Below are 225,899 nucleotides of genomic sequence, written 5' to 3' on the forward strand. Positions count from 1 at the left end.
GACCGTGGCGGGCCTGAGCGGCACCGTGCAGGCGCTGCACCGGGTGCAGGCCGCGGGCGCCGACCCGGTGGTCCGGCAGGCAGCCTTCGACCCGGCCTCGGGGACCTTCACGGTGCCGGGCCGGACGGTGGCGGTGTTCGTCCAGAAGTAATGGTTCCCCGTCGGTAACAGGGGTCTCACCTTCGGGTGGGACCCCTTGCGAGTTGGCCGAAAAGCATCGGTCGGCCCGACCGAACGTCAGGTTTACCGTGACGCCATCCCAAATGCCGGACCATGGAGGGCCCTTGGGCGTCTTGTAGGGCGGTCATAAATGAGTCAATCCGTGGCATGCATCTGTCATTCGCGGGGTGTTTGCTGCCACGATTCCCCTCGCTGCGAAGACAGGTAGCCCCACTTCCTGCCGGTGGAGCCCTCCCCAGGCCACCGGCAGCCCGCAGCACCGCACCGCGCACATGCACCGCACCCCGCGCCGCGACAAGCGGCTGGGGCCCCCGCTGCGCCGCAACCGCGGCCAGATTCTCTCCACCGCTCGTGACCCCGCGACGGTCGGTAAAGGAGTCTGCATGTCTCGCTACACGCATGCCCGCGTGAGCATGGCCGCCCTGGCGGCCACCACCGCCCTGCTGGTGACCGCGATTCCGGTGGCGGTGGCCCAGGCCGCCCCCGCCGGCCCGTCCGCCGCGGCCCAGGTCGCCGACCAGCAGGCGGCCGCCGGGCACGCCCAGCTGATCTCGGACGCCGGCGCCCGCTCCGCCCAGTTCGCGCAGAACCTGGGCCTGGGCTCCGCCGAGAAGCTGGTGGCCAAGGACGCGTTCAAGGACGCGGACGGCACCCAGCACTTCCGCTACGAGCGCACGTACAACGGACTCCCCGTCCTCGGTGGCGACATGGTCGTCCACCAGGCCGCGAACGGCTCCACCAAGGGCGTCGACCGGGCCTCCTCGGCGTCGCTGAACGGCCTGTCCACCACCCCGAAGCTGGCTGCCGCCAAGGGCCAGGCCACCGCGCTGGCCGCCGAGTCCGGCTCCGCCGTGCAGACCGCGCCCCGCCTGGTGGTCTGGGCCGCGGACAACAGCCCGCGCCTGGCCTGGGAGACCGTCGTCGGCGGCACCCAGAAGGACGGCACCCCGAGCAAGCTGCACGTGGTCACCGACGCCACCAGCGGCGACGTCATCCAGAAGTGGGAAGGTGTCGAGACCGGCACCGGCACCGGCGTCTTCGTCGGCAACGTCACCATCGGCACCTCGCTGTCCGGGTCGACGTACCAGATGAAGGACCCGACCCGCGGCAACATGTACACCACCAACCTGAACAACGGCACCAGCGGCAACGGGACCCTGTTCACCAAGGCCACCGACACCTGGGGCGACGGCACCGCCACCAACAAGGAGTCCGCGGCCGTCGACGCCCACTTCGGCGTCTCGATGACCTGGGACTACTACAAGAACACCTACGGCCGCAACGGCATCCGCAACGACGGTGTCGGCGCCTACAGCCGGGTCCACTACGGCAGCAACTACGTCAACGCGTTCTGGGACGACAGCTGCTTCTGCATGACCTACGGCGACGGCACCTCCAACACCCACCCGCTGACCGAACTCGACGTCGCGGGCCACGAGATGACGCACGGCGTCACCTCCAACACGGCGGGCCTGATCTACTCGGGCGAGTCCGGCGGCCTGAACGAGTCCACCTCGGACGTGTTCGGCAACATGGTCGAGTGGTACGCCAACATCGCCAAGGACAACCCCGACTACCTGGTCGGCGAGCTGATCGACATCAACGGCAACGGCACGCCGCTGCGCTACATGGACCAGCCGTCCAAGGACGGGTCCTCGGCCGACAACTGGTCCTCCACGGTCGGCAACAAGGACGTCCACTACTCGTCCGGCGTCGGCAACCACGCCTTCTACCTGCTGTCCGAGGGCAGCGGCGCCAAGGTCATCAACGGCGTGAGCTACAACTCGCCGACCTTCAACAACATCCCGGTCACCGGCATCGGCCACGACAAGGCCGCCGCCATCTGGTTCCGGGCGCTGACCACGTACTGGACCTCCACCACCAACTACGCGAACGCGCGGGTCGGCATGCTCTCCGCCGCGACCGACCTGTACGGCGCCAACTCGCCCGAGTACAACGCCACCGCGACCGCCTGGGCGGCCGTCAACGTCGGCTCGGTGCCCAGCACCGGCGGCCCGACCGTGACCAGCCCCGGCAACCAGTCGACCGCGCTGAACGCCGCGGTCAGCCTGCAGATCAACGCCACCGGCGGCACCGCGCCGCTCAGCTACTCGGCCACCGGCCTGCCCACCGGCCTGTCGATCGACGCCGCCACCGGCAAGATCACCGGCACCGCCACCGCGGCCGGCACGTACAACGTGACCGTCACCGCGAAGGACGCGGCCAACAAGACCGGCTCGGTGTCCTTCACCTGGACCGTCACCGGTGGTGGCGGCGGCAGCTGCACCCCGGCCCAGCTGCTCGGCAACCCGGGCTTCGAGACCGGCACCGCCGCCCCGTGGACCACCACCAGCGGCGTGGTCGACAACTCCGCCTCGCAGGCCGCGCACGGCGGTTCGTGGAAGGCGTGGATGGACGGCTATGGCTCCAGCCACACCGACTCCATCTCGCAGACCGTCGCCATCCCGGCCGGCTGCAAGGCGTCGCTGAGCTTCTGGCTGCACATCGACACCGCTGAGACCACCACCTCCACGGCGTACGACAAGATGACCGTCACCGTCAACGGCACCTCGGTCGCCACGTACTCCAACCTCGACAAGAACACCGGCTACGCGCAGAAGACCATCGACCTGTCGGCCTACGCCGGCCAGACCGTCACGGTGAAGTTCAACGCCGTCGAGGACGTCTCGCTGCAGACCTCCTTCGTCGTCGACGACACCGCGATCCAGACCAGCTGACACACCCTCATGGATCGGTGCCCGGCAGTCGCTTCGGCGGCCGCCGGGCACCGGCATGCCCTCGTCCTTCGACCTGATGAACTGTCAAATGCCGGTCAAGGGAGCATTTTTAATCGGATGCGTGCGACCGGCCCGGCGGGTTAGTGTCCCGCCATGTCCTTCTTCCACCAGATCTACGGCTGACGCGGCCGGGGCAGCGCCCCGAGCCTCGCGTCCCGCACGCCCCGACGCCCTTCGACGCGCGTCGGCGGTGCGGTGTTCCTTTCCCACCCCCGTAGACCGGAAGCAGGTGCTCCACCATGACCCGTCGTGCCCATATCGCCATGATCGGCATCCCGGCCGTCAGCCACGTCCGCCCGAGCCTCGAAGTGATCCGCGAACTCGTCGCCCGCGGCCACCGGGTGACGTACTTCAACGACCCGTCGGCGGCCGAGCTGATCGCCCCCACCGGCGCCGAGTTCGTCCCGTACCCGTCCACGCTGCCGGTCGCCGACCACGACTGGCCGGCCGACCCGATCGGCCAGATGCGGGTCTTCCTGGAGGACGCGATCGCGATGCTGCCCCGGCTGCACGCGCAGTACGACGCCGACCCGGCCGACCTCTACCTGTACGACATCGGCGCGTACGCCGCCCGGGCGCTCGCCGAGGCGCAGGGTCGGCCGGTCGTCCAGCTCTCGCCGGCCATGGTCGCCTGGGACGGCTACCAGGAGGAGGTGGGCGGGCAGATACGGCAACTGCCGGGTGCGGACGCCTACTTCGATCTCTTCTCCGAGTGGCTGGCCGGCAGCGGCGCCACCACGGTGGAGGTGGACGCGTTCGTCGGGCAGCCGGCGCGCGTCGTCGCGATGATCACCGAGGCGATGCAGCCGAACGCCGAGCGGGTGGACCGCAAGGCGGTCGACTTCGTCGGGCCGTGCTTCGACCTGCGGGCGGAGCGGGGCGCCTGGCAGCGCCCGGCCGGGGCCGAGAAGGTGCTGCTGGTGTCGCTCGGCTCGGCGTTCACCCGGCAGCCCGCGTTCTACCGGAACTGCCTGGCCGCCTTCGGCGACCGCCCCGGCTGGCACGTGGTGCTGCAGATCGGCAAGTTCGTCGACCCGGCCGAGCTGGGGGAGGTCCCGGCCAACGTCGAGGTGCACCCGTGGGTGCCGCAGCGGGCGATCCTGGAGCAGGCCGACGCCTTCGTCACCCACGCCGGAATGGGCGGCTGCGCCGAAGGGCTGCTGGCGGGCGTGCCGATGATCGCGGTGCCGCAGGCCGCCGACCAGCCCATGAACGCCGACCGGCTGGTCGAGCTCGGCGTGGCCCGCCGCCTGGAGACCGCCGACGCCACGCCCGAGGCGCTGTGGTCGGCGCTCACCGAGCTGGTCGCGGACGAGGCGGTGGCCGCCCGCCTGCGGGAGTTGAGCGCCCTGGCGAAGGGCGAGGGCGGCACCGCCCGCGCCTGTGGCCTGATCGAGCAGCAGCTGGGCTGAGGCACCCGCCTCCGGCCTCCCGCCCGGCCCGCGCCGGTCCGCCGTTGACGAACTGTCAGCGGCGGGCCGGCGCGGCCGTTTTCGGGGCCCCGGAAGCGGTCGCGGGCTCCCTTGACGGCCGTCCAGGCCGACCATATGGTCATGCCACTGCAAATTTCCAGCAAGTTTCGGCGTTCTTGCAGCCTCTTGCAGGATCCTTGCGGTAGCGACGGCCCCCCTTTCGCGCGGACGGCCGGGGGCCCCAACACCCCCGGCCGTCGCGGCCCCCACCCTGCCGCCTCCCGGCCGCGACGTGCGTCCGCGGACCGGGCCTCCCCCCCCAGGAGTGCTCCCTTGCCCACCCCCGCCCCCGCCCGTAGGAAGCGCGTCCTCGCAGCCTGCACCGCCCTCGCGGCGCTCGGTCTCCCGGCCGGCGCCGGGCTCTCGCTGGCGCCCGCCGCCGCGGCCGCCACGCCCGGCAGCAAGGGCGTCACCGCCACCCTGTTCGAGTGGAAGTTCGACTCGGTGGCCAAGGCCTGCACCGACACCCTCGGCCCCAAGGGCTACGGCTTCGTCGAGGTCTCCCCGCCCCAGGAGCACATCCAGGGCGCCCAGTGGTGGACCTCCTACCAGCCCGTCAGCTACAAGATCGCCGGTCGGCTCGGCGACCGCACCGCGTTCAAGAACATGGTCACCACCTGCCACAACGCGGGCGTCAAGGTGCTCGCCGACTCGGTGATCAACCACATGAGCGCGGGCAGCGGCACCGGCACCGGCGGCACCGCCTACACGAAGTACAACTACCCCGGCTACTACCAGGACCAGGACTTCCACGGCTGCCGGACGAACATCAGCAACTACGGCGACCGCAGCAACGTCCAGAACTGCGAGCTGGCCGGCCTGTCCGACCTCGACACCGGCTCCGCCTACGTCCAGCAGACCATCGCCAACTACCTGAGCGACCTGCTGTCGCTCGGCGTGGACGGCTTCCGGATCGACGCCGCCAAGCACATGGCCGCCACCGACCTGGCAGCCGTCAAGGCCAAGATGACCAACCCGAACGCCTACTGGGTGCAGGAGGTCATCTACGGCGCGGGCGAGGCCGTCCAGCCCTCCGAGTACACCGGCAACGGCGACGTGGACGAGTTCCGCTCCGGGACGTGGCTGAAGAGCGCCTTCAAGGGCGGAAAGATCTCGGACCTGCAGAGCTGGGGCAGCGGCCTGCTCGCCTCCACCCAGGCCCGCACCTTCGTCGACAACTGGGACACCGAGCGCAACGGCTCCACCCTCACCTACAAGGACGGCTCCACCTACACGCTGGCCAACGTCTTCATGCTGGCCCACCCGTACGGCTCGCCGAACGTCTACTCCGGGTACGCGTTCAACGCCAACGACGACGGCCCGCCGAACGGCGGCGCCGTCACCGCCTGTTACCAGAACGGCTGGAACTGCGTCCACGCCTGGCGGCAGGTCGCCAACATGGTCGGCTTCCGCAACGCCGTCGCCGGCGCCGCGATGACCAACTGGTGGTCCAACGGCAACAACGCGATCGGCTTCGGCCGCGGCAGCAAGGGCTACGTGGCGATCAACCGGGAGACCTCGGCGATCACCCAGACCTTCCAGACCTCGCTGCCCGCCGGCGTCTACTGCGACGTCCAGCACGGCGACCCGGTGAGCGGCGGCTGCTCCGGCCCGACCTACACCGTCGGTTCGGACGGGAGGTTCACCGCCTCGGTCGGTGCGGGCGACGCCGTCGCGCTGTACGTCGGCGCCACCGCCGCGAGCACCGCGCCCGGCGCCTCGTTCGCGGTCAACGGCACCACCGCGCTCGGCCAGAACCTCTACGTGGTCGGCGACGCGGCCGCGCTCGGCGGCTGGGACACCTCCAAGGCGCTGCTGCTGGGCTCCGCCTCGTACCCGGTGTGGAAGCTGGACGTGGCGCTGCCGGCCGGTGCCGCGGTCCAGTACAAGTACCTTCGCAAGGACGCCGCCGGCAACGTCACCTGGGAGAGCGGCGCCAACCGCACCGCGAGCGTCCCGGCGAGCGGGCGGATCACGCTGAACGACACCTGGCGCCCCTGATCCCGGCGCCCGCGGCCGCGCGCCGCGGCCCCGCAGCCCCCGCCGGACGGCGGGGGCTGCCCCCGCCGTGCGGGGGGTTGTTCACCCCGCCGCAACCGGGGTCCGGGGTGGTACGTCATAGGATCTCGGACGGCCCGGCCGACGCACCCTCGTGCGACCGCGGCCGTTCCCGGGGAGCGCCGGCCATCAGCGCACGGCGGACCCGGCGAAGCCCAATGACCAGGGCCCCTCCCGACTGCCGGGTCGGCCCCCGCCCGGAGAGACCGATCCGTGCTGCCGCAGCCCCGTTCCGCCGCCCGCCGTCTGCTGACCGCCGCCGCCCTGCTCGCCCTCGCCACCCCGCTGGCCGCCTGCGGCAGCAACACCGGAACCTCCGGCGAGGCCAAGGCCGCCATCTCCGGCGACCACTCGTCGCCGTCCGCCGCCAAGAGCAGCAGCGCGCCGCCCAAGCCGTCCAAGGTCCTGATGCCGACCGGCCCGGCCGCGCAGCTGTCCAAGGTCCGCGACACCGCCGCCGGACCGATCATGATGACCACCCTGAACGGCGCCAAGTCCGGCGTCAGCGGCAAGGTGTGGGTCTGGCTGCCCCCGCAGTACAACGACCCGAAGTACGCCAAGACCGGCTTCCCGGTGCTCACCCTGTACGCGGGCGGCCAGAGCGCCGGCTACAACACCTGGACCGACAACCAGCTGCCGATCCAGGAGATCGACCAGCAGATGGTCTCCCAGGGCAAGGCCCACCCGTTCATCATGATCATGCCGGTGCAGAACCTGGACTCCGCCGAGTCCCGGGCCCTGGAGTGCGCCGACATCCCCGGCCAGCCGAAGATCGGCACCTGGATGGCCGAGGACATCCCCGACTTCGTCCGGGCCAACTTCCGCACCGTCAAGGGCCGCGACGGCTGGGCCGTGATGGGCGCCTCCACCGGCGCGTTCTGCAGCGCCAAGCTCGCCCTGCAGCACCCCGACGTGTTCAAGGCCGCGGTGCCGATCGACGGCTACTGGAACCCGGACTCGCCGCTGTGGAAGGGCCACGAGCAGGAGCGCCAGGCCAACAGCCCCGACCAGCTGATCGGCGCGGGCACCGCCGACGTGCGGATGCTGGCCACCGCGGGCGGCGCCAACCCGTACGAGACCAGGCTGGTGAAGGCCTGGGTGGAGAAGGCCAAGGCCCCCACCACCGTCGAGTACTACGAGCAGCCCGGCGGCAAGCACCTCACCTCCGACTTCAAGAAGATGATCCCGCACACCCTGGAGTGGCTGACCGCCAACACCGCCGGGCCCGAGTCGGACTGACCGGACGGCGGCCGGCTCGTCGGACGGCCGGTCGGGAACGGTCGCGAAACCGCCCGGGGCGGCCCCGAAAGCGCGCTGACCTGCACATCAATCGGTCGTTCATTCGACCCTGATGCACTGCTCCCACCCTGGAACCCGTGGACCGGAGAACTGGACCGGGGCGCCGCAACCGCGGCCCCCGCTCCGGCCCAGCCCCAGCCAGTCGTGAAGAGAGCGCCATGTCCCGCCACCTGCTGTCCGTCGGCCCGACGACCATTCCCGCCCCGCGCGAGGAGCTCCCTTCCGCGCCGGCTGTCGAACCCCTCCCGTTCGCCGGGCTGAGCCTGGTGCACGCCGCCGTCCGGCGCGACCTCGCCCGGATCCCGCAGGCACTGCGACTGCTCCAGCCCGACGACCACGAGAGCGCGCTCGCGCTCAAGCGGCACTGGGACTTCGTGACCGCCATGGTCACCTGCCACCACGAGCAGCAGGACACCCGGCTCTGGCCGCTGCTGCGCCGCTTCGCGCCCGAGCTGCGGCTGCTGCTCAACTGGCTGGAGTCCGACCACCACAACCTCGACCAGTGCTTCACCCGCACCACCACGCTGGTCGGCATCGCCACCCGCGACCCCGCCAGCTCCTGGCCGGTCTCCTACGCGGTGGAGGAGCTCGCCGCCCGGGTGGAGACCCACCTGCGGATCGAGGAGCGCCAGCTGCTGCCCCGGATGGCCGGCGTCTTCCAGCCCGGCTCCCGGATCGGCACCCTGCCCGAACTGCTCGACCTGCTGCGCCTGGCCGACGGCCCGTCCGCGTCCGACGCCCTGGTCTGGCTGCTGGAGGGCGTCGACCCGGTGCAGATCGACCGGCTGCTGGCCGACTGCGACGACGAGACCGTCCGTCACTGGCCGCACTGGCGCGACACCTACGCCCGCTGCACCGACCGTCTGTGGGGCCCGGCGGGCCAGTGAGTCCCGTCCCGCACCTGTCCGGGACGTGAGCAGCACGATCCGGGCCCGAGTGTCCCGGCGGGACTGATGTCCCGCCGGGACATTTCCGGTAGTACGGTGTTCGTATGAGCACCGACCAGCAGCAGGCGGCGGTCCCGCCCGGGCGGCGCGACCGCAAGGCCCGCCGCACCCGCGAGGCGATGGCCGACGCCGCGCTGCGCCTGGCCCTGGAGCGCGGCCCGGCCGCCTTCGCCGTCGAGCAGGTCACCGACGCCGCCGACGTCTCCCGGCGCACCTTCAGCCGCTACTTCGCGTCCCGCGAGGACGCCGTCCTGGACTCGCTGCGCGCCGACTTCGCCCGGATCAACGAGCGCCTCGCCGCCCGGCCCGCCGCCGAGGCCCCCGTCGCCGCGTACCGGGCCGCCGTCGCCGCCTGGCTGCACGACGGCGACCACCCCGCCTGGCACCGCCGTCCCGGCATGCGCGCGCTGTTCGCGCTGATCGACGAGGAGCCCGCGCTGACCGCCGCCTACCGGCGGATCGCCGTCGCCGAGGAGGAGCAGTCGATCCGGCTGGTCGCCGCCCGGCTCGGCCTGCACCCGGAGACCGACCTGCGGCCCGCCGTCGCCGTCGGCCTCGGCGTCACCGCCCTGCACGCCGCCACCCGTACCTGGGTGCGCGACCCGGCGGGCGACCTGCCCGCCCTGATCGACCGCGCCTTCGACCTGGTCGCGGCCGAACCCCCGCGCTGACCGACCGTCAGAAACCTCCGCACCACCCGCGCCCGTCTCCGGGCGCGGCGCACGAAAGGACCGACCACCCATGACCGCACAGGAGTTCACCGGCCGCACCGCTCTCGTCACCGGCGCCGCCTCCGGCATCGGCCTGGCCGTCGCCACCCTGCTCGCCGAGCGCGGCGCGAACGTCGCCGTCGCCGACTACAACCTGGACGGCGCCCGGGAGGCTGCCGCGGCCCTCGGAGCGACCGGCGCCAAGGCGCTCGCCGTGCAGGTCGACGTCACCGACCCGGCCTCCGTCGAGGCCGCCGTCCGAGCCACCGTGCAGGGCCTCGGCCCGCTCTCGCTGGCCGTCAACAACGCCGGCATCGGCGGCGCGATCGCCCCCACCGGCGAGTACGAGCCGGAGGCCTGGCGGCGGGTGCTCGCCACCAACCTCGACGGCGTCTTCTACTCGATGCGCTACGAACTCCCGGAGATCCTCGCTGCGGGCGGCGGGGCGATCGTCAACATGGCCTCCATCCTCGGCACCAACGGCTTCGCCGGCTCGCCCGCGTACGTCGCCGCCAAGCACGGCGTGGTCGGCCTGACCAAGACGACCGCGATCGAGTACGCCCCGCAGGGCGTCCGGGTCAACGCGGTCGGCCCCGGCTTCATCGACACCCCGCTGCTGAAGGACACCGACCCGGCCGGGCGCGAGCTGCTGATCTCGCTGCACCCCGCCGGACGGCTCGGCCGGGCCGAGGAGGTCGCCGAGCTCACCGCGTTCCTGCTCTCCGACCGGGCGTCCTTCGTCACCGGCAGCTACCACCTGGTCGACGGCGGCTACTCCGCCCGCTGACCGTCCGTCGAGGGGGGCGCGCACCGGAGAGGGTCCGAGCACATGAAGGCAGTCCAGTACCGCACCGTCGGCGGCCACCCCGAGGTGGTCACCGTCCCCGACCCCGAGCCCGGCCCCGGGCAGGTCCTGCTGAAGGTCACCGCCGCCGGGGCCTGCCACTCCGACATCGCCGTGATGAGCTGGCCCGCCGACCGGCTGCCGTTCCCGCTGCCGCTCACCCTCGGCCACGAGGGCGTCGGCACGATCGCCGCGCTGGGCGCCGGCGTCACCGGCTTCACCGAGGGCGAGTCGGTCGCCGTGTACGGCCCGTGGGGCTGCGGCAGCTGCGCCAAGTGCGCGGAGGGCAAGGAGAACCACTGCCTGCGGGCGCGCGAGCTGGGCATCGCGCCGCCCGGGCTCGGCGCGCCCGGCGCGATGGCCGAGTACCTGCTGGTCGACGACCCGCGGCACCTGGTCCCGCTCGGCGACCTCGACCCGGTGCGCGCCGTGCCGCTCACCGACGCCGGGCTGACGCCCTATCACGCGATCAAGAGCGCGCTGCCGAAGCTCGTCCCCGGCTCCACGGCCGTGGTGATCGGCGCCGGCGGCCTCGGGCACGTCGCCGTCCAACTGCTGCGGGCGATGACCGCGGCCCGGGTGATCGCCCTGGACATCAACGAGGAGAAGCTCGAACTGGCCCGCGCCGTCGGTGCGCACGAGGCCGTGCGGTCGGACGGCTCGGCCGCCGGGAAGGTCCGCGAACTGACCGGCGGGCTCGGCGCGCAGGCCGTGTTCGACTTCGTCGGCGCCCCGCCGACCACCGCGCTGGCCGGGCAGCTGGTCGCCGTCGAGGGCGACGTCTCCGTCGTCGGCCTGGGCGGCGGCACGCTGGCCGTCGGCTTCGGCGTGCTGCCCTACGACGTCCGCGTCAGCTCCCCGTACTGGGGCAGCCGCTCCGAGCTGATCGAGGTCCTGGACCTGGCCCGCGCCGGGGCGATCGACGTCCACGTCGAGACGTACGGCATCGACGAGGCGCCGCTCGCGTACGAGCGCCTGCACGCCGGGAGGATCGACGGCCGGGCGGTGATCCTGCCGAACGGCTGACGGCCCGTCGGTAGCGGCCTCCCCGGGGCGACCGGGGGAGGCCGCTACCGGCGTTCGATCACCTTGACCTGCTCGCCCGGCTGCCAGGTGCTGATCACCAGCCGGTCGTCCGCCACCTCGGTCAGGGTGGCCCGCCGCAGTTCCAGCCGGAACGCGTGGAACGGGCCGGGCGGCGGCTCGGGCAGGCCCGCCAGGTACCCGGCGATGTCCACCGGATCGGTCAACTCGACGGCGGACAGGGCGAGTTTCGCGTCCCCGCCGGTCATGCTGGTGTCCGGCCCCGGGTTCGAGTGCAGGGCGCAGCGCGGGTCGTGACGCAGGTCGAGGGCCTTGACCGCGCCCGCCATCGAACCGAGGAACAGGTCGGCGCCGATGAAGTCCACCTCGATGCCGCTCACCCGGGGCGAGCCGTCCCTGGCCAAGGTGGCGAGCACGTGGTGCCGGTGCGCCTCGAAGCGGGCGCGGATGCGCGGGGCGAGGTCGGGAGCCTGCTGCTCGAAGTCCTGCCAGGTCGTCATGCGCGCGAGTGTAGGCCGCCTTCCCGTCGAAACCGCTGATTGTCGGCGGCCCGTCCTAGACTCCGCCCATGGAGACCTACATTGCCTTCCTGCGGGCGATCAACGTCGGTGGCCGCACCGTGAAGATGGACCGGTTGCGGGAGCTGTTCGAGGGCCTCGGTCTCGACGGCGTGCGGACGTACATCCAGAGCGGCAACGTGTTCTTCCGCACCGCGGAGACCGACCGCGCGGCGCTGACGGCCCGGATCGAGGCGGGGCTCGCCGAAGGCCTGGGGTACCCGGTGCCGGTGATGCTGCGGACGGTCGAGGAGGTGGAGGCCGTCGTGGAGTCGGACCCGTTCGCGGGCGTGGAGGTCACCGAGGACGTCCGGCTGTGCGTGCTGTTCCTCTCCGAGCCGATGCCGCCGGAGGTGGAGCTGCCGGCGGCCTCGCCGAAGGGCGACTGGGAGATGATCGGCGCGAACGAGGGCGCGGCGTTCGTGGTGATGCACCTGCGCGGCGGGCGGATGAACGGCAATCCGGCCACCTGCTTCCCCAAGTCGTACCAGGGGCAGGCGACTTCGCGGTTCTTCCACACCACCGCGAAGATCGCCGCCGCGGCCCGCAAGGGCTGACACCCGGTCAGTGCGGGTAGGCCCGGGCGGGGCGCAGCCGGGGCAGTTCCTCGCGGAAGTCGGCGATGGCGGAGGCGATCTGCCGGGTCTGCACGGTGCCCTCCAGTCGGTCGAGGTAGAGGTTGCGGGCGGCGAGGGCTTCGACGGTGACGCCGAAGTACAGCGTCATCAGCGGGTTGACGAACGGTTCGCTGCCGGCCACCCGCTCGGCGGGCCCGACGTCGCCGAACCCGCCGCGCAGCGCCGCCGCGACGGACCCCTGCACGATGCTCGGCCGCTCCGGCGCGGCGGCCCGGGCGTGCTCGACGGCGTCCAGGTAGAGCGCCGTCTCCGGCGCGTCGGCGGGGAGTGAGAACGCGCCGAGGTAGCCGCCGTCGCGGTGCAGGGCGGCGAGGTTCTCCAGTACCAGGGCGTGGTTGACGCCGTGGTGGGCGTCGATGCCGAAGCCCAGGCAGGCGACCAGCCGGGTGGGCACCGACCGCAGCCCGGCGACGGCGGCGAGCGAGGCCATGTCCTCCTCGGGGGTGCCGAGTCCGGCTTCGTCGCCGCGCAGCAGGATGTCGGTGCCGCCGTCGACCAGCAGGATCGCGTCGACGCCGAGCCGGCGCACCAGCGCCCGGTACGCGGCCCGCAGCGGTCTCACCCCGGTGGAGGCGAACGCCCAGACGGTGTCCGGCTGTTGGTGCTCGCGCAGCCACCGGGCCAGCGAACGCTCGGGGAACTTCGGCTCGGCGGAGCGGGTGTCGGGCGTGATCCGGGCCAGCTGAGGGCCCTCCCAGGCGGTCGCGTCCAGCCCGTAGTGGTGGGTGAACGCCAGGTTCGCCAGGTGCACTTCGCGCCCGGCGGCGCGCAGGGCGAGGGCGAGCGGCAGCCCGGCGTAGATGTCGTGGCCGCCGCCCGCGCCGGCGATCAGGATCCGTTCGGCGGCCAGCAGGCGGGTGAGCAGGGGCGGTTGGAGCAGGCTGGTGGTCACCGGGCGGACGGTAGCAGTCGGTCAGCCGCCGTACTGCGCCAGCAGTTCCCGGGCGTCGGCGAGGTCCTCGGCGGTGGGTGCGTCGTCCTGGGTGAGGCGGTGGCGCCAGTAGCCGGTGAAGTGGACGTTCGCGCGGTCGAGGTGACGCTCGGTCAGCAGGTGGCGGCGGAGCTCGCGGACGGCGCCGGCCTCGCCGGCCAGCCAGGCGTGGTCGAGGCCGGCGGGCAGGTCGGCGGAGCGGACGGCGGCGAGCAGTCGCTCGCCGGGGGCGGCGCCCTCGCGGTGGATCCAGTGGGCGGTCAACTCGCCGAATCCGAGCAGGGGTTGCTGCTCCTCGGGGCCGGCGGTCTCGATCCAGGCGTGGGCCCGGGCGCCGGCCGGCAGGGCCTCCACCAGGGTGGCGAGCGCGGGCAGCGCCGACTCGTCGCAGGCGAACAGCAGCGGCCGGCCGCCGTCCAGCGGGAACGGGCGGGCGAACTCGGGGGAGGGGCCGAACATGGCCAGCTCCTGCCCGGGCCGGGCGCGGGCCGCCCAGTCGGCCGCCGGGCCGTCGCCGTGCAGCACGAAGTCGACGTCCACGGTGTGCCGTTCGGCGTCGTGGGCACGGACGGTGAAGGACCGCATCCACGGACGGCGGTGCTCGGGGACGGCGTGGCAGGCCCGGTACCAGTCCATCAGGTCCTGCCCGGGGGGCGCCGCGGGCAGGTCGGGGCGGTCCTGCCCGGGGCGCGGGAAGTACAGCTTGACCTGTTGGTCGGGCCCGGCCAGGGCGAACTCGCCGGGCGGCAGGGCGAAGCTCACCCGGGCGGTGCGCGGGGTGGGGCGGTGGACGGCGGTGACGGTCAGCCGGCGGATCGGCAGGTCGGGCACGGCGGGCTCCTGTCGGATCGGAGGTGGCCGGGCCAGCCTGCCGGGGCCCGCTCACAGCACGCTGTCAGCGGGCTGTCAGCGCTGCGAGGTCAGTGCGAGAGCACGTCCTTGAGGGCTTCCTCGGTGCGGCCGATCACCGTGTAGCCGTCGTCGGCGGTGATGATCGGGCGTTGGATCAGCGCCGGGTTCGCGGCCATCGCCTCGACCCAGCGGGCCCGGTCGGCGTCCTCGCGGCCCCAGGACCGCAGGCCCAGCTCCTTGCCGACCGGTTCGTCGACGCGGGCCACGTCCCACGGCTCCAGGCCGAGGCGGCTCAGCACCTCGGTCAGTTCGGCGGCCGTCGGCGGCTCCTCCAGGTAGCGGCGCACCGTGTACTCGGCGCCCGCCGCGTCGAGCTCGCCCAGGGCGGTGCGGCACTTGCTGCACCGGGGGTTGATCCAGATCTCCATGACCGGCCAGCCTACCCACCGACCCCGGGCCGCCCGGTCCGGCCCGCCGACCGCCGCCGCCCACCCGTCAGCCGACCGCTCGCCGCCCGCCCGGCCCGGCCCGGCGGGAACCCCGGTGCGCCGTCCGGCCGTTCCCGCTCCGAACGAAGGAACACGACTGCTGCTTGGGGGAGTTGCATGGACATCGCCACGATCGTCAACGGGCTGCTGGGCCTGGAGGGCCGCCGCGAGCCGTACCCGCTGTACGAGGAACTGCGCGCACTCGGGCCCGTCGTGCAGACCGACGAGTACATGGTGATGGTCACCGGCCACGAGGAGGCCGACGAGGTCCTGCGGACCCCCGCCTTCGGGGTCATCGACCCGGAGCTGGCCACCCGGTTCGAGCCGGACCACCTCGAACACCCGGGCCAGACCCTGCTGGGCGATTCGATCCTGCAGCGCAACGCGCCCGACCACGGCCGGATGCGCTCGCTGATCTCCTCGGTGTTCACCCCGCGCCGGGTCGCGGCCCTGGAGCCCGCCGTCACCGCCGCCGTCGACGCGCTGCTCGACGAACTCGCCGAGCACGGCGACGGCCCGGTGGACTTCCTGGACGCCTTCGCGTTCCGGCTGCCGATCGGCGTGATCTGCGAGCTGCTCGGCGTGCCCGAGCAGGACCGGCACCTGTTCCGTCCGCTGGCCGCCGACCTCACCGTGACGCTGGAGGCGCTGGTCGAGGACGACGAACTGGTCGCCGCCGACCGCGCCGCCGGGGAACTCTCGCAGTACTTCGCCGAACTGGCCGCCCTCCGGCGCGCCGACCCGAAGGACGACCTGGTCAGCGCGCTGGTCGCGACCGCCGACGCCGACCCGCAGCGGCTGTCCGACACCGAGCTGCTGGCCAACCTGGCACTGCTTCTGGTGGCCGGCTTCGAGACCACCGGCAACCTGCTCGGCAACGCCCTCGCCCTGCTGCTCGGGCACCCCGACACCGCCGCGCGGCTGCGCGAGGGCGCCCTCGACCCGGCCGCCCTGGTGGACGAGGTGCTGCGGTTCGACTCGCCCGTCCAGCTCACCTCCCGGATCGCGCTCACCGACGGCCTCACGGTCGGCGGCACGCCCGTCCCCCTGCACACCGGCGTGCTGCTGCTGATCGGCGCCGCCAACCGCGACCCGCGGCGCTACACCGACCCCGGGCGGTTCGACCCGGACCGCGCCGCCGGCCGGCCGCTCAGCTTCGGCGGCGGCCCGCACTACTGCCTCGGCGCGCAGCTCGCCCGGCTGGAGGCCACCGCCGCGCTGCCCGCGCTGCTGCGCCGCTTCCCGGACCTGGCCGCCGCCGGTCCGGCCGACCGGCGGGAGCGGCTGGTGCTGCGCGGCTACCGCACCCTGCCCGTCACCCTCACCGGCCGAGCCGCCGAGCCGTCGAGCCGTCGAGCCCCCGAGCCGCCGAGCCCCCGAGCCGTCGAGGCGTCGTGAACCCGGGGTGACACAGGTCACCGAACTGGTTGAAATATGATCGAATCGGGTCCAAGGGCCCAACTCGTCGGGACTTTGGTAAGGGGTGGCCCCGACCGACGGCACGGGACGATTGAAAGCGACGTCGCACCCGGATCCGGACGCCCGCCGAGGAGGTCAGCATGCCCGCGCCCACCGCCGCTCCCGTTCGCGTCGCCCCCGGCGAGGCGGCCCCCGGCCAGCACGGCCGTCAGGCCACCGCCCGGTGGGAGGCCGCCATGGCGGAGGCGCTGCGCACCCCGACCTGGGTGCGCGTCCTGCCGATCCTGCTGCTGGTCGCCGACCTGGTGCTGGAGGAGTCCGTCCCCCGGTCCGTCGCCGCGGGCTTCCTGCTGACCGTACTGCCGGTGGTCGTCGCGTTCAGCGCCGGCCCCGCCGTGGTGGCCGGCGCCACCGCCCTCACCGTCGGCCTCCAGGCGCTGCTCGCCCTGCGGGCCGGGCACCTTTACGAGCAGCACCACCTGTGGACGTACCTGGGTACCGTGCTGGCCGGTGTGATGGGCGCCGGGCTGGCCCGGCAGCGCCGCTGCCAGGCCCGCGACCTGGTCCGGATGCGGGCCGTCGCCGACACCCTCCAGCACACCGTGCTGCACCCCGTCCCCGCCCGGGTCGGGGGGCTGTGCGCCGCCGGGCTGTACCGGCCCGCGGAGGCCGACGTCGGCATCGGCGGCGACCTGTACGACGTGTGCGAGACCCGGTACGGCACCCGGATCCTGCTGGGCGACGTGCGCGGCAAGGGCCTGGAGGCGGTGCGCACCGTCGCCGACGTGGTCGGCGCGTTCCGGATCGCCGCCCACGAGACCGCCGACCTCGGCGAACTCGCCGCCCAGCTCGACCGCCAGGTGCGGCGGGCGGCCGAGGACCGCGGCGACGGCGAGCTGTTCGTCACCGCCGTGCTGCTCCAGCACGACCGTTTCACCGGCCGGTTCGAGCTGGTCAACCGCGGCCACCTGGACCCGCTGGTGGTCGGCCCCGGCACGGTCGCCGCCGTCCGCTGCGCCGAGGACCTCCCGCTCGGCCTCGGCCACCTCGCCGCCGGTCCGGCCGCGGGGCCCACCGCCGTGTCGCTGCCGGCCGGGCACAGCCTGCTGCTGCACACCGACGGCGTCACCGAGGCCCGGGACGGCGACGGCGAGTTCTACCCGCTGGCCGCCCGGCTCGGCACGCTGCCCATCACCGACCCGGACACCCTGGTCGCCTTCCTCGCCCAGGACGTCCGCCGCCACGCCGGCGCCCTCACCGACGACGTCGCCGTGCTGGCCCTGCGCGCGCACTGACCCGGGCGAGGGCCCCGATCAGGTCGAGCCGTTGATCACCGAGTTCTGGATCGCCCCGACCGCCAGGTCGTGGTCGGCCAGCACCTGGTCGTAGGTGCCGTCGGTGATCAGCCGGTTCATCGCCCGCATCAGCACGTCGCGCAGCGCCGCGTCCTCCTTGCGCACCGCGATGCCGAACGGCCGGGGCTGGATCTGCGGGCCGCCCATCTGGAAGGCGTTGCCGTTGTCCACGGTCTGCGCCGCGTACTTGGCCTTCGGGTAGTCGGTGACGAACGCGTCCGCCTGGCCCTTCAGCTTCTCCAGCGCCGCGGTGTCGGTGTCGGTCTGCACCACCTTCAGCGGCTTCGACTCGTGCTCGCAGACCTTCACCTGGCGCTGCACCAGGTCGTCGTGGGTGGTGCCCTTCTTGACCACCACGGTGTGCCCGCACAGCTGGTCGATGTCGGCGATGTTCTGCGGGTTGCCCTTGTCGACGGCGATGCCGATGCCCGCCATGAAGTAGTCGACGAAGTCCACGCCCGGACCGGTCTGCTTGCCGTCCTTGTCCAGGCCCTCCTCGCGCTCGCGGGTGTCGGTGATGCCGGACATCGCGATGTCGTACTGGCGGCTCATCAGGCCCGGCAGCACGTTCGCGAACGGCCCGGCGTCCTGGAGCTCCATCCGGATGCCGAGCGCCGCGCCCAGCTTGTCCACCAGGTGCGGGTCGAGGCCGTCCGGCTCGTTGCGGTCGTTGCGGTACACCACCGGCGCCGCGGTGAACGAGGTGCCGACCTTCAGCACCCCCGCCTTGCGCACCGCCTCCGGCAGCAGCGCGTGCAGGTCCACCTTCTTCTCGGCGGAGCCGCCGGTGCCGCAGCCGCCCAGCAGCAGCGCCCCGCCGATGACGGCGACGAGCGCGGTGCGCCCCCGCCCGGTCGTGTGTGCCATGGTCGTCGTCTCTCCCCGTGGTCAACGGCGGAACACACGACGGCCCGGAGCTGCGGACGGCATGGCGGCATGGCCGACGAACGGCAATGGCAATACCGAGGGAACCCCTCGGCCGGCCGCCGTTCCGGCTAAATCATGGGCGACTATAGCCAGCATGGCCACGCCAGCCCTAGAGCCCCCCGGCAATTGCCGCCCACGTCACCTGCACTGACGTCCGATCAGACCCGGTCCGGCCCGGTTCGTCCAGGTCGGAGGCCGGACGGGCCCGTCGGGACGGACGTCAGGACCACCCCGGGTCGGTGAACCGCGGCAGGGTGTCGGGGCCCCCGTCGGGGCCGGTCGGCAGCGGGCTCGGGGCAGGCCCGAACGGCTCGGTGGCGCCCGGGTCCTTCACCCGCGCGGTGGCCGCGACCGTCACGTTGCCGGGCACGCCGACGGTGACGGTCACGCCCGTCCCGTCCGAGGTGCGCGCGCCCGCCGCGAAGGCGGAGTTCTCGGTCAGCGTCCAGCCGCGGCCGGTCCAGTACGCCCGGACCTGCTCCAGCAGCCGGGGCCGGTTGGCCTCGGAGACCTTCGTCAGCACGTACCGACGGAGCGTCAACTGCGCGGTGCCGTCGTTGTCCCGGCGGGCGTTCTCGTGCGGCACCGCACGGAAGGCGTCGTCGGCGAACCGCACCGCGGGCGTCAGCGCCGAGGTGGTACCGTCCACCAGCTCCTGGAGCCGTCCCCGGGCCAGGTCCGCGGCCTGCGCCGAACCGCCGCCCGCGGCCGCGCCGGAGGAGCCGCAGCCCGCCAGCACCGGCCCCAGCAGCAGCGCCGCGACGGCGCCCGCCGCCCGCAGCCTCGTCCGACCGCTCATCGGCGTCACACCGACCAGAACGGGTCGTGCCGGCGCGGCATGGTGTCCATCACGCCGTCCGGCCCCAGCGGGACGGTGGAGTCGCCGCCGAACGGGTACGAGGTGCCGCTCGGCGGCACGTCCTGCACCCGCGCCAGCAGCGTCGCGTTGCCCGGGATGCCGATCCTCAACTCGACCGTCCCGAGCGGTGATTCGGCCCGCAGCAGCGGCAGCACCGGATCGTTCTCGCCGCTCAGCTGCCAGCCGCGGGCCCGCCAGGCCCGGCCCAGCTGGGCGAGCAGCTCCGGGTAGCGGTCCGCCGACAGCCGGGTCATCAGGTAGCGCCGCTTCTCCAGGTGCGCGGTGCCGTCCGGCTCCCGGGTGTACGGGTGCTCGTGCTCCACCGCCACGTACGGGCCGTCCGCCCAGTCGGCGGGCGGGTTCAGCGCCGCCGGGGCGGAGTCCAGCAGCTCGTCCACCGCCGCCTTCGCGGCCAGCAGCGCGGCCGACGGGTGGGGTGCCGCGAAGTCGTTCATCGCCGGTCCTGTCCGATCACCCGGTCACCGTGACCGGAGACGATCATGCCCATGTTGCGCAGCGAGTGGCCGTCCCGGCCGTCGCCCTGATTCCAGTAGTCCGAGTGCGACTGGAAGCCCAGCGGGCCGTCCGCCACGTCGAAACGGCGCGCGCCGAACTCGGAACTCGCCGGGTCCTGCCCGAACCAGAGCTCGTGCGGATCACCGTGCCCCGCGATCTTGTCACCGATGAAGCCGCCGAGCACCGCGCCCGGCACGCCGCCGACCAGACCGCCGATGCCCGCGCCGATGCCGATGCCCTTCGCCTCGGCGTGGCTCGGCAGGTGCGAGACCGGGTCGTGCTCGGCCGCGCCCACCCACACGTGCGAGCCGTCCACGCCCAGCTGCCCGGCCTTCTGCGCCCCGGTGCCGGGCGAGCCGACCAGGATGATGTCGTCCGCCGGTATGCCGCCCGGCCGCTGCGCCGCCTGCCCGACGGTGAACGAGCCGTAGCTGTGGCCGAGCGCCGTCAGGTGCGCCGGTTGGCCCTCGTGCGAGGCGCGCAGGCCCTGTAGGAAGCCCTGGTAGGCCTCGCCGCCCTGCTTGGCCCGCTCGTCGCCGGCCACCGCCAGCGCGTCCGGGCTGATCCCCTTGGCCTGCGGGGCGTCGTAGCCCAGCCAGGCGATCGAGGCGGTGGACCGGCTCGGGTCGATGTCGTGCGCGGACTGCCACAGGTCGCGGGCCCGGTTGGCGTCGCCGCCGCCCATGTTCTTGATCTCGGTGTTCAGGCCCGGCACGTACGCCACCACGTCGTCCGCGGTGTCCGGGTTGCCGTACGCGAGCGCGGCCCGGCCCTGGCCCTGGTCGCCGATCACCAGCAGGTAGGCGGGCGGCTGCTTGCCCTGGTCGTCCTTCAGCCGGCCCTGGATGGAACGGAAGCCCTCCAGCTTCTTCCGGTCCCACTCCGACAGGTTCTGACGGGACGACAGGTCGTTCACCAGCTGGTCGAGCCGGATCCGGTTGGCCTGGTCGCGGGCCGGGGTGGGGATGCCGTTGCGGTTGCCGATCTCGCCCGGGTGCTGGCTGATCAGCCGCTGCTGTTCGTCCGCCGGCAGCGACTTCCACCAGGAGTTCACCTCGGTCGGCGAGGCGTTCTGGTCCGGCATGCCCGCCAGGACCAGGTCCTCACTGCCGGTGAACGCGCGCAGCAGCGTGCTGTTCAGCCGCATCGCGGCGGTGCCCGGGTCGAGGCCGGCGCCGGTGCGGGCGTCGGTGGTGTACTGGCGCAGCCGCTCCGCCGTCACCTGGTCGGCGTGCGCGGCCTTGGACAGCGCCTCGCCGATCCGGTCGCGCAGGTCGGTGCCCTGCCGGGCGCGGTCCGGCGCGTCCGGGTCGTGCCGTTCGGCGGCGCTCGGCGGCGGCCAGGAGATCCCGCCGTCGTCGGAGACCTGGTAGCCGCCGGCCTGCGCCTCCTGCAGGGCCCGGCGCAGGTCCGCCTGGGCCAGCACGAAGGCCTCCGCGCCCTCCCGCAGGACGGGCGCGATCCGGGCCAACTCCAGCTGCGCGGCCGCCAGTTTGCCGGTGGTCCGGGACAGTGACTGCCGGGCGCCGTCGGCCGCGTTGCCGGTCCACCCGGAGTTCCGCACCCGGTCGTCCACCCCGGCCCGCCACTGCCGGCCGTCGTCGGCGACGGCCTCGGCGAGCGCCTGGTACGCGTCGGCGGCGCCGAACAGCCGCTGCGGGTCCGCGTCGCGGAGCGTGGGGACGTCCATGGTCACCGCCCACCGGCCGTGGCGACGGCGTTGCCCGCGGCCTGCTCGGCGCTGCGGTAGTTGGCCGCGGTCTGCCGGAGCTTCTCGCCCTGCTGGTCCATCTCCGCGGACAGCCGGTCCAGCATCGACTTCCACGCGGTGGTGCAGGCGTCCAGCTCACTGCCCGTCAGCCAGCCGCGTAGCCCGCCCTCCGCGCTGTCGGACGGACCCAGCACCCGCCCGGCCGCGTCCGGGACCCGCTCCGCGACGATCCTCGCGGTCTGCCCCGCCCCGTCCAGCTCGTCCGGATCCACCTGGAACCCGCCGCCACTGCCGCCTGGGCCCACGTCGCGCACGCCATCCCCCAACACCGGTGTCGGTCCGACCACTTGAGCGGGTCATGCTAGCGAAACCCGGCCGCCGAACCCAGGGCCGTTCACCACATCCCCGCATACCGTTCGTCACCCTACTTGGTGCGTACTTTGACGGTGCTTTACCTGAACGGGTGAACAGTCGTCCCGGACCACGGCCGTCACTCGGTCGAGTGGTTGACGGTCCGTCGTCGCGCCGGCCCGCCGACCGGGGCCGGTTCGGCGACCGGTCGCCGGACGGCCGGGCGGTGGAGCAGGACGGCGACCAGGACGGCGGTGGCGGCGAGGGCCGCGGAGCCGCAGCGCAGGGCCAGGTGGAGGGCGTCGACGAAGGCGGTGTCGACGGCGGCCTGGACGGGGGCGGGGGTGGGTGCCGCGGCGGGGCCGGCGCCGTGGCCGGTGAGGGCGGACACCGCGCGGGAGGCGTGGTCGACGGGCAGGCCGAGCCGCGGCAGGGCGGTGGTGAGCGAGTCCGTCAGGCGGTTGGTGAGGACGGCGCCGAGGACCGCGATGCCGAGCACGCCGCCGAGTTCGCGCAGCGTGTTGATGGTCGCCGAGGCCATGCCGGTCTGCGCGGGGGCGACCCGCTGGAGCACCGCGATCGACACCGGCGTGAACGTCAGGCCCATGCCGAAGCCCAGCACCACCAGCGTCCACACGTACGACCAGTAGTGCGCGTGCCCGCTGTACAGCGACAGCCCGCCGAGACCGGCCGCGCACAGCGCGATGCCCAGCACCAGCGGCAGGCGAGCCCCGTGACGGGAGGTCAGCCGACCGGACAGCGGCGCGGCCAGCATGATCACGGCCGTCATCGGCAGGCCGGCGTACCCGGCGTCGGTCGGGGCCCAGCGCATCACGCCCTGCAGCATCAACGGCAGGAAGAACAGCGCGCCGAACATCCCGAAACTGACCGTCAGCCCGCTCAGCAGCGCCCCGGCGAGCACCCGGTCGCGGAACAGCCGCAACTCCAGCATCGGCTCCGCGACCCGCAGTTCGACCAGCACGAAGGCGGTGAGCAGCACGATCGCGGCCGCCCCGCAGGCCAGCACGACCGGGTCGGCCCAGCCCCGGCCCGGGCCCTCGATCAGGCCGTAGACCAGCGCGCCCAGGCCGGCGGCGGACAGCGCGAGCCCGCCGAGGTCGATCCGGCGCTCGCGCGGCGCGATCACCGGCAGCACCCGGTACGCGAGCACCATGGCCAGCAGCCCGACCGGGACGTTGATCCAGAACACGCTGGCCCAGCCGAACGCGTCCACCATCGGACCGCCGATCACCGGACCGATCGACAGGCCGAGCGCCGAGACCCCCGACCACAGGCCGATCGCCCGGGCCCGCTCCTTCTCGTCGGTGAACACCTGCCGCAGGATCGCCAGGCTGCCCGGCGTCAGCAGCGCCGCACCGACGCCCTGCAGCATCCGCGCGGCGACCAGCACCCCGATGTCGCCGGCCAGCGCGGCGGCCGCCGAACCGAGCGTGAACAGCGCCAGCCCGAACCGGAACACCCTGGTCCGGCCGTACCGGTCGCCGAGCGTGCCGCCGGTGAGCAGCAGCGCCGCGTACACCAGGCTGTAGCCCTCGGCGACCCACTGCAGGCCGCTGATGCCCGCGTCCAGGTCCCGGCCGATCCGGGGCAGGGCGATGTTGACGATGACGTTGTCCAGCATCGCCATGAACATCGTGACGCAGAGCGTGCCGAGCGCCTGCCACTTGTGGCGCGCGCTGATCGGACCTTCCACCGGGACCGTCCCCCTCCGGGCATGTCGAGATAGCCCCTAACGGCGTTAGGGGCCGCTGGTGCGCACCCAGGATGGCCCTAACGGTGTTAGATTGCAAGCGCGATCAGTGCCCCGGACCACCCACCCTGAGGAACCCGCATGGCCGAGACCACCCCCGCCGCCGCTGCGTCCGACACCCCCGGGCAGGCCCTCACCCGGCAGGCCCTGACCGCCGCCGCCCTGCGCATCCTCGAACGCGACGGCCTGGCCGGCCTGTCCATGCGCAAGGTCGCCGCCGAGGTCGGAGTCAAGGCCGCCTCGCTCTACTGGCACGTCCGCAACAAGGAAGAGCTGCTCGACCTGCTCAGCGACGCACTCGTCGCCGACGCGGAACTCCCGCCCCGCGAAGGCAGTTGGCGCGACCAGTTCCTCGAATACGGCCGCCGCCACCGGGCCCTGCTGCTCGCCCGCCGCGACGCCGCGAAGGTCGTCGCCGGCCGCCTCGCCCCGGGCCCGCACATCCTCGCCGTCCTGGAGGACCAGCTCGACCGCCTGCGCGCCGCGGGCTTCAGCGACGCCGACGCCGCGATGGCCTCCTACCTGCTCTCCGCGTACGTCCAGGGCTTCGTCCTCCAGGAGCAGTCCCCGCTCTCCGCCGCCGAGGCCGCCGGCGCGACCCGCGGCGAGGCCGCCCGCGCGGCCGGCGAGACCTTCCGCACCCTCCCCGCCGAGACCTACCCCAACCTGGTCGCCCTCGCCGACGACCTCACCGACCCCGACATGGAGACCCGCTTCGAATTCGGCCTCCAACGCCTCGCGGACGGCCTGGCGGCGCTGCTTCCTGCGTAGCGGCGGGCGGGCCCGAAACCGAGGGCGCTGGGGGTAGCCGCAGGCGAAGCCGAAGGGGCGGAACTGCGCGACAAGCGCACGTCACGTCCGCAAGGTCGCGATCACGTGCAGGTCATTGTCCTGCGTCGCGATCTTGCAGTCGGGTGCGTTCCCCTTCGCGCAGTTCCCCGCGCCCCTGTTCTCGCGCCCGCCTGCGTTTGCGCCCGCCTGCGTTTGCGCCCTCCCGTCAGTTCTGCTCCAGGTACGGGCTGTACAGCGCCGAGAGGAACCGCGTCGCCAGCTGGTCGCGCAGCTCCGGAGGCAGGGCGTCGAGGAGCCGGTTGACGCCGGCCATGCGGGCGGGGCCGAAGCCTGCGGCAGGCAGGAGCGCGGCGAGCGTCGCGTCGTCGAGGTCGGTGAGGTCGAACTGGTCGAGGAGGGCGAGCAGTTCGGTCGGCGGGGCGACGGGCCCGCGGGCGCGGACGGCCGCGACCGCTTCGCGGAGGGCGTCGAGCAGCCCGTCCACGCCGAGTTCGCTGACGCCGGTGAGGGTGAGGTGCAGGCTGGCGGGCAGGCCGGCCACGCTCAACTGGGGTTGCAGGAAGAACCCGTGGGCGCGGGTCTCGTCGGCCAGCTCCCACAGGTCGAGGGCGGCGTCGTCCGTGCCGAGCGCGACCAGCGTCGCGTCCGGCGAGCCGAGCACCCGGAGCCCGTCGATCGTGTCGACGCCCGCGATCAGTCGGCGGGTCGCGGTGAGTGCGGCGCGCCCCAACTCCCGGTAGCCGTCCGCCCCGAGGACTTGCAGGGTGGCCCAGGCGGCGGCCAGCGGGCCGGCGCCCTTGCTGCTCTGCACGGTCGAGTTGACCACCGGGTATCCGGGCCACTGCGCGCAGGCGAAGTACGCGGCGAGCCGCATCGGCCGGTCCCGGAACAGCAGGACGGAGGCCCCCTTGGGGGCGTACCCGAACTTGTGCAGGTCGCAGGAGAGCGAGGTCACCCCGGGCACCGACAGGTCGAACTCGGGGACGGCGGCGCCCGCTTCGGCGAGCCACGGCAGCAGCCAGCCGCCGACGCAGGCGTCCACGTGGCAGGGCAGTCCGCGTCCGGCCGCGTCGGCGGCTATCTCGGTGACCGGGTCGACCACCCCGTGCGCGTACGAGGGCGCGGAGGCCACCACCAGCACGGTGTTCGAGGTGCAGGCGGCGGCCATCGCCGCCGGCACCGCCCGGAACGTCCCGGGGTCGACCGGCACCGCCACCACCTTGACCTTCAGGTAGCGTCCGGCCTTGAAGAAGGCGGCGTGCGCGGTGGCGGGGACGACGATCTCCGGCTCGGCGATCCCGGGGCGGCAGTCCCGCGCGGCCTTCACGGCGAGCAGGATCGATTCGGTGCCGCCGCTGGTGAAGATCCCCGGTGTGCCGTCGTCCCCGCCGAGCCGGGTGGCGACCGCGCCGACCACCCGGCGTTCCAGCGCGACGATGCTCGGGAAGGCCGTCGGGTCGAGGCCGTTGACGTCCAGCATGGCCAGGTACGCGCGCTCCGCGGCCTCCCGGACGTCGGGCCGTCCCGCGTCGTAGGTGTAGGCGGTGGTGCGCCCGCCGCGGGTGGGCAGGTCGTGGGCGGTCATCGCCCGCAGCTCGTCGGGCAACTCCTCGGCGGGGCGGCCGAATTGCGGCAGCCCGGGGTGGGCGGTGGTCATGATTCGGCTCCAAGGGGGGAGTTGGCGACGTTCGGCACGGCCGAGCGGCGTCGGCCGTACGCGCGCAGGGCGGGCAGCGAGAGCAGCATCAGGGCGGCGGGCACCAGGCTGAAGCCGAGCAGCACCCCGGCCCGGGCGGCGCCGGTCTGCGCGACGGGGTGGTCGGTGGTCGAGGAGACGAATCCGGCGGCGGCCAGCGCCAGCGAGAACAGCCCGGGGCCGGCGGCCAGCCCGGCGGTCTCCCCGGCGGTCCACAGCCCGGTGAACGCCCCCGACTGGAGGCGGCCGGTGCGCGCCGCGTCCGCGTGCACGGTGTCGGGCAGCAGCGAGAGCGGCAGCACCTGCAGGGCCGCGTACGCGACGCCCAGCAGGGCGCACAGGACCAGCACCGGCCCGACCCGGGCACCGCCGTGCGCCGCGGGCCAGAGCGCGGCGGAGGCGACGGTGAACAGACCGGTCGCGGCGGTCAGGCATCGCAGCCGGCCCCAGCGGGCGGCGGCCCGGCCCCACAGCGGGACGGCGACGGCGCTCGGCGCGACCAGGCAGACGAACAGCACCGAGGTCAGCCCGTACCCGCCGAGCCAGTAGGTGGCGACGTACGGCGCGGCCGCCAGCATGATCGCCACCGCGGCGGCCTGCAGCACGAACGCGCCGAGCAGCGCGAAGAACGCCCGGTTGCCGCGTGCGGTGCGCAGCGCCGCCGGCAGCCCGAGCGGCTCCGCCCCGGGCCGGGCCGGCACCGTGCGGGCGCCGAGGGTCGGGACCAGCAGCGTCACCAGCAGCAGCGCGCCGACCGCCACGGCCATCACGGCGTAGCCGCCGCGCCCGCCGCCGGCCAGCGAGACCAGGGCCGGGGCGAGGCCGCCCGCGACCAGGATGCCGACGGTCAGGCAGACGATCCGCCACACCGTGATCCGGGTGCGGACCCGCGGCTGCTCCGACATCTCGGCGGGCAGCGCCACGTACGGGACCTGGAACAGCGCGAACGCGCTGGAGGCGAGGACGAAGGTGCCGGCGACCCAGACGGCGGCGCCGGAGCCGGTGAGCGGGGAGAGGAATATCGCGGCGAACGCGACCGGCAGGGCGAGCGTGCCGGCCAGCAGGATCCGGGTGCGGCGCCTGGTGCGCAGCGCCTCGCGGTCGCTGGCCGCGCCGACCAGCGGGTTGAACAGCGCGTCCCAGGCCTTCGGCAGGGCGACCACCAGACCGGCCAGGCCGGCCGGGACGCCCAGCGCGTCGGTCATGAAGTAGAGCAGCAGCAGGCCGGGGACGGTGGAGTGGATGCCGGTGCCGATCGAGCCCACCGCGTACCGGGCGAGCTCCCGCCGCGACATCTCGCGGCTCGTCACCGCGCGCCGCCGTCCAGGCCGAGTTCGCGCTGCACCAGGGCCCGCAGGTGGGTGCGGAAGCGCGGTACCTGCGCGCGGATCACCGAGCGGCAGAACCCGTGCGTGGTCCACAGCACCGTCCACACCGCGAGTTCTGCCCGGTCGGCCGTCAACTGCGGCAGGGCGGCGACGAGTTCACGCCGGACGGTCTCCAGCAGTGGCTGGGCGTACCGCTCCTCCAGGTCGGCGAACTCGGCGGCGTCGGCCATCCAGCGGCGCATCCACAGGGCGGGGACGTGCGGCTGTTCCAGGCAGAAGTCCAGGTACCGGTCGGCGAATTCGGCCGCCGCCCGGGCCGGATCGCCCGGGGCGGTCCGGGCGAACTCCGCCAACGCCGCGTCGACGGCGGCGCGTTCGGCCTCGTGGGCCCGCCGCATCACCTCGCGGTACAGGTCGGCCTTGGTGCCCACGTGGTAGGCGACGGTGGCGACGTTCAGTCCGGCCGCGCCGGCGATCGTCCGGGTGGTGGTGCCGTCGTAGCCGTGTTCGGCGAACAGGTCGGTGGCGACCGCGAGGATCCGTTCCCGGCTCGCCTCGGCGGCCGTCCGGTGCTGGCTCATGGTGGGGGAGCGTACGCGCGCCCTCCGGCATCGATCAAGCGCTTGATGGAGAGAGATTTCGAGCGTCCGCGAACGGCGACGGGCCCCGCCGCAGTGCGGCAGGGCCCGTGCTGACCAGGCGTCAGCAGTGCGACAGGGTCTCGCAGTCCTCCCAGCGGGTGCCGGTGTACTCGTCACCGGAACCACCGGGCGCGACCAGCTTGTTGGACTTCAGCTGGGCCGTGACGGCGGGGCCGGCGGCGAGCCGGACGGCTATCGCGTCGACCACGGGGCGCGGGCTGGTGCCGGCGTAGTTGTTGACCATCACGACGAACAGCAGCTTGCGGCCGTCGGGCGCGGTCGCGTAGCCCATCAGATTGTCGACGCCGCCCATCGAACCGCTCTTGGCGTGCACGTTGTTCTCGGCCTTGGTGCCGCGCATCCGGGCGGCCAGGGTGCCGCCGACCATCCGCTCCGGGTTGCCCGCCACCGGCAGCGCGTTGTACCAGGCGTCGAACCACGGCTTGGTCTGCGCGAGCTTCAGCAGGTCCGCCATCTTCGCGGGGGTGGTCAGGTCGTAGCGGGACAGGCCGGAGCCGTCCACCTGGCGGGTGGTCGGGCCGGTGATGCCGTTCGCCTTCAGGAAGGCGTTGACCTGGTTGATGCCGGTCGCCCAGTCGCCGCGGCCGCCCTTGACCTTGCCGATCTCCTTGGTCAGGTGCTCGGCGATGCCGTTGTTGCTGACCTTCAGCATCGGGACGATCAACTCGGACAGGGCCTTCGACTGGTGCGAGGCCAGCGCCTGCGAGGTCTCGGAGCCGGCGGCCGGCTGCACCCCGCGCACCACCCGCACGCCGTGCCGGGCCAGCGCGCCCGCGAACACCTTCCCGGTGTACGTGCTGGGGTCGTCGACCGTCAGCCAGGAGGTCTGCGGCGCGGCGCCGGCCGCGATGCTGCCGGACAGCGCGACGTCGTTGCTGCCCCGGCGCCGGTCCACGCCCACGGTCGACCCGCTGCCGGCCGCGCCGGTGGCGACGGTGCCGACGAACTTCATCGGCGCCTCGGCCGGGTTCAGCGTCACCTTGGCGGCCTCGCCGGCCGCACCCGGGGTGACCGTCACCTGGACGGTGTCCATCAGGTACTCGGGGTCGTTGGCGACGGTCAGCCCGGAGATCTGCGGGTTGTACGAGTACGGCTCGTCCTCCCAGGCCCAGCCCGGGCCGAACGGCGTCGAGTCGTACCGGGTGCCGTCGGCCAGCACCCGGCCGGTGACGGTGGTGACGCCGGTCGCCGCGACCTTCGCGGCCAGGTCGTCGAGGTCCTGCACCAGCAGGCTGGGGTCGCCGCCGCCGCGCAGCACCAGGTCGCCGACCAGGGTGTCGCCGTAGGTGCTGCCGGTGGTGCGGACCTCGGTGGTGAACCGGTAGTCCGCGCCGAGCAGGTCGAGCGCCGCGGTCGAGGTCACGGTCTTCAGGGTGGACGCCGGGGTGAACAGCGACTGCGGCTGCCGGGCGAACAGCACCTCGCCGGTGGTGGCGTCCAGCACCTCGACGCCGGCCTGGGCGCTGGCCAGCCGCGGGTCGGCGAGCAGGGTGTTCAGATCGGCGGTCAGCGTGGCGTCGGCCGGCTTCGGGTCGTCGGCCTGCGCCGAGACGGCGAGCAGGGAGGCGGCGAGGACCGCGGCTGCCAGCGGCAGAGTGCGGCGGTACGGACGTGCGGGCACGGATGGCTCCAAGGTGCGGATCGACCGGGGAACGTGCGTCACCCACGCCCCCGTTTTGTCCGGTACATTACCATCTGATGGGAAATCAGATGATCTTTATGCCTGGCTGCTCGGGCTCCCCGGACCGGACTCCGCAGGCTCCCCTCTTCCCTACGCTCCGGCGCCCCGGAACGTCGCGCCCCGAGCGGCCGGAGCGACCCCGGATACACTGACGCGGGCTTCAGCAGGCAAGGTTCGGAACGGGAGACATGGGCGCGCACGCCGGACTGACGGTCGAGCGGATCACCCGCGCCGCCGCCGAACTCGCCGACCGGGTCGGCATCGACAAGGTGACCGCCTCCGCCCTCGCCCGCGGCTTCGGCGTCAAGGACGCCAGCCTCTACTCGCACGTCAGGAGCCTCCAGGAGATCCGCACCCGGGTCGCCCTGCTCGCCACCGAGGAGATCAACGACCGCATCGCGAGCGCCGTCGCCGGCCGCTCCGGCGCCGAGGCCCTCACCGCCTTCGCCGACGCCCAGCGGACCTACGCCCAGCAGCACCCCGGCCGCTACGCCGCCACCCAACTCCGCCTGGACCCGGCCGACTTCGCCGACACCGAGGCCCTCGCCCGGTCGGTCGAACTCACCTACGCGGTGATGCGCCACTACCGGCTGGACGAACCCGACCTGACCGACGCCGTCCGGCTGCTGCGTTCCACCTTCCACGGCTTCATCGCCATCGAGGCCAACGGCGGCTTCCACCACCCGCGCGGCGTGGACGGCTCCTGGCAGCGGATCGTGTCCGGCCTGCACCGGCTGCTGGAGAACTGGCCGCGCACCGCCTAGCCCGCCCGCCGGGCCGCGCTCCGGCTAGCTCTTCCGCCGCGCCGGCAGGAACGCGGCCGGAACCGCCGTCAGCAGCACGAACCCCAGCGCCACCGCGAACACCGGACGGAACGCCGCGACCGTCCCCGCACCGCCGTGCGAGGCGTGCTGCAGCACCAGCGCCACCACCGCCGTGCCGGCCGCCGCGCCGAGCTGCTGCGCGACCGCGTTCACGGTGGTCGCGGCGGGCACCGCGGCCGGCGGCAGCGAGTGGTAGAGCGTCACCATCACCGGCGAGGCGGCCAGCGCCAGCCCGACCCCCTGCGCGAACAGGGCGACCAGCAGCAGCCCGCCCGGTTCCGCGGCGCCGGCCCGGGCGAACACCGCCAGGCCCGCGGCGACCAGGGCCAGCCCGGTCAGTACCAGCGCCCGCGGATTGCTCCGGGCGTCGATCACCCGCCCCACCAGCAGCACCGCCACGCCCGCGCCCGCCCCCTGCGCGACCATCACCAGGCCGGCGGTCAACGGCCCGCGGCCGCCGGCCTGCTGGAAGAACAGCGGCACCAGCACCACCGCCCCGTACAGGCCGAAGCTGTTCAGCAGCGAGACGGCGGTCGACGCGGCGAACGCGCGGTCCCGGAACAGCCCGAAGTCCAGCAGCGCCCGCTCCCGCCGACGCCGCGACAGCAGTCCGTGCGCCGTCAGCAGCACCGCCGCCGCCAGCAGCGGCCCCAGCACCCGCAGGTCGCCCACCGGCCGGCCCCCGCCCAGCCGGACGAATCCGAGAACGGCCGCCGTCAGCCCGCCGCTCACCGTCACCAGACCCGCCAGGTCCAGCCGGCCCGGCGCGTCATCCCGCCGATTGCGCATCAGCAGCGGCGACAGCACCGCCACCGCCAGGCACACCGGCACGTTCAGCAGGAACACCCACCGCCACGAGTGGCCCTGGACCAGCGCCCCACCCACCACCGGCCCCGCCACCGGAGCGACCAGCACCGGCACCGCGATCAGCGCCATCGTCCGGCCCATCCGCGCCGGACCGGCCACCTGCACCACCAGGATCCGCATCAGCGGGAACAGCATCCCCGCGCCCAACCCCTGCACCACCCGGAACGCCACCAGCGAAGCCGGCGACCAGGCCAGCCCGCACAGCACCGACCCCAGCAGGAACACCGCCAGCGAAGCCGTCCAGCACGCCACCGCCCCGAACCGCCGCGCCGCCCACCCCGTCGCCGGGATCACCGCCGACATCGCCAACAGGTACGCCGTCGCCACCCACTGCACCTGCGCCAGGCCCACGTCGAACCGTCGCGCGAACGACTCCAGCGCCACCCCCACCACCGTGGTGTCCAGCAGTGCGACGAACGCGCCCGCCGCCAGCAGCAGCGCCGCCCGCACCACCGGCCCGCCGAGCGCCTCACGGCCCGCCGCCCGCCCCGTCACCGGACGGTCCGTCACCACACGATCCGTCACCGCACGATCCGTCATCGGACGACCCGCCCGAGGAACCCGGCGAGATTCGCCCGCATCCGGGCCACCCGCTGCTCCGCGTCCAGACTCTCCGTCATCCGCGCACCGCCCGCGGCCACCCGCTTTCGACCCCGCACGTACAGCGGGCACGCCAGGTCGCTGCAGAAGTACTCGCCCGCCGAGGCGTACTCCTCCGCCGCCGCGCCCCGGCCCGCCCGACGCGCCGTCATCAACGCCACTCCCGAGGCCGGATGCGCCGTCAGGCAGATCGAGCACATCGCCCCACCGCGCCCCGCGCCCGGTCGCTGCGCCAGTCGCAGGGCCACCCCGACCGTCCGCCCCTCGAACTCGGCCACCAAGTACCCCCGGTCGGGTGCCCCTGGCTCCCGCCAGCCGAGAAAGTCCAGTCCGGCCCAGTCCAGCTCCGCCAGTTCGCGCGGCAGCCGGGCCCGACTCGCTTCCCCCTTGGTGCAGTTGACGAACGACGCCCGGATCTCCGCCTCGGTCAGTGCCTGCATGGCTTCTCCAGTCTCCCTAGGACTCCTAGTTTTCAGCCAAGGTATCCTAGGCAGGCGCTTCCGCCAAGCGATTTCGATCCGGTCGGGGGGACGGCGAAGGCCGCCAACTCCCCGGGGGAGCAGCGGCCTTGACGGTCGACCGGGCGGCCGTGCCGGTGGACGGTCGAGCGGCCGTTCGAAGGAGCGGGAGGCGGGCCGGCGGCCCGTCCCGGCCGCGGACCGGGCCACTCGGCCATGGGGAGCAATCGGACTTTTCCGACTGGCCGCCCCGGCTGACGTCGTGTGTCTTGGAGTACAGGGAAGCCCACTGCTTCCCGAATCGGATTCCGTTTTCGGAAGGATTTATTTCTCATGCGTGCTCTCACTCGTACTGTCGCCGCCATCAGCCTCGCCGCCCCCGTCCTGCTCGGCTGCGCGGGTCTGGCCTCCGCCCACGAGGGCGGCGACATGGATGCCGCCCACGAGGGCAGCAGCCCCGAGGCGCACTTCGTCGAGGTCCAGTTCATCGCCAACGAGACCACCGCCGGCATCGCCGGCTCCGGCTCGTTCGTCACCCCGAACAGCGTGGAGCACTTCAGCGGCTTCGCCGTCGCGGACGACGAGGGTGTCTCCGGTTCGGCCACCGACTCCGGCGCGAGCTGGTAGTCCTGACGCACCGAGCCCGACCGGGAGGGAGGGCCGTCCCAGCCCTCCCTCCCGCACCACCGAAGCGCCGGCCCTCGCGGCCGGCGCTTTGTCGTGCGTCCGGGTCCTGGCGGCCGGCGCTTTGCCGTGCGTCCGGCTCCTGGCGGCCCGGGTCCTGACCTCGGATCAGGCGGCGGACCGAGCCCGCGGGCGCGGCGTCAGCGCGGCGTACTCCAGTGGCGCGGACGGGTCGATCGACACGTCCAGCGGGGCGGGCTCGGCGCCGGCGCGGGCCAGGAGGTCGCCGATCGCGGCGACCATCGCGCCGTTGTCCGTGCAGAGGGGCAGGGGCGGCACCCGCAGGGTGATGCCGGCGGCGGCGCAGCGCTGTTCGGTCAGGGCCCGGATCCGCGAGTTGGCGGCGACGCCGCCGACCACCACCAGGGTGCGGATGCCGTGGTCGGTGCAGGCGCGGACGGCCTTGCGGGTGAGGGTGTCGGCGATCGCCTCCTGCAGCGAGGCCGCCGCGTCCGGCACCCGCGGTTCGACGCCGGCGGCGCGGTGGCCCTCGACCCAGCGGGCGGCGGCGGTCTTCAGCCCGGAGAAGGAGAAGGCGTACGGTGCGTCGCCGGGCCCGGTGAGCGGGCGCGGCAGCCGGACCGCGCCCGGGTCGCCGTCGCGGGCGGCGCGGTCGATCGCCGGTCCGCCGGGGTAGGACAGGCCGAGGATGCGGGCGGTCTTGTCGAAGCACTCGCCCGCCGCGTCGTCCAGGGTGTCGCCGAGGTGCACGATCGGGTCGCGGGCCAGGTCGCGGACCAGCAGCAGCGAGGTGTGGCCGCCGGAGACGATCAGCACCACGCACGGGTTCGGCAGCGGCCCGCCCGCCAGTCCGGCGGCGGCCACGTGCCCGGCCAGGTGGTGGACGCCGTACAGCGGCACCCCGAGCGAGAACGCGTAGCCCTTCGCGGCGGCCACCCCGACCTGCAGCGCCCCCGACAGCCCCGGCCCGGTGGTGACCGCGACCGCTCCCACGTCCCGCAGCGTCAGCCCCGCCCGGTCCAGGGCCTCCCGCACCACCGGCGCCATCGCGTGGACGTGCGCGCGGGCCGCGATCTCCGGCACCACTCCGCCGTACCGGGCGTGCTCGTCCATGCTCGACGCCACGGCCTGCCCGAGCAGCACCCCGTCCCGAACCAGCCCCGCTCCCGTCTCGTCGCAGGACGACTCGATTCCCAGCACCACCGGCGACTTCGGCATCGGCCCGCACCACTTTCGCGTATCAATTGCAGTTGCACATAGTTTGCAACAGTCTTCAGGCGGGCGAGGCGGCGGCCTCCTCGGCCGGGTGGGGGAGCCGCCCGGTCCGGGCGCGGCGGCGCACCGCGGCGGCGCAGAGCAGACCGGTGGCGGCGAGCGCGAGCCAGGGCAGGTAGGGGGCGTCGTGGCGGGCGGCGTAGTCCCAGAGGGCCCCGACGGCGAGGTTGCCGAGGGTGATGCCGAGCCCGGAGACGGTGCTGTACAGGCCGTAGTGAGTGGCGACCAGGCGGCCCCGGGCGAGCGTGACGACGGTGTCCATCTCGAACGGGTGGACCACCGCGCCCGCCGCGGCGAGCACGGCCGCCGCGACCGCCAGCGCCACCAGCTGGGCCACCGCGCCGGAGCGGGGGAGCAGCGCGAGCGGAACGAACGCCGCCCCCATGGCGGCGAGCCCGCGCACCAGCGCCCGGGAGGGCGTCCAGACGCGGCCGGCCCAGCCGGTGAGCCGCAGTTGGCCCGCGACGGCAACGGCGGCGGAGAGGACGAACAGCCCGGTGGTGGCCTCGGACCCGTCGACGCCGAGGGCGAGGTCGGCGGCGAGCGGCAGTGCCAGGTAGACCTGGAAGGTCAGCACGCGGGGGCGGTGAACGGCTCGCCCACCCACAGCACGGGCGTGTCGCCCACCAGTCCGGCGGGGGCGAGCAGTTGCGCGGGGGACGCGGGGGACGCGGGGGCGGCGTCGGCGGGGCGGGACACGACAGCGGTCCTCGTCCACGGCTCGGGCAGCAACTCCTACTACTGGCAGCCCCTGCTGCGCGAACTGGGCCTGCGCGGACACCGCGCGATCGCGGTCGACCTGCCCGGGCACGGGCTCGGCGCCTACCTCCCCGAGTCCTACCAGTTCCCGCAGGACCTCGACCGGCTGCGCACCGAGCCGTCCCCGATATCCCGGGTGACGCTGGGCGACTTCGCCGCGCACGTGATCGGCGTGGTGCGGCGGGCCCGCCGCAACGGCCCGGTCGTGCTGGTCGGCGGCAGCCTCGGCGGCGCGACCCTCAACGCCGTCGCCAACCAGGTGCCCGACCTGCTCGCGCACCTGGTGTACGCCTCCGCGTTCTGCCCGACCGAACACCCCTCGGTGCTGCGGCTGATGATGACCCCCGAGGCGGCCACCAGCTCCGTGTTCAGGCTCCCCGCGATCCAGACCCCGCCCGAGCTGGGCGTCAGCCGGGTCAACTGGCGCTCGGGCGACCCCGCGTTCTTCGCCCTCGTCAAGGAGTCGATCGCCGCCGACCGCCCGGACGCCGAAGTCCGGGCGCTGATGAACATCCTGGAGCCGGACGAGTCCGCGGCCGTCGGCGCGAGCGAGGACGCCCGCGGCCTCCCGACCGGGTGGGGCCGGGTGCCGCGCACCTTCCTGCGCTACACCCAGGACCGCACCATCCCCCTCCCGCTCCAGGACCTCATGATCCGCGAGGCGGACGCCACCACCCCGCACAACCCGTTCCGCGTCCGCTCCCTGCCCGCCCCGCACGCCGGCCCGCGCGACCCGGCCCTCCTGGCGGACGAACTGGAGCTCGTCGCGCGGCTGCCCCGCTGAGCACGCGCCGTGGCCTCCGTCGCCGGTACACCGACACCGGGTCAGGCGGGGAGGCCGACGGCGCGTTCCCCGGTGCGGCGCTGCTGGACGACGACCGCGACCACGAGCAGCGTGCCTTGGGCGACGTTCTGCCAGAAGGAGTTGATGCCCTGGACGGTGAGTCCGTTGTCGAGGGCGCCGAGGAGGGCGACGGCGAGGAGGGTGCCGCCGATGGTGCCCTTGCCGCCCCTGAGGGCGCAGCCGCCGAGGGCGGAGGCGGTGATGGCCTTGAGTTCGAGGCCTTCACTGCCGGAGGTGGGCTGTCCGCTGCCGGTGCGGGCGGTGAGCAGGATTCCGGCGACGGCGGCGACGGCGCCGATGAGGGCGTACACGGCTACCAGGTACTTGTTGATGTCGATGCCGGCGAGGCGAGCGGCGGTGTCGTTGCCGCCGATGGCGTAGATGTTGCGGCCGATGTCGGTGCAGGCGAGCAGGAGGTGGACGGCGACGGCGACGGCGATGAGGATCCAGGCCATGACGGGGAGTCCGGCGATCCGGCCCCGGCCGAGGAAGACGAAGACGGCGTCGTTGAGGACGTAGCCCTGGGCCCGGCCGTCGGAGAGGAGCTGGGCGAGGCCCTTGTAGGCGGCGAGGCCGGCGAGGGTCGCGATGGTGGGGTTGACCCGGCCGTACACGATGATCGCGCCGTTGAGGAGGCCGATCAGCAGGCCGACGGCGACGGCGGCGGCCATGCCCGCGAAGGCGTTGGAGCCGGCGGAGGTGAAGGCCATGGCGCTGACGACGGAGGCGACGCCCGCCTGGGAGCCGACCGAGATGTCGAGTCCGCCGCAGATGATGACGACGGTCTGGACGACGGCGAGCAGCCCGGTGATGGTGGCGGCCTCGGCGATCACCTGCATGTTGGTGAGGCTGAGGTAGTTGTCGTTGAGGAGGCCGAAGACGGTGAGGACGGCGACCAGGGCGCCGATCAGGCCGAGGTTCTGCCCGCCGATGGCGCCCAGCACGGGAATCCTCGCGGCGGGCCGGCGCCGGCCTCCGTCGTCCGGGACGGCCGGCGGTGTGGCGGCGGTTGTCATGAGGCTGCTCCTGAGGCGCTGGGGCTGATGTCATCGGCCATCGCGAGGGCGAGGACGGCCTCCTCGGTGGCTTCCTCGCGGTTCAGTTCGCCGGTGGTGCGGCCGTTCTGCATGACGACGATCCGGTCGGCGAGGCCGAGCAGTTCGGGCAGTTCGGAGGAGATCACCAGCAGCGCGACGCCCTGTTCGGCGAGGTCGGCGATGATCCGGTAGATCTCGGCCTTGGCGCCGACGTCGATGCCGCGGGTGGGCTCGTCGAGGATCAGCAGCTTGGGCCTGCGGGCGAGCCAGCGGGCGAGGACGACCTTCTGCTGGTTGCCGCCGGAGAGCTTGCGGACCTCGTGCTCGATGGACGGCGTGCGTACCCGCAGGCGGTCGATGTACTCCTGGGCGAGGTCGCGTTCCGCTCCTCGCCTGACGAAGCGGAAGCGGCGCAGTCGCTCCAGTACCGCGATGGAGGTGTTGTCCCGGATCGTGCGGTGCAGGAACAGCGCCTGCGCCTTCCGCTCCTCCGGGGCCAGGCCGAGACCGGCGCGGATCACCGCCCCGGGGCTGCCGGACGGCAGCGGCCGTCCGTCCAGGGTGACGCTGCCGGAGCGGACGGGCAGGTCCCCGGCGAGCGCGAGAGCGAGTTCGGAGCGTCCGGCGCCGATCAGTCCGGCGAGGCCGACCACTTCGCCGGCGTGGATCCGCAGGTCGATGCCGTGGACCCGGTCCGTCGTCAGGCCGCGGACGTCCAGGACGACCCGGTCGCCGACGACGGACCGGCGGACGAACATCGTCGACAGGTCGCGGCCGACCATCAGACGCACCAGGTCGTCCTCGGTGGTGGTCCTGGCATCCCGGACGCCGACCAGGGCTCCGTCGCGCAGGACGGCGATGCGGTCGGCGAGCCGGAGGATCTCCTGCATCCGGTGCGATACGTAGACGACGGCGACGCCCTGATCGCGCAAGCGGTCGATCAGCGCGAACAGCGCGTCGACCTCGTGCTCGGACAGTGAGGAGGTCGGCTCGTCGAAGGCGATGACCCGGGCGGCGTTCCGGCCGGTCAGCGCTCGCATGATCTCGACCAACTGGCGTTGAGCGGCGGTCAGTTGTGATCCGAGCAGATCGGGCTCCAGGACGTCGGCGAAACCCAGCCGGTCGAGGTCCGCGGTGATCCGGCGGCGCAGCTCGGCCCGGTCGAGGCGGCGGCCGGCCCGGCGGGGCAGGGATCCGGTGTAGACGTTCTCGGCGACCGAGACGTGCGGGACGATCTCGGGTTCCTGCGGGATGATCCGGATGCCGGCGGCCCGTGCGTCGGCCGGGGAGCGCAGGTCGACCGGTCGCCCGTCCAACAGGACTCGTCCCCGGGTGGGCCGGTGGTCGCCGGTGAGGATCTTCAGGAGAGTGGACTTGCCGGCGCCGTTCTCGCCCATGAGGGCGGTGACGCTGCCGCCGGGGAGGTCGAGGGTCACGTCGTCCAGGGCCTGCACCGCACCGAATCGCTTGGTGATCCCCTCGACCCGCGCGCCGGCGGTGGAAGGCCGGCCGGCGGGCGGTGGGGAGCTGGAGGTCGAGGGGCGTGCTCTGCTCACTGCTGGGTCACCTCAGGACTGGGGCGAAGGAGTGGCGGCCGCCCGCCCCACCGGGCGACCACGGGGGGAAGGACGGTCAGTTGCAGGTGACGCCGGCGCTCTTCCAGGTGGCGGCGTCGACCATGGTGGTGGGGGCGAACGCCTCGGCGGGCATCTCCACGTTGTTCTTCAGTCGGTCGTACATGGTCCGGACCGCGAGTGCGCCGACGTCCTTGCCGTTGATGAACAGGGCGGCCTTCATCCCGGACGGCTTGCCGCCGGTCCAGTCCTTGCAGGCGAGGTAGGCGCCGAGGCCCACGCCGTCGATGTCGTCGGGGCTGACGCCGGCGTTCTGCAGGGCGGTGACGCCGCCCTGGACGTTCTCGTCGTTGCAGCCCCAGACCACCCAGTGCTTGACCCCGGCATTGGCGGTGACCGTCGCGGCGACCTTGTCCTGCGCGCCGGTCGGGGTGTTGTCGGTGGCGACGTCGATGTTCCGGACCCCGGGGACGGCGGAGTCGAAGGCTTCCTTGGCGGCCTTGACCCGGTCGCCGCAAACGGTGACGTCCTGCTTCCAGGCGGAGATGATCCGGGTGTCGGCGGCGTTCCAGCCGGCCTTCTTGAACTCCTCGGCGGCGCGCTTGCCGACCTCGCCACCCATCTGCGCGCCGGAGAATCCGATCCGCGGCACCAGGTCGGACTTGGCGCACTTCGCCGGGTCCGGTCCGGTGGTGCAGACCTGGTCGTCCGAGGTGAGCAGGGCGATCCTCGCGTCCCTCGCGGTCTGCGCGACCTGCGGGCCGACGGCCGGGTCGGGCACGACCACGATGACGCCGTTGGTCTTCTGCGCGATCGCGGACCGCACCTCGCTGATGGTCTTGTTGGCGTCGTTGCCGAGGTTCACCACCTTGAGGTCGACGCCCAGTTCGGCGGCCTTCGCTCTCGCGCCGGCCGCCTCGCCGACGAAGTACTCCTGGTCGCCCTGCTTCTGCAGGTAGGTGATCGAGATCCGTCCGCCGACCGGGGCGACCGAGGGGGCGCCGGAGGTGGACTCCCGGCCGGTGGAGCAGGCGGCGGTGGTCAGGCCCAGGGCGAGCAGGAGTCCTGCGGCGGCACGGCAGTTGATGGCACGGAACATGAGGGGAGGCTCCTTTTCGTCGTGCAGGCTTCGGTGGCCCGTCAAACCATCAGAAACCAACATGCTCGAACGCGACCCGACATATCACAGTGCCATTGCACAGACATGTCAAGAGGGCGCGTGTGTCGACACCCGCTCGCGACGCCCTCCGCGGCGGTCGGGCGGGTCGCGCATGCTTCCGGCACGTCGGCGGTTTCGGGTTCGGCGGCCACAAGGCGGACAGAGTCGGGTGATTGACGGAACGTCAGAAGCCGGAGGTGAGCGCCGGAGACTGCGCACCCCGCTGCGGTGGCGGTGACGCGGCGGTGCCATCCGGCCGGAAGTTTCGTGAAGGCGGCGTGTTCGGGGTCTTGAGTGCGCGTTTCCGATCTGGCTACCATGTGTTGCTTTCTGTTGAGATTCCTCTAGCCGTCGATCTCTGGAGATGGACTCAACAGAGCCCACCGTCATGCCACCTTCCCCCGCATGCCCACCTGGAGCGCCCCCATGCGTCCATCCATGCCCCGTGCCCTGCTGCACGCCCTCGCGGCGTTGTCCCTCGCGGCCTCCGGCCTCACGGCCGTCGTCGCCGCCTCCACCCCCGCCGCCTCCGCCCCCGCCGCGGCCCTCGACAACGGCCTCGCCCGCACTCCGCCCATGGGGTGGAACTCCTGGAACAGCCTGGGCACCGCGGTGACCCAGCAGCAGGTCGTCCAGACCATCGACTTCATGTCGTCCAAGGGCCTGGTGGCGGCCGGCTACGACACCGTCACCATCGACGACGGCTGGTCGCTGTCCCACCGCGACGGCCAGACCACCGACCTCGTCAAGAACTCCTACGGCGCGATGCAGCTGTACGACGCCGACCGCAACCCCACCAGCGGTCTCGACGGCACCGGCTTCGACCTGACGACCGGCCACCTGATGCCGGACCCGGCCCACTTCCCGGCGCACACCGTCAACGGGCAGACCCTCAACGGCATCCAGTACCTGTCCTGGTACGCCCACAGCAAGGGCATGAAGTTCGGCCTCTACGCCACCGACACCTACACCACCTGCCAGGGGCACCCGGGCAGTCTCGGGCACGAGTCGACCGACGCCGCCGACTTCGTCGCCTGGGGTGTCGACTTCGTCAAGTACGACGACTGCCCCTACGGCCCGCCGATCACCGGTCCGGACGGGTACAACTACGGAACCCAGGGCGAGGGGCGGGAGTTGACCCGCTCCATCTACGCCCGCACCCAGGACTTCCAGCGTGCTCTGGACGCCGCCTCGGCCGCCCAGGGCCGACCGCGCGTCGTGCTGAGCGTGTCCGCCCAGCCCGTGCACACCGGTCTCCCGTACCTGCTGGCCGGTGACGACCCCGCCCGCACCGACCCGGTGGTCGTCGCGGCCGGCACCCCTGCCCGGCAGGCCCCCGGCTACGCGCCGACCGGCGTCTGGTGCGGTCAGGTCGCGAACCTCTGCCGGATCGGCGGCGACCGCGGCCCGGACCTGGAAGGCGTGCTCCACAACGGCCAGTTGCAGACCGCGCTGCAGTATCCGGGCAATGTCCGGCCGGGCAGCTGGAACGACATGGACATGATGTTCGCCGGCTGGCTCGATCCGTACGGCCTCTACGGCACCACCGACACCTGCACCTGCCACAGGCCGATGAACGACACCGAATCGCGCAGCGAGATGTCGATCCTCGCCATGACGGCCGCCCCGCTGATCTCCGGCGCCGACCTGCGCACCGCCGCCGACTCCCAGCACAGCGACAGCGGTTACACCTGGTCCACGGGCATCAGCGACTCCGCGCTCGCCGTCTACAAGAACGCCGACGTCATCGCCGTCGACCAGGACAGCCTCGCCAAGCCCGCCACCCTGGTCGGCGACCCGCCGAACAGCCCCACCGCGCCGCTGGTCCTCAAGCGGCAGCTGGCGAACGGCGACACCGCCGTCCTGCTGGTCAACCAGGACCCGAACTCCGCCCGGACCGTCGCCACCACCCTGAGCGCGCTGGGACTGACCGGCCCCGGCTACTCCTCCAAGGAGCTGTGGACCGGCGCCACCGGCGACGTCACCGGCACGCTCGGCGCCTCGGTCGCCCCGCACGGCGTGGCCATGTACCGGCTCAAGGCCCTGCCCGTCACCGTCCCCGCGACGGTGATCGGCGACGGCCGCTACCACGGCATCAGCGCCGGCGGCACCGGCGGCCAGGTCCTGGAGGTCCGGGGCACGTGCAGCGCCCCCGACGGCTCGACCACCGACCTCAACACCTGGTGGGACTGGCACACCTCGGAGCGGTGGCGCTTCGACGCCAACGGCGACGGCACGGTGCACATCACCGACGACTGCTTCACCGACACCCAGGTCCACGGCACCCTGACCGGACCGGCCGCGCCCGGTGGCCCGGCGTGGGTCCTCAACAGCTACGACCCCAACAGCCCGTACCAGAAGTGGCGCGTCGTCCAGAACACCGCCACCGGTGCGCTGACCGTCACCAACGTGGCCACCGGCCTCGCCCTGGACGCCCCGCAGTCCACGCCCACGTCCGCCGTCGTCCTCGGCCGGCCCGACGGATCGGCCGCAGGCCAGTCCTGGAGCCCGGTGTCCTGACGCGGCGGACCCCATCAGCCCGGAGAGTGCGGGGCGGCGCCGCCTTGGGGCCCCCGCACCCTCCGTCGAGGAGCCGCCCGACTCCGCCCGCTCCACGGTGTCGGCGGACCGTGCGACGGCTCCTCCTCGACCCGCGTCTCCGTGCGGTCGAGTTCCGCATGTCCCGTTCCCGGGGAGGAACCTTGCAGTCCTTACGCGCAAAGCTGTCCCGCCGCGTCAGTGCGGCGTTGACATCCCTCACCCTGCTGGCCGGCGGCGGCGCGCTCGCCGTCGGCACCCAACTCGCCACCGCCCCACCGGCGTCGGCGCTCGACAACGGCATCAACCTGACCCCCCAGATGGGCTTCAACAACTGGAACACCACCTGGTGCGGGTCCCAGTTCAACGAGGACCTGGTCAAGGGCATGGCCGACCTGTTCGTCAGCAAGGGCCTCAAGGCGGCCGGCTACCAGTACGTCAACCTCGACGACTGCTGGGCGCTGCCCTCCCGGGACCTGTCCGGCAACCTGGTGCCCGACCCGGTCCGGTTCCCGCACGGCATCAAGGCGCTCGCGGACTACGTCCACGCCAAGGGCCTGAAGTTCGGCCTCTACTCGAGCGCCGGCACCCACACCTGCGACGTCCAGGGCTTCCCCGGCGGCCTCGGCCACGAGCAGCAGGACGCCAACCTGTGGGCCTCCTGGGGCGTCGACTACCTCAAGTACGACAACTGCAACAACATGGGCGTCGACGCGCAGACCCGTTACAAGACCATGGGCGACGCGCTGAAGAGGACCGGCCGACCGATCCTCTACAGCATCTGCGACTGGGGCTCCAGCGGCCCGTGGAACTGGGCGCAGCCGGTCGGCAACTCCTGGCGCACCACCGGCGACATCAGCGACAACTGGCAGAGCATGATCTCCATCGCGCACGCCAACCAGGGACTGTCCGCCTACGCCAAGGCCGGCGCCTTCAACGACCCGGACATGCTGGAGGTCGGCAACGGCGGCATGACCGGCACCGAGTACCGCACGCACTTCAGCCTCTGGGCCGAGATGGCCGCACCACTGCTGATCGGCGCCGACCTGCGCACCGCCCAGCAGGAGACGTTCGACATCCTCACCAACGCCGACGTCATCGCGATCGACCAGGATCCGCTGGGCAAGCAGGGCTCGGTGGTCTCCAGCGACAACGGCCTGGTCGTCATGTCGAAGCCGCTGGCCGACGGCAGCCGTGCGGTCACCCTCACCAACGAGGGCTCCTACGACGCCACCATCACCACCACCGTGCAGGCCGTCGGCATCGCCGGCGCGCCCTCGTACACGGTCAAGGACCTGTGGTCGAAGAAGACCACCACCAGCACCGGGGCGATCAGCGCCACCGTCCCCGGCCACGGCACCGCGATGTTCCGGGTCACCCCGAGCACGCCCGTCCCGCCGCCCACCGGCATGAGCCACCTGAGCGACCTGCCGTTCCTCGCCCAGACCAACGGCTGGGGCCCGGCCGAGCGCGACCACAGCAACGGCGACTGGGCAGCCGGCGACGGCCGCACCCTGGCCATCCGCGGCACCGCGTACGCGAAGGGCATCGGCACCAACGCCCCCAGTGACATCAGCTTCAACCTCGGCGGCACCTGCAAGAACCTGGTGACCAGTGTCGGCATCGACGACGAGACGTCCGGCAGCGGCTCCGCCGTCTTCCAGGTGTTCAAGGACGGAACTCTCGCCGCCGACAGCGGAAGGCTCACCGGCAGGGACCCGGCCAAGAAGCTCACCGTCGACCTCACGGGCGCCGCCGTTCTGCGCCTGGTGGTCACCGACGGCGGCGACGGCACCAGCTGGGACCACGCCGACTGGGCCGGAGCCAGGATCGCCTGCGGCAACGGCCCCGCCGCCGGCGCCCACCAGCTCTCCGACCTCACCTGGACCTCCGCGAGCAACGGCTGGGGCCAGGTCGAGAAGGACATGAGCAACGGCGACAACCAGTCCGGCGACGGACGCACCATCACCATCAACGGCGCGACCTACGCCAAGGGCCTGGGCACCAATGCGTTCAGCGAGATCGTCTACTACCTCGGCGGCGCCTGCAGTTCGCTGACCACCGATGTCGGCGTCGACGCCGAGGCCATGGGCCGCGGCACCGTCGCCTTCCAGATCTGGAAGGACGGCACCAAGGTCGCCGACAGCGGCGTGCTGAACGCCGCCGCCGGCGTCAAGCACCTCACCGCCGACCTCACCGGCGCCGACGAGCTGCACCTCGTCGTCACCGACGGCGGCGACGGCAACAACAGTGACCACGCCGACTGGGCGGGTCCGGTCCTCACCTGCTGACCGGCCCTCCGCACGCCTGTTCGGAGCGGCGAGCGCCGGTGCGCCTCAGGGCAGGCGGGAGTGCGGGGGCCAGGCGCCGTCCGGAGCGTCGTAGTCGCTGGAGACCAGGAGGAGGACGGTGGCGCGCGTGGTTCCCAGGGAGCGGAGCCGGTGCGGCGTGGTGGCCTTGAAGTAGGCGCAGTCGCCGGGGTCGAGCGTGATCGCGCGCGAGGGGAGGACCAGTTCGACCCGTCCCGCGTGGACGAAGACGAACTCCTCGCCGGGGTGGTCCCGGAAGGCGGCGGGGCCGTCGTCGAGCGGCGGGTAGAGCATGAACGGGGTCATGCCCTTGGCGCCGGCGCCGAGCGCCATGCCCTCGTAGCGGGTGCCGGGCTCGTCCGGGGAGGTCAGGGCCTGGCGTTCCGCGGCCCGGGTGACGGTGACCTCGCTCAGTTCGTCGGCGTCGGCGAAGAGGCTGTCCAGGGGGACTTCGAGGGCCTTGGCCAGGGAGGCGCACACGGCGATCGAGGGAACGCTCTGCCCGCGTTCGACCTTCGACAGGTAGCTCTTGGTGACGCCGGACCGCTCGGCCAGCGCCTCCAGGGTCATCAGCCGTTCCTTGCGCAGCCGGCGTACCCGGTTGATCACTGGCGTCTTCCTCTCCCGTGCCCCTGAACCGACGGGGCCGTGCGGTGCCGAGCGTGCCGTCCGCTCCTGATGACACCTCGTGTCCTATGGCGAACAAATGCTACGCCGCGGCGCGACCGGCAGGCCCGGGAGGTGTGGCCCGCCGGCACCTGTCGCGGACTTCCCCGTGGTGCGCCGGGGCTGCGGACGCCCATCCCCGGGGCTCTTGTGGCAGGAAACCTTGTGTCCTATGGTGAACAATGTTTCCTCCGGGGCTGCGGCTCCGGGCGCAGGCCGTGCCGCCGGGGCAGGGCCGGAGAGCGGGAGCAGAGACACATGGCGAAAACACTGCAGGACTCGAAGGACGTCCTCGTCGACCGCGCCGAGCGGCAGATGGACCGGCACTTCGGGGACTCGAAACTGACCACGCGCCAGAAGCTGGCGCTCACCTGTCGGATCGCCTACGACGGCGGCCACGACTCGGGCCTCGCCGGGCAGATCAGCTTCCGCGGGCGGGAGCCGGGCACCTACTACACCCAGCGCCTCGGGCTGGGCTTCGACGAGATCACCGAGGACAACCTGCTGCTGGTGAACGAGGACCTGGAAGTCCTGGAGGGCGAGGGCATGCCCAACCCCGCCAACCGCTTCCACTCCTGGATCTACCGGGAGCGCGCGGACGTCAACTGCATCATCCACACGCACCCGTTGCACACGGCCGCACTCGCCATGCTGGAAGTGCCGCTGGTGATCTCCCAGATGGACACGACGCCGCTGTACGACGACTGCGCCTTCCTCAAGGACTGGCCGGGCGTGCCGGTGGGCAACGAGGAGGGCCGGATCATCTCCGCCGCCCTCGGCGACAAGCGGGCCATCCTGCTGGCCCACCACGGCCAACTGGTGACGGGCTCCACCATCGAGGAGGCGTGCACCCTGGCGCTGCTCATCGAACGGGCCGCCCGCCTGCAACTGCTGGCGATGTCGGCGGGGACCATCCAGCCCCTGGACCCGGCGCTGGCCCGTGAGGCCCACGACTGGACCTCCACCGACCGGCGCAGCAGGGCGAACTTCGAGTACTACGCGCGCAAGGCGCTGCGCAATCACCCCGACTGTGTGACCGGACAGGTGGAACTCTGATGGCCAACCCGCCCCTGAAGGGCATCATCTCCTACCCGGTCACCCCCTTCGACGCCGTCACCGGCGAGGTCGACCTGCCCGCGCTGCGAAGCCTCACCGGCGACCTCGTCGCCGCCGGCAGCCACGCCGTCGCTCCGCTGGGCAGCACCGGCGAGAGCGCCTATCTGACGGACCAGGAGTGGGACGCGGTCTGCGAGACCACCCTCGACACCGTGGCCGGCCAGGTGCCGACCCTCGTCGGCGTCTCCCACTGGAGCACCGAGGGCACGGTCCGCCGCGCCCGCGTGGCCGCCCGCCACGGTGCCACCGCGATCATGGTGCTGCCCCAGGTGTACTGGAAGCTGACCGAGGACGAACTCGCCCGCCACTACGGCGAGGTGGCACGTGCCACCGACCTGCCGATGATGCTCTACAACAACCCCGGCACCAGCGGCGTGGACCTGCGCCCCGAAGCGGTGGTCGCGCTCGCCCGGAAGATCCCCAACCTCACTATGGTCAAGGAGAGTTCGGGCGAGGTTTCGCGCTTCCGCGCCATCCGTGAGCTGTCCGACGGGGAGCTGTCCGTCTACAACGGCAGCAACCCGGTCGCCCTGGACGCCTTCCGCGCCGGAGCCGTCGGCTGGTGCACGGCCGCCCCCTGCCTCGTACCGGAGTGGGTGCTGGCGCTCCACGCCGCGGCCGTCGGCGGACACGACGACCGCGCCGACACGCTGCTGCAGGAACTGCTGCCCTTCCTGCGCTTCATCGTCGACCACGGCCTCCCCCGCGCCATCAAGGCGGGCCTCGACCTCCAGAACCGCCCCTCCGGCCCACCGCGCCCGCCGCTACTGCCCCTGCCCCACGACCAGACGGCCCGGCTACGGGAGCTGCTCAGCCACCTCCGCCGCGACCGACTCCCACCGTCCGCCGCCTGACAGCGCGAACTCCCCCCAACGCCGGCCCCCGCGCCGACAACCGGCACAGGCCCGGCCGCCGACCTCCGAGCGGAGACCGACAGCCGGGCCCTTGCGGGGTCGGGTGAGCGCGCTCCTACAGGTCGTAGTACAGCTCGAACTCGTGCGGGTGCGGGCGCAGGGCGATCGGGGCGATTTCCTGGGTGCGCTTGTAGTCGATCCAGGTGTCGATGAGGTCGGTGGTGAAGACGCCGCCGGCCAGCAGGTATTCGTGGTCGGCCTCCAGAGCGTCGAGGACGGCGGGGAGGGAGGCGGGGACCTGGGGGACCGCGGCGTGCTCGTCGGGGGCGAGTTCGTAGAGGTCCTTGTCGACGGGCTCGGCGGGTTCGATCTTGTTCTTGATGCCGTCGAGGCCGGCCATCAGCATGGCGGAGAAGGCGAGGTAGGGGTTGGAGGCCGGGTCGGGGGCGCGGAATTCGATGCGCTTGGCCTTGGCGTTGGAGCCGGTGATCGGGATCCGGATCGCGGCGGAGCGGTTGCGCTGCGAGTAGACCAGGTTGACGGGCGCCTCGAAGCCGGGGACCAGTCGGTGGTACGAGTTGACCGACGGGTTGGTGAAGGCGAGCAGGGACGGGGCGTGCCGGAGGATGCCGCCGATGTAGTAGCGGGCGGTGTCGGAGAGGCCCGCGTACCCCTGCTCGTCGTAGAACAGCGGGTTGCCGTTGGTCCACAGCGACTGGTGGACGTGCATGCCGGAGCCGTTGTCGCCGAAGATCGGCTTGGGCATGAAGGTGGCGGTCTTGCCGGCCCGCCAGGCGACGTTCTTGATGATGTACTTGAACAGCATCAGGTCGTCCGCGGCGTGCAGCAGGGTGTTGAACCTGTAGTTGATCTCGGCCTGCCCGGCGGTGCCGACCTCGTGGTGCTGGCGCTCCACGGTCAGGCCGGCGCGGCCGAGTTCGAGGGACATCTCGGCGCGCAGGTCGGCGAAGTGGTCGACCGGCGGGACGGGGAAGTACCCGCCCTTGTACTTGACCTTGTAGCCGCGGACGTCGCCCTCGGCGGAGCCGGTGTTCCAGGCGCCGGCCACCGAGTCGATGTGGTAGTAGGACGCGTTGGCGCTGGTCTCGAAGCGCACCGAGTCGAAGACGTAGAACTCGGCTTCGGGTCCGAAGTACGCGGTGTCGGCGATGCCGGAGGAGGCGAGGTAGGCCTCGGCCTTGCGGGCCACGTTGCGCGGGTCGCGGCTGTAGGCCTCGCCGGTGATCGGGTCCTGGATGAAGAAGTTGATGTTGAGGTGCTTCTCGGTGCGGAACGGGTCCAGCCGGGCGGTGGCGAAGTCCGGGACGAGGGCCATGTCGGACTCGTGGATGGCCTGGAAGCCGCGGATCGAGGAGCCGTCGAACATCAGTGTCTCGGTCGGGTCGAAGGTGTCGGCCGGGACCGCGAGGTGTTGCAGCACGCCCGGCAGATCGCAGAACCGGACGTCGACGAACTTGATGTCGTTCTCCGCGATGTACTGCTTCACCTCGTCGGCGTTGGTGAACATCCGTACTCCTCCTCGGCGTGCGCTCTGAGCCTCCGTCAGGGGCGACGGGGGCCCGGTGCAGGGGTTCACGATAGGAATGGGCCGTTTCCGGATCGTGACCTGACTGTTTCCCACATGTTAATCAGGCCGCTCCGGCGGGTGGCAAAGCGGTACGGCCCGGGCAAATCGCCTGTCCTGCGGGTGACGTGTACCCAGGGTGGTTCAGACCATTCGTGGCAGTCGGAGGAATTCGGTTCACCCTCGGGGGATCCCGCCCCGGCGCGTCCCGCCCGCGGGCCCGCCACCGGATCCGCGGGTAAGCCCGGTTAGGGTGGGTCCGTGGACACCAGAGAAGCACTCGGATCGTGGATCGACGGCCCGAAGGCGGCCGCCGAGAAGATGGGCGCCGACTTCGGCTACCGCGGCGAGCGCCTCGGCCTGCCGCGTTCCGGCCCCGGCTCGATCGCCGGCCCCGGCCGCCGGATCGGTGCCCTGTTCGTGGACGGCTGGCTGGTCAGCCTGGTCGCCTACGGCCTGCTCGCCCAAGGCGACAAGAGCGCGGCCAACCTGTGGACGACCCCGCTGTTCTACGCCGTCAGCGTGCTGTTCCTGGCCACCACCGGCACCACCGTCGGCAAGCGCCTGTTCGGCCTGCGGGTGGTCCGGCTGGACGGCAGCCGCGCGACCATCCCGCAGGTGCTGCTGCGTACCTTCCTGCTCTGCCTGGTCATCCCGGCCGCCGTCTGGGACCGCGACACCCGCGGCCTGCACGACAAGGCCGTCGGCACCGTCGAGGTCCGGATCTGACCCTGTTGGAACCCGGGAACCGAACCCGGGAAACCGAAGCCCGGTAACCGAACCCGGGCGCCGAAGCCCAGTAGCTGATCCCGGGAAACGGAAGCCCAGGAGCCGAACCCGGAAGCCCGGAACCCGGAAGCCCGGAACCCGAAGCCCGGAAACGTCGAACGGCCCCGCTCGCGGAGAGGAATCTCGCGAGCGGGGCCGTGGTGTCCTACGGGGGAGTGGGCGCCTAGCGCGCGCCGCCCTTGGGCATCCGGGCGCCCTTCGGCATCGGGCCCTTGGGGATCGGCGCCTTCGACAGCAGGTCGCCGAGCGCCCGCAGCCGGTCGTTGGTCTCGGTGACCTGGGCGGCCGTGATCGCCCGCGGCAGCCGCATCAGGTGGATCTGCAGCTTCTTCAGCGGGATCTCGCCCTCGCCGTTGCCGACCATGATGTCGTGCACCGGCACGTCGCCGACGACGCGGGCCATCTTCTTCTTCTCGGACGCCAGCAGCGGACGCACCCGGTTCGGGTTGCCCTCGCCGATCAGCGCGATGCCGGCCCGGCCGACCGCGCGGTAGACCGCGTCCTGGTTGCGGGTGACCGCCACCGGAGTCTGGTTGGCACTCCAGCCGCGGCGGATGTTGCCCAGCACCGCGGCGACTGCGCCCGGCTGGCCCTCCATCTGCCCGAACGCGGCCCGCTCGGCCCGACGGCCGAACACGATCGCGACCGCCAGCACTGCCACCACGAAACCGAGAATGCCCAGGTAGACCGGGTGGTCCAGGGCGAAGCCGATGGCGAGGAACACGCCGAAGGTCAGCAGGCCGACGCCGGCGATGATCAGGCCGATTTTGGAGTCGACCTGCTTGGTCATGACATATGCCTGGCGGATCTGTGCGAGCCGCCCAGGGGTATCGGATTTTTGCCTCGCCATACTGCTCATGGTACGGGGCGGGGGTGGCGATCATCCAAGGCGGTGCCGGTTCGGCGACCCTGGACTTTCCCGGAGCCCGGCCCGGAGGCCACCGGGAGTTCAGGCGCTGCGCTCGGGCACCCGTTCGGGCTGCTCGCGTTCGACCGCCAGCCGGCGGTTCTCGCACACCGCCGCCCACGCGTTGCGGCGCGCGCCGCGGATCAGCAACAGCGTTTCGGCCCGCCGCAGGGCGGTCCTGAGTCCGGTACGCATGACCACACCAACTCCTCGACCCGGGTACCGCTTCAGCGTCCCGGACGCCCGTTACCGTACGGTGACCCGACCGTCAATGCCACGTGAAACGTCGGTGGTTAGCCCGGACAGCTCCCCGTACGCGAGGAGGGCGGGCCCGATCGGGCCCGCCCTCCTCACGCACAGCGCGTCACAGCGTCACGGAGCCGCTCAGACCGCCGCCTGCGCGCGGCGCTCCAGCGCCTGCCGGTACAGCCGGCCGGCCCGGTACGAGGAACGCACCAGCGGGCCGGACATCACACCGGCGTAGCCCAGCTCCTCGGCCTCCTGCTGGAGCTCGACGAACTCCTGCGGCTTCACCCAGCGCTCCACCGGGTGGTGGCGCAGCGAGGGCCGCAGGTACTGGGTGATGGTGATCAGCTCGCAGCCGGCGTCGACCAGGTCGGCCAGCGCCTCGCTGACCTCCTCGCGGGTCTCGCCCATGCCCAGGATCAGGTTCGACTTGGTGACCAGCCCGGCCGCCCGGGCCTGGGTGATCACGTCGAGCGACCGCTCGTAGCGGAACGCCGGACGGATCCGCTTGAAGATCCGCGGCACCGTCTCGACGTTGTGCGCGAGCACCTCGGGACGGGACGAGAACACCTCGGCGAGCTGCTCCGGGACGGCGTTGAAGTCCGGGATCAGCAGCTCGACGCCGGTACGGCCGGCCTCACGGGCCGCCGTCATCGCGTGCACCTGGCGGACCGTCTCGGCGTACAGCCACGCGCCGCCGTCCTCCAGGTCGTCACGGGCGACACCGGTGATGGTGGCGTAGTTCAGGTCCATCGTGACGATGGACTCGGCGACCCGGCGCGGCTCGTCCCGGTCGAACTCGGCGGGCTTGCCGGTGTCGATCTGGCAGAAGTCGCAGCGGCGGGTGCACTGGTCGCCGCCGATCAGGAAGGTCGCCTCGCGGTCTTCCCAGCACTCGAAGATGTTGGGACAGCCCGCCTCCTGGCAGACCGTGTGCAGCCCTTCCTTCTTCACCAGGGACTGCAGGGCGTTGTACTCCGGCCCCATCTTCGCCCTGGTCTTGATCCACTCGGGCTTCCGCTCGATGGGGGTCTCGCTGTTGCGGACCTCCAGGCGGAGAAGCTTCCTGCCGTCGGGTGCGACAGCGGACACGTGCGACTCCTAGAACTAGACGGGGTACCCCAAAGAGTACGCCGTTGCTTCGATGGCCTGCTCAGGGCCCCGGGCCTTCGTTCGGAAGGCAACACCGGGCACGGCGCGCCGATTCCGCGACCGCGCGGATCAGACCGCGACGATCCGCGCGGATCAGACCGCGACGGCCGGCTCGGGCAGCTCGGCGAACACCTCGCGCAGCGTGCGCTCCACCGTCCCCACGGCGTCCGACACCGAGAACGGCCGGGCCAGCTCACCGCTCAGCGACGCCACCCCGGCGTCCCGGATGCCGCACGGGACGATCTTGTCGAAGTACGTCATCTCCGGGTCGCAGTTCAGCGCGAAGCCGTGCATGGTCACGCCGCGCGCCACCCGCACCCCGATCGCCGCGAGCTTGCGGTCGTCGCCGCGCTGGCCCGCGTTGGACGGGGCGTACTCCGGGCCCGCGAGACGCGGGTCGATGCCCAGCGGCAGGCCCATCCGCAGCGTCAGCTTGCCGATCTCCACCACCTTCGACGGGTCCACCACCGCGCCCGGGATCGCCGCGCCCAGCTTCCACACCCCGCTGCGGCCCTCCACCCGGGCGGTCTCCACCCCGAACTCGGTGCACGCCCGGATCAGCGCCTCCTCCAGCCGCCGCACGTACGCCACCACGTCGATCGGATCCGGCAGCTTCACGATCGGGTACCCCACCAGCTGCCCCGGGCCGTGCCAGGTGATCTCCCCGCCCCGGTTCACCTCCACCACCGGCGTCCCGTCCAGCGGCAGGTCCTCCGGGTTGGTGCGCTTGCCCATCGTGTACACCGGGTCGTGCTCCAACAGCAGCACCGTGTCCGGAATCTCGTCCGCGACCCGCAACGCGTGCAGCCGCTGCTGCTCCGCCCACGCCTCCTGGTAGGGGACGGTCCGTTCGCCTATCCCCATCCGCACGAACCGCACGTTCTCGCTCACCACACGCTCCTGCCTGTCGGCCGGCTCAGCTCAACCTCGCCACTGTACGCCCGTGCCCGGGCGCACCCTTCCGGCCCGGCTGATCGCCCGCACACGCCCCCGGTGTCGCGCCCGCCTGCGTTTCTCATCCCGTGGCCAGCAGCAGGAGCCTCAGCGCCAGCTGCAGCTCCAGCGCCCGCTCCGGCTGGTTCCAGTCGCGGCCGAGGAGGACCTCGACCCGGTCCAGCCGCTGCACCACGGTGTTGACGTGGACGTGCAGCAGGTCCTTGGCCCGGGTCAGGCTGCCGCCGCAGTCGAAGTAGGCGCGCAGGGTGCGGACCAGTTCGGTGCCGCGCTTGGCGTCGTAGTCGAGCAGGGGGCCGAGGGTGGCGCGGACGAAGCCCTCGACGTCGTGGCCGTCGCCGAGCAGGACGCCGAGGAAGCCGAGGTCGGTCGCGCACGCGCCGTCGCCCTCGCGGCCGAGCACGTGCAGGGCCCGGACGCACCGCACGCCCTCCGCGTAGGCCGCGGCCAGCGGGACGGGCCCGCTCGCGGCGCGGCCGGTGCCGACGGTGACGGGCGCCCCGACCAGCCGGGCGAGGCGTTCCGCGGCGAGTGCGGCGACCGCGCCGTCGCCGGTGCCGTCGTGCGGGACGAGCAGGACGACGCCGTCGCCGAACTCGGCGCTGATGCCGCGCGAGCCGAACAGGTACCGGGCCGCCGCGCCCGCGAGCCGTTCCCGGGCGGTGGCGTCGGCGGAGACGGCGACCAGGACCAGGTGGGGGCGGCCCAGGTCGACGCCGAGGCGGCGGCCGCGGGCGGTGAGGCCGGCGGGGTCGCGGTCGGGGGCGGTGAGCAGGTCGGCCAGCAGTTCGCCGCGGACGCGGTTCTCGGTCTCGGCGACCGAGCGCCGCAGCAGGAGCAGCAGCGCGGTGACCACGCTCGCGCGTTCGAACACCCGCCGGTCGGCGTCGTCCAGCTCGGGTCTGCCGTGCAGCACGAGCGAGCCGAGCAGTTCCTGGCCGGCCAGGACGGCGCAGACCCACTCGGTGCCGTGCCGCACGGCGTGGCCGCCGGCGCGGGAGGCGGCGACGGCGTCGGCGAGGCCGTCGGGGGCGCCGCCGGGGCCGGTGAGCGGGGCGCCCTCCGCGTCGTGGACGGAGGCCTCGCCGTCGAGCAGCGCGGCGACCTCCGCGGCCACGTCGGCGACCTCCGCGCCGCGCAGGACGAGGTCGGTGAGCCGGTCGTGGGCCTGTTCGGCGCGCTGGACGGAGCCCGCGTGGGCGCGGATGACGGCGTTGGCGGTGGCGAGCTCGGCGAGCGCGGCGCGGGTGTCGGCGAGCGACTTGGCGGTGTCCAGGGCGATCGCGGCGTGCGCGGCGAGGGTGCACAGCAGCGCGACCTCGTCGGGGGAGAAGGCGCGCGGGGTGCGGTCGGCGGCGAACAGCACGCCGATCACGGTGCCGCCGAGCAGCAGCGGCACGCCGATGATGGCGACCAGGCCCTCGTCGAGCACACCGGCGTCGATCTTGCCGGTGTGCCGGAAGCGCTCGTCGACCCGGTAGTCGTGGGTGGCGTAGGGGCGGGCGGTCTGCGCGACCAGGCCGCCGAGGCCGTCGCCGAGGCTGAGCCGCAGGGTCTGGAAGATCGGTGAGACGGAGCCGTCGGTGACCCGCATGTAGGTGTCGCCGGCCCGCTCGTCCGGGAGGGTGAGGTACGCGGTGTCGGTGCCGAGCAGCATGCGGGCGCGGCGGACGATGGCCTGCAGCACGGCGTCGAGGTCGCGGGAGGCGGCGAGGTCTCCGGCGGTGTCGAACAGGGCCGTCAGCTCGGCTTCGCGGCGGCGGTGCTGACGCATCGTCCGGTGCACCCGCAGGGCTTGCCAGGTGGCGTCGTCGATCTCGGTCAGGACCTGGGCGGGTGCGCCCTGCCGGCGGGCTTCGGCGAGGACTTCGCCGAAGTCCTCGGTGGCGGCGCCGGTCGCCAGTAGGTCGAGGAGTCGGCGCAGCGCCGGTGCGGCGGTGGTGTGGCGGTCCATTCGGTCTTCCCTGTCACTCGTGCCCCCCGTGGCCCCGTCGCCCGCGGCCCGTCGCACGGGGCCTGTCCGGTCGATCCTGCCGGGCGCGCGACGCCGGATCATTCCGGCTGGAAGCACGCTGATCCGACAAGATCGACTGGACAGGCCCTGGACGGGCCGGGGCCGCGCCGCCGGGCGGGTGCCCGGTGACGCGGCCCTGATTTTGTCGGAATCGGTCAGACCGTCGTAGCGGCCTTCACGGAGTCCCCCCGAGCGGCGCCCGCCTCGGCGAGGTCCGTGCCGCGGGTCTCCCGGCCGCACAGCACGGCGAGGACGGTGATCGCGGCGGCGATCGCCACGTACACGGCGATCGGGGTGGCGCTGCCGTAGTCCTTGAGCAGCGCGGTGGCGATCAGCGGCGCGGGGGCGCCGGCCGCGACGGAGGAGAACTGGGCGCCGATGGACGCCCCCGAGTAGCGGGTGCGGGTGGCGAACAGTTCCGAGAAGAACGCGGCCTGCGGGGCGTACATCATGCTGTGGAAGAACAGGCCGACGGTGACGGCGGTGACCAGGGAGGTGAAGTCCTTGGTGTCCACCATGCCGAAGAACACGAACGCCCAGACGCCGACGCCGACCGCGCCGACCAGGTACACCGGTTTGCGGCCGACCCGGTCGGAGAGCGCCCCGAACAGCGGTATCAGCGCGAACTGGACGGCCGAGCCGATCAGGACGGCGTTCAGCGCGGTCTGCTTGGGCAGGTGGGTGTGGCCGACGGCGTACGCCAGTACGAAGGTGGTCATCACGTAGTACGAGATGTTCTCCGCCATCCGCGCGCCCATCGCCACCAGCACGTCCCGCCAGTGGTCGCGCAGCACCGCCACCAGCGGAGGCTTCTGCTGCTCCGTGCGCTCCTCGGCGGCCGCCAGCGCCGCCTTGAACAGCGGCGACTCGTCCACCGCCAGCCGGATCCACAGCCCGACCATGACCAGCACCGCCGACAGCAGGAACGGCACCCGCCAGCCCCAGGACAGGAACGCCGCGTCCGACTGGACGGCCGTCATCAGCGACAGCACGCCGGCCGCCAGCAGGTTGCCCGCCGGGGCACCGCCCTGCGGCCAGGACGCCCAGAAGCCGCGCCGCCGCTGGTCGCCGTGCTCGGAGACCAGCAGCACCGCCCCGCCCCACTCGCCGCCCAGCGCGAAGCCCTGCACCAGCCGGAGCACCGTCAGCATGACCGGCGCCGCCACGCCGACCTGGTCGTACGTCGGCAGGCAGCCGATCAGGGTGGTCGCCCCGCCCATCAGCAGCAAGGACAGCACCAGCAGCTTCTTGCGACCTATCCGGTCGCCGAAGTGTCCGAACACCAGCGCGCCCAGCGGCCGGGCGGCGAACCCGATCGCGTAGGTCAGGAAGGACAGCAGAGTGCCCGTCAGCGGGTCCGACTTCGGGAAGAAGACGTGCCCGAAGACCAGCGCCGCCGCCGATCCGTACAAGAAGTAGTCGTACCACTCGATGGTGGTGCCGATCAGTGAGGCGGCCACCACCCGGGGAAGGGAGGCGGGTTTCGCGAGTTCGGGAGAGGCAGCCATCAGGAACTCCCTGGCGTGAGGTGGGGGGTGAGGGAGGTTCAGGACCTTATCGGCCCGCGGCGGCCGCGCTCAGTGCGCGGTCCAGCCGCCGTCCACCGGCAGGCTCGCGCCGGTGATGTAGGAGGCGCTCGGCGAGCACAGCCACACCGCCAGCTGCGCCACCTCGTCCGGTTCGATCAGTCGCTTCACGGCGGTGCGGTCGAGCATGATCTGCTCGACCACCTCGTCCTCGGGGATGCCGTGCGCCAGCGCCTGCGCGGCGATCTGCTTCTCCACCAGCGCGGTGCGGACGTACCCCGGGTTGATGCAGTTGCTGGTCACCCCGTGCGGGGCGCCCTCCAGGGCGACGGTCTTGCTCAGGCCCTCCAGCGCGTGCTTGGCCGTCACGTACGCCGACTTGAAGGCGCTGGCGCGCAGGCCGTGCACCGAGGAGATGTTGACCACCCGGCCCCACCCGTGCTCGTACATGTGCGGCAGGGTGCGGCGGAGGATCCGGAACGGGGCCTCCACCATGACCCGCTGGATCAGCGTGAACCGCTCCATCGGGAACTCGTGCACCGGCGCGACGTGCTGCAGGCCGGCGTTGTTGACCACGATGTCCGCGTCGGTCGGCAGCGCCTCCACCGCGTCCGGGTCGGACAGGTCGGCGACGTGCGCGACCCCGCCGATCCGCTCCGCCAGCTCCTCGGCGGGCGCGGCGGCCAGGTCGACGACGTACACGCGCGCGCCGGCCGCGGCGAACGCCTCCGCGCAGGCCCTGCCGATGCCGGAGGCGGCGCCGGTGACCAGTGCGGTGCGGCCGTGCAGGGAGGGTCGGAGGAGCGGGTCAGAAGTGGTGTCCATGGCCGAGAACGGTAGGAATCCGCGGGCCCCGCAACGATGTGGGCGGACACCACAGCATCCCCCTCTCGCATGGTGCCGCCCGCCATGCCGCCGGAAGGCGGGCAAAGGCCTCCGAACTCAAACACGCGGCGCCCGGGCTTCCTCAGAACGGGCGGGCCTGGTTCACCCGTTCGGAGGACGGGTGGGCCGAATCCACCCATAGCGTCCCAATGCTCGCTACATTCGCGCCGATTCCCGATCAGGGGGCGCTGTACCGGGCAGGAGGGGCCGGATCGGCGCCTGAGAGGTGTGGACTGCTATGCCCCAACGGCCCGTAATCGACAGCCCGGCGTACCGACCGCTCGACCCGCTCGGCCCGCGCCAAACCGGAGCGGACGAGACCCCTCCGCGCGCCGCCGAGCCGGCCGACCCACCGTCCGGCGGGCGCGCCCAGAACCCCCAACTCGCGGCACTCATCGAGGAATCCGGCTTCTCGCACGCCGGCCTCGCCCGCCGGGTCGACCAGCTCGGCCTGGAACACGGCCTCGACCTGCGCTACGACAAGACCTCCGTCACCCGCTGGCTGCGCGGCCAACAGCCGCGCGGCGCCACCCCGGCGCTGATCGCCGAAGTCTTCACCCGCCGCCTCGGCCGCCGCCTCACCGCCCAGGACGTCGGCCTGGACGCCTGCGCGCCCGTCTACGCCGGGCTGGAGTTCGCCGAGACCCCGCAGGAGGCCGTCGACATCGTCGCCTCCATGTGGCGCAAGGACAACGGCCCCTACGCGGAACTGCGCAAGATCGCCTTCACCCCCGCCGGACTGGTCGTCCCCAGCCGCGACTGGCTGATCGGCCGCACCGACGAACGCGTCGCCCGGGACGGCACCACCCTCACCCCCGAGGAACTCCGCACACCCCCGCCCGGCACCGCCGCCCGGGTCCCCCCGCAGGGCTCGCGCCGCCCCGGCGGCAGCGCCCTCGAACCCGCCGCCGCGGACGCCCGGGAGACCCGTCCCCCGGTCCGGGTCGGCCGCGGCGACATCGCCGCGATCCGCGCCGTCGGAGACCTCTTCCGGGCCCTCGACCACGCCTACGGCGGCGGCCACGCCCGGCAGGCGCTGGTCCGCTACCTGGAGAGCGAAGCCGAACCCATGCTCCGCGGCCGCTACGGCGAACAGATCGGCCGGGCCCTGTTCGGCGCCGTCGCCGACCTCACCCGGCTGGCCGGCTGGACGTCCTTCGACATCGCCGCGCACGGCCTCGCCCAGCGCTACTTCGTGCAGGCGCTGCGACTCTCCCAGGCGGCCGGCGACCGGGTCCTCGGCGGCTTCGTGCTGACCACCATGAGCCAACAGGCCGTCCACCTCGGGCACGCCCGCGAGGCCATCCAGCTCGCCCGGGTCGCCCAGCAGGGCGTCGGCACCACCGCCGCGCCCGTCGTCCAGGCCCTGATGCACGCCGCCGAGGCCCGCGGCCACGCCCTGGCCGGCGACGTCCGCGCCTGCACCACCGCCCTGGTCCGCTGCGAACGCGCCCTGGCCACCGCCCGAAGCGGCGACGACGTCCCGTCCTGGGCCCGCTACTTCGACGACGCCCAACTCGCCGACGAGTTCGCCCACTGCTACCGCGACCTCCAGCAGTGGCGCCCCGCCGCCCAGCACGCCGAGAAGTCGCTGCGCCTGCGCGCCCCCGCGTACGCCCGCAGCCGCATCCTGTGCCGCCTCGTCCTCGCCTCCGCCCGCCTCGGCATGGGCGACGTCGACGAGTCCTGCTCGATGGCCACCGACAGCCTCCGGGCGGCCGGCGAGATGCGCTCCGCCCGCACCGTCGAGTACCTCCGCGACTTCCACCGCCGCCTCGCCCCGTACCGCACCACGCCTGCGGCGCGCGCCTTCGAGGAGGCGACCCGGCAGGCAGGGGTGATCTAGATCCCGGGGGGCCGGGGAGCGGCGGGGCCGTGTCTGCCGGCGATCAACGGGGCGCCGGGCGTTCCGCCGTCTCCGGTCCCCGTCCTGGGGAGCCGGAAATGGGGGACCCTCTCGCGCCCCGTTGAGCACCGGCGAACTCGGCCCGCCGGTCCCCGGGCCCCTGAGTTCTCACGCCGCTGCCTCGACGACCTCCGGTTCCGTCCGTACCCCCAGGTCGCGCAGGACGGCGCCGGCGGCCCGACGGCCCGAGGCGATCGCGCCGTGGAGGGTGCCGGTGTCGCGGTGGTCGCCGCAGACGTAGAGGCCGGCCAGGAGGCGGACGGAGCGGCGGAAGTGGTGCGGCGGGGGCATCGTGACGACCGCGTCGGGGACGTGGCGGACCGTCAGGAACTCCCAGGGGGCGGTGGAGGTGCCGTACAGCTCGGACAGGCGGCGTCGGACGACGGGTTCGTCGCCTGCCGGGCCGCCGGAGTCGAAGGCGCGGCGGCCGAGCACGGTGGTGGCGATCAGGGCGCGGCCGTCGGCGGCGTAGGACGGGTCGGCGTCGCTGAGCACCAGGGAGTGCGAGATGCCGGTGCGTTCGGCGTCCAGGAGCAGCACGGGTTCGCCCAGCGGCGAGCGGTTGGCGGCGTGGTAGTAGGTGGTGACGGGGTGGAACCCGGGCTGCCGGAGGCCGGGGAGCAGGGCGGCAGCCGTCGCGGCGTCGGTGGCGACGATCACCGCTCGGGCCCGGATCGGGCCGTGCGCGGCGGTCTCCACGCCGTCGGTGCCGACCGCGGTGACGTCCACGCCCGGGCGGAGCGTGCCGTCCGGCAGCCCGGCGGCCAGCTGGGCGGGGACGGCGCCGATCCCGGCGGCGGGGACGCACAGCCGGCCGCGGGCGTAGTCGCGCAGGGCCAGGTCGGCGACCCGGCTGGAGGTGCCGAGTGCCGGGTCGGAGAGCAGTGCGGCGAGCAGGGGGCGCAGGAAGCCGTCCACGGTGCGGCCGGGCAGGCCGCGGTCGGCCAGGGCGCGGGCGGCGGTGGTCTCCTGACGGGCCAGCAGTCGGGCGGTGGGGGTGGCGGCCAGCCGGGACAGGGTGCCGGCGAGCCGGGCCCGGTCCAGCGGGGTGCCGAGCGGGCTGCGGGTGGCGGCCTGCCGGGCGGGGGTGAGCTGCGGGTCGCCGACCCGGTAGGTGCGGCCGCTGCTGTGCACCAGGACGCCGGGAGCGAGCGGACGCAGGTCCAGCCGGTCCAGGTCGAGGTGGCGGACGAGTTCGGGGTCGGCGGTGTTCAGCAGGTGGCCGCCGAGGTCGAGGCGGAAGCCGTCGAGTTCCCGGGTGGCCATGCGGCCGCCGACGCGTTCGGTGCCCTCCAGGACCTGGACGTGCAGGCCCTGGGCGGTGAGCGCGGCGGCGGCGGTCAGCCCGGCGACGCCGGCGCCGACCACGATCGCGTCGGGGTCGGTGGCGTGAACACGGCTGATGAAGTCATGTGCGGGCACGAGTGGGTGCTCCCTCCCTGGCGGAGCCCTCCGCTGCCGCCGCGCGCGGCAGTGCCCGCGAATGAGCGGAGGGTGCCGGGGCGGGCAGCGGGGGGCGAGGACAACACGGTCCGTCGAAGGTGATGCCCCGTCACCCGGCCACCCAGACCGCCGGCCGCCACTCAATCGGTTCAGACCACTGGTGGAGGAGACACAGCGGGGCGGCTCCGTCACCCACCGTGCGCCAAATGGGGCGCGCGAGGCAGGTGCGGGCGCGCACCGTCACCGTCCACGCCCCGTGCGCCGCCCCCATGCACCCGTGCGCCCCCTGACGTTCCGTCAGTTCCCGGGTCGCCCGAGCGCCGCCGCCACGATCGACTCCAGGTCCGGGTGGAGGAACTCGAACCCCGCCTCCACCAGGGCTTTCGGTACCACCCGGTGACTGCCGACCACCTCTACGGCCATCTCCCCGAGCACCGCGCGCAGGGTCCACTCCGGCACCGCGAACACCGCCGGCCGCTCCAGTTGCCGGGCCAGCTCGGCGGTCAGCTCGCCGTTGGTGACGGGCGCGGGCCCGGCCAGGTTGACGGGGCCGCTGAGGTCCTGGCAGTCGATCAGGAAACGCAGCGCGGCCACCTCGTCGGCCAGCGAGATCAGGCTCCAGTACTGCTTGCCGTTGCCGAGCCGCCCGCCCAGTCCGAGCTTGAACAGCGGCAGCAGCCGGGCCCCCGCGCCGCCCTTCGGGTCGAGCACCAGGCCGGTGCGCGGGTGCACCACCCGGATCCCGGCGGCCGCGGCGGGCTGTGCGGCCCGCTCCCACTCCTGGCACACCTCGGACAGGAAGTCGCTGCCGCTGGGCGCCTGTTCGTCGATCAGCTGGTCCCCGGTCTGCCCGTACCAGCCGACCGCGGAGGCGCTGACCAGCACCTTCGGCGGGGCCTTCAACCGGGTCAGCGCGGCGGCCAGGGTCTCGGTGCCGAGCACCCGGCTGTCCCGGATCTCCCGCCGGTAGGCGTCCGACCAGCGCCGGTCGCCGACGCCCGCCCCGGCCAGGTGCACCACCGCGTCGACGCCCTCCAGCGCGGCGCCGTCGATCTGCATCAGGAGCGGGTTCCACCCCACCCCGACCGTCCCGTCCGGCTGTGGGCCGGTGCGTGAGCGCCGCCGCACCAGCCGCAGCACCTCGTGCCCGTCCCCGACCAGGGAGTCCACCAGCGCGGACCCGATCAATCCCGTGGAACCTGTCACCGCGATACGCATACCGGCCATCCTCGCAGCCCTTACCGGCCCGCCCGGGCAGGCGGGCCGCCCGCCCGCTCACGGGGCGACAATTCCCGGCAAGATCCACAGCGGAGCGCCTAGCATGGCCGCCATGCCATCGACCGATCCGATCATCCGACCCGCCGTGGAGCAGGACGAGCAGGCGATCCGCGCCGTCGACCACGCCATCTGGTCCACGCTCAGCGAGGTCTCCCCGAAGGGCGCCGCCGACGCGCCGGTCTTCGACCCGCAGCACCGGCCCGAGCAGTACCTGGTGGCCGAGCTCGACGGCCGGGTCGTCGGCTACATCCGCCAGTTGCAGGAGATCCCGCTGGAGTCCGCCGCCCACGTCCGGCAGATCCAGGGCCTGGGCGTGCTCCCGCAGGCCCGCGGCCGGGGCCTCGGCGACGCCCTGATCACCGCCGCCTGCGACGCCGCCCGCGCCGTCGGCGCCCGCCGGATGACCCTGCGGGTGCTCGGCCACAACACGCCCGCCCGCCGCCTGTACGAGCGCAACGGCTTCCAGGTGCTCGGCGTGCTCCCCGAGCACTTCCTGCTGGACGGCGCCTACGTGGACGACGTCTGGATGGGCCGCGCCCTGGACTGACCGGACCGGCCCGGTGGCGGCCCGCACCCGGTCGGCCGCCACCCGGACGCCACCCGCCCCCTCGACGGGCCGTCAGTCCCCGTACAGCTCCCACAGCTGCGGGTAGCGGCCGGCCATCGCCGTCCGGTCCGTGAAGTCGAACCAGGCGCCCTGCGGCGCGTGCGGCTGACGCACCCCCAGGTCCGGCAGCGGCAGCCCGGTCAGCCGCTCGTACGCCTCGTCGGCGGCGTACCCGAGCTCCTCCGCGTCGCCGTCCTCCTCCTCGTCGAAGTCGGGCAGCAGCTCGGCGAGTTGGTCCGGGTCGTGCACCCCGCCCTCGAACACCTCCCGGCCCTGGGCGATCAGCCAGCAGCGGAAGTAGTCGAAGCTGTCCTCGGAGGCCCCGCCGAGCAGCAGGTACGCGGCGCCCCACACGTCCACCGTGTACGCCCGCTGGAACCGCGCCTCGAACTGCCGGGCGAAGTCCAGCACGTCGTCGGGGGTCAGCCCCATCAGCCGCTCCACCAGGCCCTGTGCCTGTTCGTCCGGATCACCCCCGGCCGCGTCCCGGGAGTCGTCGATCAGCTGCCAGAATGCCGTCTCGTCCATCACCGCTCCAGCATCCACAATCCGCACCGCGCCCGCACCCGATCGCACCGCTGACGGCACAGCCCGACAAGTGCCCGGACACGCGCGAGCCCCGCACCGTCCGGGGACGGTGCGGGGCTTCCGGGCGGAACCGGGGTGCCTTACAGGCCGAGTTCGACCTCGAACTCGCCGGCCTCCAGGATCTCCTTGACCGCGACCAGGTAGCGGGCGGCGTCCGCGCCGTCCACCAGGCGGTGGTCGTAGGAGAGCGACAGGTAGGTCATGTCGCGGATGCCGATGGCGGTGCCGCCGTCGGCCTCGATCACCACGGGACGCTTCACGGTCGCGCCGATGCCCAGGATCGCGGCCTGGTTCGGCGGGACGATGACGGTGTCGAACAGCGCACCGCGCGAACCGGTGTTGGAGATGGTGAAGGTCGCACCGGACAGCTCGTCCGGGGTGATCTTGCTGTCGCGGACCTTCGACGCCAGCTCCGCGGTCTTCTTCGAGATGCCGGCGATGTTCAGGTCGCCCGCACCCTTGATGACCGGGGTCATCAGACCCTTCTCGGAGTCCACCGCGATACCGATGTTCTCGGTGTCGAAGTAGGTGATGGTGCCCTCGGCCTCGTTGATCCGGGCGTTGACGACCGCGTGGGCCTTCAGCGCCTGGGCGGCGGCCTTCACGAAGAACGGCATCGGGGACAGCTTCACGCCCTCGCGGGCCAGGAAGGAGTCCTTCGCCTTCGCGCGCAGCGACATGATCCGGGTGACGTCCACCTCGACCACGCTGGTCAGCTGCGCCTGCTCGTGCAGGGCCTTCATCATGTTGTCGCCGATGACCTTGCGCATGCGGGTCATCTTGACGGTCTGGCCACGCAGCGCGGACGGCGCGGCGGCGGCCTTCGCCGGGGCGGCAGCGGGGGCGGCGGCGACCGGAGCCGGCGCGGCCTTCGCGGCCTCGGCGGCGGCCTTCGCGGCCTCGGCCGCGGCGACCACGTCCTGCTTGCGGATGCGGCCACCGACGCCGGTACCGGCGACGGAGGACAGCGCGACACCGTGCTCGGCGGCGAGCTTGCGCACCAGCGGGGTGACGTAGGCGTCACCGGCGTCCGCGTCCGCGACCGGAGCGGCGGCGACCGGGGCAGCGGAGACCGGGGCCGGGGCGGCGACCGGAGCGGCCGGGGCCACCGGAGCCGGGGCAGCGACCGGGGCGGCGGGCGCGACCGGCGCGGGGGCCGGCGCAGCAACCGGAGCCGGAGCAGCGGCCACCGGGGCCGGAGCGGCCGGAGCGGCGGGGGCAGCCGGAGCGGCGACCGGGGCCGGGGCGGCCGCGACCGCGCCCGCGGCGCCGATCAGCGCCAGCTGGGCGCCGACCTCGGCGGTCTCGTCCTCGCCGACCAGGATCTTCACCAGGGTGCCCGCCACGGGGGAGGGGATCTCGGTGTCGACCTTGTCGGTGGAGACCTCGAGCAGCGGCTCGTCGACCTCGACGGTGTCGCCCTCGGCCTTCAGCCAGCGGGTGACGGTGCCCTCGGTGACCGACTCGCCCAGCGCGGGCAGCACCACCGGGGTGGCGTCGGCGGCCGGAGCGGCGGCGGCCGGAGCCTCGGCGACCGGAGCGGCAGCCGCGGGGGCCTCCGCAACCGGGGCGGCCGGGGCGGCCGGAGCCTCGGCGACCGGGGCCGGAGCGGCCTCGGCGGCGGGCGCCGGTGCGGCGGCCGGGGCGCCGGAGCCGTCGTCGATGATCGCCAGCTCGGCGCCCACCTCGACGGTCTCGTCCTCGCCGACCTTGATCGAGGCCAGGATGCCGGAGGCCGGCGCCGGGATCTCGGTGTCGACCTTGTCGGTGGAGACCTCGAGCAGGGGCTCGTCCATCTCCACGCGCTCACCCTCGGCCTTCAGCCAGCGGGTGACGGTACCTTCGGTCACGCTCTCGCCCAGCGCGGGCAGTGTTACTGAGACCGCCATGGTTTCAGCGACTCCTATCAAGTCTTGCGTTCAGGAATGAAAGGGACGGGGGCGCGATCAGTCGTGCGCGTGCAGCGGCTTGCCGGCCAGCGCGAGGTGGGCCTCGCCGAGGGCCTCGGACTGGCTCGGGTGCGCGTGGATCAGCTGCGCGACCTCGGCGGGCAGGGCCTCCCAGTTGTAGATCAGCTGGGCCTCGCCGACCTGCTCGCCCATGCGGGCGCCGACCATGTGGACACCCACGACGGCGCCGTCCTTGACCTGGACCAGCTTGATCTCGCCGGCGGTCTTGAGGATCTTGCTCTTGCCGTTGCCGGCCAGGTTGTACTTGAGGGTGACGACCTTCTCCTTGCCGTACTGCTCGACGGCCTTGGCCTCGGTCAGGCCGACGGAGGCGACCTCCGGGTTGGAGTACGTCACCCGCGGGATGCCGTCGTAGTCGATCGGGACGACCTTCAGGCCGGCGATCCGCTCGGCCACCAGGATGCCCTCGGCGAAGCCGACGTGGGCGAGCTGCAGGGTCGGGACCAGGTCGCCGACGGCGGAGATGGTCGGCACGTTGGTGCGCAGGTACTCGTCGACCAGGACGTAGCCGCGGTCCATCGCGACGCCCTGCTCCTCGTAGCCCAGGCCGGTCGAGACCGGGCCGCGGCCGATGGCGACGAGCAGCACGTCGGCCTCGATGGACTTGCCGTTCTCGGTGGAGACCCGGACACCCTCGGCGGTGTACTCCACGCCGGAGAAGCGGGACTTCAGCTCGAACTTGATGCCGCGCTTGCGGAACGCGCGCTCCAGCAGCTTGGAGGAGTTCTCGTCCTCCAGCGGCACCAGGTGCGGCAGGCCCTCGACGATGGTGACGTCGACGCCGAACGACTTCCAGACCGAGGCGAACTCGCAGCCGATGACGCCGCCGCCGAGGATGATCGCCGACTTCGGGATGTAGTCCAGCTTCAGCGCGTGGTCGGAGGAGATGATCCGGTCGCCGTCGATGTCCAGGCCCGGGATCGAGCGCGGCACGGAGCCGGTGGCGAGGACGATGTGGCGGCCCTCGATGCGCTGGCCGTTGACGTCCACCGAGGTCTGCGAGGACAGCCGGCCCTCGCCCTGGATGAAGGTGACCTTGCGGGAGGCGACCAGGCCCTGCAGGCCCTTGTACAGGCCGGCGACGACGTCGTCCTTGTACTTGTGGACGCCCTTGATGTCGATGCCCTGGAAGGTGGCCAGGACGCCGAAGTCGGCGGCTTCGCGGGTCTCGTCGGCGACCTCGGCGGCGTGCAGCAGCGCCTTGGTCGGGATGCAGCCGCGGTGCAGGCAGGTGCCGCCCAGCTCACCCTTCTCGATCAGCGCGACGCTCAGGCCCAGCTGAGCGCCACGGAGGGCCGCGGCGTAGCCGCCGCTTCCGCCTCCGAGAATGACTACGTCGAAAACGGTGCTGGCGTCGTTCGCCACGTCACGTCCTCCATGCAAAAGGTGCGGATCGCCGGGCCGGTCGCGGTCCGGTGGGTGAGAGCCCTTGTAAGGCGCCCAGTCGTGCCGGAAATACATCTTTGCACTTGTTGGCGGCGGGTGGCGTCGGAGGGTGCCCCGGCCCGGCCCCGGTGCGACCCGCGAAGCGGTGGGGTGACCCGGTCCCGGAGGTATCGTCCCAGCTCACGGCCGGGAAATCGGCATTCGGAGGTACTCCGTCCGGGGGGCTTCGCCGTAGCAGTTCCGCCCTGCGGAATCAATTTTCGCCGGAGGCGAACAGTCGGGTGGATTGGCACGGGTTGCTACTGGCTGGTAATGCGTGTGGGGCCCGACACCATCGGTGTCGGGCCCCACACGTCGATCAACGGGTCACTTGCCCGCGGCGGTGTCCTCCGCGAAGCGGACCAGGGTGCGCACCGCGCTGGCGGTGCCGCCCTTCGGGGTGTAGCCGAACGGGCCGCCCTCGTGGAACGCCGGGCCGGCGATGTCGATGTGCGCCCAGTCGATGCCCTCGGCGACGAACTCCTGCAGGAACAGGCCGGCCACCAGGCCGCCGCCCATCCGCTCGCCCATGTTCGCCAGGTCGGCGACGGTCGACTCGACCATGCCCTTGCGCAGGTCGGCCGGCAGCGGCATCGGCCAGGACGGCTCGCCGACCGCGCCCGCGGTCTCGTGCAGCTGGGTGCGCAGCGCGTCGTCGTTGGCCATCACACCGAAGGTGCGGTTGCCGAGCGCCAGCACCATCGCGCCGGTCAGGGTCGCCACGTCGACGATCACGTCGGGCTTCTCCTCGCCGGCCCGGACGATCGCGTCGGCCAGCACCAGCCGGCCCTCGGCGTCGGTGTTCAGCACCTCGACGGTCTTGCCGCCGTACATCCGCAGCACGTCGCCGGGGCGGGTCGCCGAACCGGACGGCATGTTCTCCGCCAGCGCCAGCCACGCCGTCACGTTGACCTGCAGGCCCAGGCGCTTGGCGGCGACCACGGCGGCGAACACCGCGGCGGCGCCGGCCATGTCGCACTTCATGGTCTCGTTGTGACCGGCCGGCTTCAGCGAGATGCCGCCCGAGTCGTAGGTGATGCCCTTGCCGACGAACGCCAGCGACGCCTTCGCCTTCGGGTGGGTGTACGCCACCTTCACCAGCCGCGGCGGGTTGGTCGAGCCGACGCCGACACCGAGGATGCCGCCGAAGCCGCCCTTGGCCAGCGCCTTCTCGTCCAGGACCTCGACCTTCAGGCCGTGCTCCTTGCCGGCCGCCTGCGCGATCGCGGCGAACGACTTCGGGTTCAGGTCGTTCGGCGCGGTGTTGACCAGGTCACGGGCCCGGTTCATCTCCTCGCCGATCGCCGTGGCGCGCTCGACGGCCGCCTTGGCGTCCTTCGAGCCCTTGCGGTCGGTCAGCACGACCAGCTCGGCGACGGGGGCCTTCGCCGCGTCGGCCTTGTAGGCGCCGAACGCGTACGAGCCGAGCAGGGCGCCCAGCGCGACCGCCTCGACGTCCTCGGCGGAGCCGGTCGGCAGCGCCAGCGCGACCTTCTTCGCACCGGCCAGGGTGCGGGCGGCCACACCGGCGGCCCGGCGCAGGTCCTCGGCGCCGAACGGGCCGTCAACGGCCTCGCCCAGGCCGACGGCCAGCACCAGCGGCGCCTTCAGCCCGGCCGGCGCGGGAAGCTTGACCGCCTCACCCTCGGCACCGGTGGCGCCCAGGGTGGTGAGGACCTCGGCCAGCTTGCCCTCGAACGCCTCGACGACCGCCTCGGCACCGGCCGCCACGACCAGGCCCTTGGGGCCCTTCGCCACGCCGATCACCAGGGCATCCGCACGCAGGCTCGCGGCGGAGGAGGTGCTCACAGACAGTGCAGTCACGACAAATGCGTCCTGTTCTTTCGCGGTCCACAGCCGGTGACGGCTCCGTTGCCGACCGGCAAACCCAGGCAGACTCCGCGGCAAAACGGGGCTCGGGGCCAGGGTGCTCACCGCATGGTAGTCCGCATATTGGGATCTCGCCGCCCCGCCTGCCCCCGTGCACGAACCGGCGCAACTCGTGACGGTGCGTGAGTTCTCGCGCGGGTGCGCCGTCATGTCAGCGCGAGCGCCACCAGGGTCGCCGTCGCCGAAGTCTCCACCAGCGCCCCCAGCACGTCCCCCGTCACCCCGCCGAAGCGCCGCACGCACCGCCGCAACACGCCTGCGGCGACCGCCACCCCGACCAGCACGGCCACCCCGCCCTGCCACTGCAACGCCGCCGCCGCGCCGACCACCAGCAACGTCACCGCCACCGCCGCCGCCGGACGCACCGTCCCCGCCACCATCGCCCCCAACCCCCCGGGCCGGGCGGCCGGCACCGACCGCAGACAGCCCCACAGCAGCGCGGTGCGGCCGGCGGTCGCCGCGACGGCCGCGGCGAGCGCCCCGCGCCAGAGCGACTGCCCGAACTGGCCTGCCAGTACGGCGACCTGACCGAGCATCAGCAGAACGAGCGTCAGCACGCCGAACGGGCCGATGTCCGACTGCTTCATGATCCGCAACGCGTCCTCGGCGGGCTTGCCGCTGCCCAGCCCGTCCGCGACATCCGCGACCCCGTCCAGGTGCAGCCCCCGGGTCGCCACCGCCCCGACCGCCACCACCGCGACCGCGCCCAGCAGCGTCCCACCCCGCCACGCGACCAGCGCCCCCACCGCCCCGGCCAGCACCCCCACCACGACCCCGACCACCGGCGCCACCACCATCGCCGCCCCACCGGCGGCCCGGTCCCACCGGTGCACCCGCACCCGAAAGACCGTCAGCGTTCCGAAAGCGAAGCGCAACCCGGCGAGCGGGCGGAACTGCGCGAAGTCGGAGGACGACGACGCAGAGCCCCCCGCCGAGAGACTCTCTGCGTGCTCGGCCCCGGGCTGCGCGTTCTCGTTGCTCACCGGCCAGGGCCTCTCACGTGCAAGTTCTCATCGGCGAAGAGCTCTGCGGCAGTTCTCTCCCGCTTCGCGCAGTTCTCCGTGCCCCTGTTTTCGCGCCCACCAGCGCCCGGTCAGTAACGACCCAGCAGCTCCGCAGCCGTCGGCAGCTTCGCCGGCGCCCGCGGCGGCAGCGGCTTCGCGCTCGGTACCGCCGCCGGTTCGGCGAGGGTGTCGGTCGCGGCCTGGAGGAGCGGCAGGGCCAGGACCGCGGAGACGCCTTCGCCCATGGTGGCGCCGATCTCCTGGAGCGGGGTCAGGGTGAGGCGGTCGTACGCCTTGGCCTGGGCGGGTTCGCCGGTGAGGGCGGCAGCCCGCCACCACTCGGGGGCCCGGAAGGCGATCCGCTGGGCGACCAGCGCGCAGGCCGCGGAGACCACGCCGTCGAGGACGACGGGGAGCCTGCGGACGGCGGCCTGCAGCAGGAAGCCGGTGATCGCCGCGAAGTCCGCGCCGCCGGTCGCGGCGAGCAGCGCGAGCTGGTCGCCGAGCACGGGGCGGGCCCGGCGCAGCGCGTCGCGGATGGTGGCGCACTTGACCATCCAGACCCGGTCGTCGACGCCGGAGCCGCGGCCGGTGACGGCGGCGGCGTCGGTGCCGCACAGCGCGCCGATCAGGACGGCGGCGACGGTGGTGGAGCCGACGCCCAGGTCGCCGAGCAGGACGAGGTCGGTGCCGGCGTCGGCCTCCTCCTCCGCGACGGCCATGCCGGCCCGGAAGGCCCGGGTGGCTTCGTCGAGGGTCAGCGCGTTCTCGACGTCGATCCGGCCGGAGCCGCGCCGGACGCGGTGGCGGACGACCTCTTCGGGGAACTCGGCGGGGTCGGCGTCCACCGCGATGTCGACGACCCGGACGTCCGCACCGTAGCGGCGGGCCAGCACGGCGACCGGCGCGGTGCCGTCGAGGACGGCACGGACCCGGTCGGCGGTGCCGCCGCGGGCGTCGAGGGTGGAGATGCCGAGCGAGGCGACGCCGTGGTCGGCGGCGAACAGCAGGACCTTGCTGGCGTGCAGCGGGCGGGTCGGGGCCTCGCCCTGCGCGGACGCCAGCCAAGCCGCCAGCTCCTGGAGCCGGCCCAGGCCGCCGCGCGGCACGGCCAACTGCTGCCAGCGCTCCTCGGCGCCGCGGCGCGCACTCTCGTCAGGCCGTTCGACGAGCGAGGAGAAAGTGTCGAGATCCACGGTGGTGTCCATCGCTCGGCAATCTACACGGCCGTCGCTTTGATGGTCAGCACCTGTCCCGCGACCACCAGCAGCACCTGCTCGGAGGCGTCGGCGACGGCCATGTTGAGCCGCCCGAGGGTGTCCCGGAAGCGCCGCCCGGAGGCGGTGGCGGGGACCACGCCCATGCCGACCTCGTTGGAGACCGCCACGACCGTTCGCCGGGTGCCGGCCCAGGCCGCGGCCAGTGCCGCGCAGCGCGCCTCGACGGCCTCCCGGCCGCCGTCCAGCCACTGCTCGTCGTCCCAGGCCCGGTGCTCGTCCATCACGGCGGTCAGCCACAGCGCCAGACAGTCGATCAGCACCGGCGCCGGGTCGCTGTCGTCGGCGAGCACGGCCTCCAGCTCGCAGGTCTCCGCGGTGCGCCAGCGGGCCGGCCGGCGGGCCCGGTGCAGTTCGACGCGGTGCGCCCAGTCGGTGTCGCCGTCGCGGGTGCCCGAGGTGGCGACGTACAGGACGTCGGGGAACGGGGCGAGCAGCTGTTCGGCGCGGGTGGACTTGCCGGAGCGGGCGCCGCCGAGCAGCAGGGTGCGGGGGAGTGCCATGCGATCATCCTGCCGGACGGCGCATGCCCGCCTGCGGGGTGGGCACGCTACTGTCGCAACCCTTCAGCAGCAGTGTTCGACCCGGAGGAGCCCGGCATGGTGTGGACCTGGCGGTACGAGAAGAGCGACGGCACCGTGGTGAGCCCGGCCGGCGACGCCGAGGAGTTCTCCAGCCAGGGCGACGCCGAGACCTGGATCGGCGAGGAGTGGAAGACGCTGCTGGACGACGGCGTCGACCGGGTGGTGCTGGTCGAGGACGGCCGCGACATCTACCCGATGAGCCTGCACGAGGGCTGACGCCCCGTCACTTCGCGCAGACCACGTGCAGCAGCGCGGCGACGTGCCGGTACGGGTCCTGCTTGCCGGCCCGTTCCTCGGCGTCCAGCAGCTGGCCGAGCTGACGGCCGTCCACCGGGGCGGCCTCGTCCGGCATGGTGTCGGTGAACACCCGCACCCCGTACCAGTGGCGCACGGGGACGGCGAACCCGGCCAGGGTGCCGGAGAGTTCGGCGAGCCGGTCGGCGCGGGCGGGCAGGCCGAGGCGGTTGGTGTAGCGGGTGGTGTCGAAGGCTTCCTGGCAGGCCCGCCAGTCGCCGGTCAGCCCGGCCCGCATGGCCAGCGCGTCGCCGTTGCGGACCAGCAGCGAGAGCAGCCCGCCGGGGGCCAGGATGCGGGCCACCGAGGCCAGCATCGGGTCCGGGTCGGGCAGGTACATCAGGGTGCCGTGGCAGAGCACCAGGTCGAAGCTGCGCGGCCCGAACCAGCGGCCGACCTGGTGGCCGTCGCCGGTGAGCAGCTGGACCCGGTCGCGGACCTCGGGCGGCTCGGCGGCCAGCGCCTGGTGGGCGACGGCGAGGATGCTCGGGTCCGGGTCGATCCCGGTGACGAAGTGCCCGGCGCGGGCCAGCCGCAGCGCCTGGGTGCCCTCGGCGCAGCCGACGTCGAGCACCCGCAGCGCGGTGCCGCGGGTGAGCTGCTCGGCGAGCTGCCGGGTCACCAGTTCCTGGCGGACCAGGTTGTGCAGTCCGCCGTGCCGCTCCAGCCATTCGCCGGCCCCGCTGTGGTACGGCCCGCCACGGGCCGGCAGCCGCCCGTGACGGCCGCGCGGCGCCCCGTACTGCGCCGGGACGCCCGGTGTGCCGAAGGCCCCGACCGGCTGCTGCGCCGGCGGGGCCCAGTACGGCGGAACGGCTTCCGCGGTCAGGGCCGCTCGCCCCGCTTGACCATCGGCTTGGGCATCCGCAGCCGGCGCATCTGCAGGGTGCGCAGCAGGCCGTACATCACGGCGCCGCGGGTGTTCTCGTTCGGGAAGCGCGCGGCGAGGCCCTTGCGCAGCGCGAGGCCGAGCCGGACGAAGTCGAGGATCACCGTCACGAAGAACAGCATGAACAGCAGCGAGGACAGCGTCTGCAGGTAGCCGATCCGGACGATGCCGAGCACCAGCACCACGACGGCGAACGGCAGGAAGTACTCGGCCACGGCGCGGCGGGAGTCGATGAAGTCGCGGGTGTAGCGCTTGACCGGGCCCTTGTCGCGCGCCGGCAGGGCGCGCTCGTCGCCCTCGAGCATCGCGATGCGCTGCTTCTCGCGCTCGACGCGCATCCGGTCGCGGGCCTGGCGGGCGGCCTCCTTGCGGTCCTTGGGGACGGTGACCCGGGTCTTCCGGTTGGCCTCGGCCTCACTGCGCTTGGGCGTGGGTCGGCCCTTCGGGGCCTGCGGGTCGCGGGGCAGCCGCTCTTCCTCCTTCGTCAAGGTGACGGACGAGGAGGCGGCGGAGTCATCAGAGCGGCGTCGAAACACACTCCCAGCGTACGGGTTGACCGGCCGCTTTCCGGCCCGGCCCCGGATGCGAACCGATATCGATCGTGAGGACGATGCCGAACGGCCGCCCGCTGTAGCAGCATTGTTGCTGGCCGGTGGACTGCGCCGGGGACCCCGTCGCGCATACACTCGACCTGTCACGAGACGCAAACCCAGGCCCGAAGAAGGGGGCTATCGAGGCCCATGAGCGACGGAATCATGAAGCGTATGGGGCTGATCTTCCGCTCCAAGGCGAACAAGGCCTTGGACCGGGCGGAGGACCCGCGCGAAACGCTCGACTACTCCTACCAGAAGCAGCTGGAACTGCTGCAGAAGGTGCGCAGGGGCGTCGCCGATGTGGCCACCTCCCGCAAGCGCCTGGAGCTCCAGCTGACCCAGCTGCAGCAGCAGTCCTCCAAGTACGAGGACCAGGGCCGCAAGGCGCTGTCGCTCGGCCGCGAGGACCTGGCGCGCGAGGCGCTCAGCCGCAAGGCCAACCTGCAGTCCCAGATCACCGACCTGGAGACGCAGTACCAGGCCCTGCAGGCCGAGGAGGAGAAGCTCACGCTCGCCTCCCAGCGCCTCCAGGCCAAGGTGGACGCCTTCCGCACCAAGAAGGAGACCATCAAGGCCACCTACACCGCCGCCCAGGCGCAGACCCGGATCGCCGAGTCCTTCTCCGGCATCTCGGAGGAGATGGGCGACGTCGGCCTGGCGATCCAGCGGGCCGAGGACAAGACCGCCCAGATGCAGGCCCGCGCGGGTGCGATCGACGAGCTGCTGGCCTCCGGCGCGCTCGACGACGCCAGCGGCCTGGGCCGCAAGGACGACATCGAGGCCGAGCTGGAGCGGGTGGCCGGCGGCAGCGACGTCGAGCTGGAGCTGGCCCGGATGAAGGCCGAGCTGACCGGCGGCACTCCGGCCTCGCAGCCGCACGCGATCGAGCAGGGGAAGAACGACACCCCGCCGCCCACCATCAACTACCAGAAGTAAGCCCGCGAGCAGGGGAGACGTACCAGCATGATCATGCGGGTCTTGGGTGAGGGGCAGTTCGAGGTCGCGGAGAAGGACCTGAACCGGCTGAACCAGCTGGACGACGACCTGCTCCAGGCCGTCGAGGCGGACGACGAGGAGGCCTTCAAGGCCGCCCTCGGCAGCCTGCTGGCGGCCGTCCGGGAGGTCGGCACGCCGCTCCCGCCGGAGTCGCTGGAGCCGTCGGACCTGATCCTGCCGGACGCCGAGGCGTCCCTGGACCAGGTGCGTGAGCTGCTGCGCGCCGAGGGTGACGGCCTGATCCCGGGCATCCCGGAGTAGTTCGGGCGCCGTTCGTGACGAGAGGGCAGGCATCCCCCAGGGGATGCCCGCCCTCTCGTGTGCCCGGCGCCGGTTTGCGGCGAATCGTTACGGCAGGGCCAGCATGCGGTCCAGCGCGGCCTTGGCGTACTTCTCGGTCTCCGCGTCGACCGTGATCACGTTCGGGACCCGGCCCTCGGCGAGCGACTCCAGCGCCCACACCAGGTGCGGCAGGTCGATCCGGTTCATGGTGGAGCAGAAGCACACCGTGCGGTCGAGGAAGACGACCTCCTTGTCCGGGTGCGCCTTGGCCAGGCGGCGGACCAGGTTCAGCTCGGTGCCGATGGCCCACTTGGAGCCGGGCTCGGCGGCGTCCAGCGCCTTGATGATGTACTCGGTCGAGCCGACCTGGTCGGCGGCGGTGACCACCTCGTGCCGGCACTCGGGGTGCACCAGGACGTTGACGCCGGGGATCCGCTCGCGCACCTCGTTGACCGAGTCCAGGTTGAACCGGCCGTGCACCGAGCAGTGGCCGCGCCACAGGATCATCTTCGCGTCCCGCAGCTGCTCGGCGGTCAGGCCGCCGTTCGGCTTGTGCGGGTTGTAGAGGACGCAGTCCTCCAGCGAGAAGCCCATCTCCAGCACCGCGGTGTTGCGGCCCAGGTGCTGGTCCGGCAGGAACAGCACCTTCTGCCCCTGCTCGAACGCCCACTCCAGCGCCCGCTTGGCGTTGGACGAGGTGCAGATGGTGCCGCCGTGCTTGCCGGTGAAGGCCTTGATGTCGGCGGAGGAGTTCATGTACGAGACCGGCACGGTCACGTCCGCGACACCCGCGTCGGTGAGCACGTCCCAGCACTCGGCGACCTGCTCGGCGGTGGCCATGTCGGCCATCGAGCAGCCCGCGGCGAGGTCCGGCAGCACGACCTGCTGACGCTCGGAGGTGAGGATGTCGGCCGACTCCGCCATGAAGTGCACGCCGCAGAAGACGATGTACTCGGCCTCCGGACGGGCCGCGGCGTCCCGGGCCAGCTTGAAGGAGTCGCCGGTGACATCGGCGAACTCGATGACCTCGTCACGCTGGTAGTGGTGACCCAGGATGAAGACCCGGTCCCCCAGCTTCTCCTTGGCGGCGCGAGCCCGCGCCACCAGGTCCGGGTCGGAGGCCGCAGGCAGATCGCCGGGGCACTCCACCCCGCGCTCACTGTTCGGGTCGGCCTCACGGCCGAGCAGCAGCAGGGCGAGCGGCGAGGGAGTCGGGTCGACGCCGTGCGTCTCGGTGGTGGTGGTCACGGGCGGCTGCCCTCCTGGTGCGGCCGGATCGTTCCCGACCAGCCTTCTCGTCTATCTGACGCTATCTATGATAACCGGTTGCCGTCAGCCTGACGATGGACGTCCTGTCGATGTGACCAGGGCCTCTTCAACACATGCACCAACCGTCGATCCAGGGGTCGGTGCACTACCACAGACGTGCCCGGCACGTGAGCGAGGTGGGCCTCCGCCGGCCGTCCGTCATAACGTGCGAGCGTGCAGCTTCGGTACAACTTCCGGGTGTATCCGACCCCAGGTCAGCGGGTGGCGCTGGCGCGCGCGTTCGGGTGCGCACGCGTGGTGTTCAACGACGGTTTGCGGGCCCGGCAGGAGGCCCGTGCGGCAGGGCTGCCCCACATCGGGGACACGGACCTGCAGAAGCGGGTCATCACCGTGGCGAAGCGCTCTCCGGAGCGGGCATGGCTGAGCGAGGTGTCGTCGGTGGTGCTGGTGCAGTCGCTGCGTGATCTGCACACCGCCTTCCGCAACTTCTTCGCCTCCGCCGCCGGAGAGCGCAAGGGGCCGAAGGTCGAGCCGCCGCGGTTCAAGTCCAAGCGCGACGGTCGGCAGAGCATTCGGCTCACCGCCAACGGCTTCCGGCTGCGCGAATCCGGACGGTTGTACGTGGCCAAGGTCGGGGATCTGGAAGTCCGCTGGTCCCGGAGGCTTCCGGCACCGCCGACCAGTGTCACCGTCACCAAGGACGCCGCCGGCCGGTACTGGGCGTCGTTCGTCGTCGAAGCCGTGCCGGAGATCCTGCCCGAGACCGGCGTCGAAGTCGGCATCGATCTCGGGCTGACCCACTTCGCCGTGCTCTCGGACGGCCGCAAGCTCGATTCGCCGCGGTTCCTGCGCCGTGCGGAGAAGAAGCTCAAGCGTCTTCAGAAGGAACTCGGGCGATGCGAGGAGAGGTCGAAGAACCGGGCGAAGGCCCGTAGGAGGGTGGCGCGCCAGCACGCGAAGGTCGCCGACCGCCGCAGGGACTGGCATCACCAGGAATCCACGAGGATCATCCGCGACAGCCAAGCGGTGTACGTGGAGAACCTGGCGGTGTCCGCTCTCGGACGAGGGTGGCTGGCCACATCGGTGCACGACGCCGGGTGGTCGCGGTTCGTCGCGATGCTGGAGTACAAGGCTGCCAAGCACGGCCGTCACTTTGCTCGCATCGGACGCTTCGAACCGACCTCGCAGGTCTGTTCGGCCTGTGGTGTCAAGGACGGGCCCAAGCCGCTGGAGGTCCGCCGGTGGACCTGCGGCGCATGCGGGGTCGTCCACGACCGGGACGTGAACGCCGCGCGCAACATCCTGGCCGCCGGACGGGCGGACAGGCAGAACGCCTGTGGAGCGAGGGTAGGACCGGTGTCCGTACCGGCGCCGCGCGGAGAAGCAGGAACCCCGCTGTCGCGGTCGGCCGACCGCGACAGGAATCCAGGTCCTTCGGGGCCCGGGGGACGTCAAGAGAACCGCTCACCGGTATGGATGCTTCCGGCGCGAGAACCGGCCGTGCCCCCGGTTGGGTGGGGGGCATGAAGGCAATCGCGATCAACCGCTACGGCGGGCCCGAGGTGGTCGAGTACACCGAGCTTCCGGATCCCAAGGTCGGCCCCGACTCCGTTCTCGTCCGTACGCGGGCGGTGGGGGTCAATCCGGTCGACTGGAAGATCCGGGAAGGGCACCTCGACGGGATCCTCGACGTGTGCTTCCCGATGATCATGGGGTTCGACCTGGCCGGGGTGGTGCAGGCGGTCGGTGGGGCCGTCACCGAGTTCGGGCCGGGGGACGAGGTGATCGGGTACGTCCGCAAGGACGTCATCGGGTACGGCACGTACGCCGAACTCGTCGCCGCGCCCGTTCGGACGTTGGCCCGGAAGCCGGCGGCGCTCGACTGGGCGCAGGCCGGGGGGCTGCCCACGGCCGGGCTCACGGCGCAGCAGGCGCTGGTGAACGCGCTGCGGGTGCGGCGCGGGGAGAGCGTGCTGATCCACGCCGCGGCCGGTGGCGTCGGCTCGCTCGCGGTGCAGGTCGCCACCGCGCTCGGCGCCCGGGTGATCGGGACGGCGGGGTCGCACAACCACACCTTCCTGCGCGGGCTCGGCGCGGAGCCCGTCGAGTACGGCCAGGGCCTGGCGGAGCGGGTGCGGGCGCTCGCCCCGGAGGGGGTGGACGCGGTGCTCGACCTGGTCGGCGGGGAGGCGCTCGACGTGTCCACCGCCCTGGTCAAGGACCCGACCCGGATCGCCTCCGCCGTCGACTACCGGGTGAGCGGGCTGGGCGGTCACTACATCTGGACCCGGCCCGACCCCGAGGACCTGGCCGCCGTCGCCCGGCTCGCCGACGACGGGCTGCTCACCGTGCCGGTCGCCTCCACCTTCCCGCTCGGCCAGGCCGCGTCCGCGCAGGCCCTGAACGCCGAAGGGCGCACCCGCGGCAAGATCGTCCTGCTGGTGGACTGATCGGACGCCCGGCGTCGGCAAGAATGGGCCCCGCAGAGTCCGCCCCTGTGCGGGGGCCGCGGCTCGCCACACCCTCACCCGTACCACCCGTGGAGCCCCCCCATGAGCACCCACCGGCCGCCCGACCTCGGCCAGGCGGTGACCGGACAGGCCCTGGACGACACCGACCGCCTGCTGCTGGAGCACCTCAGCCGGGACGGCCGGGCCTCGTACGCCGAGATCGGGCTGCTCACCAACCTGTCCGCCACCGCCGTCCGCCGCCGGATCGACCGGCTGCGGGCGCGCGGCGTGGTCCGCGGCTTCACGGTGGTGCTCGACCCCGCGCTGCTCGGCTGGGGCACCGAGGCGTTCGTCGAGGTCTACTGCCGGGCCCGCACCTCGCCGGAGGAGCTGCTCGCCTCGCTGCGCCAGTTCCCCGAGGTGGCCGCCGCCTGGACGGTCACCGGCGACCCGGACGCGCTGGTCCACCTGCGGGCCGCCGACACCCGTCACCTGGAAGCCGTCATCGAACGCATCCGCAAGGAGCCCGGCGTCCAGCGCAGTCGTTCCTCGGTGGTGCTCTCCCAGCTCATCTGACGCAGGAATCCTGCGCAGCACCCCCCGAACACGCACGAAACCGGCCCTGACCGGCCCCGTTCCGACGCGCGCCCGCACCGCACCGCTGCCTACGCTGATCATGACCCCACGCACCGCAGCAGCGAAGAGGACACCCGTGTACGCAGCCCCCGACCGCATGCACAAGCCGGACAGCGAACTCGTCGACCTGGTCTTCGACTACATGCGCGAACGGCTGCAGTACGACCCCGTTCCGCTCGACCACCCCGGCGACGGCGCCCACCTGCGGGAGGTGCTCGCCGGGCTGCTGAACGAGCACGGCAACAACCCGGCCGACGTGCTCAAGCTGTACGACCACGAGCTGTCCCGCGCCGTCATCTCCGCCGACAGCCCGCGCTACCTGTCCTTCATCCCGTGCGCCCCCACCAAGGCCGCGCTGCTGTTCGACATGGTGGTCTCCTGCGCCTCCCTCCAGGGCATCTCCTGGCTGGAGGCGGCCGGCGCGATCGCCGCCGAGAACCAGGTGCTGCGGCTGATAGCCGACCGCGCCGGACTGCCCGCCACGGCCGGCGGCGTCTTCGTCTCCGGCGGCTCGGCCGGCAACCTGTCCGCGCTGGTGGTCGCCCGCGACACCGCCCGGCGCCGGCTGAACGTCGGCCCCGAGGCCCGGCTGCGGATCGCCGTCGCCGACCAGGTGCACTCCTCGGTCAAGAACACCTTCAACATCATCGGCGTCGAGGCCTTCCCCGTCCCCGCCGTCGACCGCCGCCTCACCGGCGCGGCCCTGCGCGCCGCCCTCGCCGCCGACCCGCACCCCGAGACCGTCATCGCCGTGGTCGGCACCGCCGGCACCACCAACGAAGGCATCATCGACGACCTCGCGGGCATCGCCGAGGTCGCCCGCGAACGCGGGCTCTGGTTCCACGTGGACGGCGCGTACGGCGGCGCCGGACTGTTCGCCCCCTCGGTGCGCGAGCGCTACAACGGCATCGAGCACGCCGACTCCTTCGTGGTCGACCCGCACAAGTGGCTGTTCGCCCCGTTCGACTGCGCCGCGCTGCTCTACCGCGACCCGCGCCTGGCCCGCGCCGTGCACACCCAGGACGCCGGCTACCTGGACGTCCTGCACACCGAGGGCGACGAGTGGAACCCCACCGACTACGCCTACCACCTCACCCGGCGCGCCCGCGGCCTCCCGCTCTGGTTCTCGCTCGCCGTCCACGGCGTCCAGGCGTACACCGACGCCATCGAGACCGGCCTGCGGCTGGCCAAGGACACCGCGCAGCTGATCCGCGACACCGAGCACCTCGAACTGCTCCACGACCCGCAGCTGTCCGCGGTCTGCTTCCGCCGCACCGGCTGGACCCACGACGACTACTACCGCTGGTCCCGGCAGCTGCTCGCCGACCAGGTCGGCTTCGTCACCCCGACCGGCTGGGACGGCGAGACCGTCGCCCGGTTCGCGTTCCTGCACCCCGGCACCACCATGGAGATGGTCCAGGAGATCCTCGACACCATGCGGTGACGTGCCGTCCCGAACGGCGGCTACAGGTAGCCGCCGTTCGGCACGTACGGGGCCGGCGGGCGCATCCCGCGGACCGCCAGGTAGCCGCGGGTGGTCAGCGACAGGCCCAGCTCCAGGCCCACGTCGACCGCCCACTCCTGCTCCGCCGTCAGGAACTCCACGTCCGTGTCGACGCCCTCCGGCACCCGGGCCAGCGCCTCCCGCAGCAGCCGGGTGGCGATCCGCTTCGAGGTGGCGGCGACCAGCTGGACGGTGCCGCCGTCCCGGTAGCAGTAGCCGGTGCCGGCCAGGGTGTCCGCGATCAGCAGCTCCTCGAAGTGCGCCAGCATGAACGGGTGGTCGGGGCCGTGCGCCGCGCCCCGCAGCCGCCGGTCCACCGAGTCCAGCAGGTGCAGGTGCGAGGCGTTGCCGGTGTGCACCGGGATGTCCCCCGGGTCCAGCAGCCGCTCCCGGTCGACCCGGCCGGTCAGCCGCATCGTCGGGTGCAGGGTGAACCCGGCCGCCCGGTAGCGGCGCGCCGCCGCCGGCGACGACGAGGCGCACAGCATGCCGCGCAGACAGCCCCGCCCGTACGCGGCGGCCCGCTCCAGCAGCAGCCGGCCCACCCCCCGGCCCTGCGCGGACGGCAGCACCACGAACAGCGCCAGCACCCACACGCCCTCGCGGCGCAGCGACAGCGCCGCCCCCACCGCCTCGCCGTCCTGCTCGGCGATCCAGCACCCCTGCGGGTCGGTGACGGCCAGGTGGCGGGAGCGGGCGAGCCGGCGGATCCGGGACGGCGCGTCCGCCGCCTCCGGCTCGGCGTCCGCCGGTCGGCCGTCCAGGTCGCGGAACGCCGCTCGGGAGACCCGGTTCACGGCCTCGGCGTCCTCCGCGGTGTCTCTCAGCTGACGAATGATCACCGTCACATCCTGCTGTGCCCGGGTGTGCGGGCGGTAGCGGTTTGCCCAACTGGGCGGTGACCGCCTGCGCCCGGTGTGCGAGCATGGGGTACGTGGGGGAGTGGGCGACGAAAAAAGTCCCCCGAACGCACCACCTCCCGGAAATGAATCCGGGAGGCCGCTGGTTGGCACTGGCGGATCACAGTCGTCACAGACCGGGAGTAAGCATGACCGTCCAGGACGAGACCACCGTCGAGAGTGGCATTCTCCTCACCGATGCCGCTGCGGCCAAGGTCAAGGGCCTGCTGGAGCAGGAGGGCCGCGAGGACCTGTCGCTGCGCGTCGCCGTGCAGCCCGGCGGCTGCTCGGGCCTGCGCTACCAGCTGTTCTTCGACGAGCGTTCGCTGGACGGCGACGTCGTCAAGGACTTCAACGGTGTCAAGGTCGTCACCGACCGGATGAGCGCCCCGTACCTTGGCGGCGCCACCGTCGACTTCGTCGACACCATCGAGAAGCAGGGCTTCACCATCGACAACCCGAACGCCACCGGCTCCTGCGCCTGCGGCGACTCGTTCAGCTAAGCCTCCAGGACGGCGCGAACGAAGAGGGCGGCTCCCCGGTGGGGGAGCCGCCCTCGGGGCTTTCCGGGGTCAGCGCGGGCCGCCGACGCCCACCCCGTCGGTCTGCAGCGGCACCTGGTCGCCGGTCGCGGTGTCCACCACGCCGCCGCCGTTCATCGGGCGGGGCAGGGTCACCGTCGCCTGCTGCTCCTTCATCACCTGCGGACAGGCCTGGCCCGGCGTGGCGGTCCTGGTGATCACGATCCGCAGCTTCACGGTGGGCGGGGCGTCCTCCTCCAGCCGGACCCCGTACTTGTCGCACACCCCGGCGACGTAGAACACCGTCAACTGGGTGGGGCTGTCCTGCCGGTAGCCCGTCACGGGGATCCTCACCGCGGTCGGCGGGTGCTCGCCGACCGCGATGCCCGGGCTGGTCGGCTGTCCGGTGCCGGGCGTCGGCGAGGACTGGGCGCCCGTGTCGGCCCCGCCGGACGGGGTGGCCGTCGGCGATCCGGGGGCGGCGGTGCCCGGGCCGGGCGTCGCGTCGGAGGCGGCGGACGGGCTCGACGAGCCCGGGGAGCCAGCCGCGGTCGGGGCGGAACTGCCGCACGCGGTCAACAGGCCGCCGGCGAGGGACACGGCGGCGAGGGCCAGCGCGGTCCGGCGCAGGTGCGCGGGCTTGGCGGAGACGGCTGCGGTCCTGACGTCCATGATCTGCGTTCCTCCCGAGGGTCGCGCAGTGCCGCCGGGAGCGGCACCGCGCGGATTTGACGTGCTCGGGAGGAATCCGGTTCCCGCTACTCGCCGAACTCCGGCATCCCCGCCACCACCCGGCGCGCCTCCATCGGCACCCGGACGCCCAGCGCCGTCGGCACCGACCGCGAAGGGCCCGGCCCGGTGGCCGGCCAGAACCGGCCCAGCTTGCGCGAGGAGTCCAGCAGGTCCGCCAGCGACTCCGCATCGGGGTCGTCCAGGCCGACCGGCAGTCGGCGGGGAGAGTGATCGATCACCATGCGGTACCAGCTCCGATCGCCGCGCCGCGGCCACGCTGCCGCGGACTGGACGGGGGCCGCGTCCGGCCCCCGTACTGGCGACCCTAGGACGCTCCCGGCCCCGGCGACAGGCCTACCCATCGGTAGTACCGGATCGGGCGGGTACCTTAGGTGGGTTGATGTCCGCTGCTCCGGCCCCCGCCGGGCCGCCCGAGGAGAACCCCGTGCGCATCGCCGTCGCCGGCTCGATCGCCACCGACCACCTGACGACCTTCCCCGGCCGCTTCTCGGACCAACTGGTCCCCGAGCAGCTGCACACGGTGTCGCTGTCGTTCCTGGTCGACACCCTCGACATCCGCCGCGGCGGCGTCGGCGGCAACATCGCCTTCGGCATGGGCGTGCTCGGCCTGCGCCCGGTCCTGGTCGGCGCGGCCGGCGCGGACTTCGCCGAGTACCGCAGCTGGCTCGACCGGCACGGCGTGGACACCGAGTCCGTGCACATCTCCGAGACCCGGCACACTGCCCGGTTCATGTGCACCACCGACCAGGACCACAACCAGATCGCGTCCTTCTACACCGGCGCGATGGCCGAGGCCCGCAGCATCGAGCTGAAGCCGATCGCCGACCGGGTCGGCGGCCTCGACCTGGTCCTGATCAGCGCGGACGACCCCGCCGCGATGGTGCGGCACACCCAGGAGTGCCGCACCCGCGGCTACGCGTTCGCCGCCGACCCCTCCCAGCAGCTCGCCCGCCTGGAGGGCGACGACATCCGGGAGATCGTCGACGGCGCGGCCTACCTGTTCACCAACGAGTACGAGGCCGCGCTGATCGAGTCCAAGACCGGCTGGTCCGCGGACGAGATCCTGAGCCGCGTCGGCACCCGGGTCACCACCCTCGGCCCGAAGGGCGTCTGCATCCAGCGCCAGGGCGAGCCGGACATCGTGGTCGGCTGCGCCGCGGAGGAGCGCAAGGTCGACCCCACCGGCGTCGGCGACGGCTTCCGGGCCGGCTTCCTGGCGGGTCTGTCCTGGGGCCTCGGCCTGGAGCGCGCCGCCCAGGTCGGCTGCATGATCGCCACCCTGGTCATCGAGACCGTCGGCACCCAGGAGTACGAGCTGCGCAGCGGCCACTTCCTGGAGCGCTTCGAGGCGGCCTACGGGGCGGACGCCGCGGCCGAGGTCCGCACCAAGCTGTAGTCCGGCCGGGGGCGGAGCCCGCCGCTACGCCCCCGACCTGACCACCAGGTACGCCGTGCCGTGGTCCGCGCCGTAGTCCGTGGCCGGGGTCTCGCCCGCGTAGGTGTGGCCGCACATCTCGCACCAGGCGGGGATGTCGTGGCGGGCCGCTTCGTCGTCGGAGAGGACGGCGACGCGGCCGCCGGGGGCGACCTCGGGGATGCGCTTGGCGAGCTCGATGACCGGGACCGGGCAGCGCCTGCCGAGGGTGTCGAGGACCAGGGCGTCGGCGGTGGCGGCGGGGGCGGGGAGGTCGAGGCCGAGGGGGGTGCGGATCTCGGCGACGATCCGGGGGAGCACGTCGAGGAAGCGGTCCACGTCCGCGGCGGCGGTGCCCGGCGGGAGCGAGACGCGGACGTTGCCCTCGGTGAGGACGCCCATCGCGGCCAGCACGTGGCTGGGCGTCAGCGTGCTGGACGTGCAGGAGGAGCCGGAGTTGACGGCGAAGCCGGCCCGGTCGAGTTCGCCGAGCAGCACCTCGCCGTCCACGTACAGGCAGGAGAAGGTGACCAGGTGGGGGAGCCGGAGCTCGGGGTGGCCGACCACCTCCACCGAGGGGACCAGCTGCGGCACCCGATGCCGGATCAGTTCGACCAGGGCGTGCAGCCGGGCGTTCTCGGCCTCGGCCTCGGCCCGGACGGCGCGCAGCGAGGCGGCGGCGGCCACGATCGCGGGGACGTTGACGTAGCCGGGCACCCGGCCGTTCTCCCGGTCGTCGGCGGGCAGCGGCGACGAGTACCGGACGCCCTTGCGGACCGCCAGCACCCCGACGCCGGCCGGGCCGCCCCACTTGTGCGCACTGGCCGTCAGCACCGACCAGCCGCTCGGCGCCGGGAGTCGCCCGGCGCTCTGCGCGGCGTCCACCAGCAGCGGGACGTCCCCGGTCAGCGCGGCGGTCTCGGCGACCGGCTGGAGGGTGCCGACCTCGTGGTTGGCGGACTGCAGGACGGCGAGCGCGGTGTCGGGGCGCAGCGCGGCGGCGAACTCGGCGGCGTCCACCCGGCCGTGACGGTCGACCGGGACGGCGGTGGCGCTGCCGCCGTCGGCCTCCCAGCGTTCGGCGGTGTGCAGGACGGCGGAGTGCTCGACGGCGGAGTGCAGCAGGTGGGCGCCGCGACGGCGGTTGCCGCGCAGGACGCCGAGGATGCCCAACTGGACGGCCTGGGTGCCGGATGCGGTGAAGGCGATCTCGTCGGCGCGGGCGCCGAGGACCTCGGCGACGGTCTCCCGGGCGGCGTCGAGCAGCATCCGGGCCTGCCGGCCGGATCGGTGCAGCCTGGCCGGGTCGGCCCAGCCCTCGTCGAGGGCGGCGAGCAGCGCCTGCCGGGCGACGGGGTGCGGCGGAGCGGTGGATGCGGCGTCGAAGTAGGGCACGGGGCCACGGTAGACGACGCCCCTTACGGGGGGATTCCTCCCGGCCTCCGGGGGAGCCGACGGCCCGTCACCCGCGTGTCGTAGTGCGGTCGCCCGTTCGGTCGTGAGAGGCTCGGAAGTCGCCATGACCTGCGACTCCGTCCCCTCCTACGAGGTGCTTCACCCCTCGGGGGCTGATCGGGTAGCCGGGCGGCGCGTTAGCGGGGGCTGCCCGTGAGTGCCGCATAAGGATGGAGTAGCGTTTGGCCCGCATAAGCATTCAAACCGTGCCCGTGGCCGGACCGCCGGAGAGACCAGACAACGGACTCTCCATGGTGGTGCGTTCGCGGGCGAGACTTCGGGAAGGCGCTACGTGAGTCCCAACGGCTCCGACCGCTCGCCGCGGCGCACGATGCGGCGGAAGCTGCCTCAGGCGCTGGCACTGGGCCTCGTCATCGCGACCGCCACCGGCTGCTCGGCCAACGACCTGCCCAGGCTTGGCCTCCCCAGTCCCGTCACCAAGGAAGGCCCTCTGGTCCTTCACATGTGGCAGGGCTCGTGGATCGCGGCTCTGGTTGTTGGTGCATTGATGTGGGGTCTGATCCTCTGGAGCGTGATCTTCCACCGGCGCAGCCGCACCAAGGTGGAGGTCCCCGCTCAGACCCGGTACAACGTGCCCATCGAGGCGCTGTACACCGCGGTCCCCCTCGTCATCGTCTCGGTGCTGTTCTACTTCGTCGCTCGCGACGAGGCCACCCTGACGAAGGTCTCCGAGAAGCCCCAGCACACCATCAACGTGGTGGGCTTCCAGTGGAGTTGGGCGTTCAACTACGAGAACAGCGAGATCCCCGACCCGTCGAGCACCACGGCGGCGTACGAGGTCGGCAGCACCAAGGAGGCTCCGACCCTCTACCTGCCGATCAACGAGTCGGTGAAGTTCAAGCTGACCTCGAACGACGTCATCCACGACTTCTGGCCCATCAACTTCATGATGAAGATGGACGTCGTGCCCGGTGTGGTCAACGAGTTCGAGGTGACCCCGACCGCGTACGGCACCTTCCGTGGCAAGTGCGCCGAGCTCTGCGGCGTCGACCACTCGCGGATGCTCTTCAACGTGAAGGTCGTCTCGCACGACGAGTACGAGGCGCACCTGAAGGAACTTCGCGACAAGGGCCAGGCCGGCGCGGTTCCCGCAGGCATCCTCCCCACGGGAAGTAGTGAAGAGAAGTGACCATCCTCAACGAGCCCGCCGCGGCCGGTGGGGCAGCCGGGGCCGTCACCTCCGGGACCCCGCGCGTGCGCAAGCCGGGCAACGCGATCATCAAGTGGCTCACCACCACTGACCACAAGACGATCGGCACCCTGTACCTGGCGACCTCGTTTGCGTTCTTCCTGATCGGTGGCGTGCTCGCCCTGGTCATGCGCGCCGAGCTCGCCCGGCCGGGTACGCAGATCCTGTCGAACGAGCAGTTCAACCAGGCGTTCACCATGCATGGCACGATCATGCTGCTGATGTTCGCCACCCCGCTGTTCTCGGGCTTCGCCAACTGGATCATGCCGCTCCAGATCGGCGCCCCCGACGTCGCGTTCCCGCGTCTGAACATGTTCGCCTTCTGGCTGTACCTGTTCGGCTCGGTCATCGCGGTGGCGGGCTTCATCACCCCGCAGGGCGCCGCCGACTTCGGTTGGTTCGCCTACTCGCCGCTGTCGGACGCGGTCCGCTCGCCGGGCATCGGCGCCGACATGTGGATCATGGGCCTGGCCTTCTCCGGCTTCGGCACCATCCTCGGTGCGGTCAACTTCATCACCACCATCATCTGCATGCGCGCCCCCGGCATGACGATGTTCCGGATGTCGATCTTCTGCTGGAACGTCCTGCTGACCGCCGTGCTGATCCTGCTGGCCTTCCCGGTGCTGGCCGCCGCGCTGTTCGCCCTGGAGGCGGACCGCAAGTTCGGGGCGCACGTCTTCGACCCGGCCAACGGTGGCGCCATGCTGTGGCAGCACCTGTTCTGGTTCTTCGGTCACCCCGAGGTGTACATCATCGCGCTGCCGTTCTTCGGCATCGTCTCCGAGATCATCCCGGTGTTCAGCCGCAAGCCGATGTTCGGCTACTCCGGCCTGATCGCCGCGACCATCGCCATCGCCGGCCTCTCGGTGACGGTGTGGGCGCACCACATGTACGTGACCGGCCAGGTCCTGCTGCCGTTCTTCTCGTTCATGACCTTCCTGATCGCGGTCCCGACCGGTGTGAAGTTCTTCAACTGGGTCGGCACCATGTGGAAGGGCTCGCTGAGCTTCGAGACCCCGATGCTCTGGACGATCGGCTTCCTGGTCACCTTCCTGTTCGGTGGTCTGACGGGCGTCCTGCTCGCCTCCCCGCCGATCGACTTCCACGTCTCGGACTCGTACTTCGTCGTCGCGCACTTCCACTACGTGGTGTTCGGCACCGTCGTCTTCGCGATGTTCGCCGGCTTCCACTTCTGGTGGCCGAAGATGACCGGCAAGATGCTGGACGAGCGCCTCGGCAAGATCACCTTCTGGACGCTGTTCTTCGGCTTCCACACCACCTTCCTGGTCCAGCACTGGCTCGGCGCCGAGGGCATGCCCCGCCGCTACGCCGACTACCTGGCCTCGGACGGCTTCACCACGCTGAACACGGTGTCGACCATCGGCTCGTTCCTGCTGGGCCTGTCGATGCTGCCGTTCCTCTACAACGTGTGGAAGACCGCCAAGTACGGCGAGAAGGTCACCGTCGACGACCCGTGGGGCTACGGCCGTTCGCTGGAGTGGGCGACCTCCTGCCCGCCGCCGCGGCACAACTTCACCACGCTGCCGCGTGTCCGTTCGGAATCCCCGGCGTTCGACCTGCACCACCCGGAGATCGCCGCGCTGGACTACCTCGAGAACCACGGTGAGATGGCGAAGCACTTCGAGGGTGTCACGCCCGCGCAGTACGACGGCCGCTCCCTTGGCAAGGGCAAGGAGGGCGACGCCCGATGAAGGAACAGGGAAAGATCTTCGCGGGTCTGGCCGTCTTCACGCTGGCCATCGCCATCACGTACTTCGTGTGGACCACCAAGTCGGACCACGGCCTGGAGGCCGCCGGCACCACCGCGCTGTTCCTGGCCTTCGGCCTGTGCGCCTTCATCGGCTTCTACCTGGCGTTCACCGCCAAGCGGGTGGACACCGGTGCGGGTGACAACCCCGAGGCCGAGGTCTCGGACGACGCCGGCGAGCTGGGCTTCTTCGCCCCGCACAGCTGGCAGCCGCTGTCCCTGGCGGTCGGTGGCGCGCTGGCCTTCCTGGGCGTCATCTTCGGCTGGTGGCTGCTGTTCTGGTCGATTCCGGTCCTGCTGATCGGTCTGTACGGCTGGGTCTTCGAGTTCTACCGCGGCGAGAACCAGAACCAGTAGGGTTCCGGATCGCGCAAGCCGTACGGCGGGCCGGGTACTCCCCTCGGGGGGTGCCCGGCCCTTCGTCGTCCGGGTACCGCTCCGAAGTTCCCCCGCGCGGGTTACCCGGAGTGCCTCCGGGGTGACGCCTTCCTACGCTTCGAGGCAGGTTCCAACCCCTGGGAGGTTCCGTTGAAGGGCTCTCGGATAGTCAATACCCGGACCACGCTGGCCGCCCTGCTGGTGATCACACCGGCTGCGGCATGTTCCACCAGCGGCCCGTCCGGAAAGAACTCGCCCCGCCAGGTCGACGTGGCGCCGCTGATCCACACCTCGGCGGCCGGGGCGAAGGCCGACCCCACGAAGGCGTTCAGCGTCACCGCGGACGGCACCGCCAAGCTCGGCGAGGTCACCGTCACCGGCCCCGACGGAAAGCCCGTCGCCGGACAGCTCGCCGCCGACCAGCAGCACTGGCAGACCACCGACCCGCTCCGGGCCGGCGCCGGATACACCGTCAAGGTCACCGCCGAGGACGGCAAGGGCGGCCACGGCGAGGCCGACTCCACCTTCACCACCGGGGCCGCCCCGCACGTGATAGGCGCCGACCTCGGCCCCGACAGCTCCGGCAGCGGGGTCTACGGCGTCGGCCAGCCGCTCACCGTGACGCTGTCCGAGAAGGTCACCGACCCGGCGGCCCGCAAGCAGATAGAGAGCGGCCTGACCGTCACCTCGCAGCCCGCCGTGACCGGCGCCTGGTACTGGGTCGACGACCAGAACCTGCACTTCCGGCCGGAGGACTACTGGCCGGCCAACGCCACCGTGAAGCTCGCCTACGACCTGCCCGGCATCCGGGTCGCCGAAGGCGTGTACGGCGGCGACGAGAAGACCCTGGCGCTGCGGACCGGCGACCGGGTCGAGGCGGTGATCGACGCCGACAGCGACGAGCTGACGTACAAGCGCAACGGCGAGGTGGTCAGGACCATCCCGGTCACCACCGGCAAGCCCGGCTTCGACACCCGCAACGGCGTCAAGGTCGTGCTCGGCCAGGAGTCCTCCGTCCGGATGAGCGGCGAGACCATCGGCATACCCGACGGCAGCAGCGAGTCCTACGACCTGGACGTGAAGTGGGCGACCCGGGTCACCTGGAGCGGCGAGTACGTCCACGCGGCGCCCTGGTCGACCTGGGCACAGGGCCAGGAGAACGTCAGCCACGGCTGCACCGGCATGAGCACCGACGACGCGAAGTGGTTCTTCGACAACACCCGGGTCGGCGACCTCGTGCAGGTGGTCAACAGCAAGGGCCACGAGATGGAGCCGTTCGGCAACGGCTTCGGCGACTGGAACGTCGACTGGGACGACTACGTGAAGCACAGCGCCCTCGGCAAGCCGGTGAACACGGCCGCGCCGGAGGCCGCCGTGAACCACCCGGCGCCGGACGGGACGGCCGCGGGCCGGTAGCGGCGCCGACGGCGGCGAGGTCCGCCCGGCAGGAGCCAGCGCTCCCGCCGGGCGGACCTCGCCGTCCGCGTCAGCGGTGGGCGGCGTCCAGCGCCGTCAGGACGGCGGCCAGCGCCTCGTCGCGGCCGAGGCCGAGGCGGGCGGTGCGGGCGACGTACTCGGCGGCGGCGTCGGCCGCCAGGCGGTGCGAGGTGTCCCCGGTGGGGGCGATGGAGGTGCCGGCCCGGCCGCGGGTCTCGACCACGCCGTCCGCCTCCAGCTCGCGGTAGGCGCGGGCCACGGTGTTGGCGGCCAGGCCGAGCTGCTCGGCCAGCGCGCGGACGGTGGGGAGCTTCAGGCCGGTCGGGAGTTCACCCGTACGGGCCTGGGCCGCGATCTGCGAGCGCACCTGCTCGTAGGGCGGCGTGGAGGAGAGGGGGTCGATCGCCACGTGCACCCGGCCAAGATAACAGGGCGTCGGGCCGGTGCCGGAGAAATATGCCAGAACCCCCACCGGCCGGAGCCGATGGGGGTTCTGACGTGGCGTGACAGCTAGGGATCAGTGGTGGCCGTGGCCGCTGGTGATCTCCAGGTACTCCTCGGAGGTGGGCTTGGCGATCTGGTTGCCCTCGCCGTAGAAGCCCTCGGAGAGCTTCGTACGGGTCTTGGTGACCACGCCGGCCTTGCGGGCCACGCCGTTCTCGTCGGTCTCGGCGGGCAGCTCCAGCGGCTGGGGCTGCTCGTGCGCGGTGAGGGTGTGCAGGTCCGTCTGCGACAGCGGCGTGTGGACCTCGACGAACTCACCGTGCGGCAGGCGCTTGATGATGCCCGACTCGCGGCCGTGCAGCACCTTGTCCTTGTCGCGGCGCTGCAGGCCGAGGCACCAGCGCTTGGCGACGAAGAAGGTGATGACCGGCACCACGAAGAAGCCGACCCGGACCATGTAGGTGATCGTGTTGATCGACATGTGCAGGTGAGTGGCGAACAGGTCGTTGCCACCGCCGACCAGCAGGACCAGGTACAGCGAGATCCAGGCCGCGCCGAGCGCGGTGCGGACCGGGGCGTTGCGCGGGCGGTCCAGGATGTGGTGCTCGCGCTTGTCGCCGGTGACCCAGGACTCGATGAACGGGTAGACCGCGATCGCGACCAGGACCAGCGGGAAGAGCATCAGCGGGATGAACACGCCCAGGTTCAGGGTGTGGCCGCCCCAGACGGAGATCTCCCAGCCCGGCATGAAGCGGATCAGGCCTTCGGCGAAGCCCATGTACCAGTCGGGCTGGGCGTCGGTCGACACCTGGTCCGGACGGTACGGGCCGTACGCCCACACCGGGTTGATGGTGGCGATCGCGGACATCGCCGCGATGATGCCGAACACCAGGAAGAAGAAGCCACCGGCCTTGGCCATGTAGACCGGCATCAGCGGCATGCCGACGACGTTCTTCTCGGTCTTGCCCGGGCCCGCCCACTGGGTGTGCTTGTGGTAGAAGACCAGGATCAGGTGCGCGACCAGCAGGCCCAGCATGATGCCCGGGATGAGCAGCACGTGGATGGTGAAGAAGCGCGGGATGATGTCGGTGCCCGGGAACTCGCCGCCGAACAGGAACATCTGGATGTAGGTGCCGACGATCGGCACCGCCAGGATCGCGCCCTCCATGAAGCGGATGCCGGTGCCCGACAGCAGGTCGTCCGGCAGCGAGTAGCCGAAGAAGCCGTCGAAGAAGCCCAGGCAGAGCAGCAGGAAGCCGAACAGCCAGTTGATCTCACGGGGCTTGCGGAACGCGCCGGTGAAGAAGACGCGCATCATGTGCACGAACATCGCGGCGACGAAGACCAGCGCGGCCCAGTGGTGGATCTGGCGGATCAGCAGACCGCCGCGGATCTCGAAGCTGATGTCCACCGTCGAGGCGTACGCCTCCGACATCCGGATGCCGTTCAGCGGCAGGTAGGAACCGTGGTAAACGGTCTCCGCCATGCTCGGCTTGAAGAACATCGTCAGGTAGACACCCGTGAGGATGATGATGATGAAGCTGTAGAGGCAGATCTCACCGAGCATGAAGGACCAGTGGTCCGGGAAGATCTTGCGCAGGTTGGCCTTGGCCAGGGAGTAGATCCCCAGCCGGCCGTCGACCCAGTCCGCGGTCGCCTCGGCCTTGTTGGCGGGCTTGGCGCGCGTGCTGGCCGGCTTGGAGGCACCAGTGGTGGTGCCGCTCGCGGTGCTCATCGCTTGCGCTCCCAGTAACTCGGGCCGACGGGCTCGTCGAAGTCGCCGGTGGCGACCAGGAAGCCCTGCTCATCGGTGGTGATCTTCAGCTGGGGCAGCGGGTGGCCGGCCGGGCCGAAGATGACGCGAGCGCCGTCCGCCAGGTCGAAGGTCGACTGGTGGCAGGGGCAGAGCGCGTGGTGGGTCTGCTGCTCGTACAGCGAGATCGGGCAGCCGACGTGGGTGCAGATCTTCGAGTAGGCCAGGATGCCCTCGAAGCCCATGTCGCGGGACTGGGCGTCCTTGATGTCCTCCGGCGCGATCCGGACCAGCATCAGGGCGTCCTTGGCGATGCGCTGCTGGAAGTCCTCGTCCGACTCCTCCAGGCCGTGCGGCTTGGCGAAGGTCAGCGAGCCCTGGATGATGTCCTCGGGCTTCATCGGCTGGTCGGTGTTCATGTTGACCAGCTGGATCGGCTTGGCCTGGGTGGCCTCGTCCCAGCCGGTGTGCAGGAGCTTCTTCTCCGGCAGCGGGCCGAGGTCGCGCAGCAGGACCACACCGGACAGCGGCACCAGGGCCATCGAGCCGATGAGGGTGTTGCGGATCATCTTGCGACGGCCGAAGCCGGACTCCGCGGCACCGGTCTTGAACTGCTCGATGACGTCGTTGCGGACCTCGTCGGAGGCCTCGATCGGGTGACGGTCGGCCGGCAGCTCGTGGTCCGACATCAGGGTGCGGGCCCAGTGGACCGCGCCCGCGCCGATGCAGAACAGCGCCACGCCGAGGGTCATGCCCAGGGCGAAGTTGAGGGCGCTGACCTTGCCCAGCGGGAAGATGTAGACCAGCTTGTCGGCGTCGATCGCGGCGTAGGACGCGATGAAGCCGACGGTCGCCAGCATCGACAGCACGAACATCAGCGACACCTGGCGCTCGGCCCGCTTGGCGGCCCGCTCGTCGATGTCGGTCCGACGCGGCTCGTGGGCCGGCAGGCCCGGGTCGGCGAACGGGTCGTCGTGGGTGACGACCTCAGCGCCGTGGGAGGCTTCGTGCGCCTCCGGCAGGTTCTCTGACATGTCGTGGCTCATGACTTCTTGGCCTTGGTGGTGTGGGCGGCGACCCAGATCGCGATCACGATCAGCGTGCCGATACCGAAGATCCAGCTGAACAGGCCCTCGGTGAAGGGGCCGAGGCTGCCCAGGGCCAGACCACCGGGGTTCGGCGCGTCGTTGGTGTTCTGGACGTACGCGATGATCGCGCGCTTCTGCTCCTCCGGCATGGTGGTGTCGGGGAACGACGGCATGTTCTGCGGGCCGGTCTGCATGGCCTCGTAGATGTGCTTGGAGTCCACGCCCTCCAGGGAGGGGGCGTACTTGCCGTCGGTCAGCGCGCCGCCCTTGCCGGCGAAGTTGTGGCACTGGGCGCAGTTGGTGCGGAACAGCTCGCCACCCTTGGCGACCTGCTCGGCGTTGGTGACCTTGTCCTCGGACGGCTGGTACTGGTCCGGGTTCGGAGTGACCGGGCCGGGGCCGAGCGAGGCCACGTACGCGGCCAGCTGGTCGATCTCGGACTGGTTGTAGACGGCCTTCTTGCGCGGGACCTGCGCGCCCGGCTGCTGGGCCGGCATGCGGCCGGTGCCGACCTGGAAGTCGACAGCAGCAGAGCCGACGCCGACCAGCGACGGACCGTCAGAAGTGCCCTGGCCGTTCAGGCCGTGGCAGGAGGAGCAGCCGACGGCGAAGAGCTTCTTGCCCTCGTCGATGGCGAGCGACTGCGAGGAGCTGTCGGCCTGCGCCTTCGAGGCGGGCGCGAAAGCGGCGTACAGCCCCCCGGTGGCCGCCAGGGCGAGAAGTAGAACGACGACCGCCGCCAGTGGGTGGCGCCGTCGTGCGGAGAGCTTTTTCACGGAATAACCCCGGTGTCAGGATCTGGTCGGCAGCAGCCTGCCCCCGACTCCACATGCGTCGCGATGACGCCGGGTCAGGGGCGGGGCGGCTGTTACTTGATCAGGTAGATGGTCGCGAACAGGCCGATCCACACAACGTCGACGAAGTGCCAGTAGTACGACACCACGATCGCCGCGGTGGCCTGCTCGTGGGTGAAGCGCCGCGCCGCGTAGGTCCGGCCGAGGACCAGCAGGAAGGCGATCAGACCACCCGTCACGTGGAGTCCGTGGAAGCCGGTGGTCAGGTAGAACACCGTGCCGTACGGGTCGGAGGACAGCGAGAGGCCGTCCTTCTTGACCAGGTCGGTGTACTCGAAGATCTGGCCGCCGATGAAGATGGCGCCCATCACGAAGGTGACCACGAACCAGGAACGCAGCTTCTTCACGTCACCGCGCTCGGCGGCGAACACGCCGAGCTGGCAGGTGAGCGAGGAGAGCACCAGGATCGTGGTGTTGACCGAGGAGAAGGGCACGTTGAGGGCATGGGCCTTCTCGTGCCAGAACTCGGCGCCCTTGACCGAGCGGAGGGTGAAGTACATCGCGAACAGGGCCGCGAAGAACATCAGCTCCGAGCTCAGCCAGACAATGGTTCCCACGCTGACCAGGTTCGGCCTGTTGACCGCTCCGTGCGCGTGTCCGGTTTCTGTTGCTGTTGCTGTCGCCACGACGGACATTATGTCGGTCCCTTATTCCGTCTTCACGCCGGGGGGTCTCCCTCGGAGTGTCCGGTGCGTGAGGTATGCCCGCCTCGCGGTCCGTCCGTTTTCTGACGGTTGTTCGGACCGGGTGAGGGAACTGGGCCGGGGGAGTGAGCCCGTGGCGCGGCGGCTTGAGCGAGATCGCGTCGGGGTCTCTCCAGGACGGGCCCACCGGAGTAGCATCCGTCCCAGAACGTGGTCCGGGTCACACTGGGCCGTTCGGTCGGGGTCCGCGCGCGGTCGCGGCCCGCACGGACACAGTGGACACATATAAGAGGACGAGCACCAGGAAGCAGGGGACATGGCGCAGCACACCGACGAGACGCTCACCGTTCTCGTCTACAGCGACGACCGCAACACCCGTGAGCAGGTGACCCTCGCCCTCGGCCGGCGCCCCGCCGGGGACGTTCCCGCGCTGGAGTACCTGGAGTGCGCCACCGCCCCCGCGGTGCTGCGCGCCCTGGAGAAGGGCGGCGTCGACCTGTGCGTGCTGGACGGCGAGGCGGTGCCCGCCGGCGGCCTCGGTCTCACCCGGCAGCTGAAGGACGAGATCTACGGCTGCCCGCCGGTGCTGGTGCTGATCGGCCGCCCGCAGGACTCCTGGCTGGCCGCCTGGAGCCGGGCCGACGCGGCGATCTCGCACCCCGTCGACCCGGTCGCGCTGGTCGACGCCGCGACCACGCTGCTGCGGGCCCGGGTGGCCCGACGGGCGCCGGTCGCACGCTGACCGGTCCGGTCCGCGGACCGGTCCGTCTCACCTGGAGAGAAGGGGACGGCAAGTCAGGGCGGCCGTCCCCGCCCGCTCGATAGGCTGACTCCGATTCCTCTGCGACAAGACGAGAGCTGGAGACGGCCATGGTGAACGTGCACTCTGCGAACGGCGGTAGCGACCCCGCGCAGGTGGTCCGCACCTGGCCCGACCTCCTGATGGCCCTGATGCGCGGCGAGGACCTCGCCCAGGCCGACACCGCCTGGGCGATGGACCGGATCATGAGCGGCGAGGCCAGCCCCGTGCAGGTGGCCGGCTTCCTGATCGCGCTGCGCGGCAAGGGCGAGACGGTCGAGGAGATCTCCGGCCTGGTCGAGGCGATGTACGGGCACGCCGTGCCGCTGGACATCCCCGGCCCGGCCGTCGACATCGTCGGCACCGGCGGCGACCGGGCCAAGACCGTCAACATCTCCACCATGTCGGCGGTGGTCGCCGCGGCGGCCGGTGCGAAGGTGGTCAAGCACGGCAACCGGGCCTCCTCCTCCGCGTCCGGCTCCTCGGACGTGCTCGGCCGGCTCGGCATCAACCTCGACCTGTCCGCCGCCCGGGTCGCGGCGGTGGCCGAGGAGGTCGGACTGACCTTCTGCTTCGCCGCCAAGTTCCACCCCTCGATGCGGCACACGGCGCAGGCCCGCGCCGAGCTCGCCGTCCCGACGGTCTTCAACATCCTCGGCCCGCTCACCAACCCGGCCCGGGTCGGCGCCCACGCGGTCGGCTGCTTCGACACCCGGCTGGCCGGACTGATCGCCGGCGTGCTCGCCCGGCGCGGCGGACAGGGACTGGTGTTCCGGGGTGACGACGGACTCGACGAGCTGACGATCACCACCACGTCCCACGTCTGGGTGATCCGGGACGGCCGGGTGACGGAGACCCGGTTCGACCCGCGGGACGTCGGCATCGAGCTGGTCGGGATCGAGGCGCTGCGCGGCGCCGACGCGGAGTTCAACGCGGCGGTCGCGCGGCGGGTGCTCAACGGCGAGCGCGGGGCGGTGCGGGACGCGGTGCTGCTCAACAGCGCCGCCGCGCTGGTGGCGCTGGAGCTGACGGACGCGCCGCTGAGCGAGCAGCTCGCGGCGGCGATGGTGCGGACGGCGGCGGCGATCGATTCCGGGGCGGCGGGGGAGCTGCTGAAGCGGTGGGCCGACGCGACCCAGTGAGCTTCAAGGGTCCGCCCGGGGAGGGGAGTTGCTCCTCCTCGGGCGGACCTTGCCGTTGGTGGGCGCCTGCTCGCGCCCGTGGCGGGGCGGGGGCGCTGCTGACGAGGTTTCAGGAGTGTGTCCAGGTGGCGGACGGGGGTTGAGCGCGAGGGGCTCTCGTGTAAGGTCTTTCGCAGGTCATGAGTGGCAGCGACAAGCCCCAGCTTGCTGTCCGGCAACCCTCCGTCCGTGGCGGGGTGCCCTGGGTGAGGACCGGGCTGCGCGGCGATCCGTCCGCGCGGCAAGCGCGGACTTCCGGTCGATGCACCCCGGGGTCCTTACCCCGTGGAGGAGTGCATCCATGTCCGTGATCGCCGAAATCTGTGAGCCGCTGGCCGTCCTGGGCCAGGAGGTCGAGGTGCCGTTGGCGTCCGGCGAGAAGGTCGGGTACGCGGCGCTGGACTACGCGGCGAGTGCGCCGGCGCTGGCCCGGGTGTGGGAGGACGTGGCGGCGTACGCGCCGTACTACGGGTCCGTGCACCGGGGGGCCGGGTACCTGTCGCAGCTGTCGACGGACCTGTTCGAGCAGAGCCGGCGGACCGTCGCGGAGTTCCTGGAGCTGCGGGACGGCGACCAGGTGGTGTTCACCCGGGCGACCACCGATTCGCTGAACCTGCTGGCCGGGGCGGTGCCGGTCGGGACCGAGGTGTTCGCGTTCGAGACCGAGCACCACGCCTCGCTGCTGCCGTGGCGGCGCGAGGGCCTGACGGTGCGTTACCTGCGGGCGCCGCGTTCGCACGGTGAGGCGGTGGCCGCGCTGGAGGAGGCGCTGCTGGGGGCGGCCGAGGGGCCGAAGCTGTTCTGCGTGACCGGGGCGTCGAACGTCACCGGTGAACTGTGGCCGGTGAAGGAGCTGACTGCGGTCGCGCACCGGTACGGCGCCCGGGTGGTGATGGACGCGGCCCAGCTGGCGCCCCACCACCGGGTGTCGGTGCGGGAGTTGGACGTCGACTGGATCGCGTTCTCCGGGCACAAGCTGTACGCGCCGTTCGGCGCCGGCGTGCTGGCCGGCCGGGCGGACTGGCTGGACGCGGCGGAGCCGTACCTGGCCGGCGGCGGGGCGAGCCGGACGGTGGCCCGGGAGCTGGACGGCTCGGTGGCGGTGGAGTGGCACACCGGCCCGGCCCGGCACGAGGCCGGTTCGCCGAACGTGATCGGCGCGTACGCGATCGCCTCGGCCTGCCGGGCGCTCACCGAGGCCGGCTTCGACGCGCTGGAGGCCCGGGAGCGGGCGCTGGTCGCGAAGTTGACGGAGGGGCTGGCGGCGATCCCCGAGGTGCGGGTGCTGAGCCTGTTCGGCGAGGACGCGGACCGGGTCGGCGTGGTGTCGTTCGTGGTGCGCGGCTGGAACAGCTCGCACTTCTCGGCCGCGCTGTCCGCCGAGTACGGCATCGGCGTGCGGGACGGGCTGTTCTGCGCGCACCCGCTGGTGCGGACGCTGCTCGGCGGGGAGGACGCGGCGCCGAGCGAGTGCGGGGCGCCCGAGCCGTCGCTGCCGGGGGAGCGCAGCCTGAACGCGATCCGGGTGAGCTTCGGCGCCGGCACCCCCGTCGAGCACCTGGACCGGTTCCTGACGGCCGTTCGGGACCTGGTCACCGACGGGGCGCGGTGGAGCTACCGCAGCGAGGGCGGTCGCTGCGTCGCGGACACCAGGCAGCGCTGAGCGGCTACTCGTCCAGGCCGAGCGAGAACGCGGCCTCCAGGTCGTGCTGCGAGTAGGTGCGGAAGGCGATGTGGGTCTCGGTGTTGGAGACGCCCGGGACCTTGTTGAGACGGCCGGGGATCACCTCGGCCAGGTCCTCGTGGTTGCGCACCCGGACCATGGCGACCAGGTCGTAGGTGCCGGTGACGGAGTAGACCTCGCTGACGCCCTCGATGGCCGCGATCGCCTCGGCGATCTCGGGGATCCGGTCGACGCTGGTGTTGATGAGGACGATCGCGGTGATCACTGAGCAACTCCTGTTCGAGAAGGTGCGCCCAGGGTATCGCCCGCCGGACGGGCGGCCCAGGCGAACAGCCAGCCCGTCACGAAGCCGATCACGTGCACCAGATAGGCCACTCCGCCGCCGCCGGAACTGACGGACCACCACTGGAGCGCGAACCACAGGCCGAGCACCAGCCAGGCCGGGAACCGCAGCGGCAGGAACAGCAGGACCGGCACCAGCACCGTCACCCGCGCTCTCGGCCACAGTCGCAGGTACGCGCCCAGCACCCCGGCGATCGCGCCGGACGCGCCGACCAGGGCGCGCATCCCGTCCGCGGTGTGCGCCTCGGCCACCGCGTAGCCGTAGGTGGCCAGGTAGCCGATTGCCAGGTAGCCGGTCAGGAACCGGATCCGGCCCAGCCGGGCCTCCACGGCCGGGCCGAAGACGAACAGGAACAGCAGGTTGCCGACCAGGTGCAGCCACCCCGCGTGGACGAACAGCGAGGTGAGCACGGAGAGTTCGGGGATCTTCGAGGGGGTCGGCGGCAGTGTGCAGCCCGGCGTCGCCGGGGTGAGCGAGGACAGCCGGTCCGCCGTCAGGGGACGGCCGCCGAGCAGTTCGGCGGGCACCGCGCCCCAGCGGTGCTCGTAGCGCTGCTCGGCGCAGGCCCGGGCGGGGCCGCTGCCGTACGCCGGGTTCAGACCGCCGGCCGGGCCGGCCAGCAGGACCAGCGCGGAGAGCGCGATCAGCAGGTAGCAGACGACCGGGGTGCGGGCGGTCCGCTCGGTCGTCGGCGAACCGGCCCGGGCGGGGGTGGTGAGCACCATGCCGGTGAGCATTCCTCGGGGGCGCGTCCGCGACACCGGGCGCTGCTCCGGACGGGTGAGCGTCCGGGCAGTGGACCGGTGACCCGGCCGCCGCGGCACAGGCAATAGGCTGGAGGCCCGGAACCGGGACCAGCCGAGAGGGACCACTGATGACCATTGCCGCGCCGACCGCCGAGACCCGCTGGCGCTGCACGCTGTGCGGCAACCTCACGCGCTTCGACGTCACCCGGTCCTCCCGGGTGATCGATTTCGTGCACTTCGACCTGGCCGGCGACTCCAAGGTCGAGGAGACCCAGGTGCTCTCCGAGACCGTCGAGTCGGTGCGCTGCCGCTGGTGCAACGCCGTGGACCAGGTCGAGCTGGTGGCCCGCCCGGGCGCCGAGGAGTCCGCGGAGGGTGGCCCCGCGCAGGGCTGACGCACTTCCACCGCCCCGCGTTCCCGTCCGCGCCCGGACGGGGGCGCGGGGCGGACTCGTCGGCGGGGTGCTGTCGGTGCGGCACGGTAGACGGGACAATTGCAAGCAGCGGCGGACACCAACGCCCCCGGCACCCGCCGGGGCCCGCCCGGACCAGGATCGGAGCCGAGAACAGTGGCGGAGGCAGCGAACGCGCCCACGGGCACGGACGGGACCGCGCCCGCTCCGGTCCGACAGACCCAGGACGCTGGGCCCGTCGAGGCCGCCGAGACCGCACCGGGCGCCGAGGACGGCAACGGCGAGACCGCACCGGGCGCCGAGGACGGCAACGCCGAGACGGCCGGCCGGACGCTGCCCGAGGGCGTGCGGCGCCGGGTGGTGGGCATCGCGTCCGACGCGCTCGGCGGCATCGCGCCCGGCGAGCTGCCCGCCGCGCTGCGCCCCTACGCGAAGTTCACCGCCGCCCGGCGGGCCAAGTACGCGGCGACCGCGCTGGCCGCCGCGCTGGAGTCCGACCCGGCGTTCCGGGTGCGGATAGCCGAGCGGCTGCGGCTCGGCCAGCCCGACCTGGTGCGCGCGCTGGAGGCGGGCACCGTGCCGGCCGCCGCCGACCCGATGGACGTGGCGGCCGCCGCCTACCTGGTGCGGCCCACCGGCTGGGCCCGGCTGGTAGAGGAGGCCGGCGAGCAGGCCGAGCGGGTGGACGCCGAGGGCGTCGCCGCGGAGGCCGCCCGGATGGTCGAGAAGCTCCAGGAGGAGCTCGCCGAGGCCCGCTCCGCCGCCCGCGCCGAGCTGGACCGGCACCGCGCCGAGTCCGAGGGGGTGCGCCGGGAGGCCGACTCGCTGCGCAAGAAGGTCCGTTCGCTGGAGGCCGACACCCGCCGGGCGCAGGCCGAGAGCCGCCGCCTGGCCGCCGAGCTGGAGGCCGCCCGGGCCGCCGCCGCGGCCGAGCGCGGCGCCGCCGAGGTGGAGGCCCGCCGGCTGCGGCACCGGGTGTCCGAGCTGGAGTCCGCGGTGGAGACCGGGCGGCGCACCGCCCGGGAGGGCCGCAGCGTCGAGGACATGCGGCTGCGGCTGCTGTTGGACACCGTGCTGCAGTCCGCGCAGGGCCTGCAGCGGGAGTTGGCACTGCCGGTGACGGCGCTGCGCCCCGCCGACCTGGTGGAGGCGGTGGAGCCCGGCTCGGCCTCGCCGCACGACGTGGCCCGGCGCGGCCTGGCCGAGGACGATCCGGCGCTGCTGGACCAGCTGCTGGCCATCCCGCAGGTCCACCTGGTGGTGGACGGCTACAACGTGACCAAGACCGGCTATCCGCAACTGCCGCTGGAGCAGCAGCGGCTGAGGCTGCTGGGCGGCCTGGCGATGCTGGCCCAGCGGACCCAGGCCGAGGTGACCTGCGTGTTCGACGGCCAGGACCTGGACGTGCCGGTGATCATGGCTCCGCCGCGCGGTGTGCGGGTCCGGTTCAGTCGGACCGGGGAGACCGCGGACGAGCTGATCCGCCGCATGGTGCGGGCCGAGCCGCAGGGCCGGCCGGTGGTGGTGGTCTCCGCCGACAAGGAGGTCGCGGACGGGGTGCGCAAGGCCGGCGCCCGCCCGGTGGCCTCGGTGCTGCTGCTGAACCGGCTGTCGCGCAGCTGATCGAGTTGACGGGCGGTCAGCGGCGTTGAAGCGTCCGGAGTGTGTCGGTGTGGTGAAAGGGGGCGGAGAAGCCCATTCGGGAGCCCCCCGGGAGTGGACGCGGAGGTAGGGACTTCACTAGGGTCTGGCGTCAAACCTATATTCCGGACTATCGCCTGATCGGGTGAGTCCAGCAGGAAGAAGGAGCACCGCCGTGGCCTCCCACCGCCGTCCCAAGCAGCCGAGTCGCGCCCGGGTGACCGTGCTGACCGCTGCCGCCGCGACCGCGGTCGCCCTGTCGGCCCAGGTGAGTGCGCACGCCGCGCCGGCCCAGCCGAACAAGGACGAGGTCAAGGCGCAGGTCGACAAGCTGCTGGAGGAGCAGGAGCAGGCCGCCGAGAAGTACAACGGCGCCAAGGAGAAGGCCGACCAGCTGCGCAAGCAGGCCGACCAGCTGCAGGACCAGGTGGCCCGCGGCCAGGAGCAGCTGACCGAGCTGGCCTCCGGGCTGGCGGCGGTGGCCGGCGACCAGTACCGGCACGCGGGCATCGACCCGTCGATGCAGCTGATGCTCTCCTCCGACCCGGACAAGTACCTGGACCAGGCGTCCTCCTTCGACCAGGCGGCCAGCACCCAGGCCGCCACGCTGAAGTCGCTGGAGGACCAGCAGCGCCGGCTGGACCAGCAGAAGCAGGAGGCGGCGACCGTCCTGGCCGAGCTGGACAGCTCCACCCAGGCGCTCAACGACGCCAAGAACGACGTGCAGAGCAAGCTCCAGGAGGCGCAGAAGCTGCTCAGCCAGCTCTCCGCCACCGACCGGGCCGCGATCCTGCGCGGCGGCGGCGCAGCCTCGCGCGGCGCCGACCGGGTCGACCTGGGCAGCCTGCCGAAGGCCGCCGGCTACGCCGGCGTCGCGGTGCAGCGGGCGCTCGACAAGCGCGGCTCGGCCTACGTGTGGGGCGCGACCGGCCCGAGCACCTTCGACTGCTCCGGCCTGATGGTGTGGGCGTACGCGCAGGCCGGCGTCTCGCTGCCGCGCACCTCGCAGTCGCAGGCCGGCGTGGGCACCAACGTGGGCAAGGACTGGCACAACGCGCAGCCCGGTGACCTGGTGGTCTACTACAACGACGCGCACCACGTGGGCATGTACGTCGGCAACGGCATGGTGGTGCACGCGCCGCGCACCGGCGACGTGGTGAAGCTGATGGCCGCGGACACCCTGCCGATCCTCACCATCCGCCGGGTCTGACGGTCCGACAATCCGGACATACGCCCCAGAGGGCGACAACTGACGCGCCGTGACACGCCCGGACGGGTCGAGATTCCACTGTGATCTCGAACACGTCCGGGCGTTGTGTTTTTCGATGGAACGAAGGGAAATGCTGCGCACTGTGCAACGAATCCCTTACGTTCGGTCATTTCCGTAATCGAAATTGACTCAGATTCAGATTTTTTTCGGACAAGGATTTGAACCGATCACGGATCGGTTACTAGGGTCTTGGTTCGACCGCCGCAGAGTCGATCGCCCAAGGGGGGCGACGGTGGGGGTCGCCGCCGAGTCCGTGACACAGCGGGCGGATCGTCAGAACGAGGTCCGCCGACGGGGATACCCCTGCGGGGGTGCTGTCGAACGGAGCCGGGGAACCACGTTCCCCCGGGGTGAATCGGCGCCGGGCCGGCCGCGACAGCGGTCGGTGAAGCGCTGTAGGGCATCTCTTCCGGCCCGAACCCGTCAGCTCACCCGGTAGGCGGTGTGAGGAAGAAGGAGTCCGCCTTCGTGGCGTCCCATCGCCGTCCCAAGCCCGTCGGCCGTGCCCGGGTCTCGATTCTCACTGCCGCTGCCGCCACCGCCGTCGCGCTCTCCGCGCAGACCGGCGCGCACGCCGACCCGGCGCCCACCAAGGACCAGGTCAAGCAGCAGGTCGACCAGCTCAACGAGCAGGCCGAGGTGAAGACCGAGGCGCTCAACGCCTCCGTCGAGAAGCAGCAGAACCTGCAGAAGCAGGTCACCCAGTTGCAGGACCAGCTGGCCCGCCAGCAGGACCAGGTGACCACCGTTCAGGACAGCCTGGCCAACATCGCCGCCGAGCAGTACCGCAACGGCGGCATCTCGCAGACCATGCAGCTGATGCTCTCCAGCAGCCCGGACGCCTTCCTCGGGCAGGCCGGCACGCTCAACACGGTCGGCGCCACCCAGGCGGACCTGCTGAAGAGCTTCAAGGCCGAGCAGGCCAAGCTGGACGGGCAGCGCAAGGAGGCCGAGCAGAAGCTCGCCGAGCTGGACACCACCACGAAGGCCCTCCAGGCCGACAAGGAGGACGTCCAGGCCAAGCTGGCCAAGGCGCAGGACCTGCTCAACACGCTCACCCAGAAGGAGCGCGACGAGCTCGCCGCGGCCGAGGCCAAGGCCGCCGACGCCTCCCGCAGCCAGGCCGAGCGGGCCTCCCGCGACACCGCCCGGACCGACCTCGCCGCCCCGGTGCAGGCTCCGGCCGGCTACGCGGGCGCCGCGATGAGCGCCGCGCTGTCCAAGCTGGGCAGCTGGTACTCCTACGGCGCGGCCGGCCCGAGCACCTTCGACTGCTCCGGTCTGATGCAGTGGGCCTACGCCCAAGCGGGTGTGTCGATCCCGCGCACCTCGCAGGCCCAGGCGGGTGCCGGCACCAACATCGGCACCAACATCGCCAACGCCCGACCGGGTGACCTGATCATCTACTACGGCGACCAGCACCACGTCGGCATGTACGTCGGCAACGGGCAGATCGTGCACGCCCCGCACACTGGCGCGCAGGTCCGCTACGAGTCCGCCACCGTGATGCCGATCACCAAGATCGTCCGGATCTGACGGCTCCTTCGAGCGCCCGGCCCGGCACCCCGCACAGGGGGTGCCGGGCCGCACTCGTTCCGGTGTCCGATTCGCGGTCGAATATTCGAGGTTGTCAGGGTTTGGACTGGATCCTTCCGACTCGCTAACCTCTGGCCCGGCCCCCCGTGCGGACGGCCGCCCGACCGGCGGGCGGCGGCGGAGGCCGGCCGCAGGAACGGAGTCGTCGCACGTGTCCGTGCACCGTCGCCCCCCACTGCCCGGTGTCCAGCGCCTCGCCCGCGCCCTGGCGCTCACCGCCGCCGCGACCGGCGTCCTCCACCTCGGCGTCGCCCCGGCCGGCGCCGCGCCGACCGACCCGCCCGACCGCACCGACGTCAAGGCGCAGGTCGACCAGCTGTACGAGGAGGCCGAGCAGGCGAACGAGAAGTACAACGCGGCCCAGGAGCAGCAGCGAAGGCTGCAACGCGAGGCCGGCGCCCTGCAGAGCCAGGTCGCGGCCGGGCAGGACGACCTCAACCGGCTGCGCGGCGACCTCGGGGCGGTGGTCGCCGCCCAGTACCGCACCCAGGGCCTCGACCCCACCCTGCGGCTGATGCTCGACAAGGACCCGGCGTCCTACCTGGCCGGCGCCCGCGCCCTCGGCCAGGCCACCGAGCGGCAGAACGAGACCCTGCGCGAGCTGCACGAACGGCAGCGCCGACTGGACCAGCGACGCCAGGAGGCCACCGCCAAGCTCGACGAACTGGAACAGGCCCGGCAGCGCCTGGCCGCCGCCAAGGACGAGGTCCACAGCCGGCTCGCCCGGGCCCAGCGGCTGCTGGGCGGCCTCAGCGCCGCCGAGCGGGTCCGGCTGGCCGACGACGACGCCCGGGACGCCCAGGACCGCGCCACCCGCGGCACCGACCGGCTCGACCTCGGCGACCTGCCCCCCGCGTCCGACCGCGCCGCGGCCGCGCTGAACGCCGCCGTCTCGAAGATCGGCTCCCCGTACGTGTACGGATCCACCGGCCCGACCACGTTCGACTGCTCCGGTCTGATGTACTGGGCGTGGCGGCAGGCCGGAGTGACCCTGCCGCGGACCTCGCAGGGACAGGCCTCGGCCGGTCGGCGGGTGAGCCTCGCCGAAGCCCGGCCCGGAGACCTGGTGATCTTCTTCAAGGACAGGCACCACGTCGGCATGTACGCCGGCGGCGGGGTCGTCGTGCACGCGCCCCACCCCGGCGCCCGGGTCCGCTACGAGAGCGTCGGCGCGATGCCGGTCAACTCGGTGGTGCGGGTCTGAACCAGCACGAGCCCCTGGTCACCGACCTGCCGCCGGAAGCCCCGCGACAGGCCGGGGCCTCGCTGTCCCGGCGGGCCGCGCTGCTGGTCGCCGCCGGGTGCGCCGCCCAGCTGTCGCTGCCCCGGGTGCTTCCGGCCGGGCCCGCCGCGCCGGCCGCCGCCCCGCCCGGGCCGGGCGCGCCGTCCGGGGCCCGGGAGGCCGTCACGCAGGTGCTGGCGCGGCGGGCGAGCGCGATCCTGCGGCGCGACCCCGGCGGCCTGCCGACGGCGGTGGGCGCCGAGGAGGCCGACCGGGACGTGCTCACCCGCACCGCGGCGATCCGCTTCACCGAGTACACGCTGCGGCTGACCACGTTCGCCGAACCCGCGTCCGGCGCCGACCGGCTGACCGTCGGCGCCGAACTCGGTTACCGGATCGCCGGCGTGGACGACTACCCGGCGCTGCTGGAACGGCAGGTCGAACTCCGGCGGGAGCCGGCCGGCTGGCGGGTGCTCAGGGAGGTGCCGACCGGCGCGGTGGCGCCCTGGGACCTGGGCGCCGTCCGGACCGCGACCGGGCAGCACAGCCTGGTGCTGGGCCTCGGCGAGGACGCCGAACTGGCCGACCTGGCCGCCCTCGCCGACCGCGCGATGCCCACCGTCGAGGCCGTCTGGGGCGCCTGGAAGCCCGGCCGGCTGCTGCTCGAACTGCCGCTCACCGTCCAGCAGTTCGCCCGTCGGATGGACGTCTCGGCGGACGCCTACCAGGGGATAGCGGCGGTCACCCTGGCGGTCGGCGGCGCGCCGACGCACACCCCCGCCGACCGGATCGTGGTCAACCCCGAGGCGTACCGGCAGCTCAGCGAGCTCGGCCGGCGGGTGGTGGTGACCCACGAGGCCACCCACGTCGCGACCCGGGCCGACACCAGGTCGTGGACCCCGCTGTGGCTGTCCGAGGGCGTCGCCGACTACACCGGCTACCAGGGCACCGGGCGGACCGTCCGGCAGATCGCCCCCGAACTCGCCCGGGACGTCCGGGCCGGACGGATGCCCGCCGGGCTGCCCACCGACGACGCCTTCACCGCCGGCTCGGCCGGCATCGCCCAGGCCTACGAGCAGTCCTGGCTGGCCTGCGACCTGATCGCCCGCCGGTACGGGCCGCAGCGGCTGGTGGCGCTCTACCGGGCCGTCGGGCAGAACGGCAGCGGCGGCCTGGAGCGCGCCTTCCGGTCCGAACTCGGCCTCGGCGTCGCCGAGTTCACCAAGAGCTGGGAGGCCGAGGTGGCCACCCTGCGGTCCTGAGCCCTCAGGCCAGCGCCCGCTCCAGGCCCGCCGCGTCCAGGAACGCGGTGTGGGTGCCCGCCGTGGTGCAGGCGAACGCGCCGGCCGCCGCGCCCGCGCGCATGCAGTCCTCGACCGGGCGGCCCGCCAGCCGGTGGTGCAGGAAGCCGGAGACGAACGCGTCGCCCGCGCCGTTGCTGTCGACGATCGGCGCGCCCGGGTCCACCGCCGGGAAGTGCCGGGGCGCGTCGTCCTCGCGGGTGAGCAGGAACGCGCCGTGGGCGCCCGCGGTGGCCACCACCAGCTCGGCCCGGCCGTGGGCCAGGATCGACCGCATCGCCGCCTCCGGGCGGTTGTCGAGGCCGGCCGCGGACAGGAACACCACGTCCGAGCGGAGCGCGTAGAAGCGGTGGTGCTCGTTCTCGCCGTCCCAGGCGTGCAGGTCGGTGGAGCTGGGGCGGCCCAGCCGCTCGATGTCCGGGTACATGTCCCGGTTGACGCCGGTGATCGACAGGTGGACGTGCTTCGAGCGCTCCAGCAGCGGCAGCCAGAACTCGCGCGGCAGTCGGGCGTCCGCCGGGTGGCGGCCGTCGTAGAAGGAGAACCGCAGGCCGTCGGCGTCCACCAGGTTGACGCTGCGCGGGGTGCCGGCGGGGGCGGGCAGGTGGCTGAAGTCCAGGCCGCGGCGGGCGTACTCGGACAGCACCAGGGCGCCCTGCGGGTCCTCGCCGAGGAAGTCGGCGAGCTTGGTGCGCAGGCCCAGCGTGTGGCAGGCCAGCGCGACGCCGTTGCCGGTGTGCGCCGGGTAGTCGCGCACCGGGGGGACGTGCACCGAGTCGCGGCCGGGCGGGATCTCCAGGCGGTCCACCCGGACGATGGTGTCCACGCCGACGCCGCCGACGATCAGGATGTCGTAGTCGATCATTCGGCGATGGTGGCAGCGGAGAGCCAGGCCCTGCAAGCGCTTTCAGAAACTTGCAGGGCGGTGTGGCGGTCCGTCAGGTGCGGTCCGCCGGAGTGAGGTCGTCCAGCAGGTCCTGCTCGTAGGCGATGCCCGGCCGCACCGGGTACTGCGACACCACCTGCCCGGCCGGCAGCACCACCGTGGTCAGCGCCTCGCGCCGCCGGGTGGAGCGCCACAGCCGGTACGCCGACAGCACGGTGGTCACCAGCAGCACCAGGTTGCGGGCCGTCAGCACCAGCACGCCCGCCAGCTCGCTGCGGTTCACCGAGCCGAACATCACCGGGAACTCCAGCGTGGTCAGCACCGTGGCCACCAGCACCAGCACCGCCACCGGGCGCTGGCTGCTGCCCCGCACGGTCAGGCACACCGCCGCCAGGCCGACCACCCAGATCATGTACTGCGGGCTGATCACCCGGCTGGTCGCGGTGAAGATCAGCAGCGCGCACAGCGCCGCGTCGAACGTGGTCGCCGACGTCCACCGGGCCGCCCGCAGGCGCCAGATCAGCAGCCAGCCGAAACCGGCCACCGTCATGCCGACCATCACCTTGGAGATCACCGGCACCCACGGGCCGAGGAACTCCACCGAGCCGTAGTTCATCGTCACGGTGCCGTGCCACGAACCCGCCAGCTTCGCGAAGTGCAGCGGCAGCGCGCCCAGCGACTCGATCTCGATGCCCCGCTCCGACTGGAACTTCAGGAACTCGAACGCCCCGTTCATGCCCGCCGTCAGCAGGAAGCCCAGCGCCGCCGCGAACGTCGCCGCCGAGGTCCACGACCGCCGGGTGCGCCGGCCGCGCGGCGTGCCGAACAGCGCCAGCAGCGGCCAGATCTTCAACAGCCCGCCCAGGCCCAGCAGCACGCCGCCCAGCGCCGGGCGGCGCAGCACCACCAGCAGGCCCGCCACCGCCAGCGCCGTCACGATGATGTCGTACCGGCAGTACACCGTCGGCCCGAGCAGCGGCACGCCCACCACCCAGTACCAGGCGCCCAGGTAGCTCCGGCCCTTGCGCACCCCCGCGCGCATCAGCAGGGCCATCGCCGCCGCGTCCACCACGGCGCAGATCACGAAGAACGACACCAGGTACGACCACGGCAGCAGCCCCGGCAGCAGGATCACCAGCGCCGCGCCCGGCGGGTACTGCCAGGTCACGTCGTCCAGCGGGAACGTGCCGGTGCACAGCACCTCGTACCAGCTGTGGTAGATCACCGAGACGTCCGCCGTCACGTCCGTGTTGGCGATCCGCAACACCCCCGAGACGACCAGCACGAGCAGCGTCCGGGAGACCGTCCAGGCGGCCCCCAGGGCCCACAGCGGACGGCGACTCGGCGCGGAACCGGACGGGGCAGGCAGCGCCGGGGCCTCCGAACTGCCGGGCCGTTCGGCCTGGGGTGACTCCACTACGCTCCTTCGGGTCGTCGCGTACGCACCGGTACCGGGCGCCCGCCGGGGGTACCGGTCAGGCCACCAAGCACACCGCATCGGTTGCGGCCGTGTCCTCTAACTTCTCCGAACCGTGTCCGAACCTTCCGATCCTGCGACGGTCCCGCCGCCGTGGACGGTGCGGGCCGCGTTCCCGGCGGACGGGCACGGTGACCTATCGTACGGACCACTCACGGGTACTCCGAGCACCCCCTGACCGAGCGAGCCGCGGCACATGACCAGAACCCTCATCGTCACCAACGACTTTCCGCCCAGGCCAGGCGGCATCCAGGCGTTCGTCCACAACATGGCCGTCCGGCAACCCGCCGGATCGATCGTGGTGTACGCCTCCACCTGGCGCGACGGGCGGGAAGTCGCCGAGTTCGACGCCGAACAGCCCTTTCCGGTGATCCGCGACCGCACCAGGATGATGATCCCCACCACCCGGGTCACCCGGCGGGCCGCGGAGATCCTGCGCGCCGAGAACTGCACCTCCGTCTGGTTCGGTGCCGCCGCCCCGCTCGGCCTGATGGCCCCCCACCTGCGCCGGGCCGGCGCCCAGCGACTCCTCGGCATGACCCACGGCCACGAGGCCGCGTGGGCCCAACTGCCGGTCTCCGCGCAGCTGCTGCGCCGGATCGGCGGCAACACCGACGTGCTGACCTACCTCGGCGAGTACACGCGCTCGCGGATCGCCCGCGCGGTCGGCCCCCGGGTCGCCTCCCGGATGGCCCAACTGCCGCCGGGCGTCGACGAGTCCACCTTCCGACCCGACTCCGGCGGGGACGCGGTCCGGGCCCGGCTCGGGCTGACGGAGCGCCCGGTCGTGGTCTGCGTGTCGCGGCTGGTCCCCCGGAAGGGGCAGGACACGCTGATCCGCACCTGGCCGCGAGTGCTGGCGGCGCAGCCCGACGCGGTCCTGCTGATCGTCGGCGGCGGGCCGTACCGCGGCGACCTCGAAAAGCTCGTGGACCAGGTCGGGGTGCGGTCCTCGGTGGTCTTCACCGGCGCCGTGCCCTGGGAGGAACTCCCCGCCCACTACGGGGCCGGGGACGTCTTCGCCATGCCGTGCCGCACCCGGCGGGGCGGACTCGACGTCGAGGGCCTCGGCATCGTCTACCTGGAGGCCTCCGCGACCGGCCTGCCCGTCGTCGCCGGAGACTCCGGCGGTGCGCCGGACGCGGTCCGCGAGGGCGAGACGGGGTTCGTGGTGCCGGGCAAGCACGGCGAGACGGTCCTGGCGGACCGACTGGTGCGGCTGCTGGGGGACGCGAGTCTGCGACGCGAGATGGGGGAGGCGGGGCGCAAGTGGGTTCATGACGCGTGGCGCTGGGACATGCTTGCGGAGCGGCTCACGGGGTTGCTGGAGGTGCGCTGAAGCGAAAACAGGGGCGCGGGGAACTGCGCGAAGCGGAAGGCACTCCGTCCGCAAGATCGCGCCGCAGGACAATGACCTGCACTTGATCGCGACCTAACGGACGGGCCTTGCGCTGGTCGCGCAGTTCCCCCGCGCCCCTGTTTTCGCGCCCACCACCCGCTAGCGGGTGTAGAGCGCTTCGATCTCGGCCGCGAAGTCCTTCAGGACGACGTTGCGCTTGAGCTTGAGGGACGGGGTGATGTGGCCGCTGGCCTCGGTGAAGGCGGTGGTGAGGAGGCGGAACTTCTTGACGGCCTCGGCGTGGGAGACGGCCTGGTTGCCGTCGTCGACGGCGGCCTGGATCGCGGCGAGGAGGTCGGGGTCCTCGCGGAGGTCGGCGACGGTCGCGTCGGCGGGCTTGTTGTTGAGGGCCTTCCAGCGGGGGAAGAACTCGTCGTCGACGGTGACGAGGCAGGCGATGAAGGGCTTGCGGTCGCCGACCACCATGACCTCGCCGATGATCGCGTGGGCGCGGATGCGGTCCTCGATCACGGCGGGGGCGACGTTCTTGCCGCCGGCGGTGACGATGATCTCCTTCTTGCGGCCGGTGATGGTGAGGTAGCCGTCGTCGTCGAGGCTGCCGAGGTCGCCGGTGGCGAACCAGCCGTCCTGGAGGGCGTCGGCGGTGGCGGTGGGGTTGTTCCAGTAGCCGGTGAAGATCTGCGGGCCCTTGAGCAGGACCTCGCCGTCCTCGGCGATCCGGACCGCGGAGCCGGGCAGCGGCTGGCCGACGGTGCCGATCTTGGCCCGGTCGTTGGGATTGAAGGTGGTGGCGGCGCAGGACTCGGTGAGGCCGTAGCCCTCCAGGACGGAGAAGCCGATGCCCCGGTAGAAGTGGCCGAGCCGCTCGCCGAGCGGGGCGCCGCCGGAGATGGCGGTCTTGCAGCGGCCGCCGAGCGCGTTGCGGAGCTTGACGTAGACCAGCTTGTCGAAGATCGCGTGCTTGATCCGCAGGAGCAGCGAGGGGCCGCCGGCGTCCAGCGCGCGGCTGTAGGCGACGGCGGTGTCGGCGGCGCGGTCGAAGATCTTGCCCTTGCCGTCGGCCTGGGCCTTGGCGCGGGCGGTGTTGTAGACCTTCTCGAAGACCCGGGGGACGCCGAGGATCAGCGTCGGCCGGAAGGAGCCGAGCTCCTCGGTGACGTTCCGGATGTCGGAGACGTGGCCGAGCTTGACCGGGGCGATGGCGGCGGCGATCTCGGCGATCCGGCCGAGCACGTGGGCCAGCGGCAGGAAGAGCAGCACCGAGGACTCGCCGGTGACGAACAGCTCGGGCATCCGGGCGGTGACGTTGCCCAGTTCGGCGAGGAAGTTGCCGTGGGTGAGCTGACAGCCCTTGGGGCGCCCGGTGGTGCCGGAGGTGTAGACGATGGTGGCGATCGTGTCGGGGTTCGCGATCACCCGGCGTTCGGCGATCACCTGGTCGGCGACGTCCCGGCCGGCCAGCGTCAGTGCGGCGATGCCGTCACGTTCGATCTGCCAGGTGTGTTCGAGCGCGGGCAGCGCCTCGCGGACCTCGGCGACCACGGCGGCGTGCTTGTCGGTCTCGGTGACCACGACGCGGGCGCCGGAGTCGCCGAGGATCCACTGCACCTGCTCGGCGGAGGAGGTCTCGTAGACGGGGACGGTGATCGCGCCGGCGGTCCAGATCGCGAAGTCGAGCAGCGTCCACTCGTAGCGGGTGCGGGACATCACGGCGACCCGGTCGCCGGGGCCGACGCCGGCGGCGATCAGGCCCTTGGCGACGGCGTGCACCTCGGCGAGGAACTGGACGGCGGTGAGGTCCTGCCACTGCTCGTCCGCCTTGCGGCTGAGCACAGCGACGCCCGGGTGCCGCTCCGCGTTCTGGTGGACCAGGTCGGCGAGGTTGCCGTCGCTCGGTACCTGGTAGCGGGCCGGAAGGCTGAACTCCTCGAGCAAGACTGCTCCTCGTCTGCGACGCTGCGGGACGACTGGACGTTACTGCTGGGTAGGTGAGTTCGACCAGAGGGGTCGGCCTCGGTGTTCCGATCGTCACATCGCAGGTCGGACGTGGGATGGATCGATGCGAACCCTACGTCAGGCGTGAGGTGACCCGCCGGTAAGGTGCCTCGGCGGAAAGGACGGGGTCCCGCCCGCGATAGCCTCTGCTGGGCGCACAGCAGCACAGGGAGATCGCGGAGGCCGCAATGGCGGAGCACACCAGGTCGAGCATTGTCATCGACGCCACCCCGGCCGAGGTCATGGCGGTGATCGCCGATTTCGGGGCCTACCCGGAGTGGACCGACGAGCTGAAGGAGATCGAGGTCCTGCAGACCGGTCCGGACGGCCGCGCCGCCGAGGTGCGGCTGCTGCTGGACGCCGGCGCGATCCGCGACGAGCACGCGCTCGCCTACACCTGGGACGGCGACCGCGAGGTCAGCTGGACCCTGGTCAAGAGCCAGATGCTGCGCTCGCTGGACGGCTCCTACCGGCTCACCCCGGTCGGTCAGGGCCGCACCGAGGTCACCTACCAGCTGGCCGTGGACGTCAAGATCCCGATGCTCGGCATGATCAAGCGCAAGGCGGAGAAGGTCATCATCGACCGGGCGCTGGCCGGCCTGAAGAAGCGCGTCGAGGGCTGACCGGGCCCGTGGCCACCCGCACCGTACTGATCAGCGGCCCGGAGTCCGCCAGGATCGCCGCCGCCACCGCCCTGCACCACGCCCGGCAGGGCAGCACGACCCTGCTGCTGGCCGCCGACGACCCGCACCGGGCCGTCGACGACCTGCTCGGCGTCCGGCTCGGCCCCGAGGCCGTCGAACTGGAGCCGTGCCTGGCCGCCGCCCGGATGGACGAGCAGGCCGCCTTCCGCGCCGCCCTGGACGGCTACCGCGACCGGCTCGCTCCCGCGCTCGACCTGATCGGCGCCCAGCCGCTCGACCCCGACGAGCTCGCCCCGCTGCCCGGCACCCGCGCCCTCGCCCTGCTGCGCGCGCTGCCGCGGGCCGAGGCCGAGGTGCTGGTGGTCGCCGCCCCGCCGCCCGCCGAACTGATCGCCACCCTGGCGCTGCCCGCCCAACTGGAGCGCTACCTGGCCCGGCTGCTGCCCGAGCAGCGGCAGGCCGCCCGCGCGCTGCGCCCGCTGCTGGCCGGGCTGGCGGGCGTCCCGATGCCCACCGACAAGCTGTTCGAGGCCCGGGCTGCCGCGTCCGCCGCGCTCGCCGAGGCCGCCGCCGTGATCGCCGCGCCCGGCACCACCGTCCGCCTGGTGCTGGACGCCGCCCGCCCCGCGCCGCGCGCCCTGGCCCGGATCCGGGCCGGCCTCGCGCTGCACGGCCTGCCGCTGGACGCGGTGGTCGCGCACGGCGCGCACCCTGCCGGCGCCGTGGACTCCCCGGACCCCTGGCTGGCCCGCACCGCCGCCCGGCAGTGCGAGCAACTCGCGGAGATCGCCGAGCAGTTGAACGTCCCGCTGCTGACGGTGCGACAGCCCGACTCGCTACAGGCGCTCGCCGAGGAGCTGTACCCGGCCGGCGCGCCCAGGATCCCTGCGCCCGCCGAGCCGTGGACCGAGGACCGGCTGGCCGCCGAGAACCAGCTGATCTGGCACCTGCCGCTGCCCGGCGCCGACCGCACGGACCTCGAACTGCTGCGCCGCGGCGACGAACTGGTGCTCGGCGCCGGAAGCTACCGGCGGGTCGTGGCACTCCCGTCGGCGCTGCGCCGTTGCACGGTCAGTGGGGCCGGCCTGGTCGACGGAACGCTGTCGGTGCGGTTCACCCCCGACCCCGCGCTGTGGCCGCGCGGGTAGCGGGACCTGACGGACGGGAGCGTGTGATGGGTACGGAACAGCCGGGCGGGACGGGCGAGTTCGCGCCGCTGGTGGAAGAGGTGCGGAAGTTCGCGACCGCACTCGGCGGCAAGGCCGTGGAGATCGGCGGCAAGCTGCGCGAGTCCAACCCCGAGGTGTACGGCCACCTGGCCGCCGCCGGCGGCGAGTTGCTGGCCGCGTACCGGGCCGTGGTGGCCGGGCACGAGCGGCGCTGGTCGGCGCCCCAACACGCCGAGACCGAGCGGGTGGACCTGGACGGGGCCGAAGAGGCCTCCGACAAGTAATTAAGCCGACGCTTCGTCATCGTCACGTTATGGTTTCGAGTCATCACCGAACGGGACAGTTGGTATGACTTCTGAAGGCAGATTCGTCGATGATCGAACGTTGCCTTCGGATAATGTAGGCCGAACTGTGTACGTGGGCACCCCTCAGCCGGTACCGTTCGCCTGAGCGGGAACGAGTGAATAGCTGAGGGACACATGGCTCTGACCATCGGCGTGGACGTCGGCGGTACCAAGATCGCAGCGGGTGTGGTCGACGAGTCCGGCGAGATTCTGGCCAGGACCCGGGTGCCCACCCCGGCCGACCCCCAGTGGGCGGTCGACGCCATCGCCCAGGGCGTGCGGGAGTTGAAGGAGCAGTACCCCGATGTCGCCGCCGTCGGCGTCGGCGCCCCCGGCTTCGTCAGCCGGGACCGCTCCACCGTCCTGATGGCGCCCAACATCGCCTGGGAGAACGAGCCCCTCAAGCAGCGCGTCGAGGAACTCACCGGCTTGCCCACCGTGGTCGAGAACGACGCCAACTGCGCCGCCTGGGCCGAGTTCCGGTTCGGCGCCGCGGCCGAGTACGAAGACATGGTGCTGATCACCGTCGGCACCGGCATCGGCGGCGGCATCGTCCTCGACGGCCGCCTGCACCGCGGAAGCTTCGGCGTGGCCGGCGAGATCGGCCACCTCAACATGGTCCCCGACGGTCTGCTCTGCGGCTGCGGCGGCCACGGCTGCTGGGAGCAGTACGGCTCCGGACGGGCCCTGCGGCGCTACGGCCGGGAGAAGGCCGCGGCCGACCCGATCGCCGGCAAGCGGATGCTCGAACTCAACGAGGGTCTCGCGGACACCATCCGCGGCATCCACATCACCCAGGCCGCGGAGGAGGGCGACCCGCTGGCCCTCGCCTGCTACGCGGAGGTCGCCGACTGGCTCGGCCGCGGCATGGCCGACCTCGCCGCGCTCTTCGACCCGGCGGTCTTCGTCCTCGGCGGCGGCGTCTCCGACTCCGGCCGGCTCCTCCTCGACCCGGTCGCGGCCGCGTTCGAACGGTACCTGACGGGTGGTCCGGCCCGGCCCCGCGCGAACGTCGTCCTGGCGTCGATGGGGTCGGCGGCGGGGATCGCCGGCGCGGCGGACCTGGCACGCAGCTAGGGGTTGACGGGCGCGCGAACAGGGGCGCCGGGGGTTGTCCCCGGCGCCCCTGTTCGCGCGCCCCAGCTGTTACTGTCGGTCAGGTGACGGACACTGATGTTGCGTTGGCGTCCTCCGGGGTGGAGCCGGACGGGGCGCGGCGGGTGCGGGTGATGAGTTACAACGTGCGGTCGTTGCGTGACGACCGCACGGCGGTGGCTCGGGTGATCCGGGCGTGTGATCCGGACGTGGTGTGTGTGCAGGAGTCGCCGCGGTACTGGAAGAGCGAGAAGGCCGCGGCGTGGCTGGCGCACCGGACCGGGATGGTGATCCTGGCCGGCGGCGGCCGAGTGGCGGCGGGGCCGTTGCTGCTCGGCAAGCTGCGGGTGGACGTGCTGGAGTTGCGGGACGTGCTGCTGCCGAAGACCCGGGGGCTGCACGCGCGCGGGTTCGCGAGTGCGTTGGTGCGGATCGGCGGGTCGCGGCCGTTCTCGGTGACGAGTTGCCACCTGAGCCTTCAACCGGAGGAGCGGCTGCGGCAGTTCGAGCTGTTGCAGCGTCAATTGCGGCCGGGGGAGCCGGGCGTGGTCGCGGGGGATTTCAACGAGCCGCCGGAGGGCCCGGGTTGGCGGGCGTTCGCGGAGGGGCTGACGGACGCGCACGCGAAGGCGCCGTGGGGCGGGACGTTCACTTCGGTGCCGGCGCAGCCGTATCAGCGGATCGACGGGGTGTTCGCCACGCCGGACATCGATGTGCTGGGCTGCGGGGTGCCGTATCCGCTGCCGGGTGTCTCGGAGGCGGATCTGCGAGCGGCGACGGACCATCTGCCGGTGCTGGCGGCACTGCGGGTGCCGGGGCCGTGAGGAGCGGGTCGCGCCGGGGCTGAGCGGTCGTCGGCTCCGGCGCGCGCGGCGGGGGTGTTCAGACGACGGCTCCGCCGTTCGGGTCCTCGGGTTCGTCGTCGTCGCGGTCCTTCATGCGGGAGACCAGGGTGCCGAAGCCGCCGAGGAAGGCGATGACGCCGACCCAGGCGGGCCAGCCGGAGACCTCGCGCCAGACCACGGCGTCGAACAGGAGCAGTGCGGGGCCGCCGAGGACGGCCAGCCAGGCGAACTTGGCGGTGGTGTCGGCGGAGGGCAGCGGCGGGGGCTCCGGCGGGACGAAGTGGCCCTCGTCCTCGTCCTCGGCGACGGTGTAGTCGCGCGGGCCGTCGGTGGGGCGGGGGACCGGGCGGGGGGTGAAGTCGCCGAGGCCGGTGGGGCCGGTGGGCGCGCTGGGACGGCGGGGGCGCTCGCGGACGTTCTCCGCGTCGGGCCAGGCCTGGTCGGTGGCGTCCACCGGCTCGTCGAACTGGGCGACCAGCGCGGCGAAGATCGCGTCCTGCTCGGCCTGGCTGCCGGCGGCGGGGCGCCGCGGGGCGGGCTCGGACGCGGCTTCTTCGGCGGGCTCGGCCGCCTTGGGGTCGTCGCGGGGCAGGTCCTCGTCGTCGTTCGCCTTGCTGGTCTCGTTCACTATCGGCCTTTCAGCCCGAGTGGTTCCCGGCATCGACCGCCGCTGCCGGGGCCAGCCGCCGGACGAAGTCGAGGCTCGCCCCGAAGATCAGACCGGCGTCGTGGTCCAGCGTGGCCACGTGGAAGCTGCGGTCGAGCAGCAGCTCCGTCACATCGGTCGAGGATATCCGGGCGAGCACCAGTGCCGAGTTGCTCGGCGAGACCACGTGGTCCTGCGGACTGTGCAACAGCAGAACGGGCTGGGTCACTGCGGGCATTCCCGCCTGGACGCTCTTCCACAGCCGGGCCAGTGACCAGGCGGCGTGCAGCGGGAGCCGGTCGTAGCCGACCTCGGTCGTGTCGGGCTTGGCGATGTCCGAGGCGATGCCGGGCAGCGAGGGCAGCACGTGGCGCAGGACCGGAAGAAGCACCGTTGCGGGGTTGTCGGAGCGCACCGACGGGTTGACGAGCACCAGTCCGGAGATCCGGTCGCCGTGCTTCTCGGCGAGCTTGAGGGCGAGCGCCCCGCCCATCGACAGCGCGCAGACGAAGACCTGCTCGCACCGGGCGGCGAGCTCGGTGAGGGCGGCCTCCGCGGTGGCGTACCAGTCCTCCCAGCGGGTCGCCTGGAGGTCCTGCCAGCGGGTGCCGTGGCCGGGCAGCACCGGGACGCTGACGGTGAGTCCGGCGTCGGCCAGGTGTTCGGCCCACGGGCGCATGGACTGCGGGGAACCGGTGAAACCGTGGATGAGCAGCACACCGACCGGACCGCCGTCGTGGCGGTACGGCTCGGCTCCCGGCAGCATCGGCATCGGCAGGACTCCTGGGTGTGGGGGCAGGCGAGGGGAACTCGATCGTCCCACGGGCGGGTTGCCCCGTACAGAGGCCCGCTGCGGCCCCGACGGGTCGCCGGTGCACGGGTGCGCGGGCGCAAGCATTAGGATCGTCCGGTCCGCACAACAGGAGGCCCCGGTTGTTCTACCGACTGATGAAGATGATCGTCGCGCCGCTGCTGCGGATCTTCTTCCGGCCGTGGATGGAGGGCGAGGAGAACATTCCGGACGAAGGCCCGGCCATCCTCGCCAGCAACCACCTGTCCTTCTCGGACTCGTTCTTCCTACCCGCACTGCTGAAGCGGCGGGTGACGTTCATCGCGAAGGCCGAGTACTTCACCACACCCGGCATCAAGGGCCGGCTGACCGCCGCGTTCTTCAAGGGCGTCGGCCAGCTGCCGGTGGACCGCTCGGGCGCCCGCGGCGCCGGCGAGGCGGCGATCCGCAGCGGCATCGCGGTGATCGAGCGCGGCGAGGTGTTCGGCGTGTACCCGGAGGGCACCCGGTCGCCCGACGGCAAGCTGTACCGCGGCAAGGTCGGCGGCCTGGCCCGGGTCGCGCTGGCCACCGGCGCGCCGGTGATCCCGGTCGCGATGATCGACACCGAGAAGGTGCAGCCGCCCGGCCAGGTGATCCCCAACTTCGGCGTCCGCCCCGGCATCCGGATCGGCCGTCCGCTGGACTTCTCCCGCTACCAGGGCATGGAGAACGACCGGTTCATCCTGCGCTCGGTCACCGACGAGGTGATGTACGAGATCATGCGGCTGTCCGGCCAGGAGTACGTGGACATCTACGCGACCGCCGCCAAGCGGCAGCTCGCGGAGGAGAAGAAGGCCGCCGACGCCGACCGCAAGGCTCAGCAGAAGGCCGAGAAGGCCGCCGAGCAGGAGAAGGCCGCGGAGCAGGAGAAGTCCACCGAGCAGGAGAAGGACGCCGGGGCCTGACCGGCCGTCAGGGGGCTTGGCGTGGAGGAGCACAGACCTGTCGTGACGCGGTCGGCCCGGACCGGGCCGACCGCGGCCGTGATGGCCGGCGGGATGTCGGTGGAGCTGCCGCTGTGGCGCGCCATGGGGTACTTCCGGGTGCTGGCGCTCGGCTACGCGGTGCTGCGGTTCTTCAGCGCGTACCGGGAGTTCCTGCACCCGGTGTCCGGCTGGATCTACCTGGGCGCGCTGACCCTGTGGACGCTGGCCAGCACCCGGGCGTTCGCCGGCCCGAAGCGGTGCACCTGGGCGGTGCTCGGCACCGACCTGACGTTCGCGGTGTTCGGCATCGTGCAGAGCGGCTTCATCGACACCCCCGCCCGGATCCACGCCGGCGCGCCGACGCTGCCCACCATCTGGGCGGCCGGCACCGTGCTGGGCTTCGCCGGCAAGGGCGGCTGGCGGCCCGCCGCGTTCGCCGGGGCGGTGATCGGCGCCGCCAACATCCTCGGCCACGGCGGGATCAGCCCCGACAACCTGCACAACATCGTGCTGCTGCTGGTCGCGGGCTGCGCGATCGGCTACGTCATCGAACTGGCCCGGGCCAGCGAGGCGGTGCTCACCCGGGCGCTCCAGGTGGAGGCCGCCACCCGGGAACGCGAACGGCTGTCCCGGGACATCCACGACGGCGTGCTGCAGGTGCTCGCCCTGGTGCACCGTCAGCAGGGCGACGCCGCCGAGCTGGGCCGACTGGCGGGGGAGCAGGAACGGGCGCTGCGCGCGCTGATGACGGGCGCCCAGCTGCCGGAGCCGGGCGAAGGCGAGGCGGACCTGCGGCCGCTGGTCTCCCGGCACGCGAATGAGCGGATCACCGTCGCCGCGCCCGCCACGCCGGTGCTGCTGCCCGCGCCGGTGGCCGCCGAGCTGGCCGCCGCGGTCGCTGCGGCGCTGGACAACGTCCGGGTGCACGCCGGGGAGGGCGCCCGGGCCTGGATCCTGCTGGAGGACGAGCCGCAGGCCGTCACCGTCTCGGTCCGCGACGACGGCCCCGGCTTCCCTGCCGGGCGGCTGGCACAGGCGCAGCGCGACGGCCGGCTGGGCGTGTCGCAGTCGATTCGCGGCCGGATGCTGGACCTCGGCGGCAGCGCCGAGCTGTACTCGGTGCCCGGCGAGGGCGTCGAAGTGGAACTGCGGTGGCCGCGGAGGGGTGGCGATGACTGATCAGCCGGTGCGGGTGATGGTGGTGGACGACCACCCGATGTGGCGCGACGGGGTGGCCCGGGACCTGGCGGAGGCCGGGTTCGCGGTGGTCGCCACCGCCGGGGACGGCGAGGAGGCGGTGCGCCGGGCCCGGGCGAGCGCCCCGCAGGTGGTGGTGCTGGACCTCAACCTGCCCGCGCTGCCCGGCGTCGAGGTGTGTCGCCAGGTGGTGGCCGCCGATCCGGCGGTGCGGGTGCTGGTGCTGTCCGCGAGCGGCGAGCACGCCGACGTGCTGGAGGCGGTGAAGTCCGGCGCCACCGGCTACCTGGTGAAGTCGGCGGGCCGCGAGGAGCTGATCGACGCGGTGCGCCGCACCGCCCTCGGCGACCCGGTCTTCACCCCCGGCCTGGCCGGGCTGGTGCTCGGCGAGTTCCGCCGCCTGGCCACCGAGCCCGGCACCCCCGCGGAGTCGGCCGCGCCGCAGCTGACCCCCCGGGAGACGGAGGTGCTGCGGCTGGTCGCCAAGGGCCTGTCGTACCGTCAGATCGCCGACCGGCTGGTGCTCTCCCACCGCACCGTGCAGAACCACGTGCAGAACACCCTCGGCAAGCTCCAGCTTCACAACCGGGTCGAGCTGGTGCGGTACGCGATCGAGCAGGGGCTGGACGAGGAGCTGGGCTAGGCGGAGCAGCGGTCGTCCACCGAGGTGGTGACGGGCTGGAAGATGTCGTTGATCTCCTTGTTGGTGAAGTCGTCGAGCCCGAGGTCCTCCTTCAACGTGGTGGTCCAGTCGGTGTCCTTGAGGTAGTCGGCGATCGCCTGGCGGAGCAGTTCGCAGGCCTTCTGATGCCCCTTGGGGAGCATCATCATCAGGTACTGCGGCCTGCCGATCCGGGCGTTCCGGGGGACCCGGTACGCGTGGGCGGTGCCGGTTCCGGAGTTGATCGCGATGCCCTGGAGCACCACGTAGTCGGCGAGCACGGCCTCGGCGGTGCCGTCGTTGAGCCGATCCATGCACCCGGTGAGGTCGGTGGCGGTGACGGGGGGCCGGCCGCCGTTGTTCACCAGGGTGCTGTAGGCGGTGGTCTTCTCCTGCGCGCAGACGGCGAGCGGCCGGAGGTCCTCCGCCTTGTTGATCTCCCGGGTGTCGGAGGCCTTCAACAGGACGCCGAGCGGGGTCTGCAGGTAGGGGCCGGCCAGGTCGAAGTCCTTCTTGAGGTCGTCCCGTTCGGAGATGTCGGCGATCACCAGGTCGACCTTGTTGTGGTTGGTCTTGCCGTCGAGGAGGGCTTCCTGCCAGTCGGCCGTGGTCACCGGCAGCGAGGTGAAGTCGCGGTGCAGCAGCCCCTGCACCACCTTCTGCGCCACGTGCGGCTCGAAGCCGACGTAGGTGCCCTTGCCGGTGAGGACGGACATGCCCGGGCGGCCGTCCTTGAAGCCGATCTTGATCGGGTCGCTGTCGAACGGGTCCGGCTTGCTGTCGTCGGAGCAGCCGAACGCGGCGGTGGCCAGGAGGAGCAGACAGGCCGTCAGGCGGGCGGGGCGCGGTGTGTGCACGGGAGCCTCCTATCGCTCGAACTCGACGCGCTGGGTGTCGATGCGTCGCTTGCAGTTGTCAGAGGCATTGAGCCGCAGGGTGATGCGCAGCCCGGTGTGGCCGGGCGGGACGGCGACGGACAGCGGCTGGTCCGGGGTCTGCCAGTCGGTGGCTCCGCCCGGCTCGGCGGCGAGGGTGATGTGTATGTTGGGGCAGCTTCCGAGGTCGGGTTGCTCGTCCGTCAGCTGGATGTGCGCCACCAGTCGGTGCGCCTCCGGGGGGACGTTCACGGTGGCGTAGGACCCGTCGCCCGGCTCCAACGTGCTTGGAAACCACGCCACCTCCCGGCCGGGCAGCGGCGGCGGCCCGTCCGGCGGCAGCATCACCGCCGTCACCACGCCGGCGGTGGCCAGCAGCGCGACCGCGACCGCGAGCACTGTCCAACGCCGGGGCGAACGCCCGTAGGTGAGAGGGGAGCGCGAACGCTCCACTTCCCTCCGGGCCAGCTGGGCCAACTCGGGCTCGGCCTGATCGAGTTGGACCAGCAGGAGGTTGGTGCTGCCACTGGTCAGGGCCTGCGAGGCCAGGATGCAGCGATCCGACTCGGTGGTGCGCTGCGCCGGCTGCGGCGGGAAGCAGAGCACCTCGGCGATCACCACGAAGTCGGCGCGCTGACTCACGGTCAATCCCCGGGCTTCCTGCGCCCCGGCGAGCAACGCCACCCAGTCGCAGCGGAGTTGGGCGCCCCCGATGTCCTTCAGCCAGTCGTGCAGGTGGCCGATCGCGACGGCGGGCTGGGGGTGCTCCTCCGCCAGGTACTTGGCGATCCGGTGGACCGACTGCGGGAGGCCGGTGTGGTCCACCTGGACCACGTAGTCGGTGTGTTCGGCGAGGTGCTCCTCCAGGCGGTGCAGATCCTTGGCCAGTCCGTGCCAACCCGACAGGATGCGCTGCAGCATGTGCCGGGTCTCCCTGGTGCAGCGGTCCACGTCTCACCCCTCCGGGTCGATGTGCAGGAGTCTTCCGAGTCTGTCGAGCGCCTGGTCCCCGCCGGACATGGCGAACGCGCTGTTCATCAGGGCGTGCAGGGCGGCGGTCGGGTTGCGGTGGTGGAGGCAGGCGGCGGCGATGCTGCTCAGGTGGAGGAATGCATGCCCGTGGTAGGGCACCTTGATCCCTTCGTCGGGACCGAGTTGCGCGTTCATCGACTGGATCAATTGCAGCCGCGCCGCCGGGTCCTGGAGCAGCGCCACCTCGGCGAGCAGCCGGGCGCAGACCTGGGCGGTGACCTTCGGTTCCGGGGCGGGCGGGCGGTCGCCGAGCACGGGCAGCAGCGCGGAGACCGGGGTGATCCAGCCGCCCCTGGTTTCGGAGCTGTGCGCGGTGGCCTTCACCATGCCGACCAGCAGGCCGTTGCCGTCGATCACCATGCTGCCGCTCAACCCGAAGGGGATCCAGCCGAGTTGGACCCGCAGGCCGAGCCCGGAGGGGCCCGCCACGGTCAGCTGGGCGGACTCCGGGCCGACCTCGCCGGTCACCTCGTTCACCGCGAAGCCGTGCGCCAGCGCGGCCGCGCCGTTCGCGATGTCCCGGTCGGCGACCGGGACGGCCGGTGCGCCCGCCAGGCCCGGGACGTCCAGCACCGCCAGGTCCGGCGGCGGGTGGGCGGCCGCACCGGGCGGGCGCTCGGGCGGGGCCAGCAGCACCACCCGGGCCGGGTGCGCGGCGCCCGCGTGGCGGGCCGTGAGCACGGAGTGCCCGGCCACCACGTGGGCGCAGCTGATCACTCGGCCCGAGCCGAGGTGGAAGCCGCTGCCGAGGAACTCCCCGTCCGGCCCGGCCAGCCAGAGCGCGGCGGCCGGCGCGCCGTGCGCCGTCACTCGGCGGGGCGATCGTCCGGGCGCGACCAGCCGAGGCGTACCACCAGGCTGGCCTCGCCGGACGCCTCCGCCAGTACGCTGATCAACTGGCCTGATTTCACGCCCAGGGTGAGCCCGAACTCCACCTCGAAGGAGTCCGGGTCGCCGGCCTGCCGTGCGGTCTCCCGGGCCCACCGGCCCACCGCGCGGACCGTCCGCCGGACGTCGCCCAGGCTGTGCGTCACCGCCCTGGACACCGCCCCCGCGTCCCCGGCCGTCGGCCGGTCGCCCGCGCGGACGGCCGCGTGCAGGACGGTCCCGTCGTCGAGGACGATCTCCACTGTGTCGTGTTCTGCTGAATGCGCCATGTCCCCCTCCATGCCCGCTCGCGAAGCAGGATATGAATATCAGTCAACTCGGCGTCTGCACTACGCATTTCAGGGGATGTTGACGCGTGTGACGGACGGGTCAGCGGCGCACTGCCGGGACGCCGCGCAGCAGCTCCGCGACGATCTCCACGCCGTCCCTGGTCAGCACCGACTCGGGGTGGAACTGGAGCCCTGCGAAGCCCGGCCCGCGCAGTGCGTGCACGTCGCCGGTGCGCGGGTCGCGGGCCACTTCGATGCCGTCGGCGGCCAGCCGCTGCGCCGCGGGGTCGTCGCAGCGCGCGGTGAAGGTGTTGTAGAAGCCGACGGTGCGGCGGACGCCGAACAGGTCGACGGCCTCCTGCGCGCCCTGGTACGGCACGGCCTTGCGGGCCAGCGGCAGGCCGAGCTGCGCGGACAGCAGCTGGTGGCTGAGGCAGACGGCCAGCAGCGGTGCGGTGCGGGAGCCGTCCCGGGCGGCGGCGAGGGCGTCGGCGACGATCGGGCGCAGCAGCGCCATCTTCGGGTCGGCCGGGTCGGCGGGGTCGCCGGGGCCGGGGCCGAGCACCAGCGGGCCGCGGTGGGCGGCGGCCCGCTCGCGCAGCCCGGGCGTGTCGTGGCGCAGCACGGTGACGGTGTGCCCGAGCGAGCGCAGCAGGTGGGCGAGCATCGCGGTGAAGGTGTCCTCGCCGTCCACCACCAGGGCGTGCGCGTCCGGCCGGGGCTCGGCCGGCTGCTGCATCCGCAGCCAGAACGGGGCGAGTCCGGCGCGGCGGGAGCCCAGTGCGGCCTGCACCCGGTGGTCCTCGGCGAGCCGCGGCCGGGCGGCGGCGGCCCTGGCGGGCCGGGCCGGGCGGGCGCCGATCGCGGAGAGCACGCCGGCGGCCTTGGCGTGCGTCTCGGCGACCTCCGAGTACGGGTCGGAGTGCCGGACCAGGGTGGCGCCGACCCGGACCACCAACGAGCCGTCGGCGGGGTCGATGTCGGCGGCCCGGATGCAGATCGGCGAGTCCAGCTGCTGGCCGCCGCTGGCGGAGCGGCCGATCAGCGCCAGCGCGCCCGAGTAGTAGCCGCGTCCGCCGCGCTCGTACCGGTCGATGACCCGGGTGGCGTTCTGCACGGGGCTGCCGGTGACGGTGGCGGCGAACATGGTCTCCCGCAGCACCTCCCGGACGTCCAGCGAGGTGCGGCCGCGCAGCTCGTACTCGGTGTGCGCGAGGTGCGACATCTCCTTCAGTCGCGGCCCGAGCACCTGCCCGCCGAGGTCGCCGACCGCGCACATCATCTTCAGTTCCTCGTCGACCACCATGGTGAGCTCCTCCAACTCCTTGGGGTCGCGCAGGAATTCGAGGAGGGACTCGGCGGTGGGGCCGGTCGGCGGATAGCGGTAGGTGCCGGAGATCGGGTTCATCACCACGGTGCCGCCGGACTGTCGGACGTGGACCTCGGGGGACGCGCCGACCAGCACCCGGTCGCCGGTGTGCACCAGGAACGTCCAGTACGCGCCGCGCTCCTGCTCCAGCAGCCGCCGGAACAGGGTCAGCGCGGTGGCGGTGGAGAAGCCGTCCAGTTCGGCCCGGAAGTCGCGCCGGATGACGAAGTTGGCGCCCTCGCCGCGCCCGATCTCGTCCTCGATCACCCGTCGGACGATCCCGGCGTACTCCTCGTCCGCGATGTCGAACCCGCCGCCGAGGAGCTCGACCGGCGCGTTCGGCAGCGCGGCCAGCAGCTCGGCCAGCGGCAGCGCGTGCTGCTCCTCGACGGCCAGGGCGCGCAGCGGGGTGCCGTCCTGGCGGGCGGCGAAGCCGCGTTCGCGCAGCTGGGCATAGGGGACCAGGGCGAGCAGGTCGTGCCGGGGGCCGTCGGCGGGCACGCCGTGGCGCACCGGCAGTTCGGCCAGCGTGTCGTGCTCGGAGACGGTGCCGAGCAGCAGCTCGACGGTGTCCGGCGCGAGCCGCGGCGCGCGGCGGTGCAGCAGGGCGAAGGCGGGGGCGCCGGGCGCGGTGAGCCGGGCGAGCAGGTCGGCTGCGGTGGTGGTCACGACTGCGGGGGTCCTTCCGGGAGTGGGCTGCGGGCTCTGCCGCCGCCCTCCGGAACGGTCGTGACGCTGGACACAGACGCCGACGGCCGCCCCGAAGGGCGGCCGTCGTTCGTCGCTAGGGACGCGCGATCCGTGGGCCGCCCAACGGGCAGGCCCACCACCAGGAGCAGGTGTAGGTCGCGGTCACGGAGCAGACGATAGCCCACTGTTCGCCCGCCCGGGAGGATGTCCACGAGCTGTCTCACCCACCGGGCGGCGTCCCCGTCCTGCTCCGACGACCCCGTAGCCTTGCCCTTGTGACCGTGACTAACCACTCCTGGCAGTCCCTGCCCGCGGCGCAGCAGCCTGAATGGCCGGACCAAGAGGCTCTGCGCAAGACCCTTGCGGAGCTCGCCTCCTATCCGCCGCTCGTCTTCGCCGGCGAGTGCGACCAGCTGCGCGCCCGGCTCGGCGCCGTCGCGCGTGGTGAGGCGTTCCTGCTGCAGGGCGGTGACTGCGCCGAGGCCTTCGACGGCGTGTCGGCCGACCACATCCGCAACAAGCTGAAGACCCTGCTCCAGATGGCGGCGGTGCTCACCTACGCCGCCTCCGTGCCGGTGGTGAAGGTCGGCCGGATCGCCGGCCAGTACTCCAAGCCGCGCTCGAAGAACACCGAGACCCGCGACGGCGTGACGCTGCCGGTGTACCGCGGCGACTCGGTGAACGGCTTCGAGTTCACCCCCGAGTCCCGGATTCCGGACCCGGAGCGCCTGAAGCGGATGTACAACGCCTCCGCCTCGACCCTGAACCTGGTGCGCGCCTTCACCACCGGCGGTTACGCCGACCTGCGCCAGGTGCACGCCTGGAACCAGGACTTCGTGCGCAACTCCCCGGCCGGTCAGCGCTACGAGCAGCTGGCCCGGGAGATCGACCAGGCGCTGGCCTTCATGAACGCCTGCGGGGTGGCCCCGGAGGAGTTCAAGACGGTCGAGTTCTTCTCCTCGCACGAGGCGCTGATCCTGGACTACGAGACGGCGCTGACCCGCACCGACTCGCGCACCGGCGACCTGTACGACGTGTCCGGCCACATGGTGTGGATCGGCGAGCGCACCCGCCAGCTCGACCACGCGCACATCGAGTTCGCGTCGAAGATCCGCAACCCGATCGGCGTGAAGCTCGGCCCGACCACCTCGGTCGACGAGGCGCTCACCCTGATCGACCGGCTGGACCCGGACCGCGAGCCCGGCCGCCTCACCTTCATCACCCGGATGGGCGCGGGCAAGATCCGCGACCACCTGCCCACCCTGGTGGAGAAGGTCACCGCGTCCGGCGCCCAGGTGGTGTGGATCAGCGACCCGATGCACGGCAACACCTACGAGGCGTCCAGCGGCCACAAGACCCGCAAGTTCGACGACGTGCTCGACGAGGTCAAGGGCTTCTTCGAGGTCCACCGCGCGCTGGGCACCCACCCGGGCGGCATCCACGTGGAGCTGACCGGCGACGACGTCACCGAGTGCGTCGGCGGCGGCGACGAGGTGCTGGTCGACGACCTGCACCAGCGCTACGAGACCGCCTGCGACCCGCGGCTCAACCGCAGCCAGTCGCTGGACCTGGCGTTCCTGGTGGCCGAGATGTACCGCGGCCAGTAGCAGCGCGTGACCGGCCCCGGCCGGTGTGACGAAGGCCCCTCCGTTTTCGGTGATCCGAGGACCGAGGGGCCTTCTTCGTACCCGGAGCACCAGGTAAGGTAAGGCTCAGTAAACAAGCGCCGAGCTGGAAGGGGCCGCACATGTACGTGTGCATGTGCCACGCGGTCACCGAGGCCCGGGTCAAGCAGGAGATCGACGGGGGCGCCACCACTCCGCGCCAGATAGCCCGCGGCTGCAAGGCCGGCACCGACTGCGGCTCCTGCGTGCGGCGCATCCAGGCGCTGCTCGGCGAGAGCGGCGCCCGCCCGTGCCCCACCGCCCGGCTGGCCAAGCGGATCGGCCTGGCCGAGCAGGCCGCCCCGCAGGCGGCCTAGCGGGCCCTCCGGCAGGATCGGCCGGGCCTAGACGAGTAGTTCCGAAGTCGGTTGGGTTTGCCGGTTCTGCTCCGGGCATGCAGGAAGGGTGTCCAACATTCGGGTTGTGACGACCGAAGAGCTGGACACCCTCCTGACCGCACTCTACGTGCAAATCGACGATCACCTGCCCCGAACACGGTGGTTGGGCCGCCCTCCGCGGCTGACGGACTCCGAGCTCGTCTGCCTGGCCGTGGCCCAAGTGCTGCTCGGCCACCACTCCGAGGCCCGCTGGATCCGCTTCGCCCACGCCCACCTGCGCGGCATGTTCCCGAACCTGCCCCAGCGCCCGGCCTACAACAAGCGCCTGCGTGCCGCCCGGCCCCTGCTCCAGCAGGCCGTCCGCGACCTCGCGAAGGCCACCGACCTGTGGGCCGACCCGGTGTGGATCACCGACTCCACCCCGGTCGAATGCGGACGCTCCCGCGACACCGTCCGACGCTCGGCACTGGCCGGATGGGCCGGCTACGGCTACAGCCGATCCCACTCCCGCTGGTTCTGGGGCCTGAAACTCCACCTCGTGTGCACCCCGGCCGGACTGCCCGTCACCTGGGCCCTGGCCGGCCCGAAAGTCGACGAACGCGAGGTGCTGGCCGCGTTGATCGAGACCGAACCCGACCTCGTCCGCGAACGGCCCGGCCTGCTGATCCTCGCCGACAAGGGCTACGTCTCCGCCGAACTCGACCGCTTCCTCGACCAGCACGGCGCCCAACTGCTGCGACCGTCCTACCGCACCAGCACCCCACGCCCCGGCGAACACCTGCTCAAGTCGGTCCGCCAACTGATCGAGTCCGTCAACGACACCCTCAAAGGCCAACTCGGCCTCGAACAGCACGGCGGGCGCACCATCGAAGGCGTCGGCGCCCGGGTCGGCCAGCGACTCCTGGCGATGACCTGCGCGATCTGGCACAACCGCACCACCGGCCAACCCGTCACCCGCTCACTCATCGCCTACGACCACTGACCGACTTCGGAACTACTCGTCTAGCTGTCGGGCTGCTCGATCAGCTGCGCGATGTAGAGCGCCTCGCCGAGCTTGTCGATCAGTTCCAGTTGGGTGTCCAGGTAGTCGATGTGCTGTTCCTCGTCGGCCAGGATGTCCTCGAAGATGTTCGCCGAGGTGACGTCGTTCTTGGCGCGCATCACCACGATCCCGCGCTTGAGGCGGTCGATCGCCTCCACCTCGACCTGCCGGTCGGCCTGGAACATCTCCGTGACGGTCTGCCCGATCCGGACGTGGAACAGCCGCTGGTAGTTCGGCAGCCCCTCCAGGAACAGGATCCGGTCGGTCAGCGTCTCGGCGTGCTTCATCTCGTCGAATGACTCGTGCCGGGTGTATTTGGCGAGCTTCGTCCAGCCGTTGTTCTCCTGCATTTTCGCGTGCAGGAAGTACTGGTTGATCGCGGTGAGCTCGGCGGTCAGCTGCTCGTTGAGGAACTCGATGACCTCGGGATCGCCCTGCATGGCCTGCCTTCCTGACTCTTCGTTCCGGTCGCTGCCCGGTTGCCCGCATCGTGGCAGCCGGTCGAGGTCACTTCCAGTAAGTTCACGCTTACCGGGCGGCCCCGGATCGGCGTTTCGTTCCGCCTGGGAATTCGCTGACCTGCGCAGATGTCGCGCGGATTGGGCCGTTAGCGGGTATCTGGCCCGAATGGCCGGGCGCATTTCCGTCGTGTTGCCCCCCTCCGTCGGAATGCGTTGCCGAAGGGGCCGGACGCGGTTCGGCGAACGTCGTCTGTCACCATGGAGCCATGGGTCAGCACCAATCGGAACCGCCGCCGCCCTCTGACCCGAGGCTCCCGCCGGGCCAGCGCCGACAGCGCGGCTGGCCGGTTCTGCACTACGGGCCGGTGCCCCGGTTCAAGCCGCACAGCTGGGACTTCCAGGTGTTCGGGGCGACCGCCGACGCGGAGAAGACCAGCTGGGACTTCGCCGCCTTCCACGCCCTGCCCAAGGTGACCGTCCGCGGCGACTTCCACTGCGTCACCAAGTTCTCCATGCTCGACAACGAGTGGTGCGGCGTCGCCGCCCGGACGGTGCTCGACCTGGTCCCGCCCGACCCGACCGTCACCCACGTCATGGTGTGGGCCGAGTACGGCTACAGCGCCAACCTGCGGCTGGCCGACTTCGCCGACCCGGCGACCGTCTTCGCCACCCACCACGACGGGCAGCCGCTCACCGCCGAACACGGCTTCCCGGTCCGCCTGGTGGTGCCGCACCTGTACGCCTGGAAGGGCCCCAAGTGGGTCCGCGCCGTCGAGTACATGCGGGCCGACCGGCGCGGCTTCTGGGAGGAACGCGGCTACCACAACCGGGCCGACCCCTGGCAGCAGCAGCGCTACTCCTACCAGGAGCAGGACGGCGACGGCCCGCTGCGCTGAGCCGTCAGAACAGGCTGATGGTGATCGTCACCGTCGACCCCTGCGGGCGCGGCGTTCCTGCGGCCGGGGACTGCTCGGTCACCTTGCCGAACGGCAGCAGGCCGGCGATCTGCGGGGTGAAACCGGCGTCCTGCAGGGCCTTCGCCGCGTCGTCCCGGGACATCCCGGAGACGTCCGGCACCGGGCGCATGCCCTTGGAAACGGTCAGCGCCACCGGCGAGTTCGGGGCCAGCGCCGTCCCGGCCGCCGGGTCGGTGGAGATCACCGCGCCCTTCGGCACCGAGTCGCTGAACTGCTCGGTGGTGGTGCCCGCCGTCAGCCGGGCGTCGGTCAGCGCCTTCGACGCCTCCGCCAGCGGACGGATCGTCACCTGCGGCACCGGCACCCGCTCCGGGCCGCGCGAGACCACCACCTTCACCGCGTCGCTCTTGCGGACCTTGGTGCCCACGCCCGGATCGGTGGAGATCACCTGCCCGGCCTGCACCGACTCGCTGAACTGCTCGCTGAACGCGCCGTGCAGGCCCTGCTTGTCCAGCACCGTGACGGCCTGCTGCCGGCTCTGCCCCAGCACGCTCGGCACCGTCGCGTACACCGCGCTGGACAGCGTGTACGTCACGCCGCCGACCAGCAGCAGCACCACCAGCACCACCGCCGACCAGATCAGCGGGGTGCGGCTGCGCCGGCGCGCGGCGCGGCGGCGGCGCGGCGGAAGGTCCTCGTCCACCGGGCGGACGGGCGGCAGCAACTCCGGCGGGACGTCCAGCACGCTGGTGCGCTCCAGGCCCGGCGGGGCGCTGATCACCGCGGTGGCCTCGCCCGGGCCGAACTGCGGGGTGGGCCGACCGGACGCCGGCGGCTCCGCGTCCAACTGCGCGGCCGGCAGCGTGCGGCGCACCCGCTGCACCGCCGCCAGCAGTTCCACCGCGTCCCACGGCCGGGCCTGCGGGTCGCGGGCGGTGGCGGCGGCGACCAGCGCGTCCAGCTCCCGGCCCACCGCGGGGGCGGTGCGGGACGGCGCGGGGACGTCCTCGTGCAGGTGGCGGTACATCACCTGGGCGGCGTTCTCGCCGGTGTGCGGCTTCGCGCCGGTCAGCATCTCGTACAGCAGGATGCCCGCCGCGTAGACGTCGACCCGCTGGTCGGTGGGCGCGTTCTGGCTGATCTGCTCCGGTGCCAGGTACGAGACGGTGCCGAGCAGTTGGCCCGCCTCGGTGGCGGCGGTGGTGCTCGAATCGGCGGCGCCCATGATCCGGACCAGGCCGAAGTCCGCGACCTTCACCAGCCCGTTGTCGGTGATCAGCACGTTCTCCGGCTTCACGTCCCGGTGCACCAGCCCGGCCCGGTGCGCCGCGCCGAGCGCCGCCAGCACCGGCTCCAGGACGTCCAGCGCCGCCCGCACCGAGAGCGCGCCGCGGTCGCGCAGCAGGTCGCGCAAGGTGCGGCCGGGGACGTACTCCATCGCCATGAACACCGCGCGCGGATCCGCGCCCTGGTCCAGCACGTTGACCACGTTGGGGTGCGCGAGCCGGGCCACGGCCTTCGCCTCGCGGATGAACCGCGCCGTGAAGTCGGCGTCGCCCGCCAGCGAAGGGTGCATCACCTTCAGTGCGACGGCGCGGTCGAGACGGGTGTCGGTGCCGCGGTAGACGGTCGACATGCCGCCGACGGCGATCCGCTGCTCGACCCGGTAGCGCCCGTCGAGCAGCACGCCGAGCAGAGGGTCACCTATGGTCATGTCCACCCGAGGAGTCTAGGGGCCGAGTCGCCCGAATCGGTCATCACGACCGGAGCGCCGACACGGCGATCGGGGCGAGCAGCGCGCCGACGAGCAGCAGGTGGCCGATCAGCGCGCCCAGGCCGGCCCGGCCCAGCCGCCGCAGGCGGCCCGCGTCGCGCCCGGCGCCGACCGCGCCGACGGCGGCGCAGACCAGCACCGGGAGCAGCAGCAGCCCGGAGAGCCGCACCGCGTCGTTGCGCGGGGCGTCGCGTCCGGCCGTCTCCAGGCCCGGGGCGAGGTGGGTGAACTGCCAGATCAGCCACAGCAGCGCGCCGGTCAGCAGCGCCGCCGCCGCGCCGAACACCACCGCGCCCACCAGGTTCGGCCCGGTTCCGTCGTGCCTGTGCCATGCGCACCCCCTCGACCCGAGGACGCGCCGGGGCGCCCGGCGGTTCGGGCGCGCCGTCAGAACGCCGGGCGCTCCCGGGTGTCGGCCAGGCCGGCGGTGGGGGAGGAGGCCTCGGCGTAGTAGCGGCGCGGGATCCGGCCGGCCCGGTGGGCGAGGCGGCCGGCCTCGACGGCGCGGCGCATCGCGTCGGCCATCAGCACCGGATCCTGGGCGCGGGTCACGGCGGACGCCAGCATCACGGCGGAGCAGCCGAGTTCCATCGCCAGGGCGACGTCGCTGGCGGTGCCCGCACCCGCGTCGAGCACCACCGGGACGTTCGCGGACTCCACGATCAGCTGGAAGTTGTGCGGGTTGCGGATGCCCAGGCCGGAGCCGATCGGCGAGCCCAGCGGCATGATCGCCGCGCAGCCGACGTCCTCCAGCTTGCGGGCCAGCACCGGGTCGTCGTTGGTGTACGGCAGCACGGTGAAGCCGTCGTCGACCAAGGTCTCGGCGGCGTCCAGGAGTTCGATCGGGTCGGGCAGCAGGGTGCGCTCGTCGGCGATCACCTCCAGCTTCACCCAGTCGGTGCCGAGCGCCTCGCGGGCGAGGCGGGCGGTGAGCACGGCCTCGCCGGCGGTGTAGCAGCCGGCCGTGTTCGGGAGGATCCGGATGCCGTTGCGGGCCAGCACCTCCAGCACCGAGCCCTGGGTGGCGGTGTTGACCCGGCGCATCGCCACCGTGGTCAGTTCGGTGCCGGAGACCCGCAGCGCCTGCTCCAGCACGTCCAGGCTGGGCGCGCCGCCGGTGCCCATGATCAGGCGGGAGGCGAAGGCGGTGTCGCCGATGGTCAGCAGGTCGTCGGCCATCTCAGCCTCCCTGCACGGCGGTGAGGATCTCCACCCGGTCGCCCGCCAGCAGCGCCGTGGTCGGCCACGAACTGCGCGGCACCACGACCTCGTTGACGGCGGCGGCGACGCCGGTGTTGGCGGCGGACACCTCGGCGACCACCGCGTCCAGGGTGGTGGCTTCGGGCAGTGTGCGGGGTTCGCCGTTGACGGTCAGGGCGACGGTGTTCATGCGGGCACCTCGGTGCGGAAGCGGTCGGGGGTGAAGTCGGCCGCCAGCGGGGAGAGTTCGCCGGTGGCCAGGTAGTCGGCGAGCAGGTCGGCGGTGACCGGGGTGAGCAGCACGCCGTTGCGGTAGTGCCCGGTGGCGGCGGCCAGGCCGCGCAACGCGGTCGGGCCGAGCAGCGGCGCGTTGTCGGGCGAGCCCGGCCGCAGCCCCGCGTTGGTCTCCACCAGCGGCAACTCGGTGATGCCGGGCACGAGTTCGTGCGCGTCCCGGAGCAGCTCGTACACGCCGCCCGCGGTGACGGTGGTGTCGTGGCCCATCTCCTCGGTGGTCGCGCCGATCACCAACTCGCCGTCGGCGCGCGGCACCAGGTACAGGTGCTGCCCGCGCACCACGGCGCGCACGTTGCGGGACAGGAACGGCGCGTACAGCTTCGGGATCCGCAGCCGCACCACCTGGCCCTTCACCGGGCGGATCGCCGGCAGCACCCCGTCCGGCAGGCCCGGCAGCAGGTGGCTGCGGGCGCCGGCCGCCAGGACCGTCCGCCCGGCGGTCAGTTGCTCGCCCGTCAACAGCCGCACGCCGATGGCCCGGTCGCCGTCGGCCCCGTCGCGGTCGACCAGCAGTTCGGCGGCCTGGGTGCGGTGGAAGGCGACGCCCAGCAGCTTGCAGGCCGCGACCAGCGCGGCGGCGAGGCGGCGGCCGTCCACCTGGTGGTCCTCGGCGACGTGCAGGCCGCCGCGTACGCCCGGGGCCAGCATCGGCTCCAGCCGCCGGCACTCCCGGCCGGTCAGCCACTGCGACTCCAGGCCCAACCGGCCGTGGAAGGCGTGCAGTTCGCGCAGCTCCTCGCGGTCGTCGGAGTCCAGCGCGACGGCCAGCGTCCCGGTGCGGCGGTAGCCGGTGTCCAGGCCGGTCAGTTCGGTCAGCTCGGCCGCGAACGCGCCGTAGCGCTCGTTCGACGCCATGCCCAGGCGCAGCAACGGCTCCTCGCCGTACTGGAGTTCGGTGACCGGCGCGAGCATCCCGGCGGCGACCTGCGCCGCGCCGCCGCCCGGCGACGGGTCCACCACCGCGACGCTCAGTCCGCGCTGCGCGGTGCGCCAGGCGACGCCGAGGCCGATGATGCCGCCGCCGATCACCAGCACGTCGGTAGGTGCCACAGCACTTCTTCTCCCTTCGCCGGCATGACCCGGATCAGGTTCGGACGGTCGCGGGCCGCCACAGCCCGCCTCTCAGCCCGGTGCGCCGGGCTCCCGTGATGAGGTAGTGCCTCCACTTTAACGCCGGTGCCCGTAGCGGCAGCAGGCCGGTTAGGGTGGACGCCGTGGCTGAGCTGAGGGCAACGGACCGGGTCGTCGTGGTCGGGGCGGGCATGGCGGGCGCGCAGGCCGCCCTGAACCTGCGGCAGGGCGGCTGGCAGGGCGCCGTCACCCTGGTCGGCGAGGAACTCCACCTGCCGTACGACCGGCCGCCGCTCTCCAAGAACGTGCTGCTCGGCAAGGCCGACGCCACCGCCTTCGAGATCGACTGGAGCGACCTCGGCGTCGACCTGCTCACCGGCCACCGGGCCACCGGCCTGAACGCCGGCGTGCTGCACACCGACCGCGGCGAACTCCCGTACAACGCCCTGGTGATCGCCACCGGCGCCGACCCCCGCACGCTGCCGGGCCTGCCCGGCGCCCGCACCCTGCGCACCGTCGACGACGCGCACGCGCTGCGCGCCGCGCTCACCCCCGACAAGCGGATCGTGCTGGTCGGCGCGGGCTGGATCGGCGCCGAGACCGCCACCGTCGCCCGTGCCCTCGGCTGCCACGTCACCGTGGTCGAGGCCGCCGCCACCCCGCTGGCCGGGGCGCTGCCCGCCGAACTCGGCACGCTGATGACCGAGTGGTACGCCGCCGCCGGCGTCGAACTGCGCTGCGGCGTCGGCGTCGCCGGGGCCGCCGACGGCGGGGTGCTGCTCGCCGACGGCACCCACCTGCCCGCCGACGAGGTGGTGGTCGGCATCGGCGCCCGCCCCGCCACCGGCTGGCTCGCCGACAGCCCGCTCGCCCTCGACGCCGACGGCACGATCCCGGTCGACGACCGCCTGCGTACCGCGCTGCCCGGCGTCTGGGCGGCCGGCGACTGCGTCTCCTACCCGTCCGCCCGGTTCGGCGCCCGGCTGGCCGTCCAGCACTGGGACCACGCCCTGCACTCCGGCGGCACCGTCGCCGCCTCCGTGCTCGGCGCCCTGGACGCGCCCTACGACCCCGTCCCGTACTTCTGGTCCGAGCAGTTCGACCGCATGGTGCAGTACGCCGGCCGGCACGCCGGGGCCGACCACCTGCTGTGGCGCGGCTCCCCGTCCGGCCGGGACTGGTCGGTGCTGTGGCTGCGCGACGGCGCGCCGGTCGCCCTGCTGGCCGTGGACCGGCCGCGCGACCTGGCGCAGGGCCGCCGCCTGATCGAACGCGGCACGGTGCTCGACCCGGAGCTCGCCGCCGATCCGGCCGTCCAGCTGAAGGCCGCGACCAGGTAGCGCAGGTGGCGCATGGGTAGGCTGGGTGCCGTGAGCAAGATTGATCCCAAGATTGACGCCCTGGTCCCTGCGTGGCTGTACCTGCCCGACATCTCGGAGCGGTGGGGCGTGGTGATCACCGAGGTCCGCGACATGGTGAGGAACCGCACCCTGTTGGCCGTCCGCCGCGGCGAGAACAACTCCCTCCAGGTGCCCGCCGACTTCATCGAGGACGACGGCCCGGTCAAGCACCTGGTCGGCACCCTCACGGTGCTCCGCGACTGCGGCTTCTCCGACCAGGAGATCCTGGAGTGGATGTTCACCGAGGACCCGTCGCTGCCCGGCAGCCCGATCCAGGCGCTGCGCGAGAACCGCGGCACCGAGGTCAAGCGCCGCGCCCAGGCCCTGGCGCTGTGACCAGCCCGGTGGCAGCCCGTCAGCAGCTCGCCGACGCGAAGCTCTACCTGTGCACCGACGCCCGGCGCGAGCAGGGCGACCTGGCCGACTTCCTGGACGCCGTGCTGGCCGGCGGCGTCGACATCGTCCAGCTCCGGGACAAGAACCTGGAGGCCCGCCAGGAGCTCGAGTACCTGGAGGTCTTCGCGGACGCGGCCCAGCGGCACGGCAAGCTGCTGGCCGTCAACGACCGCGCCGACGTCGCCTTCGGCGCCCGCCCCGACGTGCTGCACCTCGGGCAGGACGACCTGCCGGTGGCCGTCGCCCGGGCCATCCTCGGCGAGGACGTCCTGATCGGACGCTCCTGCCACGCCGAGACCGAAGTGGACGCGGCGATCACCGAGCCCGGCGTCGACTACTTCTGCACCGGCCCGGTCTGGCCCACCCCCACCAAGCCCGGCCGCCACGCCCCCGGCCTCGACCTCGTCCGCTACGCGGCTGCCGCCGACCCGGCCCGACCCTGGTTCGCGATCGGCGGCATCGACCACGGCAACCTCGACCAGGTCCTGGCCGCCGGCGCCACCCGCATCGTGGTCGTCCGGGCCCTCACGGCCGCCGAGGACCCGGGCGCGGCGGCGGCGCAACTGGCTGCGCGCCTGCGGTAGGCAGGTGGGTGACCGATCGCCCCTGGTTCCGCACCCTCACGGGTTCCTGCGCTTCCCGGGAACCGGTGGTGGCGCTGGTGGCCTCCGTGCAGTCGTGAACCCCGAATTCCGTGCCCGCCGGGTCGTGCTGCTCGCTCCGGTCGTCCTGCTCGCTGCGGCCGTCGCGTTCGTTGCGCAGCGGCCGTTGCATCACCGTGCCGGGTGGCAGCCGTGGCTCGGGACGGTCAATGCGGCGGTGTTCTGGTCGCTGGTCGCGTTGCCGCTGTCGGCGGGGCTGGTGCGGGTGCTGGCCCGGCGGCGGGGCGACCGGGGACGGGGGCGGTCGTTCGCCGAGGTTGCCGTGGTGCACGGGACGGTGCCGTGGGTCTGGATGATTCTGCTGCCGGGCCCGGGGGCGGGTGTCGCGCCCCGGCGGGTCAGCCTGCTGCCGTTGCGGGACCTGTACGAGGTCCTCACCCAGGGCACGCCGGTCACCGCGGTGGTGCAGATCGGCGGCAATCTGCTGGTGTTCGCGGCGCTCGGCTGCTTCGCGCCGGTGCGGTTCCGTGCGCTGGCGTCCGTGCCGCGGATGCTGGCGCTCGGTGCGGCCTGCTCGGTGCTGGTGGAGACCGCCCAGTACGTGCTGTGGCTGGACCGGGTCTCCTCGGTGGACGACGTCCTGCTGAACGCCACCGGCGCCGGGCTGGCCGCACTCGCCTCCCGGCGGTGGTGGGCCCGCTGATCAGTACTTGCGCACCGTCGCCGCGTCCGCCAGCGCCCGGAGCACCTCGCGGGTCGGGCCGTCGGCGATCGGCGCGTTGCGCAGGGCGGTCAGCGCTTCGGTGAGCAGCTGGTCGATGCGGGCCTCGACGATCGCCGGGGCGCCGCTGGTGGAGATCAGGTCGCGCAGCTCGGCCACCTCGTCCGCCGTGAGGTCGGGCGCGCCGAGGCGGGCGTCCAGGGTCTTGGCGTCGATCTCCGACAGGCCGCGCATGGCGTGCGCGACCAGCAGGGTGCGCTTGCCCTCGCGGAGGTCGTCGCCGGCCGGCTTTCCGGTGACCTCCGGGTCGCCGAACACGCCGAGCAGGTCGTCCCGGAGCTGGAACGCCTCGCCCAGCGGCAGGCCGAAGTTGCCGAGCGCCTCGACCAGGTCGGGGCCGGCGCCGGCCAGCAGCGCGCCGACCTGCAGCGGGCGTTCGATGGTGTACTTCGCGGACTTGTAGTGCAGCACCGTCCGGGCGCGGTCCAGCGCCTCGGCGTCGGTGGAGTCGCCCGCCACCGGCTCCAGCACGTCCAGGTACTGGCCGAGCATGACCTCGGTGCGCATCAGGTCGAACGCCGGCTTGGCGGCGGAGACCGCGGCGGCGGGCAGCCCCGAGCGCTGGAACAGCTCGTCGCACCAGATCAGCAGCAGGTCGCCGAGCAGCACCGCGGCGGACGCGCCGTACTGCTCGCGGTCGCCGCGCCAGCCGCTGGACCGGTGCAGGCCCTCGAAGCGGCGGTGGATGGACGGCAGGCCGCGGCGGGTGTCGCTGCGGTCCATCAGGTCGTCGTGCACCAGGGCGCTGGCCTGCAGCAGCTCCAGGGCGGCCGCGGCCCGCTCGATGCCGGGCTCGTCGGCGTCGCCGCCGGCCGCGCGCCAGCCCCAGTAGCAGAACGCCGGGCGGAGCCGCTTGCCGCCGTCGAGGAGGAACTCGCGCAGCGCGTCGGCGACCGGACCCAGCTGGTCGGAGATGCCGGAGAGCAGGGCGGTCCGTTCGGCCATGAACGCGCTCAACGCGGCGTTGACGCGGTCGCGCACGTCCTCCGCATCGATGGGATTGCGGGGAAGACGGGTGGAGGAGGGCACCTGGAACTCCGGATAGATTGGTCTGACAGTCAGACTAACGCCCCCGCCCGGGTGCACCGATCCGTCGAGGTCCGGGCCGGGCCGTCGGGGCCTGTCCGAAATCTCAACACGTGTCTCAGCCCCTGGACGCGGTTTGTCCGGGCCGCGCCGCCGAAGGCTAACCTGCCTGCATGGCACTCGGGATTCCCTCCACCAGAAGCGACCGCGCACAGACCGTGCGTGACCTGCTGGCGGCAGGCGACCGCTCCTTCTCCTTCGAGTTCATGCCGCCCCGCAGCGAGGAGGGCGAACGCAAACTCTGGGACGCGATCCGCCGCGTCGAGGCGCTCGACCCGAACTTCGTCTGCATGACCTACGGCGCCGGCGGCTCCTCCCGCGGCCGCACCGTCAATCTGGTCGGCCGGATCGCCACCGAGACCACCCTCACCCCCGTCGCGCACCTCACCGCCGTCGACCACTCGGTCGCCGAACTGCGCAACATCATCGGCCAGTACGCCGACGAGGGCGTCCGCAACGTGCTCGCCGTCCGCGGCGACCCGCCCGGCGACCCGATGGGCGAGTGGGTCCGCCACCCCGACGGCGTCAGCTACGCCTACGAACTCGTCGAACTCATCAAGGGCATCGGCGACTTCTGCGTCGGCGTGGCCGCGTTCCCGCAGATGCACCCGCGCTCCACCGAGTGGGACGAGGACATCAAGCACTTCGTCGCCAAGTGCCGGGCCGGCGCGGACTACGCGATCACCCAGATGTTCTTCGAGGTGGAGGACTACCTGCGGCTGCGCGACCGGGTCGCCGCGGCCGGCTGCGAGACGCCGATCATCCCGGAGATCATGCCGGTCACCAACATCCGCCAGCTGGTCCGTTTCCCCCAGCTGTCCGGCTCCGACTTCCCGCCCGAGTTCCGCCGCCGTCTGGAGGCCGCCGCCGAGAATCCGGCCGAGGTCCGGGCGGTCGGTCTGGAGCACGCCACGGCCATGGCCGAGAGGCTCCTGGCGGAGGGCGCGCCGGGCCTGCACTTCATCACGCTCAACCACAGCACCTCGACGCTGGAGATCTACCAGAACCTGGGGCTGAACAAGCGCTGACGGCCCATGCGGGCCAGGCTCTTCGACGTCGCCGGGGTTCGACCGACCGGCGGCGCGGGGTTTCGGCTCTGCGGGCCGGGCTTTGGTGTGGAGCTGTTGGCCCTGCGGGCCGGGCTTTTCGGCGTTGGCAGGGTTCGACAGGCTGGCGGTGCGGGGTTTCGGCCCTGCGGGCCGGGCCTTGGGGCCGAGGGAGTTCGAGGTTGGCTCTGCGGGCCGGGCTTTGGTGGGGAGCTATCGGCCCTGCGGGCCGGGCTTTGACGTCGGCGGGGTTCGACCGGCTGGTGGTGTGGGGTTGCGGCTCTGCGGGCCGGGCTTTGGGTGGGGCGGCGAGCTGTTGGCCTGGCGGGCTGGGCTTATCGACGTCGGCGGGGTTCAGCCGGTCGGCGGTGTGGGGTTGCGGCTCTGCGGGCCGGGCCTTGGCCGAGGGGGTCTGAGGTTGGCCCTGCGGGCCAGGCTTTGGTGGGGAGCTGTCGGCCCTGCGGGCCGGGCTTTTCGACGCTGGCGGGGTTCGACCGGCTGGTGGTGTGGGGTTGCGGCTCTGCGGGCCGGGTTTTCGGCGTCAGGGGATTCAGGCGGAGGCGTGGGGTTCCAGCCCGGCGGGCCGGGCATTTCGGCGCTGGGGGTGGGGCGTGCGGGGGCGCGGTGGGGCGCGGGTGGGGGGTCGTGTTGGGGGAGGGTGGTGCGGGATGCGGTGGTGTTTGCCCGGAGGGGGTACAGTCGCCCGCAATCGCGCGGTGATGGTGGCGTCTGGAGGTTGCGGGGATGGGCATCGGACACCTGTTCCTCTATGGCGCTCTGGCGCTGGTCGCGGTCTGGCTGGTGGCCGAGTTGCTGCTGCAGAACCGGGCCGCGCTGCACTGGCGGGCGCTGGCCCTGGCGGGGTTCCTCGGAGTGGTGGCGGGGATGACGCAATCCTCCGTGCCGGTGATAGTCGTGGGCGCCGGCGCCTTCGCGGCGGGCCAGGCGATGGTCACCCTCTCGGTCAAGCGCGGTCGCCCGGTCGGCTGGTCGTTGCGTAGCGCGGACGGCTCCCTGCCCGGGCCGCTGGCGAAGGTTCCGCTGCTGGCCGCGGCCACCGGCGGGACGACCGCCGTCGCGGCGGCCGCGGTGGCGGCTCCGAAGGTCGGTGAGGTCGGCCCGGTCGAGGACGAGCCGGTGGAGGAACAGCCGTACGCGTACGAGGAGTTCCAGGAGCTCGACGCCGGGGTCTACACCGAGGAGTCGGTCTCCTACCAGCAGCCGGTGCAGGAGCAGTACGCCTACCAGCAGCAGCCCGACTACGGCTACCAGCAGCAGTACCAGCCGGAGCAGCAGTACCAGCAGCAGCCGCAACTGATCGGCTACGACCAGTACGGCCGGCCGGTCTACCAGTTCCCGCAGCAGCAGCAGTACCAGCCGGAGCAGCAGTACCAGCAGCAGCCGCCGTACATCCCGCAGCAGCCCGGCGAGCAGCAGCACAACTGGTACTACCAGCAGCAGTACTGAGCCGCCGTCAGGCCGGGCCGATCAGCCCGGCGGTGATCGAGGCGGACATCCCGACCCGGGCCAGCCCGCCGCCGGGGTGGGCGTGCGCGCCGATCAGGTACAGGCCGGGCTCGCCGGGCCGGTTGGCCTGGGCGAGTTGCCCGCCCGCCAGTGCGGGCACCGGGACGGACGCGGTCAGCCGGGTCTCCCGCCAGCGCAGCCGCTCCCGCAGGTCGAGGCCCGCGGCGGCCAGGTGGGCCAGCAACTGTTCGGCGTAGGCGTCCTGTTGGGCGTCCGTCAGGGTGAGCCCGGCGGGAACGGTGACGGTCAGCACGGCCGTCTCGGAGTTCGCGTCGGGCACCAGCAACGGGTCGTCGGGGCGCAGCAGTTGGACGGTGGGGCGCTCGGGCAGGGTGCGGTCGGTGAAGACCGCGCGGGCCTCGGCGGCGACGTCCGCGCCGTGCAGCACGGTGCGGTGCGCAGTGCCGGCGGGGCGGGAGCCGTTCAGCGCGAGCAGGACGGTGAAGCGGCCGGGCGCGAGTTCGGTGGGCGCGGCGACCCCCAGGCCGGGGACGGCCGACAGCACCGCGTCGGCGGTCAGCACCCCGTCGTCGGTGCGGACGCCGGTCACCCGCCCGTCGGCACGCTCCAGCGTCCGTACGGGCGTGTCGAAGCGGAACTCGACGCCGCGGCTCCCGCACCGCGCGAACACCGCGTCGGCGAGCGCCCGCATGCCGCCGCCCACGTACCAGACGCCGAACGACTGCTCCATGTACGGCAGGACGGTCGCCGAGGCGGGCGCGGTCAGCGGGTTCAGGCCGTACCGCAGCGCGTACTCGGCGAGCAGCGCGGCCGGGCCGGGCTCGCCGTCCAGCTCGCGGGCGGTGACGTCGGCCAGCGTGTGGCGGCCGCGCGGCAGCAGCCGGGACAGGCCGCGACGCGGCGGCACCGGGTACGGGTCGACGGGGTCGACGGCCGGGCGGGGCTCCTCCAGCAGCGGGCGGCGGGTGGCCTCCCAGACGGTGCGGCCCCGGTTGACCATGTCGTTCCAGCGCTCACCGGCGCCCGCGCCGAACGTCGAGTCCAGCGCCTGGCCGACCCCGCCGCGGGACGCGTTCGGCAGTACCAGTTCGCTGCCGTCCGCGAACAGGTGCCGGCTCTCCGGGTCCACCGGCCGCAGCGCGACCAGCTCCTCCAGCGGCTCCCGGCCGGTCTTCAGCGCGAGGTCGCGGTACACGGCGGGCAGCGCCAGCAGGCCCGGCCCGGTGTCGAACCCGAAACCCTCCCGCCGGTACGACCCCACCTGGCCGCCGTACGTTCCGGCCGCCTCCAGCACCGTCACCCGGTGCCCGAGGGTGGCCAGCCTGGACGCGGCGGCCAGACCGCCCATACCTGCGCCGACGACGATGATGCGAGCCATGGCAGGAGATCTTATGCGGCCTTCACACGGCGACGGCCTCCGGTGGGTGCGTCCACGCGCAGGTCACTGTGCCGGGTCGAGCCCCGGGGTGCGCGCCCCCGCCTTCGCCAGGCGGCGCTCCTTGCGGCGGAGCCGGAACCGCCGGATGCGGGACACCGCGAACCAGACCAGCAGCCCCCCGAGCAGCAGCAGGACGGCCGCCGCCGAGGCCGCCAGCCACGGGTGGAAGACCGCCAGGGTCACCAGGCCCGCCACCGACAGGTCCTCGCCCAGGCTGAGCAGGATGTTGGAGGCCGGTTCGGGCGAGGTGTTCACCGCCATCCGCAGGCCGGCCTTGATGCCGTGGCTGAGCAGGGCCGTTGCGCCGCCGACCGCGCCGGCCGCGACCTCGCCCAGCGAGCCCGGGTCGTGGGCCGCCAGCAGGGCGCCCACGGTGGCGCCGGCGATCGGGCGGACGAAGGTGTGCACCACGTCCCACACGCTGTCCACGTACGGGATCTTGTCGAGCACCGCCTCGCACAGGAACAGCACCGCCGCGGCGATCAGCACGTCGGTGCGCTCCAGCACCGGCGGCACCGAGTCCGCGCCGCCGAACCGGCCGAACAGGCCCAGCAGCAGCACCACGGCGTAGGCGTTGATCCCGCTCGCCCAGCCGCTGGTGAAGATCAGCGGAACGGCCTCCACCGCAGCCCCCTCGCACACGCTCCGTCGTCCGGCCCTCGGACGGACCCGGCCACCGTACCCGCCCCGCCGACCGTCGGGGGCGTCTGAGTATCCGTACTCAGATCGCCGGTTGAGTACCCGCGCGGATTCCCGGTGCCACGGCGTGACGGCACAGTAGTGGGCAACGGGACGGCCACCACCGGGTGAGCCTCCCGAAGCGCCCGGGGCAGGCCACGTCCAACGGGGGAACGGCGGCCCGCACCACAGGCCCTGGGCGCGACCAACGGCCGCACGAAAGGGGCCGGGCACCGCCGACACGGGGCGGCGGAGCCCGGCCCCCGCCGGGGGAGCGGCCGTGGGGACGACCGACCGGCCACGAACGGCCCGGAGTTGTCAGACCCCCCGTTCACGATGGATGCATGACCGGGCCGACCGGCCCGGGCAAGGTCCGGAGTGAACGGGGGAGACCCATGACCATCAGTCGTCCTGAGCCTGTCGCCCGCCCTGCCGTCGATCAACCCGTCGTCGACCAGCCCACCCTGCCCGCCGCCCGCGGAGCCGACGTCCACCCGGTGCTGCGGCGGGTTCCCGCCTCGCCGGCCGCGCTCGAACTGCTGCGGCACGCCCACCGCACCCTGGTGTTCGCCCGGGGTCGGCAGGATCCGCTGGAGCGCTACGCCACCGCCCACCTCGCCGCGCTGCGCGCCACCGCCGCCGTGCTCGCGGTCCGCGGCCGTCCCGAACGCCATCCGCGCCGCCGCCACGCGATCCGCCCCGCGTGGGAGCTGCTGCCCGAGGTCGCCCCCGAACTCGCCGAGTGGGCCGCCTACTTCGCCGCCGGCGCCCGCCGCCGCGCCGCCGCCGAGGCCGGCATCGCCGGCGCCGCCGGGCCGCGGGACGCGGACGACCTGATCCGCAACACCGCCCTCTACCTCCGGATCGTGGAGCGGATCCTGGCCCTGCATCCCTGAGCCGGCGGCTGTGCCGCACCGGCCCGCCCTGTTCGGACGGATAGGGTGAGGGCGTTCCCGCCGTGGAAGACCTGCCAAGAGGGGTGCCGCCTTGTATCCGACTCGTCCCCGCAGTGCGCTGCGTACCGCCGTGGTGTGGGAGGTGCTGCGGTCGGCGCTGGAACGGCGCTCCGCCGAGCTCGGACGGCCGGTCCTGGAGGTCGTCGACACCGGCGGCGGCACCGGCAACTTCGCCGTGCCGGTGGCCAGGCTGGGCCACCGGGTCACCGTGGTCGACCCCAGCCCCGACGCGCTGTTCGCCCTGGAGCGGCGGGCCGCCGAGGCCGGGGTCACCGACCTGGTGCGCGCCGTCCAGGGCGACACCCAGACGCTGCCCGAGCTGGTCCCGGCCGGCTCGGTCGACGCGGTGCTCTGCCACGGCGTGCTGGAGGTCGTCGACGACCCCGCCGAGGCGCTCGGCCACCTGGTCGGCACCCTCGGCAAGGGCGGCCTGGTCAGCCTGCTCGCCGCCAACCGCAACGGCGCCGTGCTGGCCCGCGCGGTGGCCGGCCAGTTCACCGACGCCCGCACCGTGCTGGACGCTCCAGACGGCCGCTGGGGCGCCGGCGACCCGATGCCCCGCCGCTTCACCGGCGACCAGCTCGACGCCCTCGCCACCGACGCCGGCCTGCGGGTCACCTCCGTGCACGGGATCCGGGTCTTCGCCGACCTGGTCCCCGGCGTCCTGGTCGACACCGAGCCGGGCGCGCTCGACGCCCTGCTCAAGCTGGAGCTGGCCGCCGCCGAGCAGCCCGCCTTCCACGCCGTCGCCACCCAGCTCCACCTGCTCGCCGAAGCGGCCTGACCGCCCACCGGCACAGCCAGGGGCACCAAGTGGGAGGGCCGTTCGTTGCAGAGGTGCAGGCCCCGGTTCGTGGTGGCCCGTGCCACGCCCGATTGACCACGCCGAACCGGGCCCGTGGACCGTATGATCTGGGTAAAGCCGGTAAGCATGACGGCCAGACCGGTGGGGCATATGGACCACGAGGCCCGAGCCAGGGGTGGCGGACCGGTCGCCCCGCGACCGACGAGTAGGAGGACTCCGTGCCGCTCTCGGAGCACGAGCAGCGACTGCTCGAGCAGATGGAGCGAGCGCTGTACGCCGAAGATCCCAAGTTCGCGTCAGCGCTTGAGGGAACCGGCCTGCGCACCTACACCCGCCGGCGGGTCTACCTGGCCGCGGCGGGGTTCGTGGCAGGCATCGCGCTGCTCATGGGCGGCCTGGTCGCGCAGGTCATCTGGGTCAGCGTGATCGGGTTCCTGGTAATGCTGGGCTGTGCGGTCCTCGCGGTCACCGCGTGGCGTCGAGGCCCGGCCGGACACGGTCCACGGCAGGCGGCAGCGCCACGCCGGAAGACCGGCGTCGTGGACAAAATGGAACAGCGCTGGCAGCGGCGCCGCGACGAGCAGAGCGGGCTGTAGCGCGACCGGAACTCACAACGGAGAGATCCGCCCGAGGAGGGAGTCTTCCCTCGTCGGGCGGATCTTTGCGTGCAGCGCCCTTCCCGCAGGTCCCCGCGCCCGGGCGGGGCGCGGGGACCTGGCGGCGGCTACTCCTTCGGGGTACGGCGGAAGCGTCCGGTGAGCTTGCTGCGGATCGCGTCCGTGCGGCGGGTGGTGCGTTCGTTGAGGGCGGCCATGCGTTCCTGGGTGCGCCACCAGAGGCGGACGGTGGAGGCGGGCAGGAGCAGGGCGCGCAGGCGGCGGCCGCGGGTGGCCTGGGTGAGCAGGCCGTCGCGGGCGGTGCGGACGTCGGCGCCGAGGTGCGGGGGCGGGTCGGACTCGCGGGCGTACATGACGCGTTCGGTGGCGAGGGCGACCCGGCCGGCGGCCTCGGCCGCGGCGGGGGCGAGGTGGGCGTCCTCGGCGAGCCGGCGGGCGGCGTTCCGGGGAGTGCGGGCCTCGTCGGGCGGCAGGCCCAGGTCCCAGGCGGAGTCGACGAGTTCGGCCCAGGCGGCGAGCACCTGTTCGTCGGTGAGCCGGGGCCCGTCCGCGCCGGGTCCGTGCCGGCCGGCGCCGAGGCGGCGTCGGCGCAGGCGGCCGCGGAGCATCATGGGCGTGGCCAGCACGGCGAGCAGCAGGACCAGGGCGGCCGCGGCGAGCAGGGCGGGCAGGCTCCGCCACCACGCGGTGGCGGTGGTGCGGTGCTCGACCACCGCGGACTGGTCGTCGCAGTCGCCGATGCGGTGCTGCTGCGCGGTGCAGGTGCTGGAGGCGGACGGTCCGGCGGACGGCCGGTCGGCGGAGGAGGAGGCGCTGGGCTGCGCGCTCGGCTTGGCCGTGTTCGCGGCCTGCGGGACGGAGTACAGCGGGGCGGCGCCCCGGTTCGGGGTGGGCTCGAAGCGCATCCAGCCGAGGCCGGAGAAGTACAGCTCCGGCCAGGCGTGGTAGTTGGAGCTGCGCACGATCCGGTTGGAGCCGTCGCCGGTGCCGGGGGTGAAGCCGATGGCGACCCGGGCGGGGATGCCGAGGGAGCGGGACATCGCGGCCATGGTGGCGGCGAAGTGCACGCAGAAGCCCTCCCTGTCCTGGAGGAACTTGGCGATGGCGTCCGGGCCGGTGCGCGGTTCGATCTTCGTGTTGTAGGTGAAGTCGCCCTTGGTGAAGTACTGCTGGAGGGCGACGGCCTGGTCGTACGGGTTGCCGGCGTTCGCGGTGATCTTCCGGGCGGTCTCGCCGACCACGGCGGGCAGGTTGGCGGGCAGCCCCAGGTAGCGCCGGGTGATGTCCTCGGGCGCGGGGGCGGCCGAGCGCAGCTGCGAGGCGTCGGGGTTGACGGTGACCGAGCCGACCGAGTACGAGAGGCCGTTGGTCTTCTGGCCGTTGACGGCGACGACGGTGCGGCCGGTCCGGTCGAAGCGCCAGTTCTGGATGGACGGCATCTCCACCCAGGACACCGGGTACGGCATCGGCAGCCAGGTGGCGCCGAGCCGGTCGGAGATCCTGACGTTGGTGCGGATCGGGTTGGTGGCGACGCCGGCGGCCAGGCCCTCGGGGGAGGGCAGCGTGGTGGGCAGCGGTTCGCCGGACTGGTTGCCGACCTTCCACTCCTCGCCGTCGAACTCGCTGAGCGCGGCGACCCGCAGGTAGAGCTGGTCGGCGTCGGTGGCGTCGGTGGAGAAGCGCAGCAGCTCGGTGTCGTCGTTGGAGCGCAGGTTGGCGGTGAGCGCGACCACCAGGTTGAGCGAGCGTTCGTCGCCGGGGCCGTTGCCCGTCCCGTTGCCGCTGCCGGCTCCGCCGCCGAGGCCGCCGAACAGGCCGGAGCCGGCCGAGGGCAGCAGGGCGGGCAGCAGCAGGGCGGTGGCGAGCGCGATCAGGCCGACCCGGCGGCCGCCGTTGGACAGCGCCACGGCGGAGCGGCCGGTGCCGTGGAAGACCCGGCCCCAGCGGGTGAGGCGGTCCTGGCCCTCGGTGTACAGCAGGATCAGGTAGCCGGCCGCGGCGAACAGGAACCACAGCCACATGCCGCCCGGCGAGCCGGCCAGGCCGCAGCCCACCGAGTACAGGGCGAGCAGCGGCAGGCCCGCGGCGGCGGCCCGGCGGTAGGTGACGGCCAGCGCGTCGACCAGGACGGCGACCAGGGCGACCGAGCCGACCACGATCAGCCGCAGGCCGTCGGTGGTGGGCGCGGGGATCGCGTACTCCTGGATGTCGCTGCCGCCCGCGGCCAGCCGGGTGGAGAGGGCGTCGAGCGCGGCCGGGCCGGGCAGCACGCCGACGGTCATCGCGGACTGCACCGTGGTCAGCATCAGGACGTACACCACCGCGAGCAGCTGGAGCGGCAGCACCAGCGGGCGGGGCAGCGGCAGCGCGCGCAGGCCGGCGCCGGCGCCGGCCGCGACGGCGATCATCAGCAGGCCGTGCGGGGCCAGGGCGAAGGAGTCCTGGAACAGCGGGGACAGGGACAGCGCCGCCAGGGCGGTCGCCAGGGCCGCGCAGAGCGTCAACTTGGCCCGGGTGGTCACGCGCCGACCTCGTCTCGGTAGGGAACGGAATTCTGGGTGCGGTCGGCGGCCCGCCACAGCGCGGGCAGCGAGTCGCCGGCCCGCACCGGGAGGACGGTCCAGCCGGCCGCGCGCAGTCGGCCGATCGCCGTGTCGGCCTGCTCGTCGGGAGTCTCCGGGAAGAGGTGCCGCAGGCCCGACCAGGTGCCGGTGTCCAGCAGCAGGGCGACCCCGCCGCCGGCCCGGCGGCGCAGCCTGGCCAGGCGCTCGGTCTGGTCCTCGTCGAGGTCGCCGACGATCGCCACCAGCAGGCCCTCGCCGCCCAGGCGCAGCACCTCCTCGGCGCGGTTCAGGCCGCCGCCGTCGGAGTGCTCGACCACGGCGAGCGCGTCCAGCAGCACGCCGACGGTCTCGGCGGTGGTGGTGTTGGCGCCGTGCTGCGGGTGGGCGCGGCCGGTGTCGGTGAGCAGCCGGGTCTGGTAGCCGCGCTGCACCAGGTCGACGGAGATCGAGGCGGCGGCGGACACCGCCCATTCGAACGAGGAGGCGGGGCCGGAGCCGCGGTGCGCGGTCTCCCGGGTGTCCAGCAGCACGGTGGCGCGGGCCCGGAGCGGCTGCTCCTCGCGACGGACCATCAACTCGCCGTAGCGGGCGGTGGACTTCCAGTGCACCCGGCGCAGGTCGTCGCCGTGCCGGTACTCGCGCGGGATGACGTCGTCGTCGCCGGCCAGCGCCAGCGCGTGCGCGTTGGACTCGCCCTGCCCGGCGGACTCGCCGGGCAGCCGCACCGGCGGCAGGTCCTGGACCTGCGGGACCACGGTGAGCACGTCGGCGGCGGTGAACGCGCGGGTCAGCTCGCACATCCCGAACGGGTCGGACAGCCGCAGCTGCAGCGGGCCGAGCGGGTAGCGGCCGCGCAGGTCGGAGCGGACCCGGTAGGACACCTCGCGGAAGCCGCGCGGCTCGACCCGGTCCAGCACGAAGCGCGGGCGCGGACCCAGCACGTACGGGACCTTGTCCTCCAGCAGCAGCAGGCCGGTGGGCACCCGGGAGACGTTGTCCAGCCGCAGGTGCACCCGGGCCTCCTGGCCGGCCGCGGCGCGCTGCGGGCTGAGCCGGCGGCCGGAGGCGACCCGGTAGCGGGTGCGGACCAGCAGCAGTGCGGAGGCCAGCGGCAGCACCGCCAGCAGCACGCCGACCTGGAACAGCGCGCTCTGGCCGAACAGGTACGCGCAGAGCGCGGCGGTCAGGCCGGCGGCCAGGAAGGAACGCCCCCGGGTGGTGAGCCCCTGCAGGGCGGCGCGCAGCCCGGAGGGCCGGGCGGGGCCCGGCACCTCAGCGGCCCTGCGGACGCGGGAGGGGCAGTCGGGACACCAGGTCGAGCACCACGTTCTCCACGGTGCGGCGGCTCAGCTGGGTCTCCGAGGTGGGCAGCAGACGGTGCGCCAGCACCGGCACGGCCAGCGCCTGGATGTCGTCCGGCAGCACGTAGTCGCGGCCGTCCAGGGCGGCGTGCGCGCGGGCCGCGCGGACCAGGTGCAGGGTGGCCCGGGGGGAGGCGCCGAGCCGCAGCTCGGGGGTGTTGCGGGTGGCGGAGACCAGGTCGACGGCGTACCGGCGGACCGGGTCGGAGACGTACACGCCCTTGACCACCTCGATCAGCTTGAGCAGGTCGGCGGCGTGCGCGACCGGCCGCAGGTCGTCCAGCGGGTTGGCGGCCGAGTGCAGGTCGAGCATCGCGTACTCGGCCTCGGGGCTCGGGTAGCCGATCGAGATGCGGGCCATGAAGCGGTCGCGCTGGGCCTCGGGCAGGGCGTAGGTGCCCTCCATCTCGACCGGGTTCTGGGTGGCGATCACCATGAACGGCGAGGGCAGCTCGTAGGAGGTGCCGTCGATGGTGACCTGGCGCTCCTCCATCGACTCCAGCAGCGCCGACTGGGTCTTCGGGGAGGCCCGGTTGATCTCGTCGCCGACCACGATCTGCGCGAAGATCGCGCCGGGCCGGAACTCGAAGTCCCGCTGGTGCTGGTCGAAGACGTTGGTGCCGGTGACGTCGGAGGGCAGCAGGTCGGGGGTGAACTGGATCCGGCGGACCGTGCAGTCCACCGAGCGGGCCAGCGCCTTGGCGAGCATGGTCTTGCCGACGCCGGGCACGTCCTCCAGCAACAGGTGGCCCTCGGCGAGCAGCACGGTCAGCGCGATCCGGACGGCCTCCGGCTTGCCCTCGATCACGCTCTCGACGGACGCCCGGACCCGGTCGACCACCGCCGTCAGCTCCGCCAGCCCGGCCGGCTCCCGGCGTTCGCGGCGGTCCTGCTCCGGCTGCCCCGTGCCCTGTCCGTTGATGGTCGTCACCCGTACGCTCCCATGTGCAACAGTCGCCGGGCGGCTGGTTCGAGCCCGGCCCGCCCCGAATACTTGGCGCATTCTTCCCTGTCCCCCGACCAGAAGTCACCCGGCCGGGCGACACGCGAAGGCTTGTCCCGGTTTGGGACGAGGGCGCGGCCCGGACGGTTTCAGCGGATCTCGCGGAGCAGTCCGGTGTGCACGTCGAAGACGAATCCGCGGACCTGGTCGCGGTGCGGCAGGAACGGCGAGGTGCGCACCCGCTGCATGGACTGGCGGACGTCGCCGTCCAGGTCGGTGAAGGCCTCCACCGCCCACTGCGGGCGCTGGCCGACCTCGTGCTCCAGTTCGTGCCGGAAGTCCTCGGTCAGGCCGAGCAGGCCGCAGCCGGTGTGGTGGATCAGCACCACCGTGCGGGTGCCCAGGGCGCGCTGACTGATGGTCAGGGAGCGGATGGTGTCGTCGGTGACCACGCCGCCCGCGTTGCGGATGATGTGCGCGTCGCCGAGCTCCAGGCCGAGCGCGGCGAACAGGTCGAGCCGGGCGTCCATGCAGGCCACCACGGCGACCTTGCGCACCGGGCGGGCGTCCATGCCGCCGTCCCGGAAGGTTTCTGCGTAGGAGCGGTTGGCTGCCACGAAGCGGTCGGTCTCGGACGGCCGGTCGGAGCCGGGAGCAGGTGCCATGCGACGACCGTAGTGGGGTGGCGCGGGCGGCGGGACCCACCTGCGCAAGCCTTTACCCGCCGGGCTCCGGGCCCCGTTCGGACGGCTTCGACCCGGTTCGACCGGCGCGTCCGGAGCGCTCCGCGCCCCGTCCGGCCGGCGGCCCGCACCACCGGTCCGACCTGCGAGGACGGATACGGCCGGGCGGGTGGTGCGCCGTGGTGGAGCGTTGACTGGCGAGGCGTGGGCGATAGTCTGGCGGCGCAGTGGAGCACGGCGGACGGCACCCGGCAACCGGGCGCCCGGCCGCTCTCCGCACCGGGCCGGCCGGCCCGCACGCAGTCCGCGGCCTCCTCCCGCTCCGTGCCCACCTGGCGCACCTTCCCCGGCGCCGGGCGGTCGCTCCTTCCCCCGAGCGAGCGGGCGGGGACCACGGGTGGCGTGTGGAGCCGGCGGCCCGGTGAGCGAGAATGGCGGGGCCACACCTGCACCTGAGGAAGGGCCCGGCCCCCGTATGAGTACCGACAGCCCCAACCCCCGGCACATTCCGGTGATGCTGGAGCGCTGCCTGGACGCCCTCGCTCCGGCGATCTCCGCGCCCGGCGCGGTGGTGGTGGACGCCACCCTGGGCCTGGGCGGCCACAGCGAGGCACTGCTGACCCGCTTCCCCGACGTCCGGCTGGTCGCCGTCGACCGCGACCCGCAGGCGCTGAAGCTCTCCGGTGAGCGGCTGGCCCGTTTCGGCGACCGTGCCACCCTGGTGCACGCCGTGTACGACGAGATCCCGGAGGTCCTCGCCGACCTGGGGATCCCCGCGGTGCAGGGCGTGCTGTTCGACCTCGGGGTGTCCTCGATGCAGCTGGACGAGGCCGACCGCGGCTTCGCCTACGCCCAGGACGCGCCGCTGGACATGCGGATGGACCAGACCCGCGGCATCTCCGCCGCGGAGGTCCTCAACACCTACAGCCACGGCGACCTGGCCCGGATCCTCAAGGTGTACGGCGAGGAGCGGTTCGCCGGGAAGATCGCCTCCGCGGTGCTGCGGGAACGCGAGAAGGAACCGTTCACCAACAGCGCTCGTCTGGTGGAGTTGGTGCGGAACGCCATTCCGGCCGCCACCCGGCGGACCGGCGGCAACCCGGCCAAGCGGACCTTTCAGGCGTTGCGGATCGAGGTCAACGGCGAACTGGAGGTGCTGGACCGGGCCATCCCCGGCGCGCTGGACGCCCTCGCGATGGGCGGTCGGATCGTCGTGATGTCCTACCAGTCGCTGGAGGACCGCCTGGTCAAGCAGTACTTCCAGGCCGGCGCCACCTCGACCGCCCCGCCGGGCCTGCCGGTGATCCCCGAGGAGCTCCAGCCCTGGCTGAAGCTGCTCACCCGAGGAGCCGAACTGGCGACCGAGGAGGAGATCGAGGAGAACCGGCGCGCCGCACCCGTACGGCTGCGCGTGGCGGAGAGGATCAGGGAGACCCGGAGGTAGCCAGCCGCCGGGAGCAGCGGAGCGAAGGGGAGTGGAGCGGTGCCGGTGGCCGGCGAGCGGACCCGGGGGCGCGTCCCCGGGCAGGGGGGCAGGGCACGGATCACCGTCCGGCCCGGGGCGCGCTCGATGCGGGGGCGCACCCCGTTCGCGGTGCTGGTGGTCACCCTGCTGTCGGCCGGGCTGCTCGGACTGCTGATGCTCAACACCGCCCTCAACGAGGGCTCGTTCACGCTGTCCCGGCTGCGGAAGCAGACCACCGAGGCCACCGACCAGCAGCAGTCCCTCCAGCAGGAGATCGCCGCCCAGTCCGCGCCCGACGCGCTGGAGCAGCGCGCCCGCGACCTCGGCATGGTCCCCGGCGGCGACCCGGTCTTCCTGGGCGCCGACGGCAGCGTCACCGGCAAGCCCAAGGCCGCCGAGGACAACCCGCCGGTGCCGCGCAGCAGCGCCGACCCCTGGCAGCGCCCCGCCGCCTCCGGCTCGCCCTCGCCCGCGGCGTCGCCGAGCCCCGGCGACCCCGGCATCGAGCTGGCCCCCGCGCCGCCCGCCAGCCCCTCGCCCGGGGCCCAGCGGTGACCCGCCCGCCCGGCGACGGCCACCGCCCGCGCCGCACCCCGCCGTCCGGCGGCCGCCCCGCCGCGCCCCGCCGCCGGGTCGGCGAGCCGCGCCACTCCGGCGACGGCGCCCCGCCGCGCCCGGCCCGCCCGCGGCCGTCCGCGGGGGAGCGCCGGCCCGCCGTCCGGCCCCGGCCGCGCCCCGAGGTCTGCCGCCCGCCCGCCCGCCGCCCGGCGTCCGGCGCGCGGGTGATCAAGCTGGCCGATCCCAAGCGCCGGCTGCGGCTGGTGACGGTCTGTCTGGGCCTGGTGTTCGTGATCTTCGCGGGCCGGCTGGTGCAGCTCCAGCTGCTGGACTCCGACGCGCTGGCGGCCGGCGCGGGCGCCAACAAGTACGTCCGGGTGTCGCTGCCCGCCGAGCGCGGCTCGATCACCGCCGCCGACGGCACCGTGCTGGCCACCAGCGTGGACGCGTACGACATCACCGCCGACCCGACCATGTTCACCCCCGAGGCGACCCACCTGCCGGACGCCCCCGAGCAGGCCGCGGCGCTGCTCGCGCCGATCCTCGGCCAGCCGAAGGAGAAGCTGGCGGCCGCGCTCCACCTGAACGCGAAGAACCCGAAGAGCCAGTACGCGCTGCTGACCGCCCGTCAGGAGCCGAAGGCCAAGGCGCAGATCGCCGACCTGAAGTCCGCGCTGACCAAGCAGACCGACACCAAGGTCTGCCGGGGCCAGCGCGAACTGCTCGGCAAGCCCGCCGAGAAGGGCGGCCGGCAGTTCCTCGACACCGCCTGCGTGAACCCGCTGGCCGGGGTGTTCTGGGAGCAGTCGACCCGGCGCAGCTATCCGGCGAACGGCCTGGCCGCCAACCTGATCGGCTTCGTCAACTCCGAGGGCACCGGCACCGGCGGCCTGGAGCTCCAGTACCAGCAGCAGCTGGCCGGCGAGGACGGCTACTCGACCTACGCCTCGGCCGGCGGCCGCCGGGTCGCCACCGCCGGCGGCAACCGGCAGGACGCGGTGCCCGGCAGCGACCTGCGGCTGACGGTGAATCCGGACATCCAGTGGGCGGCGCAGCGCGCCATCACCGACCAGGTGTCCAACGCCGGGGCGGAGAAGGGCTACGTGGTCGTCCAGGACGTGAAGACCGGTCAGGTGCTGGCGATGGCCTCCTCCCCGGGCTTCAACCCGAACGACCTGTCCTCGGCCCGCGCCGACCAGCTCGGCAACCCGGCCCTGCAGGACGCCTACGAGCCGGGCTCCACCGCCAAGCTGATGACCATGGCGGCGGTGCTGGACACCGGCTCGGCGAACTGGGACACCCATGTGACGGTGCCGAACACGCTGCAGCGCTCCGACCGGGTCTTCCACGACGACGTCGACCACGAGACCTGGTACCTGACGCTGGCGGGCGTGCTCGCCAAGTCGTCCAACATCGGCACCATCGAAGCCGCCGAGCACCTGGGCCCGACCCAGGCCGAGGCCAACAAGGTGCTCGCCGGGTACCTCGACAAGTTCGGCATCGGGAAGCCCAGCGGGCTGGGCTTCCCCGGCGAGACCCGCGGCATCCTGGCCAAGCCGGAGGACTGGAACGGCTCGCAGCAGTACACCATCCCGTTCGGCCAGGGCCTGTCGGTGAACGCCCTGCAGGCGACCTCGGTGTTCTCCACCATCGCCAACGGCGGCGTGCGGGTCGCCCCCGGCCTGCTGGCCGGCACCACCGGACCGGACGGGCGGTTCACGCCCGCGCCGGCCGGGGCGCAGAGCCGGGTGGTGACGGAAGCGACCGCGAAGACGCTGACCGAGATGCTGGAGTCCGTCGTCACCGACGAGCAGGGCACCGGCACCAAGGCGCAGATCCCGGGCTACCGGGTGGCCGGCAAGACCGGTACCGCCAACCGGGTGGATCCGAAGACCGGCAAGTACTCCGGGTACACCGCCTCCTTCATCGGCTTCGCGCCTGCCGACCAGCCCCGGGTGACGGTCTCCTGCGTCATCCAGGACCCGGTCAACGGGCACTTCGGCGGGCAGCTGTGCGGGCCCGTGTTCAAGCAGGTGATGGAGTTCACCCTCAAGACCCTCCAGGTCCCGCCGAGCGGCAGCGAGGCGCCGAACCTGCCCGTCGACTGGAAGCCCTGAGATGAGCGACACCCCCGACACCGCCCGGCGCGCCGAGCACGACGCCCGCGACGCCCGCGATGTGAGCAGCGTCACGGCCGACGGGACCCGGTTTGGCCCCGGGGGGCATGGGGCCGATAGCCTTCCGGCCGTGCCGAAATCCGATCAAATCTCCGCGAGTCCCCCCCGTCCGAGCCGCGCCGCGGCGCTGCCCCTCGCCGAGGCGGCCCGGCTGCTCGGGCTGCCGCCCGCCGAGGGCCCGGCCGTCACCGGCATCACCCACGACTCCCGGGCGGTGCGTCCGGGCGACGTGTACGTGGCCTTCCCCGGCGCCAACCACCACGGCGCGGCGTTCGCCGCCGGCGCGGTGGCCGCCGGCGCGGTCGCGGTGCTCACCGACGCCGCCGGCGCGGAGCTGGCCGCGGACGCGGGCGTGCCGCTGCTGGTGGTGGACAGCCCCCGCGCGGTGATGGGCGAGCTCGCCGCGGCGGTCTACGGGGCCGCCGCCGAGCGGATGCTGATGATCGGCCTGACCGGCACCAACGGCAAGACCACCACCTCCTACCTGGTCGAGGGCGGCCTGCGCGGAGCCGGCCGGCTGCCCGGCGTGATCGGCACCGTGGAGATGCGGGTCGGCGCCGAGCGGATCAAGTCCGAGCGCACCACCCCCGAGGCCACCGACCTGCACGCGGTGCTCGCCGTGATGCACGAGTCCGGCGCCGACGCGGTGGTCATGGAGGTCTCCAGCCACGCGCTGGTGTACGGCCGCACCGACGGCGTGGCCTACGACGTCGCGCTGTTCAACAACCTGACGCCGGAACACCTCGACTTCCACCCCGACATGGAGGACTACTACCGGGCCAAGGCCCGGCTGTTCGAGCCCGGCAAGGCCCGGCTCGGCGTCGCGAACCGCGACGACTCCTATGGCCGCCGACTGGCCGGCGAGGCCCGGATCCCGATGGTGACCTTCTCCGCCGCGGGCGACCCGGCCGCCGACTGGCGCGCCGTCGACGTCCAGCTCGGCCCGGCCGGGTCCACCTTCACCGTGGTCGGCCCGGACGGCGCCCGCGCCGCGGCCTCGGTGCCGCTGCCCGGCCCGTTCAACGTCGCCAACGCGCTCGGCGCGATCACCGCGCTGGTCACCGCCGGCATCGAGCTGGACGCCGCGGTAGCCGGAGTGGCCGAGGTCCCGGGCGTGCCCGGCCGGCTGGAGAAGGTCGACGCCGGGCAGCCGTACGTCGCCGTGGTCGACTACGCGCACAAGCCGGACGCGCTGAGCGCCGTGCTCGCCTCGCTGCGCGAGGTCACCAAGGGCCGGCTGCACGTCGTCGTCGGCTGCGGCGGCGACCGCGACCCGTACAAGCGCGGCCCGATGGGCGCGATCGCCGCCCGGCTCGCCGACACCGCCGTCCTCACCAGCGACAACCCGCGCTCCGAGGACGCGCTGGCGATCCTCGCCACCATGCTCGGCGGCGCCGCCGAGGTGCCCGAGGAGGAGCGCGGCGAGGTGCTCGCCGTCCCCGACCGGGCCGAGGCGATCGCGCTGGCGGTCGCCCGGGCGCACGCCGGGGACACCGTGCTGGTGGCCGGCAAGGGCCACGAGCTCGGGCAGTACGTGAAGGGCGAGGTCCGCCCGTTCGACGACCGCGAGGTGCTGCGGGTGGCGATGGAGCAGCTCATGGAGGCAGAACGGTGATCGCACTGACCCTGGCCGAGGCCGCGAAGGCGGTCGACGGCACCCTGGACGCGGCCGACCCGGACGCGGTGATCACCGGTGCGGTGGTCACCGACAACCGGCGGATCGAGCCCGGCGGCCTGTTCGTGTGCGTGCTCGGCGAACGCGTGGACGGCCACGAGTTCGCCGCGAAGGCGGTCGCCGACGGCGCGGTCGCGGTGCTCGCCACCCGCCCGGTCGGCGTGCCCGCGATCCTGGTCGACGACGTGGTCGTGGCGCTCGGCCGGCTCGCCCGGGCCGTGGTCGCCCGCGCCGCCGACGTGCGGATCGTGGCGCTCACCGGCTCGGCCGGCAAGACCTCCACCAAGGACCTGATCGGCCAACTGCTGGCCGAGCACGGCGAGACGGTCTTCCCGGCCGGCTCGCACAACAACGAGATCGGCCACCCGCTGACGGCCCTTCAGGTCGCCCCCACCACCCGGCACCTGGTGATGGAGATGGGCGCCCGGCACAAGGGCGACATCGAGTACCTGACCGGCATCACCCCGCCCACCGTCGGCCTGGTGCTGAACATCGGCACCGCGCACCTCGGCGAGTTCGGCTCCAAGCAGGGCATCGCCGACGCCAAGGGCGAGATGGTGGAGGCGCTTTCGGCCGACGGCGTCGCCGTGCTGAACGCCGACGACCCGCTGGTGCGTGCCATGAGCAGCCGCACCAAGGCCCGCGTGGTGCTGTTCGGGGAGTCCCAGGACGCACACATCCGCGCCACCGATGTTCGCCTGGACGCCACCGGGAGGCCACAGTTCACGCTCAGCACCCCGGCCGGTTCCGCACCGGTGCAGCTGCGCCTGTACGGTGAGCACCACGTCTCGAACGCCCTCGCCGCCGCCGCGGTGGCGGTGGAGCTCGGGATGCCCGTCGACCGCGTCGCCGAGGCACTCGGCGAAGCCGGTGCGCTGTCCCGTTGGCGCATGGAGGTGGTCGACCGGGCCGATGGCCTGACCGTCGTCAACGACGCCTACAACGCGAACCCGGAGTCCATGCGGGCCGCGCTGCGGGCACTGGCGACGATGGCGGGCAAGGGCCCGGAGCGCCGCCGCACCTGGGCGGTGCTCGGTGAGATGCGGGAGCTCGGCGAGGACAGCTTCGACGAGCACGACGCCATCGGACGGCTCGCCGTCCGGCTCGACATCACCAAGCTGGTGGCGGTCGGCGGACGCGAGGCGGCCCGGATGGAACTGGGCGCGAGGAACGAAGGTTCGTGGGGTGAGGAGTCGGTGCTGGTGTCCGACGCGGACGCGGCGATCGAGCTGCTGCGCAGTCAGGTGCGGCCGGGGGACGTGGTCCTGGTGAAGGCATCCCGTTCGGTGGGCCTGGAGAAGGTCGCCGACGCACTGCTCGCGGACGGTGCCGCGAAGTGAAGCAGATCCTCTTCTCCGGCCTGATCGGCCTGGTGCTGACCCTGCTCGGCACCCCCGCCCTGATCAAGCTGCTCGCCCGGCACGGCTACGGCCAGTACATCCGGGACGACGGCCCCAAGGCGCACCACAGCAAGAAGGGCACGCCCACCATGGGCGGCATCGCCTTCATCCTCGCCACCCTGATCGCCTACTTCGCGACCAAGGCGATAACGGGCGAGTCGCCCACTGCCTCCGGCCTGCTGGTGCTGTTCCTGACCACGGGCCTGGGCCTGGTCGGCTTCCTGGACGACTACATCAAGGTGGTCAAGCGCCGCTCGCTGGGCCTGCGGGCCAAGGCGAAGCTGCTCGGCCAGTCCTTCTTCGCGCTCGCCTTCGCCATCCTGGCGCTGCAGTTCGAGGACAGCCGCGGGAAGACCCCGGCCTCCGACCACCTTTCCTTCGTGCAGGACTTCGACTGGGCGATCGGCCCGGTGCTGTTCGTCCTGTTCGCCTACTTCATGATCGCCGCGATGTCGAACGGCGTGAACCTGACGGACGGTCTGGACGGCCTCGCCACCGGCGCCTCGGTGATGGTCTTCGGCGCCTACACCTTCATCGGCCTGTGGGAGCACGGGCAGAACTGCGCCTACGCGATCAAGGCCACCGCGTCCTGCTACGACGTCCGCGATCCGCTCGACCTCGCCGTGGTCGCCGCCGCCCTGATGGGCTCCTGCTTCGGCTTCCTGTGGTGGAACACCTCGCCCGCGAAGATCTTCATGGGCGACACCGGCTCGCTCGCCCTCGGCGGCGCCCTGGCCGGCCTCGCCATCGTCTCCCGCACCGAGCTGCTGCTGGCCGTCCTCGGCGGCCTGTTCGTGATCATCACCCTTTCGGTGATCATCCAGGTCGGCTCGTTCCGGATGACCGGCAAGCGCGTTTTCAAGATGGCACCACTCCAGCACCACTTCGAACTCAAGGGCTGGAGCGAAGTCCTGATCGTGGTCCGGTTCTGGATCATCCAGGGCCTGTGCGTCGCCGTCGGACTCGGACTCTTCTACGCGGGATGGGTGACCGGATGATCAACCCGGAGTGGGCCGGCCTTCCGGTCGTCGTCGCGGGACTCGGCCTCTCCGGGGTCAGCGCCGCCCGGGTCCTGCACGGACTCGGCGCGCACGTCACGGTCGTGGACGGCGGCACCGGCCCCGCGCTGGACGCCAAGGCCGCGGCCCTCACCGAGCAGGGCATCGCCGTCCGCCTCGGCGACGGCGCCGGCCTGCCCGAGGGCACCCGGCTGATCGTCACCTCGCCCGGCTGGGCCCCCGACAGCCCGCTGTTCGCCGCCGCCGAGCAGGCCGGCGTCCCGGTCTGGGGCGACGTCGAACTCGCCTGGCGGCTGCGCACCCCGCACCCCGCCACCGGCGAGCCGGCCCCCTGGCTGGCCGTCACCGGCACCAACGGCAAGACCACCACCGTCCAGATGCTGGCGTCGATCCTGACCGCCGCCGGCAAGCGCACCGCCGCCGTCGGCAACGTCGGCGTCTCGGTGCTGGACGCGGTCCTCGCCGAGGAGCCCTACGACGTCCTCGCCGTCGAACTCTCCAGCTACCAGCTGCACTGGGCGCCCTCGCTCCGCGTGCACTCCGGCGCCGTGCTCAACCTGGCCCCCGACCACCTCGACTGGCACGGCTCGATGGACGCCTACGCCGCCGACAAGGGCCGGATCTACCAGGGCAACCAGGTCGCCTGCGTCTACAACCTCGCCGACCCGGCCACCGAGGCGCTGGTCCGCGAGGCCGACGTCGAGGAGGGCTGCCGCGCGATCGGCTTCGGCCTCGACGCCCCCGCCGTCTCCAACCTCGGCGTCGTGGACGGCCTGCTGGTCGACCGCGCCTTCGTTCCCGACCGGGACCGGGCCGCCGCGGAGCTCGGCGCCGTCGCCGACATCGATCCGCCGGCCCCGCACAACATCGCCAACGCGCTTGCCGCCGCCGCCCTCGCCCGGGCCTACGGGGTCGACGCCAAGGCCGTCCGCGACGGTCTGCGCGCCTTCACGCCCGACGCCCACCGGATCGCGCACGTCGCCGAGATCGACGGCGTGACCTACGTGGACGACTCCAAGGCCACCAACACCCACGCGACGGCGGCCTCGCTGGCCGCGTACCGCCCCGTGGTGTGGATCGCCGGCGGCCTCGCCAAGGGCGCGACCTTCGACGAACTCGTCGCCGACGCGGCGCCCCGGCTGCGGGCCGCCGTCCTGATCGGCCAGGACCGCCAACTGATCCGCGAGGCGCTCGCGCGACACGCCCCGGAAGTCCCGGTGTTCGAACCCGCGCCGGGGAAGACTGGCGCCGAGGCGATGACCGAGATCGTCCGCGTGGCTGCCGCCGCAGCGCAGAAGGGCGACACCGTCCTGCTCGCACCCGCCTGCGCGTCGATGGACATGTTCACCAACTACGGTGAGCGCGGAGACATGTTCGCAGCGGCAGTACGAGGGCTGTAGGGCGGGAAACCAGGGGCGCGTGGGGGTACCTCCCGGCCCTGGGGCCGGGAGGTACCCCCACGCGCCCCTGGCTGTGGACCTCGAATCGTAGAAGGAGACCGACGTGCCGCCCAGCGAGAAGCAGCCGCGGCTGCGACTGGTCTCGGCGACCACGACCACCTTCAAGTCCGAGGGCCCCGTCGCGCGGGTGCGCGCAGCGCGTGAGCGGTTCGGGTACTTGATGGCCCGTCCGCTGACGCCGTACTACCTGATCCTCGGTTCGGCGCTGCTGCTGGTGGTGCTCGGGCTGGTGATGGTGTTCTCCGCCTCGCAGAGCGTGGTGGTGGACTTCGGGCTGCCGATGACGTTCTTCTTCCGCAAGCAGCTGATCGCCCTGCTGCTGGGCGGTGCGATCGCCGTCGTGCTGACCAGGGCCCCGATCAGGGTGCTGCGGACCGCCGTGTACCCGCTGCTGTTCGGGGTGGTGGCGGCGCTGGTGCTGGTGACGATCCCCGGCATCGGGGTGCGGATCAACGGCAACCGGAACTGGATCAGCCTGGGGTTCTTCCAGATCCAGCCGTCCGAGTTCGCCAAGCTGGCGCTGCTGCTCTGGGCGGCCGACCTGCTGGCCCGCAAGCAGCGCACCCACATGCTCAACCAGTGGAAGCACCTGCTGGTCCCGCTGGTGCCCGGCACGGTCGTGCTGATGATGCTGATCATGCTGGGCGGCGACATGGGCACCACGATGGTGCTGGTCGCGATGCTGTTCGGGCTGCTCTGGATGGTCGGCGCGCCGCTGCGGCTGTTCGCCGCCACCCTGGGCATCGCGGTGGTCGCGTGCACCGCGCTGATCATCACGGTGCCGCACCGGCTGGGCCGGCTGGCCTGCGTGGGCGTCACCAAACCGGACCCGAACCTGGACTGCTTCCAGGCCCTGCACGGACTGTACGCGCTGGCCGCGGGCGGACCGTTCGGATCCGGACTCGGTGCGGGCGTCGAGAAATGGGGGCAACTCCCGGAGGCGCACACCGACTTCATCTTCGCAGCGACCGGCGAGGAGCTCGGCCTGGTGGGGACGCTGTCGGTGCTCGCGCTCTTCGCGGCACTAGGCTACGCGGGTATCCGTGTGGCTCTCAGCACCACGGACCCGTTCGTCCGGTACGCGGCGGGCGCCGCCACCACGTGGATCATGGCTCAGGCCGTGGTCAACCTGGGGTCGGCGCTGGGACTCCTGCCCATCGCGGGCGTCCCGCTGCCGCTGTTCTCGTACGGTGGTTCCGCGATGCTGTCGGCCATGTGCGCCATCGGGCTGCTGCTGTGCTTCGCGCGCAGCACTCCGGCGGCGAAGGCAGCGCTGGCTGCCCGGCCCCGCCGATGGCGAAAAGGGGCCAACTCCCGGTTCGGGTCCGTCCTGGACCGGGTGGTGCCAGGTAGGAAAACCACAGCGCGCAAGGCCCCCGGGTCGTCGCGCAGGGAGCGGTGAATTTCGGTGCATGTCGTACTCGCCGGCGGCGGGACCGCCGGTCACATCGAGCCGGCCATGGCGCTCGCGGACGCGCTGCGCAGGCACGATCCGTCCATCGGGATCACCGCCCTCGGCACCGAGCGCGGCCTGGAGACCCGGCTGGTCCCGGAGCGCGGCTACGAGCTGGCGCTGATCCCGGCGGTGCCGCTGCCCCGCAAGCCCACCCCCGAGCTGATCACCGTCCCGGGCCGGCTGCGCGGCACCGTGCGGGCCGCCCAGGAGGTCATCGAGCGGGTCAACGCGGACGCGGTGGTCGGCTTCGGCGGCTACGTGGCGATGCCCGCCTACCTGGCGGCCAAGCGCGCCGGGGTGCCCATCGTGGTGCACGAGGCCAACGCCCGCCCCGGCCTGGCCAACAAGATCGGCGCCCGCTACAGCGACTTCGTGGCGGTCTCCACCCCGGACTCCAAGCTGCGCGACTCCCGCTACATCGGCATCCCGCTGCGCCGCACCATCGCCACCCTGGACCGCGGCACGGTGCGCCCGGAGGCCCGGCACTACTTCGGCCTGGACCAGCGCCTGCCCACCCTGCTGGTGTCCGGCGGCTCGCAGGGCGCCCGCCGGCTGAACGAGACGGTGCAGGCGATCGCGCCCCGGCTCCAGCAGTACGGCGTGCAGATCCTGCACGCGGTCGGCCCGAAGAACGAGCTGCCGACCATCGACGACATCCCCGGCATGCCGCCGTACCGCGCGGTGCCGTACCTGGACCGGATGGACCTGGCGTACGCGGCCGCCGACATGATGCTCTGCCGGGCCGGCGCGATGACGGTGGCCGAGCTGGCCGCGGTGGGCCTGCCGGCCGCGTTCGTGCCGCTGCCGATCGGCAACGGCGAGCAGCGGCTGAACGCCCAGCCGATGGTGAAGGCCGGCGGCGGTCTGCTGGTGGACGACGCCGAGCTGACCCCGGACTGGGTGCTGAAGAACGTGCTGCCGGTGCTCACCGACCCGGCGAGGCTGTGGGAGATGTCGCGCTCCGCCGCCGAGTTCGGCCGCCGGGACGCGGACGACCTGCTGGTGCAGATGGTGTACGAGGCGATCGAGGCCGCCCGCGGCGGCCGGCGTCGTGGCTGACGAGGACTACGAGGAGGAGTTCGGGGAGGACGGCGACGAGACCCGTCCGCCCCGGCTCCGACTGTCCCGTCGGGGCGTGCTGGTGCTGGTGTCGCTGGGCGTCCTGGTGCTCGGCGGGCTCGGCTGGACGGTGTTCTTCTCCGCCGCCCTGGACGTCCGCCGGGTGGCCGTCCAGGGCCTGGACTCCGGGCAGTTGAGCCAGGAGGAGGTGGAGCGCGCGCTCGGCTCCACCGCGCAGGGCCCGCTGGCCCGGGTGGACCTGGACCGGGCCCGGCAACTGGTGGGCCGGGTGCCCCGGGTGGCCCGGGTCGAGGTCTGGCGCGGCTGGCCGCACACCCTGCGGATCAAGGTGACGGAGCGTCAACCGGTGGCGGCGGTCCGTGCCGACGACGGCCGCTTCGTCCAGGTCGACGCGCTGGGTGTGGAGTTCGCCACGGGCCCGCAGCCGCCGTCCGGCGTTCCCGTGGTGGCGCTGCAACTCGGCCAACCCGCGAACGACGCACTGTCCGTCATCGACCGCCCCACGCTGGTCCGTTCGGCCATCACCGTGGCCGCCGGCCTGCCCTCGGAGGTGGCCAAGCAGGCCGGTTCGCTCACGGTCTATTCGTACGACGACATCCGCCTCCAACTCTCCTCCGGTGCCACGGTCCGCTGGGGCAGCGCCGAGGAAACCCCGCGCAAGGCCCGGATCCTGACGGCCCTGCTCGGCCGGAAGGCGTCGAATTACGACGTGAGTGCGCCGGATGCCCCGGCGGTGTCCGGCTGATCCGGTAAGTTCTCTGCCCGGGGGAGGTATTGACGGAGCCGAGGCTCCGGTCCGACCCTTGATGGTCACCCCGGTTTCACCGGGGGGTCGATGATCACATAGGCTCAAAAGAAAAAGGGAAGCTCGGCGTGTTCGTTGAAACACGCGCTGGTTGCGACCTACTGTCCTGTGTCAACGAGCTGTGCTCGACAACGAACTGACACCGGTACAGCGATAACCCTCAACCTCAAGTTTAGGGTTCGGGTTGGAACCACGCGCTTCCCACCCATCGACATCCGTCGGCCTTCGTATCCAGGGGCGCCGACCCGGAAATTCGAGGCGAGAGGCCCCGACGTGGCAGCACCCCAGAATTACCTCGCGGTCATCAAGGTCGTCGGCATCGGTGGCGGCGGAGTCAACGCCATCAACCGGATGATCGAGGTCGGGCTCAAGGGCGTCGAGTTCATCGCGATCAACACCGACGCGCAGGCCCTCCTGATGAGCGACGCCGATGTGAAGCTCGACGTCGGCCGGGAGCTCACCCGCGGCCTCGGCGCCGGCGCGAACCCGGAGGTCGGCCGGAAGGCCGCGGAGGACCACCGCGAGGAGATCGAGGAGGTCCTCAAGGGGGCCGACATGGTCTTCGTGACGGCCGGCGAGGGCGGCGGCACCGGCACCGGCGGTGCGCCCGTGGTGGCCAACATCGCCCGCTCGCTCGGCGCCCTGACGATCGGCGTGGTCACCCGCCCGTTCACCTTCGAGGGCCGCCGCCGCGCCAACCAGGCCGAGGACGGCATCGCCTCGCTGCGCGAGCAGGTCGACACCCTGATCGTGATCCCCAACGACCGGCTGCTGTCGATCTCCGACCGCCAGGTCTCGGTGCTGGACGCGTTCCGCTCCGCCGACCAGGTGCTGCTCTCCGGTGTGCAGGGCATCACCGACCTGATCACCACCCCGGGTCTGATCAACCTGGACTTCGCCGACGTCAAGTCGGTCATGTCGGACGCCGGTTCGGCGCTGATGGGGATCGGCTCGGCGCGCGGCGAGGACCGGGCCAAGGCCGCCGCCGTGATGGCGATCTCCTCGCCGCTGCTGGAGGCCTCGATCGACGGCGCCCGCGGTGTGCTGCTGTCCATCTCGGGCGGCTCCGACCTCGGCCTGTTCGAGATCAACGAGGCGGCCCAGCTGGTCAGCGAGGCAGCCCACCCCGAGGCGAACATCATCTTCGGCGCGGTCATCGACGACGCGCTCGGCGACGAGGTCCGGGTCACCGTGATCGCGGCGGGCTTCGACGGCGGCCAGCCGCCGGCGATCGTCCGCGAGCCGGTGGTGAAGTCGGCGTCCAGCTCGACGTCGAGCAGCAGCGGCTCGTCCGCCCCGGAGCGGCCGGCCACCCGTCCGTCCTACGGCTCGATCGGTTCGGTCACCCGCGCCGAGGAGCCGGCCCGCCCGTCCGAGGCCCCGGCGCCGGTGACCACCGCCCCGCCGGTGCCGCCGCAGGTGCAGCCGGTGCGCCAGCCCTACGTCGAGAGCCCCGCCGAGGAGCTCGACGTGCCGGACTTCCTGAAGTGATTCGTACGGCCTTTCGCAACGGTGCTCACTTCGCCTCCACCACCCGGTGGGGCGGGGTGAGCACCTCGCCGTACGGGGAGCTCAACCTCGGCGGCGCGGTGGGCGATTCGCCCGAAGCTGTCCAGCAGAACCGTTTCCTCGCGGCCCGCGAACTGGGACTGGACCCGGCCGATGTGGTCTGGATGAACCAGGTGCACGGCGCGGACGTCGAGGTGGTGACGGACCGCCAACCGGACGGGTACGCGCCGACGGTGGACGCGGTGGTCACCGACCGCCCGCTGGCCCTCGCGGTGCTCACCGCGGACTGCGTGCCGGTGCTGCTGGCCGACCCGGAGGCCGGAGTGGTCGGCGCGGCGCACGCCGGGCGCCCGGGCCTGGCGGCCGGGGTGGTCCCCGCGGCGGTCGCCGCGATGCGTGAACTCGGGGCCCGCCCCGAGCGGATCCTCGCCGCCACCGGCCCCGCCGTGTGCGGCCGGTGCTACGAAGTGCCGGAGGCGATGCGCGCCGAGGTGGCCGCACTCGTCCCGGCCGCCCGGTCGGAGACCTCCTGGGGCACTCCTGCCCTGGACGTGCCGGCCGGTGTCGCCGCCCAACTCGCCGAGGCGGGCGTGCACGACCTGGTGCGATCTTCTGTCTGCACCCTGGAATCTCCGGACCACTACTCCTACCGTCGGGAGCAGCGGACCGGCCGACTCGCGAGCTACGTCTGGCTGGGACCTCCACTCTCATGACGAACGACATCTTCGGTCCGTTCCCCGGCGGCGCCGACTTCGCCGCCGCCCTGACGGACGCCCAGCGCGCCCGCTTCGACCAACTCGGCGCCAACCTCGACGTGGTCGAGCGCCGGATCGCCGACGCCTGCGCCGCCGCCGGACGCCCGCGCGAGGAGGTCACCCTGATCGTGGTGACCAAGACCTACCCCGCCGAGGACACCGCACTCCTCGCCGGACTGGGCGTCACCGACGTCGCGGAGAACCGCGACCAGGACGCCGCCCCGAAGGCCGAACGGTGCGTCAACCTCCCGTTGACCTGGCACTTCGTCGGCCAGCTGCAGACCAACAAGGCGCGCTCGGTGGTCCGTTACGCGGACCTGGTGCACTCGGTGGACCGCGAGCGGCTGGTCGACTCGCTGGCCGCGGCCGTGCACAACGCCGAACGCCCGCCGCTGGGCTGCCTGGTGCAGGTCGCCCTCGACAAGGAGGCGGGCGAGGGCGAGCACCGCGCGGGCGTTGCGCCCGCCGACGTGCTCGCGCTGGCCGCGAAGATCGCCGACACGCCCGGGCTGCGACTGGACGGTGTGATGACGGTCGCACCGCTCGCGGGCCCCTTGGCGGGCGACCCCGCGCGCTCCTTCGCGCGCCTTGCGGAAATCGCAAGCGCCGTACGCGCCGAGCATCCGACTGCCACGATGGTTTCGGCAGGGATGAGCGGAGATTTGGAGCAGGCGATCGCCGCCGGAGCGACACATGTACGCGTCGGTACGGCGGTACTCGGAGTGCGGTCACCGCTCGGGTAACGTCACCGAGTAAGTAGATCAGACTGCAGGACAAAATAGGACAGAACCTAGCAGATGATCAGTCTGCTGGTAAACCGTGGATCGCATCCGAGCGCACACCTCCGCGGTCTGACGGACCGTCGGCCTGACAGGCCGTGACCATCACGGCGTCCGCAGGTGAACGGTGGGCGCATGAGCGGAGGAGACAGCAGCATGGCCGGCGCGATGCGCAAAATGGCGGTCTATCTCGGCCTGGTCGAGGACGAGACCTATGACAGCCAGGGGTACGACCCCGACGACGACTACGACACCGACCCGGAGCCGATCCGCACCGGCCGCACCGAGGACCTGCGGTCCGCGAACCCCGCCGCCGCGGCCCCCGCGCAGCCGGCGCCCGTGGCCCACATCGCCCCCCAGCCGGTGCCCGCCGCGGTCCCGATCCGACAGGAGCAGCCGCGGATGGCTCCCGTGTCGTCCATCACATCCGAGCGCCACCGCAATCTGGAGAAGAGCACCCCGGTGATCATGCCCAAGGTCGTCAACGAACGAGAGCCCTACCGCATCACCACGCTGCACCCTCGCACCTACAACGAGGCCCGTACGATCGGTGAACAGTTCCGCGGCGGCACGCCCGTGATCATGAATTTGACCGAGATGGACGACACGGACGCCAAGCGGCTCGTAGACTTCGCGGCTGGACTGGTCTTCGGTCTGCACGGCAGTATCGAGCGCGTGACACAGAAGGTGTTCCTCCTGTCGCCTGCTAACGTCGATGTCACGGCGGAGGACAAGGCTCGGATCGCCGAGGGTGGGTTCTTCAACCAGAGCTGACCCGGCCACGACTTTCTGTGTGGATCAGTTTGACAGTGCGTCACTGACGGACTGCCGGTCAGGGAGAGGGAGAAGCGATGGGGATCTTCGGTTCGGTGCTCTATTGGGTGCTGACCGTGTTCCTGCTGATCCTGCTCTTCAGGCTGGTGATGGACTGGGTCTTCCAGTTCGCTCGATCGTGGCGTCCTGGGAAGGCCATGGTCGTGGTGCTGGAGGCCACGTACACTGTCACGGATCCGCCACTCAAGCTTCTTCGGCGATTCATCCCGCCGTTGCGTCTCGGGGGCGTGGCGCTCGACCTGTCCTTCTTCGTACTGATGATCATTGTGTATGTCCTGATCTCGCTCGTGCAGCGCCTGTCGTTCTGAACGATGCGACAGGATGCCGGTCCGACGATCACGTTGAGGTGAAGAGATGCCATTGACCCCCGAGGACGTTCGGAACAAGCAGTTCACGACCGTCCGGCTGCGCGAAGGCTATGACGAGGACGAGGTCGATGCCTTCCTCGACGAGGTCGAAGCCGAGCTGACCCGCCTGCTGCGCGAGAACGAGGACCTGCGCGCCAAGCTGGCTGCCGCCACGCGTGCCGCCGCGCAGAACCAGGCGAACATGCGCAAGGAGCAGCAGGCTCCGCAGGACGGCGGACGACCCGGCGCTCCGGTGCCCGCCGCCATATCCGGTCCGCCGGTGCCCGGCCAGCAGCAGGGCCCCGGTCCGCAGCAGCTCGGCGGCCCGCAGCAGCTCGCCGGCCCCCAGCAGGGGATGGGCAACCAGCCGCTCGGCCTGCCGTCCGGCGCGCCGCAGCTGCCCGCCGGTCAGGGCGGCCCGATGGGCGGTCCGATGGGCAACCCGATGCAGCAGCAGATGGGCCAGACCATGGGCGGCCAGCAGCAGCTGGTCCAGCCGATGGGCGGTCAGATGCTGCAGCCGATGGGCAACCCGATGCAGCAGCAGATGGGTCAGGCCATGGGCGGGCAGCAGCTCCAGCCCATGGGCGGCCAGCAGCTGCAGCCGATGGGCGCCCCGATGGGCAACCCGATGCAGCAGCAGGGCCCCGGTGGCGACAGCGCCGCCCGCGTCCTCGCGCTCGCCCAGCAGACCGCGGACCAGGCCATCTCCGAGGCCCGCTCCGAGGCCAACAAGATCGTCGGCGAGGCCCGCAGCCGCGCCGAGGGTCTGGAGCGCGACGCCCGCGCCAAGGCCGACGCGCTGGAGCGGGACGCGCAGGAGAAGCACCGCGTCGCGATGGGCTCCCTGGAGTCCGCCCGCGCCACGCTGGAGCGCAAGGTCGAGGACCTGCGCGCCTTCGAGCGCGAGTACCGCACCCGCCTGAAGTCCTACCTGGAGACCCAGCTGCGTCAGCTGGAGTCGCAGGCGGACGACTCGCTCGCCCCGCCGCGGATCCCCGCCACCGCTTCGCTGCCGCCGGCCGCGTCGTCGATGGCGCCCGCCGGTGCCGGCGCGATGTCCTCCTCGGCGCCGTCGTTCGGCTCCACCCCGTCCTTCGGCGGCAACCAGTCCTTCGGTGGCAGCTCCTTCGGCAGCTCGGCCGGCGCCCCGTCCTTCGGCGGCGCCTCCGCGAGCTCCAACGGGGCGATGGCGCCGGCGGGCATGACCCAGCCGATGGCGGCCGTGCGGCCGCAGCCCCCGCAGCCGATGCAGCAGGCCCCCGCTCCGATGCGAGGCTTCCTGATCGACGAGGACGGCGACAACTAGCGGTTCCGCAACGCGCACTTGAAAGGGCGCCCTTGGCCATGACGGCTGGGGGCGCCCTTCGCGTATGGGTTCGGGACGAGGGAGAGCACAACCGGGGGCGCGTGGGGGTACCTCCCGGCCCGCTAGGGCTGGGGGAGAACTGCGCGCAGCGGAAGGCACCGCACAGCAAGATCGCGCCGTGGGCATTTACTTGCCGTCACGACGCGATCTTGCGGTTGGTGCAGGGTTGCTCGCGCAGTTCCCCGCGCCCCTGGGTTCGCTCCTGCCGGAGCGCAGCGCTCAGGCCTTGCGGAGGGTGAACTCCAGGGCGAGGCCCTCGTCGGAGAAGCGGGGGGCGTCCGGGTCGGTGATGGTGAGGCCGAGGGATTCGGCCAGGACCTCGGCGGCGACCAGGGACTGGTGCTCGGTCAGGGCGGCGAGGGTGTCCTCGTCGGTGGTGGCGAGCTGGAGGTGGATGCGGTCGGCGACGTCGAGGCCGGAGTTCTTGCGGGCCTCCTGGATCTGCCGGATCGCGTCGCGGACCACGCCGAGCCGCTTGAGCTCGGGGGTGATCGCCAGGTCGAGGGCGACGGTCGCGCCGGACTCGTTGGCGACGGCCCAACCCTCGCGCGGGGTCTCGGTGATGACGACCTCGTCGGGGGAGAGCGCGACGGTCTCGCCGTTCAGTTCGACCGAGGTCTCGCCGGTGGCGCGGAGCTCCGCGGCGAGCTTCGCGGCGTCCGCGGCGGCGACGGCCTTGGCGACGTCCTGGACGCCCTTGCCGAAACGCTTGCCGAGGGCACGGAAGTTGGCCTTGGCGGAGGTGTCGACGAGGGAGCCGCCGACCTCGGCGAGGGATTCGAGGACGGAGACGTTGAGCTCTTCGGCGATCTGGGCGCGCAGGTCGGCGGGGAGCTCCTCCCAGCCCTGGGCGGCGATCAGCGCGCGGGAGAGCGGCTGACGGGTCTTCACTCCGCTCTCGGCGCGGGTGGCGCGGCCGAGTTCGACCAGGCGGCGGACCAGCGCCATGTGCTTGGAGAGCTCGGTGTCGATGAGCGTCTCGTCGGTGACCGGCCAGCTGGAGAGGTGGACGGAGAGCGGGGCGTCCGGGGTGACCGGGACGACCAGGTCCTGCCAGACCCGCTCGGTGATGAACGGGGTGAGCGGGGCCATCAGGCGGGTGACGGTCTCCAGCGCCTCGTGCAGGGTGGCGAGTGCGGCGGCGTCGCCCTGCCAGAAGCGGCGGCGGCCGCGGCGGACGTACCAGTTGGAGAGGTCGTCGACGAAGCCGGACAGCAGCTTGCCGGCCCGCTGGGTGTCGTAGGCCTCGTAGGAGGCGTCCACCTCGCGTACCAGGGTGTGCAGTTCGGACAGCACCCAGCGGTCGAGCTGCGGGCGGTCGGCGGCGGCCGGGTCGTTCGCCGAGGGGGCCCAGCCGGCGGTGCGGGCGTACAGGGCCTGGAAGGCGACGGTGTTCCAGTAGGTGAGGAGGGTCTTGCGGACCACCTCCTGGATCGTGCCGTGGCCGACCCGGCGGGCCGACCAGGGGGAGCCGCCGGCGGCCATGAACCAGCGGACCGCGTCGGCGCCGTGCTGGTCCATCAGCGGGATCGGCTGGAGGATGTTGCCCAGGTGCTTGGACATCTTCCGGCCGTCCTCGGCCAGGATGTGGCCCAGGCAGACGACGTTCTCGTAGGAGTTCTTGTCGAACACCAGGGTGCCGACGGCCATCAGGGTGTAGAACCAGCCGCGGGTCTGGTCGATCGCCTCGGAGATGAACTGCGCCGGGTAGCGCTGCTCGAACAGCTCCTTGTTGCGGTACGGGTAGCCGTACTGCGCGAACGGCATGGAGCCCGAGTCGTACCAGGCGTCGATCACCTCGGGCACCCGGACCGCGGTGGTGGAGCACTGCGGGCAGGCGAAGGTGACCTCGTCGATGAACGGGCGGTGCGGGTCCAGCTCCGACTGGTCGGTGCCGGTCAGCTCGGAGAGCTGGGCGAGCGAGCCGACGCAGGTCAGGTGGTCGTCCTCGCAGCGCCAGATCGGCAGCGGGGTGCCCCAGTAGCGGTTGCGGGACAGCGCCCAGTCGATGTTGTTGTTCAGCCAGTCGCCGAAGCGGCCGTGCTTGACCGTCTCCGGGTACCAGTTGGTGGCCTCGTTCTCGCGGATCATCGCGTCCTTGACGGCGGTGGTCCGGATGTACCAGGAGGGCTGCGCGTAGTACAGCAGCGCGGTGTGGCAGCGCCAGCAGTGCGGGTAGCTGTGCTCGTACGGGAGGTGACGGAACAGCAGGTCGCGGGCCAACAGGTCGGCGACCAGGGTCTCGTCGGCCTTCTTGAAGAACACGCCGCCGACCAGCGGCACCTCGGGGGAGAAGGTGCCGTCGGTCTCCACCGGGTTGACCACCGGGAGGCCGTAGCGGCGGCAGGTCGCGAGGTCGTCGGCGCCGAAGGCGGGCGACTGGTGGACGATGCCGGTGCCGTCCTCGGTGGTGACGTACTCGGCCGTCAGGACGTAGTGGGCGTCCGGGATCTCGACCAGCTCGAACGGGCGCCGGTAGGCCCAGCGCTCCATCTCGGCGCCGGTGAAGGACTCGCCGGTGGTCTCCCAGCCCTCGCCGAGGGCCTTGGCGACCAGCGGCTCGGCGACCACCAGGCGCTCGTTGCCGTCGGTGGCGACCACGTAGGTCACCTCGGGGTGGACGGCCGCGGCGGTGTTGGAGACCAGGGTCCACGGGGTGGTGGTCCACACCAGCAGGGCGGCGGTGCCGGCCAGCGGGCCGGAGGTGAGCGGGAAGCGCACGTAGACCGACGGGTCGACCACGGTCTCGTAGCCCTGGGCCAGCTCGTGGTCGGACAGGCCGGTGCCGCAGCGCGGGCACCACGGGGCGACGCGGTGGTCCTGGACCAGCAGGCCCTTGTCGAAGATCTGCTGGAGCGACCACCAGACCGACTCGATGTACGAGGGGTCCATGGTGCGGTAGGCCTGGTCGAGGTCGACCCAGTAGCCCATCCGCTCGGTGAGCTCGGCGAAGGCGTCGGTGTGCCGGGTGACCGACTCGCGGCACTTGGCGTTGAACTCGGCGATGCCGTACTTCTCGATGTCCGGCTTGCCGGAGAAGCCCAGCTCCTTCTCCACCGCGAGCTCCACCGGCAGGCCGTGGCAGTCCCAGCCGGCCTTGCGGGCCACGTGGTAGCCCTTCATGGTGCGGAAGCGCGGGAAGACGTCCTTGAAGACGCGGGCCTCGATGTGGTGCGCGCCCGGCATGCCGTTGGCGGTCGGCGGGCCCTCGTAGAACACCCATTCGGGGCGGCCCTGGGACTGCTCCAGGCTGCGCTGGAAGACCTTCTGGTCCTGCCAGAAGGAGAGGATCTGGTGCTCCAGCGCGGGCAGGTCGACCTGCGCGGGAACGGCGTTGTAGGTGGGCGACATGGGGTGCGTCAACCTCCGGCGGATGCGTGGACTGGCTCCGACGGAGGGACGAGACGGCGAGCCGCCCCGCGGTACCACCCTCCTTGACCGCGCGCGCTGCGGCCCTCTCTTTGGGTTTGCTGCCGGGTCTAGTAGGCCGTTGAACTGGCCGTTCTTCCGGCGGCTCGGGGGTGATCTTCCCGCCGTGCACACCCCCGGGCTCGCACCGTCCCCGGGTCGCTCATGGCTGCGTAACGTCGGTACTCGTCCCGTCTGCGCCTTGCAGGCCCAGTGTATCGGCCCTCGCAAGCCGTTTCGTGCACCCGCGAGCCGGGCCCCGGGCGGTTAGCCGGAGGCGTTCTGGGCACAACTCCGGGCAGCGTCGACACCGACGGAGGCTGCGCGGGTGGGATCGGAGAAACGCTTCGGTATGTCCCGTTGTGGGGCGATTCGATGAGGTTTATCGTTCCGGGACCGGCAAGATCGTCGGGAACCGACGCTTCTGATCATTCGTGAATGAGGTCGAAAGCCATGGCTGAGAAGGCGACAGGAACCGTGACCACGAGGTCGCGCAAGGCCGTGGCGAGCGACCCAGGGGAGGGGACCGTGAGTACTGCGCGGCGAAAGACCGGCACCACCGGACACACCGCGGCCAGCAGCCGCTCGCACGTGCCGGCCGGCTCCGGCGCGCGCGGCGGCGCCGAGTCGGTCGACCCGGCGGACCTGCCGGTCCAGTCCGGCGAAGAGCCGTGGACGGCCGCCGAGGTCGCCGAACTGCACGACGAACTGGCGTCCGACCTGCTCCGGCTGCGCTCCGAGATCGAGGCCTCCGAGGCCGCCATCGCCGGCCTGATGCGGGACTCCAACGACGGCGCGGGCGACGACCAGGTCGACGCCGGCACCAAGAACATCAACCGGGAGAGCGAGCTGTCGCTCGCCAACAACGCGCGCGACTCGCTCGCCCAGACCGAACGCGCGCTGGCCCGCCTCGAAGGCACCGGATTCGGCCTGTGCGAGTCCTGCGGCAAGCCCGTCGGCAAGGCCCGCCTGCAGGCGTTCCCCCGGGCCACCCTCTGCGTCAGCTGCAAGGCGAAGCAGGAGCGCCGCTGACCGCGGCCCACGCCCCGGCCGTCCTGCGCGCCGTACATTGTCGTACAGGGCGGCCAACGGGGCGACGGGTGTCGTACTCTCGTCCCCGTAACGTCGACCGGCTTTTCCCACGGCAGCGGAGCGGATCATCAGCACTCCAGGTTCCCACCAGACCCAGGACGACGCCGTCCCCAGCGCCCCCTCCACCGGGGCGGGTGACCGGGTGAGCCCCGCCGCGCCCGGGGAGCGCCGGGCCGAGGGCGGCGCCACCGCCGCCGACGGGGGCCGCGCCGCGGTCCGCCGCCGCCGGATCAGCGTGCTGCTGAGCGTCGCGCTGCTCGCCTACCTGATCGACCTCGGCTCCAAGCTGCTGGTGGTCGCCCACCTGGAGGACCGCACCGCGCCGATCCGGGTGATCGGCGACTGGATGACCCTCCAGGTGATCCGCAACGGCGGCGCCGCGTTCGGCATGGGCGAGGCGCTGACCGTGCTGTTCACCGCCATCGCCACCGGCGTCATCGTGGTGATCTGGCGGATCGCCCGCCGTCTGTACAGCCTGCCCTGGGCGATCGCGCTCGGCCTGCTGCTCGGCGGGGCGCTCGGCAACCTCACCGACCGGCTGTTCCGCTCCCCGTCCGTGTTCCGCGGCCACGTGGTCGACTTCATCTCGGTCCAGCACTTCGCGGTCTTCAACCTCGCCGACTCGGCGATCGTCTGCGGCGGCATCCTGGTCGTCCTGCTCTCCTTCCGCGGCTCCAACCCGGACGGCACCACGCACGGCGCCCCCGCCGCCAAGACCGAGGAGCGGTCGACGGACGACGGCGAGGACGGGCCGTCCAAGGCCTGACGGGCCCACTGGCGGGAAGGGGGCGGGTCCGGGTCGGGCATACTCGGGTGGGTGAGTATCGCAGCGCAGACCCGTAGCCTCCCCGTACCCGACGGCCTGGAGGGCGAGCGGCTGGACGCCGCCCTGGCCCGGATGTTCGGGTTCTCCCGCACCAAGGCCGCCGAGCTCGCCGCCGAGGGCAAGGTCACCCTGGACGGCGCGGTCGCCGGGAAGTCGGACCGGGTCACCGCCGGATCCTGGCTGGAGGTCGAGATCCCCGCCCCCGCGGCGCCGGTGCAGATCGTCGCCGAAGCCGTCGAGGGCATGCGGATCATCCACGACGACGACCACGTGGTCGTCATCGACAAGCCGGTCGGCGTCGCCGCGCACCCCAGCCCCGGCTGGACCGGCCCCACCGTCATCGGCGGCCTGGCCGCCGCCGGCTACCGGATCTCCACCTCCGGCGCCGCCGAGCGCCAGGGCGTCGTGCACCGCCTGGACGTCGGCACCTCCGGGATCATGGTGGTCGCCAAGTCCGAGCGCGCCTACACCGACCTGAAGCGGCAGTTCCACGACCGGGTCACCGAGAAGAAGTACAACGCGCTGGTCCAGGGCCACCCCGACCCGCTGTCCGGCACCGTGGACGCGCCGATCGGCCGCCACCCCAGCAGCGACTGGAAGTGGGCGGTGACCCGGGACGGCAAGCCGTCCGTCACCCACTACGACCTGATCGAGGCCTACCGCGCCGCCTCGCTGCTGGACATCAAGCTGGAGACCGGCCGCACCCACCAGATCCGGGTCCACATGTCGGCGCTGCGCCACCCCTGCGTCGGCGACCTCACCTACGGCGCGGACCCCACGCTCGCCAAGCGGCTCGGCCTGACCCGGCAGTGGCTGCACGCCGTCTCGCTCGGCTTCGAGCACCCCGAGGACGGGCGCTGGGTGGAGTTCACCTCGGCCTACCCCGAGGACCTGCAGCACGCGCTGGACGTCATCGCGGCGGAGAGCTGAGATGGCCGTCGTCATTCGGGTCGCCGACGACGAGGACGACCTGGCCGCCGTGTGGGCGGTGCGGCGCGCGGTGTTCGTCGAGGAGCAGGAGATCCCCGCCGAGCTGGAGTACGACGAGTACGACGCCACCTCGAAGCACGTGCTGGCGGTCGGCGAGGACGGCGCCCCGCTCGGCACCGCGCGGCTGATCTCCGGCGCCGAGGCGCTCATCCTCACCGGCGGCATCGCCGGCCGGGTGCTGCTCGGCCGGCTCGCCGTGGTCCCGGCCGCGCGCGGCACCGGCCTGGGCGCCCGGCTGGTCCGGGCCGTCGAGGAGCTGGGCCGCGAGCACGGCGCGACGGAGCTCGAACTGCACGCGCAGGTACAGGCGCTGGGCTTCTACGAGCGGCTCGGCTACGCGGCCCACGGGCCCGAGTACGACGACGCGGGGATTCCGCACCGCACCATGACGCGGGTGTTGTAACGCTCTCGGGCGAGCAGCGCTTTCGGGCGGACGAGGGGCCGCGGTCGGGATTCCGGCCGCGGCCCCTCGCGCGTTCAGTCGCCGTCGTAGGAGACGACGACCCCGCCGAGGTCCCGCGCGACCCGGTCGGCGAGCCCGTAGTCGCACAGGTTGACCGACCAGTTCGCGCCCGCGGCGAGGTATCCGGGGATGCCGGGAACGGAGAGCGCCCCGCGCAGGGACCGGTCGCGCCCGGCGTCGCTGCCGAAGACCCGCAGGCTCGCGCAGTTCGGCCCGTGGCCGACCCGGCTTCCGGTCCGGCAGGCCAGCGAGCCGCCGGGTTCCGCCTTCCGGTCCTCGCAGCCGACGGAGGCGTCGAGGGCCGTGGCGAGCTGCTCGACGCTGTCGTAGCGGGGCGACGGCGGGATCACGGGCAGCGGGCGGGCGGGAGCGCTCGGCCCGTCGCCGGGGAGCACCGCACCGCCGAGGATCTGCGCGATCCGCGGCGCGTAGGTGGGGTCGACGACGTTGATGCTCCAGTTCCCGGCCGCGACGAAGGTCTGGTGGTACGCGGTGCGCCCGGCCGCGATGGCGTTGCCGATGTCGTCGCGGGTGAACTGCTCGGGGTTGTACACGTCGACGACGTACTCGAAGGTGTCGCCGTCGACGGTCGTCGTGCAGTCGGTGCTCGATCCCCCGGCGAGGCTGCTGTGCAGGGTGACCAGGCAGGGGACACCCGCCCGTTCGAGGGCGTCGACGAGCGCGCCGGCGTCGGGGAACTGCGGCACGGTCGGCACGTTCGAGGGCATGGGCACGCGGGGCGGCCGTCCGTCGCCGCCGCAGGAGACCAGGCCGGAAGCCAGGCAGGCGGCGGACAGCGCGGCGGCGAGCGCGCGGGCGGGGCGGGGACGGCGCATCGCTCGCTCAGCCCGCCGGCGGGGTGGGGGCGGGGCCGGGGCTCGGCGCCGGGGTCGGCAGGACGCCCGGGACCGGCGGGACCGGCGGGCGGAGCAGGCCGGGCTGCGCCGGTGCGGTGCCGCGGGCGCGGGTGCTCACGCCCGGCCCGGCGTACACCGGGTTCAGCTCGACGGCGGTGTCGGACGGGGTGCGGGACGCGAGGTCGTCGAGGGCCCGGCGGCGCTCGGCCTCCGGGAGGCTGTTCCAGGCGTCCGCGTCGCGCAGGGACTGCTGCAGGGCGTCCCAGCTGTCGGACCGGTCCTTGATGGCCGCGCCGCGGTGCGAACCGTCGTCGCCGTACTGGACGTTGGCGCGGCGGACCTGCTCGGTGTCGGCGGCGTAGAGCAGGAAGAGCTGCTTGTCCGAGGTGGCGCCGTCCGGTGTCCGCCGGAGCCGTTTCAGGTGGTGGGCGCTCAGCCGGACGTCCTCGGCGGGGTGTTCCTCGATGTACTCCGCCAGCCGGGTGTCACTGAGCCCGACGAGGTTCGGGAAGCCGGCCGGGTCGGCGTCGATCACGCTCCGGGCGGTGGCGAGCTTGATGTGGGTGATGCCGAGGGACTTGTCGGGCTTCAGGCTGTCCGCCGCGGCCCGGTCGGACCTCCGCCCGAGGGCGGTCAACGGACCGTCCAGGCCGGGCTCCTCGTTCTGGTACCACTGCTGCTCCTGCCACATCACGGCGAGCAGCAGGTCGGTGCTGATGCCGGTCTCGGCGGACGCCCGGCGGGCGGCGTCGATCAGCTCGGGCGGGACGTTGATCCGGTGCGGGCCGTCGTGGGTGCTCTGCAGGCGCAGGGCGACGGCGAGGGCGCTGTTGCCGTCGTGGTCGAGAGCGGCCCGGACGGTGCCGGAGCTCTCGATCCCGGACAGCTGGGCCAGGGTGCGCAGTTCGTCGGCCGCGCCGATGTCCGCGGCGGTGGCGTCGTGCAGGGCCGCCGTGATCAGGGCCTGGGCCTGGTGGATCCGCTCGCCGAGGGCGGCTTCCTTCGCCGGGTCGACGGGACCGGGGTCGCGGTGCACGCTGCCGTCCTGACCGACGTTCAGCCGGTGGTCGCGGGCGAGGTCGAGTGCGCCGTGCAGGGTGCGCTGGGCGGCCGCCATCGACGTGGCGAGCCGGTCGTAGACCTTGGCGAGGTCGCGCATCGACAGCGCGGCGGAGTCGTAGGACTCCGCGTGCCGGGCGAAACGGGCGCGGGCCGAATCGCCGGTCGGACTGGTCCAGGCGCCGGCGAGGGTCCGGTTCACCTCGTCGCGGGCGACCGAGGCGAGGTGCTCGCAGTGCCTGGCCGTGGTGAGGGCGTCGTCGCAGGCCTGCTGCCAGAGCCCGGGCTGGGCGTGGTCCAGGTCGTCGAGGGTCAGCATCAGGCCCCCCGCAGCCACTGCGCGTCATCCGAGAGGGCGACGGCCGTCGCGCCGTCCGTGTTGACGTAGGCATTCGCGGAGGCACGGAGCGCGTCGGCCGCGGCCTCGACCTCGTCCGCCTCCCGGTGCAGGCGGTCCCGCCAGGCCGCGACGCAGCGGGTGCTTGCGTCGGCCGCCTGCCAGCCGCGATGCGCGCCGCCGGCGGTCCGGGCGTCGTCCAGCAGGAACCCGCGGCGGCTGTCCGAGGCGGACTCCCGCATCAGGACGGCGGCGCGGTGGACGCCGTCCGGGTCGATGGCGATATCGGCTTGCCAAGTCATCTCCCCATGGTGACGCTTCGTGAAGCCGGCGTGACCGTGGGTGTCCTGGTCGTGGCTCCACGGAATGGGCACGGCGTGGACCTTTTCGAGGTTCCACGCGCTTCCTAGCCTGGAAGGACCGGCGCACACCAGGAGAGAGCATGTCCGCACGCCTCAACGCACACGGCCAGCCCGTCGGCCACCCGCTGCCCGACTGGACGGCGCGTCCCGCGCCCGCCCGGGTCACCCTCGACGGACGCTTCTGCCGGGTGGAGCCCCTGGACGTGGACCGCCACGCCGACGACCTGTACGCCGCGTACGCGCTCGCGGCGGACGGCCGGGACTGGACGTACCTGACGGTCGGCCCGTTCGACGGCCCGGCCGCCCACCGCGCGTACCTGGCGAAGACGGCGCGGACGGACGACCCCCTGCACTACGCGGTCGTCGACCTGCGCAGCGGCCGGGCCGTCGGCACCCTCGCCCTGATGCGCCAGGACCCGGCCAACGGCGTTGTCGAGGTCGGCAGCGTGGCCTTCTCGCCGCTGCTGAAGCGGACCGCGGTCTCCACCGAGGCGCAGTTCCTGCTGATGTCCTACGTCTTCGACGAGCTCGGCCACCGGCGCTACGAGTGGAAGTGCGACACCCTCAACGCGCCCTCCCGCACGGCGGCGCTGCGGCTGGGCTTCACCTTCGAAGGGGTCTTCCGGCAGGCCGTGGTCTACAAGGGTCGCAACCGGGACACCGCCTGGTACTCCGTCATCGACGCCGAGTGGCCGCAGGTCGGCAAGGCGCTGCGGGAATGGCTCGCGCCCGACAACTTCGACGCGGACGGCCGGCAGCGGCGTTCGCTGTCCGCCGTCCGGGCGTCGGGCGGACCGGCGGGAAGCTGACGGGCCGGCAAGCACCCCTGCTCGAACGGGGACTGGCCGTGCGCGGCTGCGACACCTCGACCGTGATGCAGCCCCCGACGGCAGGCCGGTGCCGCACGTGTGGAACGGGCGGCGAGCTGGTCACCCTTCTAGGCCGTGCGGACGCGGGGGAGGGCGTCCGGGTGGTGGTCCCTCAGGTAGGCGATCAGGTGTTCGCGGGTGGCGAGCTTGAGGGCGGCGGTGGCGTCCGGGTCGCGGGCGGTCATCATGGCGCGGACCACGATGGTGGACGGCGTGGTGTCGGTGACGGTGAGGGACCACTCCTCGCCGTCCCACAGCTCGGTGCCGGTCAGGAAGCGCTCGAGTTCCGCGCGCAGGGCGTCGATCGGGGTGCGGTGGTCCAGGTGCAGCAGCACCCAGGCGAGCAGGCCCGGGTCGCGGCGGGTCCAGTTCTCGAACGGCTTGGAGACGAAGTACGAGACCGGGACCACCAGGCGGCGGTAGTCCCACAGCCGCAGCACCAGATAGGAGAGGGTGATCTCCTCGACCGTGCCCTGCTGGCCCTCCAGCACCACCGTGTCGCCGATCCGGACGGTGTCGCTGAACGCGATCTGCAGGCCCGCGAAGAAGTTGCCGAGCGCGGACTGGGCGGCGATGCCCGCCACGATGCCGATCAGGCCTGCGGAGGCGAGCAGGCTGGCGCCCACCGTGCGCATCGCGTCGAAGGTCAGCAGGAGCGCGCCGACCGTCACCACCCAGATCACCGCCGCGCCGACCCGACGGACCAGACCGAGCTGGGTCCGCACGCGCTGGACCCGGGACGCGTCCTCGGTGATCGTCTCGTAGCGGCTGAAGACCGCCTCCAGGACGGCGGCGAGGATCCTGACGGTGAGCCAGCCGAGAGACGCGATCAGCGCGAGCAGGACGGTGTGGAGGACGACGCTGTCCTCGCTGGGGAAGATCCGGCGGATCGGGTGGGACAGGAGCAGCAGCGCGGCCAGCAGCGTCAGCTGGAGGGGGATGCGGCAGCGACGCAGGGACTCCCAGACCGGGGCGTCCGGGTGGCGGGCGGCGAGGCGCTGGAGGGTCTGGTCGACCAGCCAGCCGACGAAGAGGGTGGCGAGGATCGCGGTGAGGAGGCTGGCGAGAGGCCATAGCACGGGGGGCACCTCGGGGAGAGTGGGGGATTTGCACCATAGCGCGCAGGTTGTGGGTGATTGGGCTTTTTGCGCCCACCCGCCCGCCGGTGGCCCACCAGCGAAGGGAGGGGAGAGGGAGTGGGAACCGGGGGCGCGCGGGGGCACCTCCCGGCCCGCCAGGGCTGGGGGAGAACTGCGTGAAGGGGAACGCGCCCCACGGAAAGCTCGCGACGCGGGCAATGACTTGCCGCTGATCGCGACCTTGCGGACGGGTGTGCGGTTGTCGCGCAGTTCCCCGCGCCCCTGATTGGCTGCCCGCCTGCTCGCGCTCGTCTCCCTGCGGCTGTTAACGAAGTGCCTACTCGGGGCGTGGTTAGGATCGCGGGTATGGGGTTCGCTGAGGCATGGCGCGGGTGGGTGATGCGTCGGCGGGTGGTGGTGGCCGGGGGCGCGGTGGTGGCGTTGCTGGTGGGGGGTGGTGCGGTGGTCGCGGTGGCGGGGGAGCCGGCGGCGGTGCATCGCGAGGACCGGTTCCTGGAGGTGTCGGAGGGGGTTCGGATCGACACCTCGTTCTTCACGGGGAGCGGGTCGGGGCGGCGCCCGGCGATTCTGCTGGCGCACGGTTTCGGCGGGTCGAAGGAGAGCGAGCGGCAGCGGGCCGAGGAGTTGGCCCGGGCCGGGTACGCGGTGTTGACGTGGTCGGCGCGCGGGTTCGGGCAGTCGTCGGGGCAGATCGGGTTGAACCAGCCGGAGCGTGAGGTCGCGGATGTGTCGCGGCTGGTGGACTGGCTGGCGCAGCGCCCCGAGGTGCAGTTGGACGGGGCGGGCGATCCGCGGGTCGGGGTGACGGGCGCGTCGTACGGCGGGGCGGTGTCGTTGTTGGCGGCCGGGTACGACAGGCGGATCGATGCGATCGCGCCGCAGATCACCTGGTGGAACCTGGCGGATGCGCTGTTCCCACAGGCGGCGCAGGGGAGTTCGGCCGCCGACGGGGTGTTCAAGAAGCTGTGGGCCGGGATCTTCTTCACCACCGGTTCGGCGTCCGGCCTCGGCGCGGCCGGACCTGCGCGGCCGGCCGAGGGCCCGGTGGGGTGCGGGCGGTTCCGGGACGAGCTGTGCGCGATGTACAACCGGGTGGCGGCGGCCGGGCGGCCGGACGCGGACGCGGTGAAGGTCCTGGAGCAGTCGAGCCCGTCCGCGGTGGCGGATCGGATCAAGGTGCCGACGCTGGTGATCCAGGGTCAGCAGGACTCGCTGTTCCCGCTTGACCAGGGCGATCGGATCGCGAAGGCGGTGGCCGCGAACGGCGCGCCGGTGGCGGTGGACTGGTTCGGCGCGGGGCACGACGGCGGGCAGGAGAGCAGTACCCGCTCGGACGCCCGGGTGACGGCCTGGTTCGATCACTACTTGAAGGGCGAGGGCACCTCGACCGGCCCCGCGTTCCGGGTGACGCGCACCGGCGGCGTCGACTCGACGGGCTTCCAGGCGGTGCTGCGCGGCGCGGACGCCGACAGCTACCCCGGGTTGGGCGGGACGGCACAGCGCAGCGTGGAGCTGACGGGCCGTGAGCAGCAGGTGGCGAACCCGCCCGGCGGTGCGCCGCCGAACATTTCGACGTTGCCGGGGATCGGGGCGCTGTCCCAGCTGTCCTCGGTGGGTGCGGGCCTGTCGATCGACTTCCCCGGCCAGTTCGCGTCCTTCGACTCCGCGCCCCTGGGCAGCGCGCTGCATCTGACGGGTGCGCCGACGGTGTCGGTCCGGGTGGCGGCGGACGTGCCGGAGGCGGTGCTGTTCGCGAAGGTGTACGACGTCGCGCCGGACGGGAAGCAGGCGCTGCCGCAGCAGTTGGTCGCCCCGCTGCGGGTGACCGGCGTGGACGCGGCGGGCGGGCGGACGGTGCAGGTGACGCTGCCGGCCGTGGACCACGAGTTCCCGGCCGGGCACCGGCTGCGGCTGGTGCTGGCCTCCACCGACCTGGCGTACGCCTCGCCCGCGCAGGCCGCCACGTACCGGCTGGCCGCGGCCGGGCCGTTGAGCGTGCCGACGGTGGACCAGTTGCACACCGAGGCCGCGCCGCTGCCGAACCGGACCTGGGTGCTGCCGCTGGTGGCGGTGGCGATCGGCGCGCTGCTGCTGTTCGCGCGCCGGCGGCGGGCGGCGACGCCGGCGCCGGATCCGGAGCTGGCCGGGGTGCCGTTGCAGATCACCGGGCTGTCGAAGAAGTACAAGGGCTCGGTGGACCGGTACGCGGTACGGGAGTTGTCGTTCCGGGTGGAGGCCGGGCAGGTGCTCGGCCTGCTCGGTCCGAACGGCGCCGGCAAGACCACCACGCTGCGGATGCTGATGGGGCTGATCCGCCCCGACGAGGGCGAGATCCGGGTGTTCGGGCAGGCGATCCGGCCGGGTGCGCCGGTGCTGTCCCGGGTCGGGGCGTTCGTCGAGGGCGCGGGCTTCCTGCCGCACCTGAGCGGGCGGGCCAACCTGGAGTCGTACTGGGCGGCCACCGGGCGGCCGGTGGAGGACGCGCACTTCGCGGAGGCGCTGGAGATCGCCGGCCTCGGCGAGGCGCTGGAGCGCGCGGTGCGCACCTACTCGCAGGGCATGCGACAGCGGCTGGCGATCGCACAGGCCATGCTGGGCCTGCCCGACCTGCTGATCCTGGACGAGCCGACCAACGGTCTCGACCCGCCGCAGATCCGCGAGATGCGGGAGGTGATGGTCCGTTACGCCGCCGCCGGGCGCACCGTCATCGTCTCCAGCCACCTGCTCGCCGAGGTCGAGCAGTCCTGCACCCACCTGGTGGTGATGGAGCGCGGCCGACTGGTGGTGGCCGGGCCGACCGCCGGGATCACCGGCGCGGGCGAGCAGTTGCTGGTGAGCGTCGAGGACGGCTTCGCCGAGGCGGAGGCGGTCGCGGAGAAGCTGGCCGCGCTGGACGGCGTGGAGTCGGTGCAGGCGGTGGACGGCGGGCTGCTGGTCGGGCTGGACGGCCTGCCGGTGAGTCGGCTGACCGCCGAACTGGTGCGCCTGGGCGTGCCGGTGGCGGGCATCGGCCCGCAGCGACGGCTGGAGGACGCCTTCCTGTCCCTGATCCGAGGAGCGGCATGAGTACGGTGATGGACACGGCGGCCCCCGGGTACCGGCCGGGGCGGACGCTGCCGTTGCGGGTCGAGGCGATGCGGCAGCTGCGGCGCCGCCGCACGCTGGTGATCGGCGGGGTGCTGGCGCTGCTGCCGTTCGTCGTGCTGGCGGCGTTCCAGATCGGCGGCACGCCGGGCCGGGAGAACCGCACCACGTTCATCGAGCTGGCCACCGCGTCCGGCGCGAACTTCGCGACCACGCTGCTGTTCATGGGCACCGGGTTCCTGCTGGTGATCCCGGTGGCGCTGTTCTGCGGCGACACCGTGGCGTCCGAGGCGAGTTGGTCCTCGCTGCGCTACCTGCTGGCGGCGCCGGTGCCGCGAGCGCGGCTGCTGGCGCGGAAGTTCACCGTGGCGATGGCCTTCTCGGCCGCGGCGGTCGTGCTGCTGCCCGCCGTCGGCCTGGTGGTCGGCACCGCCGCGTACGGCTGGGGCGACCTGAAGCTCCCGACCGGGGCGACCCTCTCCGCGACCGAGGCGCTGCCCCGGCTGGCGCTCGCCGTGCTGTACGTCTTCCTGGCCGAAGTCGTGGTCGGCGCACTGGCGTTCTGGATCTCCACCGCGACGGACGCCCCGCTGGGCGCGGTGGGCGGCGCGGTGTTCGCGTCGATCATCACCGGTGTGCTGGACGCCGTCACCGCGCTCGGCTCGCTGCGCGAGTGGTTCCCCGCGCACTGGCAGTACGCCTGGGCGGACGCGCTGCAGCCGCAGCTGGAGTGGGGCGGGATGGTGCAGGGCGTGGTGCTGTCGCTGTCGTACGCGGTGGTGCTGCTGGCGCTGGCGTTCCGCGGCTTCGCGACCAAGGACGTGGTGTCCTGACGGGTGCTCAGAAGCCGCGGAAGACTCCGTCGGGGCCGGCGGCGCGGACGAAGTCGACGAAGTCCAGGTTGGCGATCGACAGGTTGTTCTCGATGCCCCACAGTGCGGCGGCGGCCACTCGGACGGTCGGGGTCGCCGGGTCGCGCAGGTAGGCGGCCAGGAGCGGGAGTTCGGGGTCGGTGAGGGTGCGCCGGTCGGCCACGACCAGCAACGGGTGGCTGTAGTGCGGTGGCAGCCGGGCCGTCAGGTCGGTGATGGTCAGGTCGACGAAGGCGGGGTCGTCGACCGGGACGACGACGGGCAGGAAGCCCTCCCCGGTCGGGGTGGCCATCACTTCGCACAGGCGCCGCCAGGCCGCGGGATCGGCGAAGTCGGTGCGCACCACCAGGGCGCCGGTGGTCATCGGGCGCCGTCGCGGAGCAGCAGCAGGTCGAGGGAGTGCGCGTGGGCGTGCGAGGCCCAGGTGGGGAGGTGCTCGGTGAGGAACCAGGCGGCGTCCGCCAGGTCGTCGTCGTCCAGGTTGGCCGTGGGGTGCTCGGGGAGCGACTCGGGGTCGAGGGCGGCGAGGTCGGCCAGCACGGTGGGGAGCGCGGCGTGCGGGGTGAGGGTCGGGCAGGGCCAGGGCCGGTCGTCGGTGGCGCCGTCCGGCCAGGGCCAGCGGCGGGACCAGACTTCGGCGAGCGCGGGCAGACCCAAGGTGCGGAAGACGCCGGTGAGTTCGTCCCAGTGGCGGCCCGCGAGGACGGCCTCGCCCAGCGGGGTGCCGAGGGTGCCCGCGAGGGCGGGCAGCAGGGCGGTGTAGCGGGAGTCCGCGTCGGCCCGCAGGCGGCCGGAGAGCAGCTCGGTGAGGGCGGCGGACCGCGGGACGCCGAGCAGCCCCGTCCCGCCCGAGCCGGGCAGGCGCAGCAGCAGTGCGGCGTCCACCGCGAACGCGGTGACGTACTGTTCGGCCATGCCTGGCACTCTTCCCCAGGGGTGTGACAACTCCGGTGCGGCGCGCGGGAGTCGGGTCGGGATCGGGTCAGGAGAAGCGGAAGAGCTGGGACTTGTCGCCGGGCGAGCAGGTGGTGATGGTCAGCTGCTGTCCGGTCCCGTGGTCCGTCAGACAGCTGGTGGCGAAGCCGAGTTGGAACATGCCCGAGCCGGCGTCGGTGAGGCCGAAGTAGGCGATGTCGCCGTAGGAGGCGGCACCGGCGAGTTCGGCACCCGGGGGGCCGCTGTAGGGGTAGGCCAGGCTGACGCCGCTGCTGTTCCTGCAGGCCGTGAAGGTGGTGCGGTTGGTGGCGTCGGTGGCCTTCACCCAGCCGAAGGAGGTGTTCTTGCCCGACACCACCGGGACGCCCGCCGTCAGCGCGTCCGAGCCGAGGCCGGCGGCCTGCCCGGTGCCGACGTTGACCAGCCGTCCCCAGCCGCTGCCGCCGCAGCCGGAGGCCGGGCCGCCGCCCGCGGGGGGCTTCGGGGTGGTGGGGGCGGGCTGGTTCGGGGTGGAGCCGCCGCCGCTGTTCGAGCCGCCGCCACTGTTGGAGCCGCCGTTGGTGGAGCCCCCGTTGTTGGCGCCTCCCGAGCCGCCGCCCGTGTTCCCGCCGGTGTTGGTGTTCGAGGAACCGCTGCCGGAACCGTTGTTGGCACCCGCACCCGCACCCGCACCCGCGCCCGGGTCGGGCGTGCCGCCGGGCGGGACGGGGCTGCCGGCCGGGTCGGCGGACGGCGGGGCGGAGGACTGCGGCTGGGCGGCGCCGCCCTGGGCAGTGCCCGACGGGGATCCGGTCGGGCCGGAACCGTTCTGGCCGCCCGGGGAGTCGGCGCTGGTGCTGGACTCCGGGCGGTGCTGCCAGGGCAGCAGCTGGAGCTGGTGGGCGGTCACCCCGCCGCCGGTGACCAGTACCAGCGGAAGGACCAGGGGCACCAGCCATCGTCGGCCGGGGCGTTCGGCCTGCCGGGGCACGGTGGGGGCGTCCGGGGCGGCGACGGCGGGCGGGGTCTCGTCCGGTCCGGCGAGGGCGACGACGGCGCCCAGCCCGGCGGGGGTGGACATCGCCTGCCGGGCGACGACGGCCATCGCCGCGGCGTCCGGGTAGCGCTCGCCGGGCTCCTTGGCCAGGGACTTGGCGACCACCGCGCGCACCGGGGCGGGCACCGCCTCCGGCAGCTCCGGCACCGGCTCGCGGACGTGCTTGAGCACCACTTCCAGCGGGGTCTCGCCGGTGAACGGCGGCTTCCCGGCGAGGAGTTCGTACAGCACCACGCCGACCGAGTACAGGTCGGAGACGGCCGAGGCGTCCTTGCCCTCGGCACGTTCCGGGGCCATGTACAGGGCGGTGCCGATCACCGCGTGGGCGGTGGTGATCCGGGTGTCGGCCAGCGTCCGGGCGATGCCGAAGTCGGTGACGGTGACCCGGCCGTCCTGGTCGATCATCAGATTGGACGGCTTGATGTCGCGGTGCACGATGCCCTGCAGGTGCGCGGCGTGCAGGGCGTCCAGCATCTGCGCCGCGATGTCCAGCGCCCGGTCGGGCGGGAAGCTGCCGCGGCCCTTGGCCCGGTCCAGCGGGCGGCCGGTCAGCAGCTCCATCACGATGTACGCGACCTTCGCGGACGGGTCGGAGGCGTCCTCGCCGTAGTCGTGGATGTGCACCACGCCGCGGTGGTTCATCGCCGCCAGCACGGTCGCCTCGCGGCGGAACCGGGCCGCGAAGACCTCGTCCTCCATCAGCGCCGGAAGCACGATCTTCACCGCGACCTGACGGCCCAGCACCTGGTCGTCCGCCCGCCAGACCTCGCCCATGGCACCGCTGCCGAGCCGCTCGGTGAGGGCGTAGCGGCCCCCGAGCACCGTCCCCCGACCCCACATGTCCCGTTTCCCCCGAGCATGGTGTACGACCTGTCAACAAGAAGAGTCTGGCTGCTCGGCCACCCGATGGGAAGGCCGGACCCCTCTTCGCGCGGCGACTCTACACGCCGTCCGGGCACGTCCGTTCGAATCGATCGTTGGTACTGACGTACGGTCAAGTGGCTGGCTGTGCAGGAGAGATCCGGAGGAACCGCGCAGTGACCATCGACTTCACCACCGGACGGCCCGAGGCGCGGCCGTTGGACGTCAGCTGGCACCACGGCTCGCCGTCGGCCAAGCACAACACCGACCCCGACCTGCAGGTGTACGCGTACGACGAGCACACCGTGATCCTGCGGCAGAACATGGCCGTCAACTACGAAGCGCCGTTCCTGTACCTGCTGTTCGGCAACGAGCGGGCCGTGCTGATCGACACCGGGGCCACCGCCGAGGCCGAGTACCTGCCGCTGCGGCGGACCGTGGACGAGCTGATCGACGGCTGGCTGGCGCGCAACCCGCGGGAGGACTACCGGCTGCTGGTGGTGCACACCCACGCGCACGGCGACCACGTCGCCGGGGACGGGCAGTTCGCGGACCGGCCGGCGACGGAGCTGGTGCCGGCCGGGAAGGACAGCGCCTGGCCGTGGTTCGGCTTCGACGCCGACCCGGAGGCCGTCGCCCGGATCGACCTCGGCGGGCGGGTGCTGGAGTGCCTGGCCACCCCCGGCCACCACGCCGCCTCGGTCACCTACTACGACCCGTGGAGCGGATTCCTGCTCACCGGCGACACCGTCTACCCCGGCCGGCTCTACATCGAGGACTGGGCCGCGTTCGGCCACAGCATCGACCGGATGATCGACCTGGCCGAACGGCGGACCGTCACCCACGTGCTCGGCTGCCACATCGAGATGTCGGTCCGGCCCGGCCTCGACTACCCGATCCGCTACACCTACCAGCCGTACGAGGCCCCGCTGGAACTCACCGTGGCACACCTGTACGAGATCCGCGGGGCGCTCGGCGCGACGGCCGCGCACGGCGGAGAACCGCGGCGCATCACGCTGCCGCGGTTCATCCTCTGGCCGAGCGACTGAGCCGGCGCCCGGTCAGCCGCGCAGCCTGGCGTCCTCGGCGAGCGACGCCACCAGGGCCTCCACCTGCTCGGGCGGCAGGCCCCGGGAGACGAACCAGGCGCCGACGTTGCGCACGTCCCGCTCCAGGAAGGAGCGGCCGCGCGGGTTCGCCACCACGTCCACGATCTGCGGGACGTCGATGATCACCAGGCGGCCGTGGTGCACCAGGATGTTGTACGCCGAGAGGTCGCCGTGCGCGTAGCCGTCGTACGCCAGCAGGGAGAGGCTGCGGCCCAGCTGCTCCCAGAGGTCGTCGATGTCGGCCTCCTCGGCGCGCAGTTGGGCCAGCCGCGGGGCGGCCGTGCCGACCTCGTCGCCGATGAACTCCATCAGGATCTCGGTGCCGGTGATCTGCACCGGGTACGGCACGGCGACCCCCGCCGACCACAGGCGGCACAGCGCCGTGAACTCGGCGGCCGCCCACTGGCCGGCGATCGCCTCCTTGCCGAACGCGGTGCGCTTGGCCATCGCCCGGCTGACCCGGGACTCCTTGTGCTGGCGGCCCTCCAGGTAGCCCGAATCGCGGTGGAACATGCGGTGCTGGGCATCGCGGTAGCGCTTGGCCGCCATCAGGGTGCGGCGCTCGGTGCCCGGGACACTGCGCTCCAGCAGGAAGACGTCCGCCTCCTTGCCGGTCTTCACGATGCCGAACTCGGTGTCGACGGCCGCGAGTTCGGTGATCACCCAATCGGGGCGCGGCTGCGGGCCCTTCTCGGTCGGGGTGGACTGGTCCCACGTCGACCAGCGGTCGCCCACGGGCGGGCCGTCGGTGACCGGGGGGTTCTCGCCCTCCGAGTCGTCGAACTCGTCGTGGTCCTCGGCGGGGAAGTACAGGTACTCGGGCTCGGCGTCGTCGAAACGGTCGGCCTTGCGGCCACGACGGGAAGCGCCCTTGGGGCGGATACGGGAGAAGGAATCGCTGTCGGCAAAGCGCTCGCGCACTGCGGTGGCTCCTGAGGAGTGGCCCACCGGGGCGCGGTACGACGCGCTGTCAGCCGGTGGGGAGAAGACGGGGGGAGGAGGCGTATGGCGCGCAGGCGAAAGCGCGCCGCGTCACGGCGGCAACCATCCTGGCCACACCTCCTCACTCGTCTCACCACCCGCGCATGGGTGCTTGCGGGCGGACTCGGACCACCTTAGTCAGTGCACCGGTGGATGCAAACGGTTTTTTCGCGGAGCCGGAAAGACGGGGGGAACGGGGCGCGAGGGCCCGGGAAACGTCGCGCGGGGCCGGGGCCGGGGCCGGGGTCGGGGCCGGGGTCGGGGCCGGGGTCGGGGTCGGGGTCGGGGTCGGACGGTGCATAGCTAAATCATCGACATATCTAAATGGTTGACCTATCGTTGCGGCATGACAGACCGTCAACTGACCGAGCCGACCAGGCTCGTGCTCACCGCGCTCGCCGACGAGCCCCGGCACGGGTACGCGATCCTCCAGGAAGTCCTGGCGATCACCGGCGGCCGGACCAAGATGCTCACCGGCACCCTCTACACGGCACTGGACCGGCTGCTCCAGCAAGGGCTCGTCCAGGTCGAGGGCGAAGAGGTCGTGAACGGGCGGCTGCGTCGCAGCTTCGCCCTCACCGACCAGGGCCGCCACATCCTGACCGAGGAGACCCGGCGGCTGCGGGCCGGCGCGGCCGAGGCCGAACGGCGGCTCGCCCTAGGCGGGTTGCGGCCGAGCGGGGGAATGGCATGACCCACTCGCCCACCTCCGGAGCCGGGCTGTTGCACCGCCTCTACCCCGCCGGGTACCGGGCCGCCCACGGCGAGGAGATCGTCGCCGTCTTCGCCGAATCGGTCCGGCGCGCCGACCGCCGCGCCGCCGTCCGCGAGTGGGCCGTCCTCGCTGCGCACGCGCTGCGGCTGCGCACCCGGCTCAGCTCCCGCGACCCCGCGGGCCGGGTCCTGGCCGCCGCCGCGCCGTTCCTGCTGGCCGGCGGGGCCGCCCTGGGCGTGCTCCACCTGCTGACCGACCTGATCCTGCCGGGCGCCCACTACGGCTTCGAGCCGCCCTGGGTGGCGGACGGCGTCCAGGGTGCGCCGTGGGTGCTCGCCCTGCTGTGCGCCGCGCTCGGTCGCTGGACTCCGGCCCGGGCGCTGGTCCTGGTCGCCGTGGTGGCGGCGCAGTTCCGTCCGGAGCCGGCGTCCATGTCGTCCGTCCACCTGGTCCAACTCTGGTCCGTGATGGGCGTGTTGGTGCTGCTCGCGCCGCCCGACGCGGTCGACCTCTCCCGGCGGGGCCGCAACCGGGCGGTGGCCGCCGCGATCGCCGTCGCCCTGCCGATGTGCGCTGTCGACGCCCTGTGGATCGGCTACTGGGGCGAGGACTCCCTCGCCGTCCGGTTCCCGCCCGCTCAGCAGCTCCCGCTCGACGCCCTCGCCGCCTGGCCGGCGGTCGTGATGGCCCTCGCCTACGCCCTGCGCCTCGCCGACCCCGCCACCGGCCGCCTGCGGGCCGCCGGCGTCGCCCTGGCCGCCCTGCCCTGGGTCGCGATGACCGCCGCGCCCCTCTATCGCAACACGCCCCTCGACGCCCAGGAACTGCTCGGCAACGCCGCCGTCGTCCTCGTCCTGCTGGCCGTCGCCACCGCCGTCGGCCTGCTCCGCCGCAACCGCCTCGCCGGCGCGGCCCGACCGGAAGCGCCCGACCCGCTGCACTGACCGCGCCTGCACCGGCCGGCAGCCGAGAGGCCCCGTCGATCCCTGGAGGTCAGGGCGGCGGGGCCTCGTTCGTGCGGAGTCGAAAGTGGGGTGAGTGGGGGCGGTTGCGGCTGCGAGGCTGCACGTGGCTGCCGCGTTCCCGGACGGGGTGGTCGGTTCGGCCGATCCGAGCAGCACCGTGTCCAATCGAGGAGGCGTTCTTCGAGGCGGTCGGGGCCGGGTCGGGGTCGATCGACCGGGACCGGTTCCACTGGCCGGCGGTTCCGGAACTCGGGTTGGGGCCCGGCACGAGGACGCGCACCTCCAGGCCGCCGTCAACGGCTCGGACGGGTGCGGTGACGTGCAGGCCGCGGTTCACACCGCCTTCCTCCAGGTCCGGTCGGGCCGCGAGGACCGCGCCGAGTGGCCGGTGGAGTTGGGCCGGTAGCAGAGTACGCCGTATTCTTCCCTTCGGTTCGCGCGATGAGGAACGATAGGGAAGGATGCGGCGTGCAGGAGTTCTACTCCGTCGAGGATGTGGCCGAGCTGTTGGGGCTGCACGTGAAGACCGTCCGGGGCTATGTCCGGGACGGGAAGCTGAAGGCCGTGCGGATCGGGAAGCAGTACCGGATCGCGCGGGCGGAGGTGGAGGCGTTCACCGGGGGAGGCGGGGCCGCCGACTCCGTGGGTCCTTCGCGGGCGGAGGTGTCCGCGGTGGTGCAGGTGGACGGGGTGGGGCGGGCGGAGGGGGACCGGCTGGTGACGGCGGTGCTCGCGGCAGCGGGGGCTTGGTCGTCGGGGGAGTCGCGGCCGTTGTGGGTGCAGGCGGTGCGGGACGAGGCGCGGAGTGGCTTGCGGTTCGTGGTGCTGGGGCCGCCGCGGCGGGTGGGGGACGTGCTCGGGTTGATCGACGATCTGACGGGAGAGGTGCAGTGACGGCGGTTCAGGAGCTGGGCGGGGTCCAGGTGCTGGTGTGCGCGGCGGAGGGCGAGCAGGTCGCGGGCGAGCAGGACGCGGTGGACCTGCTGGGGAACGCGTACTACCTGGGGGCGTCCTGGGTGGCGGTGCCGGTGGAGCGGTTCGGGGCGGAGTTCTTCCGGCTGCGCAGCGGGGTCGCGGGCGGGGTGGTGCAGAAGTTCGCGCAGTACCGGATGGGTCTCGCGGTGCTGGGCGACGTCGCGCCGCACGTGGAACGGTCGGACGCGCTGCGGGACTTCGTGCGGGAGAGCAACCGCGGGCTGCAGCTGTGGTTCGTCGCCGACCTGGAGGAGCTGGCGGGGCGGTTCACCGGGTAGGTCGGCGGGTCGGCGGGTCGGCGGGGGAGGCGTGCGGGGAGGCGATGTGCGACGCGCCTCCCCCGCGCATTTGACACGATTCCAAAAATCGCAAAAAGTAGATGCGACAGCGGCGGAGCGAGTCGAAGGGCGCATCGTGGACCAACTGGCCATGTACAAGGCGTTGGCCAACCCGGCGCGCCTGCAGATCCTCCAGTGGCTGAAGAACCCGGCCGAGCACTTCGACGAGAGCGCCTACCGCGAGCAGGGCCTGGGGTTCCACATCGGCGTCTGCGTCGGTGACATCCAGGCGCGGTCCGGCCTCTCCCAGTCCGTGGTGTCCAGCTACCTGCAGGCGATGAAGGACGCCGGCCTGCTGGAGTCCGAGCGGATCGGCAAGTGGACGTACTACCGGCGCAACGAACGGATGATCCAGGCGCTCGCCGCCCATGTCCGCAACGAACTCTGACCTCCTGCCCCAAGCGCGACGAGGCGGCCCGCTCCACCGATGAGCGGGCTGCTCGCCGTCCCGCGCCCCACTGCGGGCTGTCATATCTAGTAACCGCGATATATGGATATGACTCCGCCCGCTCTCCCCCGGAAAGACGATCATGAGAAGAAGCTCGCCGGCCGTCCTGGCGCTTGCCGTAGGTGTCTTCGGCATCATCACCACCGAGATGGGCATCGTCGGCGTGCTGCCGCAGGTCGCCTCCAGACTGAACGTCAGTGCCTCCACCGCGGGGCTGCTCGTGGGGTCCTTCGCCCTCGTCGTGGCCGTGTCCGGCCCGTTCATGACGCTCGCGGCCTCCCGCCTCGACCGTCGGGCCGTACTGGCGGCCGCCATGGGCGTCTTCGCCGTCTCCAACGCGGTCTACGCGCTCAGCACGCACTTCGCGGTGATGCTCGCCTTCCGCATCGTCCCGGCCCTGCTGCATCCGGTCTTCTTCTCGGTCGCGCTCGCGACGGCAGTGCGACTCGGCCGGCCGGAGGACGCGACCCGCGCCACCGCCCGGGTCTTCGCAGGCATCACGGCGGGCTTCGCCTTCGGCGTGCCGTTCACGTCCTACCTGGCGGACCACTTCTCGCTCCAGGCCGCCTTCTGGTTCGGCGCGGCCGTCAACCTGCTCGGCCTCGCCGGCGTCCTGCGGTTCCTGCCCGCGCTGCCGGCCGGCGAACGGCTGTCCTACGGCAGCCAGTTGCGGGTGCTGCGCAGTGGGCGGATCTGGCTGACCGTCATGTCGGTCGTCCTGGTGTTCGCGGCGCTCTTCTCCGTGTACGGCTACTTCGCGGAGTACCTCGGCGCCGTCACCGGAATGAGCGGCTCGCGGATCAGCGTGATGCTGATGGCGTTCGGTGTCGTCATGGTCTTCGGCAACTTCGCCTTCGCCGCCCTGCTGCGGGTCGGCGCGATCCGGACCGTGCTGCTCCTCCCGGTCCTGTTCGCCCTCGTCCAGGTCCTGGTGTTCGCCCTCGGGGCGCGGACCGCGCCCATGATCGGTCTCGTTCCGCTGTGGGCGGCCGTGCACTCCGGCGGGCTCATCGTGTGTCAGAACTGGCTGGGCCGCGACACGCAGGACGCGCCCGAGTTCGGCAACAGCCTGTTCGTCTCGTTCTCCAACCTGGGCATCACCGTCGGCACCGCTGTCGGAGGGTGGGTGCTCGCCGCGCTGGGCAGTCGGTCGCTTCCGTGGGTCGGCGTCGGGTTCGCCCTCGCCGCTCTGGCGGTCGTGGCGCTGCGCCTGACCTGGGACAGGCATGTCGGCGCGACGGCGGGCCGCGGTGCACCGGCCGTGGACCGCAGTGCCCCGGCGACGGTCCGCTGAGGGTGGGCCCGTGCTTCCGGTGCGGATACGGCGATGGGGCCTGGGCGTCAACTCCGGGATTATGCGGGGCAGTTGATCCGGCCGCAGGGGGTTCCGGCGTGAGATGACATGTGCAATTGTACATGTCACCGGTCGTCGAGCGGTTCTCCGGCGGCCGTCCCCCACCCTCTGCCGCGCCCCCCAAGCGCGGCAGCACATCGGCCCGGAGGCCCCACGTGCGAACCTTCCGGATACCGTTCGCGTCCCTCGCGCGAACGTGGAGTCTGTTGCTCTCCTTCTGTCTGGCCCTCGGATTCCTGGCTGCTTTCGTGCCGGGCGCCCGGGCGGCCGCCCCCGCCGCTCCCACCGGCGACCGGCCCGCGAAGGCGTCGAAGTCGGCGCCGCGCAGCACCGAGGCGGCCGAGCGCCGCAAGGACTCCGACCGCGACCTGCGGTCGGACGCCAGCAAGCGCCCGCCGGTCGCCGTCAAGGGCGAGCCGGAGCAGGCCAAGTCCCTTGCGGCGGCGGCCGCGTGCAACGTGTCCGACTTCACCGGGAAGACCGGCGCCGCGCTGGTCGCCCAGATCAAGTCCGCCACGGTGGACTGCGTCAACTCGCTGTTCCTGCTCAAGGGCAACGACGCGAAGCTGGCGTTCAACGAGGCGCAGATGGTGAGCGTGGCCAATGCGCTGCGCGACGTCTCCGCCGGCTACCCGGGTGACGACTCGACCTCGGCCACCCAGATCGTGCTGTACCTGCGGGCCGGGTACTACGTGCAGTGGTACAACGCGGACGTGGTCGGCCCGTACGGCAGCAGCCTGAAGTCCGCGATCGAGGGCGGTCTGGACGCGTTCTTCGCCGCCCCGCACTCGCAGGACGTGACGGACGCCAACGGCGCCACGCTGGGCGAGGCCGTCACCCTGATCGACAGCGCGGCCGAGAACGCCCGCTACCTGTCGGTCGTGAAGCGGCTGCTGAACGGCTACAACAGCGGCTACGACGCGTCCTGGTACATGGTCAACGCCGTCAACAACACCTACACGGTGCTCTGGCGCGGCCACCAGAACAGCGACTTCCTGCCCGCCGTCCAGGCGGACCCGAGCGTGCTCGACACCCTCCAGTCCTTCGCCACCCGCAACAACGGGGTGCTCGGCGGGACCAACGACTTCCTGGTCTCCAACGCGGGCCGCGAACTCGGCCGGTTCCTCCAGTACCCGGCCCTGCAGGCGAAGGTCCGGCCGCTGGTGAAGAGCCTGCTGGACCAGAGCAGCATCACCGGACGGACCGCCTCGCTGTGGGTCGGCCTCGCCGAGATGACCGACAGCTACGACAAGGCGAACTGCGCCTACTACGGCACCTGCGACCTGGCGAACCGGCTGAAGGCGGCGGTGCTGACCGTCAACTACACCTGCAGCCCCAGCATCCGGATCCTCGCGCAGGCGCTGACGGCCGACCAGCTGAACACCGCCTGCACCAGCCTGAAGGGCCAGGACGCGTACTTCCACGGCGTGGTCCGGGACAACGGCGCGGTCGCAGGTGACAACAACACCACCATCGAGGTGGTGGTGTTCCACTCCAGCAGCGACTACCGGACCTACGCCGGAACCATCTTCGGGATCTCCACCGACAACGGCGGCATGTACCTGGAGGGCGACCCGGCCGCGGCCGGCAACCAGCCGCGGTTCGTCGCCTACGAGGCCGAGTGGGTCCGCCCCGCCTTCCAGATCTGGAACCTCAACCACGAGTACACCCACTACCTCGACGGCCGGTTCGACATGTACGGCGACTTCGACGCCGGCATGACCACCCCGACCGTCTGGTGGGTCGAGGGCTTCGCCGAGTACATCTCCTACTCCTACCGGGGCGTCGAGTACACCGACGCGATCACCCAGGCCGGGCTGCACACCTACGCGCTGTCCACCCTGTTCGACACCACCTACGACAACGCGGACCAGACCCGGGTCTACAACTGGGGCTACCTGGCGGTCCGTTACATGCTCCAGTCGCACCGCAGCGACATGGACGCGGTGCTCGCCAAGTACCGCGCCGGTGACTGGAACGGCGCCCGGACGATCCTGAAGACCACCATCGGCACCCGGTACGACGCCGACTTCAACAGCTGGCTGACCGCCTGCAACGCCGGCAACTGCGGCGCCACCGTGCCGACCACCCCCGAATGCACCGGCGCCGACACCCGGCAGCTCGACCAGAACTGCCGCCGCTCCAACGTCGCCGCCACCGTGAACAACTACGCGTACTTCTACCTGTGGGTGCCGGCCGGCACCACCAGCCTGACCGTCACCGTCTCCGGCGGCACCGGCAACGCCGACCTGTACTACAACGGCGCCAACTGGGCCACCACCGGCTCGTACACCGCCAAGTCCACCAACAGCGGCAACACCGAGACGATCACCGTCGCCAACCCGCCCGCCGGCTACAACTACGTCAGCCTGTACGCCCAGCAGGGCTTCAGCGGGGCGTCCGTCAGCACCTCGTACTGACCCGCGCACCCGAACGGCCCGGCCCACCCACCGGTGGGCCGGGCCCCGGTGCGTTCCGGGATGGGAGATCATGGACGGTCGAGCACCGAGCACCAGCACCGAGGAGCCACCCGTGGCCGAGATCGTCCTGTTCCACTCCGCGTACGGCCTGCGCCCCGCCGTGCACCGGGCCGCCGACCGGCTGCGCGAGGCCGGGCACACCGTGCACACCCCCGACCTGTACGAGGGCCGGACGTTCGACGAGGCGGAGGAGGGCATGGCGTACCGCGACGAGGTCGGCAACGACGAACTGCTGCGCCGCGCCGTCACCGCCGTCGCTCCGCTGCTGCCCGCCAAGAACGGGCTGGTGTACGCCGGGTTCTCGCTCGGCGGGTCGCTGGCGCAGAACCTGGCACTGGCCGACGAGCAGGCCCGCGGGCTGCTGCTCCTGCACGGCACCTCCGACCTGCGGGAGGACGCCGCCACCGGCATCGCGGTGCAGCTGCACGTGGCCGAGCCGGACGCGTACGAGTCCGAGGACTGGCTGAACACCTGGTACCTGCAGATGACCCGGGCCGGCGCCGACGTCGAGGTGCACCGCTACCGGGGCGCCGGGCACCTGTACACCGACGCCGAACTGCCGGACTACGACGCCGAGGCGGAGGCCCGGACCTGGGCGGCCGCGCTGGACTTCCTCGCCGAGCTCGACGAGCAGCAGGACTGACCGGACAGGCTCCGGAGGTCAGGACGCGAACGCCACCGCCAGGCCGGTCGCCCTCGGCTCCAGGAACGCCAGCAGGCGCTCGCCCTCCGCGACCAGCTCGGGCCGGGCTCCGTGCTCGACCAGCGGGGTCAGGGTGAGCTGCGCCGCGCCCCGGGTGCAGGTGTGGCTCCACAGCCCGGCGACCAGGCCGTCCACCAGGTAGGAGGCCAGCAGGGTGCCGTTCACCGCCCGGTAGACCTGCGGCTGGAGTGCGGCGGGCAGCATCCGGGTGCGGTCCGCGTGCGACAGCAGCGCCGCGTCCCACTTGGGCAGGAACCGTACCGGCAGGACGCGGTCCGCCGCGCCGATCGGCGGCGCGTCGGGCAGGTCCAGCAGCTCCCGGCCGTCCTCGGCCCGGTACGTCGTCAGCTCGCCCAGCTCGGCCAGCGCCGGATCGACCTGGCGCAGCGTCAGGCCCGCGAAGTGCGCCAGGTCGGCGCGCGAGGCCGGCCCGAACGCCGCCAGGTAGCGGCGCGCCAGCCGGGCGGTGGCGACCGGCTCCGGCGGCAGCTCGCCCGGCCACAGCACCAGTTGCGGCTTGCCGTGCGCCCGCCAGTGCCCGGACGGGGCGACGTGCACCAGCGGCAGCAGCGCCCGCGCGTAGTTCAGCAGGTCGTCGGTGCGGACCCGGCCGCCGGAGATCTCCGCCACCTGCTCGCGCAGCTCCTGCGCGCTGCGCGGCACCGCGGCGAACTCCCGCAGCCGGGCGTCCAGTTCGGCCTCGTCCAGGCCCGCCGTGCGGTGCCGGCCGCGCAGCGGGACCAGCCACTGGCGGCGCCAGGCGGCGGCCAGGTGGCCGTAGTCCTCGCCCGGCACCAGGTGCAGGGTGCCGCGCATCAGCGTCGACTTCACCATGCTGCCGTCCCGCAGCGCCGCGTCCAGCTGCCCGGTGGTGAAGCCCGGCAGCCGGGACCAGAGCGCGAGGTGCGGCGACGGCGAGTACTGCGCCTGCAGCGCGGCCAGCCGGCGCACCCCGTCCGCCGCCGACAACGGCTCGGCGCGGTCCAGCAGCTGCCGCTCGAAGGAGCAGACCGTCAGCTCGCGGGCGGACAGCGTACGTGCGGCGGGCATCGCCGGATCTCCTCTCGTCCCCGTCGGCCCCCCGGGATCCGGCGGGCCGACGGCGGGCACTCCAACAACCCGTCAGGACAGTCGGCCGGGGCGCTCAGACGGACGGCGGCACGGGCGGCAGGGGCGGCACGGGGGGCGGCGGGGGCGCACCGAATCCGGCCCCGAATCCGGGCCCGGCGTCGGCGGAGGGGGCGGCGGAGGGCGGCTGCGGGGGCCAGTACCCGGCGGGCCCGGCGGGCCGCGAAGGCGCGCCCCAGGCACCCGGAGCGGGGGCGGCGGGCGGGTACGGGGACGGGAAGGGAGGCAGCGCCGGAGCCGACTGCTCACGGCCGACAGCCGCGATCAGCACGACGACCAGGGCGAGCACGACGTCGACCAGCAGCGTGGCGGTGAGCAGCAGGTCGACGATGTCCAGGCGCAGGATGCTCTCGTTGAGGAGCAGCACGGTGATCAGCGCGGTCGCCGAGACGTAGCCGTTGACCGCCAGGACGGCGACCGCGCCCGGCCTGGCCCACCGGCGGCCGTTGACCGCGCCGAAGGCCAGCACCAGCGCGGTGAGCACCAGCGCCGTGTCGTAGCCGGTGAAGCTGACCGGGGCGGGCACCCAGTACCGGGCGTCGACCGGCACCCCGAGGGCCGCGGGCAGGTAGCTCACACCGCTGCGATTGAGGTCGTAGCCGAGGACCGCGAGCTCGATCGCGACCTGCACCAGCAGCAGGAAGCCGATCGCGGGCAGTCCGCGGCCCCCCGGGCGCGGGTTCGACTGCAGTGGTTGGACGAAGGCCATGACGGGTCCCCTCCCGTAACCGTGCGGTGGATCGGAGGTTAGCGCTTCCACGTCCGGAGGGGGACTAGACTCGGATCCGCGATCCCGGAAGCCGTGGTCCGAGCCCTGGTGGTGGCTCGGGCCTTACGTGTTTCAGCCCCCCTCAGGACCCCGGAGGCCCCGCCTTGAGCGATCAGCCGTATGCGCACCTGCACGTCCACACCGAGTACTCGATGCTGGACGGCGCCGCCCGGCTGAAGCAGCTGTTCAAGGAGGTCGAGCGGCTGGGCCAGACCCATGTCGCGATGACCGACCACGGCAACATGTACGGCGCGGCCGAGTTCCACAAGCAGGCCACGGCCGCCGGCATCACCCCGGTGATCGGCATCGAGGCGTACGTGGCGCCGGAGTCCCGCTCCAACACCAAGCGCATCCTGTGGGGCCAGCCGCACCAGAAGAAGGACGACGTCTCGGCGTCCGGCGCCTACACCCACAAGACCATCTGGGCCCGCAACAAGGAGGGCCTGCACAACCTCTTCAAGCTGACCTCCCGCTCGTACGCGGAGGGCTGGCTGGTGAAGTGGCCCCGGATGGACAAGGAGATCATCGCCGAGCACGCGGCCGGTCTGATGGCCACCACCGGCTGCCCGTCCGGCGTGGTGCAGACCCGGCTGCGGCTCGGGCACTTCGACGAGGCGCTCAAGTCCGCCGCCGAGTACCAGGACATCTTCGGCAAGGAGAACTACTTCCTGGAGCTGATGGACCACGGCCTCGACATCGAGAAGCGGGTCCGCGACGGCCTCCTGGAGATCTCCAAGAAGCTGAACATCCCGCCGGTGGTCACCAACGACTCGCACTACACCACCGAGGGCGACGCCGGAGCGCACGACCTGCTGCTCTGCGTCCAGACCGGCAAGAACCTCTCCGACCCGGACCGCTTCCGGTTCGACGGCACCGGCTACTACATCAAGTCCGCGGCCGAGATGTACGCCCTCGACTCCTCCGACATCTGGCAGGAGGGCTGCCGCAACAGCCAGCTGCTGGTGGCCTCCCGGGTCGACACCGAGGGCATGTTCAAGTTCAAGAACCTGATGCCGCGGTTCCCGATCCCGGAGGGCTTCGAGTCCGAGGCGGACTTCTTCAAGTCCAAGGTCTGGGAGGGCATGGACTGGCGCTTCCCGGGCGGCTACGACGAGGAGCACAAGAAGCTCGCCGAGTACGAGATGGACACCATCATCCAGATGGGGTTCCCGGCGTACTTCCTCGTGGTCGCCGACTTCATCATGTGGGCCAAGAGCCAGGGCATCGCGGTCGGCCCCGGCCGTGGTTCCGCGGCCGGCTCGCTGGTCGCCTACGCGATGGGCATCACCGACCTCGACCCGATCCCGCACGGCCTGATCTTCGAGCGCTTCCTCAACCCCGAGCGCATCTCCATGCCCGACGTCGACATCGACTTCGACGAGCGCCGGCGCGGCGACGTGATCCGCTACGTGACGGAGAAGTGGGGCTCCGACAAGGTCGCCATGATCGTCACGTACGGCACCATCAAGGCGAAGGCCGCCATCAAGGACTCCTCGCGCGTCCTCGGCTACCCGTACGCGATGGGCGACCGGATCACCAAGGCGATGCCGCCGGACGTCATGGGCAAGGGCATCCCGCTCTCCGGCATCACCGACAGCTCGCACCCGCGCTACGGCGAGGCCGGCGAGATCCGCGGCCTGTACGAGAGCGACCCGGACGTCAAGAAGGTCATCGACACCGCGCGCGGCATCGAGGGCCTGATCCGCCAGCCCGGCGTGCACGCCGCCGGCGTCATCATGTCCGCCGAACCGCTGACCGACCACATCCCGGTCTGGACCCGGCACACCGACGGCGTCACCATCACGCAGTTCGACTACCCCACCTGCGAGGGCCTCGGCCTTCTCAAGATGGACTTCCTCGGCCTGCGCAACCTGACGATCATGGACGACGCCGTCAAGGCGATCGAGAAGAACAAGGGCGAGAAGATCGAGCTGCTCAAGCTGCCGCTCGACGACAAGCCCACCTACGAACTCCTCGCCCGCGGCGACACCCTCGGCGTCTTCCAGCTCGACGGCGGCCCGATGCGCTCGCTGCTGCGCCTGATGAAGCCCGACAACTTCGAAGACATCTCCGCCGTCCTCGCGCTGTACCGACCCGGCCCGATGGGCGTCAACTCGCACACCAACTACGCGCTGCGCAAGAACGGCCAGCAGGACATCACGCCGATCCACCCGGAGCTGGAGAAGCCCCTGGAGGAGATCCTCAAGCCGACCTACGGCCTGATCGTCTACCAGGAGCAGGTGCAGAAGGCCGCGCAGATCCTGGCCGGCTACTCGCTCGGCCAGGCCGACCTGCTGCGCCGCGCGATGGGCAAGAAGAAGAAGGAGATCCTGGAGGCCGAGTTCGTGCCCTTCCAGCGGGGCTGCCGCGAACACGGCTACTCGGACGCCGCGATCCAGGCCGTGTGGGACGTCCTCGTCCCGTTCTCCGGCTACGCCTTCAACAAAGCCCACACCGCCGGCTACGGACTGGTCTCCTACTGGACGGCCTACCTCAAGGCCAACTACCCGGCCGAGTACATGTCCGGCCTGCTCACCTCGGTCAAGGACGACAAGGACAAGTCCGCGGTCTACCTCAACGAGTGCCGCAAGATGGGCATCCAGGTGCTCCCGCCGGACGTCAACGAGTCCGACGCCGACTTCACCCCGCACGGCAGCGACACCGTCCGGTTCGGCCTGACCGCCATCCGCAACGTCGGCGGGCCGGTGGTGGAGTCGATGATCCGCACCCGGAAGGCCAAGGGGAAGTACACGTCCTTCCCGGACTTCCTGGACAAGGTCGAGGCGGTGGTCTGCAACAAGCGCACCGTCGAATCGCTGATCAAGGCCGGCTCCTTCGACTCGCTCGGGCACACCCGCAAGGGCCTGACCGCCCAGTTCGAGCCGATGATCGACAACGTGGTCTCGATCAAGCGCAAGGAGGCCGAGGGCCAGTTCGACCTGTTCGGCGGCGACAGCGTCTCCGACGAGCCGAGCTTCGGCCTGGACGTGGTGTTCTCCGAGGACGAGTGGGAGAAGTCGTTCCTGCTCACCCAGGAGCGCGAGATGCTCGGCCTGTACGTCTCCTCGCACCCGCTGCACGGCATCGAGCACGTGCTCGCCGACAAGGCCGACTGCGCAGTCGCCGACCTCGCCGAACGCCCCGACGGCACCATCGTCACCATCGGCGGCATCATCTCCGGCCTGCAGCGGAAGATGACCAAGCAGGGCAACGCCTGGGCGATCGCCACCGTCGAGGACCTGGCCGGCTCCATCGACTGCATGTTCTTCCCCGCCAGCTACCAGCTGGTCTCCTCCCAACTGGTCGAGGACGCCGTGGTGTTCGTCCGCGGCAAGCTCGACAAGCGGGAGGACGTGCCGCGGCTGATGGGCATGGAACTCGCCGTGCCCGACCTGTCCAACGTCGGCGCGCAACTCCCGATCGTCATCACCGTGCCGGAGAACAAGCTCACCCCGCCGATCGTCGGCCGGCTCGGCGAGGTGCTCAGCAGCCACCGCGGCAGCACCGAGGTGCACGTCCACCTGCGCGGGCGGACCAGGACCGTGGTGCTGCGTCTCGACCGGCACCGGGTGAAGTCCGACCCGGCCCTGTTCGGCGACCTCAAGCAGCTGCTCGGGCCGAGCTGCCTGGCCGGCTGACCGGACCCCGATCACGCGAAGAGCCCCTGCGGAACTCCGCAGGGGCTCTTCGCTGTCGACGCGGGCTCAGTTCTCCTTGACCACCACGGTCTTGGCGAGCTTGTCGTGGAAGGTCTGCTGCAGCGGCTTGTCCCACAGCTGCGACAGGCCGTTGACCAGCACCACCAGCGAACCGATGAACGGGACGATGTACGGGCCGCCCCAGACCGCGGCCCGGGTCCACAGCTCGTTGTCGGTCGGCCGCGCGCCGGTGGCCACGCTGACCACCCGGAGCTTCATGACCTTCTTGCCGACGGTCTGGCAGTGCTGGGTGCTCATCATGACGCCGTCGTAGACGACGTAGGCGATCGCCAGCAGCGCGAAGTAGCCGAAGCTGAACAGGCCGAAGGCCAGGTTGGCCACGACCCCGATGACGACGCCGAGGATCAGACCGTCGATCAGCCGGGCCACGAAGCGGTCCACCGGCGTGGCCAGCACCCGGGTGCCCGGCACCGGCGGCATGCCGGGGCCCTGGGGCGCGCCGAGCCAGCCCGGCCACTGGCCCTGCGGGGCACCGTAGCCCGGCTGCTGCCCATAACCCGGCTGCTGGCCGTAGCCCGGCTGCTGCCCGTACCCGGGCTGCTCGCCGTAGCCCGGCGCGGGCGGCGGCGGGGGCGGGGCGCCGTAGCCGCCGTTCGCCGGCGGCTGCTGCTGACCGTACGGGTTCTGGCCGTACGGGTCCTGCGGCCCGTAGCCAGGAGGAGTGTTGCTGCTCATGCGTCCGACTCCAGGTCAACTGTTGGGGATCCTGGTGCCGTTGTACCCGGTCCGGGGCGAGCCATGGAAGACGATCCGACAATCGTTACTCAGTGCCAGCCGTAACGGTGCCGCAACGAGTCCACCACCAGCTGGAAACGGTCCCGGTCCAGGGCGCACGCCTCGCGCCGCATCCCGCCGTCGTGCACCCGGAACACCCGGTCCAGGGCCACCCAGGAGTCCCGCCCGCTGCGGTCCCACGGGCCGGCGCCGAGCGGCACCCAGTCCGGGTCCTGGTCGTGGCCCTTGCTGGACAGCATCACCGTCAGCAGCGAGCCGGACCGCTCCCGGGCCACCACCAGCACCGGGCGGTCCTTGCCGCGGCCGTCGTTCTCCTCGAACGGCACCCAGGTCCACACGATCTCGCCCGGGTCCGGGTCGCCGTCGTGGTCCGGCGCGTACGCGGTGTGCACCGACCCGACCCGCTCGGCCGCGATCTCCACCGTGGCCTCGGCGCCGAACCGGCCGGGCTGCTCCGTCTGCTCGTTCAACTCATGCATGGCGGAAGGCTATCGACCGCATCAAGCCCCCCACGCCGGGCCGCCGGCAGGTGGGCGCCGCGGAGGGGGCGCAGTGGGTCGCGGGCCGAACGGCCGTCAGGCGGCGCGCAGCTCGGCCGGAACCGCCGCGTGCAGGGCCGCCGCGAACGCCGCCACCGCCGGGTGGGCGGCCGCGCCCGCGCGGAAGGCGGTGCGGGTGCGGCGGTGGATCGGCAGGCGGGTCAGGGCGACGTTCGGGGGGCAGTGGCCGGTGCCCAGGTGGGGGACCAGGGCCACGCCCTGGCCGGCGGCCACCAGGGCGAGCTGGGCCGCGAAGTCGTCCACCCGGTGCCGGACCTTGGGGCTGAACCCGGCGGCCTGGCAGGCGCGTCGGGTGAGTTCGTGGCAGAGCGTGCCGGGCGGGGCGGAGATCCACGGGCTGTGCCGGTGGTCGGCGAGGGCGCCGGCGGTGCGGGCCGCCAGGTACATCGGCTCGGCGAACACCGGGCCGGTCAGCGTGATGCCCTCCTCCGGCTCGCCCGGCACCAGGTCGTACTCGTGCACCAGTGCCAGGTCCAGTTCGCCCGCGCGCAGCGCCGCCGCCACCCCGGCCGGGTCCACCTCGCTCACCATGGCCTCCAACTCGGGGTGCCGGGAAGCCAGTTCGGCCAGCGCGGCCGGGACGAGGGCGCGCACCGCGGACGGGTAGGCGCCGATCCGCAACGGGCCGGCCAGGCCGCTGCGGGCGTGCGCCAGCTCGGCGTCCGCCCGCTCCAGCAGCTCCAGCACCGCCTCGGTGTGCCGCACCAGGTTCCGCCCGGCCGGGGTCAGCGCCACCCGCCGCCCGGTCCGCTCCAGCAGCGGCACCCCCGCCTCCCGCTCCAGCACCGACAGCTGCTGGGACACCGCCGAAGGACTGAACGCCAGGGCGTCCGCCACCGCCGCGATCGTCCCCAGGTGGGCCAGTTCGCGCAGCAGCCGCAGTCGTCGCACATCGAGCATCGGCTCAGCTTACGAGAACCATCGGAAATGTGAACTGGACCCGCACGGTCGGCGCCCGGCAGGCTTCCCCCATGGAACTGCACGGCATTCACGTCCCGCTGGTCACTCCCTTCACCGCCGACGGCGACCTCGCCCTCGACGCCCTGGAGCAGCTGGCCCGCGACAGCCTGGACGCCGGCGCCACCGGACTGGTCGCCCTCGGGACCACCGGCGAACCCGGTTCCCTCACCGACGCCGAACAGCACACGGTGATCGAACTCTGCCGCCGCGTCACCGCCGAGTACGGCGCCGTGCTGACGGTCGGCGCCGGCCACGGCGGCACCGCGCGGACCGCCGAGGCGCTCGGCCGGCTGGCCGGCCGGGCCGACGCCGCCCTGGTCGCCGTCCCCGCGTTCGTCCGGCCCGGCGAGGCCGGGGTGCTCGCCCACTTCCGGGCGCTGGCCGCCACCAGCCCCGTGCCGCTGGTGATCTACCACATCCCCTACCGCACCGGGCAGCCGCTGAGCGCGGACACCCTGCGGGAACTGCTCGCCCTGCCGCAGGTCGCGGGCCTGAAGTACGCCCCCGGCGGCATCGACGAACAGGCCGTCGCCCTGCTGGCCGCCGGCCCGCGCGGCGTCCTGGCCGGTGACGACCTGTTCCTGTCCCCGCTGCTCGCGCTCGGCGCCGACGGCGGCATCCTGGCCTCCGCGCACCTGGAGACCGCCCGCTTCGTCGCCCTGCACCGGGCCTGGGCCGACGGCGACGTGCCGCTGGCCCGCAGGCTCGGCGCGGAGCTGGTCGGGGTGTCCCGGGCCGCGTTCGCCGGACCCAACCCGACCGCGCTCAAGGCCCTGCTGCACCGGGCCGGCCGCATCCCCACCCCCGCGGTGCGGCTGCCGCTGCTCGCGCACGAGTGACGGATCCGCGCAGGATTTCCGGCCCGCGGACGCCCTGACGAAAGGGATTGCCGCGCTGGACGGCAGGCGTTCACGCCTTGGGACGCCTCCGCGCACACCCGCTCTGACAAGGCATGATGGCTTTGCACAACGTAGGAGGAGGAGACTCGGATGAAGGTCGGCATCGTTGGAGCCACCGGTCAGGTCGGCGGCGTGGTCCGCGAGATCCTGGCGGAGCGCAGCTTCCCGGTCGAGCAGCTGCGGCTGTTCGCCTCGGCCCGCTCGGCGGGGCGCACCCTGCCCTGGAAGGACACCGAGGTCACCGTCGAGGACGCCGCCACGGCCGACTACCGCGGCCTCGACATCGTGATCTTCTCCGCCGGCGGGGCGACCTCCAAGGCCCTCGCCCCGAAGGTCGCCGAAGCCGGAGCCGTCGTCATCGACAACTCCTCCGCCTGGCGCCGCGACCCCGAGGTCCCGCTGATCGTCGCCGAGGTCAACCCCGAGGCGATCGCCGAGCGCCCCAAGGGCATCATCGCCAACCCGAACTGCACCACCATGGCCGCGATGCCCGTCCTGCGGCCGCTGCACGGCGAGTCCGAGCTGCTCTCCCTGGTGGTCTCCACCTACCAAGCGGTCTCCGGCTCCGGCCTGGCCGGCGTCTCCGAGCTGCACGAGCAGGCCCGCAAGGTGGTCGAGGACGCGACCGCGCTGGTCCACGACGGTGCGGCCGTCGAGTTCCCCGAGCCCGGCGTCTACAAGCGGCCCATCGCGTTCAACGTGCTGCCGTTCGCCGGCGCGCTGGTCGACGACGGCAGCAACGAGACCGACGAGGAGCAGAAGCTCCGCCACGAGAGCCGCAAGATCCTCGGCATCCCCGAGCTCAAGGTCTCCGGCACCTGCGTGCGCGTCCCGGTCTTCACCGGTCACTCCCTCCAGGTCAACGCCCGCTTCGCCCGCCCGCTCACCCCCGAGCGCGCCACCGAACTCCTGGCCTCCGCCCCCGGCGTCGCCCTCACCGACATCCCCACCCCGCTCCAGGCCGCCGGCCAGGACCCGAGCTACGTCGGCCGGATCCGGGTGGACGAGACCGTCGACAACGGCCTGTCGCTGTTCCTCTCCAACGACAACCTGCGCAAGGGCGCCGCACTCAACGCGGTGCAGATCGCGGAGCTCGTCGCGGCGGAGCTGCGCGGCTGACGGCCCGTTCGATCCCCGGGGCGCGGGAGGCGGAGAGCCTCCCGCGCCCTTTCGCTCGCCCGGGGTCCTCGGCGGCGTCTACGCTTCGTCATGGGGAGTGCAGGACAGCCGAATCGGGGCGGGTGCAGATGAGTGCGGAGATCGTCCAGCTGGTCGAACAGGCGGGCCCGTACGTGGCCTCGGCCGTCGGCGCGTACGGCACGGCCGTGCTGACGCGCGCGGAGGACGCGGCGGTGGACGCCACCGCGAACCTCGGGCGCCGCATCCTGCAGGCCGTGCTGCGGCGCCGACCCGGGCAGGCCGCCGAATTGGAAGGGGCCGTCGACGACGCGGCCGCCGACCCGGACGACGCCGACGCGGCCGCGGCGCTGCGCCAGCAGCTGAAGCGCGCACTGCGCGAGGACGCCGAACTGCGGGCGGAACTCGCCGGGTTGCTGCCGAGCGGGGGGATCACCATCACCGCGTCCGGCGAGCGGTCGATCGCGGCGTACAGCATCGGGACGGTCAACATCGACAACGGACGCTCCGGCACGCGGTGAATCCGGAAGCCTCCGGCGAGCGGTCGGTCGCTGCCGGGTGGATCGGCGCCGCCGTCACCGGCGACGTGATCGGCCTGCCCGCCGAGATCCTCAACGCCGCCCGCGACGTGCAGGCCCCGCCGGGCCTCACCAATCTTCCGCCCGCGCCGCTGTGCCTCGGCCGGGAGGCCGAGCTCGTCCGGCTGCACGAGGTCGGCGACACCGCGATCATGCAGGCGTCCACCGTGCACGGGCTCGGGGGCGTGGGAAAGACCACCCTGGCGCTGGCGTACGCGCACCGGTACCGGCACGCGTACAGCGCGGTGTGGTGGATCAACGCGGACTCGCCGACCCGGATCGAACAGTCGCTGGCGGAACTGACGCGGCGGCTGCTCCCGGGGCTGACGGCCGATCGCGACCGCGTCGCGTGGGCGATGGCGTGGCTCCAGTGGCACCCGGGCTGGCTGCTGGTCTTCGACAACGTCGAGGCGGTCGCGGACCTGTCCCCGTACCTGGGGGCGCTCGGCGGCGGACGGCACCTGATCACCAGCCGGCGCGCGGTCGGCTGGCCGAGGAGCATGCGGACACTGGCGCTCGGCACGCTCGATGCCGAGCAGGCCGTCGAGCTGATCCGCGCCACCGCGTACGGGGAAACCGAGTTGACGGTCCGTGAACTCCAGGACGTCCGGGCCCTGGCTGCCGAACTCGGTTACCTGCCACTGGCGTTGGAACAGGCCGGCGCCTACCTCCGGCAGAACCCCACCGTCACCATCCCGGCCTACTACCGCCGCCTACCGACCAAGCTGGACAAGGCCGTTGACGGCCTGGACGCCGAGCGCACCATCGCCCGGATCTGGACGCAGACCCTCGACGCGCTCACCGTCCGCGACCCGCGTGCGGTGGAGCTGCTGCGGACGTTGGCGTGGTTGGCGCCGGACGAGGTGCCCGTCGGGTTGCTGGAGGCGGACGGCGTGGACCCGGACGAGCCGGCCGAGGCGCTGGGGCACCTGGCCGCCTACAGCATGGCGACCGTCACCCGGGACACGGTCAGCGTCCACCGGTTGGTGCAGCAGGTGCTGCGGGTGAATGCTCCGGAGGGGCGGCGCGAGGCCGAGCAGGCGGTGGTTCGGGCGCTGGACGGGTTGGATCCGGAGGCCGGGGAGTGGGACTCGCTGATCCCGCAGTTGATCGCGCTGGCCGAGAGCAGGCCGGGCGGGCACGACGACGAGGCCGTCACCGATCTCTACCGCCGCGCAGGATGGCGTCTCGACACGCAAGGACGCCTTGCCCGCGCCACTGCCCTCCTCGAAGCGGTCGTCGCACAGCGCGAGCAGAGCCGAGGCGAGCTTCATCCCGACACTCTGGCCACTCGCAACAATCTGGCCTGCGCCTACCGGGCGGCCGGCGATTTGGGGCGGGCGGTGCCGCTGTCGGAGACCGTGCTGGCACAGTGCGAGCGGGTTTTCGGGGAACTTCATCCCCATACGCTGACCAGCCGGAACAATCTCGCCGACGCCTACCAGTTGGCCGGTGATCTGGGGCGCGCGGTGCCGTTGTGGGAGACGGTGTTGGGACAGTGCGAGCAGGTCTTGGGCGAACTTCATCCCGATACGCTGCTCATCCGCAGCAATTTGGCTTGCGTCTATCAAACGGCTGGTGATCCGGGCCGTGCGGTGTCGTTGTTGGAGACGGTGCTGGCGCAGCGTGAGCGGGTTCTTGGGGAGCTTCATCGCGACACGCTGACCAGCTGGCAGTACCTTGCCGATGCCTACCGGGCGGCTGGTGATCCGGGCCGTGCGGTGTCGTTGTTGGAGACGGTGCTGGCGCAGCGTGAGCGGGTTCTTGGGGAGCTTCATCCCGATACGCTGGGCACCCGGGACAGCCTTGCCAGTGCCCTCCGGGCGGCTGGTGATCCGGGCCGCGCGGTGCCGCTGTCGGAGACGGTGCTGGCGCAGCGTGAGCAGGTTCTGGGGGAGCTTCATCCCCATACGCTGACCAGCCGGAACAATCTGGCCTGTGCCTATCTGTCCTCCGGTGACGCCGGCCGTGCGGTGCTGCTCTTCGAGCTTGTGCTGGCGCAGCGCGAGCAGGTTCTGAGCGCCCTTCATCCCCATACGCTCCTCAGCCGCGGCAACCTTGCCCAGAGCTATGCGGAGGCCGGCGACCCAGTGCGTGCGGTGCCGCTGTTGGAGGCAGTGCTGGCGCAGCGCGAGCAGGTGCTCGGTGAGCAGCACCCAGACACGTTGATCAGTCGTCAAGGGCTGGCGTTGGCCTGCGCGATGACCGGCCGACCGGATCGGGCGATCCCGCTCTTCGAGGCCGTGGCCGCCCAGTACGAGCGGACACTCGGCGGCGCCCATCCCACCACCGTGGCCGTGCGCAACCAGCTCGCTCGGGCCCGCCGCGAAGCCGGCACCGGGTAGCCGCTACTGCCCCGGGTGCGCCGCCGTCCCGTCGACCGTGATCGGCAGCTCCTCCGACGTCGCGCCGCCCGTCCACTTGTCGCCCGGCGAGTACCACTGGTACGTCCCCGAGACGTGGGCGGGCAGTTGCATCGACACCCGGCCCTCGCCGTCCGTGTCGACCACGGCGATGGTGGTCCAGACGTGGGAGTCGGCGGGGCGGAACTGGAGGAAGACGGCGGTGGACTGCTGGGGGATGTAGCCGTGCTGGTCCCACATGGCGCGTTGCAGGCGGGCCTTGAGCTGGACGGGCTGGTCGGGGGCGGCGGTGGTGGGGGCGGCGGCCTGGTCGAACAGGGCGGTGCGTTTGAGGGAGAAGCCGCCGGCCGACTTCGACACGTAGCGGTCGCCGTCGTTGGCGCGGATCCGCAGGTCGACGAACCAGGTGCCGGCCTGGTCGTCGAACAGGACGCGGGAGGTGGCCGCGGCGGTGGCCTCGCCGGTGCAGCGGCTCACGGTGCCGGTCTCGTCCAGGGGGACGCAGGTCATCGGGCCGACCTTGAGGGTGGAGTAGTTCGGGCCCCACAGGCCGATCGGGTCGACGGCGCGGATGCCGGAGCGGTCGGTGGCCGTGACCTCCACCGGGAAGGTCCGGGTCTCGGTCGGGCCGAGTTCGAGGGTGCGGCCGCCGTTGACGACGACGGACACCAGGGAGGTGTCGCCGCGGGAGGTCTCCGGGACGGTCGCGGGCACCAGGACGAGGGCGACCGCTCCGACCGCCGCCACTCCGCACAACGCCACCGCACTTTTCCGCACGGTGTCCCAGTATCCAGGGTCGCGGGGGAAACCTCCGGCGCGGTTCGGGGAGCGAACGAGGGGTAAAGGTGTGCGCAACGGTGGCCGGGCTGCCTGGCGGCGTCCCCACCGCCGCGGCACCGGGCCGAGGAGGAGGTGCCGGAGATGGACCGCTGTGTCGTCCTGGTCGACGCGGGCTACCTGCTGGGCGCCGCCGCCAGCCTGCTCGCCGGGGAGCCCGGCCGGTCACGGATCGCCGTCGACCACCCGGTGCTGATCGGCGCGCTGCGGGAACGGGCCGAGGAGGAGACCGGGCTGCCGCTGCTGCGGATCTACTGGTTCGACGCGGCCATCGACCGCAGACCGGTGCCCGAGCACCGGCGGCTGAGAGTGCTGCCCCGGGTGACCGTCCGGCTCGGCGCGCTCACCCGGGCCGAGGGCCGCTGGGTGCAGAAGGGGGTGGACGCCGCGATGCACGCCGAACTCAGCGAGCTCGCCCGCAACCACGCCTGCGCCGACGTGGTGCTGGTCACCGGCGACGGCGACCTGCTGCCCGGGGTGGCGTCCGCCAAGGAGCACGGCGTGGCCGTCCACCTGTGGGCGCTGGAGGCCGCCGACGGCGACTTCAACCAGTCCGAGGAACTGGTCGGCGAGGCCGACGAACGCCGGGTGCTCGACCGCGCCTGGATCGAACGCTGGGCCCGCCCCCGGGAGACCGGCCACGAACCCGTCGCCGCCGTCGCGCCGGTCGCCGTGCTGCCCGCCCCGCCGCGCCCCCGGGCCGTGGTCGTCCCCGCCGCCGTCGCCGCGCCCGGCGGGCGGCCCGCCCCGTTACGGGTCATCCCCACCCCCAAGGACCTGGCCGGACGCGCCCCGGTGCCGGTTCCCGCGCCGCCGGCCGCCGTCCTCGGCGGGCCGGTGCTGCGCTGGTCGTCCGACCGCGGCTGGCCGGAGCGCGCCGACGCCCCCACCGCCGCCGACGCGCTGCCCACCCTGGACCGCCTCACCACCGCCGCCCAGCGCTGGGCCGACCGCGAGGAGGACATCACCAGCGTCGGCGGCGACCCGCAGGAGGTCGGCCAGGTCTTCGCCCGCCGCTGGCTCGACCGGCTCGCCCCCGCCGACCGCCCCGCCCTGCTGTGGACCGACCACCCGCGCATCCCGCACCGCCTCGACGGTGAACTGCTGCGCTACGCCGCCCGGTTCGGCCTGCTCGCGCACAAGGAGGACCAGATCGACGAGCAGGACCGGTACGCCATCCGGGAGGGCTTCTGGAAGGAGATGGCCGCCCGGATCCCCGACACCCGCCAGCCCCAGGGGCTGCTGGAGGACAGCTGACCGCCGCCGACCGTGCGACCCGCGTGCCCGGAAGGTCCGGTGCGACGCGTAGAGTCTTCCGTCGTGAGCAAGGCACCTCAGGGCTGCTGCACCGTCAGCGGCCTGGTCAAGACCTACCGGGCGGGCGGCACCGAGGTCCGGGCCAACGACGGCATCGATCTCGCCGTCCGGCGCGGCGAGGTCTTCGGGCTGCTCGGACCCAACGGGGCCGGCAAGTCCACCCTGGTCCGCCAGCTCACCGGCCTGCTCCGCCCCGACGCCGGCACCATCGAGCTGCTCGGCCACGACATCGTCCGCCACCCCGAGCGGGCCGCCCGGCTGCTCGGCTACCTCGGCCAGGAATCCACCGCCCTCGACGAGCTCACCGTCGCCCTCGCCGCCGAGACCACCGGCCGCCTGCGGGGCCTGTCCCGCGCCGCCGCCCGCGCCGAGACCGCCGACGTGATCACCGAGCTCGGCCTCGAACCGCTCGCCCACCGCCCGCTCGCCAAGCTCTCCGGCGGCCAGCGCCGCCTCGCCTGCTTCGCCGCCACCCTGGTCGGCGACCGCCCGCTGCTGGTCCTGGACGAACCCACCACCGGCATGGACCCGGTCGCCCGCCGCGCCGTGTGGAGCGCCGTCGACCGCCGCCGCGCCGACCGCGGCACCACCGTGCTGCTGGTCACCCACAACGTCATCGAGGCCGAGACCGTGCTCGACCGGGTCGCCGTGATCGACGGCGGCAAGGTCATCGCCTGCGACACCCCCGGCGGCCTCAAGGCCCTGGTCGACGGCCACGTCCGGCTCGACCTGGTCTGGCGGACCGACGCCCCGACCGGCGTCCCCGCCGTCGCCGCGCTCGCCGACCGCGCCGAACGCACCGGCCGCCGCTGGACCGTGCGCACCACCCCCGACGAAGCCCGCGAACTGGTTGCCGCCGTCACCACCGGCCCCGCCTTCGCCGCCCTCGACGACTTCACCCTCGCCACCCCCACCCTGGAGGACGCCTACCTCCGACTCGGCGGCCGGCACGGAGGACTCGCCCGATGACCCTGCTCGACGCCCCCGCCGCCACCGCCACCGGACAGGCCGCGCCGCTGGCCCCCGCCGCCCGGCTGCTGCCCGCGCTCGCCGCGGTCTACCGCGCCCAGCTGGCCCGCGCCAAGGTCTCCCGGATCCCGCTGCTGTTCGTCGCGACCTTCCAGTCCATCGGCATCCTGGTGATGATGCGCGGCGTCGTCGACCCCGGCGACAACCCCTCCGCGCACGCGGTGGTGGCCGGCTCCGCCGTCCTGGTCGTCGCCTTCGTGGCGCTCAACCTGCTCGCCCAGTACTTCGGGAAGCTCCGCCACACCGGCGGCCTCGACCACTACGCGACGCTGCCCGTCCCGCCCGCCTCCGTGGTCCTCGGCACCGCCGCCGCGTACGCCTCGTTCACCGTGCCAGGCGTGTTCGTCACCGCCGCCGCCGGCAGCTGGATGTTCGACCTGCCGATGGGCCGGCTGTGGATCCTGCTCGCCGTCGTCCCGCTCGCCGGAGCCGCGCTGGCCGGCCTCGGCGCGGCGCTCGGGCTGCTCGCCCCGCGCCAGGAACTCGCCACCCTCGCCGGACAGTTGGGCATGTCCGCAGCCCTGCTGCTGGGCGTCCTGCCGGCCTCCCGGCTGCCCGTGCCGGTGCAGTGGCTGCGCGACCTGCTGCCCTCCACCTACGGCGTCGACGCGTTCGCCCTCACCTTCGCCCCGCACCCCGACTGGGCCCGCGTCCTGCTCGACCTCGGCGTCTGCGGCGCCGTCGGCCTGGCCTCGCTGACGCTCGCCACCTGGGCGTACCGGCGCGCCGCACGCTGACCCGTTCCCGTCGGGAGCATCCGCCGCCGGGAGATCGACAGCGGCGGGGGCGGCCATGAAACGATGGGGGCGTGACCGTACCGAACACACCTGCGGGTGACACGCCGCCCGGGGCGGACCCGTTCGCCCCGCCCCACCCGACGCAGTCGCCCGCCCCCGTCGAGCGGCCGCCGGTCGGCCCCGAACTGCGGATCGGAGCGATCATCGCTGTCGCCGGGACGGTCCTCGGCGTCGTCCTCGGCCTGCTCTGGCTCTGGCTCTCCCCCCGGATCGGCTTCGAGGTCCAGGACAACCGGATCCTCTACCGGGACCCCGAAGGCGAAGCCCAGGTCGCCGCCGTCGGCGTCTTCTCCCTGCTCGGCCTCGTCCTCGGCGTGGTCACCGCCCTCGGCGCCTTCCTGTGGACCCGCGCCCGCGGCGGCGGCATCGCCGTCGCCGTCGGCCTCACCACCGGCGGCCTGCTCGGCTCCGTCATCGGCTGGCAACTCGGCACCCGCCTCGGGCCCACCACCGACCTCCGCGCGCACGCCCTCTCCGTCGGCAACGGCGGCACCTTCGACGGCCCCCTGGAGCTCACCGCTCACGGCGCGCTCCTGGTGTGGCCGATGACGGCGACCATCGTGCTGCTCGCCCTCTCGGCGACATTCGGCAAGCGCGAGCCGGACCGGCCGCCGTACTGGGCGATGCCTCCGCAGTAGCCGGCGCGAACCAGGGGCGGGGGGAACTGCGCGACAAGCGCAAAGCCGGTCCGCAAGGTCGCGATCACGTGCAGGTCGTTGTCCGGCATCGCGATCTTGCGGTCAGGTGCGTTCCCCTTCGCGCAGTTCCCCGCGCCCCTGGCTTCTCCCGATCGCCCACGTGACCGCGTTCGTCAGACGGACCAGGTCCGCCGGGGCGAGCTCCACTTCCATGCCGCGCTTGCCGGCGGAGACATAGACCGTGGGGTGGGCCAGGGCCGTGGTGTCGATGACGGTGCGGAGCTTCTTGCGCTGGCCGAGGGGGGAGATGCCGCCGAGGACGTAGCCGGTGGTGCGTTCGGCGGTGGCGGGGTCGGCCATGGTGGCGCGCTTCGCGCCGAGCGCGGTGGCGAGGGCCTTGAGGTCGAGTTGGCCGGAGACCGGGACGACGGCGACGGCGAGGGTGCCGTCGGTCTCGGCGAGGAGGGTCTTGAAGACGCGGCCCGGCGGGACGCCCATCGCCTCGGCGGCCTCGGCCCCGTAGGAGCTCGCGGCGGGGTCGTGGGCGTACTCGTGGACGGTGAACGGGACCGCGGCGGCGTCGAGGGCGACGGTGGCGGGGGTGCCGCCGGCGGTCTTCTTCTTCGGCATGGCGGGGGAGTCCTCAGTTCGGGCTGAACGCCTGGCGGGTGAGGTCGGCGGCGGGCAGGGACGGGAGCTTGGCGATCACCGCGCTCTCCCGGCGGAGCAGTTCGAGCTCGCGGGTGAGGCGCTGCGCGGTGTCGGGGCAGGCGAGGAGTTCCTGCTTGACGGCCACCGGCAGGGTGGTCGCGGCGGCGACCAGGTAGGAGAGCACCTGCGGGTCGTCCGGGAGGTCGGGTTCGCCGTTGAGGGTGGCCTCGCGGGCACCGGCCAGCCGCTTCTGGTAGGTGCGGAAGGCGCGTTCGACGCCGGCGGCGAGCGCGCCGGAGCCCTCGCCGGGCTGCTCGGGCACGACGGAGACGTCGCCGACCAGGTAGGGGCCGGTGGCGTCGATCGCGCGCAGCCGGAACCGGGTGGTGCCGGTGACGAGGAGTTCGTAGCGGCCCTCGGGCTGGTCGCGGACGGAGGCGATGTCGGCGACGCAGCCGACCGGGTGGAGGGCGTCCATCGGGTCCTCGCCGGGGGCGCCGATGCCGTCCAACGGGCCTGCGGGGCCGTCGACTTCGCGGACCGGCGCGGTCTCCCGGCCGTCCCGGATCGCGACCACGCCGAAGCGGCGCGGTTCGTCCTCGGGCAGCTTCTGCAGGTCGGCGACCAGGTGGCGGTAGCGCTCCTCGAAGACGTGCAGGGGCAGCACCAGACCTGGGTACAGGACCGTGTTGAGCGGGAAGAGCGGGAGCCGTTCAGTCACGGCGGACAGCGTAGTTCCCGTCGGCCCGCCGCCGTGCAGGGGATTTCCGCCGGGCGGTTCGTCAGCTGCGCTGGAGGAGCCGGGTGACGCCGGCCACGGCGGTGGTGGCGAGGACCCAGCCGGTCAGGACCAGGGCGGTGGCGACCCACTGGCCGGGGCGGTCGGGGTTCCAGCCGGCCTGGCCGAGGTCGATCAGCGGGAGGACCTTGCCGGCTGCGTACAGGGCCGAGTTCCACACCACCTGTTCGTCGGGTTTGATCGGCGCGGGCGGGTGCTCGTGGAAGTAGGCGGTGCCGAGCGCCCAGGCGAGGACCAGCCAGGTGGCGGCCCGGCCGGGGCGGTAGCCGTAGCCGACGGCGGCGTCCTGCAGGTGGCCCCAGAGCCGGCCGGGCAGCGGCAGGGTGGCCCGGCGGCGGCGCTGCTTGGCGAGCAGGACGGTGCGGGCGTCCTCGTCGGCGCCGTCGCGGCGCAGCGCCGCGGCCAGTTGCTCGTAGGCCTCGGGGCGGAACTCGGCGCCGGACTCGACCCAGGCGATGCGGCGGTCCAGCGGGAACGGTTCGGCGGGGCGGAGCGATTCGTAGCTGAAGCCGGTGAGCGAGATGTGCCGGTCGGTGGGCCAGGCGCCGGGGGAGTCGACCAGGTTGCCGATCCGGGCGCGGTTGAGGCTGACGGTGCCGGTGGGCGGGGTTTCGCAGGTGAAGCGGAGTTCGGGGGTCTGGATCCGGTTGAGCGAGAGCTCCTGGCCGGGGCCGAGGTGGAATTCGGCGGCGGTGATCAGGCAGGCGTTGTCGAAGCGGGCGTCGGAGAGCCGGACCCGCCCCCAGGCGCGGAACGGGGTGTGGCGGGTAGCGCGGTATTCGAGGTGGTCGCCGGACTCGCCGTAGCCGGAGCCGTAGACGGTGCGCGAACCGGTCCAGGTGCTGTCGTCGGAGCCGGACAGGTACAGGGTGTGGCCGATGGTGATCCGTGGGGCGTTGAACGCGTTCGGGTTGTCGGGGGCGGAGCGCAGGGCGGCGCCGCGCAGCGAGAGCCGGCCGCCGATCCGGGCCGAGCGCAGGCTGAGCTCGCCGAGCAGTTCGAGGCGCTCCGCCTCGCAGTCCTGGTTGATCGCGATGCCGTCGGCGGACACCGCGCGGCCGTGCGCGTCGGGGCCGATGGTGGTCTGGTTGAGCAGCAGGTCGGTGCCGATCCGGGCGTCGGTGAGGCGGATGCCGCCGGGTATGCCGCAGCGGGCGAGGTGGACGTCGCCCTCGGTGGCGAGCCGGGAGGCCTCCAGCCGGGGGAGGGCGCAGGAGACCAGCCGCAGGGTGCCGGCGGCGGCCTCGGAGATCAGCAGTTTGCGGTCGAAGCGGCACAGCTGGAACTCGACGTAGCAGTCGATCCGGCCGCCGGCCAGGGTGAGGTCGCCGGTGATCCGGGCGCCGGTGAGTTTGAGCGAGGTGACCCGGCCCGGGACGGGTTCGGGGCCGTGCAGCAGCAGCCGGGCGACCACTTCGGCGCGGACGGTGCGTCCGGGCCCCCACTCCTCGGCCGTGAACGGGTCGTCCGGGCCGTGGCTCTCCTGGTCGGGGCGGACGGCCGCGCCGGCGGGGGCGGGCAGGACGAGGTCGGCGGGGCCGTCGACACGCCCGGCGCGCAGGTCGTACACCTCGCCGCGGCGGAAGGCCTCCCACAGGCCGCGTTCGGTGTCGGTCCAGTCGTCCGGTGCCTGGTCCACCGCGCCCCCCGATGATCTTGTAGCCGTCTCACCCTTCGTATCACGGACTGAAATGCCGGGCTGCCGGTTTTCGCCACTCCTTACACTTGGGCCTGTGATCTCTCGAATCGACCTCCGCGGCTCCGACCAGGACCCCCGCGACGTGCTGCCCCGTGCCGAGTTCGACGTGGAGGCCGCCCTTGAGAAGGTGCGGCCGATCGCGGAGGACGTACGCCATCGTGGCGTGGCGGCGTTGATCGAGATCACCGAGCGTTTCGACGGGGTGCGGCTGACGTCCACCCGCGTCCCGGCCGAGCAGATCGCCGAGGCCCTGGAGCAGCTCGACCCGAAGGTGCGCGCCGCGCTGGAGGAGTCGATCCGCCGGGCCCGCGCCGTCCACGCCGACCAGCGACGCACCGGCCGCACCACCCAGGTGGTGCCGGGCGGCACCGTCACCCAGCGCTGGGTGCCGGTGGACCGGGTCGGCCTGTACGTGCCGGGCGGCCTGGCGGTCTACCCGTCCTCCGTTGTGATGAACGTGGTGCCCGCCCAGGAGGCCGGGGTGCGCGGCATCGCCGTCACCTCGCCGCCGCAGAAGGCGTTCGGCGGCCGGGTGCACCCGACCATCCTGGCCGCGTGCGCGCTGCTCGGCGTGGACGAGGTGTACGCGGTGGGCGGCGCCCAGGCGGTGGCGATGTTCGCGCTCGGCACCGAGGAGTGCGCGCCCGTCAACCTGGTCACCGGCCCCGGCAACATCTACGTCGCGGCCGCCAAGCGGCTGTTCGCCGGCCGGATCGGCATCGACTCGGAGGCCGGCCCGACCGAGATCATGGTGCTCGCGGACGACACCGCGGTCGCCGCCGAGGTCGCCGCCGACCTGATCAGCCAGGCCGAGCACGGCCCGACCTCCGGCTCGGTGCTGGTCACCGCCTCGGCGGAGCTGGCCGACGCGGTGGAGGCCGAGCTGAAGACCCAGGTCGCCCGCACCCGGCACTCCGAGCGGGTGGCCGAGGCGCTGGGCGGCCCGCAGTCCGGGATCATCCTGGTCGACGACCTCGCCCAGGGCCTGGCCGTGGTCAACGCGTACGCCGCCGAGCACCTGGAGATCCAGACCGCCGACCCGCACGCCGTCTCCGAGCGGGTGCGCAACGCGGGTGCGATCTTCCTCGGCCGCTTCACCCCGGTCTCGCTGGGCGACTACGCGGCCGGCTCCAACCACGTGCTGCCGACCGGCGGCTGCGCCTGCCACTCCTCGGGCCTGTCCGTGCAGACCTTCCTGCGCGGCGTCCAGGTGGTCGAGTACGACCGCGCGGCGCTGGCCGACATCGCCGCGCACGTGGTCAACCTGTCCGAGGCCGAGGACCTGCCCGGTCACGGGGATGCCGTGAAGGCCCGATTCGAGTGGAGTGTCCCCAGCTCGTGACGAAGATCGACGACCTGCCCGTCCGGGACGAGCTGCGCGGCCAGTCCCCTTACGGCGCACCGCAGTTGGACGTGCCCGTCCAGCTGAACACCAACGAGAACCCGTACCCGCTGCCCGAGCCGCTGGTGGCCCGGATCGCCGAGCGGGTCGCCGACGCCGCCCGGCAGCTCAACCGCTACCCGGACCGGGACGCGGTGGAGCTGCGGGCCGGCCTGGCGGCGTACCTGACCGACACCACCGGCCACCCGGTGACGAAGGACCAGGTGTGGGCCGCCAACGGCTCCAACGAGGTGCTGCAGCAGCTGCTCCAGACCTTCGGCGGTCCCGGCCGCACCGCGATCGGCTTCGAGCCCTCGTACTCGATGCACGCGCTGATCGCCCGCGGCACCGGCACCGCGTGGGTCTCCGGCCCGCGCAACGAGGACTTCACCATCGACGTGGACGCGGCCCGGGCGACGATCGCCGAGCTGCGCCCCGACGTGGTGTTCATCTGCTCGCCGAACAATCCGACCGGTACCGCGGTCGAGGCCGACACGGTGCTCGCGCTGTACGAGGCCGCGCAGGCCGCCAAGCCGAGCATGGTGGTGGTGGACGAGGCGTACGTCGAGTTCTCGCACCGCGCCTCGCTGCTGCCGCTGCTGGCGGGCCGCCCGAACCTGGTGGTCTCGCGCACCATGTCGAAGGCGTTCGGCGCGGCCGGGCTGCGGCTCGGCTACCTGGCGGCCGACCCGGCCGTGGTGGACGCGGTGCAGCTGGTCCGGCTGCCGTACCACCTGTCGGCGGTCACCCAGGCCACCGCGCTGGCCTGCCTGGAGCACACCGGCACGCTGCTCGGCTACGTCGAGCAGCTGAAGTCCGAGCGCGACCGCTTGGTGGTCGCGCTGCGCGAGCTGGGCGTCGAAGTGACCGACTCCGACGCCAACTTCATCCAGTTCGGCCGCTTCGCCGACACCCACGCGGTGTGGCAGGCGATCCTCGACCAGGGCGTGCTGGTCCGCGACAACGGCGTGCCCGGCTGGCTGCGCGTCACCGCCGGCACCCCCGCCGAGAACGACGCCTTCCTGAGCGCCGTGTCCTCCGTGATCAAGGAGCTGTAACCCCGCATGCCCCGTATCGGCCGCGTCGAACGCACCACCAAGGAGACCTCCGTCCTGGTCGAGATCGACCTCGACGGAACCGGCAGGACGGACGTCTCCACGGGCGTCGGTTTCTTCGACCACATGCTCGACCAGCTCGGCCGCCACGGCCTCTTCGACCTCACGGTGAAGACCGAGGGCGACCTCCACATCGACACCCACCACACCATCGAGGACACCGCCCTCGCCCTCGGCGCCGCCTTCAAGCAGGCGCTCGGCGACAAGGTCGGCATCTACCGGTTCGGCAACTGCACCGTCCCGCTGGACGAGTCGCTGGCACAGGTCACGGTCGACCTGTCGGGCCGCCCGTACCTGGTGCACACCGAGCCCGAGGGCATGGCCCCGATGATCGGCGCGTACGACACCACGATGACCCGGCACATCCTGGAGTCCTTCGTCGCACAGGCGCAGGTCGCCCTGCACGTGCACGTCCCGTACGGCCGCAACGCGCACCACATCGTGGAGTGCCAGTTCAAGGCGCTGGCCCGGGCGCTGCGCTACGCCTCCGAGCGCGACCCGCGCGCCGAGGGCATCCTCCCGTCCACGAAGGGCGCCCTCTGATGGCGACGGTCATGATCTTCCTCGGGATCTTCTTCGCCACCGGCGTCTACTCGTTCTGGAAGCAGGACAAGCCGAAGAGCGTGATCCTCGTCCTCGCCTTCGCGTCGGCCATGTGCCTGGCCGGCGGCATCCTGCGCTACTAGGAGTACCGCGACATGAGCAAGAACGTGGTGGTGCTGGACTACGGCTCCGGCAACCTGCGCTCCGCCCAGCGCGCCGTCGAGCGGACCGGCGCCAACGTCACCGTCACCTCGAACTTCCAGGAGGCGATGAACGCCGACGGGCTGCTGGTGCCCGGCGTCGGCGCCTTCGAGGCGTGCATGCGCGGCCTGAAGGCGGTGCGCGGCGAGCAGATCATCGGCCGCCGGCTGGCCGGCGGCCGCCCGGTGCTGGGGATCTGCGTCGGCATGCAGATCCTGTTCGAGCGGGGCGTCGAGCACGGCGTCGAGACCGAGGGCTGCGACGAGTGGCCCGGCGTGGTCGAGCCGCTGGAGGCGCCGGTCGTCCCGCACATGGGCTGGAACACCGTGGACGCCCCCGAGGGCACCCGGATGTTCGCCGGGATGGACGCCGACACCCGGTTCTACTTCGTGCACTCCTACGGCGTGCGGCACTGGCTGCTGGAGACCCACTCGGAGAAGATCCGCGCCCCCAAGGTGGCCTGGACCACCCACGGGCAGCCGTTCGTCGCCGCGGTGGAGAACGGCCCGCTGTGGGCCACCCAGTTCCACCCCGAGAAGTCCGGCGACGCCGGCGCCGCCCTGCTGACCAACTGGGTCGACACCCTCTGACGCCCTCCGACTTGGGAGACCAACGGAACATGACGAACCGCCTCGAACTGCTGCCCGCCGTCGACGTCCGGGACGGCCAGGCCGTCCGCCTGGTCAAGGGCGCCTCCGGCACCGAGACCTCCTTCGGCGAGCCGCTGGCCGCCGCCCTGGCCTGGCAGAACGCCGGCGCCGAGTGGCTGCACCTGGTCGACCTGGACGCCGCGTTCGGCACCGGCAGCAACCGCGACCTGCTCCGCGAGGTCACCGGCCGACTCGACATCAAGGTCGAGCTGTCCGGCGGCATCCGCGACGACGAGTCGCTGGCCGCCGCGCTCGCCACCGGCTGCACCCGGGTCAACCTCGGCACCGCCGCCCTGGAGAGCCCCGAGTGGGTCGCCAAGGTGATCGCCGAGCACGGCGACAAGATCGCCGTCGGCCTGGACGTGGTCGGCACCACCCTGCGCGGCCGCGGCTGGACCCGCGACGGCGGCCAGCTGTTCGACGTCCTGGCCCGCCTGGACTCCGAGGGCTGCGCCCGCTACGTGGTGACCGACGTCAACCGCGACGGCACCCTGACCGGCCCCAACCTGCAGCTGCTGCGCGACGTCTGCGCCGCCACCGACCGACCCGTGGTCGCCTCCGGCGGCGTGTCGTCGCTGGACGACCTGCGCGCGATCGCCACCCTGGTGCCGGAGGGCGTCGAGGGCTCGATCGTCGGCAAGGCCCTCTACGAGCAGAAGTTCACCCTCGAAGAGGCCCTGGAGGCTGTGTCCCGATGACCGACGAAACCCCGGCCGCCGCCCCTCAGCACTCCGAGACGTCCCTCCGGGAGGACGCGTACGGATACTCCCGGGCAGTGGCGGCCGGGGACTTCGTCCTGGTCGCGGGCTGCACCGCCTTCGAGGACGGGGTCGCCCCGGTCGAGGGCGGCCCGTACGAGCAGACGATCGCCGCCTTCAAGGCGGCCTTCGACGCGCTCGACCCCTACGGACTCACCGCCGCCGACGTGGTCCGCACCCGGATGTACCTCAACCACCTCCGGGACCGCGACGAGGCCGGCCGCGCCCACAAGGAACTGTTCGACAAGGTCCGCCCCGTCACCACGATCGTGGTGGTCGAGGGCCTGACCGACTCCCGCATGATGGTCGAGGTCGAGGTGGAGGCCCACCGCCCCGGCCTGGCCCGCACTCTGGAAGGCAAGCAGCCGTGACACTCGCAGTACGCGTCATCCCCTGTCTGGACGTGGACGCCGGACGCGTCGTCAAGGGCGTCAACTTCCAGAACCTGCGCGACGCCGGCGACCCGGTCGAACTCGCCAAGCTCTACGACGCCCAGGGCGCCGACGAGTTGACCTTCCTCGACATCACCGCCTCGTCCGGCTCCCGGGAGACCACCTACGACGTGGTCCGCCGCACCGCCGAGCAGGTGTTCATCCCGCTCACCGTCGGCGGCGGCGTGCGCACCGTCGAGGACGTCGACAAGCTGCTGCGGGCCGGCGCGGACAAGGTCGGCGTCAACACCGCGGCGATCGCCCGCCCCGAGCTGATCCGCGAGATCGCGCAGCGCTTCGGCCGCCAGGTGCTGGTGCTGTCGGTGGACGCCCGGCGCTGCTCCGAGGGCACCCAGACCGCCTCCGGCTTCGAGGTCACCACCCACGGCGGCCGCCGGGGCACCGGCCTGGACGCCGTCGAGTGGGCGGTGCGGGCCGCCGAACTGGGCGCCGGCGAGATCCTGCTGAACTCGATGGACGCCGACGGCACCAAGGACGGCTACGACCTGGAGATGATCGGCGCCGTCCGCAAGGCCGTCTCGCTGCCCGTCATCGCCTCCGGCGGCGCCGGCAAGCTCGCCGACTTCGCGCCCGCCGTCGACGCCGGCGCCGACGCGGTGCTCGCCGCCAGCGTCTTCCACTTCGGCGACCTGACGATCGGCCAGGTCAAGGACGAACTGCGGACCACCGGGCACCCCGTCCGCTGAGCGCGGTGACGCCCCGTCGGTGAACGGCTACCGACGGGGCTCCGGCTCCAGGATCGCGAACTGCGCGCCGAACGGGTCGGCCAGCACCGCGATCCGCCCCACCGTCGGCACCTGCTCCGGCGGCACCACGACGCTCCCGCCGGACGTGCGCACCTGATCGGTGGTCAGCAGCGCGTCCGCCACCGCGAAGTGCGTCAGCCAGCCGACGTTCACCCGCGGGTGCACCCCGGCCACGCCGCCGAACGAGTCCTTGAACGGGTCCTCGCCCTCGGCGGTCGACAGCACCGTGTAGTCCACACCCGGCACGCCGCTGTCCCGGGTCCGCCAGCCGAACAGCGCCCGGTAGAAGCGCAGCGCTTCGGCGGCGTCGGAGGTGTGCAGCTCCGCCCAGCACATCGCCCCGGTCTCCCCGACCGCCTCCAGGCCGCGCGTCCGCCCGGGCTGCCAGACCGCGAAGTTGCCGCCCGTCGGGTCGGTGAACTGCGCGAACCGGCCCTCCGCCGGCACGTCCGACGGCGGCACCCGCACCGTGCCGCCGGCCCGGGTGACGGCCGCCGCGGTGCCGTCCGCGTCCTCGGTGTGGAAGTACACCGTCCAGGCGGGCAGCGCCTCCG

Annotated in this window: 211 protein-coding genes and 3 riboswitches (2 of these 214 only partly in view); of the genes, 116 read left to right on the forward strand and 95 right to left on the reverse strand. The window is 72.7% G+C overall.

What is annotated here, in order from left to right; genetic code table 11:
• The 9 genes from pulA to ACI1MP_RS26620 all read left to right on the forward strand — a co-directional run.
• Positions 1–151: the 3' end of a pullulanase-type alpha-1,6-glucosidase gene (gene pulA, locus ACI1MP_RS26580; RefSeq protein WP_404869632.1), read on the forward strand. 5,408 nt of this gene lie to the left of the window's left edge; 151 of the gene's 5,559 nt are visible here — the last part of the coding sequence; the start codon falls outside the window, past its left edge; the stop codon is at positions 149–151.
• Positions 152–563: 412 nt separating this feature from the next.
• A complete protein-coding gene (locus ACI1MP_RS26585) occupies positions 564–2,918 on the forward strand; it encodes a M4 family metallopeptidase (protein ID WP_100585884.1) in 2,355 nt (784 codons plus the stop codon).
• Between the two features lie 299 nt (positions 2,919–3,217).
• Positions 3,218–4,390 (forward strand): macrolide family glycosyltransferase, encoded by a 1,173-nt coding sequence (locus ACI1MP_RS26590; protein ID WP_404869633.1) that lies wholly within the window; start codon positions 3,218–3,220, stop codon positions 4,388–4,390.
• A 333-nt stretch (positions 4,391–4,723) separates the two neighbouring features.
• Positions 4,724–6,451 carry a carbohydrate-binding module family 20 domain-containing protein gene (locus ACI1MP_RS26595; RefSeq protein WP_404869634.1) on the forward strand — a complete coding sequence of 576 codons (1,728 nt, stop codon included), beginning with the start codon at positions 4,724–4,726 and terminating at the stop codon, positions 6,449–6,451.
• A gap of 270 nt (positions 6,452–6,721) precedes the next feature.
• Entirely contained in the window at positions 6,722–7,747 is a 1,026-nt protein-coding gene (locus tag ACI1MP_RS26600; RefSeq protein ID WP_380341206.1) for an alpha/beta hydrolase, read from the forward strand.
• A gap of 218 nt (positions 7,748–7,965) precedes the next feature.
• Complete coding sequence (locus ACI1MP_RS26605; protein WP_100585888.1) at positions 7,966–8,694, forward strand: hemerythrin domain-containing protein; 729 nt, start codon at positions 7,966–7,968, stop codon at positions 8,692–8,694.
• A gap of 104 nt (positions 8,695–8,798) precedes the next feature.
• Positions 8,799–9,425 (forward strand): TetR family transcriptional regulator, encoded by a 627-nt coding sequence (locus ACI1MP_RS26610; protein WP_404869635.1) that lies wholly within the window; start codon positions 8,799–8,801, stop codon positions 9,423–9,425.
• Positions 9,426–9,495: 70 nt separating this feature from the next.
• Positions 9,496–10,251: an SDR family NAD(P)-dependent oxidoreductase gene (locus ACI1MP_RS26615; protein ID WP_043913628.1), complete on the forward strand. Its 756-nt coding sequence runs from the start codon at positions 9,496–9,498 to the stop codon at positions 10,249–10,251.
• A 42-nt stretch (positions 10,252–10,293) separates the two neighbouring features.
• Positions 10,294–11,334: an NAD(P)-dependent alcohol dehydrogenase gene (locus ACI1MP_RS26620; protein ID WP_404869636.1), complete on the forward strand. Its 1,041-nt coding sequence runs from the start codon at positions 10,294–10,296 to the stop codon at positions 11,332–11,334.
• A 44-nt stretch (positions 11,335–11,378) separates the two neighbouring features.
• On the opposite strand, the gene ACI1MP_RS26625 is transcribed toward ACI1MP_RS26620, so the two are convergent.
• Entirely contained in the window at positions 11,379–11,852 is a 474-nt protein-coding gene (locus ACI1MP_RS26625) for a pyridoxamine 5'-phosphate oxidase family protein (RefSeq protein WP_100585892.1), read from the reverse strand.
• Between the two features lie 68 nt (positions 11,853–11,920).
• Between ACI1MP_RS26625 and ACI1MP_RS26630 the strand changes: the two genes are divergently transcribed.
• Entirely contained in the window at positions 11,921–12,466 is a 546-nt protein-coding gene (locus tag ACI1MP_RS26630; protein ID WP_100585893.1) for a DUF1697 domain-containing protein, read from the forward strand.
• A gap of 7 nt (positions 12,467–12,473) precedes the next feature.
• Here ACI1MP_RS26630 and ACI1MP_RS26635 read toward each other — a convergent pair whose 3' ends face one another.
• The 3 genes from ACI1MP_RS26635 to ACI1MP_RS26645 form a co-directional block, all read right to left on the reverse strand.
• Positions 12,474–13,439: a DUF1152 domain-containing protein gene (locus ACI1MP_RS26635; RefSeq protein WP_404869637.1), complete on the reverse strand. Its 966-nt coding sequence runs from the start codon at positions 13,437–13,439 to the stop codon at positions 12,474–12,476.
• A 21-nt stretch (positions 13,440–13,460) separates the two neighbouring features.
• Positions 13,461–14,309: a siderophore-interacting protein gene (locus ACI1MP_RS26640; protein WP_404869638.1), complete on the reverse strand. Its 849-nt coding sequence runs from the start codon at positions 14,307–14,309 to the stop codon at positions 13,461–13,463.
• An 89-nt stretch (positions 14,310–14,398) separates the two neighbouring features.
• The gene (locus tag ACI1MP_RS26645) at positions 14,399–14,758 is read right to left on the reverse strand and encodes an arsenate reductase family protein (RefSeq protein ID WP_404869639.1); all 360 of its coding nucleotides are present in this window, start codon (positions 14,756–14,758) and stop codon (positions 14,399–14,401) included.
• A 177-nt stretch (positions 14,759–14,935) separates the two neighbouring features.
• Between ACI1MP_RS26645 and ACI1MP_RS26650 the strand changes: the two genes are divergently transcribed.
• Both ACI1MP_RS26650 and ACI1MP_RS26655 read left to right on the forward strand, forming a co-directional pair.
• Positions 14,936–16,216, forward strand: coding sequence for a cytochrome P450 (locus tag ACI1MP_RS26650; RefSeq protein ID WP_404869640.1), 1,281 nt, complete (start codon positions 14,936–14,938; stop codon positions 16,214–16,216).
• A 161-nt stretch (positions 16,217–16,377) separates the two neighbouring features.
• Positions 16,378–17,532 carry a PP2C family protein-serine/threonine phosphatase gene (locus ACI1MP_RS26655; protein ID WP_404869641.1) on the forward strand — a complete coding sequence of 385 codons (1,155 nt, stop codon included), beginning with the start codon at positions 16,378–16,380 and terminating at the stop codon, positions 17,530–17,532.
• Positions 17,533–17,550: 18 nt separating this feature from the next.
• Here ACI1MP_RS26655 and ACI1MP_RS26660 read toward each other — a convergent pair whose 3' ends face one another.
• From ACI1MP_RS26660 to ACI1MP_RS26685, 6 genes are all read right to left on the reverse strand, one after another.
• Positions 17,551–18,459: an ABC transporter substrate-binding protein gene (locus ACI1MP_RS26660; protein WP_100585898.1), complete on the reverse strand. Its 909-nt coding sequence runs from the start codon at positions 18,457–18,459 to the stop codon at positions 17,551–17,553.
• 280 nt (positions 18,460–18,739) lie between these two features.
• Positions 18,740–19,318 carry a hypothetical protein gene (locus tag ACI1MP_RS26665; protein WP_404869642.1) on the reverse strand — a complete coding sequence of 193 codons (579 nt, stop codon included), beginning with the start codon at positions 19,316–19,318 and terminating at the stop codon, positions 18,740–18,742.
• 5 nt (positions 19,319–19,323) lie between these two features.
• Positions 19,324–19,833, reverse strand: a complete 510-nt coding sequence (locus tag ACI1MP_RS26670; protein ID WP_043913617.1) for a hypothetical protein — start codon at positions 19,831–19,833, stop codon at positions 19,324–19,326.
• Complete coding sequence (locus ACI1MP_RS26675) at positions 19,830–21,584, reverse strand: alpha/beta hydrolase (protein WP_404869643.1); 1,755 nt, start codon at positions 21,582–21,584, stop codon at positions 19,830–19,832. Before ACI1MP_RS26675 ends, ACI1MP_RS26670 begins: the two co-directional genes overlap by 4 nt.
• A 2-nt stretch (positions 21,585–21,586) precedes the next feature.
• Positions 21,587–21,919, reverse strand: a complete 333-nt coding sequence (locus ACI1MP_RS26680; RefSeq protein ID WP_157815506.1) for a type VII secretion target — start codon at positions 21,917–21,919, stop codon at positions 21,587–21,589.
• A 176-nt stretch (positions 21,920–22,095) separates the two neighbouring features.
• Complete coding sequence (locus ACI1MP_RS26685; RefSeq protein ID WP_404869644.1) at positions 22,096–23,670, reverse strand: MFS transporter; 1,575 nt, start codon at positions 23,668–23,670, stop codon at positions 22,096–22,098.
• A gap of 138 nt (positions 23,671–23,808) precedes the next feature.
• Between ACI1MP_RS26685 and ACI1MP_RS26690 the strand changes: the two genes are divergently transcribed.
• On the forward strand, positions 23,809–24,498 hold the full coding sequence (locus ACI1MP_RS26690) for a TetR/AcrR family transcriptional regulator (RefSeq protein WP_404869645.1): 690 nt from the start codon (positions 23,809–23,811) through the stop codon (positions 24,496–24,498).
• Positions 24,499–24,724: 226 nt separating this feature from the next.
• On the opposite strand, the gene ACI1MP_RS26695 is transcribed toward ACI1MP_RS26690, so the two are convergent.
• From ACI1MP_RS26695 to dacB, 4 genes are all read right to left on the reverse strand, one after another.
• Entirely contained in the window at positions 24,725–26,176 is a 1,452-nt protein-coding gene (locus tag ACI1MP_RS26695) for a pyridoxal phosphate-dependent decarboxylase family protein (protein WP_404869646.1), read from the reverse strand.
• Complete coding sequence (locus ACI1MP_RS26700) at positions 26,173–27,525, reverse strand: MFS transporter (protein WP_404869647.1); 1,353 nt, start codon at positions 27,523–27,525, stop codon at positions 26,173–26,175. The genes ACI1MP_RS26695 and ACI1MP_RS26700 overlap by 4 nt, the downstream gene beginning before the upstream one ends.
• Positions 27,522–28,124 (reverse strand): TetR/AcrR family transcriptional regulator, encoded by a 603-nt coding sequence (locus ACI1MP_RS26705; RefSeq protein WP_380341247.1) that lies wholly within the window; start codon positions 28,122–28,124, stop codon positions 27,522–27,524. Before ACI1MP_RS26705 ends, ACI1MP_RS26700 begins: the two co-directional genes overlap by 4 nt.
• A 121-nt stretch (positions 28,125–28,245) precedes the next feature.
• On the reverse strand, positions 28,246–29,826 hold the full coding sequence (gene dacB, locus ACI1MP_RS26710; protein WP_404869648.1) for a D-alanyl-D-alanine carboxypeptidase/D-alanyl-D-alanine-endopeptidase: 1,581 nt from the start codon (positions 29,824–29,826) through the stop codon (positions 28,246–28,248).
• Positions 29,827–30,074: 248 nt separating this feature from the next.
• On the opposite strand from dacB, the gene ACI1MP_RS26715 reads away from it, so the two are divergent.
• Positions 30,075–30,650, forward strand: a complete 576-nt coding sequence (locus ACI1MP_RS26715; protein ID WP_380341253.1) for a TetR/AcrR family transcriptional regulator — start codon at positions 30,075–30,077, stop codon at positions 30,648–30,650.
• Between the two features lie 24 nt (positions 30,651–30,674).
• Here ACI1MP_RS26715 and ACI1MP_RS26720 read toward each other — a convergent pair whose 3' ends face one another.
• Both ACI1MP_RS26720 and ACI1MP_RS26725 read right to left on the reverse strand, forming a co-directional pair.
• Positions 30,675–32,102, reverse strand: a complete 1,428-nt coding sequence (locus ACI1MP_RS26720; RefSeq protein WP_380341255.1) for a DHA2 family efflux MFS transporter permease subunit — start codon at positions 32,100–32,102, stop codon at positions 30,675–30,677.
• 11 nt (positions 32,103–32,113) lie between these two features.
• Positions 32,114–32,617, reverse strand: coding sequence for an FBP domain-containing protein (locus tag ACI1MP_RS26725; protein ID WP_387993606.1), 504 nt, complete (start codon positions 32,615–32,617; stop codon positions 32,114–32,116).
• Positions 32,618–32,968: 351 nt separating this feature from the next.
• Here ACI1MP_RS26725 and ACI1MP_RS26730 point away from each other — a divergent pair, with 351 nt between their 5' ends.
• Complete coding sequence (locus tag ACI1MP_RS26730; RefSeq protein WP_380341261.1) at positions 32,969–33,262, forward strand: hypothetical protein; 294 nt, start codon at positions 32,969–32,971, stop codon at positions 33,260–33,262.
• A gap of 165 nt (positions 33,263–33,427) precedes the next feature.
• Here ACI1MP_RS26730 and tsaD read toward each other — a convergent pair whose 3' ends face one another.
• On the reverse strand, positions 33,428–34,498 hold the full coding sequence (gene tsaD, locus ACI1MP_RS26735; protein ID WP_404869649.1) for a tRNA (adenosine(37)-N6)-threonylcarbamoyltransferase complex transferase subunit TsaD: 1,071 nt from the start codon (positions 34,496–34,498) through the stop codon (positions 33,428–33,430).
• A gap of 55 nt (positions 34,499–34,553) precedes the next feature.
• Positions 34,554–35,132, reverse strand: a complete 579-nt coding sequence (locus ACI1MP_RS26740) for a hypothetical protein (protein WP_404869650.1) — start codon at positions 35,130–35,132, stop codon at positions 34,554–34,556.
• A 177-nt stretch (positions 35,133–35,309) separates the two neighbouring features.
• On the opposite strand from ACI1MP_RS26740, the gene ACI1MP_RS26745 reads away from it, so the two are divergent.
• On the forward strand, positions 35,310–36,098 hold the full coding sequence (locus tag ACI1MP_RS26745) for an alpha/beta fold hydrolase (protein WP_404870833.1): 789 nt from the start codon (positions 35,310–35,312) through the stop codon (positions 36,096–36,098).
• Positions 36,099–36,139: 41 nt separating this feature from the next.
• Here the strand turns inward: ACI1MP_RS26745 and ACI1MP_RS26750 are convergent, their stop codons facing one another.
• From ACI1MP_RS26750 to ACI1MP_RS26760, 3 genes are all read right to left on the reverse strand, one after another.
• Entirely contained in the window at positions 36,140–37,174 is a 1,035-nt protein-coding gene (locus ACI1MP_RS26750) for an ABC transporter permease (RefSeq protein WP_404869651.1), read from the reverse strand.
• Positions 37,171–38,670: a sugar ABC transporter ATP-binding protein gene (locus tag ACI1MP_RS26755; RefSeq protein ID WP_404870834.1), complete on the reverse strand. Its 1,500-nt coding sequence runs from the start codon at positions 38,668–38,670 to the stop codon at positions 37,171–37,173. The genes ACI1MP_RS26750 and ACI1MP_RS26755 overlap by 4 nt, the downstream gene beginning before the upstream one ends.
• A 157-nt stretch (positions 38,671–38,827) precedes the next feature.
• Positions 38,828–39,868: a substrate-binding domain-containing protein gene (locus tag ACI1MP_RS26760; protein WP_380341269.1), complete on the reverse strand. Its 1,041-nt coding sequence runs from the start codon at positions 39,866–39,868 to the stop codon at positions 38,828–38,830.
• A 486-nt stretch (positions 39,869–40,354) separates the two neighbouring features.
• On the opposite strand from ACI1MP_RS26760, the gene ACI1MP_RS26765 reads away from it, so the two are divergent.
• Both ACI1MP_RS26765 and ACI1MP_RS26770 read left to right on the forward strand, forming a co-directional pair.
• The gene (locus ACI1MP_RS26765) at positions 40,355–42,448 is read left to right on the forward strand and encodes an alpha-galactosidase (RefSeq protein WP_404869652.1); all 2,094 of its coding nucleotides are present in this window, start codon (positions 40,355–40,357) and stop codon (positions 42,446–42,448) included.
• A 158-nt stretch (positions 42,449–42,606) separates the two neighbouring features.
• Positions 42,607–44,757 (forward strand): NPCBM/NEW2 domain-containing protein, encoded by a 2,151-nt coding sequence (locus tag ACI1MP_RS26770; protein WP_404869653.1) that lies wholly within the window; start codon positions 42,607–42,609, stop codon positions 44,755–44,757.
• 45 nt (positions 44,758–44,802) lie between these two features.
• Here the strand turns inward: ACI1MP_RS26770 and ACI1MP_RS26775 are convergent, their stop codons facing one another.
• Entirely contained in the window at positions 44,803–45,384 is a 582-nt protein-coding gene (locus tag ACI1MP_RS26775) for a helix-turn-helix domain-containing protein (protein ID WP_100585920.1), read from the reverse strand.
• A gap of 315 nt (positions 45,385–45,699) precedes the next feature.
• Here ACI1MP_RS26775 and ACI1MP_RS26780 point away from each other — a divergent pair, with 315 nt between their 5' ends.
• Positions 45,700–46,497 (forward strand): aldolase, encoded by a 798-nt coding sequence (locus ACI1MP_RS26780; RefSeq protein WP_404869654.1) that lies wholly within the window; start codon positions 45,700–45,702, stop codon positions 46,495–46,497.
• Positions 46,497–47,411, forward strand: a complete 915-nt coding sequence (locus tag ACI1MP_RS26785; protein WP_404869655.1) for a dihydrodipicolinate synthase family protein — start codon at positions 46,497–46,499, stop codon at positions 47,409–47,411. Before ACI1MP_RS26780 ends, ACI1MP_RS26785 begins: the two co-directional genes overlap by 1 nt.
• 115 nt (positions 47,412–47,526) lie before the next feature.
• Here the strand turns inward: ACI1MP_RS26785 and glnA are convergent, their stop codons facing one another.
• Positions 47,527–48,939 carry a type I glutamate--ammonia ligase gene (gene glnA, locus ACI1MP_RS26790; RefSeq protein ID WP_043913577.1) on the reverse strand — a complete coding sequence of 471 codons (1,413 nt, stop codon included), beginning with the start codon at positions 48,937–48,939 and terminating at the stop codon, positions 47,527–47,529.
• A 318-nt stretch (positions 48,940–49,257) separates the two neighbouring features.
• On the opposite strand from glnA, the gene ACI1MP_RS26795 reads away from it, so the two are divergent.
• On the forward strand, positions 49,258–49,725 hold the full coding sequence (locus ACI1MP_RS26795) for an RDD family protein (protein WP_100585931.1): 468 nt from the start codon (positions 49,258–49,260) through the stop codon (positions 49,723–49,725).
• 223 nt (positions 49,726–49,948) lie between these two features.
• On the opposite strand, the gene ACI1MP_RS26800 is transcribed toward ACI1MP_RS26795, so the two are convergent.
• From ACI1MP_RS26800 to ACI1MP_RS26830, 7 genes are all read right to left on the reverse strand, one after another.
• Complete coding sequence (locus ACI1MP_RS26800; RefSeq protein WP_043913575.1) at positions 49,949–50,635, reverse strand: DUF4191 domain-containing protein; 687 nt, start codon at positions 50,633–50,635, stop codon at positions 49,949–49,951.
• A 99-nt stretch (positions 50,636–50,734) separates the two neighbouring features.
• Positions 50,735–50,887 carry a hypothetical protein gene (locus ACI1MP_RS26805; RefSeq protein ID WP_167349403.1) on the reverse strand — a complete coding sequence of 51 codons (153 nt, stop codon included), beginning with the start codon at positions 50,885–50,887 and terminating at the stop codon, positions 50,735–50,737.
• A 189-nt stretch (positions 50,888–51,076) separates the two neighbouring features.
• Positions 51,077–52,030, reverse strand: coding sequence for a lipoyl synthase (gene lipA, locus ACI1MP_RS26810; RefSeq protein ID WP_380341284.1), 954 nt, complete (start codon positions 52,028–52,030; stop codon positions 51,077–51,079).
• A 153-nt stretch (positions 52,031–52,183) separates the two neighbouring features.
• Positions 52,184–52,984, reverse strand: a complete 801-nt coding sequence (gene lipB / locus ACI1MP_RS26815) for a lipoyl(octanoyl) transferase LipB (RefSeq protein ID WP_083462466.1) — start codon at positions 52,982–52,984, stop codon at positions 52,184–52,186.
• 121 nt (positions 52,985–53,105) lie between these two features.
• On the reverse strand, positions 53,106–54,998 hold the full coding sequence (locus ACI1MP_RS26820; RefSeq protein WP_404869656.1) for a helix-turn-helix domain-containing protein: 1,893 nt from the start codon (positions 54,996–54,998) through the stop codon (positions 53,106–53,108).
• Between the two features lie 215 nt (positions 54,999–55,213).
• Positions 55,214–56,566 carry an MFS transporter gene (locus ACI1MP_RS26825; protein ID WP_363481630.1) on the reverse strand — a complete coding sequence of 451 codons (1,353 nt, stop codon included), beginning with the start codon at positions 56,564–56,566 and terminating at the stop codon, positions 55,214–55,216.
• 69 nt (positions 56,567–56,635) lie between these two features.
• Positions 56,636–57,409: a 3-hydroxybutyrate dehydrogenase gene (locus ACI1MP_RS26830; protein WP_404869657.1), complete on the reverse strand. Its 774-nt coding sequence runs from the start codon at positions 57,407–57,409 to the stop codon at positions 56,636–56,638.
• Positions 57,410–57,707: 298 nt separating this feature from the next.
• Between ACI1MP_RS26830 and ACI1MP_RS26835 the strand changes: the two genes are divergently transcribed.
• Positions 57,708–59,315: a regulator gene (locus ACI1MP_RS26835; protein ID WP_387993658.1), complete on the forward strand. Its 1,608-nt coding sequence runs from the start codon at positions 57,708–57,710 to the stop codon at positions 59,313–59,315.
• Between the two features lie 168 nt (positions 59,316–59,483).
• Here ACI1MP_RS26835 and ACI1MP_RS26840 read toward each other — a convergent pair whose 3' ends face one another.
• Both ACI1MP_RS26840 and ACI1MP_RS26845 read right to left on the reverse strand, forming a co-directional pair.
• Positions 59,484–60,797, reverse strand: a complete 1,314-nt coding sequence (locus ACI1MP_RS26840; protein WP_404869658.1) for an FAD-dependent oxidoreductase — start codon at positions 60,795–60,797, stop codon at positions 59,484–59,486.
• Between the two features lie 318 nt (positions 60,798–61,115).
• Positions 61,116–62,045: a TIGR01777 family oxidoreductase gene (locus tag ACI1MP_RS26845; RefSeq protein ID WP_404869659.1), complete on the reverse strand. Its 930-nt coding sequence runs from the start codon at positions 62,043–62,045 to the stop codon at positions 61,116–61,118.
• A 94-nt stretch (positions 62,046–62,139) separates the two neighbouring features.
• Here ACI1MP_RS26845 and ACI1MP_RS26850 point away from each other — a divergent pair, with 94 nt between their 5' ends.
• Positions 62,140–62,643 (forward strand): GNAT family N-acetyltransferase, encoded by a 504-nt coding sequence (locus ACI1MP_RS26850; RefSeq protein ID WP_100585939.1) that lies wholly within the window; start codon positions 62,140–62,142, stop codon positions 62,641–62,643.
• Between the two features lie 72 nt (positions 62,644–62,715).
• On the opposite strand, the gene ACI1MP_RS26855 is transcribed toward ACI1MP_RS26850, so the two are convergent.
• The 7 genes from ACI1MP_RS26855 to cobU form a co-directional block, all read right to left on the reverse strand.
• The gene (locus ACI1MP_RS26855) at positions 62,716–63,231 is read right to left on the reverse strand and encodes a DUF4240 domain-containing protein (protein ID WP_380341302.1); all 516 of its coding nucleotides are present in this window, start codon (positions 63,229–63,231) and stop codon (positions 62,716–62,718) included.
• Positions 63,232–63,371: 140 nt separating this feature from the next.
• Positions 63,372–65,180: a 2-oxoglutarate dehydrogenase, E2 component, dihydrolipoamide succinyltransferase gene (gene sucB, locus ACI1MP_RS26860; protein ID WP_404869660.1), complete on the reverse strand. Its 1,809-nt coding sequence runs from the start codon at positions 65,178–65,180 to the stop codon at positions 63,372–63,374.
• Positions 65,181–65,237: 57 nt separating this feature from the next.
• The gene (gene lpdA / locus ACI1MP_RS26865) at positions 65,238–66,626 is read right to left on the reverse strand and encodes a dihydrolipoyl dehydrogenase (protein ID WP_043913562.1); all 1,389 of its coding nucleotides are present in this window, start codon (positions 66,624–66,626) and stop codon (positions 65,238–65,240) included.
• Between the two features lie 387 nt (positions 66,627–67,013).
• Positions 67,014–68,510, reverse strand: a complete 1,497-nt coding sequence (locus ACI1MP_RS26870) for a leucyl aminopeptidase (RefSeq protein WP_380343546.1) — start codon at positions 68,508–68,510, stop codon at positions 67,014–67,016.
• Between the two features lie 212 nt (positions 68,511–68,722).
• Positions 68,723–69,451 carry an adenosylcobinamide-GDP ribazoletransferase gene (locus ACI1MP_RS26875; protein WP_380343552.1) on the reverse strand — a complete coding sequence of 243 codons (729 nt, stop codon included), beginning with the start codon at positions 69,449–69,451 and terminating at the stop codon, positions 68,723–68,725.
• A 218-nt stretch (positions 69,452–69,669) separates the two neighbouring features.
• Positions 69,670–70,788, reverse strand: a complete 1,119-nt coding sequence (locus ACI1MP_RS26880) for a nicotinate-nucleotide--dimethylbenzimidazole phosphoribosyltransferase (protein ID WP_380343543.1) — start codon at positions 70,786–70,788, stop codon at positions 69,670–69,672.
• A gap of 11 nt (positions 70,789–70,799) precedes the next feature.
• A complete protein-coding gene (gene cobU / locus ACI1MP_RS26885) occupies positions 70,800–71,360 on the reverse strand; it encodes a bifunctional adenosylcobinamide kinase/adenosylcobinamide-phosphate guanylyltransferase (RefSeq protein ID WP_380343540.1) in 561 nt (186 codons plus the stop codon).
• Between the two features lie 96 nt (positions 71,361–71,456).
• On the opposite strand from cobU, the gene ACI1MP_RS26890 reads away from it, so the two are divergent.
• Positions 71,457–71,657, forward strand: a complete 201-nt coding sequence (locus ACI1MP_RS26890; RefSeq protein WP_380343537.1) for a hypothetical protein — start codon at positions 71,457–71,459, stop codon at positions 71,655–71,657.
• A 7-nt stretch (positions 71,658–71,664) separates the two neighbouring features.
• On the opposite strand, the gene ACI1MP_RS26895 is transcribed toward ACI1MP_RS26890, so the two are convergent.
• Both ACI1MP_RS26895 and ACI1MP_RS26900 read right to left on the reverse strand, forming a co-directional pair.
• Positions 71,665–72,357 (reverse strand): bifunctional 2-polyprenyl-6-hydroxyphenol methylase/3-demethylubiquinol 3-O-methyltransferase UbiG, encoded by a 693-nt coding sequence (locus ACI1MP_RS26895; RefSeq protein WP_232733913.1) that lies wholly within the window; start codon positions 72,355–72,357, stop codon positions 71,665–71,667.
• Positions 72,358–72,560: 203 nt separating this feature from the next.
• Entirely contained in the window at positions 72,561–73,112 is a 552-nt protein-coding gene (locus tag ACI1MP_RS26900; protein WP_229847110.1) for a DUF3043 domain-containing protein, read from the reverse strand.
• 252 nt (positions 73,113–73,364) lie between these two features.
• Here ACI1MP_RS26900 and ACI1MP_RS26905 point away from each other — a divergent pair, with 252 nt between their 5' ends.
• Together ACI1MP_RS26905 and ACI1MP_RS26910 are read left to right on the forward strand one after the other, a co-directional pair.
• Positions 73,365–74,153, forward strand: a complete 789-nt coding sequence (locus ACI1MP_RS26905) for a PspA/IM30 family protein (protein ID WP_083462464.1) — start codon at positions 73,365–73,367, stop codon at positions 74,151–74,153.
• A 33-nt stretch (positions 74,154–74,186) separates the two neighbouring features.
• Complete coding sequence (locus ACI1MP_RS26910) at positions 74,187–74,474, forward strand: hypothetical protein (protein ID WP_369880082.1); 288 nt, start codon at positions 74,187–74,189, stop codon at positions 74,472–74,474.
• An 87-nt stretch (positions 74,475–74,561) separates the two neighbouring features.
• Here ACI1MP_RS26910 and nadA read toward each other — a convergent pair whose 3' ends face one another.
• Positions 74,562–75,743, reverse strand: a complete 1,182-nt coding sequence (gene nadA, locus ACI1MP_RS26915) for a quinolinate synthase NadA (RefSeq protein ID WP_043913553.1) — start codon at positions 75,741–75,743, stop codon at positions 74,562–74,564.
• 234 nt (positions 75,744–75,977) lie between these two features.
• On the opposite strand from nadA, the gene ACI1MP_RS26920 reads away from it, so the two are divergent.
• The 4 genes from ACI1MP_RS26920 to ACI1MP_RS26935 all read left to right on the forward strand — a co-directional run bounded on the left by ACI1MP_RS26920 (position 75,978) and on the right by ACI1MP_RS26935 (position 80,294).
• Entirely contained in the window at positions 75,978–77,291 is a 1,314-nt protein-coding gene (locus tag ACI1MP_RS26920) for an RNA-guided endonuclease InsQ/TnpB family protein (protein WP_380343530.1), read from the forward strand.
• A complete protein-coding gene (locus ACI1MP_RS26925) occupies positions 77,288–78,214 on the forward strand; it encodes an NADP-dependent oxidoreductase (RefSeq protein ID WP_363473802.1) in 927 nt (308 codons plus the stop codon). Before ACI1MP_RS26920 ends, ACI1MP_RS26925 begins: the two co-directional genes overlap by 4 nt.
• A gap of 102 nt (positions 78,215–78,316) precedes the next feature.
• Positions 78,317–78,790 (forward strand): Lrp/AsnC family transcriptional regulator, encoded by a 474-nt coding sequence (locus tag ACI1MP_RS26930; RefSeq protein ID WP_043913551.1) that lies wholly within the window; start codon positions 78,317–78,319, stop codon positions 78,788–78,790.
• Positions 78,791–78,926: 136 nt separating this feature from the next.
• Complete coding sequence (locus ACI1MP_RS26935; protein ID WP_380343525.1) at positions 78,927–80,294, forward strand: pyridoxal phosphate-dependent decarboxylase family protein; 1,368 nt, start codon at positions 78,927–78,929, stop codon at positions 80,292–80,294.
• A 20-nt stretch (positions 80,295–80,314) separates the two neighbouring features.
• On the opposite strand, the gene ACI1MP_RS26940 is transcribed toward ACI1MP_RS26935, so the two are convergent.
• Positions 80,315–81,196 (reverse strand): GNAT family N-acetyltransferase, encoded by an 882-nt coding sequence (locus tag ACI1MP_RS26940; protein ID WP_404869661.1) that lies wholly within the window; start codon positions 81,194–81,196, stop codon positions 80,315–80,317.
• A 206-nt stretch (positions 81,197–81,402) separates the two neighbouring features.
• Between ACI1MP_RS26940 and erpA the strand changes: the two genes are divergently transcribed.
• Positions 81,403–81,756 (forward strand): iron-sulfur cluster insertion protein ErpA, encoded by a 354-nt coding sequence (gene erpA / locus ACI1MP_RS26945; protein WP_043913549.1) that lies wholly within the window; start codon positions 81,403–81,405, stop codon positions 81,754–81,756.
• A gap of 69 nt (positions 81,757–81,825) precedes the next feature.
• Here erpA and ACI1MP_RS26950 read toward each other — a convergent pair whose 3' ends face one another.
• Both ACI1MP_RS26950 and ACI1MP_RS26955 read right to left on the reverse strand, forming a co-directional pair.
• A complete protein-coding gene (locus tag ACI1MP_RS26950; RefSeq protein WP_404869662.1) occupies positions 81,826–82,446 on the reverse strand; it encodes a hypothetical protein in 621 nt (206 codons plus the stop codon).
• Positions 82,447–82,532: 86 nt separating this feature from the next.
• Entirely contained in the window at positions 82,533–82,748 is a 216-nt protein-coding gene (locus ACI1MP_RS26955; RefSeq protein WP_043913547.1) for a hypothetical protein, read from the reverse strand.
• Positions 82,749–82,951: 203 nt separating this feature from the next.
• On the opposite strand from ACI1MP_RS26955, the gene ACI1MP_RS26960 reads away from it, so the two are divergent.
• Positions 82,952–83,923, forward strand: a complete 972-nt coding sequence (locus ACI1MP_RS26960; protein ID WP_100585954.1) for a carbohydrate kinase family protein — start codon at positions 82,952–82,954, stop codon at positions 83,921–83,923.
• Positions 83,924–83,947: 24 nt separating this feature from the next.
• Here the strand turns inward: ACI1MP_RS26960 and ACI1MP_RS26965 are convergent, their stop codons facing one another.
• A complete protein-coding gene (locus ACI1MP_RS26965) occupies positions 83,948–85,336 on the reverse strand; it encodes a cysteine desulfurase/sulfurtransferase TusA family protein (RefSeq protein WP_404869663.1) in 1,389 nt (462 codons plus the stop codon).
• A 352-nt stretch (positions 85,337–85,688) separates the two neighbouring features.
• Between ACI1MP_RS26965 and coxB the strand changes: the two genes are divergently transcribed.
• The 4 genes from coxB to ACI1MP_RS26985 all read left to right on the forward strand — a co-directional run bounded on the left by coxB (position 85,689) and on the right by ACI1MP_RS26985 (position 90,168).
• The gene (gene coxB / locus ACI1MP_RS26970) at positions 85,689–86,546 is read left to right on the forward strand and encodes a cytochrome c oxidase subunit II (protein ID WP_189270237.1); all 858 of its coding nucleotides are present in this window, start codon (positions 85,689–85,691) and stop codon (positions 86,544–86,546) included.
• Positions 86,543–88,318, forward strand: a complete 1,776-nt coding sequence (ctaD, locus tag ACI1MP_RS26975) for a cytochrome c oxidase subunit I (RefSeq protein ID WP_100585956.1) — start codon at positions 86,543–86,545, stop codon at positions 88,316–88,318. Before coxB ends, ctaD begins: the two co-directional genes overlap by 4 nt.
• A complete protein-coding gene (locus ACI1MP_RS26980; RefSeq protein ID WP_043913540.1) occupies positions 88,315–88,731 on the forward strand; it encodes a cytochrome c oxidase subunit 4 in 417 nt (138 codons plus the stop codon). The genes ctaD and ACI1MP_RS26980 overlap by 4 nt, the downstream gene beginning before the upstream one ends.
• Before the next feature lie 171 nt (positions 88,732–88,902).
• On the forward strand, positions 88,903–90,168 hold the full coding sequence (locus tag ACI1MP_RS26985; RefSeq protein ID WP_404869664.1) for an Ig-like domain-containing protein: 1,266 nt from the start codon (positions 88,903–88,905) through the stop codon (positions 90,166–90,168).
• A 70-nt stretch (positions 90,169–90,238) separates the two neighbouring features.
• Here the strand turns inward: ACI1MP_RS26985 and ACI1MP_RS26990 are convergent, their stop codons facing one another.
• From ACI1MP_RS26990 to ACI1MP_RS27010, 5 genes are all read right to left on the reverse strand, one after another.
• Entirely contained in the window at positions 90,239–90,604 is a 366-nt protein-coding gene (locus ACI1MP_RS26990) for a GntR family transcriptional regulator (RefSeq protein WP_043913536.1), read from the reverse strand.
• Positions 90,605–90,706: 102 nt separating this feature from the next.
• The gene (locus ACI1MP_RS26995; RefSeq protein ID WP_100585957.1) at positions 90,707–92,368 is read right to left on the reverse strand and encodes a cytochrome bc complex cytochrome b subunit; all 1,662 of its coding nucleotides are present in this window, start codon (positions 92,366–92,368) and stop codon (positions 90,707–90,709) included.
• The gene (locus ACI1MP_RS27000; RefSeq protein WP_232733915.1) at positions 92,365–93,420 is read right to left on the reverse strand and encodes a ubiquinol-cytochrome c reductase iron-sulfur subunit; all 1,056 of its coding nucleotides are present in this window, start codon (positions 93,418–93,420) and stop codon (positions 92,365–92,367) included. The genes ACI1MP_RS26995 and ACI1MP_RS27000 overlap by 4 nt, the downstream gene beginning before the upstream one ends.
• A gap of 8 nt (positions 93,421–93,428) precedes the next feature.
• The gene (locus tag ACI1MP_RS27005) at positions 93,429–94,250 is read right to left on the reverse strand and encodes a c-type cytochrome (protein WP_043913533.1); all 822 of its coding nucleotides are present in this window, start codon (positions 94,248–94,250) and stop codon (positions 93,429–93,431) included.
• A gap of 92 nt (positions 94,251–94,342) precedes the next feature.
• Positions 94,343–94,963, reverse strand: coding sequence for a heme-copper oxidase subunit III (locus ACI1MP_RS27010; RefSeq protein ID WP_043913532.1), 621 nt, complete (start codon positions 94,961–94,963; stop codon positions 94,343–94,345).
• 325 nt (positions 94,964–95,288) lie between these two features.
• Here ACI1MP_RS27010 and ACI1MP_RS27015 point away from each other — a divergent pair, with 325 nt between their 5' ends.
• The 3 genes from ACI1MP_RS27015 (at position 95,289) to ACI1MP_RS27025 (ending at position 98,615) form a co-directional block, all read left to right on the forward strand.
• Complete coding sequence (locus tag ACI1MP_RS27015) at positions 95,289–95,714, forward strand: response regulator transcription factor (RefSeq protein ID WP_043913531.1); 426 nt, start codon at positions 95,289–95,291, stop codon at positions 95,712–95,714.
• A gap of 128 nt (positions 95,715–95,842) precedes the next feature.
• Entirely contained in the window at positions 95,843–96,913 is a 1,071-nt protein-coding gene (gene trpD / locus ACI1MP_RS27020) for an anthranilate phosphoribosyltransferase (protein ID WP_404869665.1), read from the forward strand.
• Positions 96,914–97,088: 175 nt separating this feature from the next.
• Positions 97,089–97,206: riboswitch (SAM riboswitch) on the forward strand.
• 47 nt (positions 97,207–97,253) lie between these two features.
• Entirely contained in the window at positions 97,254–98,615 is a 1,362-nt protein-coding gene (locus tag ACI1MP_RS27025; protein WP_404869666.1) for an aminotransferase class V-fold PLP-dependent enzyme, read from the forward strand.
• A 4-nt stretch (positions 98,616–98,619) separates the two neighbouring features.
• Here ACI1MP_RS27025 and ACI1MP_RS27030 read toward each other — a convergent pair whose 3' ends face one another.
• Together ACI1MP_RS27030 and ACI1MP_RS27035 are read right to left on the reverse strand one after the other, a co-directional pair.
• Positions 98,620–98,901 carry an Lrp/AsnC ligand binding domain-containing protein gene (locus tag ACI1MP_RS27030; RefSeq protein ID WP_043913528.1) on the reverse strand — a complete coding sequence of 94 codons (282 nt, stop codon included), beginning with the start codon at positions 98,899–98,901 and terminating at the stop codon, positions 98,620–98,622.
• Entirely contained in the window at positions 98,898–99,704 is an 807-nt protein-coding gene (locus ACI1MP_RS27035) for a rhomboid family intramembrane serine protease (RefSeq protein ID WP_380343492.1), read from the reverse strand. Before ACI1MP_RS27035 ends, ACI1MP_RS27030 begins: the two co-directional genes overlap by 4 nt.
• Positions 99,705–99,853: 149 nt before the next feature.
• Between ACI1MP_RS27035 and ACI1MP_RS27040 the strand changes: the two genes are divergently transcribed.
• The 6 genes from ACI1MP_RS27040 to ACI1MP_RS27065 all read left to right on the forward strand — a co-directional run bounded on the left by ACI1MP_RS27040 (position 99,854) and on the right by ACI1MP_RS27065 (position 107,129).
• Positions 99,854–100,120: a hypothetical protein gene (locus tag ACI1MP_RS27040; protein WP_043913527.1), complete on the forward strand. Its 267-nt coding sequence runs from the start codon at positions 99,854–99,856 to the stop codon at positions 100,118–100,120.
• Positions 100,121–100,294: 174 nt separating this feature from the next.
• Positions 100,295–101,761, forward strand: coding sequence for an NYN domain-containing protein (locus tag ACI1MP_RS27045; protein WP_404869667.1), 1,467 nt, complete (start codon positions 100,295–100,297; stop codon positions 101,759–101,761).
• Between the two features lie 193 nt (positions 101,762–101,954).
• Positions 101,955–102,989 (forward strand): NlpC/P60 family protein, encoded by a 1,035-nt coding sequence (locus tag ACI1MP_RS27050; protein WP_380343486.1) that lies wholly within the window; start codon positions 101,955–101,957, stop codon positions 102,987–102,989.
• Positions 102,990–103,351: 362 nt separating this feature from the next.
• Positions 103,352–103,507, forward strand: a riboswitch (cyclic di-AMP (ydaO/yuaA leader).
• A 10-nt stretch (positions 103,508–103,517) separates the two neighbouring features.
• Positions 103,518–104,585 (forward strand): NlpC/P60 family protein, encoded by a 1,068-nt coding sequence (locus tag ACI1MP_RS27055; RefSeq protein ID WP_380343483.1) that lies wholly within the window; start codon positions 103,518–103,520, stop codon positions 104,583–104,585.
• 211 nt (positions 104,586–104,796) lie between these two features.
• Positions 104,797–105,849: an NlpC/P60 family protein gene (locus ACI1MP_RS27060; protein ID WP_380343481.1), complete on the forward strand. Its 1,053-nt coding sequence runs from the start codon at positions 104,797–104,799 to the stop codon at positions 105,847–105,849.
• A gap of 125 nt (positions 105,850–105,974) precedes the next feature.
• Positions 105,975–107,129, forward strand: a complete 1,155-nt coding sequence (locus tag ACI1MP_RS27065; RefSeq protein WP_404869668.1) for a hypothetical protein — start codon at positions 105,975–105,977, stop codon at positions 107,127–107,129.
• A gap of 4 nt (positions 107,130–107,133) precedes the next feature.
• Here the strand turns inward: ACI1MP_RS27065 and ACI1MP_RS27070 are convergent, their stop codons facing one another.
• Positions 107,134–108,033: a carbohydrate kinase family protein gene (locus ACI1MP_RS27070; protein ID WP_404869669.1), complete on the reverse strand. Its 900-nt coding sequence runs from the start codon at positions 108,031–108,033 to the stop codon at positions 107,134–107,136.
• Between the two features lie 73 nt (positions 108,034–108,106).
• Positions 108,107–109,471: a glycosyltransferase 87 family protein gene (locus ACI1MP_RS27075; RefSeq protein WP_380343472.1), complete on the reverse strand. Its 1,365-nt coding sequence runs from the start codon at positions 109,469–109,471 to the stop codon at positions 108,107–108,109.
• Positions 109,472–109,727: 256 nt separating this feature from the next.
• Here ACI1MP_RS27075 and ACI1MP_RS27080 point away from each other — a divergent pair, with 256 nt between their 5' ends.
• A complete protein-coding gene (locus ACI1MP_RS27080; RefSeq protein WP_380343469.1) occupies positions 109,728–110,870 on the forward strand; it encodes a glycosyltransferase family 4 protein in 1,143 nt (380 codons plus the stop codon).
• 159 nt (positions 110,871–111,029) lie between these two features.
• On the opposite strand, the gene ACI1MP_RS27085 is transcribed toward ACI1MP_RS27080, so the two are convergent.
• Positions 111,030–112,826, reverse strand: coding sequence for an AMP-dependent synthetase/ligase (locus tag ACI1MP_RS27085; RefSeq protein ID WP_380343466.1), 1,797 nt, complete (start codon positions 112,824–112,826; stop codon positions 111,030–111,032).
• A 248-nt stretch (positions 112,827–113,074) separates the two neighbouring features.
• Between ACI1MP_RS27085 and ACI1MP_RS27090 the strand changes: the two genes are divergently transcribed.
• The 5 genes from ACI1MP_RS27090 (at position 113,075) to ACI1MP_RS27110 (ending at position 116,962) form a co-directional block, all read left to right on the forward strand.
• On the forward strand, positions 113,075–113,509 hold the full coding sequence (locus ACI1MP_RS27090; RefSeq protein WP_100585970.1) for an SRPBCC family protein: 435 nt from the start codon (positions 113,075–113,077) through the stop codon (positions 113,507–113,509).
• A gap of 8 nt (positions 113,510–113,517) precedes the next feature.
• The gene (locus tag ACI1MP_RS27095) at positions 113,518–114,678 is read left to right on the forward strand and encodes an ArsA family ATPase (RefSeq protein ID WP_380343462.1); all 1,161 of its coding nucleotides are present in this window, start codon (positions 113,518–113,520) and stop codon (positions 114,676–114,678) included.
• A gap of 26 nt (positions 114,679–114,704) precedes the next feature.
• Positions 114,705–114,983: a DUF5304 family protein gene (locus ACI1MP_RS27100; RefSeq protein WP_043913518.1), complete on the forward strand. Its 279-nt coding sequence runs from the start codon at positions 114,705–114,707 to the stop codon at positions 114,981–114,983.
• A 195-nt stretch (positions 114,984–115,178) separates the two neighbouring features.
• A complete protein-coding gene (locus ACI1MP_RS27105; RefSeq protein ID WP_189270222.1) occupies positions 115,179–116,120 on the forward strand; it encodes an ROK family glucokinase in 942 nt (313 codons plus the stop codon).
• An 83-nt stretch (positions 116,121–116,203) separates the two neighbouring features.
• Positions 116,204–116,962: an endonuclease/exonuclease/phosphatase family protein gene (locus tag ACI1MP_RS27110; protein ID WP_268250214.1), complete on the forward strand. Its 759-nt coding sequence runs from the start codon at positions 116,204–116,206 to the stop codon at positions 116,960–116,962.
• Positions 116,963–117,020: 58 nt separating this feature from the next.
• On the opposite strand, the gene ACI1MP_RS27115 is transcribed toward ACI1MP_RS27110, so the two are convergent.
• Both ACI1MP_RS27115 and ACI1MP_RS27120 read right to left on the reverse strand, forming a co-directional pair.
• Positions 117,021–117,611, reverse strand: coding sequence for a hypothetical protein (locus ACI1MP_RS27115; protein ID WP_380344133.1), 591 nt, complete (start codon positions 117,609–117,611; stop codon positions 117,021–117,023).
• A gap of 10 nt (positions 117,612–117,621) precedes the next feature.
• Complete coding sequence (locus tag ACI1MP_RS27120; protein WP_380344130.1) at positions 117,622–118,401, reverse strand: alpha/beta hydrolase; 780 nt, start codon at positions 118,399–118,401, stop codon at positions 117,622–117,624.
• Between the two features lie 176 nt (positions 118,402–118,577).
• Here ACI1MP_RS27120 and ACI1MP_RS27125 point away from each other — a divergent pair, with 176 nt between their 5' ends.
• From ACI1MP_RS27125 to ACI1MP_RS27135, 3 genes are all read left to right on the forward strand, one after another.
• Positions 118,578–119,366: a 1-acyl-sn-glycerol-3-phosphate acyltransferase gene (locus ACI1MP_RS27125; protein ID WP_400295791.1), complete on the forward strand. Its 789-nt coding sequence runs from the start codon at positions 118,578–118,580 to the stop codon at positions 119,364–119,366.
• An 81-nt stretch (positions 119,367–119,447) separates the two neighbouring features.
• Positions 119,448–120,566, forward strand: a complete 1,119-nt coding sequence (gene macS / locus ACI1MP_RS27130) for a MacS family sensor histidine kinase (protein WP_404870835.1) — start codon at positions 119,448–119,450, stop codon at positions 120,564–120,566.
• Positions 120,559–121,227: a response regulator transcription factor gene (locus ACI1MP_RS27135; protein ID WP_100585975.1), complete on the forward strand. Its 669-nt coding sequence runs from the start codon at positions 120,559–120,561 to the stop codon at positions 121,225–121,227. Before macS ends, ACI1MP_RS27135 begins: the two co-directional genes overlap by 8 nt.
• Here the strand turns inward: ACI1MP_RS27135 and ACI1MP_RS27140 are convergent.
• The 5 genes from ACI1MP_RS27140 to ACI1MP_RS27160 all read right to left on the reverse strand — a co-directional run bounded on the left by ACI1MP_RS27140 (position 121,224) and on the right by ACI1MP_RS27160 (position 126,347).
• Positions 121,224–122,102, reverse strand: a complete 879-nt coding sequence (locus ACI1MP_RS27140; RefSeq protein WP_404869670.1) for a transporter substrate-binding domain-containing protein — start codon at positions 122,100–122,102, stop codon at positions 121,224–121,226. The genes ACI1MP_RS27135 and ACI1MP_RS27140 overlap by 4 nt on opposite strands.
• 9 nt (positions 122,103–122,111) lie before the next feature.
• Positions 122,112–123,041: a hypothetical protein gene (locus ACI1MP_RS27145; RefSeq protein WP_404869671.1), complete on the reverse strand. Its 930-nt coding sequence runs from the start codon at positions 123,039–123,041 to the stop codon at positions 122,112–122,114.
• A 33-nt stretch (positions 123,042–123,074) separates the two neighbouring features.
• Positions 123,075–123,962, reverse strand: coding sequence for an effector-associated domain 2-containing protein (locus ACI1MP_RS27150; RefSeq protein WP_404869672.1), 888 nt, complete (start codon positions 123,960–123,962; stop codon positions 123,075–123,077).
• Positions 123,959–124,309 carry a CU044_2847 family protein gene (locus tag ACI1MP_RS27155; protein WP_380344118.1) on the reverse strand — a complete coding sequence of 117 codons (351 nt, stop codon included), beginning with the start codon at positions 124,307–124,309 and terminating at the stop codon, positions 123,959–123,961. Before ACI1MP_RS27155 ends, ACI1MP_RS27150 begins: the two co-directional genes overlap by 4 nt.
• Positions 124,310–124,409: 100 nt before the next feature.
• Positions 124,410–126,347, reverse strand: a complete 1,938-nt coding sequence (locus ACI1MP_RS27160) for an anthranilate synthase family protein (protein WP_404869673.1) — start codon at positions 126,345–126,347, stop codon at positions 124,410–124,412.
• 296 nt (positions 126,348–126,643) lie between these two features.
• Between ACI1MP_RS27160 and ACI1MP_RS27165 the strand changes: the two genes are divergently transcribed.
• From ACI1MP_RS27165 to ACI1MP_RS27175, 3 genes are all read left to right on the forward strand, one after another.
• Entirely contained in the window at positions 126,644–127,975 is a 1,332-nt protein-coding gene (locus ACI1MP_RS27165) for a class II 3-deoxy-7-phosphoheptulonate synthase (RefSeq protein ID WP_043913507.1), read from the forward strand.
• Between the two features lie 140 nt (positions 127,976–128,115).
• Positions 128,116–128,349 carry a bacterioferritin-associated ferredoxin gene (locus ACI1MP_RS27170; RefSeq protein WP_100585980.1) on the forward strand — a complete coding sequence of 78 codons (234 nt, stop codon included), beginning with the start codon at positions 128,116–128,118 and terminating at the stop codon, positions 128,347–128,349.
• A gap of 106 nt (positions 128,350–128,455) precedes the next feature.
• Complete coding sequence (locus tag ACI1MP_RS27175; protein ID WP_404869674.1) at positions 128,456–129,352, forward strand: IS982 family transposase; 897 nt, start codon at positions 128,456–128,458, stop codon at positions 129,350–129,352.
• 20 nt (positions 129,353–129,372) lie between these two features.
• Here ACI1MP_RS27175 and bfr read toward each other — a convergent pair whose 3' ends face one another.
• Complete coding sequence (gene bfr, locus ACI1MP_RS27180; protein WP_189270215.1) at positions 129,373–129,852, reverse strand: bacterioferritin; 480 nt, start codon at positions 129,850–129,852, stop codon at positions 129,373–129,375.
• Positions 129,853–130,139: 287 nt separating this feature from the next.
• On the opposite strand from bfr, the gene ACI1MP_RS27185 reads away from it, so the two are divergent.
• Positions 130,140–130,769: a sulfite oxidase-like oxidoreductase gene (locus ACI1MP_RS27185; protein ID WP_100585982.1), complete on the forward strand. Its 630-nt coding sequence runs from the start codon at positions 130,140–130,142 to the stop codon at positions 130,767–130,769.
• A gap of 4 nt (positions 130,770–130,773) precedes the next feature.
• Here ACI1MP_RS27185 and pknB read toward each other — a convergent pair whose 3' ends face one another.
• The 5 genes from pknB to thiO form a co-directional block, all read right to left on the reverse strand.
• Positions 130,774–132,504, reverse strand: a complete 1,731-nt coding sequence (gene pknB / locus ACI1MP_RS27190) for a Stk1 family PASTA domain-containing Ser/Thr kinase (protein WP_404870836.1) — start codon at positions 132,502–132,504, stop codon at positions 130,774–130,776.
• Positions 132,505–132,547: 43 nt separating this feature from the next.
• On the reverse strand, positions 132,548–132,862 hold the full coding sequence (locus ACI1MP_RS27195) for a hypothetical protein (protein WP_404869675.1): 315 nt from the start codon (positions 132,860–132,862) through the stop codon (positions 132,548–132,550).
• Between the two features lie 89 nt (positions 132,863–132,951).
• Complete coding sequence (locus ACI1MP_RS27200) at positions 132,952–133,743, reverse strand: thiazole synthase (protein WP_100585985.1); 792 nt, start codon at positions 133,741–133,743, stop codon at positions 132,952–132,954.
• A gap of 1 nt (position 133,744) precedes the next feature.
• Positions 133,745–133,954 carry a sulfur carrier protein ThiS gene (gene thiS, locus ACI1MP_RS27205; RefSeq protein WP_404869676.1) on the reverse strand — a complete coding sequence of 70 codons (210 nt, stop codon included), beginning with the start codon at positions 133,952–133,954 and terminating at the stop codon, positions 133,745–133,747.
• Positions 133,951–135,111 (reverse strand): glycine oxidase ThiO, encoded by a 1,161-nt coding sequence (thiO, locus tag ACI1MP_RS27210; RefSeq protein WP_380344106.1) that lies wholly within the window; start codon positions 135,109–135,111, stop codon positions 133,951–133,953. The genes thiS and thiO overlap by 4 nt, the downstream gene beginning before the upstream one ends.
• A riboswitch (TPP riboswitch) is annotated at positions 135,106–135,218 on the reverse strand. It overlaps the preceding gene by 6 nt.
• Positions 135,219–135,266: 48 nt before the next feature.
• Here thiO and ACI1MP_RS27215 point away from each other — a divergent pair.
• The 4 genes from ACI1MP_RS27215 to ACI1MP_RS27230 all read left to right on the forward strand — a co-directional run bounded on the left by ACI1MP_RS27215 (position 135,267) and on the right by ACI1MP_RS27230 (position 138,233).
• A complete protein-coding gene (locus ACI1MP_RS27215) occupies positions 135,267–136,472 on the forward strand; it encodes an NAD(P)/FAD-dependent oxidoreductase (protein WP_404869677.1) in 1,206 nt (401 codons plus the stop codon).
• A 30-nt stretch (positions 136,473–136,502) separates the two neighbouring features.
• Entirely contained in the window at positions 136,503–136,868 is a 366-nt protein-coding gene (locus tag ACI1MP_RS27220) for an Rv2175c family DNA-binding protein (RefSeq protein WP_100585988.1), read from the forward strand.
• The gene (thiE, locus tag ACI1MP_RS27225; protein WP_380344098.1) at positions 136,865–137,512 is read left to right on the forward strand and encodes a thiamine phosphate synthase; all 648 of its coding nucleotides are present in this window, start codon (positions 136,865–136,867) and stop codon (positions 137,510–137,512) included. Before ACI1MP_RS27220 ends, thiE begins: the two co-directional genes overlap by 4 nt.
• Positions 137,513–137,606: 94 nt before the next feature.
• On the forward strand, positions 137,607–138,233 hold the full coding sequence (locus ACI1MP_RS27230) for a VanZ family protein (protein WP_404869678.1): 627 nt from the start codon (positions 137,607–137,609) through the stop codon (positions 138,231–138,233).
• Here ACI1MP_RS27230 and ACI1MP_RS27235 read toward each other — a convergent pair whose 3' ends face one another.
• Positions 138,234–139,340 (reverse strand): polyprenyl synthetase family protein, encoded by a 1,107-nt coding sequence (locus ACI1MP_RS27235; protein WP_380344093.1) that lies wholly within the window; start codon positions 139,338–139,340, stop codon positions 138,234–138,236.
• 170 nt (positions 139,341–139,510) lie between these two features.
• On the opposite strand from ACI1MP_RS27235, the gene metF reads away from it, so the two are divergent.
• On the forward strand, positions 139,511–140,425 hold the full coding sequence (gene metF / locus ACI1MP_RS27240) for a methylenetetrahydrofolate reductase [NAD(P)H] (RefSeq protein ID WP_100585991.1): 915 nt from the start codon (positions 139,511–139,513) through the stop codon (positions 140,423–140,425).
• A gap of 762 nt (positions 140,426–141,187) precedes the next feature.
• Entirely contained in the window at positions 141,188–141,910 is a 723-nt protein-coding gene (locus ACI1MP_RS27245; RefSeq protein WP_404869679.1) for a hypothetical protein, read from the forward strand.
• Between the two features lie 7 nt (positions 141,911–141,917).
• On the opposite strand, the gene ACI1MP_RS27250 is transcribed toward ACI1MP_RS27245, so the two are convergent.
• On the reverse strand, positions 141,918–143,309 hold the full coding sequence (locus ACI1MP_RS27250; RefSeq protein ID WP_404869680.1) for a phytoene desaturase family protein: 1,392 nt from the start codon (positions 143,307–143,309) through the stop codon (positions 141,918–141,920).
• 63 nt (positions 143,310–143,372) lie between these two features.
• Entirely contained in the window at positions 143,373–143,993 is a 621-nt protein-coding gene (locus ACI1MP_RS27255; protein WP_404869681.1) for a DUF4126 domain-containing protein, read from the reverse strand.
• A gap of 449 nt (positions 143,994–144,442) precedes the next feature.
• On the opposite strand from ACI1MP_RS27255, the gene ACI1MP_RS27260 reads away from it, so the two are divergent.
• The 3 genes from ACI1MP_RS27260 to ACI1MP_RS27270 all read left to right on the forward strand — a co-directional run bounded on the left by ACI1MP_RS27260 (position 144,443) and on the right by ACI1MP_RS27270 (position 146,404).
• The gene (locus ACI1MP_RS27260; RefSeq protein ID WP_063856598.1) at positions 144,443–144,943 is read left to right on the forward strand and encodes an SAV_6107 family HEPN domain-containing protein; all 501 of its coding nucleotides are present in this window, start codon (positions 144,443–144,445) and stop codon (positions 144,941–144,943) included.
• A gap of 91 nt (positions 144,944–145,034) precedes the next feature.
• Complete coding sequence (locus ACI1MP_RS27265; RefSeq protein ID WP_100585996.1) at positions 145,035–145,787, forward strand: methyltransferase domain-containing protein; 753 nt, start codon at positions 145,035–145,037, stop codon at positions 145,785–145,787.
• Positions 145,788–146,026: 239 nt separating this feature from the next.
• Positions 146,027–146,404, forward strand: coding sequence for a DUF3040 domain-containing protein (locus tag ACI1MP_RS27270; RefSeq protein ID WP_043913491.1), 378 nt, complete (start codon positions 146,027–146,029; stop codon positions 146,402–146,404).
• A gap of 128 nt (positions 146,405–146,532) precedes the next feature.
• Here the strand turns inward: ACI1MP_RS27270 and ACI1MP_RS27275 are convergent, their stop codons facing one another.
• The 4 genes from ACI1MP_RS27275 to ACI1MP_RS27290 form a co-directional block, all read right to left on the reverse strand.
• Positions 146,533–148,947 (reverse strand): transglutaminaseTgpA domain-containing protein, encoded by a 2,415-nt coding sequence (locus tag ACI1MP_RS27275; protein ID WP_404869682.1) that lies wholly within the window; start codon positions 148,945–148,947, stop codon positions 146,533–146,535.
• Complete coding sequence (locus ACI1MP_RS27280; protein ID WP_380344076.1) at positions 148,944–150,260, reverse strand: DUF58 domain-containing protein; 1,317 nt, start codon at positions 150,258–150,260, stop codon at positions 148,944–148,946. Before ACI1MP_RS27280 ends, ACI1MP_RS27275 begins: the two co-directional genes overlap by 4 nt.
• Before the next feature lies 1 nt (position 150,261).
• Positions 150,262–151,209: a MoxR family ATPase gene (locus ACI1MP_RS27285; RefSeq protein WP_043916283.1), complete on the reverse strand. Its 948-nt coding sequence runs from the start codon at positions 151,207–151,209 to the stop codon at positions 150,262–150,264.
• Between the two features lie 233 nt (positions 151,210–151,442).
• Entirely contained in the window at positions 151,443–151,958 is a 516-nt protein-coding gene (locus ACI1MP_RS27290) for a beta-class carbonic anhydrase (RefSeq protein WP_380344073.1), read from the reverse strand.
• 493 nt (positions 151,959–152,451) lie between these two features.
• On the opposite strand from ACI1MP_RS27290, the gene rsmH reads away from it, so the two are divergent.
• The 16 genes from rsmH (at position 152,452) to ACI1MP_RS27370 (ending at position 170,604) form a co-directional block, all read left to right on the forward strand.
• Positions 152,452–153,420 (forward strand): 16S rRNA (cytosine(1402)-N(4))-methyltransferase RsmH, encoded by a 969-nt coding sequence (gene rsmH, locus ACI1MP_RS27295; RefSeq protein ID WP_100586000.1) that lies wholly within the window; start codon positions 152,452–152,454, stop codon positions 153,418–153,420.
• A 126-nt stretch (positions 153,421–153,546) separates the two neighbouring features.
• Positions 153,547–153,996 (forward strand): cell division protein FtsL, encoded by a 450-nt coding sequence (locus tag ACI1MP_RS27300; RefSeq protein WP_363473722.1) that lies wholly within the window; start codon positions 153,547–153,549, stop codon positions 153,994–153,996.
• Positions 153,993–156,116 (forward strand): peptidoglycan D,D-transpeptidase FtsI family protein, encoded by a 2,124-nt coding sequence (locus tag ACI1MP_RS27305; protein ID WP_404869683.1) that lies wholly within the window; start codon positions 153,993–153,995, stop codon positions 156,114–156,116. Before ACI1MP_RS27300 ends, ACI1MP_RS27305 begins: the two co-directional genes overlap by 4 nt.
• Before the next feature lie 130 nt (positions 156,117–156,246).
• A complete protein-coding gene (locus ACI1MP_RS27310; protein ID WP_100587039.1) occupies positions 156,247–157,791 on the forward strand; it encodes a UDP-N-acetylmuramoyl-L-alanyl-D-glutamate--2,6-diaminopimelate ligase in 1,545 nt (514 codons plus the stop codon).
• Positions 157,788–159,191, forward strand: a complete 1,404-nt coding sequence (gene murF, locus ACI1MP_RS27315; protein WP_380344781.1) for a UDP-N-acetylmuramoyl-tripeptide--D-alanyl-D-alanine ligase — start codon at positions 157,788–157,790, stop codon at positions 159,189–159,191. The genes ACI1MP_RS27310 and murF overlap by 4 nt, the downstream gene beginning before the upstream one ends.
• Positions 159,188–160,249 (forward strand): phospho-N-acetylmuramoyl-pentapeptide-transferase, encoded by a 1,062-nt coding sequence (gene mraY / locus ACI1MP_RS27320; protein ID WP_189270197.1) that lies wholly within the window; start codon positions 159,188–159,190, stop codon positions 160,247–160,249. Before murF ends, mraY begins: the two co-directional genes overlap by 4 nt.
• A complete protein-coding gene (gene murD, locus ACI1MP_RS27325; RefSeq protein ID WP_380344777.1) occupies positions 160,234–161,670 on the forward strand; it encodes a UDP-N-acetylmuramoyl-L-alanine--D-glutamate ligase in 1,437 nt (478 codons plus the stop codon). Before mraY ends, murD begins: the two co-directional genes overlap by 16 nt.
• 103 nt (positions 161,671–161,773) lie before the next feature.
• Positions 161,774–163,132, forward strand: coding sequence for a putative lipid II flippase FtsW (gene ftsW / locus ACI1MP_RS27330; RefSeq protein WP_232734036.1), 1,359 nt, complete (start codon positions 161,774–161,776; stop codon positions 163,130–163,132).
• Positions 163,133–163,138: 6 nt separating this feature from the next.
• Entirely contained in the window at positions 163,139–164,245 is a 1,107-nt protein-coding gene (gene murG, locus ACI1MP_RS27335) for an undecaprenyldiphospho-muramoylpentapeptide beta-N-acetylglucosaminyltransferase (protein WP_043913480.1), read from the forward strand.
• On the forward strand, positions 164,238–165,011 hold the full coding sequence (locus ACI1MP_RS27340; protein ID WP_380340147.1) for a cell division protein FtsQ/DivIB: 774 nt from the start codon (positions 164,238–164,240) through the stop codon (positions 165,009–165,011). Before murG ends, ACI1MP_RS27340 begins: the two co-directional genes overlap by 8 nt.
• Before the next feature lie 333 nt (positions 165,012–165,344).
• Positions 165,345–166,562 (forward strand): cell division protein FtsZ, encoded by a 1,218-nt coding sequence (gene ftsZ, locus ACI1MP_RS27345; RefSeq protein ID WP_404869684.1) that lies wholly within the window; start codon positions 165,345–165,347, stop codon positions 166,560–166,562.
• On the forward strand, positions 166,559–167,293 hold the full coding sequence (pgeF, locus tag ACI1MP_RS27350; RefSeq protein ID WP_380340143.1) for a peptidoglycan editing factor PgeF: 735 nt from the start codon (positions 166,559–166,561) through the stop codon (positions 167,291–167,293). Before ftsZ ends, pgeF begins: the two co-directional genes overlap by 4 nt.
• Positions 167,290–168,078 (forward strand): YggS family pyridoxal phosphate-dependent enzyme, encoded by a 789-nt coding sequence (locus tag ACI1MP_RS27355; RefSeq protein ID WP_229847094.1) that lies wholly within the window; start codon positions 167,290–167,292, stop codon positions 168,076–168,078. The genes pgeF and ACI1MP_RS27355 overlap by 4 nt, the downstream gene beginning before the upstream one ends.
• 192 nt (positions 168,079–168,270) lie before the next feature.
• Positions 168,271–168,888, forward strand: a complete 618-nt coding sequence (locus ACI1MP_RS27360) for a cell division protein SepF (RefSeq protein ID WP_043913476.1) — start codon at positions 168,271–168,273, stop codon at positions 168,886–168,888.
• Between the two features lie 77 nt (positions 168,889–168,965).
• Entirely contained in the window at positions 168,966–169,256 is a 291-nt protein-coding gene (locus tag ACI1MP_RS27365; protein ID WP_033216891.1) for a YggT family protein, read from the forward strand.
• A gap of 46 nt (positions 169,257–169,302) precedes the next feature.
• A complete protein-coding gene (locus ACI1MP_RS27370) occupies positions 169,303–170,604 on the forward strand; it encodes a DivIVA domain-containing protein (protein ID WP_404869685.1) in 1,302 nt (433 codons plus the stop codon).
• 279 nt (positions 170,605–170,883) lie between these two features.
• On the opposite strand, the gene ileS is transcribed toward ACI1MP_RS27370, so the two are convergent.
• Positions 170,884–174,015: an isoleucine--tRNA ligase gene (gene ileS, locus ACI1MP_RS27375; protein WP_380340135.1), complete on the reverse strand. Its 3,132-nt coding sequence runs from the start codon at positions 174,013–174,015 to the stop codon at positions 170,884–170,886.
• Between the two features lie 585 nt (positions 174,016–174,600).
• On the opposite strand from ileS, the gene ACI1MP_RS27380 reads away from it, so the two are divergent.
• The 4 genes from ACI1MP_RS27380 to ACI1MP_RS27395 all read left to right on the forward strand — a co-directional run bounded on the left by ACI1MP_RS27380 (position 174,601) and on the right by ACI1MP_RS27395 (position 177,383).
• Positions 174,601–175,104, forward strand: a complete 504-nt coding sequence (locus tag ACI1MP_RS27380; protein WP_404869686.1) for a TraR/DksA family transcriptional regulator — start codon at positions 174,601–174,603, stop codon at positions 175,102–175,104.
• A gap of 124 nt (positions 175,105–175,228) precedes the next feature.
• Positions 175,229–175,930, forward strand: coding sequence for a signal peptidase II (gene lspA / locus ACI1MP_RS27385; RefSeq protein ID WP_083462459.1), 702 nt, complete (start codon positions 175,229–175,231; stop codon positions 175,928–175,930).
• A gap of 51 nt (positions 175,931–175,981) precedes the next feature.
• The gene (locus tag ACI1MP_RS27390) at positions 175,982–176,920 is read left to right on the forward strand and encodes an RluA family pseudouridine synthase (RefSeq protein ID WP_100587029.1); all 939 of its coding nucleotides are present in this window, start codon (positions 175,982–175,984) and stop codon (positions 176,918–176,920) included.
• Between the two features lies 1 nt (position 176,921).
• Entirely contained in the window at positions 176,922–177,383 is a 462-nt protein-coding gene (locus tag ACI1MP_RS27395; RefSeq protein ID WP_404869687.1) for a GNAT family N-acetyltransferase, read from the forward strand.
• A 74-nt stretch (positions 177,384–177,457) separates the two neighbouring features.
• Here the strand turns inward: ACI1MP_RS27395 and ACI1MP_RS27400 are convergent, their stop codons facing one another.
• Genes ACI1MP_RS27400 through ACI1MP_RS27410 form a run of 3 tightly spaced genes read right to left on the reverse strand, consistent with a single transcriptional unit; the run spans position 177,458 to position 179,998 of the window.
• Positions 177,458–178,279: a hypothetical protein gene (locus ACI1MP_RS27400; RefSeq protein WP_380340127.1), complete on the reverse strand. Its 822-nt coding sequence runs from the start codon at positions 178,277–178,279 to the stop codon at positions 177,458–177,460.
• A gap of 7 nt (positions 178,280–178,286) precedes the next feature.
• Positions 178,287–179,678 (reverse strand): hypothetical protein, encoded by a 1,392-nt coding sequence (locus tag ACI1MP_RS27405; protein WP_380340124.1) that lies wholly within the window; start codon positions 179,676–179,678, stop codon positions 178,287–178,289.
• Positions 179,678–179,998 carry a hypothetical protein gene (locus ACI1MP_RS27410; protein ID WP_043913470.1) on the reverse strand — a complete coding sequence of 107 codons (321 nt, stop codon included), beginning with the start codon at positions 179,996–179,998 and terminating at the stop codon, positions 179,678–179,680. The genes ACI1MP_RS27405 and ACI1MP_RS27410 overlap by 1 nt, the downstream gene beginning before the upstream one ends.
• Before the next feature lie 140 nt (positions 179,999–180,138).
• On the opposite strand from ACI1MP_RS27410, the gene ACI1MP_RS27415 reads away from it, so the two are divergent.
• Positions 180,139–180,867: a GNAT family N-acetyltransferase gene (locus tag ACI1MP_RS27415; protein WP_404869688.1), complete on the forward strand. Its 729-nt coding sequence runs from the start codon at positions 180,139–180,141 to the stop codon at positions 180,865–180,867.
• 128 nt (positions 180,868–180,995) lie between these two features.
• Here ACI1MP_RS27415 and ACI1MP_RS27420 read toward each other — a convergent pair whose 3' ends face one another.
• Positions 180,996–182,006 (reverse strand): mechanosensitive ion channel family protein, encoded by a 1,011-nt coding sequence (locus ACI1MP_RS27420; protein WP_404869689.1) that lies wholly within the window; start codon positions 182,004–182,006, stop codon positions 180,996–180,998.
• A 366-nt stretch (positions 182,007–182,372) separates the two neighbouring features.
• Here ACI1MP_RS27420 and ACI1MP_RS27425 point away from each other — a divergent pair, with 366 nt between their 5' ends.
• Entirely contained in the window at positions 182,373–185,093 is a 2,721-nt protein-coding gene (locus ACI1MP_RS27425) for an alpha/beta fold hydrolase (RefSeq protein ID WP_404869690.1), read from the forward strand.
• Positions 185,090–185,944, forward strand: coding sequence for an ABC transporter permease (locus ACI1MP_RS27430; RefSeq protein ID WP_380340112.1), 855 nt, complete (start codon positions 185,090–185,092; stop codon positions 185,942–185,944). Before ACI1MP_RS27425 ends, ACI1MP_RS27430 begins: the two co-directional genes overlap by 4 nt.
• Positions 185,945–185,951: 7 nt before the next feature.
• On the opposite strand, the gene ACI1MP_RS27435 is transcribed toward ACI1MP_RS27430, so the two are convergent.
• The 3 genes from ACI1MP_RS27435 to ACI1MP_RS27445 all read right to left on the reverse strand — a co-directional run bounded on the left by ACI1MP_RS27435 (position 185,952) and on the right by ACI1MP_RS27445 (position 188,795).
• Entirely contained in the window at positions 185,952–186,347 is a 396-nt protein-coding gene (locus tag ACI1MP_RS27435) for a DUF6924 domain-containing protein (RefSeq protein ID WP_404869691.1), read from the reverse strand.
• Positions 186,344–186,898 carry a hypothetical protein gene (locus tag ACI1MP_RS27440; protein WP_404869692.1) on the reverse strand — a complete coding sequence of 185 codons (555 nt, stop codon included), beginning with the start codon at positions 186,896–186,898 and terminating at the stop codon, positions 186,344–186,346. Before ACI1MP_RS27440 ends, ACI1MP_RS27435 begins: the two co-directional genes overlap by 4 nt.
• A gap of 67 nt (positions 186,899–186,965) precedes the next feature.
• Positions 186,966–188,795, reverse strand: a complete 1,830-nt coding sequence (locus ACI1MP_RS27445) for a protein kinase domain-containing protein (protein ID WP_404869693.1) — start codon at positions 188,793–188,795, stop codon at positions 186,966–186,968.
• Positions 188,796–188,992: 197 nt separating this feature from the next.
• On the opposite strand from ACI1MP_RS27445, the gene ACI1MP_RS27450 reads away from it, so the two are divergent.
• A complete protein-coding gene (locus ACI1MP_RS27450) occupies positions 188,993–189,865 on the forward strand; it encodes an MBL fold metallo-hydrolase (RefSeq protein ID WP_232734033.1) in 873 nt (290 codons plus the stop codon).
• A 12-nt stretch (positions 189,866–189,877) separates the two neighbouring features.
• Here the strand turns inward: ACI1MP_RS27450 and ACI1MP_RS27455 are convergent, their stop codons facing one another.
• Positions 189,878–190,846: a serine protein kinase RIO gene (locus ACI1MP_RS27455; protein WP_380340099.1), complete on the reverse strand. Its 969-nt coding sequence runs from the start codon at positions 190,844–190,846 to the stop codon at positions 189,878–189,880.
• A 406-nt stretch (positions 190,847–191,252) separates the two neighbouring features.
• On the opposite strand from ACI1MP_RS27455, the gene ACI1MP_RS27460 reads away from it, so the two are divergent.
• The 8 genes from ACI1MP_RS27460 to ACI1MP_RS27495 all read left to right on the forward strand — a co-directional run bounded on the left by ACI1MP_RS27460 (position 191,253) and on the right by ACI1MP_RS27495 (position 198,824).
• The gene (locus ACI1MP_RS27460) at positions 191,253–191,600 is read left to right on the forward strand and encodes a PadR family transcriptional regulator (RefSeq protein ID WP_404869694.1); all 348 of its coding nucleotides are present in this window, start codon (positions 191,253–191,255) and stop codon (positions 191,598–191,600) included.
• A complete protein-coding gene (locus ACI1MP_RS27465; RefSeq protein WP_404869695.1) occupies positions 191,597–192,565 on the forward strand; it encodes a hypothetical protein in 969 nt (322 codons plus the stop codon). Before ACI1MP_RS27460 ends, ACI1MP_RS27465 begins: the two co-directional genes overlap by 4 nt.
• A gap of 489 nt (positions 192,566–193,054) precedes the next feature.
• Positions 193,055–193,480, forward strand: a complete 426-nt coding sequence (locus ACI1MP_RS27470; protein WP_380340093.1) for a helix-turn-helix domain-containing protein — start codon at positions 193,055–193,057, stop codon at positions 193,478–193,480.
• Entirely contained in the window at positions 193,477–193,839 is a 363-nt protein-coding gene (locus ACI1MP_RS27475; protein WP_380340090.1) for a DUF4180 domain-containing protein, read from the forward strand. Before ACI1MP_RS27470 ends, ACI1MP_RS27475 begins: the two co-directional genes overlap by 4 nt.
• 136 nt (positions 193,840–193,975) lie before the next feature.
• Positions 193,976–194,287, forward strand: a complete 312-nt coding sequence (locus ACI1MP_RS27480) for a helix-turn-helix transcriptional regulator (RefSeq protein WP_100587012.1) — start codon at positions 193,976–193,978, stop codon at positions 194,285–194,287.
• A gap of 142 nt (positions 194,288–194,429) precedes the next feature.
• Positions 194,430–195,641: an MFS transporter gene (locus ACI1MP_RS27485; protein ID WP_404869696.1), complete on the forward strand. Its 1,212-nt coding sequence runs from the start codon at positions 194,430–194,432 to the stop codon at positions 195,639–195,641.
• Between the two features lie 266 nt (positions 195,642–195,907).
• The gene (locus tag ACI1MP_RS27490) at positions 195,908–198,121 is read left to right on the forward strand and encodes a M9 family metallopeptidase (protein ID WP_404869697.1); all 2,214 of its coding nucleotides are present in this window, start codon (positions 195,908–195,910) and stop codon (positions 198,119–198,121) included.
• A 70-nt stretch (positions 198,122–198,191) separates the two neighbouring features.
• Positions 198,192–198,824 (forward strand): dienelactone hydrolase family protein, encoded by a 633-nt coding sequence (locus tag ACI1MP_RS27495; RefSeq protein ID WP_043913460.1) that lies wholly within the window; start codon positions 198,192–198,194, stop codon positions 198,822–198,824.
• Between the two features lie 18 nt (positions 198,825–198,842).
• Here the strand turns inward: ACI1MP_RS27495 and ACI1MP_RS27500 are convergent, their stop codons facing one another.
• Both ACI1MP_RS27500 and ACI1MP_RS27505 read right to left on the reverse strand, forming a co-directional pair.
• Positions 198,843–199,934, reverse strand: coding sequence for a winged helix DNA-binding domain-containing protein (locus ACI1MP_RS27500; RefSeq protein ID WP_404869698.1), 1,092 nt, complete (start codon positions 199,932–199,934; stop codon positions 198,843–198,845).
• Positions 199,935–200,028: 94 nt separating this feature from the next.
• Positions 200,029–200,721, reverse strand: coding sequence for a hypothetical protein (locus ACI1MP_RS27505; protein ID WP_380340075.1), 693 nt, complete (start codon positions 200,719–200,721; stop codon positions 200,029–200,031).
• Between the two features lie 164 nt (positions 200,722–200,885).
• Between ACI1MP_RS27505 and dnaE the strand changes: the two genes are divergently transcribed.
• Positions 200,886–204,419 carry a DNA polymerase III subunit alpha gene (gene dnaE / locus ACI1MP_RS27510; RefSeq protein ID WP_404869699.1) on the forward strand — a complete coding sequence of 1,178 codons (3,534 nt, stop codon included), beginning with the start codon at positions 200,886–200,888 and terminating at the stop codon, positions 204,417–204,419.
• Between the two features lie 66 nt (positions 204,420–204,485).
• On the opposite strand, the gene ACI1MP_RS27515 is transcribed toward dnaE, so the two are convergent.
• From ACI1MP_RS27515 to ACI1MP_RS27525, 3 genes are all read right to left on the reverse strand, one after another.
• Positions 204,486–205,175, reverse strand: coding sequence for an RDD family protein (locus tag ACI1MP_RS27515; RefSeq protein ID WP_404869700.1), 690 nt, complete (start codon positions 205,173–205,175; stop codon positions 204,486–204,488).
• 89 nt (positions 205,176–205,264) lie between these two features.
• On the reverse strand, positions 205,265–205,714 hold the full coding sequence (locus ACI1MP_RS27520; RefSeq protein WP_100587004.1) for a type II toxin-antitoxin system PemK/MazF family toxin: 450 nt from the start codon (positions 205,712–205,714) through the stop codon (positions 205,265–205,267).
• A gap of 96 nt (positions 205,715–205,810) precedes the next feature.
• Positions 205,811–206,695 (reverse strand): LysR substrate-binding domain-containing protein, encoded by an 885-nt coding sequence (locus ACI1MP_RS27525; protein ID WP_380340066.1) that lies wholly within the window; start codon positions 206,693–206,695, stop codon positions 205,811–205,813.
• A 29-nt stretch (positions 206,696–206,724) separates the two neighbouring features.
• Between ACI1MP_RS27525 and ACI1MP_RS27530 the strand changes: the two genes are divergently transcribed.
• The 4 genes from ACI1MP_RS27530 (at position 206,725) to ACI1MP_RS27545 (ending at position 211,714) form a co-directional block, all read left to right on the forward strand.
• Positions 206,725–207,594: a dihydrodipicolinate synthase family protein gene (locus tag ACI1MP_RS27530; protein ID WP_404869701.1), complete on the forward strand. Its 870-nt coding sequence runs from the start codon at positions 206,725–206,727 to the stop codon at positions 207,592–207,594.
• 150 nt (positions 207,595–207,744) lie between these two features.
• A complete protein-coding gene (locus ACI1MP_RS27535) occupies positions 207,745–208,773 on the forward strand; it encodes an aspartate-semialdehyde dehydrogenase (RefSeq protein WP_404869702.1) in 1,029 nt (342 codons plus the stop codon).
• Between the two features lie 128 nt (positions 208,774–208,901).
• Positions 208,902–209,312, forward strand: coding sequence for a hypothetical protein (locus ACI1MP_RS27540; protein ID WP_189271343.1), 411 nt, complete (start codon positions 208,902–208,904; stop codon positions 209,310–209,312).
• The gene (locus tag ACI1MP_RS27545; RefSeq protein WP_404869703.1) at positions 209,309–211,714 is read left to right on the forward strand and encodes a tetratricopeptide repeat protein; all 2,406 of its coding nucleotides are present in this window, start codon (positions 209,309–209,311) and stop codon (positions 211,712–211,714) included. The genes ACI1MP_RS27540 and ACI1MP_RS27545 overlap by 4 nt, the downstream gene beginning before the upstream one ends.
• A 3-nt stretch (positions 211,715–211,717) precedes the next feature.
• Here ACI1MP_RS27545 and ACI1MP_RS27550 read toward each other — a convergent pair whose 3' ends face one another.
• Positions 211,718–212,509 (reverse strand): hypothetical protein, encoded by a 792-nt coding sequence (locus ACI1MP_RS27550; RefSeq protein ID WP_404869704.1) that lies wholly within the window; start codon positions 212,507–212,509, stop codon positions 211,718–211,720.
• 144 nt (positions 212,510–212,653) lie between these two features.
• Between ACI1MP_RS27550 and ACI1MP_RS27555 the strand changes: the two genes are divergently transcribed.
• The 4 genes from ACI1MP_RS27555 to ACI1MP_RS27570 all read left to right on the forward strand — a co-directional run bounded on the left by ACI1MP_RS27555 (position 212,654) and on the right by ACI1MP_RS27570 (position 216,350).
• The gene (locus ACI1MP_RS27555) at positions 212,654–213,826 is read left to right on the forward strand and encodes an NYN domain-containing protein (protein ID WP_404869705.1); all 1,173 of its coding nucleotides are present in this window, start codon (positions 212,654–212,656) and stop codon (positions 213,824–213,826) included.
• A 63-nt stretch (positions 213,827–213,889) separates the two neighbouring features.
• On the forward strand, positions 213,890–214,855 hold the full coding sequence (locus ACI1MP_RS27560; RefSeq protein ID WP_100586998.1) for an ABC transporter ATP-binding protein: 966 nt from the start codon (positions 213,890–213,892) through the stop codon (positions 214,853–214,855).
• Entirely contained in the window at positions 214,852–215,652 is an 801-nt protein-coding gene (locus tag ACI1MP_RS27565; protein ID WP_380340050.1) for an ABC transporter permease, read from the forward strand. The genes ACI1MP_RS27560 and ACI1MP_RS27565 overlap by 4 nt, the downstream gene beginning before the upstream one ends.
• 71 nt (positions 215,653–215,723) lie before the next feature.
• Complete coding sequence (locus tag ACI1MP_RS27570; RefSeq protein ID WP_380340047.1) at positions 215,724–216,350, forward strand: DUF2567 domain-containing protein; 627 nt, start codon at positions 215,724–215,726, stop codon at positions 216,348–216,350.
• 102 nt (positions 216,351–216,452) lie between these two features.
• On the opposite strand, the gene ybaK is transcribed toward ACI1MP_RS27570, so the two are convergent.
• The 3 genes from ybaK to ACI1MP_RS27585 all read right to left on the reverse strand — a co-directional run bounded on the left by ybaK (position 216,453) and on the right by ACI1MP_RS27585 (position 219,439).
• Positions 216,453–216,980 carry a Cys-tRNA(Pro) deacylase gene (ybaK, locus tag ACI1MP_RS27575; protein ID WP_404869706.1) on the reverse strand — a complete coding sequence of 176 codons (528 nt, stop codon included), beginning with the start codon at positions 216,978–216,980 and terminating at the stop codon, positions 216,453–216,455.
• Between the two features lie 13 nt (positions 216,981–216,993).
• Positions 216,994–217,722: an LON peptidase substrate-binding domain-containing protein gene (locus ACI1MP_RS27580; protein WP_380340041.1), complete on the reverse strand. Its 729-nt coding sequence runs from the start codon at positions 217,720–217,722 to the stop codon at positions 216,994–216,996.
• Between the two features lie 61 nt (positions 217,723–217,783).
• Positions 217,784–219,439, reverse strand: coding sequence for an oxidoreductase (locus tag ACI1MP_RS27585; RefSeq protein WP_380340038.1), 1,656 nt, complete (start codon positions 219,437–219,439; stop codon positions 217,784–217,786).
• Between the two features lie 94 nt (positions 219,440–219,533).
• Here ACI1MP_RS27585 and hisD point away from each other — a divergent pair, with 94 nt between their 5' ends.
• The 8 genes from hisD to hisF are packed head-to-tail and all read left to right on the forward strand — an operon-like array spanning position 219,534 to position 225,285.
• Positions 219,534–220,841, forward strand: coding sequence for a histidinol dehydrogenase (gene hisD / locus ACI1MP_RS27590; RefSeq protein WP_404869707.1), 1,308 nt, complete (start codon positions 219,534–219,536; stop codon positions 220,839–220,841).
• Positions 220,838–221,938 (forward strand): histidinol-phosphate transaminase, encoded by a 1,101-nt coding sequence (locus tag ACI1MP_RS27595; RefSeq protein WP_404869708.1) that lies wholly within the window; start codon positions 220,838–220,840, stop codon positions 221,936–221,938. Before hisD ends, ACI1MP_RS27595 begins: the two co-directional genes overlap by 4 nt.
• A 6-nt stretch (positions 221,939–221,944) precedes the next feature.
• Positions 221,945–222,538 (forward strand): imidazoleglycerol-phosphate dehydratase HisB, encoded by a 594-nt coding sequence (gene hisB / locus ACI1MP_RS27600; protein WP_100586992.1) that lies wholly within the window; start codon positions 221,945–221,947, stop codon positions 222,536–222,538.
• Entirely contained in the window at positions 222,538–222,681 is a 144-nt protein-coding gene (locus ACI1MP_RS27605) for a hypothetical protein (RefSeq protein WP_043913442.1), read from the forward strand. The genes hisB and ACI1MP_RS27605 overlap by 1 nt, the downstream gene beginning before the upstream one ends.
• Before the next feature lie 12 nt (positions 222,682–222,693).
• Positions 222,694–223,329, forward strand: coding sequence for an imidazole glycerol phosphate synthase subunit HisH (gene hisH, locus ACI1MP_RS27610; RefSeq protein WP_043913441.1), 636 nt, complete (start codon positions 222,694–222,696; stop codon positions 223,327–223,329).
• Positions 223,330–223,358: 29 nt separating this feature from the next.
• On the forward strand, positions 223,359–224,087 hold the full coding sequence (priA, locus tag ACI1MP_RS27615) for a bifunctional 1-(5-phosphoribosyl)-5-((5-phosphoribosylamino)methylideneamino)imidazole-4-carboxamide isomerase/phosphoribosylanthranilate isomerase PriA (RefSeq protein ID WP_035861549.1): 729 nt from the start codon (positions 223,359–223,361) through the stop codon (positions 224,085–224,087).
• Positions 224,084–224,518 carry a Rid family hydrolase gene (locus tag ACI1MP_RS27620; RefSeq protein ID WP_100586990.1) on the forward strand — a complete coding sequence of 145 codons (435 nt, stop codon included), beginning with the start codon at positions 224,084–224,086 and terminating at the stop codon, positions 224,516–224,518. The genes priA and ACI1MP_RS27620 overlap by 4 nt, the downstream gene beginning before the upstream one ends.
• Positions 224,515–225,285 carry an imidazole glycerol phosphate synthase subunit HisF gene (hisF, locus tag ACI1MP_RS27625; protein ID WP_100586989.1) on the forward strand — a complete coding sequence of 257 codons (771 nt, stop codon included), beginning with the start codon at positions 224,515–224,517 and terminating at the stop codon, positions 225,283–225,285. The genes ACI1MP_RS27620 and hisF overlap by 4 nt, the downstream gene beginning before the upstream one ends.
• A gap of 27 nt (positions 225,286–225,312) precedes the next feature.
• Here the strand turns inward: hisF and ACI1MP_RS27630 are convergent, their stop codons facing one another.
• Positions 225,313–225,899, reverse strand: the 3' portion of a protein-coding gene (locus ACI1MP_RS27630) for a VOC family protein (protein ID WP_380340027.1). 193 nt of this gene lie beyond the right edge of the window; only the last 587 of its 780 coding nucleotides appear in the window; its start codon lies off the right edge, out of view; the stop codon is at positions 225,313–225,315.

The sequence above is a fragment of the Kitasatospora griseola genome (assembly GCF_044999035.1).
GTDB lineage: Bacteria > Actinomycetota > Actinomycetes > Streptomycetales > Streptomycetaceae > Kitasatospora > Kitasatospora griseola.

What these genes read in the sequence shown, in the direction of transcription:
- ACI1MP_RS26585 (WP_100585884.1), top strand. Translation starts at nt 564, where the DNA reads ATGTCTCGCTACACGCATGCCCGCGTGAGCATGGCCGCCCTGGCGGCC.
- ACI1MP_RS26590 (WP_404869633.1), top strand. Translation starts at nt 3,218, where the DNA reads ATGACCCGTCGTGCCCATATCGCCATGATCGGCATCCCGGCCGTCAGC.
- ACI1MP_RS26605 (WP_100585888.1), top strand. Translation starts at nt 7,966, where the DNA reads ATGTCCCGCCACCTGCTGTCCGTCGGCCCGACGACCATTCCCGCCCCG.
- ACI1MP_RS26610 (WP_404869635.1), top strand. Translation starts at nt 8,799, where the DNA reads ATGAGCACCGACCAGCAGCAGGCGGCGGTCCCGCCCGGGCGGCGCGAC.
- ACI1MP_RS26615 (WP_043913628.1), top strand. Translation starts at nt 9,496, where the DNA reads ATGACCGCACAGGAGTTCACCGGCCGCACCGCTCTCGTCACCGGCGCC.
- ACI1MP_RS26620 (WP_404869636.1), top strand. Translation starts at nt 10,294, where the DNA reads ATGAAGGCAGTCCAGTACCGCACCGTCGGCGGCCACCCCGAGGTGGTC.
- ACI1MP_RS26625 (WP_100585892.1), bottom strand. Translation starts at nt 11,852, where the DNA reads ATGACGACCTGGCAGGACTTCGAGCAGCAGGCTCCCGACCTCGCCCCG.
- ACI1MP_RS26630 (WP_100585893.1), top strand. Translation starts at nt 11,921, where the DNA reads ATGGAGACCTACATTGCCTTCCTGCGGGCGATCAACGTCGGTGGCCGC.
- ACI1MP_RS26645 (WP_404869639.1), bottom strand. Translation starts at nt 14,758, where the DNA reads ATGGAGATCTGGATCAACCCCCGGTGCAGCAAGTGCCGCACCGCCCTG.
- ACI1MP_RS26650 (WP_404869640.1), top strand. Translation starts at nt 14,936, where the DNA reads ATGGACATCGCCACGATCGTCAACGGGCTGCTGGGCCTGGAGGGCCGC.
- ACI1MP_RS26655 (WP_404869641.1), top strand. Translation starts at nt 16,378, where the DNA reads ATGCCCGCGCCCACCGCCGCTCCCGTTCGCGTCGCCCCCGGCGAGGCG.
- ACI1MP_RS26660 (WP_100585898.1), bottom strand. Translation starts at nt 18,459, where the DNA reads ATGGCACACACGACCGGGCGGGGGCGCACCGCGCTCGTCGCCGTCATC.
- ACI1MP_RS26665 (WP_404869642.1), bottom strand. Translation starts at nt 19,318, where the DNA reads ATGAGCGGTCGGACGAGGCTGCGGGCGGCGGGCGCCGTCGCGGCGCTG.
- ACI1MP_RS26670 (WP_043913617.1), bottom strand. Translation starts at nt 19,833, where the DNA reads ATGAACGACTTCGCGGCACCCCACCCGTCGGCCGCGCTGCTGGCCGCG.
- ACI1MP_RS26675 (WP_404869643.1), bottom strand. Translation starts at nt 21,584, where the DNA reads ATGGACGTCCCCACGCTCCGCGACGCGGACCCGCAGCGGCTGTTCGGC.
- ACI1MP_RS26690 (WP_404869645.1), top strand. Translation starts at nt 23,809, where the DNA reads ATGGCCGAGACCACCCCCGCCGCCGCTGCGTCCGACACCCCCGGGCAG.
- ACI1MP_RS26695 (WP_404869646.1), bottom strand. Translation starts at nt 26,176, where the DNA reads ATGACCACCGCCCACCCCGGGCTGCCGCAATTCGGCCGCCCCGCCGAG.
- ACI1MP_RS26705 (WP_380341247.1), bottom strand. Translation starts at nt 28,124, where the DNA reads ATGAGCCAGCACCGGACGGCCGCCGAGGCGAGCCGGGAACGGATCCTC.
- ACI1MP_RS26715 (WP_380341253.1), top strand. Translation starts at nt 30,075, where the DNA reads ATGGGCGCGCACGCCGGACTGACGGTCGAGCGGATCACCCGCGCCGCC.
- ACI1MP_RS26725 (WP_387993606.1), bottom strand. Translation starts at nt 32,617, where the DNA reads ATGCAGGCACTGACCGAGGCGGAGATCCGGGCGTCGTTCGTCAACTGC.
- ACI1MP_RS26730 (WP_380341261.1), top strand. Translation starts at nt 32,969, where the DNA reads ATGCGTGCTCTCACTCGTACTGTCGCCGCCATCAGCCTCGCCGCCCCC.
- tsaD (WP_404869649.1), bottom strand. Translation starts at nt 34,498, where the DNA reads ATGCCGAAGTCGCCGGTGGTGCTGGGAATCGAGTCGTCCTGCGACGAG.
- ACI1MP_RS26750 (WP_404869651.1), bottom strand. Translation starts at nt 37,174, where the DNA reads ATGACAACCGCCGCCACACCGCCGGCCGTCCCGGACGACGGAGGCCGG.
- ACI1MP_RS26760 (WP_380341269.1), bottom strand. Translation starts at nt 39,868, where the DNA reads ATGTTCCGTGCCATCAACTGCCGTGCCGCCGCAGGACTCCTGCTCGCC.
- ACI1MP_RS26765 (WP_404869652.1), top strand. Translation starts at nt 40,355, where the DNA reads ATGCGTCCATCCATGCCCCGTGCCCTGCTGCACGCCCTCGCGGCGTTG.
- ACI1MP_RS26770 (WP_404869653.1), top strand. Translation starts at nt 42,607, where the DNA reads ATGTCCCGTTCCCGGGGAGGAACCTTGCAGTCCTTACGCGCAAAGCTG.
- ACI1MP_RS26780 (WP_404869654.1), top strand. Translation starts at nt 45,700, where the DNA reads ATGGCGAAAACACTGCAGGACTCGAAGGACGTCCTCGTCGACCGCGCC.
- ACI1MP_RS26785 (WP_404869655.1), top strand. Translation starts at nt 46,497, where the DNA reads ATGGCCAACCCGCCCCTGAAGGGCATCATCTCCTACCCGGTCACCCCC.
- glnA (WP_043913577.1), bottom strand. Translation starts at nt 48,939, where the DNA reads ATGTTCACCAACGCCGACGAGGTGAAGCAGTACATCGCGGAGAACGAC.
- ACI1MP_RS26800 (WP_043913575.1), bottom strand. Translation starts at nt 50,635, where the DNA reads ATGGCGAGGCAAAAATCCGATACCCCTGGGCGGCTCGCACAGATCCGC.
- ACI1MP_RS26805 (WP_167349403.1), bottom strand. Translation starts at nt 50,887, where the DNA reads ATGCGTACCGGACTCAGGACCGCCCTGCGGCGGGCCGAAACGCTGTTG.
- ACI1MP_RS26820 (WP_404869656.1), bottom strand. Translation starts at nt 54,998, where the DNA reads ATGGACCGCCACACCACCGCCGCACCGGCGCTGCGCCGACTCCTCGAC.
- ACI1MP_RS26825 (WP_363481630.1), bottom strand. Translation starts at nt 56,566, where the DNA reads ATGGCTGCCTCTCCCGAACTCGCGAAACCCGCCTCCCTTCCCCGGGTG.
- ACI1MP_RS26830 (WP_404869657.1), bottom strand. Translation starts at nt 57,409, where the DNA reads ATGGACACCACTTCTGACCCGCTCCTCCGACCCTCCCTGCACGGCCGC.
- ACI1MP_RS26835 (WP_387993658.1), top strand. Translation starts at nt 57,708, where the DNA reads ATGCCCCAACGGCCCGTAATCGACAGCCCGGCGTACCGACCGCTCGAC.
- ACI1MP_RS26845 (WP_404869659.1), bottom strand. Translation starts at nt 62,045, where the DNA reads ATGGCCGGTATGCGTATCGCGGTGACAGGTTCCACGGGATTGATCGGG.
- ACI1MP_RS26850 (WP_100585939.1), top strand. Translation starts at nt 62,140, where the DNA reads ATGGCCGCCATGCCATCGACCGATCCGATCATCCGACCCGCCGTGGAG.
- ACI1MP_RS26855 (WP_380341302.1), bottom strand. Translation starts at nt 63,231, where the DNA reads ATGGACGAGACGGCATTCTGGCAGCTGATCGACGACTCCCGGGACGCG.
- sucB (WP_404869660.1), bottom strand. Translation starts at nt 65,180, where the DNA reads ATGGCGGTCTCAGTAACACTGCCCGCGCTGGGCGAGAGCGTGACCGAA.
- ACI1MP_RS26880 (WP_380343543.1), bottom strand. Translation starts at nt 70,788, where the DNA reads ATGGACACCACCGTGGATCTCGACACTTTCTCCTCGCTCGTCGAACGG.
- cobU (WP_380343540.1), bottom strand. Translation starts at nt 71,360, where the DNA reads ATGGCACTCCCCCGCACCCTGCTGCTCGGCGGCGCCCGCTCCGGCAAG.
- ACI1MP_RS26890 (WP_380343537.1), top strand. Translation starts at nt 71,457, where the DNA reads ATGGTGTGGACCTGGCGGTACGAGAAGAGCGACGGCACCGTGGTGAGC.
- ACI1MP_RS26905 (WP_083462464.1), top strand. Translation starts at nt 73,365, where the DNA reads ATGAGCGACGGAATCATGAAGCGTATGGGGCTGATCTTCCGCTCCAAG.
- ACI1MP_RS26910 (WP_369880082.1), top strand. Translation starts at nt 74,187, where the DNA reads ATGCGGGTCTTGGGTGAGGGGCAGTTCGAGGTCGCGGAGAAGGACCTG.
- ACI1MP_RS26925 (WP_363473802.1), top strand. Translation starts at nt 77,288, where the DNA reads ATGAAGGCAATCGCGATCAACCGCTACGGCGGGCCCGAGGTGGTCGAG.
- ACI1MP_RS26930 (WP_043913551.1), top strand. Translation starts at nt 78,317, where the DNA reads ATGAGCACCCACCGGCCGCCCGACCTCGGCCAGGCGGTGACCGGACAG.
- erpA (WP_043913549.1), top strand. Translation starts at nt 81,403, where the DNA reads ATGACCGTCCAGGACGAGACCACCGTCGAGAGTGGCATTCTCCTCACC.
- ACI1MP_RS26950 (WP_404869662.1), bottom strand. Translation starts at nt 82,446, where the DNA reads ATGGACGTCAGGACCGCAGCCGTCTCCGCCAAGCCCGCGCACCTGCGC.
- ACI1MP_RS26955 (WP_043913547.1), bottom strand. Translation starts at nt 82,748, where the DNA reads ATGGTGATCGATCACTCTCCCCGCCGACTGCCGGTCGGCCTGGACGAC.
- ACI1MP_RS26980 (WP_043913540.1), top strand. Translation starts at nt 88,315, where the DNA reads ATGAAGGAACAGGGAAAGATCTTCGCGGGTCTGGCCGTCTTCACGCTG.
- ACI1MP_RS26995 (WP_100585957.1), bottom strand. Translation starts at nt 92,368, where the DNA reads ATGAGCACCGCGAGCGGCACCACCACTGGTGCCTCCAAGCCGGCCAGC.
- ACI1MP_RS27000 (WP_232733915.1), bottom strand. Translation starts at nt 93,420, where the DNA reads ATGTCAGAGAACCTGCCGGAGGCGCACGAAGCCTCCCACGGCGCTGAG.
- ACI1MP_RS27010 (WP_043913532.1), bottom strand. Translation starts at nt 94,963, where the DNA reads ATGTCCGTCGTGGCGACAGCAACAGCAACAGAAACCGGACACGCGCAC.
- ACI1MP_RS27015 (WP_043913531.1), top strand. Translation starts at nt 95,289, where the DNA reads ATGGCGCAGCACACCGACGAGACGCTCACCGTTCTCGTCTACAGCGAC.
- trpD (WP_404869665.1), top strand. Translation starts at nt 95,843, where the DNA reads ATGGTGAACGTGCACTCTGCGAACGGCGGTAGCGACCCCGCGCAGGTG.
- ACI1MP_RS27025 (WP_404869666.1), top strand. Translation starts at nt 97,254, where the DNA reads ATGTCCGTGATCGCCGAAATCTGTGAGCCGCTGGCCGTCCTGGGCCAG.
- ACI1MP_RS27035 (WP_380343492.1), bottom strand. Translation starts at nt 99,704, where the DNA reads ATGGTGCTCACCACCCCCGCCCGGGCCGGTTCGCCGACGACCGAGCGG.
- ACI1MP_RS27040 (WP_043913527.1), top strand. Translation starts at nt 99,854, where the DNA reads ATGACCATTGCCGCGCCGACCGCCGAGACCCGCTGGCGCTGCACGCTG.
- ACI1MP_RS27070 (WP_404869669.1), bottom strand. Translation starts at nt 108,033, where the DNA reads ATGATCGACTACGACATCCTGATCGTCGGCGGCGTCGGCGTGGACACC.
- ACI1MP_RS27080 (WP_380343469.1), top strand. Translation starts at nt 109,728, where the DNA reads ATGACCAGAACCCTCATCGTCACCAACGACTTTCCGCCCAGGCCAGGC.
- ACI1MP_RS27090 (WP_100585970.1), top strand. Translation starts at nt 113,075, where the DNA reads ATGGCGGAGCACACCAGGTCGAGCATTGTCATCGACGCCACCCCGGCC.
- ACI1MP_RS27100 (WP_043913518.1), top strand. Translation starts at nt 114,705, where the DNA reads ATGGGTACGGAACAGCCGGGCGGGACGGGCGAGTTCGCGCCGCTGGTG.
- ACI1MP_RS27105 (WP_189270222.1), top strand. Translation starts at nt 115,179, where the DNA reads ATGGCTCTGACCATCGGCGTGGACGTCGGCGGTACCAAGATCGCAGCG.
- ACI1MP_RS27120 (WP_380344130.1), bottom strand. Translation starts at nt 118,401, where the DNA reads ATGCCGATGCTGCCGGGAGCCGAGCCGTACCGCCACGACGGCGGTCCG.
- ACI1MP_RS27125 (WP_400295791.1), top strand. Translation starts at nt 118,578, where the DNA reads ATGAAGATGATCGTCGCGCCGCTGCTGCGGATCTTCTTCCGGCCGTGG.
- macS (WP_404870835.1), top strand. Translation starts at nt 119,448, where the DNA reads ATGGCCGGCGGGATGTCGGTGGAGCTGCCGCTGTGGCGCGCCATGGGG.
- ACI1MP_RS27135 (WP_100585975.1), top strand. Translation starts at nt 120,559, where the DNA reads ATGACTGATCAGCCGGTGCGGGTGATGGTGGTGGACGACCACCCGATG.
- ACI1MP_RS27145 (WP_404869671.1), bottom strand. Translation starts at nt 123,041, where the DNA reads ATGCTGCAGCGCATCCTGTCGGGTTGGCACGGACTGGCCAAGGATCTG.
- ACI1MP_RS27155 (WP_380344118.1), bottom strand. Translation starts at nt 124,309, where the DNA reads ATGGCGCATTCAGCAGAACACGACACAGTGGAGATCGTCCTCGACGAC.
- ACI1MP_RS27170 (WP_100585980.1), top strand. Translation starts at nt 128,116, where the DNA reads ATGTACGTGTGCATGTGCCACGCGGTCACCGAGGCCCGGGTCAAGCAG.
- bfr (WP_189270215.1), bottom strand. Translation starts at nt 129,852, where the DNA reads ATGCAGGGCGATCCCGAGGTCATCGAGTTCCTCAACGAGCAGCTGACC.
- ACI1MP_RS27185 (WP_100585982.1), top strand. Translation starts at nt 130,140, where the DNA reads ATGGGTCAGCACCAATCGGAACCGCCGCCGCCCTCTGACCCGAGGCTC.
- pknB (WP_404870836.1), bottom strand. Translation starts at nt 132,504, where the DNA reads ATGACCATAGGTGACCCTCTGCTCGGCGTGCTGCTCGACGGGCGCTAC.
- ACI1MP_RS27200 (WP_100585985.1), bottom strand. Translation starts at nt 133,743, where the DNA reads ATGGCCGACGACCTGCTGACCATCGGCGACACCGCCTTCGCCTCCCGC.
- thiS (WP_404869676.1), bottom strand. Translation starts at nt 133,954, where the DNA reads ATGAACACCGTCGCCCTGACCGTCAACGGCGAACCCCGCACACTGCCC.
- metF (WP_100585991.1), top strand. Translation starts at nt 139,511, where the DNA reads ATGGCACTCGGGATTCCCTCCACCAGAAGCGACCGCGCACAGACCGTG.
- ACI1MP_RS27245 (WP_404869679.1), top strand. Translation starts at nt 141,188, where the DNA reads ATGGGCATCGGACACCTGTTCCTCTATGGCGCTCTGGCGCTGGTCGCG.
- ACI1MP_RS27250 (WP_404869680.1), bottom strand. Translation starts at nt 143,309, where the DNA reads ATGGCTCGCATCATCGTCGTCGGCGCAGGTATGGGCGGTCTGGCCGCC.
- ACI1MP_RS27260 (WP_063856598.1), top strand. Translation starts at nt 144,443, where the DNA reads ATGACCATCAGTCGTCCTGAGCCTGTCGCCCGCCCTGCCGTCGATCAA.
- ACI1MP_RS27290 (WP_380344073.1), bottom strand. Translation starts at nt 151,958, where the DNA reads ATGGCACCTGCTCCCGGCTCCGACCGGCCGTCCGAGACCGACCGCTTC.
- rsmH (WP_100586000.1), top strand. Translation starts at nt 152,452, where the DNA reads ATGAGTACCGACAGCCCCAACCCCCGGCACATTCCGGTGATGCTGGAG.
- ACI1MP_RS27300 (WP_363473722.1), top strand. Translation starts at nt 153,547, where the DNA reads ATGCGGGGGCGCACCCCGTTCGCGGTGCTGGTGGTCACCCTGCTGTCG.
- murD (WP_380344777.1), top strand. Translation starts at nt 160,234, where the DNA reads ATGGGTGACCGGATGATCAACCCGGAGTGGGCCGGCCTTCCGGTCGTC.
- ACI1MP_RS27355 (WP_229847094.1), top strand. Translation starts at nt 167,290, where the DNA reads ATGACGAACGACATCTTCGGTCCGTTCCCCGGCGGCGCCGACTTCGCC.
- ACI1MP_RS27360 (WP_043913476.1), top strand. Translation starts at nt 168,271, where the DNA reads ATGGCCGGCGCGATGCGCAAAATGGCGGTCTATCTCGGCCTGGTCGAG.
- ACI1MP_RS27365 (WP_033216891.1), top strand. Translation starts at nt 168,966, where the DNA reads ATGGGGATCTTCGGTTCGGTGCTCTATTGGGTGCTGACCGTGTTCCTG.
- ACI1MP_RS27370 (WP_404869685.1), top strand. Translation starts at nt 169,303, where the DNA reads ATGCCATTGACCCCCGAGGACGTTCGGAACAAGCAGTTCACGACCGTC.
- ileS (WP_380340135.1), bottom strand. Translation starts at nt 174,015, where the DNA reads ATGTCGCCCACCTACAACGCCGTTCCCGCGCAGGTCGACCTGCCCGCG.
- ACI1MP_RS27395 (WP_404869687.1), top strand. Translation starts at nt 176,922, where the DNA reads ATGGCCGTCGTCATTCGGGTCGCCGACGACGAGGACGACCTGGCCGCC.
- ACI1MP_RS27400 (WP_380340127.1), bottom strand. Translation starts at nt 178,279, where the DNA reads ATGCGCCGTCCCCGCCCCGCCCGCGCGCTCGCCGCCGCGCTGTCCGCC.
- ACI1MP_RS27405 (WP_380340124.1), bottom strand. Translation starts at nt 179,678, where the DNA reads ATGCTGACCCTCGACGACCTGGACCACGCCCAGCCCGGGCTCTGGCAG.
- ACI1MP_RS27410 (WP_043913470.1), bottom strand. Translation starts at nt 179,998, where the DNA reads ATGACTTGGCAAGCCGATATCGCCATCGACCCGGACGGCGTCCACCGC.
- ACI1MP_RS27415 (WP_404869688.1), top strand. Translation starts at nt 180,139, where the DNA reads ATGTCCGCACGCCTCAACGCACACGGCCAGCCCGTCGGCCACCCGCTG.
- ACI1MP_RS27425 (WP_404869690.1), top strand. Translation starts at nt 182,373, where the DNA reads ATGGGGTTCGCTGAGGCATGGCGCGGGTGGGTGATGCGTCGGCGGGTG.
- ACI1MP_RS27430 (WP_380340112.1), top strand. Translation starts at nt 185,090, where the DNA reads ATGAGTACGGTGATGGACACGGCGGCCCCCGGGTACCGGCCGGGGCGG.
- ACI1MP_RS27435 (WP_404869691.1), bottom strand. Translation starts at nt 186,347, where the DNA reads ATGACCACCGGCGCCCTGGTGGTGCGCACCGACTTCGCCGATCCCGCG.
- ACI1MP_RS27440 (WP_404869692.1), bottom strand. Translation starts at nt 186,898, where the DNA reads ATGGCCGAACAGTACGTCACCGCGTTCGCGGTGGACGCCGCACTGCTG.
- ACI1MP_RS27445 (WP_404869693.1), bottom strand. Translation starts at nt 188,795, where the DNA reads ATGTGGGGTCGGGGGACGGTGCTCGGGGGCCGCTACGCCCTCACCGAG.
- ACI1MP_RS27460 (WP_404869694.1), top strand. Translation starts at nt 191,253, where the DNA reads ATGACAGACCGTCAACTGACCGAGCCGACCAGGCTCGTGCTCACCGCG.
- ACI1MP_RS27465 (WP_404869695.1), top strand. Translation starts at nt 191,597, where the DNA reads ATGACCCACTCGCCCACCTCCGGAGCCGGGCTGTTGCACCGCCTCTAC.
- ACI1MP_RS27485 (WP_404869696.1), top strand. Translation starts at nt 194,430, where the DNA reads ATGAGAAGAAGCTCGCCGGCCGTCCTGGCGCTTGCCGTAGGTGTCTTC.
- ACI1MP_RS27495 (WP_043913460.1), top strand. Translation starts at nt 198,192, where the DNA reads ATGGACGGTCGAGCACCGAGCACCAGCACCGAGGAGCCACCCGTGGCC.
- ACI1MP_RS27500 (WP_404869698.1), bottom strand. Translation starts at nt 199,934, where the DNA reads ATGCCCGCCGCACGTACGCTGTCCGCCCGCGAGCTGACGGTCTGCTCC.
- ACI1MP_RS27505 (WP_380340075.1), bottom strand. Translation starts at nt 200,721, where the DNA reads ATGGCCTTCGTCCAACCACTGCAGTCGAACCCGCGCCCGGGGGGCCGC.
- ACI1MP_RS27515 (WP_404869700.1), bottom strand. Translation starts at nt 205,175, where the DNA reads ATGAGCAGCAACACTCCTCCTGGCTACGGGCCGCAGGACCCGTACGGC.
- ACI1MP_RS27520 (WP_100587004.1), bottom strand. Translation starts at nt 205,714, where the DNA reads ATGCATGAGTTGAACGAGCAGACGGAGCAGCCCGGCCGGTTCGGCGCC.
- ACI1MP_RS27525 (WP_380340066.1), bottom strand. Translation starts at nt 206,695, where the DNA reads ATGCTCGATGTGCGACGACTGCGGCTGCTGCGCGAACTGGCCCACCTG.
- ACI1MP_RS27535 (WP_404869702.1), top strand. Translation starts at nt 207,745, where the DNA reads ATGAAGGTCGGCATCGTTGGAGCCACCGGTCAGGTCGGCGGCGTGGTC.
- ACI1MP_RS27540 (WP_189271343.1), top strand. Translation starts at nt 208,902, where the DNA reads ATGAGTGCGGAGATCGTCCAGCTGGTCGAACAGGCGGGCCCGTACGTG.
- ACI1MP_RS27555 (WP_404869705.1), top strand. Translation starts at nt 212,654, where the DNA reads ATGGACCGCTGTGTCGTCCTGGTCGACGCGGGCTACCTGCTGGGCGCC.
- ACI1MP_RS27565 (WP_380340050.1), top strand. Translation starts at nt 214,852, where the DNA reads ATGACCCTGCTCGACGCCCCCGCCGCCACCGCCACCGGACAGGCCGCG.
- ybaK (WP_404869706.1), bottom strand. Translation starts at nt 216,980, where the DNA reads ATGCCGAAGAAGAAGACCGCCGGCGGCACCCCCGCCACCGTCGCCCTC.
- hisB (WP_100586992.1), top strand. Translation starts at nt 221,945, where the DNA reads ATGCCCCGTATCGGCCGCGTCGAACGCACCACCAAGGAGACCTCCGTC.
- ACI1MP_RS27605 (WP_043913442.1), top strand. Translation starts at nt 222,538, where the DNA reads ATGGCGACGGTCATGATCTTCCTCGGGATCTTCTTCGCCACCGGCGTC.
- hisH (WP_043913441.1), top strand. Translation starts at nt 222,694, where the DNA reads ATGAGCAAGAACGTGGTGGTGCTGGACTACGGCTCCGGCAACCTGCGC.
- priA (WP_035861549.1), top strand. Translation starts at nt 223,359, where the DNA reads ATGACGAACCGCCTCGAACTGCTGCCCGCCGTCGACGTCCGGGACGGC.
- ACI1MP_RS27620 (WP_100586990.1), top strand. Translation starts at nt 224,084, where the DNA reads ATGACCGACGAAACCCCGGCCGCCGCCCCTCAGCACTCCGAGACGTCC.